Raw genomic sequence first — 230,686 nt, forward strand, 5'->3', positions numbered from 1 at the left:
GCAGGCCATCAACCAGATGTCTGTGGCTTACCCTGACCGCTTCGAGCCCTACCTCTAATAATCACGCCCCACACACAAACAACTTGACACGCTCTGGTGTGGAGATTACCTTTCAGTCCCAGAATATTGGGATGTTAGGTGTCTACCAAACGGGGGGTCAGGTCCTACACGCCCAACGAGTAGTACGCCGCTACACCACCTCACGCCCACGCACTGATGCCGGACGCACCATCTACCAACTAGCACTAAAACTAACCACCATCACCACACTCGATGACGCTGCCACCTGGGGTGCACAACTCCATGAATTCTCCTCCCTCTACCGCACCTGGATGAACGAAAAGACCAAGGTCAAAGATCCGACCACAGGCCGCTGGACAAGCACCTGGACACATGCAAATGTGCGCAAGGCATACAACAGCCTTAATCACTTATGGCGCAGTAACCTGCTGTTTGTCTACCTCGACCCACCCGACAACGTGCTAGATAAACACCGCATCAAATCCACCACCAACAGCCTCGAAGGCGGGATCAACGCACAATTAAAACTCCTCACGCGCACACATCGCGGCAGAANTGGTGAACACCAACGCCGAATGCTGGATTGGTGGCTGTACTTAAAGACAGAATTGCCTGACGATCCAGTAGACATCGCCAGGCAATCCAACTGGGGACAGGACCAACTCGCCAAAGTCTCACTCCTGACCCACAACGAGAACCCAGCCGACCACGAAACAGGACGACCAGCTCTCTACGACAACGCTATCGACACCGAGTACACACATTCAATCGGCATCCAAAAAGGCCAGATCTAACCCACCTACGACACGCCGACCCAGACACACATTTTGACCCTTAACCCACATTTTGACCCTTAACCCGAAAAATAAAAAAGGCAGTCAGTGAAAATTCACTGACTGCCTCGAATTTGTACCCCGTACGGGATTTGAACCCGTGTTACCGCCGTGAGAGGGCGGCGTCCTAGGCCGCTAGACGAACGGGGCATTAGGACGCAGATTGCTCTGCTGCTGGCCTACCTGGACTCGAACCAAGAATGACGGTACCAGAAACCGTTGTGTTGCCAATTACACCATAGGCCATCGTTTTTCACTGCCTGGGTTTGTTCTCCCTTGCTGTGAACAACGGTGATAACTATAACCAGAATCCCAACAGAACGACAAATCGGCTGCTCAGGCACCTAAAATGACGCGTATGTAATTCGGTTATAGTCATCGTCGTGAAGCGCTAAATCAAGCTGGCTTACTCAGCTGCTTGGTACGGGGTCTGCTCGCGGGCGGACTTGAGGCGGTTAAGCGTCGATTCGCGGCCCAGCAGCTCCATGGACTCAAACAGCGGTGGTGAGACAGCCTCGCCAGAAATACCAACGCGCAAGGCGCCGAAAGCCACGCGTGGCTTCAGGCCGAGGTCCTCGATGAGCGCCTTGGACAGCGCTGCCTCGATCGCAGGGGTGGTCCACTCCCCCTCGCCCAGCGCCTCTAGAGCCGCGATGCCAGCGTCCAGAGGTTCGATCGCGGTGTCCTTGAGGTTCTTCTTCGCGGCCTTCTCGTTCAGCTCCAGATCCTCGTCGGGGGTGACCAGGAACTTCAGCAGGCCGTAGGCGTCGGAAAGCACCTTAATGCGGGTCTGGACAAGCTCCGCTGCCACGGTGAACTTTTCAGCCGGGTAATCGGCTGGGAAGTCGGTGTACTCGGTGAGGTAAGCGCGCAGGCGCTGCTCGAAGTCGGCCGGCTCCAGCATGCGGATGTGGTCGGCGTTGATCGCCTCCAGTTTCTTCTGGTCGAAGCGGGCGGGGTTGCCCAGCACATCGTTGATGTCGAAGGCGGCGACGAACTCGTCGACAGTGAAGATATCCTGATCAGCGGACAGCGACCAGCCCAGCAACGCCAGGTAGTTGATCATGCCCTCGGGGATGATGCCGTTGTCGCGGTGGTTGAACAGGTTGGATTCTGGGTCGCGCTTCGACAGCTTCTTATTGCCCTGGCCCATCACGAAAGGCAGGTGGGCTAATTCCGGGGTGAAGTCGGTGACCCCGATGCGCTGCAGGGCCTCATACATCGCCAGTTGACGCGGGGTGGATGAGAGCAGGTCTTCGCCGCGCAGGACGTGGGTGACCTGCATCAGGGCGTCGTCGACAGGGTTGACCAGGGTGTACAGCGGTGCGCCATTGGATCGCGCTACCACGTAATCCGGTTGGGTCTCTGCCTTGAATTCCATGTCGCCGCGCACGAGGTCGTGCCACGCCCACGTCTTGTCCGGCATGCGCAGGCGCCAGACGGGCTTGCGGCCCTCAGCCTCAAAGGCGTCGATCTGCTCTTGGGTGAGGTCGCGGTCGAAGTTGTCATAGCCCAGCTGTGGGTTGCGGCCGGCGGCCTTGTGGCGCTCTTGGACTTCCTCATTGGTCGAGTATGCCGGGTAGACCTCACCGGCATCGATCAGCTTCTGCAGGATGTCCTTGTAGATATCCATGCGCTGGGACTGGCGGTACGGCTCATGCGGTCCGCCTACCTCCACGCCTTCGTCCCAGCCCATGTTGAGCCAGCGCAGCGATTCAATGATCGCCGAGTAGGACTCCTCGGTGTCTCGTGCAGCATCGGTATCTTCGATGCGGAAAATCAGTTTGCCACCGGTGTGGCGGGCGTAGGCCCAGTTGAACAGTGCGGTGCGCACCATTCCCACGTGGGGGGTGCCGGTGGGTGAGGGACAAAATCGAACGCGTACTTCAGTCATGGCCCCTATGCTACCGCGTGCGATTGCCCCGCCCGTGTTCACCATTCCCGCTGGAGCACGCGACTAATCCTTCTGTTCAGTCGCGCGTCGCAGCCCGCGGGCCTCCCCTAGCGCCATGGCAAATTTCAATAGCCCGACCAGCAACGCGATAATGCCTGCGCCAAGCACCGCCCCTTCGACGAAGCGGTCCTGCTGAGCGGCCACGGCCTGGTGCGGTTCGGTCTCCGGCGCGGCTTGGAGCGCGCTTATCGACGATTGCCCCTGCCCCGCTTCCACCTGGGGTTCTTCAACCAGCTCTTCTGTTTCTTCTCCGGTCTCGGTTTCTTGCGTTCCACCACTCACCGGGGCCGTACCTCCTGAGGCGGCCCCTCCTGCAACACTGCTGCCGCCCGTTGCCGGAGCATGGCTCGTCCCTACCGGCGCTGATGCGGATTGTGGGGCTGATGCTGCAGGCGGTGCCACGGCCGCGGCACTTGAAGGAACCGCTGCGCTCGCGGCAGCCTGCGCCTGCAGGGTTTTCTCCCCGTGCTTGCGGGCCGCTTCACGATTCGTTTCGCGGCGCTTGTCGTTGTCAGCTTGCTTCGCCTGCTTGTTCAGCTTCTCGGCAGCGGCGTCGAGCTTCTTCATCTCGCTGTTCCACTCCAGGATGTCGGCGCGGATCGCCTCGGGCGATTGATCTGCCCACGCGTCCCAGGCCTGCCACGATTCTTCGGATAGCAACGCCTTCCCGAAACGCGCCCCGAACGCTAGCGAGGAGGAACTGCTTTCCGAGCTCAGCACCAACTCACCCTGGTAGTCACCGGGTTCAGTGGCTGAAATTTCCACAGAGCCATCGTCGTCGGTCTCCACGGTCAGTGTGCCCGGGCCCTCAGACTCGGTCAGTTCAACGCGGTCCGGCTCGCCTTCCACGTCTCCCACCGGGACCAGGGAGGCTTCGATCGTCGTACCGTCCGCGGTGAAGAGGGCGACATCGTGCAGGCGATCGTCGTCAAGCGCGAAGACCTCACACCCGTCATCGTGACAAACAATGGCGAGCTGAGGTTCAGGTGTCTCGGCGCCCGCCCCAGGCATGACGCTCAGCGTAAGCCCGCCGGCTAAAAACAAAGCAATAATCTTTCTCATGCCACTGCCTCCTGTCGTACCGGTCGCCCCGTTGATTCGCGCGCTGCCGTCACCAACCACGTCACGGCGAAGATCGCGGTGATCGTGAGAACGATGGTTGCGCCGGCAGGAAGATCGATCGCCCACGCGAAATAGATACCTGCGATGGACCCCACCGCGCCGATCGCGCATGCCAGCCACATCATCGTCGACAGAGTGTTGGTGAGCAGCCGCGCGGTGGCTGCCGGGGTGACCAGCAACGCCAGTACCAAAATATTGCCGATCGTGCGCACGCTAATCACCACCGCGAAGGTGACCGCGAGGTACAAGACCACATCCAGCAAGAACACGGGAAGGTTCATTGCGCGGGCGGTCTCTCGGTCAAGAGCCACCGCGGTCAGCTCGCGGGAGGATGCCACAATCACCGCCACGATGAGCGTGCCGACGATCGCCGCCACCGTAATATCTGCATTCGTCACACCAGTGATGGATCCGAACAGGAAACTGGACAGGCTTGCGGTATAGCCCTCCACGCGCGAAATGATCACCAGCCCCAAAGCGAAAGCGGCCGCGAACAAAATGCCGATCACCGTGTCTTCTTTAATTCGGCGGCGCTGGGACAGCACAGCGATGAGGATCGCCACCACACCGCCGGCGACCGCACCACCGGCCAACACCGACACCTGGAGCGCGAACGCCACCGCGATACCGGGAAACACGGAGTGCGCCACCGCGTCGCCAATAAAGGCCATGCCGCGCAGCACCACATGGGTACCCACAACGCCACACACTGCAGACGCGATCATGGAGATCAGCAACGCCTTCGGTAAGAATGCCAGCGACGGGTTGGTCAGGTCGGCCAAGAAATCAACAACGCTAATCACAGGTGCGCTCCTACGGTGGTCAGCAAGGGCGACGTCGCAGACACACCGAAGGTGTCCATCCACACGTCGGGATCGCGCAGGGTGCCCGGCGCGCCGTCGGCGACGATCTGCCCGTTGAACAGCACCAGGCGGTGGCATGAGTGCATGGCTTCGGCCAGGTTGTGTGTGCTCATGATGATGGCTACGTCTTGTGCTGCCAGATTGGAGAATAGTTCGAGCAGTTGCTCTGAGCTGGGCAGGTCGAGTCCGGTGAAGGGTTCGTCGAGAAGCAATACCGCAGGTTCGGTGGCAAGGGCGCGAGCCATGAGGACGCGTTGGCGTTGTCCGCCGGAGAGTTGTCCGATGGGGCGATCGGCCAGCGGGGTGAGGTTGACCCGTTCGAGGGCGCGGGCTGTGGCTTCATAGTCGGTTGCGGTAAAGCGGGCGCGGCGTGTGCGTCCGTTGAGCACGCAGTCGTGGACGTCGATGGGAAACTCCCACGCAAATTCGTGGCGTTGGGGCACGTATCCGATGCGTTCGCGTCGTGCGGTGGAGCGTGTGTGCTTATCGACGATGACCTGGCCGCTACGGATTGGGATCAGGCCGAGGATGGCTCGTAACAAGGTGGTTTTGCCGGCGCCGTTGGGACCGACGAGGCCGACGAACTCGCCGGCGTCCACGGTCAGGTCGACGCCTTTGACTACTGCGCGTCCGGAGAGGTCGACTTCGAGGTTGTGTACTTCTAGCACTCCCATTATTTGTCCTCCTTGAGTGCTGCGGCGGCCTGTTTGCGTTTGGAGTTCTTCGAGCCCACGGCTGCAGCACCGATGGCTGCGAGTACGCCCACCACCGCAAGGCCGATGCCGATCCAAACGACGGGGAGTTCGCTGTCCTGGCTCTCGGCGCTCTCAGCGTCGGTGTCGCCCACGGTGTCACTGTCAGTCCTGGTGCCTGAGGAGGTGTCCCAGCTTGTTGCGAAGGCCTCCTCGGGCGCGGTGTTTCCGACGGCGAAGCGGACCACGCGCTCGTCGATACGCTCGGTTCCATCGACCAGAGGGACGACCACGCGGATGCCCACCAGGTGCACGCCTGGCTCTGTGAAGACCCAGTTGGCGTGCGTGTGGGTGTTCATGTCCACGAACAGGGGCTGTGTGCCTTCGGCGGCAGAGTTCCACAAAACCTGTGGTGGCTCGAACCCGCCGTTTTGCAGAAAGAGGCTGAACTGGCCGGGACCTTGGTGGCCGGCGAACTCGAGGGTAACTCCCCTGTCGATGTCCAGGCTCTGCAGCGATGGGGCTTGGGTGTTCCAGCCCAGCCATGGCAAGGAGGCAACTTCCGTCTGGGGTACTGCCCACACGGTGTCGCCTGGTTGGGCGCCGGTGAAGTCGAACTCATTTCCGGCTTCCTCTGGGAGTGTTTGGGCGCTCGCCTGCCCGACCTCAAAGACGACATCATCGATACTGCGCCACACCGGCGGGACCGAGGTGTCGTCGCGGGCCAGGAATTTTAGCTCGCCGTCGATGACTTGGGGGCCGAGGTCCACGTGCCCAGCGCTGATCACAGTGCGCTCGCCTTCGGGTGCGATCTGTTCGTCGGCCTCGACGGTTTGCTGCAGGCCGGGATCGGTCTGCGCGGTGGCAGGGGTGGCGTGCATGAGAGTGGTGCTCACGGCCAAGAGGGTGGTGGCGCACAGGGTGGCCAGAAGTCGTGTGGTCATCAGTGGTCCTTCCTTGAGTTTCCGGTGCCAAGGCAGCGTTCGAAAGTCTCGGCGTTGGCGGTCATCAGTTCGATATAGCTGTTCACTGGTCCTCCTTCAGGATCGAAGGTGTCGCCGTAGATGGGGCAGGTGGCAATGCCCAGCCGATCGGCCGTCAGCGAGAGTTCGGTCTCACGCATGGCCTGCGCGGGCTCCAGGAACACGGCGGGCACGTGCAGGTTCTGCAGGGTGCGGGTAAGCGCAATCAGGTCACGTGGGCTGGGTTCGATGTCCGGGTTCGGCGTGACAAAGCCTGCGACCTCCAAGCCATAGATCTCGTCCAGGTAGGCGTAGCCGTGGTGGGTGGTCACCAGGTTGCGGTTAGTTGGCGGGATTGCGTCGACAGCACTACGCATCGTCTGGTCCACCTGTTCAAGCTGGGCGATATAGGCGTCCGCGTTGCGGTGATAGGCAGCCGCCCCGGCGGGATCGACCTGGCTGAGCGCATCACGAATGACCTGCACCATGGCCACCGCGTTGGGCACCGAGTGCCACACGTGCGGGTCAACTTCACCGTGGACGTGTTTGCCCAGCACCGCCTGCGGCAGCACATAGGTCTCATCGCCCGGGTTGCCCAGAAAGCGGTAGGCGGGCTCGCCCGGAATCTCTTGGAGAGTGCTCGTCGGCACGGCGATCACGGTGTCGGCGGGGTCGTAGCGGTGCCGCGTTTCGGTTCCTTCCGGCGCATCGCCCACCAGCAGGATCTCTTCAGAATCCGCATCGACTGTCACATCGACATGGCCTGCATCAATCACAGGTTTTCCCAGCGTGGTCGGATCCACGCCAACTGCCACAGTGATGGTCGTGGACCCCACTGGCACGGGTTGATCGTCGGCACGCGCACGCAGATCCGCAGAAAAATCCAACTCATAGACTCCGGGCTGGCTAAAGGCCCAGCTCACGTGCGTGTGCGCGTTGGGTGCAAGGAGGGCCACGTCCTCGTCGTTAAGCCCGTCGCGCGAATTGAAGTACACCTCGGGTGTGCCGAACGTGCCCGTCACATAGGCGCTGGCCGCGCCGGGCCCGCGCACGTCGGTGGCCCGCAGCGCGATGTCGCTTGTCGACGATCCCCCGTGCGCCTGGCCGTAACCGTCGACGCGCATGCCTAGCCACACAGTGTCCAGGGCCACGTTTTCTACCAGCGCGATGTGCTGGCCGCCGTGGCGGGAGATGTCGTCGGCCACCTCGATGACTGGCGTGGACTCAGGCACTGTGGCCTGCACCGTGCGGCTGAGAGCCTGGGGTTCAAGGAGGAGCCCGTTGACCAGTGCAAGATCCGCATTGGCGATGTTGCGTACGCTGCGCAGGGTCGGCTCGAAGGTGTGTGGATCCGACCCGTTAGGGATGATCTGCGTGACCCGCGCCTGGTCACCTGCAACGTTGCGTGCGAGGTCGGCGACGATCGGGGTGGTGGCCACCACGTCGGTGATCTCATCGGTGCGCGATGGTTGCGCCGCAGTACTCGCCGTACAGCCGGCGAGCACGCTGGCGCAGGCCACCAGGCCAAGAATTGCTGATGCGCGCACTAAAACTCCTGGCGAATTCGCGCGGAGTAGATGTAGCTAGCGCCGAGCACGATGACACCGAGCCCCAAGATCCCCAGCGCAGCAGTCATGCTTGTCACGCCAGTGTCTGCCAGCTGGCCGCCGCTTGACGACGATCCCCCACCGGCCGCGCCACCACCGGTGCCGCCACCGGTGCCGCCAGCCCCGCCACCAGCACCGGCGCAGCTGCCTTCCGGATCGATGACTGCGCCGAAATCGAAGTGGCCGTCGTCGGCATTGCCGGAGCCCCCGACGTTGAAAGTCAAGGTGGCTGCTTCGCTGACCTTTCCGCCATCTTTCAGCGTGGCGGATTGAGTGATCCCCACCTTGTAGGTGCCGGGCTTGCTGAAGACCCAGTTCGGGTGCACGTGCGTATTAGCAGGCACGGTGTGGCTGCCCGAAGGCTTGCCCGGCGTGGCCGTGAACCATTCCTCACCGACCACCTGGCCAAGGTTGCCCTGTGTGTATACCGCCATGTTGCCAGGGCCTTCGAAGCTGGTCAGCTCCCACGTCACTTCACCGGTGGTGTGTTCGATCAGCGAAGGGTGCTGCGTGTTCGCGCCCAGCCATGGCACACCGGGGACCTGTGTGGATCCGATCATGTGCACCGGCCCGGGTTGGACCGGCCCGATCGCCATCGGCAGATCAGTCTGCGCGGCACTGCCGAGTCCGAAGGTCAGCTCGCTTGGCTGTACCCACGTGGCTGGCTGCTGGCGGTCATCTTTGACCATGGGGCGCAGCGCGGGCGTGCATTTCTGTGCGGGTGTGCTTGTCGACGAACCCTGCTGCGGCTGCGCCTGTGACTGCTTCTGGGGCGCTGCCGAAGTTACGGGTGTACTGCCGTTGAAGCTTTTGCTCTTTGGCGCAGTCGCGGTGCTAGGTGTTTCATTTAGTTGCGTGGTGGAATCAGAGCTTGGCGTGCTGCCAGACTCCCCGACCGTCCAGGTGTAGGTGGCGAGGTTGGATTCCGCGTGGCTGCCTGACTTATTCACGCCGGTGGCCTGAACGACCATCCTGTAGCTGCCCGGCTGGGTAAACGCCCAGTTGGTGTGCACGTGCGCAGGCGATTCCTGGCGGATGGTCGAGCCACTGGTCAACTGCGTATCCCCGGAGGTCAGCGGGGACTGCCCGCCACCGAACGCCCCGGAGATCCACATGTGAATATCGCCAGGACCTGTGACCTCGAGGAAGTTGATGTCCACCGCCCCGAAGTCCTCCTGTGCACCCAAGGTGTCCCACCCTGGCCAGATGAGGTTCTGATCCTGCGACTGTGGCAGGAAGTATGCGGGCTCGCCGATGATCCCAGCCGTCTGCTCCGTCCACGCATCCTCCTTGACGTGGAGCACCACATCGGCAGGGTCACGTCGGACATGCTGACCGGTGACATCTTCCTTTAAGTCCAAGGTGAGCTGCCCATTCTGGCTGGTCACGTTGAACGCGTCGACGTGGCCGGTGTCGAAGGTATGCGTCTGTGCTCGCGCCTGCGGAAGCGGGATAAGCATCAGCGCCAGAAGAAGCGCTCCCATAAGTGGCACAAGTCTGCGTGGCAGTATCGCGCCACGATTCAATCTGTTCATCCCATCCTCCATTAATGAAACTCATTCCCACCCCACACTATTGCTAACGACGTTCATTACCAATCATTGACGGAACCCTCCCGCCCCCAAAAAGGGGGAGTCACCCCTCCCTGACGTGCAGTGATTCGACAGAAAACTCTTATTGAGATCAGGATTCATTAATCTACTTGTAAACCTACTGAAAGGACTTTTCATTATGAGACGGATTTCTCGCCGCTCACTGACCATCGCTACAGCAACGGCACTCACCTTCACCGGCATCACCGCCCCCACCACATTCGCGGCAGACTTCGGCCCGAAATCGACACCAGACACCCAGAAGACCTGCGACGACAAGCTGCTGTTGGACTACGGCCACATCGACATTCAGATGCTTCTCGACGAGAACAACGATGTCGACGTAAAAATCAAGGATGAAACGGCAATCCATGGCAGCCCTCTGGAGAATCGCGATCTGGACGATATCCTCGTCGGCATCTATGACAACGCCCTTTTTAAGCCTGTTTCCTACCTCAAAACCGAGCCGTACAAGTTCGTGGGCGATCAGGAATCTCCGTTCTACTACCTGCCGCTAGTACAAAAGCACGACATCCTGTGGCCTGGCTACAACACGATGGGCGTTGATTATGACAAATTCGACGGCCCCATCGACCTTCATCTGAAGCCGAAGAACATCCCTGCAGGTGCGTCCTACGGTCTGTTCACGGACGGTGCTTGGGGTGCGCCCGGCGAAGTGCTGGTGGATTCAACCAAACAGGACTACACCATCAACACCACCTACGCTGCCCACGTGCACTCGCATTGGGCGTTCTCTCACCCCGGTGTATATGAACTCGAGGTGTCTTACTCCGGCACGTTGAAGGACGGCACCAAAGTCTCGTCGGAAGGCGACACCCTGACCTTCCTCATTGGCGATGATGCCGTGAACACCTGCCTGAACCCGGCACTTCAAGAAGAACCGGACGCTCCCGAGCCGGACGCTCCGCAGCCTGACAAGGATGAAGACAGGGACGATCCGCAAAAGAACAACGCGGGCTCCAGCACCACAGCCATCGCCATTTCTGCGGTGGCCGCCGTGTTGCTCGCATTGGCAGGTACCCTCGCCGCCCTCGGTGGACCATTGCGGGAGCTAGGGAAGCAGTTCAATCTGCCTTTCTAGGATCCTGGACGCTTGAACTTTCCCCTCCCAGTTCAAGCGGCCACGGCCCACAGTTTCGGCACTGATAGGCATAAAGCTAAACTGTTTTCTTATGTGTGCCAATCGACCGTCAACCGCGCCCGACTTCTTACTGTCGCGCGCGCACGGTTCTGTACGCACCCAAGGCTGCCAACACGCATTCACCGTCACATGGGACGCCATCGAAGCCCTCAACAAGGGCGAAGTAGAGATGGTCGTCGGCGCGCTTCCTTTCGACAAGGATGCGCCGGCGGCACTGACCGTCCCCGTGAACATCATTCGTGAATCCGGAACCCTCGAGCCGCACCCCTACTACAGAGTTGGCGAGGGCTCGTCGTTAAGCGCAAGCGTGTATGGCTTTGACCCGGAGCCTTCCGAACATTTACGACGAGTGGAAGCCGCCGTGGAGACGATCCGCAGCTCACTGCTGGAAAAGGTCGTTCTTGCCCGCGCAGTTGATATTGAATTCGATCCGCCGGTGGATCCGCGTTTGGTTGCCGCGCGCCTGATCGATCTGTCCTATACCCGCGATGGATTCATCGCTGATCTGACACCTTCCGGGAAGCGGGGCCACATGTTTGTCGGCTCCTCCCCCGAGGTCCTCGTGCGCCGTAAGGGCAATCGCGTGACCTCTTATCCGCTGGCGGGCTCCGCGCCGCGCAACTTCTACGACGCGGATGCCGACGCCGCCGCCGGCCAGGCCCTCGCCAACTCGGCAAAGGACCACGAAGAGCACGCGTATGTCGTCGAGCACATACGACGAATCCTGGAACCGCTGTGCTCTGATCTGCAGATCGCTGAACGCCCCCAGTTGGACCGCACGAATGAGATGTGGCACTTGGCCACGCCGATTGAAGGTGTGCTGAAAGACCCTGCGCCGAACGCTTTGGAGTTGGCTAGCCTGCTCTACCCCACCCCAGCGGTGTGCGGAACCCCGAGTGACGCTGCTGAGGCGCTTATCGTCACGGCGGAGTCTGATCGTTCTTTCTATGCCGGTACGGTCGGCTGGTGCGATGCGTCCGGTGACGGCGAATATATGGTGGCGATCCGCTGCGCCGAAGTTAACGAGGCAGGCACGATGGCACGGGCGTGGGCCGGCGGTGGCCTGGTCGCGGATTCGGACCCAGAGACCGAACTCGAGGAAACCACGGCGAAGCTGCGCACCATCATGCGCTCGCTGGGGCTCTGATTCAAGGTTGCACAGTCACGCCGCTAAGTTGTAGTGGCAAGTTCTGCGGGGGCTGGACGATTGTGTCAGGATGAGGGGTGCCGGTGAAACGTACTCGGGGGGGAAGGGTCATGAAATTCAGAATCGGTGCTGTTGTTGTAGCGCTGTCGTTGCTGCTGCCTTCATGTTCGGCGGGCAGTGACGCGGAGCCTGCCGCTGCCGTGACCGAGGTTGTTACTGAGGTCGTCGAGCCGGAGACCGAAGCTGAGACTGTCGATGCGTTTCATTTTGAATCCGTCACGTTGGAGCTTGGGTCATTCGATCCGTTCGAGGTCTATCCAGACGTCTTCGACCCATGCCAGGAAATTTCTGACGAAGAATTCGCTGAGTTGGGCTATATGACCGACGGGGTGACGGTGCCGTATCACGAAGCAACACACTTAACATGCATTTTGCATCCCATTGATGGAGGCTCACAAGGCGCAGTTTTCTTGTCTGGAAATATCGTTACTCGGGAGGATATTTTCGAGCAGACAGAAATCCTAAATGACCAGCATTCAAAGATATATCCTGACATGCTGTTTTACCAAGCGGACAAATCCCTTGGAAATAGCTGCAGCGCAGCCATTTCGACGGTTCGAGGCCACGTCATTGCTGGATCTGCGGACACTCTAAATAGCAAAGAAGTCCGAGCGCATTGTGAAATCGCCAAAACTGTTATCGAGAATCTACCAAGGAGTTAATAATGGCTTTCGGGGGACAAAATCTAAACATCATTCCACACGATGTGGCGGCAGCCATTTCGAAACTGGGTGTACCCGCCACAGAATTTAAAGCGCTCTCCAGCACTTTTATAGAACCGACAGGTAGTGTGTTTACCTCTGTGTCAGGGTTGAAGGAGATGGGCGAATCACACAGTGGCGTCATCGATGACAAAGGGACACAGTCACGACGAGCATTCACCGACCGCTTCTCCAATAACGCAGCGCAGCTACGCCAAAAACCTCGTCGACGTCATCGAGGCAGGCACCCGGCCCATTTAGTTTCGACTGTAAGTTCTGCGAGGACCTTGCAACTGTGTCAGGATAATGGACGCCGGTGAAACATACTCGGGGGAAGGGTCATGAAGCTTAGAATTGGTACTGTTGTCGTTGCGCTGTCGTTGTTGCTGCCTGCTTGTTCGGTAGGTAGCGACGCGGAGCATGTCGCTGTCGAGACCGAGGTTGTCACCGAGGTAGTCGAGCCAGAGCCTGAAACTCAGACTGTCGATGCGTTTCATTTCGAATCCGGCACTTTGGAACTTGGGCCATTCGATCCGCTGGAGGTCTACCCGGACGTATTCGACCCATGCCAAGAAATCTCTGATGAAGAATTCGCAAAAGCAGGACTTGAGACTGACGGGGTGACGATTCCGCAGGGTAATTATTCCGCACTTTACTGTGTGGGCACTCTTGAGCATGACCCAGCGAAATATGGAATCTTGATCGGAGGAAGCGCTACTGGCAAGACCACGATCGAATCACAGGCGACGGTAATTGACGAAAATGCCTCGTCAAAAATTCCTAACGTTTTCCTCTTTATAGAAGACGACTTCGGGAGTAACAACTGTAGCGCAGTTGTCTCTACTAACCGGGGAAATTTCAGTGTTCTTTTTTCGGATGGAGTTCAGAAATTGGAAAGCTTACAACACTGCAAAAATGCGATCCTAACACTGGAAAAACTGCAAGAGGGATAAAACATAATGACAATCGGGGGAAACAATTTACATATGACGCCGTCCGACCTCGCGGCGGCAATTTCAAAACTCGAGGTAGCGCCTACAACTTTCGCCGCCGCAGAAGGAAGCGCTACCCTTCCTCTCGGTGTTTTGTTCACTAGCGTCTCGGGGCTGAAAGAGATCGGTGACTCACACAGTGGGGTCATCAATGACAACGGTGCCGAGTCACAGCAAGCGTTTGCCAACCGCTTCTCCAATATTGCAGCACAACTACGCCAGAACCTCGTCGATGTCATCGACGCAGACACCAACATCAGCCAGCTGATCGGGGCCGTCGGACTACGCTCCGACGGAGCAGAACTACTGACCAAGAACCACGTCGCCGATATCGTCGATACAGAAACCACACCATTTGCAATCACCCCACCAGGTGTTGCCCATCCAGGCTCACTTCCAGCACTGGCAGCACAGTACAGCGCCACCAACTACGGCGTTCCGACATCGATGACAGGTCATTGGGACGCATTGTCCGCAAAAGTCGCTAACGCAGCCGACTCACTCAACGGCGTGATCGCTGACTTAGATAGTTCCGCAGATACCCAAGCAATCGCGAATGCGATCACCACGATTCGTACTCTGCAAAGCGCTGGGGCTGTGTTTGCTGCCAACACCACAACAATGGGTGCGACCACCACCAACCTCGGCACCGGCAGCCTTGCTTTAGGCCAACAAGTCATGGCTGCAGCCAAAGCCCACGCGATTCTATTAGCAACCCGCCCCGATGCCGCTGCAGCATTCGAGCAAGCCTACCTGGCGTCCTACCCGGCAACTGTTGCTGCAGCACTGCCACCTGCGATTCCACCCATTACCCAACTACTGCCCTCTGCACTTGATCCGTCTGGGCTGTCAGCAGGAGGTGTTGGTTCGATTGGTGAATCCGCAGGGGCCCGCCTCAACGCATGGCAGGACATGCCTCTGCCGTCAGTCGTTCAAGAAGCAATGGAACATATCGGTATGGCCGAACAGGCCCGGATGCGCAGCCCTCAGCAGTTAGCTGAAGAGTTTCAACGGGCGGGTATGGATGACCTCAATGCGCTTGTGGCAGGAGCAACCCCGACCTCAACTGCGTCTGTTGCGGCCCCGAGTATGCCACCCACGCTCAACTCGGGAGCACATTCTGGTCTCGGTGGACCAGGTGTCGCAACACCTGGTGCCCCACCGACGGGAACGGTTCCACAGATTAACCCAACAAGTGTGGGTGCAGCCGGTGTGCCAACAACTGCTGCTGGTGCTGCGTCACGGCCTGGCGGTGTAGGTACCGGCGGTGTGGGCCATGGCCTGGGTACCGCGGTGCCTGGCAGCATGGCAGGTGCTGGACGCGGGGTGGGAAACACAGGTGGTACAGCAGGTTTCGGTAGTCACGGTCGTGCCGGGGCGCCCGGCACGTCAGGAATCAGCGGCGGATACGGAACAGGCGGTCGCGGTCTGACAGGTTCCGGCAGCATGCCAGGTGCGCCAGGCCTGCCGGGTGCGTCGGGGATGTCTGGTTCGCAGGGCGCTCTCGGCGGGGCCGGCCCGCACGGTGCGGTAGGCAAACCAACACCTCACGCAGCCCCGGGTGCTGGCTACGCCGGTGCCGCAGGCCACGCTAGCTCTGCCGGTCATGGCGGCAATCAGAGCCGTGGTGGGGTGCCGATGGGCGGGATGATGGGTGCCGGCCGGGGCGGAAACCAGCATGGTGGTACATCGAATTCGGTACGCGGAATCAAAACAAGCGCGGTGGAACGCGAAGGCAACCTCAAAGCGCTCCTCGGTGAAGGCCCTGAGGTGATTCCGGGTGTCATCGGGGCGTGGGTCCGCGAACCACGCCCCGACCGCTAAAGGCGCTGAGCACCCAGACCCCGATACCGCGGGCTGTACTCTTAGGCGCGCTCGACGGGGTTGCCCAAAATGCCCAGGCCTGGGATCTCTACCTCAATGTAGTCACCAGGCACCATGGCGGCGGTTCCTGCCGGGGAGCCGGTGCAGATCACATCACCAGGCAGCAAGGTCATCGACGCCGTGATGAACTCGATGATCTCCCCAAAGCTCATGATCATCTGCTCAGAGTTGGAGTCCTGCAAAGTCTTGCGCTCACCGTCATGGGTCAGGTGCGCCTTGATTGGCAGGTTGTCCAGCTCAAACTTGTCCAGGTCCGTCTCAATCCACGGGCCCAGCGGGCAGAACGTATCGATGCCCTTCGCACGCGCCCACTGGTGATCAGCAAACTGCAGATCACGCGAAGACACATCGTTGACAATGGTCACGCCGCGGATCACGCTACGCCAGTCCTTCGCCTGCACATTCTTGCACGGCGTGCCAACGACCAGCGCCAACTCACCTTCAAACTCCACCTTCGTGGCAAAGTCCGGAATCTTAATTGCTGCCTCAGGGCCAACAACGGCTGTCGGGGGCTTCAAGAACAGGGTCGGCGGCAGGTGCTCAGCCGACTCCTTAAAGACCTCCAAAACGTGGTCCGCGTAGTTGCGGCCGATGGCCACAATCTTGCTGGGCAGCATCGGCGCCAACAAACGGACCTCGTCCAGGTTCCACTGCTTCCCCGTGTATTCAGGTTCAGTAAATGGTGTTCCTGCAATCTGCTTGGCGGTCGTCGCGTCATCATCGATAACCGCGAACGTCATTCCTTCTGGTGTGGCAATTCGTCCAAAACGCATGTGCTGTAGCTTACACCACCACTACCGTTGCTCCTGATGGGCGGTGATCGCCAGGTACACCTCCGCGCACGCGATCGCATCGGTCAACGCATTGTGGTTCCGATAGGCCGGCAGCCCATAACGCTCACGCACCCGAGCCAGTCGCAGATCCTCGCCACGCGGATAGGCAGCCATGCGCTCCATGTGGCGGCGCTCCATCGCAAAAGTGTCCACCACTTCGTCCTCATGAAACTTCCAGGCCGAACCATGCACGCGCTTATGCAGCTGCGAGAGAAAACCAGTCTCCATCTGCGCGAAGTGCGCCAACAGCCGCCTGCCTTCCAGTGCTTCCTGCACCGCCGCGAGCACCTCCTCGGCGGGGCGTCCGTCACGGGCAACATCATCGTCGGTCACGCCGTGCACTGTGGCCGAGTCCCCCACCACCGCACCTTCTACGACGAGGTACCCAGCCTTCCCCAGCTCAATCACACGATCAGTCACCGGCACCCACCCCACCGACACCAGCTGGTCGCGGCCTGGTTTCAACCCCGTGGTTTCCACATCGATAGCGAGGAAGTGATCGTCGATAAGCGTGCGCTTGGCCCCACGCTGAAACAGGCCGAACATCAGATCGTCCTCACAGGATACTTCGAGGCCAGCGCGTTCTGCATCGACTTGACCACACCGAACGCATCGCGCAAATTATCACGATCGCGCGAGGACAACTTGCTCGGCTCAATCCTGTAATCCGGGGTTTCCCCCGCCCGCACCTGCGCGGCCTGGTGGCGCACGGTCAGCGTCTGCAGGTACGCGAACGCGTCGAGCAGCTCGCTTGCGCCCTTCGTCGATACGCTATCGCCGGAAGCGGCTTCCAAACGCGCGCGCGTATCGACGACGGTTTGACCCGCCACGATCGCATACAGGCGCGCCATCTGCACAATTGCCGCGGTGCCACCCTTCTTGATGTCCAGCGTGGAGGCATAATCCCCAGAGCGCTCCACAACGAAACCGCGGAAGAAACCGATGGGTGGCTCGCGCCTGGCTGACAGCGCCGCTAGATGCGCATGCAGGCGGCGAGAACGGGCAGCGGCCCGCACCGCGTTCTCGTGCACCTGCTCCGCCAGCGATTCATCACCGGCGATCGCGCGCATGTCGAAGAAAATCTGCGCGTTCAGCAGGGCTTCTGCCTCAGGGGCTGTGACCCACCCGGTGAAGGTGTCGTTCCACTGGCTTGCGGTCATCCGCCAGCTCGGGTTGGAGGCCATCATGTCGCCCGGGCACAACTTCTGGCCGGCGGCACCAAGACCCTCGCACACGAAGCGGGTGAAGTCTGCGAAGTACTGGCCGTGAGCAGCCTCGTCGAAAGAATCATCCAGCACGAGCGCGTTGTCCTGGTCGGAGCCGGGGCCCATCTCCTTGCGCCCCTGGGACCCCACGGCCACAAACGCATAGGGAATCGGGGCGGGGCCGAACTTTTCTTCCGCAAGTTCGATAAGTCTTCGCGCGATGGTGTCGGCCACGCTGGACATCAGGCGGTGCGCTTCCTCCGCGCTGGCGCCGCGGTCAAGGAACTTGGACGCAACCTCGCCGGCACGTTCAAAGGCGCCACTCAGTTCGTCCAAGTCGGCGCGCGCAAGGTCGGCTGCCAGATAGATCGGGTCGGTCTGCAGCTGGCGGAAGATGTCACCGCTGGTCAAGATGCCATCAACACTGCCCGTGGCGCCAATGACCGGGAGGTGGTGCACGCCGAGTTCGCTCATCACCAGCATGGCCTCAAAGGTCAAGACCGATGCGTCGATGGTGCGCGGGTTCGTCGTCATCACCTCGGACACGGCGGTCTGCACAGGCAGGGCCTCAGCCACCACGCGCGTGCGCAGATCCTTATCGGTGAGAATTCCGACGATCGCCTCGCCATCGACAACGATGATGCTGGACACACGGCCCGCCGTCATCAAGGTGGCGGCCTCCTGCACAGTCGTCTCTGGGGCACAGGTCAGCAAAGACTGGCTACTGATCAGCTCCGCAATTGGGGTGCGCAGCACCTCCGCGGTGGCATCGTCGCGAATTTCATCAGCGGCGGCGCGGACCCGGTGCGACTGCGTGGTGAAGTAGCGCTCAAGGTCTGGGTGATCGTCGATAAGCGAAGTGAACGTCGCGCGGGGAATAGTCAGCAACAAGCTGTCCTCCACCGCGACCATGCGGTACAGCGATTCGGGCTCGCCCACCAGCGTGGAATAGCCGAAATTGCGGCCCGCGTCGCGACGATCAAGCAGTAACTCATCCTCGCTGACGATATCGACGGCACCGGAGCGGATCACGTACAACGTGTCGTTCACACTGCCGAGCGGCACGATCTCATCGCCGCGGCGGACATAAATAATGCCCATCTGTCCGGGCAACGCATCCAGGGTTGCTTCCGGAAGATAGGCAAAGGGTTCGTGGTCGGCGAGGAAACCGCGGACCTCGTCGAGTTCAACAGTCATAGGGTCACATTAGCGTATTTGTGACCCCTCTAACAGCAAAACTGGATTACTGGTAGGACACGAACCACGGACGAGGATCCACGGTTTCGTAGGTCTGCTGCGGGGTAAAGGTTGGGGTGTCTTCATCGATGAAGTTCTTCCACGCCATGAACCACTCGTCGGACAGTCCCTCGCGCAGCGCGTTCCAGGTCTCAAACTTCAGGTCTGGGGTGCCGTGGCCGTCGGCGTGCAGCACGAACGCTAGCTCAGGATGGGAGGTGTCCACCTGGTCGCGATCGCGCACCATCTGGTGCTGGAACTGGTGCACCACGAACGCCTTCTGCGGCAGGTTATTCTCGCGGGTCAGATCCGCCAGCCACTGCGAGACCTCGTTGATCTCTGCTGCAGTGGTGTTACCGATGCGCTGCATTGGCAGCTCATCTGGTCCAATGCGCCACTCTGGGTCAATGGCAAGACCCACGTTCGGCCGCTTCAGCAGCTCCTCGTAGCGCTTCGCCTGCTCCAGGAAGGTCGCACGCCCTGGCTGCAGGTCCAGCACGGCATAACCGCCGGCCTCGGTGATCGCGTCGATGTAGCCGATAAAGCCCTCCGGCGCGCCCTCGTTGGAGTAGTCGCCGTCCTCACCCGGGAATTCGGAGGCCACCGTCACGATGATCTCAAACGCCGGGATCACAGGCTGGTCCTCAAACTGCTGGTACTCCTCGATGATCGGCTTCAGCCGCTCCACTGCCTCGGCCGGGGGCTGCTCGCCCATTAGGCCCAGCGCGTCGCCGGACGGATGACCGTACAGCGCAATCATGCGCCGGCCCGGGAAGACCAGCCCGCCGCCGCCTGGAAGCTCGCCATTGTTGGCCAGCTCGACGCGCTCCGCATAGTCCTCGTCGGAGCCCCACTGCGCCCCCAGCGCGATGGTGTCCTGCTCGGTCACGGTCTTCATGGACTCAGAGGTCATGCGCGGATCCGCGTAATCGAGGACCTCGATGTCAGCACCGGCCGCGTTCGCCGTAGCCGCCGCAGCCAGGGAGGTCACGTCGGTGGCGAACATCGGCGGCATGGCAAGATCCCGCTCTTCGCCCGGCTCCAGCGCCACGATCTCCGTGACAGCATCAGACTCAGGCGGGACGGTTACAGGCTTTGTTGCCTCCAGCTCCTCGTCGGCATCCTCGCCGCTGGCCGGCACGTTGATCACGCGATCCGCGCCCAGGCGTTCGATCTCCGCGTCCACAGCCTCATCGGTGCCGGAGTGGCGAACAAGCATCGGTGCGCCCAGCTTGACTGCGATGGCCGCAGCGTGCAGTTGGTCCTCGCGTTTCGACGAAGCGACCACCACGGTGTCAGATTCCTCGAAGAGGCGCTCAGACACTTCGACGCCGGTCCCATCTGAGTCTTCCAGAACCTCTGGGCCATTGGTCTCCAGCACGGGGCGGCCATCAGCGCTCTGGCCGTCAGCGCTGCCATTGGTACCAGATCCTGCACCGTTGCCATCGCCGCTACACGACGACAGAACGAGGGCACTAGACAGGGCGAGGGCGGTTACTCCGAGAGCGCTGCGGGAAAGTCGGCGCATGTCAAACCTTTCAATGGGAAATCAATGACAAAACAAAAGCACCCTTGCCGTGTACATTAGCAAGGGCGCATAAGACAACGGTGGTTACAGCCTACTGCAACGCAGCCGCGATCCGGTCACCGACCTCCGTGGTCACCACAGCAGCATCGGTACGCGCGGACACATCGGCGGACACTGCTTCCTCAATACGCACCGCATTGTCCTCATCGCCAAGCCAGCGCAGCATCATCGCGACAGACAAGATCATCGCGGTCGGATCCGCGATACCCTGCCCAGCAATGTCTGGGGCGGACCCGTGCACCGGCTCAAACATCGACGGGTTGGCCTTGGACGCATCGATATTGCCCGAAGACGCCAAGCCCACACCACCAGCAACAGCACCGGCCAGGTCCGTAATGATGTCACCGAACAGGTTGTCCGTCACGATCACGTCATAGCGCTGCGGGTCCGTCACCAAGTAAATGGTGGCCGCGTCGATGTGGTTATAGTCCACCTCTACCTCTGGGTACTCCTTGGCCACGTCATTGACAGTGTTCTGCCACAAAGTACCCGCATTGACCAGCACGTTGGTCTTGTGCACCAAGGTGAGCTTCTTGTTCCGGCTCATCGCCGCCTCAAACGCGTAGCGCACGGTGCGCTCCACACCGAAACGGGTGTTCTGGGAGACCTCAGATGCCACCTCGTGCGGGGTGCCTTGGCGCAGAGTACCGCCGTTACCGCAGTACAGACCCTCGGTTCCCTCACGGACCACGACGAAATCAATATCGCCAGGGTTAGACAGTGGGCTCACCGCGGTTGGGTACAGCTTGGAAGGACGCAGGTTCACGAAATGATCAAGCTTGAAACGCATCTGCAGCAGCAGACCACGCTCAAGAATGCCCGGCGCGACCTTGTCCGGGTCGCCAATAGCGCCGAGCAGGATGGCGTCGTGCTCGCGCAGGCTGGTCAGGTCATCGTCGGTAAGCAACTCACCGTTCTTGAGGTAGCGGCGCGTGCCCAGGTCAAAGTCTGTGGTTTCGATGTCGTCTCGTACCGCGTGGAGGACCTTGAGACCCTCGGCCATGACCTCGGGGCCGATACCGTCGCCACCAATGACTGCAATCTTCATCTTTCGGGAAGTCCTTTCAACCGTTGTCACCGTAGGTTTTATTGCCCAAAGCTTAGCAGCAGCGTCCCTGCGGGTTTGCTTCTTGGTGTGCCCAGCGCCGTTTCCAGTATTCGCGTTCTGTGGGCACCTCTGCCTCTGGGTGGTGTGTGGCGAGGTGGGCGCAGTACTTCTTGTAGTCGTTGTCCCCCATCAGTTCTTTGAAGTACCAGGAGATGGAGGCCGTGGCTTTTGCTAGCGCGTGGACCATGGTTAGTTTTCTCCCGTACTACCTTGTTCGATACCGAGGGTGTCCATCATCTGCTTTTCTTCCTTGGTGGCCATGAGTCCACGTGGGACGAAGGTGCGCGAGGGGGTGTCTGGCTCTTCGGTTGTCTCCAGCGGTGTTCCCGCGGAGCGTGCACGCACTGCTTGGACGGCAACGGCGAAGGCGGCACCAACGACGATCAACACCAGTACTGCGAAAACGACGGAGAGGATGCCCTGGATCATCGTGTTGCGCACCACCGCGGCGATGGCTTCTGGGCTGGAGGCTGTGCCGAATTCCGTCAGGCCTTGTTGTTGGGCTTCGCGGAAGCGTGCGTGCTGGGCGAAGTAGCCGATGGATGGGTCCGAGTGGAAGATCTTCTGCCAGCTTGCGGTCATGGTGACGACGAGGTCCCAGACCAGCGGTACCGCTGGGATCCACGCCCATTTGTACAGGCCCTTCTTGATGAAGATGACGAAGACCAAGCTGAGGGCCATCGCGGCGAGCAGCTGGTTGGCGATGCCGAACAGCGGGAACAGCACGTTGATGCCGCCGAGCGGATCGGTGACACCCATCAGCAGGATTGCGCCCCAGAGGAAGCACACGAAGATCGTGGAGATCCAGTGGCCTAGTGTCCAGTTGGGGTCTTTGAACTTGCGCAGGCCGGGTACGTTGCCCAGGGTGTCTGTCATCATGAAGCGCGCCACGCGGGTTCCGGCGTCGACGGTGGTCAGGATGAACAGGGCCTCAAACATGATGGCGAAGTGGTACCAGAATGCTTGGAGGGCAGGATTGCCGAAGAGGTCGGTCATGATTTCGCTCATGCCATAGGCCAGGGTTGGGGCGCCGCCGGTGCGCGAGACGATGGTGGCCTCCCCGATCGCATTGGCTGCCGCGTCGAGCTCGGCGGCGGTGATCGGCGTTCCTGGCAGGTCGAGCGTGCCGACGAATTCTGCCGCACCTTCCGATGTGCCGCCGGTGGCGGCTGCCGGGGCGTTCATGGCGAAGTACTTGTGGCGGTCAATCACTACGGCGGTGATCAAGGCCATGATCGCCACGAAGGATTCCATGAGCATGCCGCCGTAGCCGATGGAGCGCATGTGGGATTCCTTCTCCAGCAGTTTCGGGGTGGTTCCTGAGGAGATCAGGGCGTGGAATCCGGACAGCGCACCACAGGCGATCGTAATGAACAGGAATGGGAATAGGCTACCGGCGAATACTGGGCCGTCGCCGTTGATGGCGAAGGAGGTGATCGCTGGCATCTGCACCTCTGGCCGCTCAATGATGATGGCCACGGCCAGCAGGACGATGACGCCGATCTTCATGAAGGTGGACAGGTAGTCGCGTGGTGCAAGCAGCAGCCACACTGGCAGGATGGCTGCGACGATGCCATAAATGATGATCGCGATGGACAGCGAGGTCTTCGACAAGGTGAAGATTTCTGCGCCCCACGTAGTTTCGGCGACCCAGCCTCCACCGATGATCGCCGCCAAGAGCAAGACCACACCGATAATGGAGACTTCGGTTACTCGTCCTGGTCGCAGGAAACGCTGGTATACACCCATGAACATGGCAATCGGGATGGTCATCGCAATGGAGAACACACCCCACGGCGAGTCCGCGAGTGCATTGACGACGATCAACGACAACACAGCGATGATGATGACCATGATGATGATCGTCGCCGCAATGCCCGCGGCACCGCCGACCTTGCCCACTTCGTCTCGAATCATCTGGCCCAGGGAACGGCCACGGCGACGGGTGGATACCCACAAAACGAGGTAGTCCTGCACCGCTCCGGCAAAGACCACGCCAAACACAATCCACAAGGTGCCGGGCAGGTAGCCCATCTGGGCCGCCATGACAGGCCCCACCAGAGGACCTGCACCAGCAATAGCGGCAAAGTGGTGGCCGAACAGCACACGCCGGTCCGTAGGCACAAAGTCCGACCCGTCATTGACGTACTCGGCCGGGGTTGCACGGGTATTGCGCGGCTTGACCACCTTGTATTCGATCAAGCGCGCATAGAGTGTAAAACCGATGATGTAGGTGCCGATGGCAGCCGCCACCAACCACACTGAGTTAATTGTTTCGTCGCGGTTCAGCGCAATCGCGCCCCACCCGAACGCAGCGATAATGGCGCACACGGCGATGATCAGGCGCTCGACCGGCCCGATCATCTTCTCTGGGCGGATGCCGACGATATGTTCTTGGCCGTCTTCGGTGACGGTCGTCTCGACCCGGTCCGCGCCGGGTCCTTCGGTGATGGTGCTCACGAAGTTCTGCCTTTCAAGTCCACACGTACCCACCACAAGCCACATAGCGTGACGGGCACGTCAAGAAGAAGCGTCTGTGATTCAGACCATCAAAGCATGGCACATTAACCGTGAACACGGATAGAAATGACGAAAAAAGATAGAAACCGGCCCCGCACAGTCCGGATGGAAAGTGCGGGGCCGGTTGATCGTCGAAAAGCGAAGTTGCCCTAGTCCAGGTTGAGCTGCAGTGCATTCGCGTCGACGGTGGCTGCGACCTCTGCCTCAAGGTCTTCCGGAGCCTCGCGCTCAACGCGCAGGATCAGGATCGCACCATCGCCCTTGGTCGCCTGGGTCAGCGCCGCGGCCTCAATATTGATGCCGGAGTCGCCCAGCTTGGAGCCGACCTTGCCCAGCGCACCCGGCTGGTCGGTGTAGCGCAGGAAGAGGTTCTGACCCTCAGCGCGCATATCGACGCCACGGCCGTTGATGCGCACGATCTTCTCGATGCGCTCCAGGCCGGTCAGTGCACCGCGCACAGAAGCGGTCTCGCCCGCTGCAGATACGGCCTGCACCTCGACGACGGAACGGTGCGTCTCAGACTCGGTCTCCGTGTCCACGGAGTACTCCAGGCCACGCGCCTCAGCGATCTGAGGAGCGTTGACGAAAGTCACCGGCTCATTGGTCACGCCGGAGAACAGACCGCGGACCGCGGACAAGCCCAGAACGTTGACGTCCTCGGTGGAGAGCTCGCCACGCACGGTCACCTTAAGCGACACAGCGGCATCGCCCAGCAGCTTGCCCGCAACCAGGCCCAGCTTGCGGGCCAGGTCCAGCCACGCGGAAACCTCTTCGCCAACGGAACCGCCGGAAACGTTGACCGCGTCTGGTACGAACTCGCCGGCGAGCGCCTTGAGAACGGAATCCGCCACGTCGGTACCCGCGCGGTCCTGCGCCTCAACGGTGGACGCACCCAGGTGTGGGGTCACAACGACCTCATCCAAGGCAAACAGTGGGCTGTCGGTGCATGGCTCAGTGTCATACACGTCAAAACCAGCACCGCGGATGTGGCCAGAGGTGATCGCATCGGCCAGAGCCTGCTCGTCGACAAGCCCGCCGCGAGCCGCGTTGATGATGATCTGGCCCTTCTTTGCCTTCGCCAACAGGTCCTTGTCGAACATGCCAGCTGTTTCCTTCGTCTTCGGAAGGTGAATGGTGACGAAGTCAGCGCGCGCCATCAGGTCCTCAAGCTCAACGAGTTCCACACCCATCTGTGCCGCGCGAGACGGGTTCGCGTACGGATCATAGGCGATGATGGTGGTCTCAAATGCCTGCAGGCGCTGGGCAAAGAGCTGGCCGATGTGGCCGAAGCCGACGATACCGACGGTCTTGCCGAAGATCTCCACGCCCTTGAAGGAGGAGCGCTTCCACTCCGCGTCACGCAGGGTCTTGTCGGCAGCAGGGATCTGGCGCGCAGTCGACAGCAGCAGGGCGATCGCGTGCTCGCACGCAGAGTGAATATTCGAGGTGGGGGCGTTCGCCACCATCACGCCACGCTCGGTGGCTGCCTCAATATCCACGTTGTCCAAGCCCACGCCAGCGCGGCCAACAATCTTCAGGTTCGGCGCGGCTTCAAGAACCTCACGGTCCACGGTGGTGGCGGAACGCACCAGCAACGCATCTGCCTCAGGAACAGCGGCGAGCAGCTCCGGGCGGTTGGGCCCATCGACCCAACGGACCTCGACTGCGTCTCCCAGCGCGTCGACGGTGGATTGTGCAAGCTTGTCAGCGATAAGCACGACTGGTTTAGTCACGAAATTTTCTCCTGAGATCAGTACAAATAATCAATGGCGGCTGCCGAAGCTATCCTATCGCTGGCAAGCAAGCCCCGGGGTATCATTCGGCCTTAATTCTTTCTTCCGCCGCCCGAATTCGCTTAGCCAGCTGTCCCTCGGTGCCAAACTCCTGCCCCAAGGCAAGCAATGGGCGATCAGCCAAACCGATCATCTCACGCAAAGTATCGCGACTACTCACCGGATCGGGGTTATCCACAAGACTGACTTCAGCACCAAAACTGCGCGCATTGATCACAGCCACAAGATCAGAGCGCGGCGTGGCTACCACTTTCGGGGCCATGTCGGCATCGCGCGGGCCTTGTGCCGGAAATGGTCGCGCATCGGCACGCGTTCCGACGAAAGGCTCTTCCCACGTCGCCTTCAACCAGACGGGTTCTTTCTCATCCACGCCCACAACGGCAGCCACAGCGTCCTCTGGCTGGTCCACCTCGACGACGTCAAAAGCCAGCGCGGTCATCGTCTCCAGTGCTTCCATGCCACCCGGGTCACGGATCACCTGCACGGTACCGCGCGCCGGCGCTAGCAGCACTTCCCCGACCGTCAGAATGGTGTGCCCACCAAGCCGCTGGATCTCCTCGACAACCTGGCGATGATTATCGGGCGTGTACACCAACACCGGCGCGTGCGTCATGATCGCCACAGAGGCACCCCGCAGCGCAGCACTCACCGTGTCATCGACGACGATCACCGTCTCTGAACTATCGAAAAACGCACGCGAAGTCTCAAACCCATAAGGGTCCTCCATCACCACGGGATGATCAGGAAACTTACTACTTACCGAACGGTTCTGGTTCACCGCGCGGGCCTGCTCAATGGGATCCACGGCGGCTTCTGGCGCACACCCCGCCAGAAGACCGGCGCAGACGACGAGGGCGCTAAGCCTCTGCTTCGTCGAGAGTGTCATCGAGTGGGTCGTCGTCACGCGCCTGCTCACCTTGGTTTGTGGATTCGAACTCACCGTCACGGATGACAGGCTTGTTCATCGCATACTCCACGATGCCGACGAAACGCTCACGACGATCGTCGAAGAACTCGTGGCACTTCGTTGAGAACAGATGCTCCGGCTCCAGCTCATGCGTTGCCAGAACCGCATCGAATTCGTCGTCTTCCATGATGGATTTTGACTGGATGCGGCGCAGATAGCGCTTCGGCTCTCCCCCATCCAGCACAACTTCAGTGCGCTTTCCCATCGGGGTGCGGTTCAGCACCGAATAAGCGACCTCGGGCTCAATGCCCTGCTGCGTGCAAAAGGCCGGCGGGAAAATCATGTAGAAGCCCGGCTGCAGCTCCGGCAAGGTCTCCTGGTTGAACTCCTGGCCGGTCCGCCAATCGCGGGCACCACGCGCCATCAACAGCGCATAGATGCCACGGTAGACGCCCGAATCTTCCCTTGCGGAGACCAGGCGGGACTCATAGAACTCAGCGTCGCGCACCGTCTTCGGCACCTCTTCGGCCTCCCCCTTCATCCATGCGGTGACTTGGTCGGTATCGCGACCAGCGCGAGTCGTCGGCGCGGAGCTGCCATAGAGCTCTCCGAATACACCGGACCAGAACCACTGGTTCAGGCGATCACGGGCCTGAACGTCTTCCAACACCCCAGGGGTTTCTGCCAGGCGGGCCAACAGCACCGCCAATGGCACCAACTGGTTGGTGTATGGCACCTGATCGGTGGTCAGGATGCAGCGTCGCGCAAGAAACACAGAGGCCTGGTCGAAAGCGTCGATCAGTTCCTCCGATGCACTGAGATAATCGCTCAGCGTGAGATTCAAGATGTCGCCGCGGTGCCCCGTTGCCTGACCACGCCGGCCACTCACCAGCAGGGATACAGCGCGCAGGAAGTGAATCCGGTCGATACCGTCCAGTGCAGGGTGCTTACGCAGGTGCTTTTCCACCTTTGCCCAGTGGTCCGCCAAACGGAAGGACTCATCCTCTGCGGCAAACACTGCGGTGAGCAGCTCGAAAACGTCCATGCGGTGACCAGAGCTATTGGCGTGGGCGAAGATCTGCCCCACGCCCGACTGCGGGGTGTCGCGATCCAGACGAATCATCGGAATGTTGTAGGCGGACACGGCCCGCAGCACCCGGCTATAAAACTTCTTCACGTCTTCGCGAACCTGCGCGTCTTCCGAGTGCGCTGCCATATCGAACAGGAGGTCATTGCCCTCCTCGTGCAGCAGGTACGACACCGGAACAACATAGTTATTCAGCATATCTTCACGAGTAAGCAGCCCACCGGGGATGCTTGGCCCGAAGTGGGACCTCACGCGACCGTCTTCGTCAATGGCGAAAACGGCTTCGTCGGGAAGCGTCTCCGAGGAGACCGCCAAGCGCACGTCCACATAGAAGCGTCGGCGGATCGGCTGGTTGCGGTAATCCACGGTGTCGACGAACCCATCGCCGTGCAGCGCGTTGTACAGCACCGTGAGGCGCTGGTGGCCGTCGAGCAGCAGGAGCCCTGGGTCCACGTTGAGGTCAGGCGCGCGCTTGACCGGGCGGGGCTTGAAACGCGTCGGGGTGTTGCGAGTATCCAGGGCCAACAGCGACCCGATGGGATAACCACGCAGCACAGAACCGATGACGGAACGGATGCTGTCCAGTGTCCATACCAAATCATGTTGGAAGTCAGGCAGTTGCAGCTCGTTACGATCGATCCGGTCAAACAGGTCAGTCAGTGAATAACTTGGAGAGGTAAAACCCATATACCCCACCCTAGCGCTGACAGCTTTGTTATGCGCAGCGAACCCGCGCTAAGTCACATCTTTAACAGACCTGCTCGTGATCAATGTGTTCCGGATGCTCAATCTGAATCGTCGAATGCTCAATATCATGCACCCGCAGCCGCGCCTGCGCCTCGTCGAGAAGCGGCCCGGTGCACCCCTCATCCGCCACCACCAAGTGGCACGTGGCCAGCACCTCTACCCCATTGGTCGACCAGACATGCAGGTCATGCACCGCCTGAACCCCCGGGATCTGCTCCAGATCCGCCTGGATCGCGTCCATGTCCACCCCTTCAGGAACCTGGTCGAGCAAGACGCGTAACGACGACCGCAGCAGCTTCACTGCACGTGGCAGAACCATCGCGGCGATGACTAAGGATGCCACCGAGTCAGCCCATGTCCAGCCAGTGAAGTGGATGACTATGGCGGCAACAATCACTGCAACAGAGCCGAGCATATCGACGATCACATGAAGGAAAGCCCCTTCAACGTTGAGGGAGTTCTCGCGCTGCCTAGACAACACCCACGCCGAGGCCGCGTTCGCCAACAGGCCAATCACGGCGACGGTAGACATGAGCCCCACGTGAATGTCAGCCTCTGACCGGGTGCGCAGTATGGCCTGCACGACAATCACCACCGAAATCGCGATCACCGTCACGGCGTTAATGGCCGCAGCGAGAACCTCGACACCGCGGTAGCCATAGGTTGCGCGTGCCGACGCCGCCTTGCGCCCCACCAGCACGGCGATCACCGCGATGATCAGCCCCGTGGCATCGGAGAGCATGTGCATTGCATCGGCGAGCAAGGCCATGGAACCGGAGACGAGACCACCGATCACCTCAGCGAAAAACACTACCGAGGTCAGCGTCAGCGCCGTGATCAGCGCACGCAAGGATGCCGACTGCGGATCAATTGCATGATCGTGGTCGTGATCGTGGTGGAGGTTCTTTCCAGTGGCCATGTCTGCCACCTTACCCACTACCGACACTTATTGACAAGCTATTGAAAATACAAGAGGGGAGAAAAAAGCGCCCTGCAACCGCGGGGGTTGGCAGGGCGCGTCGTCGATAAGCGAATTAGTGAGCGGTGTCGGACAGCTCGACCTTCACCCAGCTCATCATGTCGCGCAGCTTCGCACCGGTCTCCTCGATCGGGTGCTTGGAGTACTCGTCGCGCAGACCCTCAAGCTCCTTGTTGCCGCCTTCGATGTTGGCCAGCAGGCGCTTGGTGAAGGTGCCGTCCTGAATATCCTTCAGGATGTCCTTCATGCGCTCCTTCGCACCAGCGTCGATAACGCGTGGGCCGGAAAGGTAGCCGCCGAACTCAGCGGTGTCAGACACCGAGTAGTTCATGTTGGCGATGCCACCCTCGAACATCAGGTCCACGATCAGCTTCAGCTCGTGCAGGACCTCGAAGTACGCCATCTCTGGCTCGTAGCCCGCCTCGGTGAGCACCTCGAAACCGGTCTTAACCAGTTCCTCGGTACCGCCACACAGGACAGCCTGCTCGCCGAACAGGTCGGTGACAGTCTCTGCCTCGAAGGTGGTCGGGATAACGCCCGCGCGGCCACCGCCGATTGCGGAAGCGTAGGACAGTGCCAGAGCCTGGCCGTTGCCCTCTGGATCCTGATCGATAGCGATCAAGCAAGGCACGCCCTTGCCGTCAACGTACTGGCGGCGGACCAGGTGGCCTGGGCCCTTCGGTGCAACCATGCCGACGACGATGTTGTCTTCTGGCTTGATCAGGTCGAAGTGGATGTTCAGGCCGTGGCCGAAGAACAGAGCGTTGCCTGGCTTGAGGTTTGGCTCAATGTCCTGCTCGAAGATCTGTGCCTGGGAGGTGTCCGGAGCCAGCAGCATGACAAGGTCTGCCCATGCGGCAGCATCCGCGTTGTTCTTGACCTCGAAGCCAGCTTCCTTTGCCTTCTCCGCGGACTTGGAGCCGTCGCGCAGGCCGATAACGACCTCAACGCCGGAGTCACGCAGGTTCATTGCGTGTGCGTGGCCCTGGGAGCCGTAGCCGATGATGGCGACCTTCTTGCCCTGGATGATCGACAGATCAGCATCGTCGTCGTAAAAAACCTCAATTGCCATGAGTGTTGCACTCACCTTTCTTTGTTTAAAAGTTCTTAGTGGCCGATTATGCCACGAGATAGTTTTGTTTCCGTTATTAGTGGTTACTTGGACGGTGCCATTGTCTTTGGCCCGCGGTTCAGCGCGATCTCACCGGAGCGGATGAGCTCGCGGATCCCGAAAGGCTCCAAGACATCCAAGAACGCCTTCAGCTTGCTTGGCGTACCAGTGGCCTCAATCACTACCGATTCTGGGGCCACGTCGACGATGCGTGCGCGGAAGATGTTCGCGGCATCGACCACCTGAGGGCGGTTCGAGTTGGTCGCGTTGACCTTCACCAGCATCAGCGAACGTGCGATGGTGGCGTCTTCCTCAAGGCGGACCACCTTGATCACCGGAATGATCTTGTTGAGCTGCTTGGTCATCTGCTCAATCTGGTGCTCTGTCGCGTCCACCACGATGGTCAGGCGGTTCAAGCCCTCGGTCTCTGTCTTCGCTGAGACCAGCGACACCAGGTTGAATCCACGGCGGGTGAACATTGCAGTCACGCGAGAGATGATGCCGTCGACGTCCTGGACCTGAACAGACAGGATGTTGCGAGTGATCTCGTTCATGATTAGTTCTCCTTCTGCTGTGCAGCGTCGTCGATGGCCTCGTCGATCTCAGCCGGCGAAGCAGCTGCCGAATCTTCGTTTTCGAAGAAGGGGCGCAGACCGCGGGCGTATTCGATGTCCGAGTTGGACGATCCTGCCGCGATCATCGGCCATACCTGCGCGTCCTCGCCCACGACGAAGTCAATGACCACTGGGCGGTCGTTGATTTCGCGTGCACGCTGGATGGCTGGCAGCACTTCTTCTTCCTTGGTCACGCGGATCGCTTCAGCACCGAGTGCCTCAGACAACTGCAGGAAGTCTGGGATGTAGTGCGTGTCCTGATGCAGTTTCGTGTTGGAGTAGTGCCCCTCATAGAACAGGGTCTGCCACTGGCGGACCATGCCCAGGTTGCCGTTGTTGATCAGGGCAACCTTGATGGGGAACCCTTCCACCGCGGCAGTGGTAATCTCCTGGTTGGTCATCTGGAAGCAGCCGTCACCGTCGATCGCCCAAACTTCCTTGTCCGGGCAACCGGCCTTCGCGCCGACCGCGGCCGGGATGGCATAACCCATCGTGCCCAAGCCGCCGGAGTTGAGCCAGGTGCGTGGGTTTTCAAAGTCCACGAACTGGGCTGCCCACATCTGGTGCTGGCCCACGCCAGAGACGTAGATCGCCTCGGGGCCTACTTCCTTGCTCAGCGTCTCGATGACGTACTGCGGCGAGAGCTCCCCGTTCTCCTGTGGTTCGTAACCTCGAGGGAAACGCTCCTTCAGACCGTGGAGGTAATCCACCCACGGCTTGATCTGCGGCTTGTCTACCTTCTTAGACCTCTGGAAGGTCGACAGAAGTGCGTGGAGGGTTTCTTTGGCATCGCCGACGATCGGAACATCGACCGCGCGGATCTTGCCGATCTCAGCTGGGTCAACATCCGCGTGAATCACCTTGGCGTTCGGCGCAAACGCGTCAGGATCACCGGTGACGCGATCGTCGAAACGCGCACCGATCGTGATCAGCAGGTCGGATTCCTGCATCGCACCAACCGCCGGTACGGAGCCATGCATGCCGGGCATGCCCATGTGCAGTTCGTGTGATTCTGGGAACGCGCCGAGTGCCATCAGCGTGGTCACCACTGGGATGCCCGTGTAATCGACGAAGTTGCGCAGTTCCTCGTGCGCGTCGGCCTTGATCACGCCACCACCGATGTAGAGAACGGGGCGCTCCGACTTCGCGATCAGCTGGACCGCCTGGGAAACCTGGCGCGAGTGCGGGGTGGTCACCGGCTTGTAACCCGGCAAGTCCACCTTCGGTGGCCACACAAAGTCCATCTCCTGGTTCTGGACGTCCTTGGGAACGTCCACCAGAACGGGGCCTGGACGGCCGGACTCAGCCAGATGGAACGCGGCTGCGATGGCCATAGGAATGTCATTGGCATCAGTGACCATGACATTGTGCTTGGTGATCGGCATGGTCACGCCACGGATATCGGCCTCCTGGAAGGCGTCGGTGCCCAGCAGGGAGGACCCGACCTGCCCGGTAATTGCCACGATCGGCACGGAGTCCAGGTTCGCGTCGGCAAGCGCGGTGACCAGGTTGGTCGCGCCCGGACCAGACGTAGCGATGCACACGCCGACACGACCCGACGCAAGGGCGTAGCCCTCGGCCGCGTGACCGGCGCCCTGCTCGTGGCGGACGAGCACGTGGCGGAGGTTCTCGGCTGCGTACAGTGCGTCATAGAGCGGAAGTACCGCTCCGCCGGGAAGGCCGAACACAAGGTCCGTCCCCAGTGCCTCAAGGCTACGCACAATTGCTTCGGCGCCAGTCATGCGCTCGGGCGCAGTGCCCGCCGCTTTCTTGGCGGCCGTTGCCGGCGATGGCTTATTGGAAGCTGCCACTGTCTATAGCTCCTTTGAAAGAGAAGAGTTAAACGTTGCATCGGCTCCTAGGTGTGGGGCCGAAATTGTTTAGCCGTCTGATGCGCGACCACATAACAAAGCCCTCGTACAGGCACTGTGGGTGGGTGCTGTCGAGGGCGCTTGTCACAACGACGAGAAGTGGTTTCTCACCGTCACGGCAGGCGCCGTCGCGGTACCACTACTAGTCGCAAAATGATCATGCGGTAGATCATACACGGTTCACAGTCGGTTACACGTATTGGGGGCTACTCTCGGTGTTGTTATGCCTTTCGAATACCTCTTTGCCTCCATTTGGAGATGGATCGCCGACTCTGGCCTTAATATCGCCATCCTCGTTGTCATCGCTTTCCTAGTACCGCGCGCCGGCCGCCTAGCCACGCGTGTGCTGGAACGCCGCGTGCAGGAGGAAGGCGACAAGGACGAGGGCAAAAGCAAGCTCGCGCTCGCCGGCGTCGGTGTTTATGTTGCAGAGCTCATCGCGTTTTTCATCATCGCGGTAATGATCCTGCAAGAATTCGGCTTTTCGCTAGCCGGCGCCGCCATTCCGGCCACGGTCGTCTCGGCCGCCGTCGGTTTTGGCGCGCAGTCCATCATTGCGGACTTCCTCGCGGGCTTTTTCATCCTTTCGGAGAAGCAGTATGGCGTGGGAGACTGGGTGGCGTTTACCGGCAATGGGGTGGATGTGGAAGGCACGGTCATCCAGATCACGATGCGCTCGACCCAGATCCGCACGATCGACCAGTCCACCGTGAACATTCCGAACTCCACGGCGCGCGTGGCGATCAACCGGTCAAATTACTGGTCACGGGCGGTCGTCGTTATGCCCGTACCCCTGCTGGGATCCTCTAGCGCGAAAGATGCTTTGCGACGATCGGAAGGCGCCACCCGTCGCGCACTGGCACGCCCGGAGATTGCCTCAGAGGTTATCGGCGAGCTAGATGTCCACCCAGCGGTCAATGTAGATCCGCCAGCGACTGTAGGTATGCCGTGGACCGTCGACATGCGTTTCATGACCCAGGTCAAGGCTGGTTCGCAGTGGTTAGTTGAGCGCGCTATACGAATGTCGATCTTGGATGAGTTCTGGGACGAGTACGGCTCCGCGACCACTATGGATGGCACGCTCATCCAAGAAGCAAAGACTTCGTCGATCCCTGCAACGCGTGCGACGATTGAGAAGCTTGACGACGAGGCGCCGACCGAAATGATGCCAACTGCGTCGGCACCTGATGCCGATCCGGAAACGGAGGTAATTCAGGCCACTGGCACCGACTCGGACCAACCAGATGTGCCACCAGAATTCGAAACTGACGAGGGCAAGGATCCGGCCGTCAAGGACGCGGAGCAGGACGTCACCGCTGATGAAGGACAAGAGGACGAAGACGACGACACAACCGACAAGAAGCGGTCGACGTTCCGCGACATCTTGACCGCTGGTCGCCGGATGCGCCCCTCCACGGCAATCTTGCTGCTGGTGTTGCTCGTACTGCTGATCCTGCGCGGACTGACCGCATCGGGCACGTATAACGACGAGCATGTCTCGGGAGTATTGGCTCCTCCTCCCCTGTCGTCTACTGAATCGACGCCTCCACCACCCACCGAGGACGTCGCCCCAGAGCCCACTCCGCCTGCTGAACCAACGGCACCGACGGGTACGCCGGCCCCGACCGCGACCTCTGGGCCTGCGGCACCGGGTCAGACCACGCAGCCACAGGGCACTGACGGCGGCTACTACCAGGAGCCTGGTCAGCAGAACTCGCCGCAACAACAGCAATCACAGGCCCCTGCGGCGCCGACGAACCCCGCTCAACAGCAGCAGCCAACCGCGGGGAATGACCCGCAACAGGCTCCACAGGAGACCGGCGGGGCGGCACCGATGACGGCCCCTGCGCAGACCGCTAATCCGGTTCGATAGCATGTGATCTATGAGTTCCGCAGAACAGAGGTCGGATTCCACCTATTTCCGGCCCGAACGCACGCACGTTATTGCCACCCTTCTAATGACGGGCATTGCGCTCATCGGGATCAGCTGGGCCCCATTAAAACTGGGCTGGCTGCTCATCTTCCCGATCCTGTTCCTCGTCTGGGTGTTCAAAGCCCATACACGTATCGACGAACGCGGCGTCTTCATCAACTATCTATTCAAGAAAAATGTCTCCATCCCCTGGGATGAGTTCGACGGCATCGCCTTCGAAGGCTCGAAGGCCAAGGCGCGCGATAGCGCAGGGAGGGAATATTCCCTACCCGGTGTGACGTTTAACTCATTACCCGCTCTCGAAGAAGCATCCCGGGGCCGAATCCCCGATGTCCTCACCGAGGGTTTGGAATCTCTTGACGGCAAGGTGTCTGTGATAGACAAGGATGGCCGCCAGGTGCTCATGACCCAAGAGGAATATCAGGCCTACGAGGCCAAGAAGAAAAACGGCGCTGCTGAAGAGCACGCGCCAGAAGAATCAAATAGACAATCACAAAAGGAGTGACATGGTCTTCCCCCTCCGTTCACGAGTCACGACCGTCGGCCGTCAGGCTGCGGGTGCTCGCGCGCTGTGGCGCGCAACAGGAACGCAAGAAAATGAGTTCGGCAAGCCCATTGTGGCCATTGTGAACTCCTACACCCAGTTCGTTCCAGGACACGTCCACCTGAAAAACGTCGGCGACATCGTTGCCGAGGCGGTTCGCGCAGCCGGTGGTGTGCCGAAGGAATTCAACACGATTGCTGTCGACGACGGCATCGCCATGGGACACGGCGGCATGCTGTACTCGCTGCCAAGCCGCGAGATCATCGCGGACTCCGTGGAGTACATGGTCAACGCCCACACCGCCGATGCAATGGTGTGCATCTCCAACTGCGACAAGATCACCCCTGGCATGCTCAACGCAGCAATGCGCCTGAACATCCCCGCCGTCTTCGTCTCCGGCGGCCCGATGGAAGCCGGCAAGGCTGTCGTGGCCAATGGTGTTGCAAAGACCAACTCCAACCTGGTCGACGCAATCTCCTACTCCGCCGACGACAACGTCTCGGACGCAGAGCTTGAGAAGATCGTCGAATCCGCCTGCCCCACCTGTGGCTCCTGCTCCGGCATGTTCACCGCCAACTCGATGAACTGCCTCACCGAGGCCCTGGGCCTCTCCCTGCCTGGCAACGGCACCACCCTGGCAACCCACGCGTTTCGTCGTGAACTGTTCGTCAAGGCCGGCGAGACCGTCATGGAGCTGTGCAAGCGCTACTACGGTGAGGAGGATGAGTCGGCGCTACCACGCAATATCGCCAACCGCGACGCTTTCCGTAACGCCATGGCCCTCGACATGGCTATGGGCGGATCCTCGAACACGATCCTGCACACCCTGGCCGCAGCTCAGGAGGGTGAGGTCGACTTCGACCTGACGGATATCGACGAACTCTCGCACGAGATCCCGTGTCTGTCCAAGGTCGCGCCTAACGGCACCGCGCACGTGGAAGACGTTCACCGCGCAGGCGGCATCCCTGCGATCCTGGGCGAGCTCAACCGCGCCGGCCTACTGAACAAGGACGTCAACACCATCAAGTATGACTCCCTTGACGCCTGGTTGGACGACTGGGACATTCGCGGCGGTAAGGCCACGGAGGAGGCAGAGGAACTGTTCTACGCTGCCCCAGGTGGCGTGCGCTCCACCGAGGCGTTCTCTCAGTCGAACCGCTGGGAGACGCTAGACACGGACCCAGAGAAAGGTGTCATCCACTCCGTCGATTACCCCTTCTCCTCCGACGGTGGCCTCGTCGTTCTGCGCGGCAACCTCGCTCCAGACGGCGCAGTGCTCAAGACCGCTGGTGTGGAAGAGGAACTCTGGGAGTTCTCGGGACCGGCCCGCGTGGTCGATTCCCAGGAGCAGGCCGTGTCGATGATCCTGAACCGTGAGGTCCAGCCTGGTGAGGTCGTCGTCATCCGCTACGAGGGACCGTCTGGCGGCCCTGGCATGCAGGAAATGCTGCACCCCACCTCCTTCCTGAAGGGTGCGGGCTTGGGCAAGAAGTGTGCGCTGATCACCGATGGTCGCTTCTCCGGCGGTACCTCGGGCCTGTCGATTGGCCACATCTCCCCCGAGGCTGCGCACAAGGGCTTGATCGCCTTGATCGAGAATGGGGACACGATCTCCATCTCCGTGAACAAGCGCGAACTCACCTTGGACGTGGACGAAGAGGTACTGGAGGATCGTCGACAAGCGATGGAAGCCTCCGACGCACCATGGACTCCGAAGCGCGAGCGTGTCGTCTCGAAGGCCCTGCGTGCTTACGCCAAGATGGCGACAAGCGCCGATAAGGGTGCGGTGCGCCAGGTCGACTAAGAAACGACTAGACTGTCACGAATGATCGACCGTGACACTCATCAGCTTCTGCCCACCATCGTCAAGTTCCTGACGGTGGTGGGCTTTGCTGCTGGTCTCGGGGTGGTGGCCTCCCACATCAAGCAGACCAACTTCCCCGTAGACATGATCATTTACAGGGAGGGCGCGCGAGCCTTTTTCAGCGGCGAAGAGGTCTACTCCGTGCCGATGTACGCAGGAGACCTCGCGCTTCCCTTCATCTATCCGCCTTTCGGCGCGCTGATTCTCGGCCCGCTTACTCCGTCCTCCATCTCGGATGCGCTTGCCGGCGACATCATGGTCGTCATCTCCGATATCTTGCTGCTGGTGTGCGCCTACTTCGCCTTCAAGGCCCTGCTGCCGGACGCGGACCGGGGCCTACGCTGGTGCTTAACGACGATCGCCTGGGTCGCCGGCATGCTGATTGAACCGGTGGTACTGAACCAAGGCTTCGCGCAGATCAATATCGTGTTGATGGCGCTGGTGTTCATCGATCTGGTGCCGCGTAAGCGCTACCTGCCGCGTGGCTTCTGGATTGGGATCGCGGCGGCGATCAAGATTTCGCCGCTGGCCATGTGCCTGTACTTCCTGCTGCGCAAGGAGTTTCGCGCCATCTTCGTCACCGCTGCCACCGCCGTGGGCGCCACCCTAGTCGCTGCTGCGGTGCGGTGGGATGCCACGGTGGAGTATTTCTCCGTCACGCTGCTGGGCATGAGCTCGGGCAACGAGTTCGGGGTGGACTCCACCTACCAATCGAACAGCTCGATCAAGGGCATGCTGATGCGCTTTGCGGAATCCCAAGAGCAACTGGATGCCCACGGAACGCTGGTCAACGTGGTGTGGCTGGTGCTGTCGCTGGTGACGATCGGGCTGGGCGCGTGGCTGATGGTGGCCTTGATGCGCCGCGACATGCACGTGGACGCGATCTTGGTGAATTCGGTGATCATGTTGTTGATCTCGCCGGTGTCCTGGTCCCACCACTGGGTCTGGCTGGCACTGATCCTGCCGGTGGCAACGTGGCGCCTGCTCACCGTACTGAAGGGAAACACCGCCCTAGCAGCGGTGACTGCGCTGTGGGCGGTGTTGGTGCTCACCAATCCCCCGAAGTGGTGGTTTGGCGATGCCATCGCCGTCTTCGAGCTGGCGATCTGGCAGAAGATTCTGGTCAGTGACTTCGTCTGGCTGGCTGCGGCCGCGCTCCTGGCGCTAGCGGCTGCCATCAAGCAGGTACCTTTAAGCCAGCGGGTTCATGCCGGTGCCGAAGATCCACACGGCGATCAGCGCCACGATTCCTAGGATGATGAAAATCCAGGAGCTGGCCAGCGGGCGGCGCGCCCAGCTACGGCCGGTATCAAAGGAGTAGAGGCCCGGGCCCGTGAACTGCAGGACCACGGACAGGCCGAGCAGGATCACGCTGAGCCACACGGTGTCTGGCCAGCCGAAGACATTGAGTCCCGCGCCCTCCGAAGCGAGCGCGTGCAGGGCCATGAATCCAGTCGCCACCGTCGCGACCATCGCCGCCACCGGTGTGATCAGGCCGAGCAGCAAGAACACTCCGGCTGCCAGCTGCGCGGTGGGAAGCGCGATGGCCAGGATATCGCCGTAGGCATAGGCGGAAAAGGCACGCTCCAACCCGGCAAGGCCTTCGTCCCCGCCCAGGCGGAAGAAGGTGGCCACCGAGGTCAGGATGAGGAAGCCGCCGGCAAGGATGCGCAGCAGCAACAATCCCAGGTCGGTGGTTCCGCGGCGGGCATCGTCGACACGCGTATCGACGACCAACTCTTCCTGCTCATAGCTCACAGGAGCTTCGGTAGCTACAGGCTCTGCGACCAGCGGCTCACTGCTGAGCGCGGTGGACGGCGCTGGCTCCGTGGGCCTTTCGAACACGGTGGTGTGCGCGTCCGCGGGTTCGATCCGCTCGGGTGCGGCCCTGCCGGTGCGATCATAAATGGACGTGGTGGGGTTCTGGGCGTCGTAGGATGGCACGTCGAGGTCGTCGATCTCGTCGACGTACTCTGGTTGCGTCTTTCGGTCATTATCGCGGGGAAGTTTGTCACTCATAAGCCCAAACTTAGGCGAGGTCGCGCCTCAGGTCCGGCAGCGTGAACGGCGCGCCGGAATATTTGGTCGTTGACAGCTCACCATTTTACCCCTAGAGTTGTTGACATAACACCAAATGAATGGAGTGAGCACATGTCTACCTCAGACCACGACGCACCCGCACAAAACGCATCACCGGACGGCGAGTTCGTCCGCGACACCACCTATATCGAAGACCGCATCGTCGCCGATCTCCCCGCCGGTTCCGAGCCACAGCAACAAGAAGACGGAACCTTCCACTGGCCAGTCGAGCCAGGCCGTTACCGCTTGATAGCTGCCCGCGCCTGCCCATGGGCGCACCGCACCATCATCACCCGCCGCCTCCTCGGGCTGGAGGACGTGATTTCACTTGGGCTGGCAGGCCCGACCCACGGCAAGAGCTCCTGGAAGTTTGACCTGGATCCAGAAGAGAAGGACCCCGTCACCGGACTGCACCGCCTGCAGGAGGCCTACTTCAACCGCTTCCCCGACTACCCGCGCGGGATCACCGTCCCAGCGATTGTTGAGGAGAAAACCGCGAAGGTAGTCACCAATAACTTCCCCCAGATCCCAGTCGATTTCATCGATCAGTGGTCCGAATTCCACCGCGAAGGCGCCCCTGACCTCTACCCGGAGCACCTGCGCGAGGAGATGGAGCCAATCATCACCGAGATTTACCACGAGGTAAACAATGGCGTGTACCGCTGTGGCTTCGCCGGTTCGCAGGAGGCATATGACGCCGCCTATGAGCGCCTCTGGAAGGCATTGGACTGGCTCGAAGATCGCTTATCGACGAGGCGCTACCTGATGGGCGAGCACATCACCCTGGTAGATATCTACTTCTTCCCCACCCTGGTGCGCTTTGATCCGGTGTACTACTCCCACTTCAAGTGCTCCCGCCACAAGATCACCGAGATGCCCAACCTCTGGGGCTACCTCAAGGAGCTCTTCCAGATCCCAGGCTTCGGCGACACCACCGACTTCCAGGAGATCAAGGAGCACTACTTCATCACCCATGCTGAGGTGAACCCGACGCAGATCGTCCCAGTGGGCCCCGACATGTCGTCGATCATGGAGCCACACGGGCGCGACCATCTGCCAGGCTCCCCCTTCGCGGAGGGCACCGTCCTACCTGGCCCGGTCCCTGCCGGCGAAGAAGTAAAGCACCCGGAGCCTTTCCAGCGCCCCTAAGCGAATGGTGTGCTTGCCGCGTCGAGAGCTTCCACTGTCTCTTCAGACAGGGTGAGCTCACCGGCAGCCATCAGAGAATCGAGCTGGTCGACGCGCGAGACCGACGCCACAGGTGCGGTGACCCCCTTGGCCAGCAACCATGCCAGCGCAACCGTCGCGGGTTCGGCCCCGGCTTCGTCGGCACGCGCAACCAGCGTATCGATGAGAGCGAATGCCTCGTCGCTCGCGTAGCCTTCGGCCATCCCCGCGCGGGCCGCACCACTGAGGTCATCGGCGCTGCGGTACTTGCCGGTCAGCATGCCCGAGGCCAGCGCGAAGTATGGAAAGACGGAGGCACCAAACTCTGTGGCGATCGGCTGATAACCTTCTTCAAATTCCTTCCTGTGCAGCAGCGAGTACTGGTTTTGCATCGCCACCGGCTGCGCGCTGGTCCCCTCTGAAGCCTTAAAGAAGGCCCGCATCCGCTCCGGCGTATAGTTCGACAGGCCCAGGTAGCGAATCTTTCCCGCCTCGATCAGGTCATTAGCGATGGCGACCTGCTCGTCGATAGCCACCTCTTCATCGTCCCAGTGGTAGTAAAACAGGTCGATCGTCTCGATCCCGAGGCGACGCAGTGACCCTTCGACGGCATCCGTCGTCGCCCGGCGAGAGCGGCCGTTAACCCCATCAAGCCCACCGGATTTTGTGGCCACATGAAAGTTCTGCGGTTTGCGCGACGCCAGCCACTGGCCGATAAGTTCCTCCGACTCTCCCCCGGCATTGCCCTCAGCCCAGTTCGAGTAGGAGTCCGCTGTATCGACGAAGTTGCCGCCCCGCTCCGTGAAACCATCCAGGATGGCGAAAGTGGCATCTTTGTCCGCGGTCCAGCCGAAGGGGTTGCCGCCGAGATTGAGTGGATAAATGTCTATGTCAGTATTGGTGATATGAGCCATGCCCCCACACTAACCACTAATATTTAAGATTCAACCGAATCCGACTTATGATCTTTGTATGAACAAGACCCGCTGGCTAAACGAAAAAGAAACAGACACGTGGCTTGCGCTCTGGGCCGTCTCCTCTTGGATGCCTACCCGCCTCGACGAGCAGCTCAAGGCCGACAGCGAAATGAACTTGCACGATTACTTCACGCTCGCGCAGGTATCGCTTGCCGACGAAGGCCGCCTCACCATGACGGAGCTGGCATGCCGCACGCAGATGTCGCCTTCTAGGCTCTCCCACGTGGTAGGCCGCTTGGAAAAACGCAACCTGATGCAGCGCACCCCAGATCAGGAGGATCGCCGCACCAATATTGCCTCAATCACCCCTCAGGGTTGGGAGTTCTTGGACTGCGCGGCGCCAGGGCATGTGGAACGCGTCCGCGAAATCGTGTTTGACGCGCTCACCGCTGAAGAAGCGGAGCAGCTTGGGTCGCTGATGCACAAGATTCTGGTGAAGCTGAATCCGCCGACCCTCCCCCGCGCCTAGGCACTAATCGCCGTGGTTGCGTGAGCGTGTGGCACCAGCCCAAATATTGATACCAGCGTCTACCGCCACCTCATCGATCGCACTGAGCTCCTCTTCTGAGAAGTCCAGGTTGTCCAGCGCATCCAGGTTATGGTCGAGCTGCTCGGCACTAGATGCGCCGACAAGTGCACTGGTGACGGTTTCCTCGCCTTGGTCGCGCAGTACCCACGCGATGGCCATCTGTGCCAGTGACTGGCCACGTTCCGCAGCAATATCGTTCAACGCCCGCACCATGGTCAGGTTCTCGTCGCTAAGCATGTCCTTGGACAAAGACTTTCCGGCGGCCGCGCGCGAGTTCGCAGGTACGCCGTCCAGGTAGCGGTCGGTGAGCAATCCCTGCGCCAGAGGCGAGAAGGCGATCACCCCCAGCCCGTTGGCGGCTGCCGATTCCAGCAGAGACTCATCGTCCTCACCAGGTTCCTCCACCCAGCGGTTCACCATGGAGTAGCTGGGCTGATGGATCAACAGCGGGCAGCCTTCCTCGGACATGAATTCGGCTGCCTCCGCCGTCAGCTCTGGACCATAGGAAGAAATGCCCACGTAGAGCGCCTTTCCGCTGGCCACGATGTCGCGCAAGGCGTACATCGTCTCTTCCAGCGGGGTGTCCGGGTCTGGGCGGTGGTGGTAGAAAATATCCACATAGTCCACACCCAAACGTTCAAGGGACTGATCCAGCGAGCTCATCAGGTATTTGCGCGACCCACCGAAACCGTAGGGCCCATCCCACATGTTCCAGCCGGCCTTGGACGAAATGATCATCTCGTCGCGATGCGCCTTGAAGTCTTCGCGCAGAATCCGCCCGAAGTTAATCTCCGCGCTTCCCGCTGGCGGACCGTAATTGTTCGCCAAGTCGAAGTGGGTCACGCCGCGGTCGAATGCGCGGCGGATCGTAGTGCGCTGCGATTCCAGCGTCTTGTCATCACCGAAGTTGTGCCACAAACCAAGAGACACCCCAGGCAGTTTTAGCCCGGAGTGTCCCACGGTGCGGTAGTCCATCTCGGCGTAGCGATCAGGGTGCGGAGTATAAGTAGTCATACCTCCATAGTGCCGAAAGATTGCTACTTTTTCATCGAGGTGGAGCCCTCGTCGTCAAGCGCCATTTCCTCTGCGACGTCCTGCTGGACGGATTCCCACAGCTGCTTTCCGTCCACGCGGGAATCGCGCGCGAGCCCGCGGACCTCCTGCTTTTCCTCACCGCTGAGATCCGGGGTCTCTGGGTCCAGCTTCTGCTCGGCCAGCTCGGTCAGGCGATCACGCACGTCCGCCTCGCGGTTGATGCGGGCGTGATTCTTGATCCAGGAGATAGACGTGACGACGGTCATCACCATGCCGATATAACCGATAACCGGGTAGACCCAGCCCAGCAGGTTGGAGAAGCCCAGGAAGGACACAACGAAGCCGGCTAGGGTCACCGCGAAGAACACGACGCGGAATTTTTCAGGCCTGTTCGTCGTAATGCGACGTGCCAGGGCGTAGAACATGCCGATCGCGGTGTTGTAGATCATCGCGTAAATGATCCAGGACACGACGAAGCCGACCGCCGGGTGCAGGGAATCGAAGACACCGAGCAGTGGCAGGTCCAAGCCTCCGACCTGGTCGATGTTGAAGAAGATCACGAATGCTAGGACCAGCAACATCACGGAGAAGATGATGCCGCCCAGGATGCCGCCGCGGAAAGCCGCGCGTGACGACGACTGGTTACCACCAATCACCAGCATCATGGAAACACCCAGCATCAACGCCATGGCGGTGTAGTTCACTGCGGATAGGAGCCAGTGCCCCATCGCGGAGTCTTGCTGCATCGCAATCTCATTGAGGTGCGAGGTGTCATCCGGGAAGTTCATCAAAGTGATCACGAACGCCACGAAAATGGCGATGATGATAAACGGCGTAATCGCCGAAATCACGTTGGTGATCTTGTCTACGTCCAGCAGTCCGGAAATCAGGACGAGGACCGTCATGATGCAGGCGCCGATCCACGTCGGCCAGCCGAACTGCTGGTTCAGGTTGGAACCAGCGCCGGCCAGCATGACAAAACCGATCGCAAATAGGGTGATCACGGTGGTGATGTCCAAGAACTTCGACACGTATGGGTGCGAAACGTTTTTGAACACCGTGTTGTGGTCACCAGCAAGGAAGTGCGAGCCCAGCTGGAATAGAACAGCGCCGGAAAACACCATGACGATGCCGGCGATGACCACGCCGATTAAGCCTTTATAACCAAAAGAGACGAAGTATTGCACAACTTCTTGGCCCGTAGCGAACCCGGCACCAACGAGAAGTCCCACAAATGCCAGGGCAATAGTGATACTTCTTTTCACGAATTACCAATCCTTCGAAATATAGGAAAATGAATTTTAACGTTAACCAACGTACAGCTTTTCCTATGACTTCGCGAATGATTAACGCCCTTGCGCTGCTACGATCTTCTTTTTCACCGGTCCATCAGGCAGTTCATCGACCTGTTCCGGGCTGAGCAAACGCGCCAAAGCGGACAGGTCCGCGGTGACCGGTTCGACGGTAATCGTCCCCGGTTTCTCCCATTCGCCGGTGTAATCCTCATGGTCGGGATCCAGGTGCGGGTGGTCGGCCAGCTCGAAAGAATTCTCCGCGTCCTGATCCAGTTCTGCCGCTACTTCCTCTTGGACCGACTGCCACAGCGCGGAATCTTCCATATGGGATTCGTCGACAAGCTCGAGCACCTCCTTGCGCTCCTGCATGGTGAGATCGTCGGTCTCAGGGTCCAGCTTGGATTCTGCTAGCTCTGCCAAGCGTTCGCGGCGGCTGGTCTCTTCCACGATGTCGCCGCGGCTCTTGATCCAGGAGATGGTCAAGATCGCAACGAGCGCTATACCCAAATATCCCAGCACTGGATAGACCCAGCTGACCAGGGACTGGAACGGGACGAAAGACAAGAGGAACCCGACAGCCAGGGTACCGAAGTACCACTTCTTAAAGTTGCCCGGATTCTTCGCAGACATCCGACGACCAATGCCATAGAACATGCCGACTGCGGTGTTATAAATCATCGCGTAGATGATCAGCGCGACCACGGTGCCGACAACGGGGTGGAAGTTGTCGAAAACCATCAGCAGCGGCATGTCAGAACCGACGACGCCCTCCATGTTGAAAAACAGCACGAACACCAAAATGACCAACAGCGAAGAAAACACCATGCCGCCGATAAGTCCACCGGTTCCCGCGTGCCGGGGATTCATGTGTGAACCTGCGATCACCAAAATCATGGACACGCCACAGATCGTTGCTAGGCCGGCATAGTTCAACGCGGAGAGCAGCCAGTTACCAAATACACCAGCGGCGGCGGTGTTCTCCTTCGACAGCTCATTCAGCGCTTCGATATCAACGTCGCCAAAACTGTAGATGGTGTAGATCAGCGAGCCCACCACCGCGATGATCAGCAGCGGGGTGATCATGGAGATCACGTTGGTCAGCTTCTCCACGTTCAAAAAACCGGAGATGATCAGCAAGACCGTCATGATGACAGACCCCACCCACACCGGCAGGTCAAACTGCTGCGCCAAGTTCGATCCGGCGCCCGCCAGCATCACAAACCCGATGCAGAACAGTGTGAGAAGAGTCGACCAATCGAGGAAACGGGACACATTGGGGTGAGACACATTGTTGTAGACGGCCGAGTGATCGTCGGCAAGAAAATAGCTTCCCAGCTGGAACAAGACGGCACCCGCGACGACCAACATGATGGCCGCGAAGATCGTGCCGATCATCCCCATCGTGCCGTAGGCGACGAAATATTGGATGACTTCCTGCCCAGACGCGAAGCCCGCGCCCACCAGAAGGCCGACATAAGCAAGAGCAATGGTGATTGATTTTCTCATGCGATAGAGGTCCCCATCCTCCTTCGGCGGCGGGCGCAGTGGCCGAACAAGGATGTTTATTGAAAACAGAAATCGCCCGCGGGTTTAAAAACTACCGGAAACCTATTAGGCTTTCAGCAATTCCGCGGGCGATTTCGGTGTTTAGTTAGGCCAATTTCTTCGCGATCAGCTCATTCACCTGCTTCGGATCAGCCTTACCCTTCGTCGCCTTCATCACGGCACCGACGATCGCGCCGGTGACCTTCGTGTTGCCTGCCTTGTACTTTTCGACGATATCCGGGTTAGCGGCCAGTGCCTCGTCGACAGCCGCCTCGATAGCGCCGTCGTCACGCACGACCTCCAAACCGCGCTTAGCGACGACCTCATCAACGTTGCCCTCGCCCTCGATCACACCATCGAGCGCCTGACGAGCCAACTTGGTGGTTAACTTACCTTCCTTGACAAGCTCGACGACGCGGGCCACGTCAGCCGGAGTCACGCCGAGCGCGTCCAAGTCCTTATCCAGCTCATTGGCCTTACCCGAGAGGTAGGACACCCACCATGCGCGTGCCTCGTCCGGGGTGGTACCAGCCTCGACCGTGTCGACGACCAAGTCCAGCGCACCAGCGTTGACCAAGTCACGGAACTCAGCCTCTGGCAGCTGCCACTCCTCCTGGATGCGGGCGCGACGCACCCACGGCATCTCCGGCAGCGTGGCGCGAATCTCTTCGACCCATTCCGCAGGGGCGAAGACTGGAGGCAGGTCCGGATCGTTGAAGTAACGGTAGTCGTCGGAGTTCTCCTTCGGGCGACCCTTCGAGGTGGTGCCGTCCGTCTCCTGGTAGTGACGCGTTTCCTGAACGATCTCTTCCCCATTGACGATGGCCTGGGCCTGGCGCTGCATCTCAAAACGCACGGCCTGCTCCACAGACTTCAGGGAGTTGATGTTCTTGGTCTCCGTGCGGGTACCAAACTCTTCCTGGCCGTGCGGGCGCAGGGACACGTTTGCGTCGCAGCGCATGGTGCCTTGGTCCATGCGGCCGTCCGACACGCCGATAGCGCGCACGAGCTCACGGATAGCGCCCACATAGGCGCGTGCAATCTCCGGCATGCGCTCGCCCGCGCCGAGGATCGGCTTCGTCACGATCTCAATCAGCGGCACACCCGCGCGGTTGCAGTCCACCAAGGATGCCGTAGCACCATGGATACGGCCGGAGGTGCCACCGATGTGGGTGAGCTTGCCGGTGTCTTCCTCCATGTGGGCGCGCTCAATTTCAACGCGCCACTCGGTACCATCATCAAGCAGGACGTCCAGGTAGCCGTCGTAAGCGATGGGCTCGTCGTACTGCGAAATCTGGTAGTTCTTCGGCTGGTCTGGGTAGAAGTAGTTCTTGCGCGCGAACCGGGAGGATTCTGCAATCTTGCAGTTCAACGCCAGCCCAATCTTGATGGCCCACTCGACGCCCTTGGCGTTGACCACGGGCAGCGCACCGGGCAGGCCGAGCGACACCGGGTCAATATTCGAGTTCGGCTCTGCACCAAAGTGGGCGGAGGCGGTCGAGAACATCTTGGTCTCTGTTGCAAGCTCGACGTGCACCTCAAGGCCCATCACTGGGTCAAACTTTTCGAGGACGTCGTCGTAATCCATCAGGTCATACGCAGTCATGGCAGATAGTCTAGTTCCCGCCTACTCCGCGTGCTGTGTGAGGGTGCCACGTTGTGCGGCGCGGTTATCGATGCTGCGGAACACCATCGCCACCACGGCACCTGACAGGTTGTGCCACACCGAAAATACCGCAGCCGGCAGAGCAGCCAACGGGGTCATGTACTGGGTAGCCAAGGACGCCGCCAAACCAGAATTCTGCATCCCCACCTCCACGGCCATCGTGCGGCGCGTGGTCTCCGGCTGGCGCGTGAACTTGCCAGTGAGGTAGCCCAGCAGGTACCCGAAAGTATTGTGCAGAATCACAGCGACCAGCACCGTCAGGCCGGCGGTGGCCAGCTGATCACGCGAACCGGACACGACGATCGCCACGATCATCGAAATGGCGATCACCGAAGCCCACGGCAGCACCGGAAGCACGGCCTTGACAACACCAGGCAGCAGCAGGCGCACAACAAGTCCAGCGACAACCGGGACCAACACCACCTGCACGATGGACCACGCCATCGCACCGGCAGAAACATCCATCATCTCGCCGGCCAGCCACAACGTAAGCAGCGGGGTGAAAATTGGTGCGAACAGCGTCGACACCGAGGTCATCGTCACCGACAGCGCAACATCGCCGCGCGAGAGGTAGCTCACCACATTCGACGAGGTTCCACCCGGAGAGCACCCCACCAGGATCACACCCACAGCCACCTCCGCGGGGAGTCGCAGCAGCCAGACGACGATGATCGCCAGCAGCGGCATGATCACATACTGCGCCACCACGCCGATGAATACCGGCAGAGGCCGCTTAAACACGAGAGCGAAGTCCACCGGCTGCAGGGTCAGACCCATACCGAACATGATGATGCCCAGCAGCGGAGTCACCCACCCCGAAATAGGTGCCACAACATCTGGCGCTAGGTAGCCAATCAGCCCGCCAACGATCACGAGGGCTGGAAATCCTAACGTAGCGATATACGCCGAACGATCTTGCTGAGTTTCCATAAAGTGCTATCTTATCCCGCCGCTTTCCACCCCGTACCATAGCACCATGGCTACTTCCCTCCCAGCGCACATCATGCGCGGCGGCACCAGTCGCGGAGTTTTCCTCCGCATGGCGGACTTGCCTGGAACGCAGGCGCTTAACGACGAGCTCTGCCTCCGTCTCATCGGCGCACCGGATCCGGTGGCTTTCGACGGTTTAGGCGGCGGGGTCTCCTCCAACTCCAAGGTGATGTTCGTGGGCCCAAGCGACAGCGATGACGCCGAGGTGACCAGTCTGTTTGCCCAGGTCTCCCCCACTAAAAGAATCGTGGATTGGAATGGCAACTGCGGCAATTTGACCGCAGCGATCCTGCCCTATGCCAGAGATATCGGCCTGATCCCCGAACAAGATTCGGTGATCGTGCGCAATCTGAATTCGGGCACGCTGATGGAGGTCACTGAGACTCAGACGCGTTTCTTAAAGCCCGGGGGTGAAAAGACTGTGAGCATCTTCCCTCTGGGCCGCGTTACCGAGGTAAAAGGCGTTCCGATGACACTGATCGATGTGGCCAACCCCATCGCCATCGTGCGCGCCCACGATATCGGCGTCTCCTTGACCACCCGCGACGAGATGAATGCCGATCCGAAGCTTCTCGGGCTGCTTGAGAGTTATCGCGCTGAGGCCGGTCGGATGATGGGGCTGGATTCCACGGTGATTCCACGCCTCGCGCTGAACGACGGCAATCGGGTGTTCATGACCAGCGTGGGCATCATCCACCACGCCCTGCCTGCCACCGGGATCCTCGCGCTTGGTGCGGCGACGGCACTTGGTGGCACGGTTTTTGAGGGCGGGTACGCGTTCAACCACCCGAAGGGTGAGGTCACCGTCGAAGCGTCTGCCGACGGCGATGACCTGCACTGGGTCGCCCTGAAACGCACCGCGCGCACCATCATGCGCGGTGAGGTGTTCGTTTAGGAGAACATGGCCTTTGCGGTCTTGTAACGGTGCTTCGGCACAGTCTTGAGTTCGCCAACGGCCTCCTCCAGGGACACCAGCTCAATATCTTCGCCGTGCAGTGCCACGGAGGTACCGAAGTTACCCTCGTGCGCAGCCCGTGCCGCCGCAACACCATAACGGGTGGCAAGCACGCGGTCATAAGCGGTGGGGGTGCCGCCACGCTGAATGTGGCCAAGCACGGTGGTGCGCACGTCATAGCCGGTGCGCTTCTGGATCTCATCTCCGATGATCTGGCCCATGCCGGTAAACGTCTTGTGGCCGAACTCATCTTCCTCGCCCAGGCCAGCATCCATGGTGCCTTCCTTCGGCACGGCGCCCTCGGCGACCACGATGATGCCGTACTTCTCACCCATCTGGAAGCGACGTTCCATGGCCTTGGTGATCTCGGCGATGTCGAAAGGCTCCTCAGGGATCACGGTGTAGTGCGCGCCGCCTGCCATGCCGGCGTGCAGGGCGATCCAGCCCACGTGGCGGCCCATGACCTCGACGATGAGGATGCGGTTATGCGATTCCGCAGTAGTGTGCAGACGGTCGATCGCATCGGTGGCCACCGACACTGCGGTATCAAAACCGAAGGTGTAGTCGGTCGCGTTCACGTCATTATCAATGGTCTTTGGCACGCCCACCACAGGAATGCCATTGTCGGAGAGCCACTTCGCGCCCTTCAGAGTACCTTCGCCACCGATGGCGATTAGCGCGTCCACCTCCGCTTCGGCGAGGTTTTCCTTGATTTGGTCCAAGCCAGCTTTGAACTTGTCTGGATGCAGGCGACCAGTGCCTAGAATCGTGCCACCGCGCAACAGAATCGAGTCAATGAAGTGATCGTCGTACAGCTGCATACGCTTGTCTTCCAGCAAACCTACCCAACCGTCGAGGTAGCCCACGCAGGTGGAGCCGAACTCGGTGTTGGCGGTGCGGACAACTCCGCGGATAACAGCGTTGAGGCCGGGGCAGTCGCCACCGGATGTCAGTGTAGCTAGTCGCATAGGTTCAACCCTAGCGGTTTCGGGGCTGAATGTCCGAGCGGAAGAAGAAAGAGGCTACCAATCCCACAAACATCACCGCGGCCATGATCAACATGGTGTCCGCCGTCGCCTGCTCAACGCCAAGGTTTGGCAGCCACGCGCTCATCGCCCCGCCGATGATGGCCACACCCACAACACTGCCCACCTGGCGCACCGTGTTGTAGGCGCCTGAAGCCGCACCCGCCATGTGTTCGGGGATCGTCCGCATGGTTGTCGCAGCATTCGGCGCCCAGATGAACGCACTACCCACGCCTTTCAGCGCGGTGATCCCGATCATCCACCACACCGATCCCCCAGTGCTCATGATCCACCACGCCCACACCATGGAGGCAGTCATCGTCGCAAAGCCAATCGCCCCGAGCACCTTGGGATCAACCCTGTCCGCGGCTTCGCCGACGAAGGGTGTGAGGATGAGGGCGACGATCGACATCGGCACGGTCAGCAGCCCCGCAGTGACCGCGTCGACGCCGCGGCCGTCCTGCAGCCAATACATGATGGGGATGAACTGCGCCGCCACGGCAAAACCCATCGCGGCGATCCCCACCGAGCCCAGGGTGAAGTTGCGGTTGGCGAACAGGCCCAGCGGCAAGAGGGCCTGGTCTCCCCCGCTGCGCTGCAGCCAGAAAAACACCAGGAGCGCAAGCGTTCCGACGATCACCGCTGCCCACGAGCCGTACTGGATCCCATAGACCACACCGCCAAGGCCCAACAGCGACACGATCACGCTTGGCGCATCAATGCGTGCGGGCGTCGTCGATAAGCGTGGAACCCATGCGAAGGCCAGGCCGAGCGCAACGATGCCGAACGCGACCTGGGCGACGAACGTGGCGCGCCAGCCGGCGCCGTCGACGACCGCGCCCGCGAAGACCGGCCCGATCAAGGAGCCCACTGAGCCGACCACTCCCCACACCGCATAGGCGGGTCCGCGCGTTTCTGCGGGGAACACGCGGCCAATCACGCCGAAGGCCTGCGGCAGGAAAGCTGCAGCTCCGAGGCCCTGGATGGCTCGCGCGATGATCAACACGCTAAACGACGAAGAACCCGCCGCCAATGCCATTCCCACCAGATAGACCGCCAGGCCCAGAAGGTACATGCAGCGCTGGCCGACGCGGTCCCCCAGCCGGCCGGTCACCAACATGGGGACCACGGTGAACAGCAGGTAGATGCTGGTGATCCAGACGGAGTCGCCCACTCCCGCCGGCAGATGTGGGGTGATGACGGGAACGATGGCCTGGTCGGCCATCACCAAGAAGTAACCGAGTGAGAGCGCGCTTAGCGCCTTCCACCGGCTATTCTTCCTCTTCGTCGTCTGGGACATCTAGGGCCTGATCTTCTTCCTCCACGAGGACACCGTCGACATCCCATATTATGCGGTCCTCGGGAAGCAGCTCTGGGTGGGAGGTGCTGATGATCACAACCCCCGGGTAGTCGGCCACGAAAGCGAAGAACTTGTCGAGCCCCTCCTGGTCCAGCTGGTGATCCACGTCCTCAAAGACCAGCAGTGGAGGGTCGTTCATGATGGCGCGTGCCACCTTGAGCCGCATCACATCGCCAATGGTCCAGGGTGCGCCGTCGTTCTTCAGCTGGCGGGTCAAGCCCTTTTCGTCGTTAGCGACGGTCTCGGTCAGGTCAACCTTCGCCAAGATATCGGCCACCTGTTCGTCGGTGGCGGTAGGAAAACGGAACTTCAGCAAGCGCGAAACTGAGCCGCGCTCCAGCGGAATGTGGTCCGAGGCAAATCCGACGAGGGCGCGCCGCACCTTCTCCGGGGCCAGCCCGAAATCGAACCCATCCACATAGAACTGGTCCTCCACATGAGAGGAGAGAAGAGCGGAGAACACCATGCGCACCTGCGAAGGGTCCGAGGCCACGATCTCCACGATCTGCCCCTCTTTGGCGTGAAGCGGGTCCACCAAGTAATCGTTGACTACTAGGTGATCCACGTTCACGGGGCCGAAGTCCAGCGTAGAAATATCCGCGCCCGTCTTATCCCACGCGCGCTGGCGACGCTGCTCTCGGTCCTTGAGGCGGTCGGCCTTCTCTAGCAGTGGGCCAAGGATGCGGGTGGCAGCCTTGTAGTTCTGGCGGTATTCGACGACGCGGCCGAGGTCGGTCACCGGCGTAGCCAGAACGCCCAACAGCGTCATCGCTGAGGCCACCGTGGCGGCATCCGCCAAACCCCGGTCGGCCACCAGCACGACGAGGACGGTGCAAAACGACGCTGCCATGGCCGTCAACGCGCGCGTGAGCCCGGTAATCCAGGCGCGGTCTACGGCCGCACCGACCACCTTGTCGGACTGCTTATCAATCTGCTTCAACTCGCGCGCAACCGCACCAGAGGCACGCACCGATTCGCTGGCCATGACCGTATCCGCGATGCGGGCAGAGAGTCGGCCACGCTGTCGTCTTAAAGCGCGCGAGCGGTTGAAGGTCACCTGAGACAGGATCGGGATCGCCGCGCCGATCAGGATCAGCGGGATGGCCACACCCAGCCCGATCTCACGGTCCAACACAAGCAAGGCAATGACGACGACGCCGATCAGCGGAATTCCCGTGACCAGCGGCACAATCCCCATGGCGATCCAGTTGCGCACTGCCGAAAGGTCATTGGATGCGCGCGTCACCGTCACGCCTAGCGAACCCGAGTAGTCAGATCCGCCTACCGACGAAGTGATCAGGCGGTGCCGCTGCTCAAATACATAATCTTGACCAAGATCCTCGGCGACAACGCGTTCGATCCAACGCGCCACACCGATGCCCACTGCGGAGCCGACCAAAGCAGCAATGTCCCACGAATCGGTCTGCACATTCGCGCTCAACAACGCGTCAACGGACAACGCCATGATCAGCGCGAGAACAGCTTGCAAAACGCCGAGGGCAACCAAGGCGACAAAGAGTCCTCGGCGCCGCCCGGCCCAAATCGGAGGCATCTTAGTCACGGGACAGCAGCTTAGCAGCGACTTTCTTGCTCGTCAGATCAAAAGTTCCATGCACAGGCACATCGAGGTCCTGCAGCACCTCCGCAGCTTCCTTGGTGGCCAGTGGCGACGCGGTCATCACGCCCGTCGCGCACGCCACCTCTAGACCTGCTTCCTGCAGCGTCTGTACACCCGCGCGGGCACCCAGCGCGTCGACTGCCGAAAACACGACCTGATCGACGACCTCGTGGAATAGTTCGTCACGCACCAGGCGTGCGGTCTCTGTCTGGTAGACACCGTCAGCGATCTCGACGATCACCACATCGCAGTCCTTCTCCTTGGCCAGCACCTCCACCATGTTCACTGTGAGATCGCGAATCTTTTCGAAGTTCATCTTGAAGGTGGTGCCGTAACCAAAGTCCGTGAAGTCAATGACTTCTTTCGCGCCGGCGTCGTGGTAGATCATGCGGTCATTGCCCGCGCCGGTGCCGGTGATCTTGCCCGCGCCGACCTTCTTGCCGGCCTTGGTCAGGCCATTGGCAAGGCAGGCCATGGTGGTGGACTTGCCGGAGTTCATGGAGGTGCCCAGCACGGCGATGACCTCCGGCAGGCCTTCTGGCTTGCTGGTGCGGGTTTCGTTGGCGTACGGCGCATAGTCCTTGATGTTGACCACACCGTCCTCGGTGGCGAGCAGGCCCAGCGGCTCAATCAGGGTCGGGTCATCCATATTCGCGTGGGACTCAGTGACCACGCCTGCGATGCCGCCGGCCGCCACTAGGTGGCAGTAGTCAAGGTTGTCAGGAACATGAGCTAGGAATTGGTCCGCGGCGTAGCGGCGACCGTAGGCCAGCAGGATGAGGTTGCGGTCGAACAGGATGGCCTTGCGTGACACCTCGGTCTCCACGCGCTTGTGGTTGTGGATCCCCACCACGCGTGCCAAGACAACGTCTCCGGCTCGCGGGGCGACATCGGCGCCTGCGATCAGGTGATACGCCTCACGGTTCGCATGGTACGGCTCGGTGATAAACCGGCACGTGTAGGAGTTTTGGATGTGCTGCTTTGGCAGGGGCTCTGTGCGTCGCTCCCCCTGGGATGCCGCCGCCGGGCTGGTGGGGAGGTTTTCCTCGTTGAGCGCTTCGTTCAGCGCGGCTGTCTGACGCTGGAGCACACCAGCCTGGACCAATTGAGCTGTCATGAACTTATTCCCTTCTAAACTTTTGCGGATTAACATAAATTTTAAAGGGCTTAAGTGAATGTGCAGTGAAACAAACATGAGAAATGCTTCATCAAGCAAGTGTCGCATCTTCGCAGGTTAAGAAGCCATTCAGGCGCGTGGCTACCTAGTGTTCACCTAGGTTTCACCCAAAAATAAACTCCGATAGCCCCGGTGAAGGTCTATCGGAGTTCGCAGCGCAGATTTTTACTTATGCGCGGCCTCATAGGCTGCGCCCACGCGGTAGAGGCGATCATCATGGAACGCCGGCGCCATCAGCTGCAAACCGACAGGCAGCTGGGTGTCCGAAGCCAAGCCCACGGGCAAGCTCATGCCCGGCAGTCCGGCCAGGTTCAGTGGTAGCGTGTACAGGTCAAAGTTGTACATCGCCAGCGGATCATCCACCTTCTCCCCCAGCTTGAACGCGGTCGACGGCGTGGTGGGGGCAGCAATGATGTCAACCTGCTCGAAGGCCTTCGCGAAATCGTTGGCGATCAGCTGGCGCACACGCTGCGCCTGCAAGTAGTAGGCATCGTAGTACCCCACCGACAGTGCGTAGGTGCCCAGCATGATGCGGCGCTTCACCTCATCGCCGAAACCAGCCGCGCGCGAGAGCGCCATCACCTGGTCCGCCGAGTGGTTGCCGTCGTCGCCAGCGCGCAGGCCGTAGCGCATGCCGTCGAAACGCGACATGTTCGACGAAACTTCAGACATCTGAATGATGTAGTACGCGCCCATGACGTCGTCGAAATGCGGGCAGTCCACCCACACCAACTCCGCGCCCTGCTTCTCCAGCTCCTCGAAAGCCTTAACTACGGCTTCGCGCACGGACTTCTGGTTGCCCTCGCGGTCGAACTGACGCACCATACCGATCTTCACGCCGCTCAGGTCGCCAGATGCGCCTTCCCTTGCAGCCTGCACGACTGGTGCGATGGGCTTATCGACGCTGGTCGCATCGAAAGGATCCGCCCCAGCCATCACCTCGTGCAGCATTGCGGCATCAAGCACGGTACGTGCCGAAGGCCCGCCCTGGTCCAGGGAGGAGGCAGCCGCGATCATGCCATAACGCGAGACGGTGCCGTAGGTCGGCTTCACGCCAACTGTGCCGGTCAGGGCCGCAGGCTGGCGGATCGAACCACCGGTGTCGGTGCCGATGCCCAGCGGAGCCTGGCCGGATGCAACGGCCGCAGCGGTACCGCCACCGGAACCACCCGGGCTGCGCTCCGTGTCGTGCGGGTTGCGGGTCACCTCGAACGCGGACATTTCGTTGGAGGAGCCCATCGCGAATTCGTCCAGGTTGGTCTTGCCCAGGATCGGCAAACCGGCTTCGCGCAGCTTGGTGATCACCGTGGCGTCATAAGGCGAGCGGTAGCCTTCCAGCATTTTCGACGCTGCCGTGGTCGGCGCATCGGTGGTGACGAACAGGTCCTTCACGGCCACGGGTACGCCAGCCAGAGCAGACGCAGGCTTAGTGCCCGCCTTGATCTGCTCGTCGACCTTATCAGCGGCGGCCAGGGCTTCCTCGGTGCCGACGTGCAAGAATGCGCCCAAGTGGTCGTCAGTTTCGGCGATGCGGTCGAGATGCGCCTGGGTAGCTTCGCGCGAGGTGATCTCACCGGCGTGGATCTTCTCAGCCAGTTCGGCGGCGGAGAGGCTGGTGATTCCGGACGTTGGAACGGTGTACTCGGTCATTTTTATTCAGTCTCCCCCAGGATTTGTGGAACTACAAAGCGATCGTCTTCAACCTCAGGCGCTTGGTCCAATGCCTGCTCCTGGGTCAAGGTTTCGACAAAAACATCCTCCCGCATCGGCGCCTTGATGGCATGCGGGTGGCTCATCGGCTCAACACCGCTGGTATCCACCTGGGCCACCTTGGACATGGCTTCCATGATCTGATCCAGCTGGTCAGCGAATGTATCGAGTTCCTCGTCCGTCATGGCGAGACGAGCAAGGCTGGCGAGGCGATCAATATCCTCGCGGGAGATGTCAGACACGTGAATATCCTTCTTTGCACTTTGCGTCGGTTAACCGATCCTATGATACGGCACGAAAGAATATCTTCCTCTGTCGGGAGCACTGGTAAATTGGCTGCCATGTCTTATCTGATCCGAGTCGTGCTTCCCGACGAACCTGGCAGCCTTGGCGAATTGGCCCAGGCGTTTGGCATGTTGGGCGCCAACATTGAGTCTGTCGATGTCGTTCAGACGCTTGACGACGAGGGCTCTGTACTTGATGACATCGTCGTATCCCTCCCGAAAGATGTCATGGCCGATGGCCTGATCACCGCAGTCGGGGCGGTCCCTGGAGCCGAAGTTGACTCCATCCGCCCCTTCACCGGACGGGTGGACCGGCGCGGCCAAATTCAGATGTTGTCCCGAGTTGCGCGCTGCGCCCACGACATCCCTGCGGCGATGGAGGAACTTGTCAAAGTGATGCCAAAAGCCATGACCTCCTCGTGGGCGATCGTCCTTGAGGAAACCGCAGAGGGAGTAACGCGTGTCGCAGCATCCCAGGCGGCGCCTGCCGACGACGGCTCCTCCCCAGAACTCGCCCACGTAGAAACGGCCCGTGTCCTCGACGCGGAGGTCGAAGAATGGATCCCCGAAGGTTGGGGCATCCTGGATTCCGCGCTAGCTGCCACCCCGATTGCCAATACCAACATGATCTTGGTCATGGGCCGGATCGGTGGGCCAAGCTTCCTTGCCTCCGAGGTCGCGCATATCGGCGACCTCGGGATGATTGTGGGAACGCTAATCCGCCACGCCTGATTCGAGGAGTCGCTGGAAGCCCGCCTCGTCGAGGATGGGCACGCCGAGTTCGCGTGCCTTGTCTTCCTTGGAGCCAGCGTTGTCCCCGGCGACCACATAGTCCGTCTTCTTCGATACCGAGCCGGCGGCCTTTCCACCACGGCTCAAGATCGCTTCCTTCGCCGAATCGCGGGTGAAGTTTTCCAGGGTGCCGGTCACCACCACGGTCAGCCCCTCCAAGGTCTGCTCCGCCTGTTCAGAGGTGTCGGCTTCCATCGTCACGCCGTCTTTCGCCCACGCGTCGACGATGTTGCGGTGCCAGTCCACGGTGAACCATTCTTTGAATGCCTCGGCGATAATCCCGCCCACCCCATCGGTCTCAGCGAGATCCTCCACGGGGGCGTCGATAAGCGCCTGCATGGACTTGTAGCGCCCGGCCAATGCGCGTGCGGCGGTGGGCCCGACGTGCCTGATGCTCAGTGCGACGATGACGCGCCACAAGTCTGCTTCGCGTGCGGTGACCAAGTTCTCCAGCAGCTTCTTGCCGGTGGCGTTCAGCTTGCCTGCTTTGGTGGTGTATTGGGTGGTTTTCAGCAGATCCTCTTCCGTCAAGGAAAAGAGGCCGCCTTCGTCGATAAGCACACCCGATCGAATCAGGTCCGCGGCTGCCTTCTCCCCCAAGGCCTCGATATCGAAGGCCCCGCGCCCGGCGAGGTATTCCAAGCGGCTGGCCAGCTGCGCTGGACAGGAGCGCGTGTTCGGGCAGCGCCAGTCCACGTCCCCTTCCTTCTGTGGCGCCAAGCGCGTGCCGCACGAAGGGCACAGGGTGGGGAAAATGAATTCCCGTTCGCTGCCGTCACGCAGGTCGGCCACTGGCCCCAGCACCTCAGGGATGATCTCGCCGGCTTTTCGCAGCACGACCGTATCGCCGATGAGCACGCCTTTGCGCTTCACTTCCTCCTGATTGTGCAGCGTGGCCATCGACACTGTGGAGCCAGAAACGAAGACGGGTTCCATCACTGCGAAGGGGGTGACGCGCCCCGTACGCCCCACGCCCACCTGGATGTCCAGCAGCTTTGTGGTCACTTCCTCCGGCGGATACTTGTACGCAATCGCCCACCGCGGCGCACGCGAGGTTGCGCCCAGTCCGCGTTGCTGCGCGATGGAATCGACCTTGACGACGACACCGTCCATCTCATGGATCGCATCATGGCGGTGGTCGGCCCAATACTTCACCGCCTCACGCACCTCTTCGGCCGTGGCGGCCTGCTTCGTGTACTCGCTGACCGGCAGCCCCCAGGACTGCAGCGCTTCATAGGCCTCGTGCTGGGTGGCGGGTTCGAAACCCTCGCGGGCGCCGATGCCGTGGCAGATCATGCGCAGCTTCCGCTTCTTCACATCCTCCGGGTTCTTCTGCCGCAAGCCCCCGGCCGCTGTATTGCGTGGGTTGGCAAAGGGCTTGCCACCTTCCTCGATGCGTTGCGCGTTGAGTTCTGGGAAGTCTTCGGGGCGGATGAACACCTCGCCGCGCACTTCCACCAGCGGCGGATAGTCGCCGGAGAGGCTATGCGGGATATCGTCGATCACGCGCGCGTTGGCGGTGATGTCCTCGCCGGTGGTGCCGTCGCCGCGTGTGGCAGCGCGCTCGAGTTGGCCGTCGCGGTAGACCAAGTTGATGGACAGGCCATCGATTTTGAGCTCGGTCAGGTACGGCCCCGGCGTGCGCGCCAACCACTCGGCCAGCTCCTCGTCGCTAAACACGTTGTCTAGGCTCATCATGCGTTCGAGGTGCTCTATGTCGTCGAATGCGCCTGAGACGGGCGCGCCGACTTCCTTCGTTGGAGAGTCGGGCACGGCCAGTTCTGGGTGTTCTTCTTCCAGTGCTTGGAGTTGGGCGAAGAGCTGGTCAAACTCGGCATCGGAGATGACGGGTTGGCCGTTGTAATACAGTTCGCGGTGGCGTCGGACGTCCTCAGCGAGGTCGTCCCATTGACGGCGGAGTTCAGCAGATTGTTCGGTCACAGCGTCCAAGTCTAGCTAGAGTAGAACCCATGCCAACGTTTAATGCCTCCCGCATGCTCTCCTTCGACCTTGAGACCACTTCGGCCAATCCGAATGAGGCGCGCATCGTCACCTCCGCGACCGTGAAGATCGACGGAAGTAACGTGGACGCGCGCGAAGAGCTTGCAGATCCGGGCGTAGAGATTCCGGAAGAAGCAGCCAAAATTCACGGCATTTCCACCGAAAAGGCACGCGCCGAGGGCCGCCCTCACGACGAGGTATTGGCCGAGACCGTCGAGATCATCAAGAAGGGGTGGGAGGATGGCCTCACACTCGTCGTTTTCAACGCCCCCTATGATCTGACGGTGCTGCGCCGCCTGACCGGGGATTTCACCGTGACCGGTCCAGTCTTCGACCCATACCTAATTGACCGCATGATGGACCGCTACCGCAAGGGCAAGCGCAACCTCACCGCGTTGTCGGAGTTCTATGGGGTGGAGCTGGGCAACGCCCACGAGGCGACGTCGGATGCTTTGGCCGCAGCACGCATCGCCTGGAAGCAGGTCAATAAGGTGTGGCCTGAGCTAGCTCAGACGGACGCCGACGAGCTGATGGAGAAGCAGGCCGTCAAGCACTATGAGATTCAGGATGATCTGCGCAAGTACCTCGAGTCCCGCGGCCGCGATGCCTCAAACGTCTCGCTCTCCTGGCCGATGATTAGCTAAGGAAATCCCTGCGCAGCACCTCATCGCACTCGCGTGCCTGGGCATAATTACGCGCCGTTTCTTGCAACGTCTCCCCCGCCTCGGCGTAGACGTCCAGCAAGGTGTTTGTCGGGTCGAGCTGCAGCTTATCGACGAATTCTCCTACCTGCTTCGGTTCCTTCGGGGCAATGGCAAACTTGTGGTCTCCCGCTAATGCGGCACCCGCCTGGTCCAGCGTCTCCGTGTACGTGAGCGTGTCGAGGTCCACCGTCAACCACGCGGCGTCGAAAAGCGGAGCGCTGGTGTGAAGTAGGTGCTCCCCGAAACGGCCGAGTCGGTCCAGGATGTCGTCGTCACGCACCGCCCTGATCGTGTCAAAGTCCGTTGTGCCCTTGACCTCGCCCGCCCGGATTTCGGGGAGTCGTGGTTCGTCAAGTTGCAGGATGACGGCGGCGTCGAAGCGGCGCGTGAGGTCGTCGATATGCGCCTGCGCCGTCTCGACGAGTGCGGCGGTGAGGTCCTCGAGCGCGCCATCGTCGGAAAGCATGCGGTGGCCGTTGCCCATCTCGATTTCGGTGGCGAGCGTCCACGGGCCAACCAGCTGCGTCTTGATGTGCGTGAGTTTTCCGGCCCACAGTTCCTCGAGCAGGTCCAAGTCCCGCTCCATTTGGTCCGCTGCACGACGAGTGACCAGCTGCGGCCGCTTCGTCACGCGCCACGAACGCGGGCCCCGATCCACATGGATCGGCAGCAGAGAGGCAGTGCGTCCCACTAGGTCCGAACCCAGGCCGCGAGCCGGTAGCTGCGGGATGTGTGGCAGCGGTGTTTCCGAAATCGCGATGTCTGCCGCGTGCACCAAATTTGTGCCGGGCATCTCCCCCAAGCCGAAAGAAGTCATGGTGTGTAATCCTAGCAATTTTCACACGCTAGAACATATTTTCGAAGGCGTGCAGGGCCATGTCCGGGACGTGTTCTATAGTGATAACGAAACATCCACAAGACACCCAAAAACACTGCATGAACAGGGCATTCTCGGGAGGGCCTCATGCTTAACACACTAGAAAAACCGCCTTTAGAACACTCACCTACACTCATTGACCAGTACGGCCACGAGCTCAACGAGCTATCCGCGCGTATCAACAACGAAGAAGACTTCGGCGATCTCGGAGAGCTCCTCGAATCCGTGGGTTCGTTGAAAAAGTTTCTTGACCAACTCATCTGCGTGGTCCTCGTGCGCTGCGAAGACCAGGGCAACGCGGACTTTTCCGACGCCCAGAGTAGGGGCGCTGCAGCCCTCGCCCTGGGTGTCACCAGTCATCGCGTATCCACCATGGTCAACGTCGCCCGCGATGTCACGCAACCAACTCAATTCCAAAAGCAGTTTCTCGAAGCCGAACCCAACTTCCCTGCCACCACGGAGGCATTCCAGCGCGGCGCCATTAGCTTTGATTCCTGCAAAACCATCCGGGACATCCTCGGCGATGTTGAACGCAGCCCTGAGTGGTACGCCCTCGAGGCCCAATTCGCCGCGATGGCCATGCACATGCGCCCCGACCAGCTCCGAGCGCACGCCAAAATGATGATCATGGCCCTCGGCATGGCCACCAACAAAGAAGACCGGGAAGCACGTCGCGGCGTTGGCATCGGTGGACAAAAAGCCGATCTCATGTCCACTCTCTTTGGTGAAGTGGACGACCAGCTGGCGACCTTATTGAAGAGATTGTTCTTGGACTACGGCAAGCCCGGCGCGCTCCTAGAAGAAGGAGCTGACGATACCCGCACCAAGGGCCAGCGCCAGCACGATGCCCTCAAGGCTGCCCTCATGGTCGCCCTGGAGCAAGGCGGCCCGATGGCGCCGAAACGCGGGGTCGCCTCAGTTGTGGCAACGATGACCGTCGATCAGCTCGCTGCGCTCAACGGTGTTGCCATGACCGATGTGGGCACCGTGGTCAGCGTCGAAGATCTCCTAGAGATGGGTGCTGCGAAGCATTGGTACCTGGCGGTCCTCGACGGAACAACGGGCAACTTGCTCCATCTGTCACGCACGCGAAGGGGCGCGGACATGGCCATGTACCTAGGCTTGCTTGCCTCTCAGGGAGGTGATCAAACTCCAGGTTCCAACGTTCCCGCTGCTCAGTGTGAAATCCATCATGCGATTGCCTACGCCATGGGTGGAGAAACTTCCGAGGACAACCTCATCTTCATCTCCCCCTGGACGCACCGCAAGGTCGATGACAAAAAGGAAAATGAGAACAAGTACTGTACTGTCGTCGAGGACGGAAAGATCTACTTCCGCGAACCACGCTATGTCAACCGGGATCGGCCGTTAGCGACGAACTGCGCGCCTTGGTTGTACCTCAACCCCGGCCAGCAGATCCGCTACGCGGCCAAAGGGCAATCACGCAGTTGGTTTGCCCACATCACCGACGATATCGACCCGTTAAGCCGTTCCGCAGATCGTGCCTGACCCCAATACGATATCGCCTTTACCGTCCGGGTCTGGCAAGTACAACACTGCTGCCTGCCCCCGAGCAACACCAGAAAGGGGTTCCTTCAAGTCCAGTACCATCGAATCCTCGTCGATACGCGCCCAGCATGGGACGACTGATCCGTGTGCGCGGATCTGCACGTTTGCTTCGAATTCACCGCGCATGTCTGGGTGCAGCACTTTGAGGCGATCAGCCGTGATCTGACTGACCTGGAGAGCCGAACGGGGCCCAACGGTCACGGTGCCGGTAGCTGCATCGACGTCGGTGACGTACCGCGGTTGCCCGTCAGCTGCCGGGACCTTGATGTCTAGGCCGCGGCGCTGCCCAATCGTGTACTGGAACGCGCCATCATGTTCCTTCAGCTTGGTGCCGTCTTGGTCCACGACCATCCCGGGGCGCATGCCGATCGAACGGCCCAAAAAGGCCTGCGTGTTTCCATCAGGGATGAAGCAGATGTCATAGGAGTCCGGCTTCGAGGCAGTCGCGAAACCATGTCGCTTCGCTTCCTCGCGGATCTCGGGCTTCTCTGTATCCCCGATCGGGAACAGGCAATGGTCGAGTTCGTCGCGCGTCATCACGCCTAGCACGTAGGACTGGTCTTTATTCGGGTCGACGGAGCGACGCAGGTTGCCTTCATCGTCGACAATCGCGTAATGGCCGGTGGCGACAGCGTCGAAGCCAAGTGCGCGGGCGCGTTCCAGCAGCGCCGAGAACTTGATCTTCTCGTTGCAGCGCAGGCACGGGTTCGGCGTTTCGCCCGTGGCGTAGGACTCCACAAAATTGTCGATGACTTCGAGCTTGAACCTGTCCGAAAAGTCCCACACATAAAAAGGGATGCCAAGGTGGTCGCACACCCGGCGCGCGTCGGCCGAATCCTCCAGCGAGCAGCAGCCGCGGGCAGATTCGCGCGTTTGTTGTGCGTCCTGGGACAACGCCATGTGCACGCCGACGACATCGTGGCCGGCTTCCACAAGACGGGCGGCCGCCACTGAGGAATCGACACCGCCTGACATAGCTACAAGAACACGCATGTCAGGCAGTGTACCCTTTGTTGCCATGGCCCGAAAACAGCAGGAAAACCAGACTTATGAGATCGATACCGGCATCGCCGAGGTGGTGGAAGAACCCGACGGGTCGGTCACCCTGCTGGTCAACGGGGTCCCCTCGTCGAACAATGTTCCGGGTGATCCGGAGCGTCTTGAGTTCGAATATATGCGGTGGATCGTCGCGGCCATCGAGGAGCTGGCCCCTTCACAAGCGAAGCCGCGGCTGACCCACTTGGGTGGCGCGGGTTGCTCACTGGCGCGTTACTTCGCGCACGTGTGGCCGGCGTCGCGCAATACTGTCGTCGAGATCGACATGGAGTTGGCGCAGCTGGTGAGACAGATTTTCGACATCCCCAAGTCCCCCGCAGTGAAGATCCGTGTCGGCGATGCGCGGGAAGAGACCGATAACTTCTATCCGGCAAGTAGGGACATCATTATCCGCGACGTGTTCGCCGGAGCCACCACGCCCCGCAACCTCACGACGGTCGAGTTTTTCGCCGCTGCGCGGGCATCGCTTGCCGACGAAGGCCTCTACGTTGCCAACTGTGGTTCTCATGCGGATCTCACCAACGCTAAAGATGAATTGGCCGGGATGTTGGAAGTGTTCCCTCATGTGGCTGCTATTGCTGATCCACCCATGCTCAAGGGGCGCCGCTATGGCAACATCATCTTGCTGGGGGCCAACTACCCACTGGAAGATAAAGGTGCGCTTACCCGGCGCCTTCTCCAAGGCGCGGTGCCGGCTCATTTTAAGGGTCACTCATGGGCGCGGAATCTCGCGGCAAAAGGCACGGTACGACGAGATACGAATCCCGCCTAATTCATATGTGGTCAACTCAGATGAAACCAAGATTAAAGTCTATTCATTTACGCCTTTTCAAGTAGACACGTCATTTCGGGAGGGATACTATCCAGATTGTCCTGAATAATATCTATATACAAGGTAAGAATTACCATGCCTTTGGTCCTTTCGACGCTGGTTCTAGTACTCTCTTTGGTCTCTCTTGGAATGCTTTCCCGCCAACGTTTTCGTCGCACATTCAAGCGCTCTCTCCGAAAGCCGGAGCAACACTTGTGGCTACTTAATACAGGCTTTCTCATCGCAGCCGTCTGCAGTGTCCTTCACCTGATCACAGAGAATGGCTGGTTGGTTGTCGCTGCGGTGCTGGTCTTGATCCTCACGCTTGCCGCCTTCGCCGTCATCAACCTAGAGTTCCGCATCCCGGAGCGCGCTCCGAGCCGTCGCACCAGCATCCTCTTCGTGGCCGCGCACCCAGATGACATGGAGATTGCGTGCGGATCGACGATCGCAAAGCTGGTGGACACCGGCCACGAGGTCCACGGCATCATCATGTCGGACGGCTCCGACGGCGGGGATGCGTCGTTACGCCCCGATGAGGCCCGCGAGGGAGCGAACTTCCTCGGCCTATCGACGCTGCGCATTATGCACATGACCGACCGCGCGCTGAATTCGCACATGAATGAGATGATCGCGGTGATTGAGGAAAGCATCGTGCACCACAACCCGGATATCATTTTCACCCACTCGAAGAACGAGGTGCACCAAGATCACCTGGCCGTGCACCAAGCCGTGATGCGCGCCGGGCGTAATCACCACTCAATTCTGTGCTTCGAGTCCCCCTCCGTCACCACTGATTTCAAGCCGACTGTCTTCGTCGATGTCACGGATTATTCGGACGTCAAGGCAGAAGCAATCGCGGCGCACGCCAACCAGGCCGGAAAGCCGTACATGACGCGCGAGATCACCGATTCGATCACCACATTCCGCGGGCGCCAAGCACGAGTGCGCCGCGCGGAAGGCTTCGAACCGATGCGCCTGAACTTGAATGACCCGCTTCCCCTCTAAGAAAGAATTTTCGTGACTACTTTTCTCATTACTGGTGTTGGTGGGCCGGCCGGCTCGTCGTTAAGCGCACAGCTGCGCGAACGCGAGCACAACGTTGTTGGCGTGGACATGGTCGAGCTTGACGGTGCCCTGCAGGGCCCGCGCGCCGACTCGCCGGAGCTGATCCCTTTTCTGCGCCGCGTGATCGAAGAGCACAACGTGGATGTTTTCATCCCCACCGTGCAGGACGAGCTGCCATTCATCGCCTCCGCGGCCCCACTGCTGCCTTGCACGGTGGTGCTGTCGGATCCGCTGGCTATCGGGCTGGCACACGACAAGTGGTTCACCGCCCAGCACTGCGCTGACCATGGCCTATCGGTGCCTGAGACGGTGACGGGCTCGAAGGATTTCCCGCACTTTCCCCATGTGGTCAAGCCGCGGGTAGCGCGCGGCGGGCGCGGGGTCGTCGTCGTCGATACGCCTGAGGAGGTCGGCAAGGAGCGTGACGACGCGCTAATCCGCCAATCCTTTGCCCCTGGCGAGGAGTACTGCCCGCAGCTGTATATCGGCCGCGACGGGGAGATCCTGTGCATGAACCTGCGCAAGACTAAGCTGCGCGACGGCCGGGTGGGTAACGCCGACGGCGTGGAGCGCGCTATGCACACCGCCGTGGAGGAGCTGGCGAAACAGGTGGCGCGTCTGTTCAACCTGCGAGGGCCGGTCGACATGGACATTCGGCTAAACGACGACGGCACCCCAGTACTGCTGGAGATTAACGCGCGTTTCGGCGCGAACTCGGCCCACACCCCGGAGATTCTGGACGCGCTGCTGGCGGAGGTGCTTTAGCCCATGATGGCCTTCTACATCTTCACGATGGGGCTGCTGCTGTTCCGTCTCCTGTTTGTGCCTTTGTCTCTAGCTCATGAGTTTTTGGCGCGTCGTCGGCAAGTCCGAGGCAACTTGGGCGTACTTAACGACGAACCGACCGTGTCCGTGGTGGTGCCTGCGCACAACGAGGAAACGGTGCTGGAAGCGTGCGTGCTGTCGATCCTGGGCTCCGGCTACGAGAACATGGACGTGGTCATCGTGGACGATGGCTCAACCGACCGGACGCGCGAGATCGGCGAAGCACTCGCTGCTGAGCACGACAAGGTGCGCTACATTTACCAGGAAAACGCAGGTAAGGGCGCTGCGCTGAATCATGGGTATCGCGAGTCGACCGGCGATTTCTTGATGTTCATCGATGCCGACAGCGTCTTTACCACGCGCACCGTCCCTGAGATGCTCAAAGCATTCCACAACGTCAACGTCGGCGCCGTGTGTGGCGACGACCGGCCCTCCAACCTGGACCGGGTGCTCACCTGTTTCCTCGCGCTGATTACGCACGTGGGAACGGGCCTGGTGCGCCGCGCCTTCGATATCTTGCGCGTTGTGCCCGTCATTTCGGGCAATTGTGGCGCTTTTCGACGATCGTGCCTCGACGAGGTGGCTCTCGTCGATCCGGGCCGGCCGCTACGTGAAGACACCATCGGCGAAGACCTTGAGCTGACATGGAAAATTCACCGCACCAGCTGGCGCGTCGTTTTCGCGCCTCATGCGCTGGTCTATGCGGAGTCGCCATCAAAAGTGAAGGCCCTGTTTAAGCAGCGTGTGCGGTGGGCGCGCGGTTTCCTCCAAAGCTTCCGCTACCACTGGAAGTGCATGTTCACCCTGCGCTACGGCTCCTTCGGTCCCTTTCTTTGGTTCGCGGTGGCGACGATGGTACTGCTGCCGATCACCCAGGTTGTGCTGCTGGCGTGGGCCATTTGGGATCTGCAGAATGTCCAGTGGGCTACCTCCGCTGGCGAGTTCTGGGCTGGGGCGTGGGGCGTGCTAGTGGCATCCGGTTTGGTGCTGTCCGTCATCCTGTTGGTTATCGCGATGGCGATGTCGAATTCCTTGGGTGACCTGCGCCATGCGTGGACGCTGCCGATCTGGCCCTTCTATTCCGTGCTGATGTCGTTTACGATGATCCGCGCACTGCATTTAGAGATTACCAATGCAGAGCACGTTTGGAACAAGCCAGAACGCACTGGCGTGATTTCCCATACGAACACCACGCAACTGCCCGCGAAAGCCGTGGCAGCTTAAGCCTGAGGAGGCTCCCACAACTTGAGAAAAACCGTACTTGCTGTAATTGGCGTGGCAGGCATCGGCCTCGCCGCGTGCTCCACTCCAAACCGCGCGACCGCCGAAGAACTGACGATCGGGATCGGGTGGGAATCAGTCTCCGACGATTCGGTGGACTGGGGCGAGGTGCGCGAGCGCCTCGACTCTTCCGACACCGACGGGATCACGGTTGGGGTGGGGCGTTCAGACTTCATCGGTTTTCCCGCCGCCGGCCAAGAAGAGTACTGGGCTGCCGACGTGAAGGCGGGCGAAGATCGGGTCCGCGATGTCGTCGATACGCTCACTGCGGATACTGACCGGACAGTGACCCTCACGATCGATGTGATGGCCCCGACGATCGTCGACACCAATCCTGACTATGTGGGGGTCTTCGCTGATGGCTCGCCATCGGAGGATTTCCCATCGGCGACTGCGCTGCGCGAGGGCGAGGTCGGCGACCGCATCGAGGCCATGTGCGGGGCGGTCGATGAGCGCTACTCGCCCGACGCGATTGCATTGACGGAGCTGATTGGCGATTCATTTTTCTCGCCTACCGACGAGCAACTCTACCGCGAGATGACCGGCGAGCCAGGCTTTCCGCGCCACGAAGATGGTGAGGTCAATACGGCCGATGACACCCTGAACGATTGGCAGTCGGGCATCATCACCGATGTGATCGAGCGTTGCAAGGGCGCCGCAGACAGTCAAGTGGTCATGGACGCGCGGGTCAACTGGGACGCGCCGGGCGAGAACCGCTTCGACTCCGGCCACCGCTACGACGATATTTTGGCCACCGGCGCCGACCTCACCCTGTGGGCATACACAAGCCTGTCGGACGAAGAACCAGAGACCGTCGAGGCAATTGCCCAGGGGTTGCGTGGGCGTTTCGACGAAAGCGAGCAGGAACGTATCACTCTGTCGCTGGGCCTGTGGGGTGACCTAACACCGAAGCAGCTAGAGACAGCGCTGGGAGCCACCGGCGATTTCCACGCTTCGGTGACTCCCCTGTCGTTAATGACTGATCGGCACTGGGCCGTGCTGGAGAATTAGCGCATCGCCTTATTTGCATTCTCCAGCAGGATCAGCAGATCACCGACTGTGTAATTTCCGACCGCCATGTTCTCCAAGTCGTCGAGAGGCAGCGCTCCAGTCTCGATCTGCTTCACGACGGTGCCGACGATATTGGAAGCGTCTTCCGTATCGAAGCCAACGGACTGTGCGGCCTCCTGCAACGCCGGCGAAGAGATGACACCCAAACCGACCGCGATGATCGCAGCAACCAGCGCGGTGTTGTCCTGGCCGAGGACCTCCAGCGATGGGGTTTCCGGGGCCTCGATGACTTCCAGGGTGCCACCGGGCGAGGCAAGGTTGCCGGCGGAGAATGAATTCAACTGAGCATCGTTACCGTTGAACAGATTCATGTCCACCGGGGTGTCGATGCCGGCGACGCGCCCGTTGCCGGAACGCTGCCAGAAGGAGACTGTGTCCCAGCCGCCCACCGGCTTTGGCGCGTGGTTCTGGTAGGCGGCCAGCCACAGCGGGTACTCCGAAAATTCAGTGGTATTGCCCATATCCACCTGCCAGAAATAGCGGTAGGTGTAGATCATCGGGGTCTTGCCGGTTAGGGTCTTCAGCTCGTTGAGGAAGGTCCGAGTCCAAACACTCAGCTGAGACGGCGACAGGCCTTCGGAGACCTCAATATCCAGTACCGGCGGCAGGCTAGTCTCTGGCGCTTGTGCCATGACAGATGCGAAGTGCGCGGCCTGCAGGCGGGGGTCGGTTGCCGGGCGGGCGTAGTGGTACGCGCCCGTGAGCAGGCCTGCGTCATTCGCGGCCTCGACATCTTGGGCGTAGAAATCATTGGTGAAGCTAGTGCCCTCGGTCGCCTTGACGAAGGCGTAGCGCTGGCCGTCAGCAGCGACGGTGGACCACCTGATCGGGTTTCCGCCAGGGTGCTGGTGGCCGGCGACATCCACGCCGGAGGCCGCAAAGGGGTTGGCAAACGCTTCGGCGCGTGGGGCGAAGGGAACTGCGATTAAGGCAAGGGCCATCGCGACTGCGACGATGACAGAGTTCAGTTTTAGGGAAAAGCGCATGAGCTTAACCCTAAACCAGTTATGTCACATCAGTAACTCGCGAAACACCCTTAACTTTATAAGTTTCCTGCAACACGCGCCTTTGCCACAATGTCAGCGATGTGTTCCACCACAAATCGCACGTCTTCCTCAGTGGTCGTCCTACCTAAAGTGAGGCGCAAAGCCCCCATCCCGGTCCGGGTATCCACCCCCATCGCTTCCAGAACATGGCTCATCCGGTTCACGCCACTGGCGCACGCAGAGCCGGTCGACGCCGCGATCCCGGCAGCATCCAGCAGCATGATCAGCGAATCACCATCTGCGCCTGCGAACATGAAGTGAGCATGCGTGGGCAGCGCGGGTTCGCGAGTGGTCACGATCACGTCGTCGATACGCGAGGTGACACCAGCAATGAGCTGGTCGCGCAGTCCACGGATGCGTTCCATGTCTGCGGCCATTGAGTCGGTCGCCTCCCGCAGCGCGGCGGCAGTCGCGGCCGCGGTGGCAACGTCGACGGTGCCAGGGCGAATGCCGCGCTCCTGCCCGCCGCCAAACATCGTGGCGGCGGGGACCGGAGAGCGGCGCACCAACAGCAACCCAGTGCCGCGTGGCCCGCCGAATTTGTGGGCACTAATTGCCAAAGCCGTGGCACCAAGTGCGTGAAAGTCGATGGGCAAGCGACCAGCCACCTGGACGGCGTCGATATGCACGGGCGTGCCGACGGCCGAGGCGCGCGCCACCACTTCCTCAACGGGCTGGATGGCGCCGGTCTCGTTATTGGCCCACATGCAGGTCGCCACGGCGGCCGGTTCGTCTAGGGCCGCAAGGTCCGTGACGTGGCCAGACTTTTCGACCGGCAGCCACTCCACGTTGGCACCCTCCAGGGCCTGAACAGTCTCCAGTGCCGCGGGATGTTCGATGGGCGTCGAGACCACTCGATCAAGGCTAGAGGCTTGATATAGGCCCCTGATTGCAATGTTGTCCGCCTCAGTACCGGAACCGGTGAACACCACTTCCACGGGATCTGCGCCAAACAGCTCCGCGATCTCTTCGCGCGCCTCAGCCAGAACCTTATTGGCATGCCGGCCATCGGCGTACTGTCCCCCAGGGTTTAAAGCGCCGGCATGTTCCACCCATGCGTCAATCGCGGACTGGCGCATGGGTGTGGTAGCCGCGTGGTCGAAATAGTGACTCACTTGCGCTTGTTAAGCTCCGTAATCAGCGCGGGCACGATCTCTTCGACATCACCCACGACACCGATGTCGGCGATCTGGAAGATAGCCTCGTCGGAATCCTGGTTCACCGCGACGATGGTGCCGGAGGTCTGCATGCCGGAGGTGTGCTGGATCGCACCCGACACGCCCAGCCCGATGTACAAGTCCGGGGAAATGGTCACGCCCGTCTGGCCGATCTGCGCGCTCGCGGGGGCCCAGCCCTCGTCGACAGCATCGCGGGTCGCGCCCACGGCGGCCCCCAGAGCATCGGCCAGCGGTTCGACGTACTCCTCAAAACCAGTCTCCGAGACACCGCGCCCGCCGGCAACCACCACGGTGGCCTGGTTCAGGTTCGGACGATCGCCGCGCTCGGCAGGGCTGAAGGACGTGACTACGACATCCTTGGCCGTCGCGGTGGGAAGCGGCATTGGCGCCACCTGACCGGCTGCGGCCTCCGGCACCGGCTTCACCGAGCCCGGGCGCACCGTGTAGACCGGGCAGGCCCCGCCGGCAGCTGCCGTGGTCACCACGGAACCGCCGAAGATTTCGTGGCGGGCAGCGCCGCCAGCCTCGATACCGACGACGTCGAGCAGCACGCCCGATGCAAGGCGGGCAGCCAAGCGGCCAGCGATCTCATTGCCGCTAGCGGTGGCCGCGATGACGATGGGAGCAGGGTTCGCCGCGCCCAAAGCGTGCAGAGCATCGACCTCAGGCAGGATCAAACGCTGGCTGTAATCCTCAGCGGTAGCGTCGATCACCTGGGCGGCGCCGGCCTCTGCCAGTGCAGGTGCAAGCGCTTCGGCCTGGCCGGCCTCGCCGACAACCACCGCGGAGACAACGCCCAAGGGGCGCGCTGCGGTGATCAATTCGTTTGTAACAGGGTCAAGCTGGCCGGAGTTGTGTTCGACCAGAACATAGACGTGCGACATGTGGCCTCCTAAACCAGGTTCTTTTCGACGAGCTTGGACACAACCTGAGCTGCAATATCTTCCGGCGAGCCGGAATCGATGATCTCGCCCGCGGCACGTGCCGGCACCTCAGTGGTTGCCTGCACGACGGTGGCCGAGTTATTCAGGCCGACCTGGCCGGCATCCACACCAATCGCACCCAGGTTCAGCTGCTGGATCTCTGCCTTCTTGGCAGCGGCCAGTCCCTTAAAGTTCGGAAAGCGCGGACTAACGGCCTTCTCGGACACGGAGAGGACGGCAGGCAACTGTGCTTCGAGCTGCCAAGTGCCCTTCTCGTCGTAACGCGTAGCGCTGACCTTATCCCCTTCGATAGCCACCTCACCGAGCTCGGTCAGCGCTGGGATCTGGCGGTATTCGGCGAGCAGGCCGGCCATCACGCCGCCCTGACCGTCCGAGGACTGGTTACCAGTGACGATCAGCACGACGTCCTCGATGGTGTTAATCGCGTTGGTCAGGGCCCACGCGGTGGCAACAGCATCGGAACCGGCTAGGCCTTCGTCGGAAAGCAAGACCGCGTCATCGGCGCCCATCGCAAGGGCTTTACGCAAAGCCTCGTCGCTGCCCTCTGGGCCCATCGACAGCGCGACCACGCGGTAATCGCCGGCCTCCTTGAGCTGCAGGGCAGTCTCTACTGCGTATTCATTAATCTCATCGATGATCGAATCGACATTCGTGCGATCGAGCGTATGATCCGGCTCTAGGACTTTCTCAGACCAGGTATCCGGAACATTCTTCACCAGCACCACGATGGTGGCCATGAATGCTTCACCTCTCCATTGTTGCTTTATTTTGTAACGCCCTACAGTAGCCTAGTCCGAAAGTTGGGAGGAACGCTCCCCCGCCCATTCGCGCGGTCCGCACACGAAGGCGACGGCCGAATTTCCGATCCGCGCGATCACCACCGCCATCGGCTTCTTTCCTTTAAGTTTCATCTTTTTTCGCAGCTGATCGGGGTCAACATCCACTCCCCGCACGAGGATTTCCACGCTACCGGCACCGTGCGCTTGCAAAGCCTGGCGAAGCTTCTTCAGCGGCACTTCCTCGATGAATGGAAATCCACTCCAGCCCTCCGGAATCGCGTCCCCGGATACAAACGCGATGTGCTCATCGAGCATCCACAAGCCGTGCCGCGCCGCCCACCCACGCACCAGCCCGGCGCGAATCACGGCACCGTCCGGCTCGATGATGAAGCGTCCGGGGGCTGCCACCTCTACGTCGTCGGGGTCGCGGTCGGTGACTTTTTCCTGGCGCGTACCCAGCATGATCGCTTCACGACGATCGCCCGTGCCCACCCCGGGCGTGTAGAGGCAGGCTTCTTTCACCGCGCCGTCGACGCTGACCACGCTGACTAAGCCGTCCCATTCGGAGTAGTCGAGGCCGGGGGCGCACTTGACGGCAAGTTCGCGGCCTGGGTAGGCGGCGAGCAGGTCAGGAAGTGGCGGCAAAAGCTGGGCGGGATCGGTGATGCGACGGCCTCCTGCGCGGCGGGCGGGGTCGGCGACGATGACATCGGCGGGGCTGGTCGGTGTCAGTGCGTCGGCGCGCAGCAGCCAGGCATGGTCGCCCAGGTTGTGGCGGGCCATGCGCAGTCGTTGTGGGTCAAGATCGCTGCCGATCCACTCCATGCCGCGGTCCAAGACAGGCGGGGCTTCCGTGCCGATGGAGCAGGTCACGTCATGTACCAAGCGCGCCCCGGCGGCGTGGAGCTTTGCGGCCCGATATTCTGCGACGATGCGTGGGGTGGCTTGCTGGGCAGCGTCGGAATCGGCTAGCCAGTGGTCCGGAAATTTTTCGGTTCCCGCGCGGCGCGCTGTCGCTAGCTCGATGACTGCGCGGGTGTAGTCGCCGAAGTGCTCGCTGGCCACTTTGTGGTCGGCCAGCATCGATTTCTTGGTCAGGGCGAGATCACCGGTGACCTCGTCGATAAGCGTGCTGTGCTCACGGAGGAAGCGGATCTCGTCGTCAGTGAAAGCCACCTATTTTGCCAATTCTGTCTTCGGGGATGTGGGTGAAAAAATCAGCGTAGCGCGGGATGTGGGTGGGATCGCCCACCACGGGGCTTAAGTCCTGCTCGCGCGCTGCGGCTTGGACTTCGGCGACGGTCTCGAAACGCGACAGGTCCAGCAGCTGCGCCCACGTCGATACGGCGAAGCGGACGAGGCCCACGCGCCACCCCTCGATGAGCAGGCTGGGCGGGAACCAGTTCGCATCATCGGCTTCCCCGGTGTCGCCGTCTGGGGTCTGGCCCTCCGGCACCGTTGCTACGAAAGAGAAGGTGTCGAACCAGTTGCCCACCTCAGACTGGCCGACCCACCGGCCCCACGGCTCAAGCTTGTCGGCGTTGACCTTCAGGTTGTTCGCGCGCAGCACGTCGGTCAGGGACGCCTGGTGGGAGACGAGCTTGTCGCGCGCGTCCGAAAAAGGGCGGGTGTCGGACAACATGGTGCCGTCGGAATCGGCCACCAGCAGTGTGCCGGTCTCTTCATAGATTTCGCGCACGGCCGCAAACACAAGGGCGTGCGCTTTGTACTTGTTCAGGCCAAGGCGGCGGGCCATGGAGACCACGCTGCGCCCCATCCACAGGTCGCCCGAGTCCCAGGACCGGGGTGGGAAATCGCGGCTGTCCACTCCCCCGCCGGGAAACACAGTCATCCCCGGATAGTTCCGCATGGTGCGCACGCGCTCTTGGGCCCACACTTCCAGCCCGTTGTCCCCGTCGCGCAGCAGCATCACGGTGGCGGCCAGACGCCCGCCGTTAAAGCCGGTAGTTTCAGTCGGGTCGATGCGGTCGACATTGTCCGCCGAAAAGGCGCCGCGTGATCGGTGCATCCACCCACCTCCTCTTCCTATGCTCGGTGCGCTCCTCCCCGACGTGACCTACGGGCGAAGTACCGGCCGTCTATGCGCTCCAGCTGAATGGGCTGGTGGTAGGCGGTGGTCAAGTTTTCGCTCGTGAGAACGTCGTCGATAAGGCCTTGGGCCACCACGTTACCTTCATCCAGCAACATTGCGTGGGTGAAACCATACGGAATCTCCTCGACGTGGTGGGTGATCATCACGATTGCGGGCGCGTCTGGATCCAGGGCGAGGTCGCCGAGGTAAGCCACCAAGTCCTCGCGCCCTCCCAGGTCCATGCCGGCGCCTGGCTCGTCGAAAATGAGCAGCTCCGGGTCGGTCATGATGGCGCGGGCCACCAAGACGCGCTTGCGCTCACCTTCGGACAGTGTCCCCCAGCGCCGGTCGATCAGGTGCAGCGCGCCGATCTGCTCGAGCTTCTCAGCCGCCTGGTCATAATCCATCTCGTCGTACTGCTCGCGCCAGCGCCCCAGGATCGAATAACCGGCGGAAATCACTAGGTCACCGACCTTTTCATCGCCGGGGATGCGGTTGCCTATCGACGAGGAACTCACGCCAATCGAGGCCCGCAGGTCGCGCATATCGGTGCGCCCAATTTGTTCTCCAAGCACGAAAGCGGTGCCAGAAGACGGGTGCACTTCCGCCCCTGCCATCCGGATCAGGCTGGTTTTTCCTGCCCCATTGGGGCCGACGATCACCCAGCGCTCATCAAGTTCCACCTGCCAGTCCACAGGGCCTACTAGGGTATTGCCGCCGCGACGCAGTTCGACACCGCGGAAGTCGATCATCAAATCGGGATCAGTTTCGAGCTGGATGTCATTCATGTCTCCTATTGTGACCTATTTTCCATCACCACGGTGTAAGTGACACGTTTTGACTAAGGTAGAAGACGAATGATTTTCTTAGAGATGGAGTTATGAAAAATGACTGGACGACTTGGGATCGATGACGTACGGCCACAGATTTCCGGCCGCACCCTACCGGCGAAAGCTGTAGTCGGAGAGATCGTACCGATCTCCGCACTGGTCTGGCGCGAGGGACATGATGCAGTAGCTGCCACCGTGGAAATCATTGGCCCGGAAGGCGAGCGCGATTCCATCCTCATGCAGCAAGAGACGTTCCGCCCCGACAACGTCCACGCTGTGTTCGTTCCCGAGTCGGTCGGCCTGTGGCGCTTCCGCATCGACGCGTGGTCGGACCCCATGTCCACTTGGCGCAACGCCGTGACGAAGAAGCTGGATGCCGGCCAGTCTGCCGAAGAGATGGCCAATGACTTCCACCATGGCGCCGAACTTTTTGAGCGCGCGGCGGAGAACGCCCCAGATGCGGACGCTGAGGTCTTGCTGGAGGTTGCGCGCACGCTTGACGACGATTCCCTGTCCGCAGAAGAGCGCGTCCAAGCAGGGCTAGCTGAAGAAGTATTAGACATCCTGGCGGACTACCCGCTGCGCGAGCTGGTCACCCGCGGCCCCATCTGCGATATCGCGGTGGAGCGTCGAGACGCCCTTGTCAACTCTTGGTATGAACTCTTCCCCCGCTCGACCGGCGGCTGGGATGAGGACGGCAACCCCGTCCACGGCACCTTCGAGACCACTGCCGCAGCACTGGATCGCGTCGCTGCGATGGGCTTCGACACCGTCTACTTCCCACCCATCCACCCGATCGGTGAAATCAACCGCAAGGGCAAGAACAACACCCTGACCACCGTGGAAGGTGACATCGGTTCCCCGTGGGCCATCGGTTCGTCGGCAGGCGGCCACGATGCTGTCCACCCAGAGCTGGGCACCGAAGAAGACTTCGTTCGCCTCATCGAACGCGCCGAGGAGCTGGGCCTAGAGATCGCACTCGACCTCGCCCTGCAGGCAGCACCAGACCACCCATGGGCTGTGAACCACCGCGAATTCTTCACTGAGCTGGCGGACGGGACCATCGCTTATGCCGAGAACCCGCCGAAGAAGTACCAGGACATCTACCCCATCAACTTCGACAATGACCCGAAGGGCATTTACAACGAGGTCTACCGCGTTGTCATGCACTGGGTGAACCTGGGCGTGACCACCTTCCGTGTGGATAATCCACACACGAAACCGGTGAACTTCTGGCAGTGGCTGATTGAGCGCGTCCACGAAACCCACCCCGAGGTCATCTTCTTGGCAGAGGCCTTCACCCGGCCAGCGCGCATGTTCGGCCTGGCCAAGAGCGGCTTCTCCCAGTCCTACACCTACTTCACATGGAAGACGTCCAAGGAGGAACTGACGGACTTCGCGCTGATGGTTGCAGGTCTTGCCGACGTGTCCCGCCCGAACCTGTTCGTGAACACCCCGGACATTCTGCACGAATCTCTGCAGAAGGGTGGCCGCGCAATGTTCGCCATCCGCGCCGCGCTGGCCGCGACCATGAGCCCACTGTGGGGCGTGTACTCCGGATATGAGCTCTACGAGCATGTCCCTGTCCAGGAAGGCAGCGAGGAGTACATGAACTCCGAGAAGTATGAGCTGCGCCCGCGCGACTACGAGGCAGCCCTGGCAAACGGCGACTCCCTGCAGCCATATATCACCCAGCTGAACCAGATCCGCCGCGACAACCCGGCCCTGCAGCAGCTGCGCAATATCCACTTCCACCAGATCGACAACCCGAACCTGATTGCCTGCTCCAAGGTGGATGCCGTCACCGGCAACGCCGTTCTTGTCATAGTCAACCTTGATTCCTATGGCATGCAGGAAGGCATGATCGACGTGGATATGGAGGCGATCGGCCTTCGCCAAGGCGACTCTTTCCTAGTGCATGATGCCGTCAGCGGTGCAGAGTACGCCTGGAGCGACCGGAACTTCGTGCGCCTCGAGCCCTTGAAGGATGTTGCCCACATCTTCGTCCTGCCGGATGTGCTGCCCGAACGCCGCGAAAAGCTGGCGTGGCGCGAAATCCCTGAGCACGACTATCGACCATAGGAGTGTCCCCGAGGGCCTTGAGGCTTCACGCCGCGCCCCTCGGGTAACTTCATTATTGAATACCTTTTACTATCGACCATCGAAGGAATACCCATGACTGAGGGCCAGAACATCGACCCCGCTCTGTTGATCCCGGACGCGGACCGTGAGCGACTGCGCAATTGCAGCCACCACGCACCACATGATTTCTACGGCTGGCACTCCACCTCCACTGGGTCGGTCGTACGAACCCGCCAGTTGGGCGCTGAACATGTGCAACTGCTCATACACAACCAGGCGTACGACATGACCCCCATCGGCGACGACATCTGGGTCTACGGGCTTGACGACGAGCTCACCCCGGACTACCGCCTGAGGATCAAGTACCCGGATGCTGAACCTGTCATCATCGCCGATCCCTACCACTTCCTCCCCACCTTGTCGTCTTTCGACCTGCACCTGATCGCAGAAGGCCGCCACGAGCGGCTGTGGGAAGTTCTCGGCGCAAACGTGCACTCCTACGAGACCACCATGGGCTCAGTCAGCGGTACCGCGTTTGCTGTGTGGGCGCCCAATGCCCAGGGTGTCGCCGTGATCGGTGACTTCTGTGCGTGGAACCCCAACCAGTACCCAATGCGCGTGCTTGGTTCCACCGGCATCTGGGAAATCTTCATTCCCGGTATTAAGCCAGGTGCCACCTACAAGTTCGCCATCCAGACGAAGGACGGTCACCGCCGCGACAAGGCCGACCCGATGGCGAAGCAGACTCTTGCCCCGCCAGAGACCGTTTCCCAGGTTGTGGACCAGTCCGTGTACCAGTGGGGCGACGCCGAGTGGGTCAAGAAGCGCGACGCCTGCGATACGATCAACGCCCCGATGAGCGTCTACGAGGTCCACTTAGGCTCGTGGAAGATCGGTAAGGGCTACCGCGAGCTTGCCGACGAACTCGTCGAGTACGTGTCCGAGCAGGGCTTCACCCACGTCGAGTTCCTCCCCGTGGCGGAACACCCCTTCGGCGGATCCTGGGGCTACCAAGTCACCGGCTACTACGCTCCGACCGCGCGCTGGGGTTCTGCCGACGATCTGCGCCTCTTGATCGACAAGCTGCACCAGGCCGGCATCGGCGTGATCATCGACTGGGTGCCTGCGCACTTCCCAAAGGATGATTGGGCCCTAGCCCGCTTCGACGGCACCGCGCTCTATGAGCACCCCGACTGGCGCCGCGGCGAGCAGAAGGACTGGGGCACCTACGTCTTCGACTTCGGCCGCAACGAGGTGCGCAACTTCCTCGTCGCTAACGCGCTCTACTGGCTCGAAGAGTTCCACATCGACGGCCTGCGCGTCGACGCGGTGGCGTCCATGCTCTACCTTGACTATTCCCGCGAGGACGGCGAGTGGCTGCCCAACCAGTACGGTGGCCGCGAGAACCTCGATGCCGTCCAGTTCCTCCAGGAGATGAACGCTACCGTCCACCGCGAGCACCCGGGCGTTGTCACCATCGCCGAGGAATCCACCTCCTGGCCAGGCGTGACCGCCCCCACCGAGCAGGGTGGCCTGGGCTTCAGCCTGAAGTGGAACATGGGCTGGATGAATGACACCCTGGAGTTCTTCAAGCTGGACCCAGTCCACCGCTCCTACCACCACAATGAGATCACATTCTCCATGGTGTACGCCTTCTCCGAGAACTTCGTCCTGCCGTTCAGTCACGATGAAGTGGTCCACGGCAAGGGCTCTCTGTGGGGGCGGATGCCGGGTGATGATTGGAACAAGGCCGCTGGCCTGCGCACCTTGTTCGGCTACATGTACTCCCACCCAGGCAAGCAGCTGCTCTTCATGGGCCAGGAGTTCGGCCAGACCGGCGAGTGGGATGAAGCGCACTCCGTCGACTGGTCCAATCTGGAAGGCTGGGGCTCCGAATACCACCTGGGCGTCCAGCGCCTGGTACGTGACCTCAACGTCATCTACAAGGACCAGCCGGCCCTGTACTCGCAGGACAACTCCCCAATGGGCTTCCAGTGGGTCAAGGGCGACGATGCCGCCAATAACCTGTTGGCGTACATCCGCTGGGGTACTGACGGCACCCCGATCCTAGTGACGATCAACCTGGGCGGGACCTCCCGGCAGAATTACCGCCTCGGCGTTCCTCGCGCGGGCGCGTGGGAGCTGCTGCTCAACTCCGATGACAAGGTCTATGAGGGTGCGGGAAATGACCTGCCCCACACCGTCTACACCTCACCCGAGGCGTGGGACGGCCAGGACCAGTTGGTAGAACTGCACATCCCAGCGATGAGCGTGCAGTACTACGTTTTCAAGGGTTAAAACAGTGAAGAGGCCAGGCGCGTCCTGGCCTCTTTGACGCGCTCATCAGCGGAATCAAACAGCCCGAACAGCTCGAGAAGGCGGGCCTTCGCAGCCTCTTTCTCATCACCGGCGCTGCGCTCCATGAAGGACAGTAGCCGATCAAAAGCCTTCTCCGGGGCGCCAGCGACAACCTCCGCGTCAGCCGCGTCGAGTTGCTTAGCGACGACATCTGGTGCCGCCTCCGCCTCTGCAATCGGATCCGTCGTCCGGTTCTGTGGGTCGAGGCGTTTCACCACAGCCACGGTTGCCTTGGCCTGCTTGACCTCTTTGTTCGTCGGATCTTCGGCGAGGATCTCGTCGTAAATGCGCGTAGCTGCGTCAAAATCACCCAGGTTGAGCGCTGAAGTAGCAGCATCCAAGCGCGGATCCTGCGGTTCTTCCTCCTCGGTAGCCCCTGGCAGCCCTTGGAGCTGCGGGCCGATCTGCTGAACTAGGGTGTCCACCCACTGCTTCAGCATGTCCGCAGGCTGGCCACCTTCAAAAGAGGTCACGGGGCGGCCGGCAGCAAGTGCGAGCACGGTGGGCACGCCACGCACGCCCAGAGCCTGAGCGATCTGCGGGGTGGTATCCGAGTCGACGTATCCCACGACGAATGAATTCTCGCCCTGCGCGGCCAGCTGCTGGAACGTGGCCTTCAGGTTCTCGGAATCCTCAGAGCGCGCCGAGCCGACCAGCACCACCACGGGCACCTGGACGGAGCGCTGCAGAACATGCGACTCCAAGTTCTCTTCCGTGAGAGTGAAGAAGCTCTCCACGGCACTCGAGGCCAGCTTTTCGCGAGCCTCTGCCTGGTGTTGGAGGCGGCCCAAGTCAATGGCACCATGCGGGGTTGTCATCTAGTTCTCCTTCTTCATAGCTTTTTCTAGCGAGTCCATCTTCTGATGCAACTGGTCCGTGTACCCTTCGCGAATATCGGCCTTGATCACCAGCGATACTCGCGGGGAGACAGCGCGAACCACGTCTGTGGCGCGCTTGATCACGTCCATGACCTCGTCCCACTCCCCTTCTACGATGGTGAACATCGCGTTGGTTTCGTGCGGCAGGCCGGATTCGCGCACAACGGCGACCGCTTGGGCCACTGCATCTGCCATCTCGGCGCGGGGGTTATTGGTCACGGTGGGAGCTACAGAAAATGCAACGATCATGCAGACCAGTGTAACCAGATCTGCTTATCGACGATCCCAGCAGTGCCGGTGCCAGTGGCGGCGATCATCTCCCCTGCCCCCGTAGTCACGGGGCCACGCCACGATGTGCGCAACCCCGGGCGGAATGTTCTGGTTGCACCCTGGACACACATAAAACTTGGTTGCCCGCGAGGCACCGATGTGTCGCATCAGGAAGATCTCCCCGTGCGTCCAACGTGGACCTTCCACCTCTTGTGTCCCCAAATAGGAGGCTCCATCGCGCGGCAACTCGCGAACCGGGCGTGGCGCGGCTCCCCTGCCCCGGCGCCGTGAAGGGCGATTACGACGAGGCACCTAAAACAACCTCAACTCATTAGTCTCGATCCCCCGCAGGTCATCATAATCCAGTACCACGCAGCGGATCCCCCGGTCCTCCGCCAGGGTCCGTGCCTGCGGCTTAATCTCCTGGGCCGCAAAAACTCCGGACACAGGCTTGAGCAGTTCGTCGCGGTTGAGTAGCTCAAGATAACGAGTCAGCTGCTCAACGCCATCAATACCGCCACGACGCTTCACTTCCACGGCGACGTTTGAGCCATCAGCAGCCTGCGCCAGCAGGTCGACAGGTCCAATCGCCGTCGGGTACTCCCTGCGCACAAGCGTATAGCCTTCGCCCAAAGTAGTAATGTGTTCAGCCAGCAGCTCCTGCAGGTGCGCCTCGACACCATCTTTCACCAGACCAGGATCCTGGCCGAGGTCGAAGGATTTCTCATGGTAGATCTCCTCGATGGTGATGCGCAGCTGTTCACCCTTGGGGTTTTCGACGATCCACAGCACCTCACCGGTATCGTCGCCGTCGATATCCACGATGGCCTCTTCGACCACAGTGCACGGCGGAGTCATCCAGTTCAAGGGTTTGTAGGCACGATCGTCGGCATGCACGGAAACGGAACCATCGGCTTTGACCATGATCAATCGATCAGCCATGGGCAAATGGGCATCCAAACGGCCGACGTAATCCACAGAGCAACGGGCTATGACAAGACGCATGCCCTCTACCTTAACCTTGCTGGCGCGCCCGCCCAATCCGCTGGGACAACACGCGGTGGTCTTCCTTTTCCTTCCGCACATCAGAGGCGGATTCGAGCCACGAAATCAACGCCATAATGCCCCGGCGATCCGCCGCGATCTCATAGGAGCGGTCGTCGACCAACACCTGTGTGATGCGGGTATCCCGGGGCATAATTTCAAACTCTTCCGCTGTCGGCGTGCGATGCGCTTCCACAACAGTGTGGCGGCGATCAATGACCAAATCAGCGCAAGGAGCAATGGAGCGCAGCTTGTAGAAGTACACCAAGTCGCTCTTGTAGCGGATTGATCCGTGCCGCCATGAATAGGTGTTTTTCGCAGGGTAGGGACGCACTAGCACAGTCGTTCCGCGGGACCGGAGCGCGACAAACCGCCACGCAGCAAGAGCTATGCAGGCTACTACGAGGATGAGCGACACCCAACCGACTAACTCCATGACGGTTCTCCTGAAAGTCCCATTGAAGGTTCTATAAAATTCAATTACTAAAGATACTACTCTCCCCGCGTCAACACTCCAATCGCCTTTTTGGTGTATGTCCTAAAGCACACTTGCGTAGAGAAAAACCCGGGCCCTACCGCACACTGTGGCGCGGTAGGGCCCGGGTCGAATCTATCCGAGAAGGAAGAAAGGCTTACTGCCTTTAGTTGTTGCTGCGACGAACAGCGGCCAGCTCTGCTTCGGAACGGGCCTTGAGGGTGTCGTCGTCACTGTCCAGAGCAGACTCTGCCTGAGCAGTGTCCACCTCATCGGCGAAGATGGCGTAATCCGCAAGGATCGTCACCTTTTCCGCAGTAACCGACAGGAACCCACCCTGGACGGCGGCAATGATCTTGTCGCCGTCGACAGGGGTGATGGTCACGACGCCATTCTCCTTGAGCTGACCCAAGATTGGCTCGTGGCCTGGCAGCACACCGATCTCACCCTCGGTGGTCTGAGCGGTAACGATGCTGGCCTGACCAGACCAGAGCAAGCGCTCCACTGCAACCAATTCAACGGTGATTTCAGCCATGTGCTTCTCCTACTTCTCCTGCATTGCTTCGTACGCCTTCTCGACGTCGTCCAAGCCGCCCAGACCATTGAAAGCCTGCTCTGGGTAGTGGTCGAACTCGCCATCGCAAATGCGCTCGAAAGCTTCGATGGTCTCCTCGAGAGGAACGAAGGAACCAGGGTTGCCGGTGAACTTCTCTGCAACGAAGAAGTTCTGGCCCAGGAAACGCTCTAGGCGACGGGCGCGCTGAACGGTGAGCTTATCTTCCTCACCGAGCTCGTCCATACCCAGAATTGCGATGATGTCCTGAAGTTCCTTGTTCTTCTGCAGGATGTTGATCACGCGCTGCGCGACTTCGTAGTGCTTCTCGCCAACAATCGACGGCTCGAGGATACGAGACGTGGAGGTCAGCGGGTTCACTGCTGGGTAAATACCCTTGGAAGCGATGCCACGGTCAAGCTCGGTGGTCGCATCCAAGTGGGCGAAGGTGGTCGCTGGAGCCGGGTCGGTGTAGTCGTCGGCAGGCACGTAAACGGCCTGCAGAGACGTAATCGAACGGCCCTTGGTGGAGGTAATGCGCTCCTGCAGCACGCCCATCTCATCTGCCAGGGTTGGCTGGTAACCCACAGCCGAAGGCATACGGCCCAGCAGGGTCGACACCTCCGAACCTGCCTGGGTGAAACGGAAGATGTTGTCGATGAAGAGCAGCACGTCCTGGTCCTGAACGTCGCGGAAGTACTCCGCCATGGTCAGGCCCGACAGAGCGACACGCATACGCACGCCTGGTGGCTCATCCATCTGGCCGAAGACAAGCGCGGTATCCTGCAGCACGCCCATCTCTTCCATCTCGAGGAACAGGTCAGTACCTTCACGGGTGCGCTCGCCCACACCGGCGAACACGGAGGTACCAGAGAAGTTACGCGCGATACGGGTAATCATCTCCTGGATAAGAACGGTCTTACCCACACCTGCACCACCGAAGAGGCCAATCTTGCCACCCTTCATGTATGGGGTCAGCAGGTCGATGACCTTAATGCCCGTCTCCATGATCTCGGTGGAGCCCTCAAGGTCCTTGAAGGCTGGCGGCTCGCGGTGGATGCCCCAGCGCTCACCGTCGACACCCACGGATGGGTCGTCGAGGCAGTCGCCGAGGGCGTTGAATACGTGGCCCTTGACCTGGTCGCCCACCGGAACGGTAATCGGGCGGCCGGTGTCAACGACCTGGGCGCCGCGGACCATGCCGTCGGTTGGGCCCATTGCAATGGTGCGCACGAGGTTGTCACCCAGGAACTGGGCGACCTCAAGCGTCACGGTCTTTGCGACTGCCTCGAGAGTGATCTCGACATGCAGCGCGTTGTAAAGTTCGGGCATCTCGTCGCGTGGGAACTCCACGTCAACGACTGCACCGATGACGCGAACAACGCGACCGGCAGAGGAACCTGCCTGGCCCGTGTTCTGCTCATCAATCTGAGCTGTAGTCATGATTTAGTCACTTTCTCCGCTGTCGGACAGCGCGCCAGCGCCGCCGATAATTTCGGTGATTTCCTGGGTGATCTGTGCCTGACGGGCCTGGTTCGCCTCACGAGACAGGTCGTTGACCAGCTCGTTCGCGTTATCCGTTGCCGCCTTCATCGCAGTACGACGTGAAGCCGACTCACTTGCCGACGACTCGAGCAGGATCGCGTACAGCGTCCTGGAGACGTAGGTCGGCAGTAGTGCGGTCAGCAGCGTGTCTGGATCCGGCTCGAATTCCATATCAGCCTGAACCTCGCCGGAAGACTCCAGCAAAGATTCCTGGCGGACATCGACTTCTTCGATAACCGGCTCGATCGGCAGAATCTGATTCACAGTTGCTTCCTGCGTCAGCATGGAAACAAACTTGGTATACACCACGTGCACCTGGTCGAAACCACGTACCGGGGTGCCTTCCTCAGTGAACAGACCTTCACGCCACTTGGCTTCACCTTCGGAGCTCGCTTGGAACCCGTCGATGAGGTGACGACGCACATCGTGTGTCGCCTCCCAGGTTGGATCCTGTGACCAACCGGTCCAAGCACCAGCAATATCCATGTTGCGGAATTTGTAGTGCCCGACGCCCTTGCCACCGGTGACGTAACGAACGACCTCATAGCCACTTTCCTCGAGAAGCTTCTCAAGTTCGGCGGCCTTCTTCAGGACGTTGTGGTTGTATCCGCCGGCCATGCCGCGGTCAGAGGTGACCACGAAAACGGCAGCGACCTTTCCATCCTCACGCTCACGGAGCATGGGGTAGTCCAGGGAGCTGGCGGCTGCGAGCCGCTCCATGACGTCTTGCAGTTCGTTCGCGTAAGGCTTCGAAGCCTCAACACGCTGCTGGGCCTTGGTGATGCGCGAGGTCGCGATCAGCTCCTGGGCCTTAGTAATCTTCTTCGTGGAGTTCACGGACCTAATACGGTCACGCAATTCGCGAAGTGTTGCCATGGTTTACTCTCCTCCCTTCCTTGTGCTTAAGACGGTGAGTAACAAATTTCTTACTTCTTGACAGTCTTACGCTGGACGGAGAGTTGAGACTTTTCGATGTCCTGTTCATCCAGTGCCTCAGCCTCTGGCTCACGCACGATGCGCTCACCCGAGGTGGTCTGGAAGGTCTTCGCGAAGTCTGCGTTAGCCTTCTCGATCGCGTCCTTGGACTCGTCGGAAAGCACTGCGCCACCAGCGATCTGCTCGTAGACCTCTGGGTTAGAGGAACGCAGGTGCTCCTGGAAGTCACGCTCGTAACGACGAACGTCCTCGACGGGAACGGAGTCGAAGCCGCCTTCGTTAGCGAGGTGGATGGACACGATCTGGTACTCCACCGGCTGCGGGGAGGACTCGGGCTGCTTCAGCAGCTCAACCAGACGCTCACCGCGCTCCAGCTGACGCTTGGAAGCAGGGTCCAGATCGGAAGCGAAGGTAGCAAACGCCTCGAGATCGCGGTATGCCGCGAGGTCAAGACGCAGGTTACCTGCAACCTTCTTCATACCCTTGGTCTGTGCTGCACCACCGACACGGGAAACAGAGATACCCACGTCGACTGCAGGACGAACACCCTGGTTGAACAGATCCGACTGCAGGAAGACCTGGCCGTCAGTAATAGAAATAACGTTCGTTGGGATGAAGGCACCCACGTCATTCGCCTTGGTCTCAATGATCGGCAGAGCGGTCAGGGAACCTGCGCCCAGCTCATCATTCAGCTTTGCGGCACGCTCCAGCAGGCGGGAGTGCAGGTAGAAAACGTCACCTGGGTATGCCTCACGGCCTGGAGGACGACGCAGCAGCAGCGAGATGGCACGGTAGGCCTCTGCCTGCTTGGTCAGGTCATCGTAGATCACCAAGACGTGCTTGCCCTGGTACATCCAGTGCTGGCCCAGTGCTGCGCCAGAGAATGGTGCCAGCCACTTGAAACCAGCGGAGTCAGATGCCGGAGCTGCCACGATGGTGGTGTACTCCAGCGCGCCATTGTCCTCAAGGGTCTTGCGCACACCAGCGATGGTGGAACCCTTCTGGCCAATTGCGACGTAGATGCATCGCACCTGCTGAGACGGATCACCGGTCTCCCAGAAAGCCTTCTGGTTCAAGATCGTGTCAATACAGATCGCGGTTTTACCGGTCTTACGGTCGCCAATGATCAGCTGACGCTGGCCACGACCGATTGGGGTCATCGCGTCGATGGCCTTGATGCCGGTCTGCATTGGCTCTTCGACCGGCTGACGGTCGAGAACGCCTGCAGCCTGCAGCTCAAGTGCACGCTCTTCGGTGGAATTGATTGGGCCCAGGCCGTCAATTGGCTGACCCAGTGGGTTGATTACGCGGCCAAGGAATTCGTCCCCGACCGGGATGGACAGGACCTCTCCGGTCCTGCGTACCTCGTCACCCTCTGCAAGGGTCTCGAATTGCCCCAATACCACGACACCGATGGTGTCGGTCTCAAGGTTCTGTGCGACGCCGATGACGCCATTGGGGAACTCGAGCAGCTCATTCGCCATGCAGCCTGGTAGCCCGGAAACTTGGGCAATACCGTCTGCTGCCGAAATGACCACGCCGACCTCCTCTCGGGAGGCCTCCGCGGAGTAGCTCGAGGTGTAGTTCGCTATCGCGCTACGGATCTCATCGGAGGAGATCGTCAGCTCCGCCATGTTCTTCCTGCTCTCGGTAGATTCTTCCAGCATATGTGTTCTATTGGTCCTTAGTAGTTGGTGGAGGCGAGGTTATTGCGGAGACGTGTGAGCTTGCCACGCGTCGATCCGTCGATTACCTCGTCGCCCACCCGGATGATCATCCCTCCGAGGAGGCTGGGGTCAACCTCGGAATGAATGGCCATCTCTTGACCATAAATGCGTCCAAGCTTCTCGGCGAGTGCCGAACGCTGTCCTTCGTTCAGTTCCTCCGCAGTCTTCACGTGCGCCGCCGTACGGCCAGTCAAGGCTGCTGCCTCGACGGCGAGGTTCTTCACGTCGTCTACGGGGTTGTGCTCTGGTCGGCCAATGACCTGCAGAGCCAGTGCTTCAGTAACGGTGGTTACTTTGCCGTAGAGGACGTTAGCCAAAAGGCCACGACGACGCTCTGCGGTTTCTGTGCGATCGGACAGCAGCTGCGTGAGCTCGCCTTCGCGGTCCAGGATTCGAGACAGCTGGAAGAGTTCATCTTCCACCTGCTGAAGCTGACCTTCGGCTTCGGCGCCGCGCAAAAGTGCTCGACGGCCAAGCTGGACTAGTCCGGTGCGCATTTCGCGCGGGGTGGACCACTCACTTTCGGCCGCTGCACGCAGCACCTCGAGGGTGCGGTCTGCAACCTTGCCCTGGAAAATCTCGGTCATGATGCCGGTGCGCTCGTTGCTCTCCGCAGAGGAGTTTGCAACTGCGACGCGCAGCTGGCGGTTCTGATCGAGCTGTTCCACAGCGAGGAAGAGTTCGGCGCCAAGTTGCTTGGCCAGTGGCACGTTGTTCTCTGCATTCCAGAGCATCGTGTCAATGTGCTCGCTGACCTTTGCTAGTGCTTCGCGACTTGCTGCTCGCATATCGCCTACTTTCGTGCCTGTGAGACGTTATCGAGCTCAGACAGGAACTGGTCGATCGTGCCGGAGCGACGGCTGGAGTCCGAAAGTTCGGCTCCCAGCAGCTGCTCTGCAAGGTTGATCGAGTTCTGTCCAAGTTCGGTACGCAGTTCTGCAACAACCTGATCACGGGATGCCTGCAGCTGCTTCTCACCGGCTTCGACGATGCGACGGGACTCTGCTTCTGCCTCTGCACGCATGTCAGCCTGGATCTGCTTGCCCTTTTCACGGGCTGCTTCGCGGATCTCAGCGGCTTCAGCGCGTGCTTCCGCCAGTTGCGAGTTGTTCTTTTCCAGGGCAGCCTTTGCTTCAGCCTGAGCGGCTTGAGCACGCTCAATGCCACCCTTGATCCGGTCTTCGCGCTCAGCCATCATTTCCTGGAAACGTGGAAGAACAAACTTCCACATGATCAGAAGGATGATGACGAAAACTACGGCAGACCAGACGACATCGTACAGCTTAGGCAAAAGGATGGAGTTGCCGCCTTCAAATGGCAACGTCTCAGCCTCCTGCGCAAGGTAATAAATGACGTTCGTCATAGGTTGCTCCTGTTTCTAAAAAATGGACTGTTACGGCGTTTTTTAGAACAGGAAGCCTGCAACGAGGCCGATCAGGGCAAGAGCCTCAACGAAGGCGATACCCAGGAACATGGTGGTACGCAGCTGGCCGGCCATCTCAGGCTGGCGTGCCATGCCCTCGACGGTCTTGCCGACGAGGATGCCGATGCCCAGGCCTGGGCCGATGGTTGCGATGCCGTAGCCGATTGCGCCAAGGCCGGTCACGGAGGTTTCTGCAGCCTGTGCCAGGATGATCTCGTTCATGTGAAAGTCGTTCCCTTTCTAGATGTCCGATAGCGATTGGATTGTTAGTGCTTCGGACGATTGTGACGAAGTGGTGTGGGGTATTCAGTTGGTCACGCGCGAACGCGTTTTGTTAATGCGAATCTGCGTGTAGCGAGAGCTCAATATATACAGCCGTCAGCAGTGCGAAGATGTACGCCTGCAGGAAGATAATAATGAGCTCGTACACAGTGAACAGAACCGCTGCGAAGATGGTCACAGCCGACATCGCAGTCCAGCCGTTGAGCTGCCAGAAGAAGAAGTTCGTAGCAGAGTACAGCAGGACCAGAATGATGTGGCCGGCCAGGAAGTTCGCCATCAGACGAAGAGCCAGGGTGACCGGACGCAGGATGAATGTCGAGAAGAACTCGATCGGTACCACCAGCAGGTGTAGAGCTGGAGGCAGGTTCGGGATAACCACCGAAGACTTGATGTACTTGCCAAAGCCGTAGCGCTGAGCGCCGGCGTAAATCATTGCAATATAAGCCACTACCGCGAACACGATCGGCGCACCGATACGCGCGTTCGGGGAGATATTAAGGCCTGGAATGATCGTGGCAACGTTCATGATGATGATCGTGAAGAACAGCGTCGCGATAATCGGAAGGAATCGCTTGCCATCCTTCTTGCCGAGGATGTCCTCAGCAATGTGCACCCTCACAAAGTCAACTGCGATTTCGCCAAAGTTCTGCAGACCTTTAGGAACCAGCTTCGGGTTCCTAAAAGCAAGAACAAAAAAGATCACCAAGATCGCCGCCATCAGCAGGCGAACAATCATGATGCGATCTAGTGCGAACGCACCACCGAGGAAGTCTTCCCCGATGATGTGACCGTAGTATTGCCCCGGGAAAAATTCTGGGTCCAGTTGGGGTGGATGGAACTCACCCTTCATGGCCAAAGTCATAACGCTCAGCGTTCTCTCCCGTTCTCGGGCCGCACCGAAGGTATCGATGCGGTGCGATGGACGTCTTCAAATCGTCTGCCCCCGCGGCGGACTNCGTCGCACATCAGCGTCCGCGGTGGCAGGGGATGTTCCTTGGCGAACTATTCCGCCTTAGTAACCCGCAAGACAGCCTATCAGCCCACATCAATTTAGACGTTGGCAAGGGGTGGAAAATGCGCCTAGAGTTCGGATGCCATCCCTCTTTTCAGGGGTTCATGCAAATATTCCCAGCTCAGCGACAGTTGTAAGGTCCGTCACAACTTCAATGCTGCAAGCAAAAATACCCTCATTTCGCGCAAAAAAGACCCCCCGATCTGTGGATCGAGGGGTCAACCATTTGGCGGAGACGGACCCAAGGCCAATTAACTTACGTACGTCACCCGAGTTGTAATAATGCCCCAGACTTCGGTGGCCAGCACCACGACGAGTGCAGCGATCGTCGTTACGCCCAACGCGGTCGCGTCATAAAAGCTCATGGTGCGCAGCCACGCAAGCAACAGCAGCAACACGAGAATTTTGAGCAGCCAACCGCCCAGGACCACAGCCAACGTCGTTGACGGCGACGTATTCGACGTAGCCAATACGGAGATGACCGTGGCCAGCACGAAGCCACCACCGATCGCGGCGCCGATCAGCACGCCCCAGATCCCAGGCAGGTCACGGATGCTACCCCAGACAATCAGGGAGATAATGGTCAGAACCACAAGCGCCCAAGAACCGAGGCGCAATGCGCGCATGAGCGGGCGTTTTGGGTCTTCATAATCTACCCCGTCTGGAGAAGAAGAATCTTTGGAATTAGTCACAGCGGTGATCCTACCGAGATTTGTGTCGCCCACCTAGTCGCCTGCGCTGTCCCCTGCCCCGACGCATCGCGGTTTGCCCCGGCCGATCTTCCCCTGTGCCACAGGTACAGCGGTGGCGACGGCGGCTAGCGTCAGCAAAATCACGGATAGTCCAGCCGCAAAACTTGACGGGAAGATGGAGAAGCTGACAGCGCCAAAGGCGATTGCCGAAACCCACAGGTATAACACCAGCACGGTACGACGATGGGTGTGCCCAAGGTCCAGGAGGCGGTGATGGATGTGCTGCCGGTCTGCCGTGAAGGGACTCTTGCCTTGGGAGACGCGGCGGACCACGGCCATCACTAAGTCCAGCACGGGCAAAGCTACCGCCGCGACGACCACCATGATCGGGCTCATGAGCGCAACGAGGTCCGCGGTGCCATAAAGGGAAATGTTGATCTTGCCGGAAGCGGAGATGCTCGCCGCTGCCAGCAGCAGCCCGATCAGCATCGATCCGGAGTCCCCCATGAAAATTCGCGAAGGCTCAAAGTTATGGGGCAAGAAGCCCACGCAAATTCCGACAAGAGCCGCACAGATGATCGCGGGCGGGTAAGCCGACACGGCCCCGCCCTGATCGTGGAGCACCGTCAAGGAAAAGATCAGGATGGCACCACCGGCGATGGCACCCAGCCCCGCGGCCAGGCCGTCGATACCGTCAACGAAATTGATCGCGTTGACCAACAGCACCGTGAAAATCGTGCTGAACACCACGCCCTGGACCTGGTCGAGGATCAAGGTAGTTCCTTCACCGAAGGGGACATACAGCGACGTCATCGACAGGCCCAGGATACTCATCAGGACCGCGGCAAAAATCTGCCCGATCAGCTTCGTGATCGCATTTAGTTCATAGAGGTCATCGAGTACCCCGACGATCACAATGGCGAAACCACCCCACACCACCGCGGTCATCTCTGGGGTCACCGGCGCAAAACCACGCGTGAGCGCCGGGAGTTGGTTTGCCAAATAGACGGCCGCCAGGAATCCCGAAAACATCGCCAACCCACCCACGCTTGGGGTTGGCTGGGTATGGACATCGCGTTGCCGGATCTCAGCGACCCTTCCCGTGCGAATCAGGATCGAGCGCACCGGTCCTGTGGCCAAATAGGTGATTGCCGCCGCGACGAGCAGGACTAGACCTAGCTCGCGCAGCGGGACGCCGGCGCCGCCCATCTATTTCCTCCGCAGCTGCTCCGCGGGAACGTCGAGAACTTCCCCGATACGTTCAGCACTGATTGCCCCCTCGCGCAGGATCACCGGTTCTCGGCCAGAGATGTCAATAATGGTCGAGGGCTCGCCCAGGGAGGCCTCTCCCCCATCCAGGTATACGCCGACGGCGGAGCCGAACTGCTGCTTCGCCGCAATCGCCGTGGTGGGAGGCTGCTTTCCGGAGATATTTGCGCTGGAAACGGCCATCGGCCCAGTTTCGCGCAGCAGCTCGATGGCAATGGGCTGCAACGGCATGCGCAGCATCACTGTGCCACGGGTATCGCCCAGATTCCACGGCAAGCTGGGGGCTTCAGGCACCACGATGGACAGCCCGCCCGGCCAGAACGCCTCGACCAAGGTCTCAGCGGTCGTCGTAAATTCGCGCACGAGGCCCTGGATCGTGTCCCAGGACCCGACGAGCACCGGCACCGGCATGTCTGGCCCGCGGCGCTTCGTCGCAAGTAGGCTTGCCACAGCATCGTTGTTGAAAGCGTCAGCGCCGATGCCATACACGGTGTCGGTGGGCAACACAACAGTTCGTCCTGCACGGACGGCATCAACCGCACGCGCAATACCCTCCTGGCGTCCTGCTGGTTCCAGGCAGTTGTAGATCTTGCTCACCATAACCGGGTTAACTCCTTGAGGTCTGTCTATTCCTGTGCAAGCTTACTCGTTATCACAAACCGGTCGCGACCGGCCAGATCAGGCATCGATTCCGCGGCCTCAAAACCGCCATGCTTATCGACGACATCCTGAACATCCTGCGAAGTTGCATCATCGTGCTCGATGCCCAGACCCCCACCTGGTGCCAAAAGGGACGCCGCCACGGGCACCAGCCCGCGGATGACATCCATCCCATCAGCACCGGAGAACACGGCCTCATGCGGATCCTGGTAGACCTCGCGTTGCAAGTCCTCGGTTTCCGGCACATAAGGCGGGTTAGTGACCACCAGATCTACCGTGCCGTGGAGGTCCTCCAACAGATTGGGGTCGATCATGTCGCCGTCGATAAGCGTGATCTGCAGGCCGAGCCGCTCCGCGTTGCGCTGGGCATAGGCCCGCGCTTCCGCAGATTTCTCCACGGCGTACACGCGCGCATCCGGCCGGGCGTGCGCGATATAGAGCGCTAGCGCCCCGGTCCCGGTTCCGAGGTCGACGACGATGGGCTGGTCGGCCAGCGCGATGCGGCCCACAGCCCAATCGGCCAAAAATTCGGTTTCCGGCCGCGGGATGAACGCACCCGGGCCAACCTCCAGTTCGAGCGGTCCGAAAGGCGCGGTGCCGACGATGTGCTGCAAAGGCTCGCGCGCTTCACGACGAGAAACCCACTGCTCAAATTGTGCGGGGAACTCGTCGTCGAGCGTGTCAACTTGACGCAGCTGGATCGGACTGACTCCCAATAGCTCTGCAGCGAGCCATTGGGCGTCTACCTCAGGACTGTCCACGCCGGCAGCGGCGAGGCGGGCGGAGGCATCGTCGATAAGCTGCCTCAGCCTATTCTGCTTCGAGTCGTTCTGCGCGCTCATGTGCCTGCAATGCGGTAATCAGATCATCCATCTCCCCGTTCAACACGGAGTCCAAGTTATTGGCCTTGTAGTTGATGCGGTGATCGCTGATCCGGTTCTCCGGCCAGTTGTAGGTGCGAATGCGCTCCGAACGGTCCATCGTGCGCACCTGGGAGGCACGGCCTTCCGACGCCTCCGCTTCCGCTTCTTCGCGCTTCATCTGGTCAAGACGAGCCTGCAACACCTGCATCGCGCGGGCACGGTTCTGAATCTGCGAACGCTCATTTTGGCAAGTGACCACGATATTGGTCGGCAGGTGGGTGATGCGCACAGCCGAGTCCGTGGTGTTCACGCCCTGGCCGCCCTTACCGGAGGAACGGTAGACGTCGACGCGGATGTCCTTCTCGTCGATCTCCACGGCCTCGATCTCCTCGGGCTCTGGGTAGACGTAGACGCCGGCGGCGGAAGTCTGGATGCGGCCCTGCGACTCGGTGACTGGCACGCGCTGGACGCGGTGCACGCCACCTTCAAACTTCAGCTTCGACCAGGCACCGTCGCGCGAAGGGGTCTTCGCCTTGATCGCTACGGTCATGTCCTTCACACCGTCCAGGTCAGATTCGGACAATCCAAGCACGTCCCAACCAAGGTCATGCTTCTCACAGTAGCGGCGGTACATGTTGGCCAAGTCGCCCGCGAACAACGCGGCCTCTTCGCCACCGGCACCGGCCTTGATCTCCATGATCACGTCATCGCCATCGTGCTCATCGCGAGGCGCCAGAAGGTCCGCCAACTCCTCTTCTAGGCGCACGATTTCTGCCTCGAGGCGCGTGGCTTCCTCGGCGAACTCCTTGTCCTCGCTGGCCATTTCAGACGCGACTTCGTGGTCCTCACGTGCCTGCACCAATGCGTTGTTCACGTTGATGATCGGCTGGATCTCGGCATAACGCTTCGACAGCTTCCGGAAGGCGTTCTGGTCGCCCGTGATTTCTGGGTCGGCCATTTGGGCCTGGATGCCCTGGTATTCGGCGACGTAATCGTCGACAAGCGAAACTTCATTAGCCATTAGAAGTAATCCTCCGCTTCTGCGTCAGCAGCCATCGGCGCGGACTGCGCAACCTGCACCATGAACTCGGCATTCGACTTGGTCTTCTTCAGCTGCTTGATCAGCAAATCAATCGCCGCCTGCGAATCCAGCGCAGACAGGATGCGGCGTAGCTTGTGCATGATGCGCGCCTCTTCCGGGGCAAGCAGCAGCTCGTCCTTGCGGGTGCCGGACGGGTTGACATCCACAGCCGGGAACACGCGGCGCTCCGAGATCTTGCGATCCAGCTTCAGCTCCGCGTTGCCGGTGCCCTTGAACTCCTCGAAGATCACGGTATCGCCGGCGGAACCGGTTTCGACCATCGCGGTGGCGATGATGGTCAGGGAGCCACCGTCTTCGATGTTGCGGGCAGCACCCAAGAAACGCTTCGGTGGGTACAGTGCGTTGGAATCCACACCACCGGACAAGATGCGGCCCGATGCTGGCGAAGAGTTGTTGTACGCGCGGCCCAGGCGGGTGATGGAGTCCAGCAGAACGACGACGTCCTGGCCCATCTCCACGAGGCGCTTCGCGCGCTCGATCGCTAGCTCTGCGACTGCGGTGTGCTCTGAAGGCGGGCGGTCAAACGTGGAGGCGATGACTTCGCCCTTCACGCTGCGCTGCATGTCGGTGACTTCCTCGGGGCGCTCGTCGACAAGCACAACCATGAGGTAGCACTCTGGGTTATTGGTGGAAATCGCGTTGGCGATGTTCTGCAGAATCGTCGTCTTACCAGCCTTAGGAGGCGAGACGATGAGGGCGCGCTGGCCCTTGCCGATAGGCATGACCAAGTCGATCACGCGGGTGGTCAGGATGTTCTGCTCCGTCTCCAGGCGCAGGCGCTGGTTCGGGTACAGCGGGGTCAGCTTGTGGAACTCTGGACGCCCCTTCGCCTCTGCCGGCTCCTGCCCATTGACGGAATCGACCCGGACCAGTTTGTTGTAGCGCTTGCGGTTGCGGCCGTTGCCGTGGGACTGGCTCTGCCCGTTGGCGCGGACCTGGCCGATCACCGCGTCGCCGGAGCGCATGCCGAACTGGCGCAGCAGGTTATTCGGAACGAACACGTCGTTCTGGCTGGCCTTGTAGCCGGTGGTGCGGATGAACGCTGCGTTGTTATCGACAATGTCTAGAATGCCGGCGACTTCCTGCAGTTCTGCAGGGTCAAGCTCCTGGTTGTTCTGGTTATTGTCGTTGCGGTTGTCATTGTGGCGGTTATCCCGGTTGTCCCGGTTGTCATTGCGGCCGCGACGGTTGCGACGACCACGGCGGCCGCGACGGCCCCCGCCATCGCGGTTGTCGTTGCGATTGTCATGACGATTGTCGTTGCGGTTTCCACGCTGGTTGTTATCGCGGTTATTGTCGCGCTCGTCATCACGGTCGCCACGGTCGCCATGGTCATCGCTGTCCTGCTGGCCGTGCTGATCATCCTGGTTGTTATGGCGGGCACGGTTCCGGCGCGCACGACGGGCCGCGGAGCGCGATTCATAACGCTGATCGCCCTTATCATCCTTGTCGTGCTTGTCATCCTGGGCATCGTGGTCGCCCTGCTCAGACTTGTTAGTGTCGGCGGAGCCGCTCGGGCGGGTCGCGCGGCGTGGCTTATCTTCCGCTGGCGCAGCCTCATCGGCCTTGGGCGCCTTGGACGCGGCGGCCTTCTTATTAGGCACCTTGCCAGTCTTGATGGCCTCAATCAGCTCGCCCTTACGCAGGGCGGAAATACCTTTAAGGCCCTTATCTGCGGCCATTTTGCGCAGTTCCGGAAGTTTCAATGCAGCTAAGTCTTGGGAAGCTGCTGCGTTATCCGTTTCGGTCACGGAGTTCCTTTCGTCGCTTTGTTGTGGCTAGCGCTGAAGTACATATGCGCTGCACCGAAAGCTTTCGTGTGGAGTTTTGTGGCCCGCTTCGTCGTCAAGCAAGATTACGCGCAAACACGCGCAGACTCGCAGGCCAGAATGGTTTTTCACACCGCGCACCCTGCCGGACAATCCCAGGCGGAGCAAAGGGGTGGAAAATTCTACATGCGATGAAGATCGAATCCATGGGAGAAGAGTTTGTTTCGTTCAACATCCCCGGACGCGGATCATGTCCGCTGGTAAGCGCGCGAATTCGTGCGCATCACCGTTGATCTTGCAGACCAGTGTAACTGACGTATCCCATTCGTGTATTTCCGACCCCCATTAATCCTGATCCCCGCTAAAGTAGTCTGCATGCTCTCCACCATGCAGGAAGTTCCGATGTCGATTGGCCGGCTCCTGGAGTACGGCTCCACGGTGCACGGATCCACCAAGGTCACCACGTGGCGGACGTCGGAAGCGGAGCAGTCCACATTCGAGTCCATCGCGGCGCGGGCGGCCGCATTCGCCCACGCTTTGGACGATTCGCTAGGCATTGACGACGATCAACGCGTGGCGACGATGCTCTATAACTGTGCTGAGCACCTCGAAGTGATGTTTGGTGTTTCGGCGAAGGGCTCTATCTTTACCCCACTGAACAAACAGTTGATGCCGGATCAGATTGAGTACATCATCAACCACTCTGGCGCTGAGGTGATTGTGGTGGACCCGCGCATGGCGGAGCAACTGGGAGAGATCCTCAAGAACTGTCCGAAGGTGCGCGCCATTGTGTTGACGGGGCTGGTGGCTCCCTCGGAGGTGCGCTCCCACTTCCCCATCGATGTTGAGGTCCACTCCTATGAAGGGTTCCTCGACGGCCGCTCAACCGTGTACGAATGGCCCGATTTGCCTGAGGATACTGCTTCGGCGCTGTGCTATTCGACGGGCACGACCGGCGCGCCGAAAGCCGTGATGTATTCCCACCGCTCCATCTGGATGCAGGCGATGAGCCTGCGCACCACAGATTCTCTGGCTATCACACACGGTGAATCTTTCCTCTGCTGTATCCCGATCTACCACGTCTTGAGCTGGGGCGTACCTTTCGCAGCCTTCATGTCGGGCACTCCCCTGGTGCTGCCTGACTCGGACGTCTCCCCAGCCACCCTGGCCAAGCTAATCGCCGCGACGCACCCGCGCGTGGCGCACGGCGTGCCGACCTTGTGGATTCAGCTGATGGTCCACTACATGCACAATCCGCCGGAGCGCATGAGCTTGACGGAGATCTACGTGGGCGGCTCGCCTGCCCCGCCAGCCATGATCAAGGTCTGGGAGGAACGCTACGGCGTGGATGTGATCCACGTGTGGGGTATGACGGAAACGTCCACCGTGGGCACGGTCGCCCGCCCACCGTCGGGTGCGTCGGGCGAGGCGCGCTGGGCCTACCGCATCTCCCAGGGCCGCTTCGTTCCCAACTTGGAATACCGCGTGGTCAATGACGGCCGCGTGGTCAATGCCACCGACCGCAACCAGGGCGAGATCCAGGTGCGTGGCAACCTTGTTATCTCCCGCTACTGGCAATCACCCGAGGAGCGCGAGGGTGGCAGCGCGCACAAGTTCCGCGGCGATGTCGTCGAAAGTGGCGAAGAGCTGTTCACCAAGGATGGATGGCTGCGCACCGGCGATGTCGGCTCGGTGACAGAAGACGGCTTCCTTACCTTGTATGACCGCGCCCGGGACGTGATCCGCTCCGGCGGCGAGTGGATCTATTCAGTTCAGCTGGAAAACCTCATCATGGAGGCGCCGGAGGTCGTCGAGTGCGCGGTGATCGGTTATCCGGACGAGAAATGGGGCGAGCGGCCGTTGGCCGTGACCGTCTTATATGAGGAGCACGGCCCAAGCGTGGAGATGGCGGAGGAGCTACGCGACCGTTTGCGCTCTGCACTGCCCAGTTGGATGCTGCCGGAATACTGGACGTTCGTGCGTTCGATCGACAAGACTTCAGTAGGTAAATTCGACAAGAAGGACCTACGCCAACACTTAGCTGAGGGCAAATACAACATTATTGCACTTAAAGGCCCAGGTAACCGCTCACATCCGGAGCAGAACTGATCTCCACCGGCAGACAGTCGCTTCCCCCAAAGGTGCTTTGTTTTTCGCTCGTATCTTCGTACTATGGGGAACATCATGACCGACCGCACCATTACTACACTGCCGCTGACTGTGACTCCGAAGCGTCCTGTCACGGAATACACCGCGCCCGCCGATTTGCCGGACGCACAACCCGATGGCTCGCGCCCTCTCGTGGATCGCTTCGGTCGCGTCGCGCACGACCTGCGCGTAAGCCTGACCGACCGCTGCAACCTCCGCTGTACTTACTGCATGCCAGCGGACGGCCTAGAGTGGATCCCCACCGATTTCACGCTTAACGACGAAGAAACCATCCGCCTCATCCGCATCGGGGTGGAGAAACTGGGGATCCGGATGGTCCGTTTCACCGGCGGCGAGCCTTTGCTGCGCAAGAATTTGGACAAGATTCTTGCGGCGACTAAGGAGATGGTGACCGACGAGGGGAAGGCCCCGCAGACCGCGCTGACCACCAATGGTCTGAGTTTGGCGCGCCAGGCGCAGAAGCTGGCGGATGCAGGCCTGGACCGCGTCAATATTTCACTGGACACCATTGATCCGGAGCTCTACGCCCGCCTAACTCGTCGTGACCGCATCAACGACGTATTCAAGGCCATCGATGCTGCGTTGGAGGCCGGCCTGAACCCGGTGAAGATCAACGCAGTCGTGATGCCCGGTGTTAACGAAGACGGCATTTTGGATCTCGCCCGCTTCGCCTTGGAAAAGGGCACCCAGCTGCGCTTCATCGAGCAGATGCCCCTGGGCCCCCGCGAAGAGTGGAAACGCTCGGACATGGTCACTGCGGAGGAGATCATCGACAAACTGAAGCAGGAATATGAACTGACCCCGGCGAAGGAGCCGCGTGGTTCTGCCCCTGCAGCTCTGTGGAATGTGACGGATGGCGAGCTGACCGGTTCGATCGGCATCATCGCGAGTGTGACCCACCCCTTCTGTGGTGATTGTGACCGCACCCGTCTGACCACTGATGGTGCGATCCGCAACTGCCTGTTCGCCAGCCAGGGCTCGGAGACCTCTCTGCGCGACCTGATGCGTGCTGGTGCCAGCGACGACGAGCTTGCTCGCGCATGGGCCGGCACCATGTGGGAGAAGAAACCTGGGCACGGCATTGACGACGAAGGCTTCCTCCAGCCGGATCGGCCGATGTCCGCCATCGGCGGCTAAAGTAGGCCCTTATGTCTTCTGATGTTCGTTCCATCCATGACCATCTGGTTGCCGCGGTCGAGCTCGCCGTTCCTCGCGTTCGCTACGATGTACCGGTGCGCGAATGCGCGGGCTTGGTGCTTGCCGACGACGCTATCGCCGAAGTAGCCGTGCCCCCTTTTGATAATTCGGCCATGGACGGCTTTATCGTCCACTGCAGCGACCTACAAGGCGACGGCCCGTGGGAACTGCCCGTGGCCGGTGATATTCCGGCCGGCTCCCGCCCTGTCGACGTGCCAGCAGGCCACGCCGTGCGCATCATGACGGGTGCGCCTTCCCCGACTGGCGAGGGCACCGAGGACCTGATCGTCGTGCCGGTGGAACAAACGAATATTCCACGTGGCCCGGTCCCCCTGCCGGAGACCGTGGTGATTGAGCAGGTAGACACGAGCCGCGCGCACCTGCGTCGCGCGGGATCCAATGTGCAACCGGGCGAGGTCGCCGCCACCAAGGGTTCGCGCGTGGATGCGGGCACGATCGCCGCACTGATTTCGCTGGGCGTGGACGAGGTGAATGTCTTTGCTGCCCCGATTGTTGCGGTCATTTCTACCGGTGCCGAATTAGTCGAGCGCGCGGAAGATGCGGAAGGCCACCAGATCCCCGATTCGAACCTGCCGATGCTGGCGGCTTTAGCCGCGGCGAACGGCGCGGGCCAGGTCCTCGAGTTCCACGCCGATGATGATAATGACGCTTTCCGGGATGTGCTCAGCCAAGCTGTGGCCCAGGCTGACATCATCGTCACCTCCGGTGGGGTGTCCGTCGGAGCCTTCGACGTAGTGCGCGCGGTAACTGAGGAGAGCTCGGAAATGTGGTTCGGCCAGGTTGCCCAGCGCCCCGGCGAGCCCCAGGGCTTGGGCTGGTGGGCCGGCACGCCCCTCGTGTGCCTACCGGGCAATCCCGTTGCCGCCTTTAACTCTTTCCACGCTTACATGGTGCCGTTGATGCAGGCTACGGCAGGCCTTGACCCGCAGCAGGAGCTGACGGACCGGCCGCACGTTCGCGTGCGTGTCGACGAAGATTTCCCCGCACCACACCAGCCCGTGACACTGATGGTGCCCGTAAAGCTTGATTTCTCGGCGGAGGGGGTCACCGCTACCCCGTTTTCCTCGCGCGGACATAGCTCGCACCTGGTCGGATCCTTGGTCAACACGAACGGCCTTGCCGTCGTGGAGTACGGCGACACCTCCGACGAGCGACTGGTATTGCTCACCCGCACCTAAAACATTTGGAAAGACGCTATGAAATTTACGCACTTAAATGACACCGGCCAGGCGTATATGGTCGACGTGACTGAGAAGCAGCCCACCGTTCGCGCAGCCACCGCCGAGGGCGAAGTGGCGTGCTCGCCGGAGGTAATGCAGGCGCTGCGGGACGGCACCGTGCCCAAGGGTGATGTGCTGGCTGTCGCCCGGATCGCCGGGATTTCGGCAGCAAAGAAGGTGCCCGAACTGCTGCCTTTGGCTCACACGATCGGCGTACATGGCGCGGCCGTGGACTTGGAACTGCGCGATGACCACGTGTTTATTAGCGCCACGGTGCGCACCGCGGACCGTACAGGCGTGGAGATGGAGGCGCTGACCGCTGTGTCCGTGGCGGCGCTAACAATCATTGACATGGTTAAAGGCGTCGACCGCAGCGCGATGATTCGTCGGATGGGCATCGTCGCAAAGTCGGGTGGCCGTTCGGGCGACTGGTCCCGGGAGCTACCGCAGTGAGCATTGACCCGCAGATGGGAGTGATCATCCTGGCCGGGGGCCGCTCCACCCGCATGGGCGCAGATAAGGCCCAGGTCAAGGTGGACGGCGTGCGCCTGGTGGATCAGATCCTCGCGGGGCTTGACGACGAGACCCCGTACGTCGTCGTCTCCCCCTTCGACCTGGGTATCCCCACGGTCAGCGAGGAGCCACCCTTTGGCGGGCCCGTGGCTGGGATCGCTGCGGGCGCAGCCGCTTTGGACACAGACTTCAAGGCGGTGCTCTCCGTTGACGCTCCGGCGTCCCCCGGTTTGCTCGGCAAGTTGAAAGCTGCGCTGGAATCGTCGTCAAGCGATGTTGCCGTGGTGCAGGCAGCTGATGGATTCCTGCAGCCACTGTGCGCGGTGTGGACAGCTGCCGGGCTGGACGCGGCGCTGGGTACGCTCGGTGATGTCCGTGACGCACCGGCGAAAAGACTGATCGGCGCGGCGCGGACCCGCGTGGAAGTTGCCGGTGACGGGCGCGAAAAGGACTACGACACTGCCGCCGAACTGGAGACGCTCGGCGAGGTCGAACTTTAGATTCCGGGCACGCCGAGGCGCTCGGCGATATTGGGCCACACAGAAATGATGACTGTGAGGGCGTCTTTCACTCCCCCGGTAGAGCTTGGGGCGTTGACGATGAGTGTGCCGCGGTGATCACGGCGTGTCAGCCCCACGATTCCACGCGAGAGCCCTGCGTGTGATGAATTTTTCAGGCCTTCGAGCAAGATCTGTCGCTCAAGGCCTTCAAGGCGTGTCGTGATGATGTCCCCGGTGGCTTCTGGGGTGAGGTTTCTGGCACCCAACCCGGTGCCGCCACAGGTGAGGATGAGGTGGGTGTCGTCGTTAAGCGACTGCGCCATGGCGTGAGAGACGGCGTCATAGCCCTCGGGGACGATGGTGGTCTCGGCGACTTCAAAGCCCGCTTCTTCGAGCATGGCTACCCCCGTTGGGGAGGCTTTGTCGGCGCGCTGCCCGGCGATGATTCTGTCCGAAACAACGATGACGTGTGCTTTTGCTAGCTGTGTCACCATAAGTCTTTTTAATCCTTCCAGGTCACTTCCCTGCGGGGAAGGTGACATATTTACATCATATCTTCGTGCTGTTAATAACCACGATTTTAGTCGTTTTATAGGTTTCTAGCTCGGCTTTTACCAGTTAATATCATTTGTGAAGCGATTAAAAGTAGTAGCTTTAAGGAAGTAGCATGACACAACTAGACACCTCCCAACGTGTCCTTCACGGCTGGGACCCCGAGAACGAAGACTCGTGGGACTCCAAAATCGCGTGGCAGACTCTGTGGATCTCCACCATCACTCTGTTCCTGGGTTTCACTACCTGGTACTTGGTGTCTGCCATCGCCCCCATGCTCAACGAGATCGGGTTCGATCTCACCGCGGGCCAGCTCTACTGGTTGACCTCCATCCCAGGACTATCCACTGGTCTGTTCCGACTGATCTGGATGTTCCTGCCGCCGGTGCTGGGCACGCGCAAACTGGTCACTTTCTCCGCGCTGCTGTACCTGATCCCGCTGTTCGGCTGGTTCTTTACGGTGCAAGACACGAGCGCACCGTACTGGTGGCTGCTCACCTTGTCCTTCCTGTCGGGCATTGGTGGCGGCGTGTTCTCCGGCTTCATGCCATCGACGGGCTACTTCTTCCCGAAATCCAAGTCCGGTACGGCACTTGGTCTTCAGGCGGGCCTGTCCAACATGGGTATGTCTGCCATCCAACTGGCGGCACCATGGCTGGTGGGCATGTCTATCCCGCTGATCTCCCTGGGCACGGCGCAGACCTCCGCAGAGACTGGGGAGAACATGTGGGTACAAAACGCAGCCGGCATCCTCATCCCGTTCGTGATCGTGATGGTCATCGTCGCCTGGCTGATGCTGAAAGATGTTCCCGTTAAGGCGAACTTCAAGCAGCAGATTGACATCTTCGGCAACGTCAACACCTGGGTCATGTCGGTGATCTACTTCGCTGGCTTCGGCGCTTTTGCCGGCTTCTCCGCCCAGCTGGCTTTGCTGATCAACGATAACTTCGGCGCAAACTCAGACCTTGCGAACAACTTTGATCCTGCCCTGCTTCCAGTCGGCGGCGCGATTGCTTTCTGGTTCCCACTGATCGGCGCAGGTACCCGCGCACTGTGGGGCCCGTTGTGCGACAAGTTCGGCGGCGCGATCTGGACCTTCATCGGCCTCGTCGGCATGGCGGTCTTCACCGGTGCTGCAGCGCTCTTCCTCAACCCGGACTCCCCCGACGCTTTCACGTGGTTCTGGACGCTCATGCTGATCATGGCCTTCTTCTCTGGCTTGGTCAACGCGGGCTCTTTCAAGCAGATGCCGATGATCCTGCCGAAGCGTCAGTCCGGCGGCGTGATCGGGTGGACGGGCGCGGTCGGTTCTTTCGGCCCGTTCGTGGCCGGTGTGCTGTTGTCCATGATTTCGGCAACCGCATTCTTCTGGGGCTGCGTGGTCCTGTTCGTGATCGCGGCAATCCTGTGCTGGGTGTACTACACCCGCCCAGGCGCCCCGTTCCCGGGCTAGCAAGTGGTGCGACCGCCCCAAAAACTTCATAACTTCTTTACTTCTCTTTTCGACGAAGGGACTTTCCTCACATGACTACAGCAGCACACGGAAACGCAGCTAGTGCGGATAATCCGTTGTTCAGCCTCGGCGGCTATGTCCGCCGCGGTGATGTCACCGAATCCGGCCAACAGATCTTCCTAAAGGGCGGGCGCCAAGCCGACGTTTTTTACCGCGACCGCTGGTCCTTCGACAAGGTCACCCGGTCCACCCACGGTGTGAACTGCACCGGCTCGTGTTCCTGGAAGGTGTACGTCAAAGATGGCGTGATCACCTGGGAGAGCCAGTCGGTGGATTACCCCAGCACCGGCCCTGACATGCCGGACTATGAGCCCCGCGGCTGCCCGCGTGGCGCCTCCTTCTCCTGGTACACCTACTCGCCCACCCGCATCCGCTATCCCTATGTCCGCGGTGTCTTGTTGGACATGTACCGCGAGGCGAAGAAGCGCAACGACAATGACCCAGTTCTGGCGTGGCGCGAAATCCAGGAGGACCCGGCCAAGCGTGAGGCCTATGTTTCCCAGCGTGGCAAGGGTGGCCTGGTGCGCGTGCAGTACACCGAGGCCATCGAGATGGCCGCGGCCGCCCACATCTACACCATTCGCCAGTGGGGCCCAGACCGTATCGCCGGCTTCACGGTGATCCCGGCCATGTCGCAGGTTTCCTATGCGGCGGGCACCCGCTTCCTGGGCCTGATCGGCGGCATGCAGCTGTCCTTCTACGACTGGTATGCCGACCTCCCTCCCGCTTCCCCACAGACTTTCGGCGACCAGACAGACGTGCCGGAATCCGGCGACTGGTACAATTCCGCCTACCTGATGATGTGGGGCTCCAATATCCCGGTCACCCGTACCCCGGACTCCCACTTCATGACGGAAGTCCGCTACAAGGGCACCAAGATCGTCGTCGTCGCACCCGACTACAACGACGCCGCCGTGCATGCCGACGAGTGGGTCCGCATCACCACCGGTGCCGACGGCGCCCTCGCCTTTTCCATGGGTCATGTGATCCTCAAGAAATTCCACGTTGAGCAGCGCACGCCTTACTTCATGGACTACATGAAGAAGTACACGGACGCGCCTTTCCTAGTCACGCTCGACGACAACGGTGACGGCACGTTCACCACCGGCAAGTTCCTCACAGCGGACAAGCTTGACGACGAAGCACTGACAAGCTCAGACAACGCGAACTACCGCCTGCTCAACATGCAGGCAGACGGTTCCGTCGTGGACCCGGGCGGCACACTCGCCGACCACTACAAGACCGAACCCGGTCGCTGGAACCTGTTCCAGGAGGGCGTGGAACCGGTCATGTCCGTGGCGGACATCGGGGACTTCTACACCGCGGAGGTCCTCCTGCCACGCTTCGACATGGACGCCTCCGAGGAGGCCCTGGATTCCGACGGGCCGATCGGCGCGGGTGTCTCCCGGCGCGGTGTGCCTTTCCGTGAAGTCAACGGACACAAGGTCACCACCGTCTTCGACATCATGCTGGCGCACTATGGCGTCAACCGTGAGGAGCTGAATTTGCCGGGCTCCTGGCCGGTGGACTTCAACGACGCCACCGAGGTGGGTACCCCAGCGTGGGCCGAGGAGCTCACCAACGTGCCTGTGGCACAGATTGAGCGCATCGCTACCGAGTTCGCAGATAATGCTGCTAGGTCGAAGGGCCGCTCCCAGATCATCATGGGCGCTGGCGTTAACCACTACGTCCACGCAGATACGATTTACCGCACGTTCCTGGCACTGACCTCCATGTGCGGTACCCAGGGTGTTAATGGTGGCGGCTGGGCTCACTACGTGGGCCAGGAGAAGCTGCGCCCGCAAAACGGTTGGGGCCAGTACGCTTTTGCCAATGACTGGAATCGCCCGCCGCGCCAGATGATCACCACCGGTTTCTACTACCTGACTACCTCGCAGTGGCGCTACGACAACTCGAAGGCATCGCGCCTTGCTTCCCCGCTGGCGAAGAACGGGGCTGCCGACGACAAACTGTTGTCCGAGACGCTGGTGGAGGCCATGAAGCGTGGGTGGATGCCTTCCTACCCGCAGTTCAACCGCAACCCGCTGTTGCTGAAGGATCAGGCAGATGAGGCGGGCATGGATGTGAAGGACTTCATTGTCGATGAGTTGGAGTCCGGGCGTATGGAGTTCGCCTGCGAGGACCCGGATGCTCCGGAGAACTGGCCGCGCATCCTGCTGAACTGGCGGACAAACCTGATGGGCTCATCCGCAAAGGGCACGGAGTACTTCCTGCGCCACATGCTGGGCGTGGATTCTGATGTCTCTGCTGAGGAGCTTGCTCCTGAGGATCGTCCGAAGTCGATCCGCTGGCAGGAAGCGCCGCACGGCAAGCTTGATTTGATGATGACGACGGACTTCCGCAACACATCAACCACTCTGGTTTCTGACATCGTCCTGCCCGCTGCGACGTGGTATGAGAAGCACGATATTTCGTCGACTGACATGCACCCCTTCATGCACCCGTTTACCGCGGCGATCGATCCACCATGGGAGGCCCGGACGGACTGGGAGGTCTTCCGCGACTTGGCGGATGCTGTCTCGCGGATGTCCGTGAAGTGGTTGGGGACGCAGACCGACGTAGTGGCGGCGCCCCTGAACCACGATTCACCAGATGAAATCAACCCGTCCATGGCCAATGGGGTCGTGCCAGACGTGAAGGAGACCGGCCTGATCCCAGGTGAAACCATGGCAAAGCTGGTCCCTGTGGAGCGCGACTACACGAAGATCTTCGAGAAGTGGCAGACCTTTGGTCCGTTAACCGCCAAGGCGGGCACCAACGTTCACGGCACTCCTTTCGATGTGACCAAGCAGGTCGACGAGCTCTACCCAATGTTGGGCTCCACACAGACCTCGTCGGCAGGCGATCGCCCGCGCGTCGATACTGATATCAAGGTGGCCCAAACCATCATGCACCTGTCCGGTGTGACAAATGGTGAAGTGGCGAAGAACGGCTTCGAGAACCTTGGCACCCTCATGGGCACTGATACCCGCGAGTTCTGGGAAGGCACCGAAGACGTCCGCATCAACTGGGATGAGATCAAGGAACGCCCGCAGCAGGTGATTACCTCGCCTGAGTGGTCCGGCGACAAGCGCGATAACAAGCGTTATACCGCCTTCTCACTCAACCTGGCGATGGGCAAGCCGTGGAACACTCTGTCCGGTCGCATGCACTATTACATCGACCATGACTGGTTCATCGACTACGGAGAGCAGCTGCCCATCTTCAAACCACCGCTGGACCGCATGCGCCTCAACGGTGAGACCGGGCCGGGTGAACTGTTGACGGGTGAGGACGGTAACCCGGAGATCACCGTGCGTTACCTCACCCCGCACAACAAGTGGTCTATTCACTCGCAGTACTTCGACAACCTGCATGTCCTGTCCATCTCTCGCGGTGGCCAGGTGGTGTGGATGTCCGACAAGGACGCCCAGAAGATTGGGGTGAAGGACAACGAGTGGATCGAGGTGTACAACCGCAACGGTGTGGTGACGGCACGCGCGATCGTGACCCACCGCATCCCCGAAGGCACCGTGATTATGAACCACGCGCAGGAGCGCACCGTGGGCACGCCGCTGAATGAGAAGACCGGTCGACGAGGCGGCACCCACAACTCGCTGACACGCATCACAATCAAGCCGGTTCACGTAGCGGGCGGGTATGGCCACCTGTCCTATTACTTCAACTACATCGGCCCAACCGGTAACAACCGCGACGAGGTCACCCGGATCCGTCGCCGCTCCCAGGAGGTGCAGTACTAATGAGAGTTATGGCTCAGATCGCCATGATCATGAACCTGGATAAGTGTATTGGTTGCCACACATGTTCTGTGACCTGTAAGCAGGCATGGACCAACCGTGCCGGCACCGAGTACATCTGGTTCAACAACGTCGAAACGCGCCCCGGCGTGGGCTACCCGCGCGGCTGGGAGGACCAAGAGAAGTGGGAAGGTGGCTGGGAGCGTACGTCCAACGGCAAGCTCAAGCCACGCTCCGGCGGCCGCTTAAAGAAGCTGCTGACCTTGTTCCATAACCCCAAGTTGCCGACCATTGAGGACTACTACGAGCCCTGGACATATGACTATGACCAGTTGCTCGCCAGCCCGGCAGGCCAGAAGACACAGCCGACCGCTCCCCCGCGCTCACTGATTACCGGCCAGCCGATCAACAAGGTGGAGTGGTCCTCCAACTGGGACGATAACCTGGGTGGTTCCCCGGAGACGATGAATGAGGACCAGGTTCTCAAGGACATCAATATGCATGTCGCCCATGAGATCGAAGAGTCCTTCATGTTCTACCTGCCGCGCATCTGCGAGCACTGTTTGAACCCCACGTGTGTGTCCTCGTGCCCTTCGGGTGCGATGTACAAGCGTTCGGAGGATGGCATCGTGCTGGTCGACCAGGACCAGTGCCGCGGCTGGCGGATGTGTGTGTCTGGCTGCCCGTACAAGAAGGTGTACTTCAACCACAAGTCCGGTAAGGCCGAGAAATGTACGTTCTGCTACCCGCGCATTGAGGTGGGCCAGCCGACGGTGTGTTCGGAGACGTGTGTGGGGCGCCTGCGCTATCTTGGCGTGATCCTCTACGACGCGGACCGCGTCGCGGAAGCAGCAGCCACGGAGAACGAGCAGGATCTCTACGAAGCACAGAAGTCCATCCTGTTGGATCCGCATGATCCGCAGGTGGTGCGCGATGCGCTGGCTGCCGGCATCCCGCACTCGTGGGTGGATGCGGCGAAGCAGTCGCCGATCTATGACCTGATCTTTACCTACGGTGTTGCACTGCCGCTGCACCCAGAGTACCGCACTCTGCCGATGGTCTGGTACATCCCGCCGCTGTCCCCCATCGTGGAATCGGTGACCGCTACCGGCAATGACGGCGAAGATCACAAAATCTTGCTGTCCGCGATTTCGAATATGCGCATCCCGCTGGAGTACCTGGCAGGCCTGCTCACCGCCGGCGATACTCGCCCGGTGGAGCTCTCGCTGCGCCGCCTAGCCGCGATGCGGTCCTACATGCGCGATATCAACTTGGGCGATGAGCCGCAGGAAGAGATCGCGCAGGCTGTGGGCATGACCGGGAAGCAATTGGAGGAGATGTACAAGTTGCTGGCGATTGCGAAATACGACGATCGCTACGTCATTCCTACCTCCTCACCGGAGACCCCGCGTGGCATCGCCAACCTCGATCCCTACGGCGGCACCGATCCGACAGCTCTGACCAACCTGCCTAACCTGGGTGAGGGTGCGCCTCAGGCGTGCCACTCCGAGGCGGAAAACAGCGCCGGAGGCAAGGTGTCCTTGCTGTCCTGGTCCGGTGATCGGCCTGATTCCATGTTCCCGCCGAAGAAAGATGAGCGGCCATGACGCGCACCCATATCGGAGTAGTCCCGGAGGACTTGGTCGAGCCAGTCGCGCTTAACGACGATCAACGCCGCCTAACCGCAATGATTGGCGCGTTGCTGCTGCGTTACCCGGGCGAGGGGCACTGGGACATCCTTCGTGCCGTCAATGAGCAGGTGGACCTCCTACCCGGCCCAATTGCGGAGCAGTTCCATATCTTCCTCGACGCTGCCCGATCTTTCGGTCCGCGCGGCCTCGAGGTGCACTACGTGGAATCTTTTGATCAGCGCCGTCGTTGCTCACTCTTCTTGTCCTATTACGCGGTGGGCGATACCCGCCAGCGAGGCGCCGCGATTCTGGCTTTCCGCCAGCAGTTGCAGGGCTTGGGGCTGGAGGAGACTACTGATGAGCTGCCGGACCACTTGTGTGTCATCCTCGAAGCTGTGGCCCAAACCCACGGTGAGCAGCACGAGAATGCGGTGGAGATGATCTCTTCGCATCGCGACGGGATCGAGGTTCTGCGTTCCGCCCTGGAACACATCGGTTCGCCTTATGCGCATGTGGTGGTTGCCATTTGTATGGCGTTGCCGCAGATCGATGAGGAAACGATTGACCGTTACGTCGACTTGATCCGTTCGGGACCTCCCGCGGAGCTGGTGGGGATCGACGTTCAACAACTGCCCTTCCCCACCGCTCAACCAGATAACTCTTAAAGGAAAGACAAAGGAAAAACAATGAGTAACTTTGAAACATTCCTCTGGGTGGGTTTCCCGTGGCTTGCCATCGCCGCCTTCGTCATCGGCATCATTTGGCGTTGGCGCACCGACCAGTTCGGCTGGACTACCCACTCCTCGCAAATCTACGAGTCTAAGCTGCTGCGGCTGTCCTCTCCCCTGTTCCACTGGGGCATGGTCTTCGTCGTCATCGGCCACCTGATGGGCTTGGCCATCCCGAAGACGTGGACCCGCGCGATAGGTATTAGCGATGGCGCCTACCACTGGATCGCGACCATCCCGGGCACGATCGCAGGCATCATGGTGGTCCTGGGCATCCTCGGGCTGTTGTACCGACGCATCGTGAACCGCTCGGTGTTCTTGTCTACATCCAAGTCGGACAAGGTGATGTACGTCGTGTTGGCCGGCGCGATTCTGACGGGCTTTTTCGCCACAGTGTCGCTTCAGGTGTTCGGCGGGGCTGAAGGCTATGACTACCGCGAGACGATCTCGCCGTGGCTGCGCCAGCTGCTGATCTTCAACGCCCAGCCAGAGCTGATGGCCGACGTGCCATGGCAGTTCAAGCTGCACGTGCTTGCAGGTTTCACTCTGATCGCTGTGTGGCCGTTTACCCGCCTGGTGCACGCTTTCTCCGCACCAATTGGCTACATCAACCGCCCGTACGTGGTGTACCGTTCTCGCGATACGCGCACCACTCCGCGCCGTCGCCACGACGCGTGGGAGCCGATCCGCTCGCACACGGAGCAGTTGGATTCCCGCAACCAGACACCCTCCCGCGGCGCCTAGCGCTGAGCTCGCTTTTCGACGATTACCCCCGGCATTCCGCGTCTACGGAGGGATGCCGGGGGTTTGCCTTGCATTTGCGAACTGATTATGATTATCATTGATAAAATCCTGATTAAAAGAAAGGCTGTCAATGCGACGCTCTACTGGCTTTAAGGCCCTCATCGCAATGGTCGCGGTTGCTACCGGACTCGCAGGGTGCTCCCCTTCTACTTCTTCGTCGGACTCAGACTTGGAGATGACCATCATGGGTGCGTCGTCGACACGCGTGGTCAATGACGAGCTGGACAACCAGGTCGAAGCCTCGCTTGAGTTCGTCAACGCTGGCTCCTCCACCCTAGTGCAGCAGCTTGCCGACGGCGCTTACGCGGACGTTCTGATCACCGCGGACCGCCAGACGATGGACCGCGCAGTATCCGAGGGTTCCGCTGCCGACCCAGAGCTCGTCGCTACGAACTCCATGGTCATGGTCGTTCCTGCAGGCAACCCGGCTGGAATCGAAAGCATCGAGGATCTCAACGACGAGGCCACTGTGGTTTTGTGTGATCCGCAGATCCCGTGCGGTGGCGTATCCACCCAGTTGATGGAGGCCAATAACATCGAGATCAACGCGGACTCCCTCGAGCACGCTGTGGCCGATGTGCTGGGCAAGGTCACCTCTGGTGAGGCAGACGCCGGCTGGGTCTACAAGAGTGATGCCGTGGCGGCTGGTGACGAGGTGGAGATCATCGAGATCCCACACGCGCAGGAGTACCCTAACGAGCTGCTCGCAGCAGTGACCACCATTTCCGAGAACGAGGCCGAAGCTCAGGAGATCGTCGATCTGCTGGCCGGTGCTGAGTTCGCAGAACAGTGGCGCACCGCAGGCTTCACCCCAGCATCTGAGTCGTGACACCTAAACGTCTAACACCGTCCACTCCCTGGGCGGTGTTCTTGCTTGGAGCGATCGCGCTCGCCTGGATCATCGGCCCCGTGCTGGCGCTGGGCGTGCGTGTGCCGTGGGGGCGGATTGGGGAGATCGCCGCCGCCCCGGAGACTCGGGAGTTAACAGCGATCACGTTGTCCGCCGCGATCCAGGCGACGGTGATTACACTGCTGCTCGGGATTCCGCTGGCATTGTGGCTGCAGCACGTGCAGCGCGGCCGTAACCTGGTGCGATTGCTGGTGCTTCTGCCGCTGGCGATGCCACCGGTTGTCGGCGGTTTGGCCCTGACCGCGCTGGTTGGCCGGCGTGGGCTGCTCGCGCCTGTGTTGGACGCGCTAGGTTTCCACCTCGCCTTTGAGTTCGCCGGCGTGGTGGCCAGCCACGTCTTTGTTGCGCTGCCTTTCGTCGTCGTCACGCTCGATTCCGCTCTACGCCAGATTGATGCGGAGGTCCCGGCCTCCGCAGCTGGTATCGGATTGAGCCCCGGCGAGATCTTGCGCAAGATTACCTTGCCGACGATCGCCCCATCCATTGGCACGGCCGCCGGCTTGGCGTTTGCTCGGTCCCTTGGAGAGTTCGGCACCACGCTCACTTTCGCTGGTTCCATGCCGGGGGTCACGCGCACCATGCCGCTGGGTATCTACCTGATGCGCGAAACCGACCCAGACGCGGCCTACGCCCTGTCCGCGCTCCTGATCGTCCTGGCTGTCGCCTCCCTAGTGTTGGCTCAGCTGCCGACGTGGTTCCGTCGCACGCCTAAGCCCACCGCGCGCACGATCGGACCTGTCGATGTGGAGCGCCTACGCGAGCTGACGCGGCCTGAAACGTCCGGCACCAGCGTCACGATTAACGACACCGTGATCCCCGCCGATCGAATCACCGCGATTATCGGCGCCAACGGTTCAGGAAAGACCACGCTGGTCAGCATGATCGCTGGCCGTCTCACCGGGGCGACGGTAGCCCTCGGCGACAGGGTCGTCGATGCGCCCGACCAACGCCCCGTGCCAGCCCACGAACGCGGCGTCGTCTTACTCACACAGCGCCCCGGACTTCCACGCACCACGACGGTGGCCGGCGCGATCACCATGGTCACCCGTGATAAGCAGCGCACGCAGGAGCTTCTCGACGCCGCGGGCCTGGACACTCTGGCAGATGTCCCGGTGCCTGCCCTGTCTGGCGGGCAGGCAGCCCAGGTGGCGCTTGTGCGGGCGCTGTCGGCGAAGCCTGCCGTGCTGATTGCCGACGAGCCCCTCGCGGCGGTAGACGCCGCCTCCTCTCGGGGGTGGCGACAAGTACTGCGCGCGACAGTCGGCGACCGCACAACTTTGATGATCACCCATGATCCTTTGGATATCGCGGGACTGTCAGAGCATGTTGTGGTCATCGAAGAAGGCAGCGTGATCAGTTCGCAGCCCACCGAAGCAGAACTCACCGTGCCGTCGAATAATTTCGTTGCTGGGCTAGCCGGATTAAATCGTCTCACCGGGACAATTAGCGGGGTCTCCAGTGATATGATGACAATCAACTCGAATGGAACCATCATTGATGGGGTTGCTTCGGAGGATGTTTCGTCGACACGCGCACTGACCGAAGGAACGCCAGCGGTGGTCACCATTGCCCCAGAGGCCACGACACTCCGGCTCCCCCGCCACGGCTCGCACGCTGCGGACGTGAAAGAATCTGCCCGTAACGTCTGGCCCGGCACGGTAGCATCGATCGATAACACTCCGGGTGCCGCTCACGTCACCGTCACCGTGGAAATCGGAGCGGGAACCATCACGGTTCCGGTCACCCGCGAGTCCGCGCTCGAGCTTGAACTGGAGCGTGGGGCAACCGTCGAGTGCGTTACCAAAGCTCTCAATGTCTCAGTGCACCCGCACCGAGACAACTAGCGAAAGGTGTACAACAACGTGGACAAGGGCACCTACCCGCGGCCCGCAACGGCGCTGTATCCGGAGATGCTCAAGCTCAGCCCGAAGCAGACAGAGGTCCTCGCCACCCTGCAGAAGTATCCCCGCGGGGCCCGCGCCGCTGAGATCGCGGAGGACTTAGGCATGCACGTCAACACCGCCCGCGGCCACCTCGACGAGCTGGTTGCGAAGGACGCGGTGAAAGTCACTTCTTCGCCCGCCGCGGGCCGGGGGCGCCCTTCTCTGATTTTTCAGGTGCGGGTGCCAGACAACTGCGCAATCACTGAGGAATATATCGCGCTGATCAACGCGCTCGTCGACATGCTGAAGGACTCTGCTGACTCCTCCGATGGGCTGGAGCTTGCTAACCGGATCGGTATCCAGTGGGCGAAGAAATTGGGGGAAGCCAGGCCGCGCTGGGCGACACCCGCAGATGCGCTGGCGGAACTCTCCCAGCGGCTGCGCGATATGGGCTTTGATCCCCACATGCGTGATAGTGCGGAGGTGGAGCTCCACGCCTGCCCCTTCGTCACCGCTTCGGGCAAGCGCCCAGAACCATTCATCTGCGCCGTGCACGAAGGCTTATTAAAAGAACGCACCGCCCGCCTGAGCGGCAATGCGGTGCGCTTGGAACTGAAACGTTTCACCCCGACCGAGACCTGCTCGGTCAAGGTAACCGCAGCCGAGAACGAGACCCCGGGCGGTCAAGGGGCGCGCTAGACGCGTTCGACGTCCACAGTCACCGGGCCTGCGATCTCCAACTCGAGAACGCGCAGGCCCGTCTCTTCTGCCTCGTCCAGCAGCTTCTGGTCTACCCCATCGGTCGACAACACCATCACGGTAGGGCCGGCACCCGACAGGTAGGCGGCATAGCCGCGGTTGCGCAGGCGGTTGACCCACTCTGCGGTTACAGGAAGCACGTCCGAACGGTAGGGCTGGTGCAGGCGGTCACGCGTACCCTCCCACAGCAGCTCCGGGTGGTGTTGCAAAGCCACGGTCATCACAGCAGCGCGGGACACGTTGAAACGCGCGTCCATGTGCGTGACGTGGTCTGGTAGCACGCGGCGCACCGCCACCGTGGAGGCGTGGAAGTTCGGCACCAGCGCGGTGGCCTTAATACTCTCGTGCACCGGCACGGACACTGCCTTATAGGCCGGCTGCGAAATACCGTCAACGGGGATCTCTGTCCACGACACCACCGCATTGCCCAGCACAGACGCAGCAGCGTTATCCGGGTGGCCCTCGAAGGCACTGGCTAGCTGCACCACCTGGTCGGTGGACAAAGGATTGCCCGCCAGCGCATTCGCCGCCACGACACCCGACACGGCCGCCGCAGCAGAGGAGCCCAAACCGCGTGACTGCGGAATGTTATTCGTGCACGTCACCTTCAGTCCCGGCACATCCGCGCCCGCCTCGTGCAGGCCGGAACGAATCGCCTTGACCACCAGGTGGCTGGAGTCGCGTGGCAGGTTATCCTCGCCCTCACCGATGACATTGACCCCTAGGCCGGACGAGGTCACTTCCACCTCAACGGTGTCATAAATGCCCACCGCCAGACCCAGCGTGTCAAAACCTGGCCCCAGGTTCGCAGACGAACCCGGCACCTTCACCGTGACTTTCAGCCCAACTTCCAGTTCCTTCATGCCCGTCCTCCTCTACAAATGTTTAAGAATCCAGGCGGATAACGGAACGGACTTCGCGCACGTCCGGCAGCTCCGACAGTTCGTCGACGATCGCGCGCAGGGACTTTTCCTTCGCGGAGTGCGTGACGACGATCAGTCGCGCCGCGTTCGAACCGTCAACCTCTTCCTGGCGCACCGTGCGCAGGGAGATGCCGGCCGCAGAGAAGCGCTCAGCGATATCGGCGAGCACTCCAACGCGGTCATCAACCATCATGTCGATGTGGTATTTGGTGGGCACGTCGCCAAATTCAGCGATTGGGTGGTTCGCGTATGGGTTCTCACCAGGCGCGCGGCCACCGTGGACCTTGTTGCGGGCCGCGCCGATCAGGTCACCCAAGACAGCGGACGCGGTAGGGGCACCGCCAGCGCCATTGCCGTAGAACATCAGGCGGCCTGCGGCCTCTGCCTCAACGAAGATTGCGTTGTAGGACTTGTCGACGGTGGCCAGTGGGTGTTCATTGGGAACCAGGGTGGGATGCACGCGCGCGTTAACGGACTTGTTGCCGTCCTCGTCGACAAGCTTCTCGCAGATCGCCAGCAACTTGATGGTGTAGCCGGCCGCGGTCGCCGCAGCGATGTCGTCGGCGGTGACCTTCGTGATGCCTTCGCAGTAGACGTCGTCGAAAGTGACGCGGGTGTGGAAACCCAGGGAAGCCAGGATGGCGGCCTTCGATGCCGCATCGTGGCCCTCCACGTCGGCGGTGGGGTCAGCCTCGGCGTAGCCCAGCTCGGTGGCCTCAGCCAGCGCGTCCTCGTAGGTAGCACCGGTGGAGGTCATCGCATCCAGAATGAAGTTGGTGGTGCCGTTGACGATGCCGGAGATACGCTGGATCTGGTCACCAGCCAAGGAACGGCGCAGCATGCCCACCACAGGGATGGCTGCTGCCACAGCGGCCTCGAAGTAGAGGTCAACCCTTGCTTTATCAGCGGCCTGGGCGAGCTCGTCGGCGTGCGCGGCGACAAGCGCCTTGTTCGCGGTCACCACGGACTTGCCGGCTTCCAGCGCCTTCAGGATCAGCTTTCGCGGGTAGTCGATGCCACCGATGACCTCGACGACAACGTCAACATCGTCGCGGGTGACTAGGGACTCGGCGTCGTCGGTAAGCAGCGCTGGGTCAACGCCCGGGCGAGGCTTAGAGAGGTCAGAGACTGCCACGCCCTTGAGCTCGAGAGGCCCCCCGATACGGTTTTCATAAGCCTTTGGGTTCTCATCGAGCAGGCGCAGGACCTCCGTACCGACGGTACCCATGCCCAAAACGGCCACGCCGACAGGCTGGCCGATTCCCTTGCCCTGGTTGAACGAGGCGGAAGTCGCAGTCATGATTCTCCTGTTGATTACTAATGGTTTATTGAACACGGTGTGAGCACAGAGGCTTTCTGAGCCACGGTTTCATGACACAGAAAACACACACTTGGAATAGTCTACCTATCGCTTACATACCCGCGAGACTTGCGGTAATAATTTAATTCACCTCGCGCGCGAGGAAGTCATCGACTGTCTCGCGCCGCAACATTGGGGTAACTTTTCCACCCCGCACGCTCACCACGGCGGGACGCCCAAACCAGTTGTAGTTCGAACTCATCGCGTAGCAGTACGCGCCCGTGCCCGGCACCGCCAAGAAGTCACCCGGAGCAATATCTGCCGGATACTGCGCATCCTCGATGATGATGTCGCCCGATTCGCAGTGGGACCCCACCACGCGTGAGGCGATAGGCTCGTCGTCGGTGAAGCGGTTGACTAGGCGTGAGTCATACTCGGCCTCATACAGCGCTGGGCGAATATTGTCGCTCATTCCCCCATCGACGGCGATATAGCGCCGCGTGGTGTCATCGTCGACATGCACGTCCTTAGTCGTGCCCACCTCATAGACCGTGACCGTGGACGGGCCAGCAATCGCACGCCCCGGCTCCACCACCAAGGTCGGGGTGGCAATGCCAAGATCCTCGGCGCACTCGCGGATCGCTGCCAACATATCCTTCGCAACCGCGTCCACATCGAGTGCCGATTCCTGCTCCGTATAGGCAATCCCGTAGCCACCGCCCAAATCAAGGTAAGGCAGCACCAGGCCCAGCTCGCCGTGGATGCGGCGGTACAGTTCTAAAACGCGCTCGGCGGCCACATTGAACCCTGCCGCGTCGAAGACCTGGGAACCGATGTGGCAGTGCAGCCCGGTCAGCTCCAGGTTCTCTGCGTTATTCGCCGCGACGGCCGCCTCCCAAGCCGAACCGGAGGCCAAAGAGAACCCGAACTTCTGATCTTCGTGGCTGGTGGCGATGAACTCGTGCGTGTGGGCTTCCACCCCAGGCTTGACCCGGATCCACACCTCCTGGACTTTGTTTTCGCCACGCGCGACCATGTCCAACAGCTCAAGTTCCTGGGCGGAATCCAGCACCACATGCCCCACACCGGAACGCACGCAGGTGCGCAGGAAGTTCGCGGTTTTGTTGTTGCCGTGCGCCGTGATGCGCTCCGCCGGGAAATCTGCCGCCAGGGCGATGAGCAGCTCATTTTCACTAGCGACGTCTAGGCTCAGGCCTTCCTCGTCAACCCAGCGCGCGATCGTGCGAGTCAAAAAAGCCTTGGAAGCGTAGTGCACATTGTGTGCCCCGCCATAGGCTCGGGCCATGTCGCGGCAGCGGCTGCGGAAATCGTCCTCATCGATCACGAAGACCGGCGTGCCGTAGCCTTCAGCAATCTCCGGCAGCGGCACGCCTGCCACGGTGACCACGCCATCTTCCTGGCGCATGGCACCGCGGGGCCACACGTGTGCGGGAAGGTCATTGAAATCTGTCATGCGATCACATCCGCTCCGGGGCGGTCACGCCAACAAGCCCCAGCGCGTTGGCCAGCACCTGGCGCGACGCGGCAGCCAGCGCCAGACGAGCACTGTGGATCGGCTCGGCGCTCTCCCCTGCCTTGGGCAGGATCTGGCAGGCATCGTAGAAGCGGTGGAACACGCCAGCCAGCTCCTCGGCATAGCGCGCCACGCGGTGCGGTTCGCGCAGCTCCGCAGCGGCCTTGATCACGGCGGGGAATTCGCCCAGCGTGCGGATCAGGTCGCCTTCCTTCTCGTGGGTCAGCAGCGCCAAGTCCGCGCCCTCTGTGATCACGCCGGCCTCGTCGGCCTTGCGCTTGATCGAGCACAGACGCGCGTGCCCGTACTGCACGTAGTACACAGGGTTATCGCTGGACTGGGAGGCCCACAGGTCCAGGTCAATGTCCAGGCTGGAGTCCACGGAGGAGCGCACCATCGAGTAGCGCGCAGCGTCCACGCCGATGGCATCCACCAAGTCATCCAGGGTGATCACCGTGCCAGCGCGCTTGGACATGCGCACGGCCTTGCCATTTTTGACCAGGTTGACCATCTGGCCAATCAAAACTTCCACCTGCTCTGGGTTATAGCCCAGCGCGGCCGCCGCCGCACGCAGACGCGCGATATATCCGTGGTGGTCCGCACCAAGCATGTAAATGGCCAGGGTATGTCCGCGATCGAACTTGTCAGCCACGTACGCGATATCGCCAGCAATGTAGGCGTGGTTGCCGTCCGACTTAATGACCACGCGGTCCTTGTCGTCGCCGAAGTTACTGGAACGCAGCCACCAGGCGCCGTCGGCCTCGTATAGGTTGCCGTTCTCCTTCAGCTTGTTCACGGCTTGGTCCACCGCACCAGATTCGAACAGGGAGTTCTCGTGGAAGAACACGTCGAAGTCCGTGCCGAAATCGTGCAGGGACTGCTTGATGTGCTCAAACATCATTTCCACGCCCTCAGCGCGGAAGGTTTCCTCGACCTCGGCGTCAGTTCCGTCCAGCGCATCAGGGCGCTTATCGACGACCGCCTGCGCGATCTCGTGGATATAATCGCCGCCGTAACCGTCCTCTGGCGTTGGCTCCCCCTTTGCCGCTGCCACGAGGGAGCGGGCGAAGCGGTTGATCTGCTCGCCGTGGTCGTTGAAGTAGTATTCGCGCGTGACGTCTGCGCCGGCGGCCCCAAGAACGCGGCCCAGTGAGTCACCCACAGCTGCCCAGCGGGTGCCACCAAGGTGGATCGGGCCGGTGGGGTTCGCGGAGACAAATTCGAGGTTGATCTTCTCGTCCGCGTACACGTCGATATGGCCGTAAGCCTCAGCTTTCTCGAGGACCTCAGTCACGATCGAGCCCTGCGCTGCCGCGGCTAGTCGCAGGTTGATGAAGCCAGGGCCGGCGACCTCAGCGGAGTCGATGCCGTCGTCGTCGATAAGCGCCTGTGCAAGCCATCCCGCCAGTTCGCGCGGGTTGGTGCCTGCCTTCTTAGCCACCTGGAGGGCGATATTGCTGGAGTAATCGCCGTGCTCCGGGTTGCGGGGGCGCTCGACGGTCACCGTCTCTGGGACGACGCTGGAATCCAGGTCATGGGCGTCGAGAACTCGCACCGCGGTGTCTTTGATAGTTAGGGCTAAGTCTGCAGGTGTCATGAGGGGAAAGTGTAGTAGAAGCTGTGAACTTTCACCGCATAGCCCGGCCGCTTAGACAACCATCCAGCCGAGGATCGGCGTGGTCTGCAGGAACACCACGATGCCAAGGAAGATCAGCAAGCCCAGGGAGACCTTCATGGTTTCCTTCATAATCTCCGATTCCTTGCCCACCAAGCCCACGGTGGCCGCGCCCAGGGCGACGGTCTGCGGGGAGATCATCTTGCCCAGGGTGGCACCACCGGTGTTGGCGGCTACAAGGACGTGCTCGGGCACGCCGATGGTGCCGGCCGTGGTGGCCTGCATCTGGGCGAACAGAGCGTTGGAGGACGTGCCGGAGCCGGTGACGAACGTGCCCAACCACCCCAGCACTGGGGAAATCAGTGGGAAGATCGCGCCGGTACCCGCCAGCAGCGCACCGATGGCGGCGGTCTGACCCGAGAAGTTCATCACATAGGCCAGGCCCATCACCGTGGCGATGGTCAGGTAGGACAGCTTCATACGGTTCAGGCCGACGAAGAGCTCCGCGAAACCTGTGCCGATACCGAGTTTGTAGCGGCCGTTTTCGTTGACGAAGGTGTACACCAGCACCGTGATGACACCGCAGAAGAACAAGATGGTGCCCGGGCTGGACAGCCAGTTGAAGTTGAATAGCGGCGAGGTAGACGGCTCGCCATCGGCGGTGAGCAAGCGGCCGTAGAGGCCTGGCCAGCCGAATTGGACATCGGTGGATGCAAGAGCCGCCGGGATGTCCACGCCGATGCGCCACAGCTTGGTGATGGCGAAAACGACCACGATGAGGATGTATGGGAACAGTGCGAGGAACCCGCGCTGAGCGGTAAGAACGCTGCCGGAGGTGTCCGCCTGGCTGGCCTGATCCTCGGGGGTCTTTGGCGTCCAGACTGTCAGGAAGGCGATGCCTGCGACCAGGGAAACCAGGGAGGCAACCACGTCGGTCAGCTCGTAGGCGAAGTAGTTCGATGCGAGGAACTGGCCGCCGCCGAAGGACACACCCAGCACCAGCGCCATGGGCCAGCCTTGGCGCAGGCCCCGCATGCCGTCCATAATCAGCAGCAGCAGGAATGGGGTGATCACGGCGATCAGGCCGACCAGGCGGCCGGCCTGGCTGGCCAGGTCGGTCACTTCGAGACCTGCCAGGGAAGCGCCAGTGGTCACCGGGATGGCCATCGCACCGAAAGCGACGGGGGCTGCGTTAGCAACGAGCGTGACGACGATGGCCTTCATCGGTTTCATGCCGATAGCTACCAGCATCGACGACACAATAGCCACTGGGGCACCGAAACCGGCAAGGGCCTCAAGCAAACCGCCGAACGCGAAGCCAATGATCATCGCCTGGATGCGCATGTCCCCTTTGCCAATCTTGGAGAAGATCACGCGCATGTCTTCGAACCTGCCGGACTTCACCGTCAGGTCATAGATCCACACCGCCATCCAGATGATGTAAACAATCGGGAAGAGTCCGAAGCAGATGCCTTGGAGCAACGACATGCCTGCCATGTCCCAGGGCATGCCGAAAGGCAAGACGGCAATGATCAGCGCAACCACCACGGAAGCGATGGCCGAGGTGTGCGCCGCCCACTTGAACCCCATGAGAAAGAGAAAGAATGCTGCCAGCGGAAGCACCGCCACCAGTGCGGTCCACCCCACGGAGCCGGCGACGGCATCGGTGGCCGGTGTGTAGGTTTCTTGTGCGAGGAGCAGCGTGGTCATAGGGGGTTCCTTCCTGATGTGACCAATTCCCTAACAGTCCTTAGGTATCACCTTAACGGTTATGGGGCACATTTCCAGCGGTCAGGAATTTACCAACATTAATGCGACCGAATAACCGCAGGCAGATGGGCCAATTTTCCCACAAAGGTCTAGCGAAATCGTTAAACTAGATAGTACTCCCTTTATTGACCGATAGGAAAGAGTAACCGTGAAAGTAGCGCTATTCTCCACCTGCCTCGGCGATGCCCTCTTCCCCGATGCCCACAAGGCCACCGCCGTGATCCTTGCACGCCTCGGTTACGAGGTCGTCTTCCCTGAGGCCCAGACTTGTTGTGGCCAGATGCACATCAACACTGGCTACCAAGAACAAGCAGTGCCCATGATCGAAACCTACGTCGACGCATTTTCGGATCCGTCGATCGACTACGTCGTTGGTGCCTCCGGCTCGTGCGTGGGTGCTGTCCGCGAGCAGCACGTGCGCATCGCCGACCGCTACGGCACAAAGTCGCTTGTCGACGGTGCCACCACTGCCGCCAAGAAGACCTATGACCTCACCGAGTTCCTCGTCGACGTGGCACAGACCACCGACCTAGGCGCATTCTTCCCGCACCGCGTGACCTACCACGCCTCCTGCCACTCGCTGCGCTTCCTCAAGGTCGACCAGCGCCCCTATGACCTGCTGCGCGCCGTCGAAGGCCTCGAGCTGATCGACCTTGAAAACTATGAGGAATGCTGTGGCTTCGGCGGCACCTTCTCCATCAAGAACGCCGAAGTCTCGGCAGCGATGGTGTCCGACAAGGTCCGCCACATCAAAGACACCGGCGCTGAATACGTCACCGCGGGCGATTCTTCCTGCCTGATGAATATCGCCGGCAACATGGCCCGCCAGCATAACGGAATCCGCGCTGTCCACATGGCAGAAATTCTGGCCTCGACGAAGGAACACCCCTGGACTCCGACGTCCGCCGTTTACTCGAAGGAGAAGATGCTGTGAAAGTCTCACTCGGCTCCCCCACCATGCCACCGCACGCCCCGCATGAGCCGGGCCACCTGCGTGGCGACAAGAAGTTTTACCAGGCCGCTCACGTTGAGCTGAACAACGCGACCAAGCGTCGCAACCTGAACAAGGCCACCACATCCATTCGCGCCAAGCGTGCCAACGTGGTTGCCGAGCTGGATGACTGGGAGGACCTGCGCCGCGCCGGCTCCACCATCAAGCGCGATGTGGCAGCCCGCATGCCGGAGCTGCTAGAGCAGTTCGAGGAGGCCGTCACCGCCCGCGGCGGCCACGTGCACTGGGCGCGTGATTCGAAGGAGGCAGGTGAGATCGTCACACGCCTTGTCAAAGAGACCGGCGAAAAGCAGGTGGTGAAGATCAAGTCCATGGCCACCCAGGAAATTGCACTGAATGATGTGCTGGATGAGGCCGGCATCTTCGCCCAAGAAACCGACCTCGCTGAGTTAATCGTGCAGCTTGGCGACGATTTCCCCTCCCACATTCTGGTTCCCGCCATCCACCGCAACCGGGCAGAGATCCGCGATATCTTCGTCGATAAGATGCCCAATACCGACGACAGCCTCACCTCCAACCCGGCGGAGCTCGCCGAGGCATCGCGCCAGTACCTGCGTGAGCAGTTCATGCAGGCCAAGGTAGCAATCTCGGGTGTGAACTTCGGCATCGCCGAAACCGGCACCGTCTCCATCGTCGAATCCGAAGGCAACGGGCGCATGTGCCTGACTCTGCCTGAGACCCTGATCTCTGTGATGGGCATCGAGAAGCTGCTGCCCTCCTTCCAAGACCTTGAGGTGTTCCTGCAGTTGCTGCCGCGCTCGTCGACAGGCGAACGCATGAACCCCTACACCTCCCTGTGGACCGGCGTGACCGAAGGCGATGGGCCGCAGAACTTCCACATCGTGTTGCTGGACAACGGGCGTACCGCAGCGCTGTCCAACGAGATCGGGCGCGAGGCACTGAAGTGCATCCGCTGCTCCGCCTGCCTCAACGTGTGCCCGGTGTACGAACGCGCCGGCGGACACTCCTACGGTTCAACCTACCCCGGCCCGATCGGCGCGATCTTGACCCCGCAGCTGACCGGCATGGATTCTGCCGACGATGTCACCGCTTCCCTGCCCTACGCGTCCAGCCTGTGCGGGCGTTGCGACGAGGTCTGCCCGGTGGAAATCCCCATCTCCGACGTCCTGCTGGAGATGCGCCACCAGAAGGTGAAGAACCACCCGCCGAAGATCGAAGCGCCAATGTTCAGCGTGCTCACCGCGGTGATGGGTAACTCCAAGCTGTGGGATCGCGTGATGCGCATGGTCGTTCTCGGCCGCGTACTCGGTGGCTTCAACGGTGTGATCGACAACCTGCCGCTCTTTTTGTCCGGCTGGTCAGACGTGCGCGACACCGCCGTGCCGCCGAAAAAGTCTTTCCGCCAGTGGTTCGAATCCGACGAGGCCCAGAAGCTGCTGCGCGATGTCGCACCGGATGCTGACGCGGCCGCCAAGAAAGAGGATAAGTAGATGTCAAGCGCAAAACAGGAAATCTTGACCCGGATCCGCAATGCTCAGAAACTGTCGGACACCCCGGAACAGGTTGACGTGGTGCGCAATTACCGCACCACCTCTGAGCACACGCCCGCCCAGCTGCGCGAGTTGCTCGTCGATAGGCTGGTGGACTACAAAGCCCATGTCATCGAGACCTCCGAGGAGAACCTCAAGGCCGACCTGGCCGCCATCTTGAAGGAGCGTGGCTGCGAGAAGGTCGTCTACGCGCCTAGGCTTGAGGCTTCGCTTTTCGACGATTACTCCGGCTCTGCTGTCCCCGATGACGTGAACCGTGACCCGCGGGAACTCGATGCCGTGGACGCCGTGGTGACTGATTCGCATGTCACCGCTGCCCAAACCGGCACGATTACCCTGCAGGCCGGGGATGTGTGCGGCCGCCGCTCGCTCACACTGGTGCCGGACCGCCACGTGGTCATCGTACGTCCTGACACCGTGGTCTATGGGGTGCCGGAGATGATCGCGCGTCTTGATCCGAACACGCCCACGACGATGATCTCTGGGCCTTCGGCCACCTCCGATATTGAGCTGGTGCGCGTGGAAGGCGTGCACGGCCCACGCGATCTGATCGTGCTGCTGACCTAAACGCAACAGCAAAAACACAACCGCCGGCGATTTCACCTAATAGGTGGAATCAACCGGCGGTTGTGCTGTCATTGTTTCCCGTGCCGCGTATCACCGCGTGCATGTTCTAGTATGAGTGACGATCCTGTCATATACCTGGAAGGTCCTATGCGAAAGCCGACCAATATTCTCAAGAAAAGCTTCGCGCGATTTGGCGCTGTGGCTGCCACTGCGGCACTAACTGTCGGGGTGTGCGCCACCCCTGCGAATGCTGCGCCCGATCCGTTGGCCCCCACTATTGCGTGGGAGGATTGCCCAGCCGAAGTCAACGTCGCCGATGCCCAATGTGGCCGCATCGATGTCCCGCGTGACTACGCCGATCCCACTGGGCCGACCATCTCCTTGGGCTTCGTGCTCAACCCAGCCGATAACCCAGGCGCGCGTCGGGGAACCTTGTTCACCAACCCCGGCGGGCCAGGTGGTAACGCGTACGCCTTCGCTGCAAACACGGAGATTGTCGACCTTCCTGCAGGAATCACCGACGAGTGGGACGTGATCGGTGTCCAACCGCGTGGCTTGGACGGCTCCACCCCGATCTCGTGCAACGAGTACCAGGGCGCACCGCAGGACCTCGTCGATAATTTCGTCGCACCCGGCGCGCTGTTCCAGCGTGCCTGTGACACCTCCGACCCCGGCTACACCCGCACCTTCACCACCAGCAATAACGCTGAAGACTGGGAAATGGTGCGCCGGGCACTCGGTGAGAACACCATTTCTATTCTGGGCTTGTCCTACGGCACCTACTTGGGTTCGGTGTACGCCACGCGCTACCCACAGCGCGTGGATAAGCTTGTCCTCGATTCGGCGATGAACCCCTACATCATGTGGAATGAGCTGATCCTCGGCCAGCGCTCGGCAATGCAGCGTTCCATTTACGAATTCTTCGGCTACGCCGCGGTGAATAATGACCAGTATGGCCTAGGCGATACCCCGCTCAAGGTCTACAACAACTGGGCAAAGAAGGTGCTGGCTGAATCCGGTACCACCCCAACACTGGTGCCGCCGCCGGCCCAAACCGGGGACTTGCCTGCCGATATCGCGTGGGCCGGCCAAGCAGGAGCCGATGCGATGACCGCTCTAGGTGCCCCCGCCTCCCAGGTGGAAAGCCTGAAGAACACCGTGGTCAACGGCGCACAGCAGGGTGAGGCCGCATCCCCAACCTTGCAGGCCACCGTGGCAAGCATGGCCACCCCAATGCAGTGGCACGATCTCGCGTTGCACATCGCGGGTATCGCTCCGATCGAGGAGCTTCTGCCCGGTGCGGCGCAGCGGCAGCTCGAAGAACTCTCGCCGGAGGAACTCGACGAGGTCGTCAGCCAGCAGCTCCACGCCGCTTTCTACATGACGTTGGCCACGTGCAATGAGAACGTCACCCCACCAAACCTGGCACTTTTGCCGGAGTACGTGTGGGGCACCTACGTAATGAAGAATTCGCGCATCCCCTACAACCTGGGATACGGCGCAGGCGTGACCTGCAATGGAGTGGCACCTGTCCGCGGTGTGGAGCACCTCGATGGCTCCCAACTGCGCACCCGCCCGCTGCAGATTTCCGGCACTTTGGACTCGCAGACCGTCTACTCCCAGCGCCACGGTCTTGCCGACGCGATGGGCGCGCACATCCTCACAGTGCACGGCCCAGGCCACGGGCATACCGGCTTCGGCAACCACGCGGTGGACAACATCGTGGTGGATTATCTGCGCACCGGCAACCCTGGGCCCACCGACGCTCCCGGTTACTTCGAGCAGTAGTCACGTCAGGGGCAGGGCGGTTTAGGTCTGTCCCGCAGATGCGTGCTAAAGTTTCATCCGTTGACCGTTAGTAGCGGTTAGCGGTGAGTCTCCGTAGCTCAGTGGATGAGAGCATCGGTTTCCGGTACCGAAGGTCGCAGGTTCGAATCCTGTCGGGGACACCAAGCGAAAACCCCTTCAGCCCAGAACATTGTTCTAGGTTGGAGGGGTTTTCCGCGCTGCCGCTCTTCTCACAGCTGCAAACTGTCGAAGCTGAACTGTTGGAACAGGGCCGTTTTCGCTCTAAACGAGCCCCGAACGCCCCTGTTCCAACAGTTGAGGTCCAGCGGTTTACGCAGAGACGTACTTGGCTACCAGGTACCGGTTGATATCGGAACGGTTAATAATGCCCACCACGTTGCCGCGATCGTCCACCACCGGCGCCTTCTTCAAGTGCTTATCCGATAGCACAGAAGAGATATGCCCCAGATCATCGTTGACATTCACCGTGATCACGCTGCGCGTCGCGATCGTCGACACAGCCGTATCCAGCACGCGAGCCACGTCGGTCTCGAATTCTTCCGAATCATTGTTGACCAGCAGCGCGTACGGCGTAGTAAACGCGGGCACGGAGTCACCGATCGCTTCGAGCACGTCACCGTCAGACACAAACCCTGCCAAGCGGCCGTCCTCAAGTAGTGGCACACCAGAGATTCGCTTATCGACGAACATGCGTAGCGCTTGGCGAATCGACTGGTTGGGGTGCAGGTGGTAAATGTCGGTCTTCATCAGCTCTGCAACAAGGGTCTCGGCAATCTGAGGTGCCTCGTCGTCAAGCGCTTGCGTGCTTGCCGGAACCTGAGCGCGGGTGCCGGTCCACGCCAGGACCGTGCCGATCGCAGCCAGGATGAACAGGACGATGCCCACCCACAGCATGCCGTTGTTGGCGGCCTCATCGGTGCCGCCGCCGGCGCTGATCACCGCGCCGTAGATGCCGGTGGACAGTGCCGTACCCACGCAACCGGCGATCTGGAAGGACGTGGAGAAGATGGTCACGCCGTGCGGGTTCAGCTGGCGTGGCAGGGTCGACAGTGCGAAAGACTGGACTGGGCCGATCGCCATCGCCGAACCCACAATTGCCGGCATGTACAGGACGGTGATCAGCCACAATGCGTCGCCACCCATGGCGTAAGTGGTCGCCACGGCGAACACGGCCATCAGTGCCATGCCGATGGGCAGCAGGTGCTTTGCGCCGCGCTTGTCGTAGATCTGGCCGGCCAGCGGGCCGAACACAACGGCGAGGAGGATCGCCGGGAACAGCACCAGCGAAGCCTGAAGACCAGTAGTGCCATGCACCGACTGGAGGTGCGTGGGCACCAGGATGTTCATGGAGAACACAATGATCAGCGCAATGATGTTGATCAGCACGCCAGCTGCGAATGGGTAGATCTTCAGAGGCTCCAGGTTGATCAGCGGGTCCGCGATGTTGTTCTGGCGGCGCACGAAGAAGACCATGGCGGCTACGCCGACGAGGAAGGCCACGATGGCCACGAGCTTGGCCGGGCCGAAGACCGTCGAGATGCCGTACAGAAGGCCAATCAAGGCGATCGCCACCAGGATCACCGAGGTCATGTCCAGGCGGGCCTTCGCGCTCTCAGAGATGTTGTAAACGGTGAGTAGGCCGACGATGAACACGATTACGGCCAGGCCGGTAAATGTCCAGCACAGTGCGCGCCAGTGCGCGAACTCCAGGATCACGCCGGAGACCAGGATGGCAATCGACGGGCCTAGGGTGGTCATCGCGCCCATGATGCCCATGAACGTGCCCAGCTTCGGACGCGGGGCGACGGTGAGCGCGATCATCATGCCAATGGGCACCAGCAGGCCGGTGCCGATCGATTGGATGATGCGGCCCACCAGCATCACGCTGAAGTTCGGGGCAAGTGCCGTGACCACGCCACCAATGATCAAGGTCGACGACGTGGCCAGGAAGAGCGGCTTGGTGTTGAAGCGCCGCATGAAGAAGCCCGCGGTCGGTGTCATCACGGCGGCGCCCAGCATGTAGGCGGTGGCAAGCCACTGAATGGTGGAAACGTCAACGCCGAAATCGGCCATCATCGGCGTGAAGCCGACGTTGAGGAATGTCTCGTTAAAGGTTGCGATAAACGCTGCGAGGGCAGCCGCGAACATGATCGTTAGCGATTGTTTCTGGGGCGGCTGTTTTTGGGTTGGCTGCGCCATGAAGCCTCTCTTTGTCTACAAGGGGGTACAGGTCAAGGCTTCGGTGGCGTGATCAGATTTACGCCGCCCACATCTGGGCGGCTACATGTCTCGTATTCCAGGCCGGCGTTTTATTGAACACCAATGTGAAAGATATTTCTAATTGGAGGATGGTACCGCAATAAAAAGTTGTACCCTAGGCGGGTACCTAGGAGATAGACGATTGGAGCTTCCTCATGCTGTTTCACGCCCATCTGCAGCCCCGCGTCCCAGCCCACCTGACGCGAGAGATGGCCGAGGACTACCAGGCACGGCAGCAGCGCTATATTCAGTCGCTTATCGACGAGCGCGTGGCCCTTCACGTCTGGCGCGGCTCTGGGACCCGCCAACTCTTTGTGGTGTTTGAGGCGGAATCGCACGTGCGTGCCGACGAGATCCTGCGCGCTTTTCCATTGGCGCGTTATACCGACGTGCTTGTTAATCCGGTTGCCGCCATACAGCGGGCATGAGTATCCAGGCCGCGATGTACAGGATCACGCCGGAGAATCCCAGGAGCGTTGCGACCACAAAGAGTAGGCGCACCAAAGTGGCGTTGATGTCGTAGGTTTCTGCGATGCCTCCACAGACTCCGGCGATGTAGCGATCGGTCTGCGAGCGGACGAGGCGGCGGTTGAAAACGTTGTCGTGGGGGTTGTGTGCAGATGTCATGGCGGGGTGCCCTTTCCAATGTGGTCTGTTTCTGTTCACTTTCTATCTAAGCCGTGAACTGCGGTAACCACATCGGTGATCACCCTGAATTACACCCTGATTAAAGCTCTTACTTCTTCGGAGGGTTCGTCCCGAGCGCCCCGGTGAACCCTGGCGTGCCAGGCACATTGTTGACGGCTTTGACACCTTCCATCCACCGACGGATGTGCTCAATATCTTCTGGGTACATGTGGTCGAAGACGAGGCGGCGAACGCTTTCAACGTGTTCTGGTGCTGCCTGCTTCAGGCGGCGCATGCCCTCCTCCGTTAAGGAGACGACCACACCGCGGGCATCGCCGGGGCTCTTGCGCTTAGTGACCAGCCCACGGCGTTCCATGCGAGTGATCTGGTGAGACGTACGCGAGCGGTCCCACTCCAAGTCAGCACACAAGTCACGCAGGCGGAGTTCGCACCCCTCAGCCTCTGATAAAGCCACCAGTACGGAAAATTCGGACGTCGACAAGTCCGACCCTGCAAGCAAGGTTTCGTCCATCGCGCGACTGATCTTGCGCGTGGTCGCGAGCATGGCGCGCCAAAACTCTTGTTCATCGTCGTTGAGCCAACGTGCTTCTGTAGCCATGTCACAAAGAATACTCGGAGTGATTAATTTTGCGAAATTTTTTCACGCCCTGACCAGTGTTTTCAAGAAAAAGAAGAATTACTTTAAATTTGGAATTGACATGTCACCAACTTTTCCTTAAAGTTGTTGACATCACCGCAAACGGCGCAGGGCGCTACCGCTTGGGTGATACACCAGGAAATTTGAACAACATTTTTAGCAACGATATTTAGGAGCATCACATGCAGAACCTGAACGGTACTTTTGATCTGGACCCAGCACACACCACGATTGGTTTTACTGCCCGCCACGCAATGGTGACCAAGGTCCGCGGCAAGTTCGACGAGTTCGAGTCCACCGTGGTTGTCGACCAGGAGAACCCAGCGAACAACAAGGCTGAGGCAACCATCAATGCTGCTTCCGTGGACTCCGGCAACGAGGACCGCGACAACCACGTGAAGGGCGACGATTTCTTCGCGGTTGACAAGTTCCCAGAGATCAAGTTCTCCTCCACCGAGTTCAACTTGGGCGAGGATGGCACAGGCACCGTGACCGGCGACCTGACCATCCGCGACACCACCAAGCCAGTGACCTTGGACGTTGAGGTCTTCGGTGTTGAGGAAGACCCATTTGGCAACACCCGCGTGGGCTTTGAAGCATCCACCCAGATCAACCGCAAGGACTTCGGTGTTGACTTCCAGGCTCCACTGAACTCCGGTGGCGTGCTGGTTTCTGAGAAGGTCACCCTCGAGATCGAGGGCTCTGGCATCAAGCGTGACGCTTAAGCCGCTTCCCCCCTATTAATCTTCCGCCGCCTGTCTCTTCTTTTCCCTTTCCTTAAGGTCCCTTCTCTCCTTTTCCGATGAGGTCAGGGACATCCGTGGAGAAAAAAGACAGGCGGCGGATTTTTCTTTTCCTGCGAGTTCTAGAGCTGCGTCACGCTGCTTTTTAGCTCGTCCATGCTGTAGCGGGCGGCGGCAGCCACTGTGTCATAGCGTTGCGGGAAACACGTCAGAACAAAGACCTGATTGTTCTTACCCACTTGGCTAAACAGCGTATTCATTAGGGCCAGGCGCTGCGGGTCGGTCGCGCCAAGGGCGTCATCAACGATGACGGGGGCCACAGACTCTTCCCCACCGCTATCGGCGGCGAGCTCGGCAATCGCGAAGCGTGTGAGCACAGCCATTTGCTCTTGTGCGCCGCCAGACAGCTGGGCCAGTTCCACGGTCGCGTCATTGATCGTACGCGCGGTGACCTGCAAGCGATCATCCAACTCGAAAGACACGTCGGGGCCGAAAATCACGCTGGCGTATTTGGTCAATGCTTCCGCAAAAGGTGCGGAATAGCGCTGTCGTGCCTCGTCACGATGCTTATGCATGGTGCTGCGCAACAAATCAACTGCAGCCGCGCGCCGGTCCATTCGCTGCTTTTCCACCTCGAGTGTTTCCACCCGGGCACGGGTCTTATCCACTTCCTCCGCAATTCCTTGGGCCTGCTCGATAAAGATCTGCAAAGCCGACAAGCGGATTTCGGCGGCCTTGGCGCGCTCCTTGAGAATCTCCACTTTCCTTCGTGCTCCCTCAAGCAGCTGCTCGGCCACATCGGGGTTGGCCTGGCGCATCGCAGCAGTCGCGCTGTCCGCTGCCTCGTTGGCCTTCGCTTCCGCTTCCTTCGTGCGGATGACTGCCTCATCTAGTTCATCATCGGCACTGCGCTGGCGGGCCTGTTCCAATTCTTCTGAAGCCGTGGCCAAACTACGTGCCGCAGCTTCGCGCTCTGCCTCTACAATCTGCAATGCAGTCTGTGCTTGGCGCTGCGTCAGTGGTTGCAGAGCTGCCTCAGCCTTCAGCAGTTCGGTATCGGCCTCATCAGCCTCCTTTTGTGCCGCCGCCACGTGCGCCTCAGCGGTCTCGTCGTCAAGCTCCTGAAGCTCCGGATCGAGTTCAGCAACACTTGCGGCAAGCTTTTCTTCCTCAGCATGCAGGTCGTCCGCGCTGGACTTGCCGAGGATAGTCGTGCGGCGCTCGCGCGCCTTGACCAGCTGGTCGGCGTGTTCGCGATGCTTATCGCGAAGAGTCCGGACTTCATCAAGGTCCGCGCATTCCAGTTCCTCCAAAAGATCATTCAGGGTTTCTTCGGCGCGGTTAAGGGCCTCGCGCCCGTCTGTTGCATCGGCCGCGGCCTGGTAACGCGCAGCGAATTCGCCGAAGCGCACTTCAGTACCGTCGTAGACCTGAACTTCGGTAGCTCCGTCAAGGGCGACCTCGCGGCCGTCGACGAGCACTTGGCCCGAGTCTGGGGATGTGACCACCAGTTTTGCTGCGGTCGCCTGGCTGAGCCGGCGTTGCAGCTCCACATCATTGGTGGCCTTTTCGACGGCGCGCACATTCTCGTCAGTAATGGGCCGTTCCGGGGCGCTATCGCGCAGTCGGGCGACTTCAGCGTCTGCATCTTTCAACTGGGCAAGGACGTCGCGTACCTCGGCAAGACGGGCGACCTTGCGCACGATGTCTCGGTTCGCGTTCGCCTCTCGAAGGGCTGTCCGTGCTTCTTGTTCGCGTTTCTTCACCGCCTCTACGGCAGTACTCAACCGTTCAAAGGCTTCCTTTTCCTCCTTGGCTTTGTCGGTGGCGGCCACGATCTTCTCGTCGTATGCAGCCACGTCGCCTTCCGCCTTGGTGACGCGCTCAAGCAGCTGGGCTCGCTGCTTCTGATCTTTCACTGCCTGTTCCGCCTCGCGGGCAGCCACAGCCTGGCGCTCTTGGGCACGCTCGGCTTCCACGCGCGTTTTGTTCGCGGCTTCAAACTCGGCTTCGCGTGCCTTGAGCTGCTCTTCGGCTTCAGGCAGTTCTTGTTCGGTGTGCTCGATTTCCAGCTGCTTCCGGGCTACCTCATCGACATAAGAGCTGAGCTGCTGGGCTTCTGCTTCCTGCCGCTGTAATTCCTCGCGCGCTGCCTCGAGTTCTTTTTCCGCATCGAGCCGCTCTTTGGCCGGCCTGTCGGTCTTGGTGAAGTACTCGAGATACTCTGTCTCGATGCGCTCCATCAACGCGGTGTCTTCGGTACCGGCAAGGTTGTCCTCGTCACCGGCATCCAAAGCGCGCGTCATCGATGGAATGCCCACAGCATCGATGCCTTCGGGCAGCTCGTCCTGGCGCATGAACAGCGTTTCGACGAGTTTGGAGTCCATATTCTCTTCCACGATCTGCGCCAACGTAGCGTCCGCATCGCGGCCAGTGTAGTTCTTTCGGTGGGGCTCGATCACCGTCAGCTCGCTCATGCTCTGGGAAAACCAGCGTTTGCGGATCCGCAGGCGGTACTCACCAATGGTGGCTTCTAGCTCAACCTCGGGAGAGGCATCGCGATGGACCGGGCGCAAGGGCTTGGTGTTCTTATTTTTCGCACCGTGGTTTTCAGTCAGCACAACGCGCAGGGCATCCATGATGGTGGATTTACCTGCTTCGTTATCACCATGGATGACGATCACGCCGGCCTCCGGTAGCTCCGTCAGCTCCAGGTGCTCGATACCGCGGACATTGGTCAGGCGTAAAGAATGAATCAACATCGGGTTTAGCCCTCCTGGCTCAGTCGGAATAGCAAGTTAACAGCATCACGGGCAGTACTACTGCTGGCACCACCGTCACGGTTGGAGGCAGCTTCCACCAGCTCCTTCATGGCGCTCTTGGCAAAGCCTTGCAGGGGTAAGGCCTCCAGCTCCTCATCCCCTGGTTCTAGGTGTAGGTCCATCAAACGGGTACGTTCATAAAGCGCAGCGAAGACCTCCTCGCGCGCAGCCACACCGCTTTCCAGCGCGTGGGTTGCGTCCAGCCCCAACGTGCCACGGATGGAGTACTTGATCGCCGTCCTGGCCTTCGACTCATAAGAATCCACGCGCGCTAAGAACTCGGCGACATCATCTGCGTCTGTCACATCGGCGTGGAGGGCGTCGAAAGTCCACTCCCCCGTCTGCACTTCTTGCACGTCACATCCGCCATCACTATCAAGCGTGACGACGAGGGCATTGCCCGAATTCGTCTCCCCGCCCTGCACGCCGGGGTAATGATCGTGATAATCAGTCACCTCTGGCGAACCTGAAAACCACACTCGCCCGCTCGAGCCCAGCGACATCGTGGAGTGAGTATCACCGAGGGCGAGATAATCAATCACGCCCTCCTCTAAAGCGGCCTCCACGTTAGCCAAATCAATCAAATCCGGTGCCGCATCGCTGGAGAAGGCCTCCACCTGGCCATGGCCCACCATCACTCGCACACCCGATGTCGGCTCCAAGCCGCGCAGCGCTTTGGCCACTAGGTCTTCCGTCGCGCGCTTCGCCGTCAGCGGTGCGCCCACGATTTCCACGCCCTCACGTACCTGGACTGGTTCAAAGGTGGACAGCACGGTCACATTGTCTAAGACTTCGGTCTTGCTAAAGATTGAGTCCGCGACCAAAGGGTCATGGTTGCCCGGCAGCAGGTACACAGGCACAGGCAAGCCGCCAAAAGCTTCCAAAGCACGCCCGGTGGTGCCCCGGTCCAGGGAATTGTGCTCGAACACGTCACCGGCAACCACGATAAATTCGGCACCGTGTTCGTCGGCAAGCGACCCTAAACGCTCCACGGCACGCAAGCGAGCCTCGTTGAAACGTGATTGCGCTTCTGGTTTGAGAAAGGCGCGCGTCATGCCCAGCTGCAGATCAGAGGTGTGAATGAAGGTTAGTTGCGTCATGCTTTAAGTTGTAGCAGACGCTTCGGACATGTGCCCTGAACTGCGGGGATCACTCCCCACGCGTGAGCTCATCGTAGAGGTCTTCGATATCTGCCACCGCGCGCAACTGATCGATGTTGGTAAAAGAAATCGTCTGCATCGCCTTGTGCAGCAAGTCCAGGTCAGAATCATCCAGCATGGGCGCCACCTTCGGCGATGGCACGCTGGGCAGGCCACGGCCCGTCCAGAAAAACTCCGAACCCTCCGCCGAGTTCTCCTTCGACACCGTCGCCGCCGAAGCACGCACGGTATGCTCCAGCGAGTTCAGGTCCAGCCCGCGCAGCTGGAACAGGGCTGGCGGATCCGCGTCAATACGCGCGGCGGCTTTCTCCGCCATCGCAACGGCGTGCTTGCAGGCCTCCGCCTGGTCGGGACAATCGCAGTTGAACACGATGTCGCGTAAGTCCTCTGCCAGAAGCAGGTCCAGTACGCGGTCCTCGAAGGTACCCCGGCGCGCCAAGGTGATCCCGTTGGGGGTGCGCGCCAAGATATCCGTGATCTCGGTCAGTTCCTCCGGTCCGCGGTAGGGCAGGCGCATCACCACGTTGAAAGGTTCGTTCTGGGAGCCGGCCACCTGACCGTGGATGGCGCCATTGCGCAGGTTTAGGTCGATCACGTTGCCGTTGGCGGCGTACTCGCGCCCACGGCTGATCCGCCCCTGGTCAGTCTTGCGGATGGCTGCGTTGAAGATGCGCATGGCCGCCGGGGACCACGTCATGCCTGTTGGTCGCGGTGGGACGTTGACCTCGTCGGCAGAGTTGACGCGTGTGCGGGCGCCAAAGTTGGCGTAGATGACATTGTCTTTGCGTGGACGTGCCATGTGTTACTCCTTTTCTGCCCGGTAGGCCATGAGCCGCTGCAGGTCGTCGGGCTCTAGTTCGGTAATCCAGCCTTCGCCCTCGCCGACGACGGTACCGGCCAACTGCATCTTGCCGTCAAGGACGTCCTGGATGGACTCTTCCATGGTGCCGCGGGTGATCATCTTGTACACGTCGACGTTCTTGTCCTGGCCGATGCGGTAGGCGCGGTCCGTGGCCTGGTTTTCCACCGCAGGGTTCCACCAGCGGTCCATGTGTACCACCATCGAGGCGGCCGTCAAGTTCAAACCGGTGCCGCCAGCCTTCAAGGACAGCAGCATGGCGCGCGGCCCGTCCTCGGACTGGAAGTGAGCGACCATGTTGTCTCGCTTATTCTTGCTCACCCCGCCGTGCAGGAAGGGAATGTCCTCCCCCAGACGCGAGGATATATAGGGCTGCAGGATGTCGCCGAAGGCCTTGTACTGCGTAAAGATCAGCACGCGCCGATCCTCTTCGACGGCCTTGCGCAGCAGCTCCATCAGCTTTTCCACCTTGCCAGAGCGGTGCGCGCCGTTAAGGGTGACCGGTGAGCCATCGCCAAGATAGTGCGACGGGTGATTACAGATCTGCTTGATGCGCGTGATCGTCGCCAGCACCAGCCCCTTGCGCGCCATCCCGCTGCGCTCGCTTAAGGCCCGCTGCATCGAGTCAGTCAACGCCTTATACATGGCGGCCTGCTCAGTGGTCATATCGACGACGACAATCTCCTCTGCCTTCTCCGGAAGATCATCAATAATCGAGGGGTCAGTCTTCAACCGGCGCAGAATGAACGGGGCAGTCAGCCGACGCAGCCGCTCCCCCATCTCCGCCGCCAGATCCTCATCGCGCGAACCCTCAATCGCCTTCGCAAAATGATTGCGGAAGAACGTGGCGGAGCCCAGCATGCCGGGGTTCACGAAGTCCAGGATAGAGCGCATCTCACTCAGCCGGTTCTCAATTGGCGTACCCGTCAGCGCGATGCGGTGGCGCGCCGGGATCGCGCGGACGGACTTGGAGGCGCGTGTCGACGAGTTCTTAATCGCCTGAGCTTCATCAAGGACCACGTGGTCCCAGTCGAACTGGCTGAGCTCGGAAAAGTCGCGCCCCACCACACCGTAGGAGGTGATCAGCACATCCAGGCTCTCCATCGCCTCGAAGAGTTCCGCCCCGTGCAGGCGGTCGGAGCCGTGGTGGACGGCAACCTTCAGCCCCGGCACGAATCGCTTGGCCTCATTGGCCCAGTTGCCCACCACGGACGTGGGTGCGACGACCAGTGTTGGCCCGGCCACGTCCCCGCGTTCGTGTTCCACGGCCAGCATGGTGAGCAGCTGCAGGGTTTTGCCCAGGCCCATATCGTCGGCAAGCACAGCGCCCAGGTTGTTGCGGGACATGAAGTAAAGCCAGTCCACGCCGCGTCGCTGATAGTCGCGCAGCTCGGCCGTCACCGTGTCGGGGACATCCACGCGCAGCGGTGCGGGCATCTCCTGGCCGCCAATCAGGGAGGTGAACCAGGGTGAGCCTTCGAACTCGATAGGTTCGCTGGCCATGGATTCCAGGGCCAGTTCGCGCAGCTCGGCGGCGGAGACCATGCCATTTCCGTCGGCGTCTAAGCCGCCCTCGCCTTCCCCACTCGCGGCGGCGTTATATTCCTCGCGCAACCGCTCGGCTTCGGCGGCCAGCTCTTCGGCGTCCTCGGCCCCGTTGGACTTCGCGATCTCCGCGCGCATCGCCGCCTGTTCCATGCGGCGTTTCAGCCCGGCGCGGGATTGCGCAGCCAGCTGCTCCATGTAGTCGGAGATTTTGCTTAACGACGAGGTGTCGGCCAGAACCCACTCGCCGCGCAGTTTGATCAGGCCGGTTTTGGAGTTGACCAGCTCTGCCATTTCCTCGTCGGTGAGATCCACATCGCCGACGGAGAGGCGCCAATCGTAGGTGAGCAGCTGGTCGAAACCGAGGCGGGTGACTGTGGCAGCGTCGGCTGGGTCGTGGGCGCGCGCCACGTGGAGTTTCGCGGTTGTCTCGGCGGTGGACCAGGCCCGTGGGAGCATGACGGCGAAGCCTGCGGCGCGCAGTGCGGCGGCGTCGTGTTGGACGAACTGGACGATCTGGTCGGTGGTCAGGTAGGTGTCCCAGTCACCGACATTGTTTGGGTCGCCTTGCGTGCCGATCGGTGGGTGCAGGGTGGCATCCACGCGTGGGGTGATCTCCATGGCGCGGCGCAGCGAGCTTTTGAGCTTTTCGGTACTGGTGGGGTCCAGCTCGGCTAGGCGGATGGGCCGTGGTGCATCCGTCCCGCTGCGGACCTGGACGCGGACGGGCCACCGGTCGTCGCCGGTATTCGTGGCGACGGCATCAACGGAATCGGTAGCGTCGGGCTGTTCGACGATGAAGACCATCTGCACGTTGACGGCGGTGATAGAGCCGTTCCACGCGGTGATGTGCTTCAGCAGCTGGGGGCCGCCGCGGCGCAGCGGCTGGGAGCGCAGCAGCGAGTCGACGAAGTCATGCAGCGGGTAGGCTCGCTCTTCTTCGAGCACGTGGCGCAGGCGCGCAGAGGTGATCCAGTGGACGAAGGTCTGGGCGATAGATTCGGACAGGTTGACGTTGTTGACCACGATCGCCCCGGGGGCGGCGGCGACCATGTCTGCTAGCCAGCCGCGCTCCTCCAGCCCGGTGCCTAGCTGCCATTCCGGGAACCACTGGTTGTCGATGTACTGCACGCGGATGCTCACCCGCCCGGCGCGGATGAATTCGGTCAGGCCTTTATACATGCGCAGGATCCAGTAGAGGTCCGGTGCTACCGATTCGCGTTGGGCGCGGGTGGCCGCCGGGGAGTCCTGGTCGAGGAAAGAGATCTGTTCTAGGAAAGAGATGGCCTCATCCGGGGCGAACGCGGCGGCGGGGATGCGCAGGTTCACCTGGCGGCCCTTGGGTGTTTGGAGGGTGGCGCTGACACGGCGGCGGAACTGATCGTCGTTAAGCATCGCTTCGATGACCGGTGGGAACGTGCCCGAGGGGACTTGGGAGGGCAGGATGATGCGGTGGCCGTGCACCTGTTCAACCCAAAGGTTGAGGCCGGAATCTGCAAGCCAGAGTCCGTGCACCAGGTAGTCAGCCATACTTGTCCTACTCAACTTCCTTATTCAACGTGTGATCTTGCTAATAGGCGACGGGTGTCATAACTCGTCGCACCACGTGCGCTATTGTCGAACCAACCATTGTACCCGCGCTAACCACAACGCGTTAGATTGAAAGAAGAACACGGATGAGCGATAACACGTGGATGATTATTGCGATCGTCATTTACTTCGCTGTGATGATCGGTATTGGGTGGTATTCCTACCGCCAAACCAAGAAGTATGACGACTACGTGCTGGGCGATCGTGGCCTCCACCCCTTCGTGGCAGGCTTGTCGGCTGGCGCTTCCGATATGTCGGGCTGGTTGCTCATGGGCCTGCCGGGCGCGCTCTACGTCTCGGGTATGAGTGAGCTGTGGATTGCGATCGGCTTGCTGATCGGCACGTGGGCGAACTGGCGCTATGTTGCCCCGCGCATGCGCTCCTACTCGGAGGTCGCCGGTAACTCGATCACCATGCCCAGCTTCTTCGAAAACCGCGTGCACGATTCTTCACGCATTCTGCGTATTCTAGCTGCCGCCATCATTATCTTCTTCTTCACTTTCTACGTGTCCTCCGGCATGGTGGCCGGCGGCCGCTACTTCGAGTCCACCTTCCAGGGCGACTACCTGACGGGCATGCTGATCGTCGGTGGCATTACGGTGCTGTACACCTTCATTGGCGGTTTCCTTGCGGTGAGCTACACCGACGTGGTGCAGGGCCTGCTGATGTTTTCGGCACTACTGATCGTTCCGATCATGGCGTTTATCTCGCTGGATGATCCCAGCACGCTGTTTAGCTTTGCGACGAACAATGCTTACGGCCCGCACTCCGAACCGAATGAGACCTACTTCAACCTGATCGCTGGCGTCTCTGCCGTGACCATCATCGGCAACCTGGCGTGGGGTCTGGGCTATTTTGGCCAGCCGCACATTATTTCCAGGTTCATGGCGCTGCGCTCCCCTTCCCAGGCACGCCAGGCCGGTAACTATGGCGTGTTCTGGGTGACGTTGTGCTTCCTCGGAGGCATCGCCACGGCGATCATCTCCACGCAGTACTTCGAGGAAAAGAGCGCCACGGTCACTGACACCACCAGCTATGAGACGATCTTCCTCGACCTGACGCGGATCATGTTCCACCCGCTGATCGCCGGCATCATCTTGACAGCCGTGCTGGCTGCCATCATGTCCACGATGAGCTCCCAGCTGCTGGTGACCTCCTCTGCCCTCGTCGAGGACATCTACCGCGTGTTCGGCAAGAAGCGCGTGTCCACCACCGGGCTGCTGCTAGGTTCGCGCCTGATGGTGCTGGCGGTGGCGATCGTCGCAATGCTGCTCGCGATCAACCCCTCCGATTCGATCTTGAACCTGGTGGGCTTCGCGTGGGCCGGCTTCGGTTCCGCGTTCGGCCCGGTCATCCTGGCCTCGCTGTACTGGAAGCGCCTGACCGCGCCAGGGGCGATTGCAGGCATGGCCACCGGGGCGGTCGTCTCCTTCGTGTGGGGCAATATCGATGCCGACTGGGCCGCGATGTACGAAATCGTCCCCGGCTTCTTCTCCGCGGCCATCGTGATGGTGCTGGTTTCGCTGGCCACCAAACCACACCCAGAGGCAGAGGCCGAGTTCGATGAGGCCATCGCCGTCACCCGCTACTCCTCCCAGCACCCGAATACCACCTTTGCGCAGGCCCGTGAACAGATTCACACTTCCCCGCGCGAGGGAACCACTGAGGGGTCCACCGCAGTCTAAGGAGGTATGCGCACTTTTACCCGCGTCTACCTTCTAGTCCTGATACTGCTCACGCTTGCCACCGTCCCGCTTCCTGCTCCACCCGGGATCGACACGGGCGCGCGTGAGCTTTCTGCTTTTTTGGACCACACACCCTCTTCCGCACACCGCGAGCGGATCCCCGGATATAGGCGCGAGGCTTTCGGCCCCGGCTGGGCCACCCTTTCCTCCGGCTGCACCGTACGCGAGCAGCTTCTGGTTGAGCATTTTTCGCTTGACGACGATCCCCCTTCCGTACCCGCCAAACGGTCCTGCCCCTCGTCGTTAAGCACCCTTGATCCTGCTGTTGTGATCACGGACCCGTACACGGGCAGCGAGCTGGTGCGCACGGACGTGGAGATTGACCACCTGGTGCCGTTGGCGGCGGCGTGGGACCTGGGGGCACATAGCTGGGACGACGCGGCGCGGGAGGCGTTTGCGAATGACCCGCTGAATCTGGTGGTCACCTCAAGGGAGGCGAACCAGGAGAAGTCGGACAAGCTGCCGAGTGAGTGGCTGCCGCCTGCTCGTGCTGCGCGATGCGACTACGCCATTAGAATGGCCAGCGTCGCCTATCGATACTCTTTGGCGCTGCCGGAGGGAGACAAGAAAGTCCTGCGCAGGCAATGCCGTTTGACTATCGGTGCGTGGTTCATCGTAAGGTAAACACGAACATTTCCCGATTTTATTAGAGACTGTGAGGCATACATGCTGAATTCCCTTCTCATCTTCTTTCACGTGGCCGCGGCGATCCTGCTGCTGGCACCCGTGATGGTGGGTGTCTCCGCTTTCCCACGCCAGGCTGACGCAGCCCGTGCCGGCGACGAACGCGCTGCCGGACGCGCACAGCTGCTGCACCGTGTCAGCTCCACCTACGGTATGCTCTCCGCGCTGGTTCCGCTGCTGGGTGCTGCGGTGCTGTTCGCTGGTTGGTCCGAGTACAAGACCATGTGGCAGTTCCACACCTCGCTGATCGTGGCCATCGTGGCGTGGGCGGTCCTGATCGCGCTGGTGATCCCGCAGCAGAAGAAGATGATGGGCAGCCTCAACCTGCTGCCGGCATCCGATGCGGATCCAGAGCATGACCACGTTGCCAACTGGGATGGTGCAAAGAAGAAGGCCACCATTGGCGGCGGCATCTTTAACCTGCTGTGGATCATTCTTCTGATCCTGATGTACGTCTAAAACAACTAGCCGCCTCTCCCCTGGCGCAGCGCCTCTTTGAGGGGAAAGCAAAGGTCCGCATCCTTTTACGGGATGCGGACCTTTTTGCTTTTTTGAAGTGCGTGTTAAGCGTGCGGTCTTAGTCGCGCCAACGGCCACCACGGCCACCGCGTCCACCACGATCGTCACGGTCGCGGCCACCACGGTAACCTCCGCGGCCACCGCGGTCATCACGGTCACGGCCACCACGGTAACCACCGCGGCCGCCACGACCACGGCCACCGGCACCACCACGGAAGTGGCCGGCGCCGCCGCCAGCATCCTTCTCAATGTGGATCAGCTGGCCGGAGATGCGGGTGTCTTCCAAGCGGTCCAGGACGGACGGGTCCAGGTTCTTCGGCAGCTCTACCAGGGTGTGGTCCACCGCGATAGTGATGCGTCCGAAGTCTTTGGAGCTCAATCCGCCCTCGTTGGCGATCGCACCGACGATGGCGCCAGGGCGCACGTGCTGGCGCTTGCCCACCGCAAGGCGGTAGGTTTCGAAGTCGCCGTCTCGCTCGAAGCGGTCGCGTCCACGGCCCCGGTCGCCGCGATCTCCACGGTCAAAGCGGTCGCGTCCGCCGCGGTCACGGCGATCATCACGGTCCCACTTGTCGCGGTCGCGGCGATCCCGCTTCTGCTTCGGTGGCTCCTTCATGAAGAACTCTTCGCCGGCCTGCGCCTGGGTTGCCAGGGCTGCGGCTACGTCCTCCATTGGCACGTCGTTGGCCTCGGAGTAGTCCTTGACCAGCTTGCGGAAGATGTCCATCTCCTTGGATTCCAAAGATTCGGTGATGGAGTCAGCGAACTTCGCCTTGCGCGACTCGTTGACCTCATCAACCGTCGGCAGTTCCATCTCTTCGATCTTCGCGTTGGTCACGCGCTCAATGGAGCGCAGCATGCGACGCTCGCGCGGAGTGACGAACAGGATCGCCTCACCGGAACGTCCGGCACGGCCGGTTCGGCCAATGCGGTGGACGTAGCTTTCGGTGTCATTCGGAATATCGTAGTTGAACACGTGGGAGATGCGCTCCACGTCCAGACCACGAGCAGCCACATCCGTAGCCACCAGAATGTCTAGGCGGCCGTCACGCAGCTGGTCCACGGTGCGCTCACGCTGCTGCTGGGCGATATCGCCGTTGATTGCAGCCGCCGAGAACCCACGTGCGCGCAGCTTCTCTGCCAGTTCCTCGGTTTCGTGCTTGGTGCGCACGAACACGATCATGGCGTCGAACTCGGTCACCTCAAGGATGCGGGTGATCGCGTCCAGCTTGTTGCGGTGCGCCGTGAACAGGTAGCGCTGGCGGATGTTGGTGTTGGTGCGGGTCTCGCTCTTAACGGTGACCTCTGCTGGATTGTCCAAGTACTGCTTGGAAATCTTGCGGATCCCGTTCGGCATGGTTGCCGAAAACAGTGCGACCTGCTTCTCATTCGGGGTGTCTTCCAGGATGCGTTCCACGTCTTCCTGGAAGCCCATGTTCAACATCTCGTCGGCCTCATCGAGCACCAAGAAGCGCAAGTTGGAAATATCCAGCGTGCCCTTCTCCAAATGGTCGATGACACGGCCTGGCGTGCCGACGATAATCTGCGCACCACGGCGCAGGCCTGCCAGCTGGACGCCGTAGGCCTGACCGCCGTAAATCGGCAGTACCTGGATCTTGCCCAGGTGGTCCGCGAAGGACTGGAAGCTGTCTGCCACCTGGAGCGCTAGCTCACGTGTGGGCGCCAGCACCAGGGCCTGCGGATAGCGCTCATTCGGGTCGATTTGGCTGAGAACTGGAAGCGCAAAGGCTGCGGTCTTACCCGTACCAGTTTGCGCGAGACCGACAACGTCTCGGCCTTCCATCAGCAGTGGAATCGTCTCAGCCTGAATGGCGGAAGGCTTCTCAAAGCCCACGCGCTTGACGGCATTCAGGACCTTCTCGGGCAGGCCGAGGTTGTCAAAGCCGTTGTCGGCGTCCTCTGCAGGTTCTTCGGTTACTTCTTCATTGGCCGTATCCGCTTCTGCGGTGTCGGCGCCGGTGTCCTCAGAGTCCGCCGCATCCCTGGTGTCTTCGTTAGTGGCCTGCACAGTTTCCTGCTCTGCCACGACATCCTGCGGGTTATTCTGAGTTTCCGACTCATTAACATTGTCCGGCTCATGTACGTCGCCGGTGACGTTTTCGGAATTGCTCATCGCCTACGAACAGTACGCCACTGATCCACTTTTCACCATTCGCTTTACGACGACACGCCCACCCCACCACCAATTCGTGCGATCAATGGGGGTAGTTTTCGAGCAGCTCAAGCAATATGTCCGCACAATGTGGGGACCAGTCCCCGAAACGCTGACACCCGCAAACATCACGCGATACAGCGCAGTGTATGAAACGACAAGTAATTGCCTTCGTTGCCGCCTCCGCACTGGTGTTAACCGGCTGCGACGGCGACAGCAGCCAGACAGACAGTGAAGCACTACCGGAGCCGACCATGTCGTCGTCCTCTGACGGTGCCGAAGACTCCACGGAGGACTCTGAAACCACCGACGACACCGCAGAGGAATCGTCGGAAAGCGAGAACGACCAAGAACTAATTTCGGTGAACCCTAACGAGTTCCAAGCTTCAGATTCTGTGTGGGTGGTCTCTACCGACGATAATGCCCAGTGTCTCCTCAAAACTACTGAAGGAGATGAGCGATTCAACTGTAACCTGGCGTTTGCTGATCCGAAGCCGCCGGCACTTTCGGCTGTGACAGGTATGGATCCCCTCGCCGAAGAGCCAAATATTGCCTCAATTGACCCAGTAGTCGGGGTATACGCTGACTGGGCTCCTGGTGCCCAAGGTAACCCGCCCGTGGGCTACCTAGAGCCGGGAGAAAGCACGGAGATTGAAGGTATTGAGTTCGCCCACCTCCCTGACGGCACGTTCAAGGTGTCCATGGGCACCCACTGGTTCACGATGAAAGATGGCGTGTTCGAGAAATCAAGGGCACCGTTTGTCGAGGACGATGCCGAGTTCGTCAGCGGTGATGCACAAGCAGGCGAGGTCTGCGGAGAAGTGAAATCCAAGGGCGACGGCTCCACTTTGCGCGTTGTCGCGGAAGAACCCACGGATTGCACCGTGGCAATGGAGGTCATGTCTGACTACATGAGCGACTCTCCAAGCGGCACGCCGCCGCAGGGTTCCGGCGGCCACTGGCTGGCGCCGAACAGTTGGCATTGTGGGAGAAGCTACCTCTTCCCCCGAGAAGAAGCGGTTGGCTATAAGTATTCTCCCGGATGTGACTCCTTCCGCGCGACCGACGGCAGCTACGGCAGCGTGGCGGCAGTGCCAATGGATTGGGAGTACGCCAAGCTCTAAATCGAGTTCCTAGGATCCTTCTTTAAAGCTGCCATCTGCGGTGATCACTGGCTGCACCGACCAGCAGAAGTTAATCCACTTGTCGGTTTCCTTCCACGAGTAATCGGGCTGGAACGTCGTCGTCGGCTTCGTGTAGATCACCGCGGAACGCACCTCGATAGGCACCTTGGGGCTGTTCGGATTCAGGTCCTCGTGCTCCAGGATGCGGCAGACTAGGTTCAGCGTCTCACCGGAGTCCGCCACGTCATCGACGACCAGCACGCGCTTGCCCGCCAGGTTGGATGAGTCCAAGTACGGTGGCAGCAGCATCGGCTCCGGCAGGGTCTGGCCGATGTCCGTGTAAAACTCCACGTTGATCGAGCCCAATGGCTTAATGCCCATCGCATAGCCTAGCGCCCCTGCGGCGATGAGTCCACCGCGCGCTACGGCGATGATCAGGTCAGGCACCCAGCCGGAGTCCACAATCTGCTGTGTAAGTTCACGGCTTGCCTCGCCGAACGTCTCCCACGTGAGGTTTTCACGTTCCGGATCGACCCACTTTGGTTGGTTCATGCTCACCACCGAAGCTCCCTTCGCCCTTCTTGGACTTCAAAAGATATGTGTTGTTAGACAGCTTAAATGGTTCCGCCCGGACTTTCGTAACCTACCAGGCCTTTCCGTAAAACCGCAGGACGCCTGCACGGCAGGCCTGAAGGCTTTTCGACGATCGCCTCAGCCAAACGCCAGCGAGTTCACCGCAATCCCCCATACTCGCCCCATTGTTTTATTAACATAGGGAATCATGACATCGAATCTGCGCGCTCTGGCAGTTTTATCGCTTCTCACCCCAGTTGCCCTGGTTGGGTGTTCTGCCACGCAGGACCCAGAGGCTGAACCCTCGCCGGAAGTCTTCACCACCGTCGCTGAGGACACGGAAGCCCAAGACGAGGCCGAAGAAGAAACGACGGAGCCAGAGACCGCAGAGGATCCCGATATCGAACGCTTCGCCCTTGCCAAGGACATTTACGCGGTCAAGGTGCCAGGTTATGGCGCCTGCACTGTCGATCTAGTAGCGGATTCCATGTTCTGCCGCGTCGACGATCCTGAGGACTTCAACTTCCCTTCGGCGACGTCAATGCATGATCCCGTGGTAGGCTTCTACCCCGACCCGGACGGCGACCCCGCCCCCTTCGAGCAGGCCGAGGAGCTCCACCGCGGCGAGATCGTCAACATTGGCGGAACGATTCTCTCCCACAACGACAATGGGACCATCCGCGTCGACCGCGGCCCGCACTGGTTCGCCCTCGTCGACGGGCAGCCCGTCCTCGGCGAGTCCCCCTACTCCCTTCCCGAGCCGCCGATCAGCGACGGGCCAGCACACATGGGCGAAGTCTGCGGCCAGGTCACCATTGGCGAGGACATCAGGTTGAACATCACCGCGCTTAACGACGAAACCCTCTGCCCCGCCGCCCGGGATGCTGTGACCGCATACATTCACGATCACCGCGGCGAGGGTGAGTGGACAAGCCCCGATGGCTGGGAATGCTCCCGCGACTACGCCTTCCCCGCTGAAGAGGTCAGGCCCGAAGACCGCTTCCCTACCTGCAAGCACCCCGACGATGGAGCTGCCGCTGCAGTCTCCATGAAGTGGCCCTAGAGTCGCTTAGTTAGTCTTAGACGCATGGCGAAATTTATCGAGGTCACTGGTGCCGTCTTCGTCCGCGGCACCACGGTGTTTGCAGCCCAACGCGGCGCAGGCAAGAATATGGCCGGCGTGTGGGAATTCCCCGGAGGCAAGATCGAACCTGGTGAATCTCCCGAAGAGGCACTTGCCCGAGAGATCCGCGAAGAACTTCGCGTTGATGCGGTCGTCGGCGACCACATCACCACCACGGCCTACGAGTATGACTTCGGCACAGTCAACCTAGCCACGTACTTTTGCACGCTTTCCGACGATGCATCTCCGACTCTCACCGAACACCAAGATGCCCGCTGGGTACCAATCGATGAACTCATCGACCTGGACTGGGCACCGGCCGATATCCCAGCAGTACATCTGATCATGGAGAAACTCGGATGAGCACATCGAAACCGGCACTCCGCGAAGGAGTAGAACACGGTTTTGTCGACCGCTATGTGGGTTCAAGTGCTGTGTTCAACCCACTACTCGTGGCAAACACTGACGAAAACACGATGCTAAAAGCAATCAACGAAGAGTTGAGCACTGCAGAGTCTTTCGTTTTCTCTGTTGCGTTTATTTCTTCTGGTGGTCTCAGTGCGTTGAAGACGGCATTGGTTAATTTCAAGGGCACCGGAAAAATAATTACTTCGGATTACCTCGACTTCAACGAGCCAGCAGTCCTCGAGGAGCTCCTCGAAGTACCCAATGTTCAGACCTATGTCTTTACCAATAAGCCACACCACGCCAAAGGGTATATTTTCCGTCGAAGCGATTATGCGACTTCGATTGTTGGGTCCTCGAATTTGACGCGAACCGCGCTGATCAGCAACAGAGAATGGAATCTACGGTTTTCCACCCATGACGACGGCGACATCACTGATCAGCTGAATAGAGCGATCGACGCTCACCTCGACGAAGCCGAGCCCCTCACAACTGAATGGATCGAGCAGTACGAAGCACGACGAGTCCCACCACCACAACGGTTCGACCCTGAACTTCCTGTAACCCTTGCTAGTAAGGGTGCCGACGAAGTTATTAAGCCCAATGCGATGCAAACTGAAGCGTTGGAAAAGTTGCAGTTGGTCCTCGACAACGGTGAGCAGCGAGCACTCATCATTTCTGCCACCGGTACCGGCAAGACAATTCTTTCCGCTCTTGCAACCCAAATGTACGGGCCGCAGCGGCTACTTTTTGTGGTTCACCGTGAGCAGATTTTGGAGAAGGCCGCTTACGAGTTTCAGCGTGTTTTACGTTGTGACGAATCGGAGATCGGCTTTTTCGTCGGCTCTCGTCGGCAGCTCGATCACAAGTACGTGTTTGCAACGATCCAGTCTCTTTCCCACCCGGAAACGCTCGCGCGCATCTCACCAAAAGAGTTCGACTTCATCATCATCGACGAGGTCCATCGTTCCGGCGCGGACACGTACCGTCGCGTGATCAACCATTTCAGGCCTGAGTTTTTATTAGGACTGACCGCCACGCCCGAGCGGACCGATGGCTTCAATATTTTCGAGCTCTTCGATCACAACGTTCCGTACGAGATTCGTCTTCGTTCCGCCCTCGAATCCCACATGCTCGTCCCCTTCGACTATTACGGCGTGACTGACTATCAGTCTGCGACGAACGGAACGCCCAACGATAAATCGTCGATCGACGAGCTTGTCGACGAAGATCGCGTGGATTATATCGTGTCCACTTTGGAGAAGTACGGATTCTCTCGTGGAGTCAAAGGACTTTTCTTCTGCAGCAGAAACGATGAAGCCTCAAAGCTCAGCGAGGCTCTAAATGGTCGTATCGTGTACGGCAACCCCCTACGAACGGTTGCCCTTTCCGGTGATGATCCTGTTGAAAAGCGCGAAGAAACCATTGCCCAACTCGAAGCCGGCAAGATCGATTACATCCTGACCGTTGACATCTTCAACGAGGGCATCGACATCCCCTCGATCAATCAAATAGTCATGCTTCGAGCGACACAGTCGTCGATCATTTTTACCCAGCAACTAGGACGCGGGCTCAGAATCGCTGAGGGTAAGCGTTCCCTTCGCGTTATCGACTTCATCGGTAACTATGCAAACAACTACCTCATCCCCATTGCATTAACCGGCGATCGATCCGGGGTGAAGGAATCGGTGCGCGAAACGATTCGTAAAGCCAACCGCTCTCACTTCGCAGGCATGTCGACGATCAGCTTCGACGAAGTGGCCACCCAACGAATCCTTGAGTCTCTCGAAAAGGTCAATCTGCTTGATAAACGCCGGGCAAAAGAGGCAATCACCAACCTCACTCACCGGCTCGGTGGCATTCCACGCCTAATAGATTTCGAATACCACGAGTCGACGAACCCAGCATTGCTTGCGAGCAAGTGGGGTAACTACTGGTCTCTCCTCCATTCCCTCAAACTCGTTGACCAGGCGCCACTGGCTAAGGAAAAGTGTTTTCTCGATTTTCTCCACGGCGAGATTCTGAACGGTAAGCGACCGCAAGAAGCTCTGGTACTGCGCGAATTATTGTCCACCCGCCAAGCTCCAACGGAAGATATCGCAGCAATGCTCGCAGCCGGCGGCTACCGGATCGACAACGATGCTCTGAGATCGATCGCGCGAGTCCTCGACCTCAGTTTCTTCACCACCGCGCAGCAAAAGAAATACGGGGAACTTCCTGTCGTCACTGTCGACTCCGCTGGCACCTGGCGCCTGGGTGAAGACTTCGCCGCCCTTTACGATTCCTACAATCCATCCGATCGATTCAATCCGATAAGCTTCCGGGATCACATCGATGACTTCATCGAAACAACACTGCTTCTCAACCGCAAGCACTATGACAAGAGCGGCACCCTTGTCGTCGGAAAGACGTATACGCGCCGGGATACGTGCCGCTTGCTGAACTGGCCATCAAACCAGGAGAGCACGGTCTATGGCTACAAGACGGACAAAGCAACCATGACGTGCCCGATCTTTGTCACCTATCACAAGGGTTCAGACATCGAGGCGAGTGTGGACTACGGCGATGAGTTCATCGACCAATCGACGATGCACTGGTTCACGCGAAACAACCGGACTCTGGAGTCGAAAGAGCTGGAGCCGATCTTAGGCAACAAGGCGGAACTCCACCTGTTCGTCATGCGCGAGGACGCAGACGATGGTGATTTCTACTACCTAGGCCAGGTGAAGTCCGACAACGCTCAACAAACGACGATGAAGGGCAAAGAGGGCGCTGAACTCGATGTTGTTACGACAGACCTAAATTTGAAGGTCCCCATCTCGCCAGAACTTTTTGCAGCGCTTACTGCACCGAAAACGGCAGCAGTCGCTCCCTAAGCCACAGCCCCTCGTCGTAAAGCGAAAAAGGCTTAGAAACCGACGTAGTTGTACATCTCCAGGCGCATGCCGGTCTCCTGGACATCCAGGACGGAGACGCCGGCGTGGCGGGGATTGACCATCTTGGAGATGTCGATGCCCAGGCCGCGGGCGAGGTAGCGGCGGATCACGCCACCGTGGGCGACCACGCACACCATGTCGATGTCATTGTTTCGGGCGTGGGTCAACGCCTCAAAAATGGCGGAGTTGATGCGGAAGAAGAACTCGTCCATGCGTTCACCGCCCGGAGGGTTGAACTCGCCTAGGCCCCAGTCCTCATACTCCTTCGGGTCCAGGTCCGCGATCAGGGAACCTTCCCAATCGCCCAAGTCGAACTCATTCAGGCGCGGATCCACCTTGTCGATGTGCAGGTGGGCTGCCTCCGCAGTCTGGATCGTGCGCTGCAACGCAGACGTCACCACGTAGCGCGGGGCAAGGTGGGCGATGATGGGACGAAGGCGCTCGGCCTGGGCGCGGCCTTCGTCGTTAATCGGAACATCTGTCTGGCCTTGCATGCGGCGCTCAATATTCCAGTCCGTGGCGGCGTGGCGGATCAGCATCAACTTCATAGGTATCACATTAGTCTCTGAACTGGCTTACCGCGACGAGTCCGACAAGCAACACGGCGACAGGGACGAACATCGACAATCCCATTCCGAAACCCACGCCATAAGCGACGGTCATCTGCATCACCGCGCCCATCGCGGACTGGCCGATCACTGCACCGACCTGGCGGGACGTGTTGTACACGCCGGATCCGGCACCCATGACATCGCTGGGGAGGTCGCGCATCGAAATCGCAGAGTTTGGCGACCAGCACAGACCATTTGCAATGCCAAGCAGGCTAATCGGAATGACCATCCACCACTGGCTCGCCCCAGCGATCATGAATGCGCCGAACAGCACCATCGCAGCAATCATCGTGGTGAAACCGATTTGGGACACGCGTCCGGGCGCCATCCGGTCGGTCAGGCGCCCAGCGATTGGCGCGAAGATCACGCTCAAGATGCCCATCGGGATCAGCATCAACCCGGCGGCGGTGCCGTCCATCCCCTTGCCCACCTGCAGATACTGCATCAGGGGCAGCTGAACGGTATAGACCGCCACGCCCAGGGTGAACACCGCGACGATGCCGCGAGCGAAATTGTGCACGCTAAACAGTTTCAGCGGGATCAGGGCGTCCGGGCCGCGGCTTGCTTGACGACGAATGAGCGCGACAAGAGCGAGCGCGCCGACGATCAGAGCGACCCACACTGGCCAACCCCAATCCCATTCAGGGCCCTGCTGGAAAGCGACGGTCACACCAGCGACGGCCACTAGGGAAATCAGTGCGGACCATAGATCGATCACGGCCGTGGTGCGTGGCAGGCGTGGCACGAAGATTGCGACCATGGCGATGGAGAGCACACCGACCGGGATATAGACGGCGAACACCCAACGCCAGCCGCCGGCGTCGACAAGCACTCCCCCAAGCGCCGGCCCGAACAAACCGGCCGAGCCCGCCACCGCCGACCAATAGCCCAGCGCGGTGCCGCGGCTGCTGCGCGGGAAGATGCGGTTGATCACGGCGAGCGGCTGGGGGTTCAAGATCGCACCACCGAAGCCCTGGATGGCGCGCAGGGCGATGAGGGCCTCGATGCTGGGCGCGAATGCGCAGGCGCCGGCGGCCACCACGAAGATAATCATGCCGATGATGTACATGCGGCGCTGGCCGAAGCGATCGCCAAGCCTGCCCGTCACAAGCAGAGGGACGGCGAAGGTAAGCAGGTAAGCGGCAACCACCCAAATCATTTGGTTGGTGCTGGCCCCAAGGTCCTCTGCAATCGCCGGCAGCGCCACCGCCACCATGGATTGATCAATCAGGGTAAGAAAAAGGCCCACACACAACGCGGCAAGGGCGCGATAAGCGGCGGGCTTTGAAATTTCAGTTGGGGTACTCACCCGGTACAACATACCTATGTTGCAGGTGTTTGTGTGGAGGAGGGGGGTTCGGTGCTGGCGTTAGCCCGGTGGTGGGATTCGCGCATCGCCCTGGCAATCGAGGCTGCGGGTTCTTCCACGCACACCTTCCCGATATTTGTGCGCGGCAACGTTAACTGCAGCACCCCGTTGAAGAAAAACAGCAACAAAAGCTTGTCTAAAAACTGGGTGATCACGGTGTGGTAGACCAATACCTTGACCTCATTGGACTCCACCATGGAAATGAAGTTATACAGGTGCTGGGCTCCGGCGTGGTACAGCCCGTCAAAGACCGTGAAGTAGTTGATGAGCAGGACTGTGCCTGCGATCAGTCCTAAGGCGCACCCGGTCGTCATGAGCCGTGGCACCGTCGCGGTCCAGCCTTCCACCATCGCAAACCACATGAGGGCGCCCGGGATCATGAATACCAACACCAGGGGCACCATGGCGGGCGCAAACAAGCTGCCGAGCACCGTGGTAAAAGCGCCCACTCCCATCGCGGCAAGTGGTCCTGCCGCGAAGCCGATGAAAACAGAACCCATGACAGAGAAATACAGTGGCACTTCCAGCGCCTGTGTCAGGGTGGCAAACCCCAAATTAAAACCGACACCAAGCACCCATATCCACAGGGCCTTCCCGCCGTGGTTGCGCACTGTGGGGGTAAACGCAATAATCCCGGCCACGAGGACCAGCACGAAAGCAATAATATAAATCGGTTCGTCGAACACGCTATCCGGCACATGGGTGTTCGTCACCACGATCATCGCCCACGCCAACGCCGCTATGATCAACACGCCGCCACTGAGCCATGCCAGCGCTGTTTGATCGCTGAACGGGCCTGTGCGGCCCGTATGGTTTAGACGGTATTCCACGGCAGCGCCTTTTCACGGTTGGTCTGAACTTTTCTCCACTATATTAACCGCGTCAAGTAACTGTGCATTACTTGCGCTTGATCACTCGACGAAGGCGCAGCTGGGAGGTAGCCAGCGTCTCACGACCAAAGATCCACGCGACCACCGCGACTAGGGCGAGCACGCCGCATACACCGAAGGCCACCGTAAATCCGTAGCGCTCCGCGAGGGCACCGATCACGATGGGGCCTGCAATCTGCCCAGCATCCATGCTCATCTGGAACGTCGATAAGGCCTTGCCGCCTGAGCGTTGGTTGCCGATGACGTCGGCAAGCACTGCCTGCTGCCCTGGGTTCAACAGGCCGGAGCCCATGCCGGCTAAAGCCGAGACGATGATCAGTGGCCAGAACGAATCGGCAAAGCCCATGCCGCCGGTAAAGATCGCGGAGAACACCAGCCCCGACACGATCAGTGGCTTACGCCCGATCGTGTCCGCCAATCGCCCGGAGAACTGCAACGCGATCGCGTTACCCGCGGCGAATGCTGCCATCGCTAGACCGGCTGCGGCGCTACCGTGTTCGAACACCGCTGCCGCGAAGAGGGGTAACACGGCTACGCGCACGCCCATATTGATCCAGCCGTGTGCGAAGTTAGAGACCAAGACGGAGCGATACGCCGAATCCGAGATCGCCTCCTTTAGCTCCAAAGGTGGCAGCGTGTCCTTCTTCTCGTCCTCGTCGCTACGCGGCATGGCCTTCCACACGACGAAGGCTGCCAACCCCACGCCCACGCTATAAATGACGAACGGCCAGCGCATGCCCAAAAAGGACATGGCAGCGCCCGCGACCGGACCGACGATATTACCCAGCAGGAACGCCGTGCCATAGACGGATGAGGCCCGACCGCGGATCGACGGAGGTGCCACCTTCACAATCATCCCCATCGCCGAGATAGAAAACATCGTCGAACCGATGCCCGCGATCGTCCGCAGCACCAACACATGCCAGTACGCCTGGGTAACGGCAACCAACCCGGTAGCAACAGCAACGACGATTAGCCCGGTCAAGTACACCTTGCGCGAACCGATCTTATCGACGAGGCGCCCAGCCCACGGCGCCCCCAGAAGGCGCGCGGCCGAGAACACCGACACCACTGCACCGGCCGCAGCCATGGACACGCCAAAGCTGACGGCGAACTGCGGGATGATCGGGGCGATGAGGCCATAACCTAGGGCGATGAGAAACGCCGCGGAGACCAGGACCCAGATCTCCTTGGGAATCTTGACAGGGGCCTGACCAGCCTCGTGTGATGCAGAAGAGTCATTCATTGTGCCTATTAGCCTAGCCCCTTTCGATACGGAAGTTATTCCACTCCGCTTTTCGAACGCATGTTCTATTGGTTGAGTTGTCGTGTCGCACCCACGTTCTAGTGTGTGAGCCATGAACAACAACTTTTCTCTGACCACCCGCCCCACCGTCGATAGCTTGCGCCTCCACCACCCTGACACCTTGGAGGGCGCAGCAAGCCGAATCCGCCACCCCCGAAGCCTGGCCCGGCCCGTCCCCTCATGGCGGCCACCGATCATGAAACTTCCAGGCGGCGCCGGCGCTCCCCCATTAAACCTAGCGATCAGTCGGCATCGCGTCGGCCCCCGCGCAGCGGCCCGGATCCGCGGCTTTGGCGAAAAGCGCACACCCGCCTACCTCGTCAGCGTGCGCATCACCGATCCCACTGGCAGGCCAACGGACCGCGGTCTGGCTGAAACATGGATCCGTGCTTTGCTTCCCGACGATGTCGGCAACAAAGTCCACGAGGTCGACTCGCACAAGGCGGTGACCTACGTGTGGATCGTGGATGGCAGCTTCAACCTGCTTGAATCACCCGCCTCACTGTTCGAGGGGATGGCTGCCGCATAGGAATAACGCCTAGTCCTCGTCTTGGTCGAGCTCCTCGTCATCGAAGTCGTAGTCTTCGTCGTCATCAAACTCGTCATCAAACTCGTCGTCATCGTCGGCGCCGAAGATGTCGTAGACCAGGGGCCCGTCGAAATCATCATCACTGACGGGAAGGAGTTGGGATTCCCATTCCTCTGCCTGATCAGCGGCCAGGGACAGCACGTCAAACAGCCGGTCGAAATCCGCGAAGGTGCCCAGGTCGAGGATTTCACCGTCGAGGTCAGCCTCAATCACCAAATCGTCGAAGAGTCGCTGGCGGTCCTCGTCGGAAAGCTCAACATCACCGTCGGATTCCCACAGCTCATCAATTGCCTGATCCACCATGTCTTCGTAGCCAGTACCCAATGCGATGAACTCCACCGCAGCACTAGGAACACCATCGATGACTTCCACCATGACCTGCAGCTCAGAGTTCTCGCCCACCTCGGCGCGAACCAGATTCGCATTCACGGCATCCTGGTAGAACTCCAGATCAGCGATGCGCTCATCGGTGCCCTCCAGAATGTCGCGCAGCACGGTAACAACCTGATCGGTTGCGATGTGCTCAGCGACAGTACCCACCGCGGCATCGACAGAGAACACCACAGAAACCAACACGGCCTCGAAGTCCTCGTCATCTTCATCCACGTCCGCAGCAGCAATATAAACATTGGCCGCCGGGAGGTGCGGGTCAATCTCCACAAATTGGATCTCAACTTCCGCAGTGATGGGCACAAACATGGTGTCGTCGTGAACGCGCGACTCTACGCCCTCGTCGTCAAGCGCAGCGGCAATATCCTCGAAAAAGCTCATGTCGATATTTTCCTTCCCAGGTGAAAGCCACTACTCACAGCGGTGGTGACCGGCACCTAGCCTAGCCACTTTGGACCGAACGCGCCGAAAATCAGCCCACGAATTACTCAACATCCGTCTCCAACGCCATACCCAGGAAATGAGCCACACGCTGTTCGATATCCGCGCGGCCCTCACCCCAGTTCGTCATGTCAAAATCCGCCCATGCGCGACGCTTCGAACTCTTCGGGTCATACTCCACGTAAGGCTCCGGCTCGAACACCGCGGTCGCCCGACCCGGCGCGGCATCAGAACGCCACGTGTACTCCGGCCACTGCGGCCCCGGCCTGCCGTGATGGAAAAACTGGCCCCAGTGATACTGCATGCGCTCGCTGGTTTCCTCAAACCCCTCCGTGGACAGCAGGCTGTCGAACTTCGAGGCACGTGTTGTGCCCGGCGCGCCGAACACGGCCGTCAGGTCGGAGGCGTGGATAGCACCCAGGCCCAGCCGCCGCATGGTGGAGTTGGCGTAGTCGAAGCGGTACATCCAGGTCGGTGCGACGCTGCGGTGGTTGGTGGCCACAGATACGGCCGGCGCCCAGAAGAGGGCATCCGCGATCAGCTCGGCGAAGTCAGAGCGTTCCACCGCCCCCTTGTAGGCGGCGAGCACCTGGTCGGCATGCACGGGGTCGAAGACGTCCAAGAGCCGTTTGGCGGCGGCGTGGCGTTTCTTCGTGCGCCAGTACATCGCTTTGGCGAAGCTGGCCTCATCGGAGTTGGTGCCGATGATCAACGGGACCGGCGCCTGCTTCCCCTCGGCGAAAGTCTCCAGTGGGTGCTGTGGCATTGTGGCGGATTCCACGGTGGGCATGAAGGCGGAGTTGAAGTACATCAGCTCGCCGCCACGAATCGTCATAGCCTGGCCGGTTCGCACCAACTCCACGGCATCGGCATCGCGCAGGTCATCCAGGGTGGACAGGCGTGACATGCCCATCATGTCCAGCAGCCGGGTGGCCCACCAGGCCGACTGAATGCGGGTATGCACCGAGCCGATGGGCGGCGATTGCGCAACGGCACCGTGAAAGAGGCCGCGGGCGGGCGGGGAACTCATGAGATGGATCACCGATGCACCACCTGCGGATTCACCCATGATGGTCACATTGTTCGGATCACCGCCGAAGCCCGCGATATTGTCGCGCACCCACTCAAGTGAGAGGATCTGGTCGCGCAGCGCCGGGTTAGGCACGCAATCTTTGCCGATGGAGCGCAGGTCCAGGTATCCCAGCACGCCCAGTCGAAAGTTCACAGAGACGTACACCACGCGCGCTTCGTTGGCCAGGTTGTGGCCTTGGAGGACTTCTTCATTGGATGAGCCCATCAGGAAAGAACCGCCGTGGAAATACACCACAACAGGCAGTTCTTCCCCGTCTTCATAGTCTTTCGGGCGGACGATATCCAGATGGAGGCAGTCTTCAGTGCCGATGGTTTTTCCGACCAGGCTGTAGGTGCCCTGGAGCGCGGGCGGGGCGAATTCGGAGCAGTCGCGGATCCCGCCCCATGGCTTCACTGGCTGCGGGGCGCAGAACCGGTTCGCCCCTGACGTGTCTGCGCCAAAGGGAACGCCGCGCCATGTAGCGCACCCGGTTGTGGGATCGGCAACGCCGCGAACGTCCCCGGCCGTCGTCGTGACGACGAGGTGGTCGGAGCTTCCTGCGTAAGTGCGATCAATCATTGGCATGCTTCCCACCGTAGTAACTCTTTCAGCGGCCGCGGAGGTCACAAGTTGGTTAAGGCGGAAATTTTCACTGGGAGCTATCCGCTGTAGTTATTGTTATCCCTCTACACTTTAGTAAAAATGCATATCTTTTGAGGAGGCCACTGTGGCACGTATCGACGAAAAACTCCAGCTTACCGACGACGCAACTACCGAAGACGAGATCTTGGACGCCATCGGCACTGATGCTGAGACCGTTGAAGAGATGGAGAAGCGCGCGGGCCCGGTGGGGCGTGCGCTGATTAGTGCCGTGGACAAGGCCGTGCACATCCAGGGCAGCACCATCAAGCGTTATGTGGATCGGCTGCGACGCAAGAACCCGGACGCCTCCCCTGCTGACCTGCAGAAGATTATGGACAAGCACTTCCTCACCACGGTCTCTGGCACCGGTGCCGGGGTGGGTGCAGCGGCTGCGATTCCAGGTATCGGCCTGTTCACTGGCGCTGCCGCGGTGGCCGGTGAATCCGTTGTCTTTTTGGATTTCGCCGCGGTCTACACGGTGGCTAGTGCTTACCTACGCGGTGTCGATATTTCGGATCCGGAGCGTCGTCGCGCGCTCGTCCTTATTGTCCTGCTGGGGACGAAAGGTACCGCCATCGTCGAGGCGCTCATGGGCGATGCAGCCAAGGGCGCCCCTGTAGTGTCGAACCTCTCGCGCTTTTCCGCGCCCAAACTGACAACAGTCAACAACCGGCTGATGCGTTTTGCGCTGAAGCGGGTGACGCGCAGGTTTGCCACCGCATGGATTGGCAAGCTGCTGCCACTGGGACTTGGTGCGGTTGCGGGCACCATGGTCAACCGCAAGCTGGCCAATGAGGTTATCAACAACGTCTCCAAGGACCTCGGGCCCACCCCAACCAACTTCCTCACCGAGATCGAACCCGCCGTGCGCGAAGAAGACCTCGAGGCGGAGGAAGAAAAGGAGCTGGAACGCCTGACCGGGCAGTCGAAGAAGCAGGGTAAGGTCAAAAGTGTTCTCAGCAACGCCAAAGACACCGTGGGAAACGCCATTGACGGAGTGGTTGACCGTTTCAAGCGGAAATAATTAGTGAAGGAAGTTTGATCTGTCAGTGCAATCGTCGGCAAGCAGTGGCGCGCGGCTGATCACACGTATCCTGGCTCGCCGGCCGTGGGTAGCAACCTTAGCTTTTGGCAGCGCGATCCTCGCCGTTTTACTCCAAGTCACGGTTCCTGCCTTGACCGGGCAGGCCATCGACGTGGCCACTGGCACCGCTTCCGGCTCCATCCCCACCATCGCCTGGTTGATGGTGGGTATTGCCGTGGTGCAATACCTCGCCCAGATCATCAGGCGCTGGTCCGCAGGCCACCTATCCATCGGCGCGCAGCATCTCTTGCGCGTAGAACTGCTGGATTCGCTCAACGCGCTCGACGGGCCGGGCCAGGACAAGATCGTTACCGGCCAGATCGTCTCGCGTTCCATCAGCGACCTCAACCAATTCCAGTCCGTCCTGGCCATGGGCCCGCTGGCGCTCTCGCGCGCGATCCAGTTAGTCGTCACCGTTGGTGTGATGCTCACGATGAGCATTCCGCTCACCGTCCTCTCACTGGCGTTCCTGCCGGTCATCTTGTGGATCGCGAACCGATCCCGCAAAACCCTGTATGCCGCCACGTGGGAAAATCAGCAGGCCACCGCCGACCTTGCAGAACACGTCGAGCAAACCGTCTCTGGCGTGCGCGTGGTCAAGGCCTTTGGGCGTGAGGCCCGCGCCGTCGATACGCTCGAGCAGCTGGGCCGCCGCCTTTACGCGGTGAAGATGCGCGCGGCGAAACTCACCGCCAGGTTCCGCCCCCTGCTCTCCCAGCTGCCCAACTTCGCCCTGGTAATCACCATCGTCCTGGGCGGTCTGCTAGCGATCCGCGGCGCGATCACCGTCGGCGAATTCGTCGCGTTCACCGCGTACTTAACGACGATGACCTCCACGATGAGCATGCTCACCAACACCTACGTGGCCATCCAGATGGGTATGAGCTCCGTCGACCGCCTCAACGAGGTCGTCAACCTGCGCCCAGAGCGCACCGAACCTTCCTCTCCCCTGTCGCTTGCCGACGAGCCCCTCGGCATCGCCTTCGATGCTGTCGATTTTGCGGACGACGGCCACCAGGTCCTGAAGGATTTCACGGTGCGCGTCACTCCGGGCGAAACAGTGGCCGTGGTCGGCGGCCCTGGTGCGGGAAAGTCCATGGCCGTACAACTCGCCGGCGGTTTCTATACCCCCGATGCCGGCACCATCTCCTTAGTCGGTGCCCGCGACTACCCCTATGAACGCCTCCACAGCCACGACATCCGCACTGCCGTGACCTGCGTGTTCGATGAGGCGTTCCTGTTTTCCACCACCATCTTCGACAACATCGCCATGGGCCTTGATGTCAGCGAGGCCGAGGTCGCCCGCGCAGCTCACTTGGCGCGTGCCGACGAGTTCATCGACGATCTCGACGACGGCTACCAGACCGTCGTGGGCGAGCGCGGCCTGACACTGTCGGGCGGGCAACGCCAACGCGTCGCACTCGCCCGGGCACTGCTCTCGCGGCCCAAGGTGATGATCCTCGACGATGCCACCAGCGCGATCGACGCCGAAAACGAAAAAATCATCCTGGATAATCTGCGCGCCGAGCTACGTGAGACCACCGTGATCGCCATTGCGCACCGCCAGTCCACCGTGGAGCGCGCCGACCGCGTGCTCATCGTCGACGACGGCCAGGTGATCGCCGACGGGCCACGCGAAAAGATTGTGGCCAGCCCCGCCTATACCGCACTGATGGCCCCTGCCGAGCACCCTGAAGAGCACACCCCTGCCCTACCGGTGCCCACCCAGGAAGAGCTGTGGCCGGTCGTCGATAAGCCTGATACTGGCCCACGCGTCGTCGCAACCGGCTCGCGCCACGGAGCCGTGATTACGGAAACGGAGGACCTGAAAGCCCGTGTGGAGGCGCCTCCCCCGGCCGATGAGCAGCCCAAGCTGGATCCGGAAGACTTGACCCGCCACGACAGCACTTTTCGAATTCGCCGCCTGTTCACGGCCGTGCGTGGGCTGATCGCCGCCGTCGTCGCGCTGCTGATCGTGGGGGTTGTAGCGGACCTTGCCTTCCCCACCTTGGTGCGTGCCGCCATTGACCGTGGCATCGTCGCCGCGGACACCCGCACCCTGTGGCTGGTCGCCGGGCTGGCAGCACTGGTTGTCTTAACGTCCTGGGCCTCGAATGCTTGGATGACGGTGCTGGCGTCGCGCTCAGGCGAAAGGCTGCTCTACGGCCTGCGGCTGCGCAGCTACGCACACCTGCAACGCCTGGGACTGAGTTTCTTTGAAAGCCACCTGTCCGGGCGGATCATGACGCGGATGACCACCGATATCGACACCTTGTCGAACTTTCTGCAGACGGGTCTGGCCCAAGCCATCGTGTCGCTGGGCACCCTGGTCGGCGTCAGCGTGATGCTGGTGGCCACCGACGGGTCGCTGACCCTGGTGGCGGTGTCCGTCGTCCCGGTGATCATTGTGGTCACGATCATTTTCCGCGTGCTGTCGCGGCGCTACTACACGGCCGCACGCATGCAGGTCTCTGCCGTGAACGGGCAGTTCGCTGAGCTGATCGGCGGGATCCGCACCAGCCAGATGCACCTGCTGGAGACCCGCACGCACGATTCTTTCACCGCGGAATCAGACAAGTACCGGCGGCTGCGCATGCGCTCGCAACTGCTGGTGGCGCTCTACTTCCCCGGCATGCAGGCGATTTCTCAGATCATGACCGCGGTGGTGGTCGGCATCGGTGCCACACGCGTCGCCGCCGGCGACCTCTCCGTGGGTGTCGTGGTGGCCTTCACCATGTACCTGGGGCAGCTCTACGGGCCGATCCAGCAGCTGGGCCAACTCTTCGATTCCTGGCAGCAGGCCACGGTAAGTTTCAGCCGTATTTCCGAGCTTCTGGCCGCCGACACCACCGTGCCCGATACCGGCACCAACCCCGGCGCACATGAGGCCGCGCAAGGCCCGATCGCGTTTGAGGATGTCAGCTTCCGCTACGGAGAAGCCGAAACGTCGGGCGCGAGAAATATCATCAACCAACTTTCGGTTACCCTCAATCCCGGCCAAACCGTAGCCCTTGTTGGCCCGACAGGTGCCGGTAAGTCGACCGTCGTGAAACTCATTGCACGTTTTTATGACCCCGTTTCGGGGGTGGTCACGGCCTCCGGTTCAGCAATCCCCAGCTTTCCTGTCGCCCAGTGGCGTCGTGAAGTCGCCCAAGTGCCCCAGGAGTCCTATCTTTTCCCAGGCACGGTGGCCGAAAACATTGCATATGGGCGCGACGGGGCCACCGATCACGAAGTAGAACAGGCCGTCGCTGCCATCGGCGCCTTGCCGGTCATCGCGGCGATTCCCGGCGGATTCAACCACCGCGTCGGCGAACGCGGGCGGGGACTTTCTGCAGGACAGCGCCAGATCATCGCGCTGGCCCGGGCTGAGCTGATGCAAGCACCCATCGTGCTTCTCGACGAAGCGACCGCCACCTTGGACCCGGCCACAGAGCAGGCGGTGCTCGACGCCTCGGGCAAAACGGCCTCCGGGCGCACTGCGGTGATCGTGGCACACCGTCTAGCAACCGCTTTAAGGGCTGATCGGATACTAGTTATCGACAAGGGACGTATCATCGAAGACGGGTCGCATCACTCCCTCCTCCGCCAGAACGGAAGGTATGCCCAAATGTGGCGAACTAACCACTAAAGGGGGTGAGTAGACTGGATTAGTAAAGCATCATCCGGCTGTGTTCACACACTTGTCGGATGGACAATTAAAGTCGAATGACAACCATCACAACGCACCAAGAAATGAGGCGAGCATCTGCCGTGAGCAGCGCTAGTACTTTCGGCCAAAACACCTGGCTGGTTGACGAGATGTTCCAGCAGTACCAACAGGATCCATCAAGTGTGGATGCTGAGTGGCGGGAACTCTTCGAAAAGAACGGGGCCCCTAAGTCTGCTAAGGAAGTGACCGCACCCACCGCTGGTGCCGGAGCTGCCAAGTCTCCCTCCAAAGAACAACAGACTCGCGAAACCAAGGTCGATGAGGCCGTCGACAAGGCGGTAAAGCCAGCGGTCAAGACTCCAAAGCCAAAGAAGAGCCCTCTGGACCGCATCCAGGAAGCACCAGAGGCTGAAGAGCGTCAGCTAAAGGGCACCTTCAAGGCCATCGCGAAGAATATGGACGAGTCCCTGTCCATCCCAACGGCCACGACCGTGCGCGACATGCCGGTCAAGCTCATGTTTGAAAACCGCGCGCAGATCAACGATCACCTGAAGCGCACCCGTGGTGGCAAGATTTCCTTTACTCACATCCTCGGCTACGCAATCGTGAAGTCCGCGATGATCCACCCGGCGATGAACGTGCGTTACGAGCTCAAGGACAACAAGCCTTTTGTTATCCAGCCGGAGCACATCAACCTGGGCCTGGCCATTGACCTGCCTCAGAAGGATGGCTCCCGCGCACTGGTGGTTGCGGCGATCAAGGAGTGCGAGACCAAGTCTTTCTCCGAGTTCGTCGATGCTTATGAGGACATCGTCGAACGCGCCCGCGAGAACAAGCTGAAGCTTGATGACTTCTCCGGCGTGACCATGTCTCTGACCAACCCAGGCGGTATCGGCACCCGCCACTCTATCCCACGCCTGACCAAGGGCCAGGGCTCCATCATCGGCGTTGGCGCCATGGATTACCCTGCCGAGTTCGCTGGTGCTTCCGAGGATCGTTTGGCTGAGTTGGGCGTCGGCAAGCTCGTTACGCTGACCTCCACCTACGATCACCGCGTGATCCAGGGCGCAGAGTCCGGCGAGTTCCTGCGCGACATCTCGCAGCTGCTTGTCGACGACAAGTTCTGGGACGAGATCTTCGAATCGATGGAGATCCCTTACGCTCCAATGCGTTGGGCACAGGACCAGCCAAACACCGGCCTGGACAAGAACACCCGCGTGATGCAGCTGATCGAGGCCTACCGCTCCCGCGGCCACCTGATGGCTGATACCAACCCAATTCGTTGGGAGCAGCCAGGCCTGCGCAAGCCGGATTCCCGTGACCTGCAGATGGAAACTCACGGCCTGACCCTCTGGGATCTGGACCGCACCTTCCACGTCGGTGGCTTCGGCGGCAAGGAAACCATGACCCTGCGCGAGGTGCTCACCCGCCTGCGCAGCGCCTACACCCTGCACGTCGGTGCTGAATACACCCACATCCTGGACCGCGATGAGCGCGAATGGCTACAGGACCGCCTGGAGGCTGGCATGCCGAAGCCATCCAACGCGGAGCAGAAGTACATCGTGCAGAAGCTCAACGCTGCCGAAGCTTTCGAGAACTTCCTGCAGACCAAGTATCTCGGCCAGAAGCGCTTCTCCCTCGAGGGCGCAGAAACCCTGATCCCACTGATGGATGCCGTGATCGATACCGCCGCAGGCCAGGGCCTCGACGAGGTTGTCATCGGTATGCCTCACCGTGGTCGCCTCAACGTGCTGTTCAACATCGTCGGCAAGCCAGTGCGCACCATCTTCAATGAGTTTGAAGGCAACATGCAGTCCGGCCAGCAGGGTGGTTCTGGTGACGTGAAGTACCACCTCGGCTTCGAGGGCGAGCACGTCCAGATGTTCGGCGACAACGACATCAAGGTCACCCTCACCGCGAACCCGTCTCACCTCGAGGCTGTGGACCCTGTCATGGTGGGCCTGGCACGTGCGAAGCAGGACATCCTGGACAAGGGCAAGTCCGAAGACGGCTACAGCGTTGTGCCACTGATGCTGCACGGCGACGCCTCCTTCGCAGGCTTGGGCGTGGTGCAGGAGACACTGAACATGTCCCAGCTGCCTGGCTACACCGTCGGCGGCACCGTCCACGTCATCGTGAACAACCAGATTGGCTTTACGACGACGCCTGACTCCGGCCGTTCCACCTACTACGCCACCGACCTGGCCAAGGGCTTCGACTGCCCTGTCTTCCATGTCAACGGCGATGACCCTGAGGCCGCTGTGTGGGTTGCCCGCCTGGCTACCGAGTACCGCCGCCGGTTCGGCAAGGACGTCTTCATCGACCTAATCTGCTACCGCCTGCGCGGCCACAACGAGGCTGATGACCCAACGGTGACCCAGCCGAAGATGTACGAGAAGATCCACAACCACGACTCGGTGCGTACCCGTTACACCAACGACCTTGTTGGCCGTGGCGAGCTGACCGACGAAGAGATCGAGATCGTCGAGCAGGACTTCAACGAGCAGCTGGATGCAGTCTTCGAGGACGTCAAGTCCACCGAGGGCAAGCCAAGCGAGCAGACGGGTATCACCCACTCGCAGGAGCTGACCAAGGGTCTGGATACCTCCATCTCCCAGGAAACCCTGGAGTCCCTGTCCGGTGCGTACGCCAACCTGCCAGAGAAGTTCACCCCGAACAAGCGCGTCGGTTCCGTCCTGAAGAAGCGCGGCAACTCTGCAGACCAGGGCGACATCGACTGGGCATGGGGCGAGCTGCTGGCCTTCGGTTCCCTGGCTGCCGACAACGGCAAGCTGGTGCGCTTGGCCGGTGAGGATTCCCAGCGCGGTACCTTCACCCAGCGCCACGCGGTGCTTTACGATCCGAATACCGGCGAAGGCTTCAACCCGCTGCACCAGCACGCGGTTGATGCTGGTAACGGCGGTAAGTTCCTCGTGTACAACTCCTCCCTGACCGAGTTCGCGGGCATGGGCTTCGAGTACGGCTACACCGTGGGCAACGAGGACGCAGTTGTTGCATGGGAGGCACAGTTCGGCGACTTCGCCAACGGTGGCCAGACCATCATCGACGAGTACGTCTCCTCCGGTGAGACCAAGTGGGGCCAGCTGTCCAGCCTGATCCTTCTTCTGCCACACGGCTACGAAGGCCAGGGACCGGACCACTCCTCCGCACGCATCGAGCGCTTCCTGCAGCTGTGCGCTGAGGGTTCCATGACGGTTGCTCAGCCAACCACCCCGGCTAACCACTTCCACCTGCTGCGTCGTCAGGCTCTGGGCCAGATGAAGCGTCCACTGGTCGTCTTCACCCCGAAGTCCATGCTGCGCAACAAGGCCGCTGTGTCCCAGCCAGAGGACTTCACCGAGCAGACCTCCTTCCGCTCCGTGATCAACGACCCGAACTTGGTTGATGCCAAGAACGAGAAGATCGGCGACACCGACAAGGTGACCACCGTCCTGCTCTGCTCTGGCAAGATCTACTACGAGCTGGAGAAGCGCCGCCAGAAGGATGAGCGCGACGACGTCGCTATAGTTCGTATCGAGATGCTGCACCCAATCCCATTCAACCGCTTGGGTGAGGCATTCGAGCACTACCCGAACATGAAGGAGCTGCGCTTCGTCCAGGACGAGCCAGCAAACCAGGGTCCATGGCCGTTCTACCAGGAGCACCTCAAGGAACTCCTGCCGGACCTGCCAGAGCTCCAGCGCGTCTCCCGCCGTGCACAGTCCACCACCGCAACCGGTGTGTCGAAGGTGCACCAGATGGAAGAGGAGCAACTGATCGACGAGGCATTCGCCAAGTAACAGCGCTTCTAACGGCATAGAAGTTGGCCGCGCCTGACAGTGATTGTCGGGCGCGGCCTTCTTTTGTTCTTTGGTTCCTGAGCCCGAGTGCCGCCCCACTCCCGCAGCCTGCTAGAAACCTAAACCGATATAGTCCTCGCTACATAGTGCGGGTCGCTTATTGAAAAGCGAACGGCATCACGCAGTATGTGGCGAGGACTATATCGGTTTACGAAGTGGAGGGGCGGACTCGAGCACTATGTGGCGAGGACTATATCGGTTTGCGCAAGACTACCTAGAGGACGGCTTATCGCTGGTGGTCGCCTCTTGGTCATAGACAGAAGAGGAAGTACTCAACCAGTCCGAGACTACGGCGGACACCGAACCCTGGCGGCGCGCGCGTGTGATCAGCTTGTCTATCTCTTCAGAAGACAAAGACCGCGTCACATTATTAATCGCAGACATTTCCGCCCGGGTAAAGAGTTCCTTGTTAAATACCGGAACAATATTTTGTGGCAGGTAATAGTACTCGTCGCCCTTGCAGCCCTGTGCTGGTGAGGGGTCCGTCGTCGTCACGTTTCCTGGCAGCGACCCGACGAATTCGTCGTAAGTGCGCTGCGATAAGTCGTTGTAGTTCGCGTCGGCAGCCCCGCCGGAACCCGAACCCAACCCGAATTCCTCCGTGATCTCATCCGCGGCCTCCGGGTTCATGGAGCCAAGCAGCTCCCCGGTGCAGCCCACGATGAAGTTCACCTCGCCCTCTTGCAGCCTGGACATCCGGCCCTGAGCAGCGGGATCAGTTTCCAGCGCCAGGCTGGAGTTGCGTTCCTGGCCCAGCAGGGTTTGGTGGTAGATCTCCCCGAGCACCATCTGCTCACTGGATGTTGCGTTGACTGAGATGGAGATGGGGATGTCATGACTGTCCACCTCCGCGCTCGAGGGCACCTGCGAGGTACACCCAGACATAACTAACCCCGCGACCAGCACGGACACCGTTGGCAGGATGCGCTTCTTTGAGCGCTTTCCGATGAGGCGTTGCTGCGGAGTGGCCACTGTATCCGTATCCTTTCGGCCGCGGGGAAACTCTGAGTCCTACATTAGATCAGAGTGTTGATCCTACCGGGTCTCGTCGGGGCGTGGCTCACCTGGCTGCGGTGCCTGGCCAGCCTGTGGAGCCTGGGGTGCGTTGCCCTGCAGCGCTGCGATCGCGTCGCGTGCTTCGGCGGCGCGCTGGGAGGAGCACAGAACGTCGTAACGCCCAGCGATGATCTGGGTGTGGGAGGAGAAGTCGCGGGCGCCACCGGTGGCGCCGTAGCTAATAGCAGCAAAGATCAGGCCGAAGATTGCGCCCAAGATGACACCGGTGAGGATCGGCGCCCAGAAGCCCACGGTGAGGATGACCCAGAGCAGACCGAAGAAGAAGCCCCAGAATGCGCCAGCCAGTGCACCGCCACCTAGGACGCGGCCCCAGGTCAGGCGGCCCGTAATCTTCTCGACCTCCATCAGGTCAACACCGACGATGGACAATTCCTGCACCGGGAATTCACGGTCGGAGAGGTGGTCAACAGCGCGCTGTGCTTCGGCGTAGGTGTTGAAACTGCCGACTGGCCAGCCTGCTGGGCGTTGGCGGACACCACGTGGATTTTGATTCATAGTCATTTAGAGAAAATCCTCCTTGAATAATCGAAAATTTTGAAGTACTTTCATTAGGTCAACGGTTCAAGTACGGAATTTGTTCCGGCCAGGTCTAAAATTATTTGCATGAGTTCGATTACTCGCCTATACGCTGGTCGCCTCGCCGGCCTTCAAGTCCGCGGACCCGATTATGAGGTGATCGGGCGTGTCAGGGATGTCGTCGTTACGCTCCGCCCGCACCCGCAGCTTTCGCGCGTTTTAGGCCTGGTGGTGGAGCTGGTGAACAAACGCCGCATTTTCCTGCCGATGCTGCGTGTCGCATCCATCGATCCCACGGACATCATCTTGGCCACGGGCTCTGTCTCGATGCGCACTTTCCGCGCCCGCGCCGGCGAACTGACCATTATCGGCGATGTGATTGGCACGCGCGTGTTCACGGACGACCCGGACTTCAAAGAGCTGCACGGCAAGCCCTGCGAGGTCGCAGACATCGAGATTGAGCAGACCCGCACCCGCGACTGGATCGTCTCCAAAGCGGCGGTATTCACCGATCGTCGGAAGTTCGGCCGCGCACCCACGATGTACACGGTGCCGTGGTCATCGATCGATGGCTTGGACCATGACAGCGCCGTCGCCGAGCAGAGCCACGTGGTCGAGCACATCGCGATGTTCGACGACATGCGCCCGGCCGACGTCGCCAATTACCTCGCTGACCTGCCCGAGAAGACCATGCACACGCTGGCACGCGAGCTTGACGACGAACGCCTCGCCGACGTGGTCCAGGAGCTGCCCGAAGATGACCAGAAATCCCTGCTGGAAACAATGGACATCGAGCGCGCCGCGGACGTGCTGGAAGAGATGGATCCCGACGATGCCGCCGACATCCTGCAGGAGCTGAACTCATCGAAAGCCGAAGTGCTGCTGGAGCTGATGGACCCGGAAGAGTCCGCGCCCGTGCGGCGCCTGATGAGTTTCTCCCCGGAAACAGTGGGTGCGCTGATGACCCCGGAGCCACTGGTGCTCACCCCGCAGACCACCGTGGCAGAGGCCCTCGCTTTGGCCCGCGATCCTGATTTGACCACCGCGCTCTCGTCGCTAGTTTTCGTCGTGCGCCCGCCCACCGCCACCCCGACCGGCCGCTACCTCGGCTGCGTCCACCTGCAGAAACTGCTCCGCGAGCCGCCCTCGACGCTGATCGGCGGCATCCTCGACCCGGACCTGCCGCAGCTCTACGCCGACGATTCGGAGGAGACCGCCGCGCGCTACTTCGCCACCTATAACCTGGTGTGCGGGCCGGTGCTTGACGACGATGGCCACCTCCTTGGGGCCGTCAGCGTGGATGATCTGCTGGACCACTTACTGCCAGAGAACTGGCGCGAAGACGATCTCCGACCACAGAAGAAACTGCGAGGTGTAAATCATGGCTGAGTACAACCGCTCCGATCTCGAGACTCCTAGCGGGGCGAAACGCCGCCGACTGATCCGCCTCGACGACGAAACAATCGGCGCCGGTGCCGAGAAAGTTGCCCGCTTCTTCGGCACCGGCCGCTACCTGATGTGGCAGACCGTGGTCGTGGTTTTATGGATCGCGTTGAATATCGGCGGTTTCTGGTGGCAGTGGGACCCCTACCCCTTCATACTGCTGAACCTGGCGTTTTCCACCCAGGCGGCCTATTCCGCTCCCCTGATCCTGTTGGCGCAGAACCGCCAAGAGGACCGTGACAAGGTCACGTTGGCGGCCGACCGGCGCCGCGATGAGCAGACGAAGGCGGATACAGAGTTCCTCGCACGTGAGCTGGCCAGCGTGCGCCTCTCTATGGGCGACATGGTCTCCCGCGACTACCTCCGCCACGAACTCGACGACGTCAAGAGCCTCCTGGAGCGCATTGAGGCAAAGCTCGATGATGCCTCTGCCGAAGACAATGAGACCTTCCACGACCTGGCTGAACCTATCCAGGGCGAGATCAGCAATAAATCTTAGGGTTTATTGACTGGGCGCGCTCGCCTATACTAAAGGACCACAATGACCACTTTGACTGAATCCGCTGTACGCAGCGCGCTATCCCGCGTAGAGGATCCCGAAATTGGCAAGCCGATTACCGAACTGGACATGGTGGACTCCATCCAGATCGACGGCAACAATGTCTCCGTCGAGGTGTTGCTCACCATTGCCGCTTGCCCCATGCGCAACACAATCAAAACCAACACCCGCGCAGCCCTAGAAGATATCGAGGGCGTGGGCGAGGTCACCGTCACCATGGGGTCGATGACTGATGAGCAGCGCAAGGCCCTGCGCCAACGCCTGCGTGGCGATGCCACCGAGCCTGAGATCCCGTTCGCGCAGCCGGGCTCCACAACCCGCGTGTTTGCTGTGGCATCGGGGAAGGGTGGCGTCGGCAAATCCTCGATGACGGCCAACCTGGCTGTCGCCATGGCTTCTCGCGGTTTGAAGGTGGGTATCGTCGACGCCGATATCTACGGCCACTCCATCCCAGGCCTGATGGGTTCAACAGAACAGAGCCCTACGATGGTCGAGGACATGATCATGCCACCGATCGCGCATGACGTGAAGCACATTTCCATCGGCCAGTTCGTCGAGGGCAACTCCCCCGTCGTCTGGCGCGGGCCGATGCTGCACCGCGCTCTGCAGCAGTTCCTCGCCGATGTTTTCTGGGGCGACCTAGACGTGCTGTTCATGGACCTTCCACCTGGAACCGGCGACGTGGCCATCTCGGTGGCGCAGCTTGTGCCCAACGCAGAGCTGTTGATCGTGACCACCCCGCAGGCCGCGGCCGCAGAGGTCGCGGAGCGTGCCGGCTCCATCGCGCAGCAGACCCGCCAGCGCGTCAGTGGCGTGATCGAGAACATGTCCGCCATGGTCATGCCGGATGGGACCGTCGTCGATGTCTTTGGTGCAGGCGGCGGCGAACAGGTCGCGGAACGGCTCACCGTGCTCACCGGCGGTAACGTTCCGTTGCTCGGCTCGGTTCCGCTTGATCCGCAGCTGCGCGTTCAGGGCGACGAGGGCACTCCTGCCGTCTTGTCCCACCCCACCAGCGAATCGGCGAAGGCGATCAATGAAATCGTCGAAAAGCTGATCGTGCGCAAGGACTCGCTCGCCGGCAAGTCCCTCAACCTAGGTGTTGCTGGCCGCTAATTATTAGCTAGGTAATATCCGCCCAAGAGAAGCCGCCGCCGGTGGAGTAATCACCTTTGTCGCCACCATTGCTCTCACCGGCGCCGGGCGCGTGGTCAGCACCGTTGGAGTTGGATCTGTCTTGGCGGTGGGAAGCGCGGCGCAATTCGTTCTGGCGGGCGGTGCCGGTGGCGGGACGTCCCTCAGGGTCGTCCTCCATCATTTTCTTCGGATCAAACTGGTCCAAGTACTCTTCTTCTTCGTCGAAAAGCACCTTCGCCATGGCGCGCTTCGGACCCATCGCGGCATACTCGGTGACGGTATTGAGCGGTTTACGGAACTCTTCGAAATCATTACCGAAATCATTGTTCAGCTCGGCCTTGGCATTGTTGATCGCCTTACGCGCCGCGTAAATCGCCGCTTTGACGTCCTCAATCACACCCGGGAGCTTTTCTGGGCCGATGATAAGGAAGCCGATAATGATGATGAAGAAAATCTCCATCCAGCCAATACTGTCAAACACAGGTCCACTATAGCCCACTAACCGCGGCGGAACAGGCTACGCATTCCGTTCTCTATTTCCTCGCGGGCTTCGTCGGCAGCCGAGCGCAAAGAACTATTGCGTGCCCGCTGCGCCTCCGGGTCCGACGCGATCTGCGCGAGACGTTCAATGAGGCTCCGTGGTGCTCGCACGCACTCCTCCACGTTGGAATCGCGCACGATTTCAGAGGCTGCGCGCTGAGTGTGTACTTCATTGCGGCATTCTGGGCAGTGCACGACGTGGACTCGCACGCGGTGCTCTGCCCCCGAAGACAGTTCACCATCGACGAAGGCTGCCACAGCCTCGGGGCTGAGATGATCGATCGAAGAAAATTCAAGACGCAGACGTCGTCGCAGGGAACGACGCAGCGGAATGGGCTTCTTCTCCGTCACGTCGACCTCCTTCGCCCCTGTTGTTCCGTGCTTACTCTTCCTTTACCGCGTGCGCAGGAGGATCTGTGCATCCTCACTCTCAGCAGCCTTGGCTTCAAGCGACTTGCGCAGCTGGGTCCTACCACGGTGAATACGGGACCGCACCGTACCCATCTTCACGCCAAGCGTCTCCGCGATCTCCTCGTAGCTCATGCCAACGACGTCACAGAGCACCACGGCCACACGGAAATCCGGACCCAACTCGTCGAGCGCTTCCTGCAATGCAGGATCCAAGTTAGAAATATTGTAGGCCTGTTCAGGCGTCATGTCGGTACCCGGCACGCGTTCATAATCCTCCGGCAGCGCCTCCATGCGGATCTTGCTGCGGTGGCGCACCATATCCAAAAACAGGTTCGTCGTAATGCGATGCAGCCAGCCCTCAAAGGTTCCTGGCTGGTAATTCTTCAAGCTGCGGAACACACGCATAAAAGTTTCTTGCGTCAGATCTTCCGCATCATGTTGGTTACCTGAAAGGCGGAAAGCGAGGCGGTACACGCTGTCCGCGTGCTGCGAGACCAGTTCAGACCACGAAGGCATCTCGCCTTGGCCTGCATCAAAAGCCGCTGTCCCCTCCAGAACCTCATCGACCTGCTCAGCAGGTAGTTCGGAAGTTGTGGCTTCTGCAGTCTCGTCATCGCGCATGAATCCATTGTGACTGATTTCATTGTCAAACACCAATGTTTGCCCGTATATATTCCTGTGAAACGGCGATTTCACCGTGGCTCCCCCATCTGGTGAGCAACCCCTCTAGACTTAGAGGCTGTGAGTGATACTGCATTTTCTGCCATCCAGAGCTATATCGAATCGCGGACCGAGCTGTCCGAGCCGCTTGCCGACGCGCGCCATGATGCCGCCGAATACGGCCTCGGTGTGCCTGACGATCCTACTGGGCGATTGATAACCACCCTCACCGCCGCAGCGTCACACCCAGATTCTGCCGGTGCGGTTGCGATCACCCCGGCCGCCGCCGTCGTCGGTCTCTACATTCTGGGCGGCCTTCCTGGAAAGACTACGGTCACGTGCATTGACCCGGAGGCAGATCACCAAACCCGCGCGAAGGCTACGTTCCGCGACGCCGGCTTTTCCCCTTCCCGCGCCCGCTTCCTGCCATCGCGTCCCGCTGACGTGATTTCGCGGCTCGCTTCGGGCTCCTACCAGCTGGTTTTCGTCGATGCCCCCAGCATGGACCTGCCCACCCTGCTGCCCGCGGCCTACGATTTGCTCACCCCCGGCGGCACCTTGGTCATCCCCGATGCGTTGCTCGATGGCACGCTTGCCGACGAGACCCGCCGCGACCGTGACACTCAAGCAGCCCGCGAGGCCGATGTTCTGGTGGATACTTTCAAGGATGCGGTAGTGACCCGCCTACCACTCGGCGCGGGGCTCACTCTGGTTACGCGAGGCGTATAACTACGCCACAGAAAATCTAAGAAAACGGCCCGCTTCCCCATCACACTGAGGGGAAGCGGGCCGTAATCGTCGTTAAGCGACTTAGACGACTTCGTTCTTGCCGACGACGACTACGCCGCCAGGGGAAATCTTGAAGCGTGCTTCGTCGCGAGCATTGTCGACGCCAATGATCTCGCCATCAGAAACGTAGACGTTCTTGTCCAGAATCGCATGACGAACGACTGCTCCACGGCCCACGCGAACACCTGGGAGCAGAACGGAACCTTCGACGGTGGCGCCTTCCTCAACGTGGACGTCGGTGGACACCACAGAGTTGCGCACCGTAGCGCCCGAAATGATCGAGCCTGGGGCGACCATCGAGGACTGTGCGATACCACCCTGCACAAACTTCGCAGGTGGCAGGTTGCCATCCTCCGTGGAGTGGATTGGCCACGACTTGTTGTACAGGTTGAAGATTGGGTGGACCGAAATCAGGTCCATGTGCGCCTCGTAGAAGGAGTCGATCGTACCGACGTCGCGCCAGTAACCCTTATCGCGCTCGGTGGCACCAGGGACTTCATTCTTGGAGAAGTCATAAACGTTGGCCTCGCCCTTGCTCACGAAATACGGGATGATGTCCCCGCCCATGTCGTGATCAGAGTCGTCGTTCTGCTCGTCTTCGAGCAGTGCCTGCACCAAGGCCTCAGTGGAGAAGATGTAGTTACCCATGGAGGCAAAGGTCATGTTCGGATCATCCGGGGTTCCCGGTGGGTCCGCTGGCTTCTCCAGGAACTCAGTGACGGTGCCGTCTTCGTCAGCCTGGATGCAGCCGAAGGCGGTAGCTTCCTCACGCGGCACGCGGATGCCGGCCACCGTTGCTTCCTTACCGGAGGCAATGTGGTCATCGAGCATCTGGCCCGGGTCCATGCGGTAGACGTGGTCCGCGCCGAAGACGATGACATAGTCCGGCTTGTCGTCATAAATCAGGTTGAGAGACTGAACGATCGCGTCTGCGGAACCGTTGTACCAGCGCTTACCGCGGCGCTGCTGCGCAGGAACAGAAGCGATGTACTGCTGGGTGGGGCCCGCGACATTCCACGCGGTGGCGATGTGACGGTCCAGCGAGTGTGACTTGTACTGTGTCAGAACAGCGATCTTCAGGAAGCCTGCGTTGACAAGGTTGGACAGCACAAAGTCAATCAGACGGTAGTTGCCACCAAAGGGAACGGCCGGCTTTGCGCGGTCTGCGGTGAGGGGGAAAAGGCGCTTACCTTCGCCACCTGCTAGGACAATGGCTAGAACATTTGATTTTGACTTCACAACATCAATCCTATTGTCTCGGGCGACGCTTTGCAGGGCGATCATGCGTCGCGAACGAAAACATCACACTCCTGTGGGATGTTTCACCCTTTAAAGCCATTGTAACGTGCATTAACTAAAACGCACCACGGATTGATTGGGAACTTTTAAATAATCCCTATCCTCCCCCTATTGGAGGAGAAGCGCTGGGCGGAGAACTAAGTCCCTGCACCAAACGTTTTTCGCGGCTATTCTCGGAGACATGAGAGTCGGAATGATGACCAGAGAATATCCACCCGAGGTTTATGGCGGTGCCGGCGTCCACGTCACCGAGCTCACCCGCTTTATGCGTGACATCGTTGACGTAGACGTGCACTGCATGGGCGAGCCACGCGACGCAGAGGGAGTCTACGTCCACGGCGTCGATCCCGAATTATCGGAAGCCAACGGTGCGATCAAGACCCTATCCACCGGCCTGCGCATGGCACATGCCGCCACCGACCTTGATGTCGTGCACTCCCACACCTGGTACGCCGGCCTCGGCGGCCACTTGGCGGGCAAGCTCCACGGCATCCCACACGTCGCAACGGCGCACTCCCTTGAGCCGGACCGCCCATGGAAGCGCGAGCAGCTCGGCGGCGGTTATGACGTTTCCCTGTGGTCGGAGAAAAACGCCATGGAATACGCCGACGCAGTGATTGCCGTCTCCGCGGGCATGAAGGAGGCGATTCTGCGCGCCTACCCGCGTATCGACGAATCCCGCGTCCACGTCGTGCTCAACGGTATCGACACGGAGACGTGGTTCCCCACCGAGGGGGATCTCGCAGAAGACCTTGGCGTAGACACCTCCAAGCCAATCGCTGCGTTCGTCGGTCGCATCACCCGCCAGAAGGGCGTGGAGCACCTGGTGAAGGCCGCGAAGCATTTCGACGACGACGTTCAGCTCGTGCTGTGCGCTGGCGCGCCGGATACCCCCGAGATCGCGGAGCGCACCAAGGCACTCGTCGAGGAGCTAAAAACGACACGCGACGGTGTGTTCTGGGTTCAGGAGATGCTGTCGGGCGATAAAATTCGCGAGGTTTATTCCATGGCGGATGTCTTCGTGTGCCCGTCGATTTATGAGCCACTGGGAATCGTCAATCTTGAGGCCATGGCCTGCGGAACTGCCGTAGTTGCCTCCGATGTGGGCGGTATCCCAGAGGTCGTCGTTGACGGCGAAACAGGTACCCTGGTGCATTACGACGAGAACGATGCCGAAACCTTCGAGCGCGACATCGCCGAGGCAGTTAACGCTATGGTGGCTGATCGAGAGAAGGCTGAAGTATTCGGCAAGGCCGGACTTGTCCGCGCCAAGGACAAGTTCTCGTGGGCAACCATCGCCCAGCAAACCGTGGACATCTACAAGGCCCTGATCTAGCCCGGCTAGTTAAGGCGGAAAGGTATCTGTTGACTTCTTTACGTCCAGAACTGCACGTAACGGCGGAATCCGGCATCCTCGAGGCCGCCGCCGGCATGTTACGCGACGGTGGCGACTGGCACATGCTCTACCAGTACCGACCCGAACCGAACGGCAACGCACGCTGGGGCCACCAGGTGTCTCAGGATGGTCCGTTTGACTGGGTCGAATGCCCCGATGTCATCGCCCCCAAAGGCGGCGAACTGAATACACTCGCTGGCTCCGTTGTCGCACACAACGGTGGCGCGGACCTGTTTTTCACATCGGTCACCGCAGCGGGCACCTCAATTCAGATCGCGCATGTCGACGATGTCGGTACGTTCACGGACGTCACAGATGACCCTTTGGCGCTTGACCCGACGGTGCACCGCGCCGGTGTGGTCATTTCCGACACGAAGGAATTCTCCCGCTTCCGCTCCCCCTGCGTGGTACCGGATTGGGAGTCCAACGATGACCGCGATCAAGGCCACGAAGGCTGGCTGATGATTACCAGCACGGGAGAGCCAGACTCTCCCCGGCCGGTGATCTTGGAATCCCCCGACGGCGCGGACTGGACGCTCGTAGGCGCGGTAGATTTCGTCGGTGAGTCCGGGCTTGACGACGATGCCATTATCGTCGCCCCGCGCATCATCCGGCTACGCGACGAAGTCGATCAGGAAATCTATGACGTGCTCTTGGCCACCCAAGAGTGCGATGGCCTCGACCGCTCCGGCTACTTGATCGGCCGCCTCGAGCGCAACAAGTTCCACGTGATCACACCGTTCACGCGGATTGATTCGGGCCACGATTTCACCCGCCCACGCAACACCAACTTCACCCCTGGCACCGTCGCCGAGGACGAGCGCTACCTGAATGCCTACATTTTCGGCCTCTTCAACGGCGTCGGCCGCGGCGATGACGCCACGAAGCAAACCACGTGGAAGAAGGAAGGCTGGGCCAACGCTTTGTCCCTGCCTCGCGAAGTCACCTTGCAGGGTGGCAAGCTCTTCCAGGTCCCTGTCGACGGGTTGCCCGAAGCAGTGGCCTCCACGCGCCGCGCCTGGTTCTGGTCCGGTCTGTGTGACATTCCTGTCGGTTCCTCGATCACAATCGAGCTTGTCGACGCCGACGGCAATGTTGCCGCCACGATCACCCATTCCGGTGACCAGCTTAAGCTCGACCGAAACTTCGACGAGCCAGCGACCGCTCCGCTTCACGACGAAGACGAAGACAATATCTCCGTGGTCGTGGACGGAAACACTCTCGAGGTCTACGCCGGCGGCGGGGCCGTAGTGATGGCCAGCCGTCTCCGCATCGAATCGAAGATCGTTGAACTGCGTGTCTCCGATAGCGGCGAGGCTGAGATCCACTCTGAGTGGCGCCGCGGCCCCTTTGATTAAGGCGAAGCTTTAACGGCCGGCCTTCTTCAACCTGGTCACCTGCGCCCTGGCGGTAACAGTCATTGTTGCCGGCAGGGCGCTGACTCTTTCGTTCAGCTCCGCCGGCTCAATGTGGCGTGCAGACGGACTCATCCCCACCTGGGCCGCAATGGACGCACGGTCCAGCACCATAGGAAACTCGATGGCCTGCGGGTCTACCGCCAGTTCAAGGTGACCTGTCGCCTGCTCGACCATGCGATCAACCTTGCCCTCTTCCACGGTCAGGATGCCCAGTGGCTCGCGGAGTTCGTCGAGGTGCCCACGGTCTGCGGTCAGGACAATGACTTCGCCGTCGTCGGCAAGCACTCGCGCGAATTCGGCGGGGTTGCGCGGCGCGAAGATGACAGTAATCGCGTCAATCGCGCCACTGCGCACGGGCAGGCCATCCCACACGTCCGCCACGACAGCACCCATCCGCGGGTGCGACTTAGCCAGCGTCTTTGCCGCCGGTACAGAGATGTCCAGCCCGATCCCCACAGCGTCTTCAACAGCGTCGAGCGTGTGCGCCAAATAGTAGCCCGTTCCCGCACCGACCTCGAGCAGGACGGCACCACGGTCCTCGTCGCCAAGCGCTGTGTCCAATACGTCATGGACAGTCGCGGAGACAGCTTCGACGAAAGGGGCGAAATGGCCCTGAGACAGGAAGGTTTCGCGGGAGGCGACCATGTCAGCATCGTCGCCCTTGTGCTTGATGCCGGCACCGGTGGCTAAAGTAACGTAGCCTTGGCGGGCAACATCGTAGGAGTGACCCGATTCGGACACTAGACGTGAAAAATCGTCCGCCCCAGTCAAACGGGTGCCGTCGGAGGGATCAGCCAACAGGTGAACAATGTCAGAAAGCATGCCTGAGAGCCTACCCGCCCGAAGGTCTACGGACGATTTTTTAGTTAAATTGTGTGTTTAGCCTGCAGCCTCGGTGAGAAGCGCGCCGAGTTCGGCCGCTTCTTCCTTGCTCATCTCTACGACGAGGCGACCGCCGCCATCCGACGGGATGCGCATCACAATCTTTCGGGACTCTTCGACCGCTTCCATTGGTCCATTACCGGTGCGTGGCTTCATTGCTGCCATTGGGCCAGACTCCTTCACTGCAAATGATTTACCCTACCGATTTTAGCCGTTTTTGTCGAAATTTGGTGCAAGATCTTCATCCGGGCTGGTCACACCCTTTTCCAGGAGGGTAGCGACGAGCGCATCAACCTGATCCTGGCGATACCCCCGCGGAACCACCTCGAGCTCGATGTCCTCGATCCGCCCCTCGTGTACAGCACGGCGGTTATGAGCGATCACGTCGTGCGTGTCCTCCATCGGCGGCAGCAGTTCGCCACGCCCGAAGATCTTCCCGAACGCCCACGTCCCTAGGACCACGAAAGCCACAACGACGATAATCAGCAGGATCCATGACAGCATGGGCACTATCCTAGCGTGTCCCAGGCAGGCCGCTGCCCCGGAGGCTGCACCCCGTCTGGCAGGACCCCGGCGCGGCCCAGAATGGTCTGCGCAACAACGGTAGACATGGGAGCAAGTTCGTCCAGCGGCCGGTTGCGGTGGTGTCGCTCCCCTACCTCCACCTGTGTCACTGCCGCCTGCCCCCAGCGCTGCGCACAATCAATGAGCAAGCCGGCTTCCACCCCGTAGCCCTCGACGAATGGCAAGCTCAAGGCAGAACTGCGGCGCAGCGCGTACTCGCCTCCCAGCGGCTGATTGATGTGAGACACCTGCGGAAAATAGGTCTGCAGGAGTGGTTTGGCGGTCAGCTCTGTGACTCGGCCCCCGCCAGCGGGTTGGCCATGGAAGGCGCGTGTGTAATCGGCTTTGACAAGGTGCACGCGCTCGTCGATAAGCGGTGCTGAGAGTCTGGCTACCAGCGAGGTGGGGATGGAGGTGAGGTCCGCATCGACGAATACGACGATGTCGCCACGCGCGGCGCGCACCCCGCGCCAGAGCGCTTCGCCTTTACCGGGTCGCGGTGGGATGTCCGGGGCGATGTCGCGCCAGCCGATCACCTCCGCCCCAGCTGCCCGCGCCCGGGAGGCCGTGGAGTCAACGGAATCCGAATCGATCACCAGGATCTCACCGGGGTTGTCTTCCGCGACGGCCGCGACGACATCGGCGACTGTGTCCTCCTCGTTCAGCGCTGGAATCACCACGCTGACCTGGCTCAGGTCCAGCGCACCCGCCGTCATGCTAAACCTCGCACGGTGTGTACCGGGGGTGCGTCGCCGGCGATCGCCGCCGTCATCCGGATCACGTCCAGGGTTTCCTCGACCTCGTGCACCCGGAAGGCCGCCACTCCTCGCGCCGCCGACCATGCCGTCGCAGCCAACGTCCCGGCCACGCGCTCCCCGACGCCACGCCCCACCGTCTCGCCGACGAAATCCTTATTCGACAGCGCCATCAGCACCGGCCACCCGGTAGCCACAATCTCATCGATGCGGCGCAGCAGCTCAAGGCCGTGGAAGGTGTTCTTTCCGAAGTCATGGGTGGGATCGATGAAAATCTTCTCCTCCGGCACCCCGGCATCCACGGCTCGTTCGGCCAGTGCAGTGGTTTCGGCGATGACATCGGCCACGACGTCGTCGTAATGCACCCGGTGCGGGCGCGTGCGTGGCGTGACCCCGCCGGTGTGGGAACAGACATAGCCCACTCGGTGCGCGCCGGCTACCTCTACCAATTCCGGGTCCCAGCCCGCCCACGTATCGTTGATCAATGTGGCGCCGGCTGCGATCGCGTGCTCGGCGACCTCCGCACGCCAGGTATCGGCCGAGATCGTCAGGTCCGGGTAGCGTCGCCGCACCTCCGCGATCAGCGGAACGATCCGGTCGGCTTCCTCCGCGGGATCAACCTCATCGCCCGGGCCCGCTTTCACACCCCCGACATCCACGATGGTCGCCCCCTGGGCCACGACCTCGTCGCAACGCTCAAGCGCCGAGTCCATACCCCACGTCTTCCCCTTGTCGTAGAAGGAATCCGGGGTGCGGTTAATGATGGCCATGACCTCGGCCAACCCATTCGCTTTAGCCACAGCGCCTATTTCTGGCGCGTCGCGCTACGCTTATCGGTCTTATCGCTGAGCCTGCCGTCCGTCATCACTTTGTGCTTATCGACGATGTACTCGATCGCTTCATCAATCGAATCGGTGACCAGGAACAGATCCGTGTCTGTGTCCGAAATGAGGCCACGTGCTGCCAGCTGTTCCTCCATCCACGTCACCAGGCCCGACCAGAATTCAGTGCCCATCAACACGATGGGGTAATTGGTCACCTTGCCGGTCTGGACCATGCACAGCACCTCGAAGAGTTCATCCATCGTGCCGAAGCCGCCCGGCAAAGTAATGAATGCCTGGGAATACTTCAGGAACATGGTCTTGCGCACGAAGAAGTAGCGGAAGTTCAGGCCCACATCCACCCAGTCATTCAGGTGCTGCTCGTGTGGAAGCTCAATGCCCAAGCCCACTGAGAGTCCGCCGGCGTCGTGGGCGCCACGGTTGGGGCCTTCCATCAGACCCGGGCCGCCGCCGGTGATTACTGCGTAGCCGGCCTCCACCAGAGCTTTGCCCACCTGCATCGACTGCTCGTACTCCGAGGTGCCCTCGTGCAGGCGCGCCGAGCCGAAAACGGTCACCGCTTTCGGCATGTCCGTCAGCGCATCGAAGCCGGAGACAAACTCGCTTTGGATGCGCATGATGCGCCATGGATCGGCATGCTGCCAGTCATGGTCGCTTCCCAACTCCAGCAGACGCTGGTCATACGTCGAGCCCTCTTGATCTTCGTTGCGCATCAAGATGGGGCCGCGCAGCATGCGCCGCTTATCGGGCGAGGGTGTGATGTCAGGAGCCACGGTGGAAGTACTTTCTCTCGGTAGTTGGTCGGCACCGTTTCTGGTGCAAAAATCGTGCGCTGTTCTGGGGACGCTTGCGAAGTCACACGGAAAAACAGCCGGAACACCCAGACTAGATAACCTTGCCACATCCGTCCATCCGAGCACGTCGCCACGAAGTGCCGAATGGGTGCCTAACCAGTACGCTTAGAGGTATGACTGTGGGAGCACACGCAATCGGAATCGCAAACATCGCCATGGACGGCACCGTCCTAGACACCTGGTACCCAGATCCCGAACTGGTCGAGGGAGAGGAAGCCGAAGGGCTCACATCCGAAACCCACCGTCTGGGCGCTAATCACCTGCCTGCCCGCCTCCTCCAACTGGTGCGTATTGACCAAGACCGCATGGTGGAGCAGGTTGCGGTGCGTACGACGATCGCTGACCTGAACAAGCCGGCAGTGGATGCCCACGATGTCTACCTCCGCCTCCACCTCCTGTCGCACCGGATCGTGCGCCCACTAGAGCTGAACATGACGGACCTGTTGACCCACCTGGTCCCCGTGGTGTGGACAAACAAGGGTCCCTGCTTGCCCGATAACTTCGAATTTGTGCGCGCTGCCCTGCGCGCCCGCGGACTCATTCACGTCTACGGCATCGAGCGGCTCCCCCGCATGGTGGATTATGTGGTGCCTTCCGGAGTGTCCATTGCTGAGGCCGAGCGTGTCCGCCTCGGCGCCTACCTCGCACCGGGCACGGCGGTGTTGCGTGAAGGCTATGTGTCCTACAACGCCGGCTCTTTGGGCGCATCGCGGATTGAGGGACGCTTGTCGTCGTCGGTAGTTATCGACGAGGGCACCGACATTGGCTTGTCCGCTACCCTCATGGCCCTGCGCAATAACGGCAATAACCGCACACCTCTAAATATTGGCAAGAACAGCGTGATGATGCCCTCGTCGGGCCTGCTCGGTGTGGAAATGGGCGATAACTGCGAACTTGGCACCAACGTAATGCTGGAGCCGGACACCGTGGTGCATGATTTCCAATCTGGTGAGGACATCACGGGCAGCGATCTTTCGGGGCGCTCTGGGTGGGCCGTGCGGAGCGAGCCCGGCTACGATGTCCCCGTTGTGCGCTGGGTATAAAACGCTTCCAGATGTGCCCTACTCCTCTAGGTAGGGCTACCCAGGTCACATCCTTGGTGGCGCAAGTTTTAGACTGATCTCTATGAGCACACGCGCCACCACATCGTCTGACTCACCGCGCCCGGAGAACACCGGCCTGCAGCGCGGACTAAAACAGCGCCACCTCACCATGATGGGGCTGGGTTCTGCGATCGGTGCAGGCCTGTTTTTAGGCACCGGAGTTGGTATTCAAGCCGCCGGCCCCGCCGTGATCGTGGCCTATATCATTGCCGGTGCTATCACCGTGGTGATCATGAACATGTTGGCAGAGATGGTGGCCGCGCGCCCTTCCGCGGGATCTTTCTCCACATACGCGGAGCAGGCCTTCGGACCCTGGGGCGGGTTCTCGGTGGGCTGGCTGTACTGGTTCATGATGATCATGATCATGGGCGCCGAGATTACTGGTGCCTCAGCCATCATCGGTGGCTGGTTCGGGATTGCCTCCTGGATTCCCGCCCTGCTCGCGGTGATGTTTTTCATGGTGGTGAACCTGGCTGCGGTCCGTGGGTATGGCGAGTTTGAGTTCTGGTTCGCACTGATCAAGGTCGCCGTGATTGTGGTCTTCTTGGTCGTCGGTGTGATGCTCGTCTTCGGCTGGCTGCCCGGCACGGACGCCGTGGGGCTATCCAATATCGCCGAAGTTGGGTTCATGCCCAACGGCATTGCGGGTGTGGCTACCGCTTTGCTTGCCGTGGCTTTTGCCTTCGGTGGCATCGAGCTGGTCACCATTGCTGCCGCCGAATCAGAAAACCCCAAGCAGTCGGTGCACTCAGCGCTGCGTTCGACGATCTGGCGCATCGGCTTTTTCTATATCGGTTCCGTCCTGATCATCATCCTGGCACTTCCCTACTCGCGCATTCAGGGTGCGGACACCGCAGCCGAATCTCCGTTCACCCAGGTGCTGTCCATGGCGGGTATACCGGGCATCGTCGGCATTATGGAAGCGGTGATCGCTCTCGCACTGCTGTCTGCGTTTAACGCCCAGCTCTATGGTTCCTCCCGCCTGCTCTACGCGCTGGCGCAGCAGCGCAACGCACCTGCCATGTTCACTAAGACCTCGGACTCGGGCGTGCCGGTACGCAGCGTTTTGGTGTCAGTGTTCTTCGCTTTCGTGGCCGTGGGCCTACAGTTCTGGAACCCACCCGGGCTTTTGGCGTTCCTGCTCAACGCGGTGGGAGGGTGCCTTATCGTGATCTGGCTGGCGATTATCTTTTCGTATTTGCGCCTCCACCCACAGTTGGTGCGCAGCGGAGAGATCACAGAAGTGCGGATGCCCGGTTATCCGTGGCTGGCGTGGGTAGCTGTGGTCGTCGTACTGGCGCTGGTTGCTCTGATGCTGACTGACCCTACGGGGCGAGCCCAAGTCATTGCGGTTGTCTGTGTGGTGGCGTTCATTATCGCCTGCTCTCTCGTGGTGCAGCGCGCCAAAGGTAATCGTCGTAAAGCACACGTTCCTGAAAACACCCGCTAGAGTTACTCTGAGATTCGTGTCACTGATGCGGTATCGTTTTACTTTATTTCACTATTGTTCATTGAGTTCCTTGAGTTAATGAAAGTGAGCCCACCGTGGCAACACCTACAAACACCACTTTGGGGAGCGGGCTGAAGACTCGTCACCTCACCATGATGGGGCTGGGATCCGCGATCGGTGCCGGCCTGTTCCTGGGAACCGGCGTGGGCATCCGTACCGCCGGCCCCGCGATTCTTCTGGCTTATATCATCGCCGGTCTCATCGTCGTGGCGGTCATGCAGATGCTTGGCGAGATGGCGGCGGCGCGCCCCTCCTCCGGTTCTTTCTCCGCCTATGCCCGCCAGGCCTTCGGCCACTGGGCCGGGTTCACCGTGGGCTGGCTGTACTGGTTCATGCTGGTGATGGTGCTTGGCGCGGAAATGACTGGTGCTGCGGCGATCATGGGTGCGTGGTTCGGGGTGGATCCCTGGATCCCGGCGCTGATTTGTGTGGTGTTTTTCGCCATCGTGAACTTTGCCCAGGTGCGTGGGTTCGGCGAGTTCGAATTCTGGTTCTCCTTCATCAAGGTTGCGGTGATCATCGGCTTCATCCTGATCGGCATTGCGCTGTGGCTGGGGATCATGCCGGGGACCACGTTTGTCGGCTTCACCAATATTGCCGAGTCTGGTTTCGCCCCGAACGGTCTGCCGGGGATCGCTGCGGGTCTGCTTGCGGTTGCTTTCGCTTTCGGTGGCATTGAGCTGGTGACCATCGCTGCGGCGGAATCTGAAAACCCTGCCCGTTCCATCGCTACCGCGGTGCGCAGCGTGATCTTCCGTATCTCGGTGTTCTACCTGGGGTCGGTGCTGATCATCATCCTGCTGCTTCCTTATGAGCAGATCGATAACGCAGAAACCGCTGCGGAATCCCCATTCACCCAGGTGCTCGAGATGGCTAACCTGCCTGGCGTGGTGGGCTTCATGGAGGCCGTGATCGTCCTCGCGCTGCTAAGTGCATTCAACGCACAGATTTATGGTACTTCGCGCCTTGCGCACAACCTCGCGCTTGAGGGAGACGCTCCGTCGATTTTGGGGCGGACCAATAGCAACAACGTGCCCATCAACTCGGTGGTGCTGTCGATGATCTTCGCTTTCGTTTCTGTCGGTCTGCAGTGGTGGAACCCTGAAGGGCTGCTGGACTTCCTGCTCAACGCCGTCGGCGGCACCTTGATGGTTGTGTGGATCATGATCGCACTAAGCTACATCAAACTGCACCCACAGCTTGAGGCCAACGGCGAAATCACCACCGTCCGTGTTGGTGGCTGGCCATGGCTGCCGTGGGTCACGGTGATCGCCTTGCTGGGGCTGACAGTAATGATGCTTTTCGACGACGCCGCGCGTGGCCAGATTTTGTCCGTGGCAATTCTGACAGCTGTGTTGGCTATACTTTCGCTCATCACGAAAAATAAGTCTTATCGCGTGAAGGAAAACGCCTAAACAATGACTTCTGCATTTGCACGCGGCCTCGCCACCGTCACCTACGACGGGACCGTGTTGGACGTCTGGTACCCCGCCCCCAAGCTGGGCGAACCGGTAAGCACCACGGGAACGGAGCGCCTCGACACTACTCCGCAGCAGTTCATCCACCTGGCAGGTCCCGATGAGGACCGTGGTGTCGCCCGCATCCCGGTGGAGACTTCGATCCAAGACCTTTCGCACCCACCGGTCGACGCCTACGACGCCTACCTGCGCCTCCACCTGCTGTCCCACCGGTTGATCCGACCGCACGAAGCCAACATTGCGGGCATCTACAACCTGCTGGCAAATGTGGTGTGGACGAACTACGGCCCGTGTGCCGTCGCAGACTTTCAGATGGTGCGCGGCCGCCTCGCGGGCAAGGGCCCTGTCATTGTGTTTTCCGTCGATAAATTCCCTCGCATGGTGGACTACGTGGTCCCAACGGGCGTGCAGATTGGCGATGCTGACCGCGTCCGCCTCGGCGCACACCTTGCAGAAGGCACCACCGTGATGCACGAAGGGTTCGTCAACTTCAATGCGGGCACCCTGGGACCGTGCATGGTCGAGGGCCGAATTTCGGCAGGCGTGACTGTGGACAGCGACACCGAGATCGGCGGCGGCGCCTCCATCATGGGCACGCTATCCGGTGGTGGAAAGGAAACCATTTCGGTAGGCCAGCACTGCCTGCTGGGCGCTAACTCTGGCATCGGCATCTCCCTTGGGGATGGATGCGTAGTCGAAGCCGGCCTCTACCTCACCGCAGGAACAAAGGTCACCGTCTTCGACGGCGTCGCAGAGCAACTCGGTGTTAACGACGGCACCCGGAAACGCGCCGCGGAGTTATCCGGCCAGCCGGGCATCATGTACCGCCGCAACTCGGTCACCGGTGTGGTTGAGGGCACCCGAGCGCACTTCGACGCTTAGGTCTGGTAGCGCTGTGCGGCGCTGTGCGGATCCCCGTCGCGCAAACCGATATAGTCCTCGCCACATAGTACTCACCATCGCGCAAACCGATATAGTCCTTGCCACATAGTGCGGGTCGCTTATTGAAAACCTATTGGTACCTCGCAGTATGGGCCGAGGACTATATCGGTTTGTGAGAAAGTAGATCCCCCGCCGCCAGGTACGGCAGGCGACTAGCAACGCAGTGTGGCCCCGTGATCGGTTGTCCGCTTTGTGCGGGTGGGAACCGCTCCCCGGCCGGCTGCCAACGGCCCCATCATCGGCGCACCGGTGGCACCATGGCTCGAGGGGCTGCCAATACCGATACCGGCTGGGACGTTCGCTGGCTGGACTTGAGCCATCGCCACTCCTCCACCAAGTACACCTGATGAGGCCGCCACCGGTGCCCCGGCCCCTACCGCCGCGATAGCGTCAGCACCCACACCCGCCGAGGAACCGAGGGTGGCGGCACCGGTGTTCGTGTCAGCCGCCTGTAGCGCCTCAGACTCTTTCAGGTGGCAGGAGCATGCAGAACAGCAGCACATCGCGCGCTCCACGTCTGCAGGCCACTGCAGCTGTGGCGCCCCTGATGCGTGGCGTTGGGTAATCCAGCTCAGCAGGTCCATCCCGCCCTTCACGTGACCGCTGATTAAAGACAACAGTGGTGGAAGCGCGTGGCGCAGCAGCACTCCAAGTTGGCCGGGAAGCGCGTCGAGGAAACTGCGCTCGACAAGCAACTGCGCCGATGATTCAAGACCGGCCAAACCCGACGCAAGCAGCCCCAACACCGCACGCAGGATGTCGACGATCACTGCGATGAACTCCACGCACAGTTGCATGATCTGGGCAGCCAGAGCCACCACCTTAGCGATCGACGCCAACGTGTCCAGAGTGGCGCAGGCCGCGACGAACCCGTCCCCTTCCGTGGTAACCGCCAAGTCCTGCGAGATCGCCGACAGAGTCACCTCCACCCCTGTGGCAACGCGGGCAAGTTCGCCCCACAGCCAGGCGCTGCGATGGACTTCGTCGAGGTTCGTGGTCTCCACCGCCTCCGTGAAAGAAGCCAGATCGGGCAAAGCAACAGGCTCGGTTCCGACGGCACCCGGCTGTGGAAGGGGCGCAAACCCCGTCCCTGGCAGCTGGGGAAGAGTGACGCAGGATTCGTCGATAAGCACTCCCGAAAGGGCTGCAGCATTGTCGCCGTCTCCCCTATCGATGGCCAAAGCATCGGCGCGCAAAGCGTCGACGACGAAGCCCACGTGCGCGGCAAGGTAAGCCATCGCATGCAGGCCGGAACCCTCGGGGCCGGAGAGGCAATCGCGGTGGTACATGCCGAGCTCGCGAAGCCCTGGCAGCGTGGTGAAAGCGGGACCCGGGCCCGCGCCTTGAGTGTGTTTGTGAAGAGTGTCTAGTTCATCGACGCAGACTGCGGCGGCTTCGGCGTGCTGGCGAAGTTGTTCAGTATCGACGGCGAGCATGAAAATCCCCCTGGTTGTTTCCGGGGGAAGAATGGCTCAGCCCAGGCCCGGCAACCGCTGCCTCCCCCCGAACGGCGTTGGTACCGCCCTAGTATCGCCCATCGCAGCGAGCAGCGCAGCGCAAGAATGCACACTTTAGTGTGCACGCACGCGCTTGCAACACGCTACTTGGCAGAGTCAGTTTGCTCCTGAGGAGGCTGCTCGGCCACGACTTTGACCTTCGGCTTGGCAAAGGTCCACAACTTGTTGATGATGAAGTTGACGGGCATCGCCACCACAATGGAGATCGCCTGCGCCCAGTAGAACTTCGTGCGGAAACCGGTGGAATTATCGAAGACGGAATCGGGCAGGCCAATGGGGCTGGTCGGGTTCATCAGAAGCGTGAGCACAACCAAAGACACCACGTAGGCCACCAAGCCCGTCGCCAAGAACGGGAAGAAGCCGCGGAGCCACGATCGCTTCGGCACGCCCTTAAAGGTCCAGGAGCGGTTGAGTTGATAGTTCCACGTATTGGCCACCAAAAAGGCGATGGTGGCAAAAATGTGGTACCAGCGCACATTAAATTCGGTGCCGAAAAGGTTGAAGAAAATGTCGTTTTCGTGGATCCCCCAACCCAGCTCAGCACTCTTCTTCGATAGGTACGTCACTGCCAGGTTGACCAGTGTTCCCGAGCCGCCCACCAGACCAAACATGATGAACTGGCGCACGCCGTTGAGCATGCGCACCGTCGAAAAGCGCTTCGTGCTTCCCGCTTCGCTATCCGCGGGAGGTGCCGCATCCACAGCTGGGGAGGCAGATTGATCCATGTGGCTCCTCCTTGCGCAAACACGAAACTATGGCTACGAAAACTTTACTTAGTGTTAACCCAGTCTATCTGGAAGGGCCCTGAAAGACGTTATTGTTCGCACCTTTTCGGTCACAGGATCGTGAAACCGCAGGGACTGCGCCACCAGATGCAAGGGCGCGGAAAAGTCATAAAGATCCCGCGGTACGCGCTCCGGGTAGGTGTCATCCCCCACGATCGGATGGCCAAGATAGTCACACACCGCCCGCAGCTGGTGGGTAAATCCAGTTGTGGGCTGCAGCTCCAGCACGCTCGTCCCCGGCTCTGTCCGCAGCGTGCGCACCCGCGTGTGGGTGGGACTTCCTTGCTTATCGACGACCACCCGGCGGCTCACAGAGCGCAACGGCAACGAGACGTCTTCCTAGTTGTCTATCTGAAGTTGGCCGTGTACACGGGCGACGTACTTCTTGTGTACCTCTCGGCGCGCAAATAATTGCTGGTAGGCGGCGCGGTCTTCCGGCTTCTTCACCGCGAGGAGCACCCCGGCGGTCAAGCGGTCCAGCCGGTGGATGACCGTCGCGTCCTCCCCGTAGTGGCGCCGCAGACGGGTTTGCGCTGTTTCGCGCACGATGCGCCCGTTGGGTGTGGCAGGCAGAAAGTGTGGTTTGTCTACGGCGATGAGGGTGTCATCGTCGATGAGCACACGCGCGTGGAAGGGGATCTCTGGTTCGACGCTGACGTCTGGGAAGCGGAAGGCCGGCACGGGTGTGGGCAGTGCGGTCCCGGGGATAAGGAGCGAGCCGGGTTGAAAAGGGCTGTCGCCGCTGCGGGCGGCGAAGAATTCTCCCGGCGGGACCACGTCGCGAAGCACCACCCTGGTGGCCACGACTCCGTCGCGGGCCGGGGGTCTGCCGGTGGGATTATTCTGCAAGGTTGTGCAGGCGGCGGCAGGCCTCGTCGATGCGCTCGTCGGTGGCGGTCAGCGCAATGCGGACATAGTTGGCGCTGTCCGGGCCATAGAAATCGCCGGGCGCGGCCAAGATCCCGTGCTCAGCCAGCCAGGCGACCGTGTCGCGGCCGCTCTCCCCGCGGGTGGCCCACAGGTACAGGCCTGCCTCGGAGTGCTCCACTCTCAGCCCCGCCGCTGTCACTGCCTTGAGCAGCTTCGCCCGGCGCAGCGCGTAGGTGGATTTCTGGAGTTCCTCGTGCAGGTCGCCGTCGAGTGCGGCCACCATCGCGTGCTGAATCGGGCCCGGCACCATCAGGCCGGTGTGCTTGCGCGCCTCAGTCAGCTCCGCAATCAACGCCTCATCGCCGGCAAGATAGCCGGCGCGGTAGCTGGCCAGGTTCGAGGTCTTGGACAGAGAATGCACCGCGATCAGATTCTTATTGTCACCGCCGGCAACATCCTCGTCCAGGAGCGAGATCGGCTGCTTCTCGTCGTCCCAGCCAAGGCCCAGGTAGCACTCGTCGGAAGCGACGATGCACCCGGTATCGCGGGCGAAGTCGCGCCACACCCCAAGCAGTTCGGCAGATGCGACCGCACCGGTGGGGTTCGAGGGCGAATTAATGAACGCCAGAGCAGCATCGTCGACCGGCTCGTCGGAACGCACCGGGGTGCATCCGGCGAGCAAAGCCGCCACCTCATAGGTGGGATAGGCCACGGTGGGAATGATCACCTTCTGGCCGCGGATGCCCAGCAAGGTGGGCAGCAGCGCGATCGCTTCCTTCGTTCCGACGACCGGCAGCACACTCTCGGTGGTCAGCCCGGCCATGCGGTAACGGCGCTGCAGCGCGCCGACGATCGCTTCCTTGAGCTCCGCGGTGCCCGCCGTGGGAGGATAACCGGGCTCCGGCGCCGCTTCCGACAGCGCCAGCTGGATCCCCGGATCCACGGCATCGACAGGCGTTCCCACCGACAGGTCCACAATGCCGTCCGGGTGGTTGGCTGCGGTGTCCTTGACCTGGGCAAGGGTGTCCCAGGGAAAATCGGGCAGTACGGAGCTTAAAGGAGTGCGATCAGTCACCGGCATCTAGTCCTGGTTCTGTGGTGGCAGGGCTGCGACGAATGGGTGGTCGAAGTCCTGCGCGCCCAGCTTGGCGGCGCCGCCTGGGGAGCCCAGGTCATCGAAGAAGCCCACGTTAGCGTCGTAGTACTCTGCCCACTCGTCTGGGGTGTCATCTTCGTAGAAGATGGCTTCGACGGGGCAGGCTGGCTCACAGGCGCCACAGTCCACGCACTCATCGGGGTGGATGTAGAGCATGCGCTTGCCTTCGTAGATGCAGTCCACTGGGCATTCTTCCACGCACGAACGGTCGAGCACGTCGACGCACGGCTGAGCAATAACGTATGTCATCGTTTGTTCTCAAACTCCTGATCTTGATTGATGAAAATAGTGTACTCGCACTCGCTTTAGAGTATGTCATCATGACCGCAGGGCCGGAACCAGCCCGCCAATTAAACCCGACAAGACCAGTGCTAATGCGCGAATTTTATTGGCGGTGAGCACCGAGCTCAGCATCTCCACGCCCAGGCCCAAACCCAGAAGTACCAGCACCCAGCAGGCAACGGGGATTAGCGCGAGCCAAACGCGTCCCGTCCACAACAAAGCGGTGCGCGTGAGCACCAGATTGAATAAAAACGCCAGCACAATCGGGTACGGAACCGCCACAGAGCCGATATGCGCATCCAGGTACACCAGGCACAGCAGCGCGGACATCGCCGCGCCGAGGCACAGCCACCCGTAGGCTGTGACCTGTTCACCACGCGAAAAGTCCGTGCGGATCACGGCGCGTGACGACGAGCGCCCCACCGTTTACCTCTCGATTCCGTCCAGCAGGCCAGCATCATGGCCCAGCGGAGCACCCGCGCCCAGCTGGTAGTGCTCGCGCCTCAAGATCGGCTGGGCAATCAGGTTGGACAAAGCGAACACGGTGCGCGGTCCACTGCCCCAGGCCGCATTCGGGTTGGTCGTCGAGACCGCCCCGTCGGCGATCCACACCTGTGTGGCGTGAGCGCGCATCGCCTCCACCTTCTGGTGGTAGGTGACATCGTCCATCTCTACCCAGGTATCGGTGGCATCGACGGCTGCGAGCTCTCCTGGCTCCGGTGCGCGCCAGCCCTCCGGAATGGTTGTCGCCGCATCTTGGTCGAGTTCTTCGCGCAGCTGTACTGCCCACACGATCCGCGGGATCTCTACCACCTCAGCAGCAGCATGCGTGATCTCATGAGCCCGGATATGGTCCGGGTGCCCGTATCCGCCATCCGGACCGTAGGTGATCACCAGGTGTGGCCGCTCCCTCTGGAAGATGGCGACTAGTTCGTCGACCGCCGCCTGGCCCGAGTTCACAAAGGCGCGCGGATTCTTATGCGCCGGCGAACCGGCCATGCCAGAATCCCGGTGCGTTCCCGCCCCACCCAAGAATTCGCCACGCACGCCAAGAATTTCTAAGGCGCGGGAAAGCTCGTGGATCCGGTAGCCACCAAGCTGGTCGGCCTCATCGTTGACCAAGTACTGGTAGGTGTCGCCGATGACCTCGCCTTCCTCCCCCAAGGTGCAGGTGACCACCAGAACGTCTGCACCCCGGCGCGCCAGGTCTGCCAGCGCGGCACCGGTGGCGATGGATTCGTCGTCAGGGTGCGCGTGCACGGCCACCACGCGGTAACCAACGAGGTCACGCGTGCGTACTGTATCTCCGGTCATTCTTCAATCGCCTCTTCCTCGGGTTCTTCGGTAGGTGTTGCCACCGTTGTCATGCCCTCTACTGTATCGGGATCGGGCAAGCGCCAGATAGCCGCAGTGGACAAGCCCGCCTCCCATTCGTCCAGGTTCGGGCTGGGGCCAATCACGCCGGGGCCTAGGGCGAGCAGCCGCTTCTCGTGGAGCAGTGGCACCCAGGTCGCTTCACGACGATGCACCGCCGCCACATAATTGTGCGCGTCTGCCGGTGCAATAAGTCCGGCCAGAACGTCGCGGGAGAACTGATCCGTTTCCTCGGTGCAGTAGCCGGAGAGGTTTTCTGCGCGGAACTCCCCGGCGGGGCAGAGCAGTTCGCTGGCTGCATCGGCTGCGCTGCCAGCGTTATAGTCCCGAGTGACTACACCATCGATGTCCCCGCTGGGCAGGCGATTCGTCGTTGCGTCCCGCAGGTCGGTCGCCACAACTTCGGCCTCGACCCCGCGCTGGTTCAGCATGTCCACGAGTGAGCGCACCGCGGCCGAAGCCACGAGGTCTGCAGGATCGGCCGCCAAACGGAGTGGACGATGTTCCTCCACCGCCTGTTGCACAAGCAATGGTTGTTCTGGGGAGACGGGCAAATGTTCGGCGATATTGATGTGCGAGGACCTGCCGCCTGCAATGCGGGCGAGAAGGGGCACGTCGATCAGTGAGCGCAGTTCGGTACGTACAGCATGGTCGGCAAGGACCGGGGAGGTCGTCGATAAGCTGATGCCGAGGGTGCGTGGAGTATCGATCATGCGCTCTTGCGTCTCCGGGATCAGGCTGTAGGTATCCGGCGCGGTCTCCGACGGGACGCTATCGACGAACTGGATCTGGCCTGCGCGTAGCTGGTCGGCGCTGTGCGTGGTCGACCGGACCGCGGCCAGGGTCAACGTGTCGATCTGCGCGGGGTCCGGGCCCCAGAAGCGATCGTTGCGGTGCAGGGTGATTACTCCCCTGCCACGGTCTACGTCCTCGACCATGTAGCGGCCGGCGGAGGCGGGAATATCGTCGCGCAGTCCCACGTGGAAGCCGTTAGCGTCCAAGGTCAGCAAATGGGATGGCAGGATGTGGCGGAAAAGTTCATTCCACGCGGCCACGGGTTCTTCAAAGTCCACGTCGACGGTTTTGCCCCCTGAGCCGCTCACACGCACGTTGGAGATGGCGCGATAACCCGCTGGGTTCAAGACACCGGGTGTGGTGGACATTTGCCGCCACAGGTAGTTGAAATCGGCGCCCGTCAGCGGGGTGCCGTCGGACCACTGAGCGGCGTCGGCAATCTGGTAGCGCACCGTCATCGCCGCCGGGGACTCCGGCAGTACCTCGGCAGAATCCAACACTTCGTGGTTGATCTGGTCACCGATAAACGCGCTGGGCAATACCAGGTTGGCGATGGATTGAACCACAGAAGATTCGTCGGAAAGCAGATGTGGGTTTAGGCCATTGCGCAAAGGCTCTACCCCCACCGAGATTTCGGAGCGGGTCTTCGCAGGCTCTAACGGCGCTGTGGTGGTGGAGGTCGTGGTGGTCGGCGCTGGCTCGGGTTCGACGACTGGCGGCGGGCCCGGGTTTGCCGCACATGACGCCAGTAACACGCCAGTGGTCACCAGGCTGGCCGCAGCACGGTGGACGCGAGTACTCATTCTTCTTGTTGTACCACGCGCCGGCCCGCGGTTCGCGATTCTTGGCTGCCCAATCCCTGTGAAGACAGGACGACCGCGAGCCCGACCAGGGGCAGAACGAGGAGTGCGATCCGCAGCGTGCTTGCCTCAGAGATCACGCCGAGGATCGGGCTTGCTAGAAGCGCGCCAGCGCGCAGGAGCCAGCTGACAATCGTCATGCCCGTGGATTGGGCTACCCCGGGCAGCTCCGCCGAGACTGCGTAGGCGCTGGGGATCAAGGTCGCCGCACCCCAGCCGGCAAGGGCGTAGCCGAGGTTCAGCGGCCACGGCTCAGTAGCCAGAACGACGAAGATGCCTCCGACCAGGATGCTCACCCCGCCCCAGCGGGCCACTTGGACGCGTCCGAAGTGGTTGATCAGCAGGTCTCCGACGAACCGCCCGAATGTCTGTGCTGCGAAGAGGACCGTGTACGCAATGCCGGCGGCCTGCAGGCTCACGCCCGCTAGGACATTGGCCGACAGGGGCGCCCAGTTATTGCCAATATCCTCCACAATTGAGCCCGCCAGCGCCACGATCGCCGCCGGCAGCGCAATGAGGATAGCTCTTCCAGTGATTTTTGCGCTTGTCGACGATTCCTGCGCGGTTCCTTCCTGCTGGGCCGGGTCGGTTCTGGTGTGTTGTTTTACGGAGCCCATCATCCACGCAGCTATGAGAACAAGCAGTGCCTGGATGACCGCAACCACCGCTAGGTGCTTTCGCATATCCCAACCGGCCACGGCCACGGTGGTCGCGCCCATGCCACCGAGCACAGCACCGAGCGACCAGCAAGCGTGCAGCGAACTCATGAATGATTTGCCCAGGTCATCCTGGATGCGCACGGCGGCGATATTTTGGGAGACGTCGATGATGGCGTCGAGAAGCCCGAAGAGAAGCAGGGCTGTGGCTAAGGTTACAGGTCCTGGCATCCACCCCAGCGTGGCCAGCACGATGGCTGTGGCAATGGTGCCCACCACCATCACGGGGCGGGCGCCAAAAGTGCGTTCCGCGATGGCCGGAAGTGCTGTGGCCAACAGTGAGCCAATAGCGACGGCTGTGACCATCAGGCCGAAGACCGCGTCGGAAAGCCCCCACTCTTCCTTGATGGTGGGATACCACGGCAGCAGCGAGCCAATGGAGATGCCATTGGTGGCAAACATTAACGCGGAACCCAAAGGACGCTTCAGTGCCCTCAGGTTCCGCGTAGTCATGAGATCGAGCCTAACGATTTTTACTTGTTCAGCTGCTTTGCACGCGAGCGGGCGCGTCCACGCTCGGTGGAATCAAGGATGATCTTGCGCACGCGCATCGCCTCCGGGGCGACCTCCACGCATTCGTCCTCGTCACAGAATTCGATCGCTTCATCCAACGAGAGGTTACGTGCCTTCGCCAAGGTGACGGTGGTGTCCGCAGAAGCTGCGCGCATGTTGGTCAGCTTCTTTTCCTTGGTCACGTTGACATCCATGTCCTCGTCGCGGTTATTGATGCCGACGACCATGCCCTCGTAGACCTCGGCGCCTGGCTCCACTAGGAACTCACCGCGGTCCGCTAGGTTCGTGATGGCGTAGGCGGTGGCCTGGCCGGTGCGGTCGGCAACCAGGGAGCCGGTTGGGCGGCCCTTGATCTCGCCTGCCCACGGGCGTGGCTCGATCGAGTAGGAGTTGGCAATGCCTGCGCCGTGGGTCTCTGTCATGAACGTGGTGCGGAAACCGATCAGGCCGCGGGCGGGAACGTCGAATTCCATGCGCACCCAGTCGCCGGCGGCGTTACCCATCGAGGTCATCTGACCCTTGCGGCCCGCCATCAGCTGAGTGATGTTGCCCTGGTACTCGCTTGGGGTATCGATGACGATGTGCTCATAAGGCTCGTGGACCTTACCGTCGATTTCGCGGGTGACAACCTGCGGCTTGCCGACGGTCAGCTCGAAGCCTTCGCGGCGCATGGTCTCGATCAGCACGGTCAAGGCCATTTCACCACGACCCTGGACCTCCCAAGCATCTGGGCGCTCCGTCGGGAGCACGCGCAGCGATACGTTACCGATCAGCTCTTGATCCAAACGTGCCTTGATCATGCGGGCGGTCAACTTATCGCCGCCGTTGCGGCCAGCCATCGGCGAGGTGTTCACGCCGATCGTCATGGACAGGGCAGGCTCATCCACCTTGATGCGTGGCAGTGGCTCGACATGCTCTGGGTCCGTGATGGTATCGCCGATCATGATCTCATCCACACCGGAAATGGCCGCGATGTCGCCTGCGACGACGTCACCTTCTGCCGGCACGCGCTCAAAACCGACGGTGCGCAGCAGCTCTGCGACGCGCACGTTCTTCACGTGCTGTTCGCCGTCCGCGTCATAGTGGATCCAGGCAACCTGATCCCCCTTCTTCACGCTGCCACGGTGGACACGGATCAGGGCAATACGGCCCAGGAAGGAGCTGGAGTCCAGGTTGGTCACCTGCGCCTGGAATGGAGCGTCGGTGTCTGCGGCTGGCTCTGGGATCTCGTTGTAGATCACGTCAAACAAAGGCTGCAGGTCCTCATTATCAGGCAGCTCGCCGTTGCCTGGGTTCTCCAAGGAGGCGCGGCCTGCACGGCCCGAGGTGTAGAGCACGGGAAGGTCCAGCAGGTTTTCCGCTGCCTCAGCTGCCTCAGGATCTTCCAGTCCAGCACCGAGCTCCAGCAAGAGATCCTGAGCCTCCTCGACCACCTCGTCGATACGCGCGTCAGGACGGTCCGTCTTGTTCACGCAAATGATCACGGGCTTCTTCGATTCCAGGGCCTTGCCCAGGACGAAGCGGGTCTGCGGCAGTGGCCCCTCGGAAGCATCAACGAGCAAGACGACGCCGTCGACCATGGAGAGGCCACGCTCAACCTCGCCGCCGAAGTCTGCGTGACCGGGGGTGTCGATGACGTTAATGATGAGGTCGCGACCATCTTTGCCCTTGCCCGGGCGGCGGATGGCGGTGTTCTTCGCCAGGATGGTGATTCCCTTTTCGCGCTCCAGGTCACCGGAGTCCATGACGCGGTCCGCCACTTCGCCGTGATCGCCGAAGACGCCGGACTGCTCAAGCAGGGCGTTGACGAGGGTGGTCTTGCCGTGGTCAACGTGGGCGATAATGGCTACGTTACGGAACTCTGGGTAGGACACGAATGGTGCTCCTCTATATCAAAACATCGTATGAACGTTTAAACCCTACTCTGTTCTGCCCATTCGCGCACTTCTACGCTCCAGTTTCGGAACGGGTAGTAAGACAAAAGCACTTGACACACCCACAGATGTGGATAGTGTTACTGTTGTTACGAAAGTTACTATCGATGCGCGTGTGAGTGCCGTGTATGTGTGTGATAAAAGCACATGGGTACATGGACTGCCTGCAGGCCTTGGTGTAACGTCGAGCGATCACCGGCCAATACCTTTCATAGGGCTGCAGGAATGCACACCGTACACACTCTCAATGGTTAGGAATACTGTTTCGTGCGAATGACCACAACCAAGCTGCGCACCGCCGTCGCGTCCGCCACCGCGGGCGTCATGGCCGTCGGCGCACTTGCCGCACCCGCTGCCACTGCTAATTCCGAGTTAAGTTCCGCCTGGAACCATTGGACTCAGAAGAGTAGCGAATTCGCTTCCACCTACATCGACGAGCTGGGGCGCCCCACGGACTACACCGTGGCGCGCATTAATGAATTTGCCAGCCAGCCATGGGTGCCTGCCGACGTCGAAAACGCGCTTCGCGCCGGAGCGGCGTTCTTCGCCGGCGGCGATGAAATCGGTGGCCCTCCCCTGCCGGAAGACGCGCCACCGTTTACCCAGTTCTACTGGCCAACCGTGTCGTCGAACTGCATGGGCCCTGGCATGCACTCCACCGCCAGCGCTATCGCTGTGCCAGGACCTACTCCGGACGTTAAACCTCAGCCCGGCCCTGGCGAGACCACGTTCATTTTCACCGCCTTGGGCACGCCTGCAGCAGCACCCGAGCAGGGCTTGATGAACGTGTACTGGTTCAATACCACTACTTTGCAGGCGGGTGTAACGCCTTTAGATAACAACGGGATAAACAAGACAGGACCGACCACATTGTCGGGAGTGGCCCCTACTGGTCATGGCACAGTGATCGCTGCCGTAAACGGTGCGGCAAAAACTGAAACCAATACTTGTTCATTCGCACCAACGGCGGCAGTTTTTAAGGCTTAGAAAGATCGTGAGGAACACCATGGGCGTTGATCTCCACCCGGTCAAGCAGGAGACCTTTGATGTCTCCTCCAAGACCAACACGGACCCCAAAGGTTTCCTCCGCGACGTCGACACCTTTCACACCACCGAATTTGGCCTCTACATGGCACGGGGCGCTAACCACCCACGTTTCGGTTATCTGGAAAGCTGGCTGCTACCCGCGCTGGGCCTGCGCGCGAACATCTTCCACTTCCGCGAAGGTATCGATGAGCCCCAGGACTTCTACTTCGACATCGCAGACATCAATGCCGAAGGCGATGTCTGGTCCACCCGCGATCTCTATGTCGACTTAGTCTCTGTTACCGGCGAGCCCATTGACGTGCTTGATATCGACGAGCTGGCCGCAGCAACCTCTGCCGGGCTGATCACCGCTGCTGAGGCCGAGCGCGCCATCGAAAACACTCTGGCCGCTGTAGAGGGCATCACGCGTCACGACGACAACCCCATGGAGTGGCTGCGCACCCTCGGATATGACCTGACCTGGGCTGACGAGGTTGAACTTACCCCTGTTGGCTAGACCTGTCGGTTAGAATCAGTGCCCATGAGCACGATTTACCATAATCCGCAGTGTTCCACGTCCCGCAATGCACTGGCCATCATGCGTGAACGCGGGGAAGAACCAGAAGTAATCAAGTACCTCGACACTCCCCCATCCAAAGAAACACTCGCTGAACTCATCGACGCCGCAGGCTTGACCGTCCATGAGGCGATCCGCACCCGCGAGCAGCAGTACAAGGACCTCGGCCTGAGCAAGGACACGCCTGACGACGAGCTGCTCGAGGCCATGGTCACCCACCCCCGGTTAATTCAGCGGCCCATCGTCGTCACCGACAAAGGCGTGCGCATTCCCCGCCCGATGGACCTGATCAACGAGATTCTTTAGTCAGCCCGAGTTCTGCTCCCACACCAAGCTCAATATTGAGCCCAGGAACAGAATTGATGAGGTTTCTGGTGTACTCCTCCTGAGGCGAGTCAAAGATCTCGTCGGCAGTCCCTTGCTCCACCACGGCGCCGTCTTTCATCACCACAATATCGTCGGCAGTTTGACGCACTACCGCAAGATCGTGGGTGATAAAGAGGTAAGACAGCGTGAATTCCTCCTGCAGTTGCGCTAGCAGTTGGATGATCTGGTTTTGGACGAGCACATCCAACGCGGACACCGCTTCGTCCAGCACAATCACCTCGGGCTGCAGGGCCATCGCACGCGCAATGGCGATACGCTGCCGCTGTCCGCCCGAAAGCTCATTGGGGTAACGCCGCATCGTCGACCGCGGCATCCGGACCATATCCAGAAGTTCAGCAACCCGCTGTTCCCGCTGCTTGCGGTTTCCCACCTTGTGCAGCTTCAGTGGCTCTTCGATACAGCGGAAGATCGAGTACATCGGGTCCAAGGAACCGTATGGATTCTGGAAGACCACCTGCAGTTTCCGCCGCAAATCGAACAGTTCCCGCGCGCTTAATCCCTGAATATCCCGCCCCTCAAAAGTCACGGTGCCGCTGGTCGGTTCCAGCAAGGACAGGATCATATTCGCAACGGTGGACTTGCCGGAGCCAGACTCCCCGACCAAAGCCAGGGTGGAGCCACGTCGCAGCCCGAACGATACGTTGTCCACGGCGCGTAGGGTCTTTTTGTCTCCGCGTTGGCCCCTCACATCAAATTCCTTGACCAGGTCCCGGACTTCGATCACATTCTCGCTGGTTGCAACGTGCCCAGTCTTCAGTTCGGCTGATTCGATCCCCTGGTCCTTCGCTGACTGAATTCGCGCCGACGCCAACGATGGCGCAGCCGTAACCAAACGCTTGGTATAGGGGTGCTGCGGGTTGCGCAGAATCTGCAGGCTTGGGCCCTTTTCGACGATGCGTCCACGGTGCATAACGACGACAAAATCCGCCCGCTCTGCAGCCAGCCCAAGGTCATGGGTAATAAATAGCACCGCCGTGCCCAGTTCTTGGGTCAGCGTTCCCAGATGGTCCAGAATGCGCTTTTGCACCGTAACATCGAGCGCCGACGTCGGCTCGTCCGCAATCAAGAGTTTGGGACGGGCAGCTAAGCCGATGGCGATGAGCGCTCTCTGCCTCATCCCGCCCGAAAACTCGTGCGGGTACTGCCGCGCTCGTCGTTCAGCATCTGTCAGTCCGGCTTCCTCTAGGAGCGTGACCACACGCTCGTGGGCCTCGGAGCCCTTCGCGATATTGTTCGCGTGAAGCGCCTCCTCCACCTGCGTGCCGATGCGCCACACCGGGTTGAGGTTGCTCATCGGGTCTTGGGGCACCAACCCGATATGGGACCCGCGATACTTCCGCCACCCCTTGTTGTCCAAGCCAACCAGCTCAGTACCTTCGAGTTTGATCGACCCATTGGTCACCTCCCCGGTTCCGGGCAGCAAACCAAGCATGCTCATCGCGGCTGTGGACTTGCCAGAACCTGACTCGCCCACGATGGCGACGGACTGGCCTGGGTAGATCGTCAGATCAAAATCGCGGACGGCCTCGACCACCCCGGTTGAGGACCGAAAAGCGATTTTGAGGTCGCTCACCTCAAGCAGGGGCTCGTCGTGGGCGACGTTGCTTGCCGACGATTTGTCGGGCTGTTTGTGCGTGTTGCTCATCGTTTCCTCGCTTTCGGATCAAGTGCGTCGCGTACCACGTCGCCCATCATGATGAAGCTCAAGACCGTCAGGGCCAAGGCGATCGCTGGATAAAACAGGACCATAGGCTGCGTGCGCAAGGAGGCTTGTGCCGCGGAGATGTCCCCACCCCACGACACCACAGTGCTGGGCAGACCAATCCCTAGGAAGGACAGGGTCGCCTCCGCCACAATGAAGGTGCCCAGCGCCACGGTCGCGTAGACGATAATCGGCGCTGCCGCATTGGGAAGGATGTGACTGGTCAACACCTTAAACCTGGAAGCCCCCACCGCGCGTGCCGCGGTAACGAACTCTTCGTTTTTCACGCTCATCACCGCGCCACGGGTAATGCGAGCGATATTGGTCCAGCCGAAGATGGCTAGGGCGACAACAACGGTCCAAATGGTGCGCTGGTCTTTAAACATTTGCATGACGACGATCGCGGCAAGAACCAGAGGAACCGCAAAAAAGATATCGGTCAGGCGCGACAGCAGGGTATCCCAGATCCCTCCGAGGAACCCGGCGATGGACCCGACGATAGTACCGATAAGTGTGACGACGATCGTCGTTAAGACCCCGACTGTCACAGAGGCACGAGCGCCATAGATCACCCGGGCGTAGATATCGCATCCTTGGCGGTCGAACCCGAATGGGTGCCCGGCAGTAGGTGCGCCCAAAGAGTTACTCAACTCGCAGTAGCGGGGATCGGTCGAAGTGAAAAGCTGGGGCACCGCGGCCATCAAGAGAGCTACGAAGATGAGGATTGCCGCAGCCCAGAACATCGGGCGACGCCGCAGGTAGCGCCACGCTTCCGACCACTGGGAGCTGGGAGCGGAGTCATCGGCCACGGCGTCGACAGCGCCAAGACCGGTCTCGTCGGTATCTGCAACGAAGTACTCTTGCCCACGCTTCAGCCGGGCATCGACGAGGTTATCTGCAGGAAGATCATCCAGTGGTTTATGCATAGCGAATCCTTGGATCGAGCAGTGCGTAGAGCAAGTCCACCACCAAATTGGCGATGATATAGACGATGACCAGCACGGTGGTGATGGAGACGACGGTGGCTGGTTCGCCCTTCAAGATGGCTTGGTAGATGGCCCCACCAATGCCGTTGATCCCGAAGATTCCCTCTGTGACAATGGCGCCACCCATCAGTGCGCCCAAATCGGCGCCGAGGAACGTCACCACCGGGATTAAGGAGTTACGCAAGACGTGCCTATTCATCACTGCGGAATTCGACAGGCCCTTGGCGCGGGCAGTCCTGACGTAATCAGCGGAGAGGTTTTCGCTGACGGACTGCCGCGTCAAGCGAAGCACGTAGGCAAAAGATAATGCTCCGAGAACTACTGCAGGCATGAGCAGCGCTTCAAAGGAATCGTTTCTGCCAACGGTCACGGGGAGAAGCCCCCATTTCACTCCCACGACGTATTGGAGGACGAAGCCGATTACAAAGGACGGGATCGCGATCACGAAGAGGGAGACCAGCAATACGGTGGAATCGAAGATCCCGCCTCGTCGTACACCCGCTACGACACCGAAAGCGATCCCGAACACCGCTTCAAAAACCAGTGCCATGATGGCTAGTTTGATGGTGACCGGAAAGGCATTGGCCATGACCTGGGAGACAGGTTGGCCGGAAAATGTCGTTCCAAAATCGAGGGTGACGATTCCTTTCAGATACAGCAGGTACTGGACGATGAAAGGCTTGTCCAGGTTGTATTCGGCTTCGATCCGTGCACGCGCCGCATCACTAATTCCGCGGTCGCCGCCTAGGGCTGCGACCGGGTCGCCGGGCATGAGGAAGACCAGCGAATACAGCAACAGCGTGGCCCCGAAAAACACGGGGATCATCTGCAGCAATCGTCGTCCGATATAGCGCAGCATGCCTGCAACTCTCCTTAACTAATCTCGGAACATCTGGGAGTTCAGGCTGAACTACTGCTTGGTGATTTCGTAGTAGGCGGGAACGGACTTCCATGAGAAGGTGACGTTGTCGACGTTCTCCGAGTATCCGCCGTTGACATTCGCGTACCACAGTGGGATCGCGGGGAGATCTTCAAGCAGGATCTCCTGAGCGTCGTTGTAAATTGGGTTCGCGCTTTCGGCATCCGGTGCGGCAGCGGCTTCCTTCAGCAGGCGGTCGAACTCTGGGTTGGAGTAGTCGCCATCGTTGGATCCGGCGCCCGTGGCGTACAGCGGCTCGAGGAAGTTACCCAGCGATGGGTAGTCTGCCTGCCAGCCGGTGCGGAAGGAGCTGTCGATCGTGCGGTTGGTTACGTCATCGCGCAAGGACTTGAAGTCTGGGTAAGGGTCTCCCACTGCCTCGATTTCGAGGGTGTTGCGGATGGAGTTAACCACAGCATCCACCCACGCCTGGTGGCCGCCATCAGCATTGTAGGAAAGCTTGAATTCGCCCTCGAAAGGCGCGATCTCATCGGCTTCGGCCAACAGTTCCTTCGCCTTTTCGGGATCGTAGGTCAGCACGTCTGCTCCTTCGAGGGAGTCCGAGTGCCCCGGAATGACAGGCGAGGTGAAGTCGGTCGCTGGGGTGCGGGTGCCGCCGAAGATGGTCTCGGTGATTCCTTCGCGGTCGATTGCGTGCGACAGGGCTGCGCGACGCAGCTTGCCTTCCTCACCGGAGAAGTGCGGTGCATCAACCGGGATGGTGAAGGACTGGAAAACAGCCGCAGGCTGGTTCACTGCCCGCTCCCCCAGCTCGTCTTCGTAGGTGGCGAAGGCGGAGTCAGGAATGGCGTCCGTGACATCGAGGTTGCCCGCCAGAAGATCAGAGTATGCAGCATCGGTCTGTGCGTAGAAAACGAACTGGACACCATCGTTTTGAGGTGCGCGGTCGCCGGTGTATTCCTCGTTAGGGACCACCGTGGCGTCCTGGTTGTGGTTCCATTCGGCAAGCTTGTACGGGCCGTTGCCGATCGGGTTCTCACCGTAAGCGTCGAGGTCATCGAATGCAGACTCATGCATTGGGTAGAACGCCGAGTAGCCAAGCCTGGTAGGAAAATCTGCCTCTGGCTGGTTCAGCTCGATGGTGAAAGTTTTGTCGTCGACAATCTGAAGGCCCTCCATCTCAGAAGCGCCCTCCTCGTAGCCGAGGATCGGCTCAAAGAAGTATGCGGACAGCATGGAATCTTCCACGGCCTTGTTCCACGCGCGGACAAAGTTCTCCGAGGTGACGGGGCTGCCGTCAGAAAAAGTAACGCCGTCCTTCAGTGTGACCCGGTACGTCTTGTCCCCCTCCAACTCGATCGATTCTGCGACTTCGTTGTGGATCTCACCATCGTTGTCGTAGTAGACCAAGCCTGAGTAGATCAGGTCAATGATGTTGCCGCCACCGACTTCGTTGGTGTTGGCCGGAATCAGGGGATTTTGTGGCTCACTGCCTTTAGCGAACACATAATTATCTCCGCCGGTTCCGCCGCCTGCCGCGGAACCTCCTTCGGAGTCTGAGCATGATGCAAGGCCAAGGGTTACAGAACCGGCGGCTAGGACCGCGAGAATCTTTTTCAGGGACACGGCGGAAATCCTTTCGGAATCTCTATGGAAAACGTGGGTCACATCCATGAGGACAATGTGATGCAGGTAATTCCACCATGAAAGTGTGCCGTTTCACAATTCCTTTGCCGGGCCTAAACCCGCTACGTCTCCCTCTCGCCGGGCAGTGTGTGTTTACCAGCGCGTACCCCAGTCCTACGGCGAATAGAATCCGCCTTTGCACTACCCCCGCAACACCAGATCCGCGGTAACGGGAAACTCGCGCAACCGCAGCGCCCGTTCTTGCTCCGCCCACATATCCCAGTACTCTGCGTAGCCGGGATCACGCTCCAGCGCACGGCGTTTGCGCTGAGCATAAGGTGCAGTAATTCGGATCGCGATCACATCGCCTAAAGCCGAAGCTGCCTCATGCGATGCCTGCGTCAGCGCCCCTACCCCTTCGACGATGAGGTCAGCCCCCGGGTCGATATCCACCCACTCCGCCGGGCGATCATTTTCCCAGTCCCACCGCGTATAGCCAGGTCGCGTGGGGTGAAGCACGTCCTCGACGACCATCCGCACCCCTTCGTCCAATCCGGACCATCCCGGGTAAAAATCATCGAGGTGGACGATCGCGATTCCGGTCTCGCGCGCAAGCTGTGTCGCAAACGTGGTTTTACCAGACCCGGACGGCCCGTCGACCAGGATTGTCACCCGTGTACTCATAGCGCTCCTAAAAACATGAAGTGACCAGTCAGTATAGCCACCACCACGCTGCCTATGCCGATAAGCGCGCACATTAAGACAAACGCCCACTCGCGGCCGCCAAACCGTGCCGGGCGTGCGAAGCTGCGTTTGTTATCCACGCGGCCAAAACCACGCGCCTCCATTGCGGTGGCCAGCTTCGATGCGCGCCGCAGCGACATCACCAGCAAACCGAAGACAATCGTCCACCAGTATTTAAACCGGCCCGTATCGGCTAAGCCGCGGGCGCGACGTGAGCGGCGCATCGCTTCGATGTCGTCGCGCAGCAACCCCAGCATGCGCAAGGCAGCCACAGTGCCGATGACGAAACGCGGCGGAAGCTTCAGGTTTTGTGCCAGCCCGTCGCCAAGATCTGTGGGATCCACGTCGGCGGACAGCACGATGACTGGCAAGCCAACGGCCAGCACGCGGAGAAACATGGCCCCGGCCAGCTGTAAGGAGTTATCGGTGATGTGAATCAACCAGAATTCCGCATGAGTGTCCCCGCCGGGTCGGCCATAGAGCGCCATGGGGATCGCCGCCAACGGGGCCGCCACCAAGATGGGCCACGCGCGCCGGATCAGCCGACCATAGCTAACACCCACGAATGGTGCACCGAGGAGGATGACCGCTAAGGCGACCACCGCTGACACCCAGTCCAAGGTGAGCAGCAATGGAGTGGTGAGCACCAGCATGCCGATCAGACGAGCAACAGGATTGATGCCTGCGATCAGGTTCATGTCAGCACCACCCTGTGGTCGCCCAGGCTGCGGGTGAAATGCTCGTCGTGCGTAATGGATAAGACGGTGGTGCCGGCCTCGGTCAGCGCGCGAATCAGACGGACCAGCTCCACAAAGGTGCGAGAGTCTTGCCCAAATGTGGGCTCATCCAACACCACGAACGCAGGCGCATTGACCAAGGCCGTAGCCACGGACAGGCGGCGCTTCTCCCCGCCCGATAAAGTAAACGGATTCGCCTCCACCACATGCTCGAGGCGCAGGCGCTGCAGGAGCTCGTCGATACGCGAAGCCTCCGCCCCAGAGACCGCAAGCTCGTCATAGACGGTGCGGGCCACAAACTGATGCTCCGGGTCCTGGAAAACATAACCGATGCGCTGCGCCAGCTGCGAGGATTTCCACTGCGTGGCAAGGGTGTTCAGGCCCTGGCGGATTGATTCTGCATAGTCGAGATCCCCGCTGACGGCTGGGGCGAGCCCAGCCAGCGTGGTAGCAAGGGTCGTCTTTCCGGTCCCGTTGGCCCCAGTCATGACGGTGGAGAAACCTTCCGGCAGCTCCAACGTGCGGGGCGGACCCCAGGTGGTCACCAACTCGTCGGCATGCACTGCCCAGGGCGCACCCTGCGCATGGTGGGCCGGGGGCAGGTCGGGCGGGCCGGGAAGATCGGACTCCTCGATCAGTTCCAGACCACTTCGGTCCAGGCGGTAGATCGAATCGATCAGCCCCAGCCACGGGCCCGGATTGTGCTCAACGACGATCAACGTGGCGCCCGTGCGCTCAAGCACCTGCGCGGTGGCCTCCACGATGGCGCGGGTACCTTCCTGGTCGAGGTTAGCGGTCGGTTCATCAAGCACCAAGATGTCCGCCCCCATCGCCAGCACGCCCGCTAACGCGAGGCGCTGCTTTTGCCCGCCGGACAGTTTCGTCGTCGGGTGGTCCAAGGGTACGTGCAGTCCAACCAGATCCAGAGCGGCTTGCACCCGCCGCCAAATCTCATCGCGGGGTACGCCAAGATTTTCGCAGCCGAAGGCGACGTCGTCGCCTACACGTGAGGAGATGACCTGGGAATCAGGGTCCTGCAGCACCATGCCCACGGTCCCGCGGACATCCAAGTGGCCAGTGCGGGTGCCCTCCTCATCGTCGACGAGCAGACCCGCGATCACGTGTAACAAGGTGGACTTGCCGGCGCCAGAATCGCCAGTGAGCAATACTGCTTCACCGCGCTGGACGACCCAATCCACGCCCTGAAATGCGGGGGTAGGGCGCACCGCATGATGGTATGCCAGATCGCCGGCCCTGATGGCCGGCGTGTCAGTGGATGTCATCGCGTGCGGCCCGCTGCGAAACGATCCAGTGCACCAGTCTGTGCCAGAGCCTTGACCAGGATGTGGCCCAGAATGCCAGCTAACACCGCGCCTGACACGGCGAGGCAGCTGAGGTAGATCAGGTTGAACTCGAGTGTTTTTGCCAGGTTCGCGCTGGTGAACAGTTCCAGGAGGAATGCGCCGATGGCGCTTCCGATGCCGGCCAGTGCGGCGACGGGCAGGGTGAATCGTCGATAAGCAAAAGCGGCGAACACAAGCTCCGCGCCTAAGCCCTGTGCGATGCCGGAGTACAAGGTCTCTACGCCCCACTGGCTACCCAGCAAAGCGGAAACAATAGCCGCGACCAGCTCGACGAACAACGCTGCGCCCGGCTTGCGGATCACCAATCCGCCCAACACACCGCCCAAAAACCACATGCCTGCGACGAGGCCGCCGAAGCCTGGGGTGAAAATATTAAGTGCGGTGAAGCCGGCGTAGCCGACCAGATTCCATAACCAAAAGATCAAACCACACGCCACGGCCAACACAGCGGCGGTGACAATATCGATGACGCGCCATTTCAGGCTGCGGGATTTCACTACAGGGCTTGATACAGGTGTAGTCAAAACCATTCCTTCCTCGCGCCGGTACTAACCGGATCAGGTTCAACGGTCCGCCAGCATCTTCTGGCTATCTCAGCCCCATGAACGTGGGGCACCCGTGGGTACGCTCTTTAGTTAAGCAAATCTGTATCTGCTTTGTCAACTGCCCTAAAGCTACTGCTCAAGATCTGCGGCAGTGTAGCGGTGCTCTTCACCGCCCTTGCGGGTCCAGGTCACCTCAAGATTGTCCTTCATGCCAAAGCGGATGAGGTGAACGGCAACCACGCGCTCGAGGCGCTCGACGGTTTCTTCGTCGGCGGTGATGTTCATCATCAAGACGTCATCGCTAGCAATAAGGTCTACCTGAGTCGGCTTTCCTTCGACACCCTCGCCCGGAAACTCTAGCGAGCCGCGGGCTGCATCAGAGTCCCAGTGAGTATTCAGCTTCCTGGAAAAATGCGACGCTAGTTGCTTGCCGTAGCGCGCCGCGCGGTCGGTTTGTACACGTGCTGTAGATGTTAAAAGTTCAGTCATGTTAGCTAACCCTACCCTAACTTCGCGTAAATAAGGTTGAGCGCGAACTCATGCACAGGGGCCGAGACCCCGCCGCGAGCCGCCTCGCGGACAATCGCCCCGACCTGCGAATCAAGCTCACCAGCGCTGCCACCTGCGATATCGCGCTGCATGGAGGTGGTTGATTCCGCCGGCATCCGGTCAGCGAATTCCATCGTGCGGTCCACAACGTCAGAACTTAAAGGCACCCCCATCGCACGCCCAGCGGTGGCAACTTCACGCATCAAGGCCTCCAAAGTTGCCCGCCACGGCGGGGTACGCAGCACACCCAGCGGGGCATCGACCACCGCACCTAGCACGCCGGCGCAGGTGACGAACATGGCCTTCTCCCACACGTCCACGAAAATATCGTCGCGCACGATGGCGTCCACCCCTGCCTTGTCCAAAGCAGCAGCGAAAGCTCTCACGCGCTCGTCGTCACGCCCGTCCCACGTACCAAAGGTGTAGGAACACGGGCCGCCATGAAACTCGGCCTGCGCGGGCCCCGTGTGGTGGTAGTAGCCGCGCACCACTCCGGGAATTGTGCGGTGGGCGCCGACGACCTCCGCTACCCGGTGCGGCACCTCCACCGAGTTCTGGGTCACGGCCACAAGCGCGTGATCACTCACGCCCTCCAATACCTGGTCAAGCTCCTCGCCTGTGGCCTTCATTGCCAGCACCACGATGTCGGCATCTGGAACCTCAGAAACATGCTCGACGACGTCGACTGGGATGGGAGCCTCGTCGTTAAGCACGATGCCCCTGGTCCGCAGCGCCTCGAGCGTGGCGCCACGGGCAACCACCGTGACATCTGCACCAGAGCGCGCAAGGCTGCCTGCAAACCAAGAACCAACCGCACCTGCACCAATGAACACTATTCGCATACCCGACGATTTTAGCGGCTAGGAGTAGACTTATCCCGAAACTAATTAAATGCACAAAATTTGATTTGATAGTGATCTTCTTGTGAAAGGTTGATGTATATGGCTGGTGGCCTACTTGCGCTTCTCGACGACGTAGCGCTGATTGCCCGAACCGCCGCGTCATCCGTCGACGATGTTGCTGCCCTCGCTGGCAAAACATCGATGAAGGCCGCCGGCGTTGTCATCGACGATGCCGCCGTGACCCCGCAGTATGTCGACGGTGTCTCCCCCGCCCGCGAACTGCCGATGATCTGGCGGATCACCAAGGGTTCCTTCTTCAACAAGCTCGTGATCGTCCTGCCGATCGCGCTGCTGCTCTCCGAAATCGCGCCCTGGGCCCTGACACCGATCCTCATGGTCGGCGGCACGTACCTGTGTTACGAGGGCGCGCATAAGATCGTGCACAAGTTCACGCACGATTCGGATGAGGCCGAAGAGCAGGCGGCCAATAAGAGCGCCGCGGACGAGGATTCCCTGGTGAAGTCCGCGATCACGACTGACCTCATCCTGTCCGCAGAGATCATGGTGATTTCGCTGAATGAAATTGCTGATGAGACGCTGCTGATGCGCGCGATGGTCCTGATCGTTGTGGCCATCGGCATCACCATCGCCGTCTACGGCGCGGTGGCACTGCTTGTGAAAATCGACGATATCGGCCTGGGCATGATCAAGCGTGATTCCGGCGCTGCTTTCGGCCGCGCCCTAGTCAAGGCAATGCCAATCGTCTTGAGCATCATCGGCGTGGTCGGCACGATCGCCATGCTGTGGGTGGGCGGCCACATCATGGTCGTCGGCGCCGACGAGTTCGGAATGCACTGGCCGTACGAGACCATCCACGGTTGGGAAACCGCTGTTGGCGGCGGATTCATCGGCTGGCTGGTCAACACCGCCGGCTCTTTTGTCGTCGGCCTGATCTGGGGACTTGTGATCGTGGGCATCATCGCCCTGGCCAAGGCCTTGATCTCCACGCAGTCCACGCGTAACGACGATGACCTCACCCCAGCCCAGGCGCGCGATGAACTGCGCCGCCGCGCCGAAGAGGCTCGCACAAACGGGAACCAGTCGACCGGTTCCACCGCTTTGAGCACTGCCGACGAGGACTAGCCAGCTCTAGCCAGCTCCTGGCTACATCATCAGCACCAGCGAGAGAGCCATGACGGCCATGCCTGCGATCAACCCGTAGGTGGCCGCGTGGTGCTTGCCGGTGCTGATTGCCGTTGGCAGCAGTTCATCGAGCGAAATGAACATCATGATGCCGGCCACCGCACCAAAGGCGATGCCCATCGTCGTCGGCCCCATAAACGGCATGAGCAACAAGAACCCGACCAGCGCGCCGACTGGCTCAGCGAGGCCCGACAGGGTGGCCCAACCCCACGCTTTGAACCGTGACCCAGTTGCCTCACGCAGCGGGACAGACACGGCGATACCCTCCGGGATGTTGTGGATCGCGATAGCCACGACGATCGGCAGGGCCAGCTCTGGGTCTTCCAGCGCCGCGATGAACGTGGCGAAGCCTTCGGGGAAGTTGTGCAGCGCCAGGGCCACGGCAGTCAGCGTGCCTGCTTTCATCATGCGCGACCTGCGCCGGGCCAGTTTGGCGTCTTCTTGGAGCGTTTTCGGCTCATGAGGGTTGATTTCCTCGGGCACGAGCCGATCGATGATCGCGATCAACGCGATGCCTGCGAAAAAAGCGGCGATCCCGGCCCAGGCCCCGCCACGCTCTCCTAATTCTTCGGCCAGTGCCTCGGTGCCTTTGGGCAGGATCTCCACCAAGGAGACGTAAATCATCACGCCCGCAGAAAAACCCAAGGCAGCGGCCATGAACCGCTCTCCCGGTGCTTTGCGCGCAACCCCGATTGCGCCGCCAATACCGGTTGCCAAACCCGCTAACAGTGTGAGGCCGAAGGCGAGCGCGAGCTGCGAAGCGGTGTACATGCGTTACATAATATTCTCTTCTTCGCCGTTGTCGTGCGTTGCCCGTTCTTTATCTTGCTTTTCGGGCGCCGGCGCACACCCGTCTGGGCCACACACCAGCGCGTCGCTGACACCGTCGAGGGTGACTAATCCTTCAAATGCAAAATTATTTGTGTTCACACAGCCCCTAACGCTGGCAGCGCCATATTCGTTCCGAAGACCCTCGATGGTGTTTTCATTCGCCGCCATAGGTTCGGCCAAGAGTACATTCTTTGGCCAGTACCTTCACAAGAAAACTTTCCGCAACGAGTAAACTTGGCGGCTAAGCATAACCACGACGAGCACGATGAAAGGATGCAGTGATGACGCCGTAATGATCGAACAACCCCACTATCGGCTGACGCCGACCGCCCTGGAGGACTTTGTCCGTCTGCCAGTGAACGATATCGTCGCCACCTCCATTTTCGCGCACATGGTCCCCAGCGATGACGAGACGACAGTGCCGGTCACCTTAACTGTTGATCCGCTAACCCAGGCATGGCGTGTGCGCTGGGAGTTCGGCGTGCTCGGGGAGATCCCGGCAGAGGTCCGCGAGGAGTTTTCCTCGCTTAACCGCGTGATCGCCTCTGGTTTCGTCCCGGAGACGAAGGCCACCATCAGCGCCGGAGGGCCGGCCGGGATCGAGGTTGCGGTACTTCTTCCTCCCCCGGACCTTGCCGTTCCCCGCAACGATGTTTCACCAGAGGCGTGGATTCTGCCCACTGGTTCCGCCTTCACCGTGGACACCTCGGACGGGGAAATCGACGCGCTGGACCTTGTGCTCTACTCCCCCGGCCAATGGCTTGTCACCCTAGTGGAGCTCGATGGCACCGTGGTGGCCACCATCGATGGCCGCGCGGCCGGGACCATCAGCGAAGGACTCAACGACACACTCCTGCGTTATCTCCGTGCAGCCCAGCAGCGACACCCCGACGCTCCCATTGCCGTGCGAGGTTTCATCGTCGATAGTGACGTTGTGCTGGACGCGGGTTTTCCGCGTGCCGACGAATACCAGCTACCGGCGTTGAAGGTTCCCGATGACAGGCCACGCAGCGCCCGTCAACTATTTCTCGCAGAGGACGGGGCGCTCGTCGTAAGCGTGGACCGCGTGGCAGCACTTGATCCTGCCGACGAGGCCAACCCCCACTCACACGCCCGGCGCGTGGTCTCCCCTCATGGCATGGCTTCTGAGCCCGACGATGCTAGCGAGGAGAAGCCGGAGTCACCCGCAGCACCTGATCCGCAGCCGGAGGCAACACTCGAGCCTGCCGAGAACTCTCTGCCCATCGACGGTGCTTACCTCACCGAAGTCGAGAAACTACGTGCCCGTCGCGCTCAGCGCAAAAAATCAGACGGACCGCGCCACGCTTCGGAGACCACTGAGGTCTTTGCGCGCCCACTCAGCGACCAAGGGCATGGCCCACGTCACTACCGGGGCTAACCGTGTCGTAACTTCACATTTCAACACAAAACAATGAGACACTAGTCTCTATGAGCACTCCTGAACCCGCATCCCCAGATAGTCCGATTACTGATGCCGAGGTCTTTGACGCCCATGCTGGCGGCAAGTTGACCGTCACGTCATCCCGCCAACTAGTGACCAAGCGTGACTTGTCGATCGCATATAGCCCAGGTGTGGCGATTGCGTGTACGGCAATTCAAAACAAGCCGGAGCGCGTCCGTGAACTTACCGGCACCGGCCGCACCGTCGCGGTGATTTCCGATGGCACTGCCGTTTTAGGCTTGGGCAATATCGGCCCGCACGCCTCCTTGCCGGTGATGGAAGGCAAGTGCCAGCTGTTCACCTCTTTCGCTGACCTTAACGCGATCCCGATCGTGTTGGACGTGCACGATGTCGACGGCATCGTCAACGCGGTGAAGGCGATCGCCCCGAGTTTCGGCGCGATCAACTTGGAGGACATCGCTGCCCCCGCATGTTTCGAGGTGGAGCGCCGCCTCGAAGAGGAGTTGGATATTCCTGTCTTCCACGATGACCAGCACGGCACCGCCATCGTGGTCACCGCCGGGATGTCCAACGCCTGCAAGGTCACCGGCCGGCGCCTCGAAGACCTGCGCGTTGTCATTTCCGGCGCCGGCGCCGCTGGCGTAGCGTGCACCCGCATGCTGCTTGATGCCGGAGTGCGTGACATTGTGGTGTTGGATTCCCGCGGCATCATCTCTAAGGACCGCGAGGGCCTCAACCCGATCAAGGCAGCGCTTGCCGACGAGACAAACCCGCGAGGAATCACGGGCGGCCCAGAAGAAGCCTTTCGCGATGCTGATGCATTCATCGGTGTCTCGCGTGGCCAGGTCGGTGAAGAGCTACTGCGGACCATGGCACCGGACCCCCTGCTGTTTTCCCTGGCCAACCCCGATCCGGAGATCCCGCAGGAGCTGGCAGAAAAGTATGGGTCGGTCGTGGCCACTGGCCGCTCGGACCTGCCCAACCAGGTGAACAACGTCCTGGCGTTCCCAGGCATTTTCCACGGCGCGCTCGCTGCCGGAGCCACGCGCATCACCACGGAGATGAAACTGGCGGCCTCGAAGGCGATCGCGGAACAGGTCGGCGACAAGCTTGCGGCCGATTACATCATGCCTTCGCCGCTGGACCCAGGCGTTGCTCCAGCCGTCAGTGCTGCGGTGCAAGCTGCTGCGGAGAAGTAGGTCATCCGCTCACTCCCCCCGCGGCCACAGGAATTAAGACACACAAGTGTGTTGAAATTCCGGTACAAAGGGGAGTATGACGCAATCATTTCATTCTGAAACTAAAGTCCCCGGAGGAAAACTGGTGGTCGTCGACATCGACACCGATGGCGACGTGATCACTAACGCGAAGATTTCCGGGGACTTTTTCCTCGAACCCGAAGAAGCCTACGATGCCCTGGGGCCCGCCCTGCAGGGTGCTTCCACCAACGACGACACCGCTGCACTGACCAATCGCCTTGATGCTGCTTTAGCCTCCATCGATGGGGTGGCCCTGCACGGCTTCACCACCCGCGATGTCGCACAAACCGTGCGCCGCGCAGTCACCGGTGCCGTCGACTTCACCGATTTGACCTGGGAGATCATCCACCCCGGTCCCCTGCCCACGGTGATGAACGTTGCATTAGACGAACTTTTAATGGACCAGGTTGATTCAGGCCAGCGTGGCCCTACGCTACGTTTCTGGGAGTGGGAGGATCGCGCAACCGTGATCGGCTCCTACCAGTCCTACGTCAATGAGCTGCAGCCCGAGGGTGTGGCCGAGCATGACGTGCAAGTTGTTCGTCGTGTGTCCGGCGGAGGCGCCATGTTTATGGAAGGCGGCAACTGCATCACCTACTCCCTCTATGTACCGAAGGAGCTGGTGGCGGGGTTGTCCTACGCAGATTCCTATGAGTTCTTGGACCGCTGGGTCTTGGCAGCGCTTGCCGAGCACGGGGTGAACGCGTGGTACGTGCCGATCAACGACATCACCTCTGATGGCGGCAAGATCGGCGGTGCCGCCCAGAAGCGGAAAGGCTCGACTGTGCTCCACCACGTCACGATGAGCTATGACATCGACGCGGACAAGATGATGGACGTGCTGCGCGTGGGTAAGGCGAAGATCGCCGACAAGGGAATCCGCTCAGCGAAGAAGCGCGTGGACCCGTTGCGCCGCCAGACCGGTGCCCCACGCGAAGACGTGATCGACACGATGAAGACCACGTTCGCCAACCGCTACGGGGCCCAGCCTGCGGAGCTTTCGCAAGAGGATCTCGACGCAGCCCAGCACCTCGTGGACACGAAGTATGCCACCGAAGAGTGGACCCACCGCGTGCCCTAAGAGCTACACCAACATAAACGGTACGACGACGATCTTGAAGATCAACGCCACCGCGAATGTTGTGGAGTAGCCGTCCATGATCCGGTTATCGCTGGAGTTCTGCAGCGCGTACTGCAGTACCGCTGGCTGGCCAAGCAGGCCAGCCACCGCACCATTGGCGCGGCCGGCCGACTGCCCAAATGCCCACGCGAGGAGCAGGAGGGATCCACAGCCCACTAGGCCGACCAGCGCGGCGAGGCCGATCGTGATCAAACCATCCAGAGAGAAGGCCGTCGAAGCGAAGGCTGGGCCGGACGCAGTACCGACCGACGCGAGGAACAGCATGAGGCCAAACTGGCGAATCGCATAGTTCGCCGAACGTGGCAGCTGCCACGCAAAGCGCCCAGTTCGGTTGAGCGCGCCAAGGACGAGGCCCGAAATCAGTGGTCCACCCGCCGCACCGATAACAAAGCTTGCCCCACCCGGCAGCGGGAATGGGATCGCCGCGAGGATGAAGCCAAGTGCTAGGCCGGTCGCCGTGGCAATCCAGTCCAATTCGTTAGCCACCTGGATTGAGTTACCCAGGTAGCTTTCCAAACGCGTGGCATTCTTGGTGGGAACAATCACCTCAATGACATCGCCCGGTGCGATGTTCACATCGTCGGTAGCAAGTATTTCATCGTCGCCACGCCGAATACGAAGCGTCTGCGCGCCGAAACGTGCGTACAAGGGCAGGTTGTCCAGGCGGTTACCGGCAATGTCCTGGTTAGACACACTGAATTTCTGCACCGTTAACTGGGGCAGTCGGCGGGACAAAGGCTGGAGAGGGCGGCCGATGCGCTTGACGACGTCCTTACGCACACCTTCTTCCATCATCATGAAGACGGTGTCCCCCGGCTTCAGCTCGAAGGCGGAATCAAGCACCTGGGTCACCCCATTGCGGCGACGCATGCCAGCGGTGATGCTGGAACCGAACTCCTCGATTAGCTCCTCCGAGGTGACGGCGTGCTGCACGGCCATGCGCTCGCCACGCAGCTCACTACCAGCCGAGTTGTCCTCGTCACGGCTGGCCTTCCAGTTCTGGCCGATGGTCACTGCGACCAGCAAGATGGCCACAATAATGCCCGTCGGGTAGCCAATGGAATAACCCACAGCGGGCAGGTCGGATTCGGTTTGTACCTGTGCCAGCGACAGCGAGGGCGTGGACGTCAGAGAACCGGCGAACGCACCGACGGATACTTCGCGTGCCACGCCGAGCAGCCCACCGACCAAGACCGCGGTGACTGCTGCCAGCACAATGGAGACGATCGACATCACCATGAGGCCGAATTGCTTGCGAATATTCTTGAAGAAGGATTCGCCTGCTTCCAGACCGATCATGTAGACGAATAGTCCGAGACCAAGATCTTGCAGCGAAGTAAGGACGTCCGGCGGCAGGTCGACAACCGCGCCGACGAAGAGACCAACAAAAAGGGCGCCAGCGGCACCGAATTTAATAGGCCCAAACGGGATAGCACCGAAGGCGGTACCCAGGCCGATGACGATAAAGAGCGTCAGCAGCACGTTGCTTTCCAGAAATTCAATCACATCGGAGCATCTTAAATGATCCGACCTATAAGGGCTGAACTACATGACGTCGCTCCCGCCGACTCACCCCCCAAAAGGGGAGTACCTCAACGCTGTAAGCATTTCCCAGGACGCTGCCCCACCCGGCCATCCACCCACCATCGATTGGGATGACAGCACCGTTGACGTAACTGGCGTGGTCCGACAGCAGAAAAGCTATGACGCGAGCGAGCTCCTCCGGTTTCGCGGTGCGAATTGCAGCCTGGTGAACCGGAGCTATGGCATCCATGCCGTGCTCTGGATTGAGGTCTGCAACATTGAAACCACTCGCCAAGTTTGTCTCCACGCTTCCCGGGCCAATGAGGTTCGCACGGATCCCCCGCTTCGCATAGGTATAGGCAGTGTTGCGCGTCAGCCCCACCAAGGCATGCTTCGCCATGGTATCTGCCACGCCTGAGGCCCCGCCGCGAAAGGACGCCTCCGCCCCGACGTTGACAATGGCCCCCGTTTTTGCCTGCACCATGTGTGGCAGGACCTCCCGGACCATGTTCAGCGGTGCGTAAAGGTTAATGCCGAAGGATCGCTCGACGATTTCATCACTGACATCGGCTGCGCCCTCGAAACCATCCATCACCCCTGCGTTGTTAACCGGCCCGAGTTGCCCACCAAGATCGATGGCGCGTTCCACCGCAGCACGGACAATGCCCCGGTCAGTCAGGTCGCCGTGAATGGCTTCGCCTACACCACCTGCAGCGGTGATCTCGTCGATAAGCTGATCAACGCTATCGGCCCGGTCCACCGCAACAACCGTTGCCCCGCGACGAGCTACCTCCAACGCCGTCGCACGACCGATGCCCGATGCAGCTCCTGTGATGATGATCGTGTGGCCGGAAAAATCATTCATACCTCAAAAGATTAGGCCATGGGCAGCACGCTTGCTTGCGGAATTGACACGCGAAATCGTGCTGATGTCCACAGTGTTTTCGACTGTCAAGTGCATCAATATTTCGTGTCACATTCGTGTGAAACCCCTCCGCTCTCCATGAAGTGAGTACACCGTGAAGAAAACAAGGACTTAGTGGTCTCCCAGTGGAATACCTCCAACAACTCCCGCTCTGACACAACCCAGTTCAATGTGAAGGGCGTGGACAAGTTCTTCGGCATTGATCTGTCCGCTCCGAAGCCAGAGCCACTCGAGACCTCGAGGACACCAGCATGCCTCAGCGGTTAGCGCGTAGGGACGTGAATCCATCCCTCCACCGCAGCCGCCTCCCGCAGTTCAGCCGGGGGCGGCTGCGTGTTTCCCTGGGCGATTTCACGGGCCACCAACGCAGCGATCACCGCGTCGAGGGCATTATCGTCTTCACACACGGCCTGCTCAACCGCGTCATCAAAGCGCAGCGCAGGGAATTTGAGCTTCAAACCCTCCAGGATTTCTTCGCGTGCCGACGATTTCCCCTTCCCCTTATAACCACGGAAGGCGAGGCCCCACACTTTCAACGCTGCCGCGGGATATACTTCGGCCACACGCCCTGCACCGTCACGGCGGGTATCAATCTCCTGTTCCCTCAACCGCGCTTCGATCCCAGCCCAGCGCAGCGCCGGGTAGGCAATGAGGTTGGTGGACACGCTCAGAGGTGTCATCGAGAGGCGCGTGTGAATGTCACGGTCTGTCGCGCGCAATGCCATCGTGCGCCGCCACACCGTATCGGTCGACTGCGGTGCAAGCTGCGAGTGGCGTGCATGGGCCCCGATGAACTCCGTAAATGCGAGCGGCCACCCGAAAGGAACATCGATCCCAGCGCGCTGCGAACCCGCGATCGCACTGACGATGTCCTCATCACTCACGCCCACGGTGACGGAGGCGAGGTGGTCGTCGTTAAGCACCGCCACCCCCGTGCGCGATGGCTCGGCGGCAAGGTCCACCCCAATGATGCTTTCTCTATTACTCATGTGATCAAGCGTATATGGTGAGACTATGTCGAAAATTAAGATCAGTACCGCAGCTCACCTTCTAGGTGTTTCCGATGACACTGTCCGTCGCTGGGTGTCCCAGGGGCGTCTCAGCTCCGCCAAGGATGAGTCCGGGCGCAGCGTGGTCGACGGTGCCGAGTTGGCCGCCGTCGCCCAAGAAATTGCCGAAGAAAAGGACCTCGACGCGCTCGATGCGGGCGCCGGGAAGCGCTCGGCGCGCAACCACCTCACCGGGCTGGTCACAAAAGTGACCTCCGATCCTGTAATGAGCCAGGTTGAGCTGCTGTGTGGCCCATTCCGCGTGGTCTCGCTGATCTCCACGGAGGCCGTAAATGAGCTTGAGCTAGAGGTGGGAACCATGGCCACCGCCGTGATCAAGTCCACCAACGTCACTATCGAAGGTGCCTCACACGCTTAAACCAGCGGCCACGGGAATGGGTACTCGCTGGTCGGCTGGGGCAGCCACGGCAGCCGTGAGATGCGGTTGGCGCGCCGCTGCAGGGCTGCGACTTCCTCTCCGGTGAGCAGGTCGGCGAGAGCTTCGGGGACCTCGTCGATCAGTGTCTCTACCTGGGCTACCCATTCCGGTGGGATGTTAGTGCCGACGAAATCCCAGATCACGGTGCGCAATTTCGGATCGCTATGGAAGCAGAGGCCGTGGTCGATCCCCCAGACCTGTTCTTCACCATCGCGCACTGTGCCCAGCAGACAGTGACCGGACTTGCGGTCCGTGTTATTGGCCAACAGATCGAATACCGCCATTTTCTGCAGCTGCAGATGAAGCTCGGGGCGCTGGTCCACCATCGGGAAGTAGTGCCAGCCTTCGTGCTCGATGAAAAGCTGCAGGGATCCCACGCCGAAAGGTTCAATGTCGCGCACGATCGTCGGCGGTACCAGGTTCCAGCCCAGGTGCTTGCTCAGCTGGTAGGCGGCCACCTCGCGGCGGTAAAGCCCCGGCGGGAAGTCATGCAGCGGCGCCTCGCCCAGTGCCGGTTTGAACACGGCCCAGGCGTAGTCGTCGTCAAGCGTTAAGTCCAAGACGAATGTGCCGTTGGAGGAATCCTGGATCTGGGCCACCCAGCCAACCTCGCCGCGGGCGAGTAATTCGAGATCGTCCATGGCTACTCCGGCAGCACGAGGTCACCGCTGGTGGAGTTGCGCACCAGCACCTCGCGGCTGGTCGGGCCCACACGCGCCACGGTGATCGAAGTGGTATCGGCCGCAACTTTTTGAAAAGCATTCAGGTCTTGGTTATCGAGCCAGGTCACCGCAGCTTTGATGGGGTCGGCGTGGCTGAAACAGGCCACCACCTCACCGGGGTGGGCGCGAGCAATCGCTGTGAGGCCCGCGGCAATCCGGTCACGCATGTCGACGAAACTCTCGCCGTCTGGGAAGCGAAAAGCCTCCGGATCATTTTGAACGACTTTCCACTCTTTCAGCTTCGCTAGCTCCGTGAGCTTCGCCCCAGTCCATTCGCCGAAGTCGCATTCGATCAGGTGCTCGTCGATAAGCACCGGCAGCCCGAACTTCTCCGCGGTAGGCGCCGCCGTCTCCTGGGTACGCTCCAGCGGGGAGGAATAGATCGCATCGAGCCGCTCGATGCGGCGGGCGACCTCGCGGGCCTGGCGCACACCTGCATCAGAAAGGTGCAACCCTGGGGCGCGGCCAGGCAGGATCTGGCCGGTGGTGGGGGTCTTGCCGTGGCGGATGAGCAAAATCGTGGTGTCCATTGCCCCCACAGTCTAATCACATCAAACATGGGTAGCCTGGGGCTATGACCTCACGACCAAATATCTCTACACTCGGCGAACTGAAAACTTCCGGACACACTTACCGCACCCTGCGCGAAGAACTGCGCGAGAATCTACTGACGAAACTGCGCGCTGGCGAGGATCCGTGGCCTGGCCTGTTCGGCCTGCAGCACACGGTGATCCCCCAGGTCGAGCGCGCCATTATCGCCGGCCACGATATCGTTTTGCTCGGCGAACGTGGCCAGGGCAAGACCCGCCTGCTGCGCAGCATTACGGCGCTTCTCGACGAGTGGGTGCCCGTGGTTCAAGGTTCTGAACTGCGTGAACACCCGATGGCTCCGGTGCTGGATTCCACACGTGAGCTGATCGAGGAGAAGGGCGATGACCTGCGCATTACATGGCTGCCGCGCAGCTCGCGTTATTCCGAAAAGCTAGCCACGCCAGATACTTCTGTGGCGGACTTGATCGGCGACGTGGACCCAATGCGCGTGGCTGAGGGCCGGCGTTTAGGCGATCCGGAGACCATCCACTACGGCCTGATCCCGCGCTCCAACCGCGGCATCGTCGCTATTAATGAGCTGCCCGACCTTGCAGAACGCATCCAGGTGGCGATGCTCAACGTGATGGAGGAACGCGATATTCAGATCCGCGGCTACACGCTGCGCCTGCCGCTGGACGTGCTGATCGTAGCCAGCGCCAACCCGGAGGATTACACCAACCGCGGCCGCATCATTACCCCGCTCAAGGACCGCTTCGGCGCGGAGATCCGGACGCACTATCCACTGGAGTTGGACAATGAACTGCGCGTGATCAGGCAAGAGGCGAACCTGGTCGCCGAGGTGCCCGCGATTCTGCTGGAGATCCTCGCCCGGTTCACCCAGGCGCTGCGCAGCTCCGATGCGGTGAACCAGCGCGCCGGGGTGTCTGCCCGTTTCGCGATCGCCGGCGCAGAAACCATCGCCGCGAGCGCTTTGCGACGAGCAGCCATCCACGGTGAGGATCAGGCCGTCGCCCGCCTGGTCGACCTCGAGGCGGCCGTCGACGTGTTGGCCGGCAAAGTGGAATTCGAGTCCGGCGAGGAAGGCCGCGAATGGGAAATCCTGGAGTACCTCCTGCGCAATGCCACCGCCGACGCCGTGCGCGGACGGGTGCGCGACATCGATTTCGACCCACTGATTGAGGCACTCGACGGCACACGCACCGTGTCGACCGGCGAAAACATCACCGCCGAAGAGTTTGTCTCCTCCCTCCCAGAGCTTGAGGGCACGCTTTACGACGATCTGGTCGCCGCCTTCGTCGTTGGCGACGAAGAGCCGACTATCGGTCAGCGCGCCATGGCCATCGAGTTGGGTCTGGAGACCTTGTTCTTGTCGCGCAAGATCTCGAAGGATTCGGGGGAGGGCGACACGATCTATGGCTAATGTTCACAACTCCGGCTCCGGCCGGAACCGGCGCCGGTATACCAGATATACCGGCGGCCCCGACCCGCTGGCTCCCCCGCCGGACCTTTCACGTGCCCTCGGAGAGATCGCCGACGACGTAATGGCCGGCTACTCCCCCGAGCAAGCCCTGCGCGAGTATTTGCGCCGCGCAGGCATCGATGACCTGATGGAGCGCACCTTCGAAGCCCGCCAGGAAATCCTGGACCGCTACAACCTCGGCGGCACGATGCAAGACATTCAGAAGCTTCTCAACGAGGCGGTGCTCGCCGAACGTGGCCAGCTCGCCCGCGACATCGACATGGATGACACCGACCGCACGCTGCGCGAGATGCAGCTGGAGAATCTGCCGCACTCCCCGGCAGCGGCGGTCAATGAACTGTCCAACTATGACTGGGCATCGTCTGAGGCGAGCGAGAAGTTCGAGCAGATCAAGGACCTTCTGGGACGAGAGATGCTGGAGCAGCGTTTCGCCGGCATGAAATCCGCCCTTGAAAATGCCACCGATGAAGACCGGGCCGCCATCAACGAGATGATGCGCGATCTGAACACATTGCTGGCTGCCCACCGCCTGGGTGAGGACACCCAGGAGGACTTCGATAACTTCATGGCGAAGTGGGGACACCAATTCCCCGAGCAGCCTGCCAATGTCGATGAATTGATCGACCTTTTGGCGCAGCGTTCTGCAGCTGCCCAGCGCATGCTGAACTCCATGACAGACGAACAGCGCCGCGAGCTCATGGAACTATCCGCGCAGGCTTTCGGCTCGCCCGAGCTTTTCGCACAGCTAACAGAGATGGATTCGCACCTGCGCACCATCCGGCCGGACCTGGATTGGACCGGCGGCGAGCAGTTCCGCGGCGATCAAGGCCTGGGCTTAGGCGATGGTACTGGCGCGATCCAGAACCTGGGTGACCTGGACAACCTTGCTGACCAGCTCTCCCAGGCCCGCCCGCGGGACTTGGATCTGGATGCAATTGAGAATCTATTGGGCGAGGATTCGTCGATAAGCGCCCGCACCTTGGCCGAGCTGGAGCGCGCTCTGCGCGATTCCGGGCTGCTGCGCAAGGAGCCGGACGGCACACTGAAACTGTCGCCGCAGGCGATGCGCAAGCTGGGGGCCAGCCTGCTGCAGGATGCCTCCGATAGCTTGAACCAGGGCCGGCGCGACTCGCATGCCGCGGGCGCGTCCGGTGAACCGACCGGTGCATCGAAGCCGTGGGAGTTTGGCGATACCCAACCGTGGGACACCACCCGCACCATCACTAATGCGCTGCTGCGTGGCGGCGGTGCAAGCACCCCGGATGGCGGTGTGGACATCGAAGTCGGTGATATTGAGGTCATCGAGACCGAATCCCGCACGAAGCAGGCGGTGGCCCTGCTCGTCGACACCTCATTTTCCATGGCGGCGGAAGGCCGCTGGGTGCCGATGAAGCGCACGGCACTGGCCCTGCATCATCTGATTTCCACCAAGTTCCGCGGCGACGAGCTGGCCTTAATCAGCTTTGGCCGCTACGCCCAGTCCATGGATATCTCGCAGCTCACCGCGCTGCCACCGGTTCATGAGCAGGGCACGAACTTGCACCACGGGCTGATGCTGGCCCAGCAGTTCTTCGCGCGCAACAACACCATGCGCCCGACCCTGCTGGTGGTCACCGACGGCGAGCCGACCGCCCACCTCGAGCCCTGGGGTGAGGCCTGGTTCAACTGGCCGACGCACCCCGTCACGCTGAGCAAGACGGTGACCGAGCTGGATTCCCTGACCCGGCGCGGCACCCACTCCACGTTTTTCCAGCTGGGCCACGACCCAAGCCTGACCCAGTTCTTGCAGGACCTGACCAACCGTGTCAATGGCCGGCTCGTCATCCCCGAGTTGGAAGAGCTGGGTTCGGCCGTGCTGGGTGAATACCTGCGATACCGGGGGCAGTGGTGATCACCGTGGCCAAACCCCATAAGCCACGGCACCCGAAGAAGCGCATTGCGGACGAGTACTCCATCGATACCGGCACAGCCCGCATCGTGGCGGACCCCGCCCGCGATGGCTCCTACGTCCTCGAGCTCAATGATGTCCCTTCCTCCCAGATCATCCTCGGGGCCCCGCGCGTGCTGGTCTTTCCCTACATGCGCTGGATCGCGGCGGCCATCGAACCGCTTCTCGACGAGCGCCCGCTCGCCCACGTGCTCCACCTCGGCGGGGCCGGCTGCGCACTCCCGTCCTTTGTGGCTGACAAATTCCACGCCTCCCGCAACACCGTCGTTGAATATGATGCAGCGCTTGCCGATCTTGTGCGCTGGGCCTTTGAGCTTAACGACGACCTCCTGTTTGAGATCAGCGACGCCCGCCAGGCCGTGGCCGAACTCCTCGATAACGAAGCCGACGTGATCATCCGCGACGTATTCGCCGGTCCCGATACCCCGACGCATGTGCGCACCGCCGAATTCTTCCTCGATGTCCGGCGAGTACTCGCGCCGGGTGGCATCTATATCGCTAATGTCGGCGACTACGCAGAGTTGCCGCACGCACGCGAGGAACTGGCCGGGATGCTGGAGGTCTTTGAACACGTAGGTGCAATCGGCCCGCGCGACATGCTGGAGGGGCGCGCGTACGGAAATATTGTGTTGTGGGGCAGCGATCAGCCGCTTGAGTATCTCGGCGCTGAAAGCCACCGAGGTAGTCAGTGGGCCCGTGAGTTGGCGGCCGCTACCCCGCCGCTGCGTGACTAGGAACGTTTCTAGCTCAGCTCGGTGAGTTTCTGGAAGCGTGGCTGCCACAGTACCGCGCGGTGGCCCACGATGTCTTTGAAGTGGCCGGAGGTCTCGTCGTCAAGCGCTGCGATGTACTCAGGGACTAGGCCGCGCGGAATGCGCAGGCCCACCGTCAGGTGCGGTACCCAGCGCGCGCCGCGACCTTCCGGGTTGAGGGCGCTGAGTTCGCGCGCGGCTGCTTCCAGTTCCTCGGAGGCTTCGAGCAACCAGCAGACGGTTTGTTTCGACTTGGTGCCGAAGACGACGATGCCCGCGCGGCGCAAGGTGGCCGGGATCAGGGGCGGCAAAAGTTCGCGGGCACGCTCCACCACGTGCGGGGCCATGTCCTTGGCGAAGGTGATGGTGATGTGCGGGCTCTGGTGCTGTTTCGGTAGACCGCGGGCCTCAAGCTTGGCGAAAATCTCGCGGACATAGGCGTCGTGGTCCTCCGGCAGGCGAAGCAAAATATTGTCGGGAGACATACACCCACGTTATGCTCGGCGGCGGCCGATGACGACTCGGTCGACCGTATGGTGCGCGCCGCGGCCGCCCTCGATTTGTCGCTGCCGGTCCTCGGCTGCGACGAGTTCCCACTCCTCCGGCCGCGCAGCTAGCGCCTGTTCTGCGTCATCGGGCAGATACATTCCTGCAAAGTGTGGGCGCTCCGCCAGTGCTTCTTCGTCGACGACGTGGTGGACGAATAATAGATGTCCGCCCGGCGCGACCAATTCCAGCAGCACATCAAGGGCCTCGGGATGAGCTTCTTTGCGTACGGCGGGATACATGGCGCTAACTAGGTCGAACTGTCCAGTTCCGCGCAAGTCAGTAATGCCTGCGGCTTTCCACGTGACGTTGCGGTTCTCGTCGTGAAGCATGGCACGATCGATAGCTACCTGGGATGGGTCGATGGCGGTCACGGTCCAGCCGTGTTCTGCGAGCCACAGGGCATCGGCGCCCTCCCCGCACCCGACGTCTAAGGCTGTGCCCGGCGTGAGGTCGCTGGCCACGTCGATAAGCGTGTTGTTGGGGTTGCCACTCCATATGTGGCCGGACTCGCTGTAGCGGGCGTCCCACTCGGCGGCATCGGAAGAATACTGTGGCGAACTATTCATGCCCGCCACCATACCCCAGCCAGTATCACCCAAAGATCGGGTGCTACACGTTGAATTTAAAGTCGCAGATGTCGCCATCCTGCATGATGTAATCCTTGCCCTCCATGCGCACCTTGCCCTTCGCGCGGGCCTCAGCCATGGAGCCAATCTCATCAAGATCCTCGAAGGAAACGATCTCCGCCTTGATGAAGCCCTTTTCAAAGTCCGTGTGGATCACGCCGGCTGCCTGCGGTGCAGTGTCACCCTTGCGGATCTGCCACGCGCGGGCCTCCTTGGGGCCAGCGGTCAGGTAGGTCTGCAGGCCCAAGGTATCGAAACCGGCGCGCGCCAGAGTTTGCAGCCCCGGTTCATCCTGGCCGACCGACTCCAGAAGCTCGGCAGCATCCTCGTCGTCAAGCTCAAGCAATTCGGTCTCGGTCTGCGCGTCGAGGAACACTGCCTCAGCCGGAGCCACAAGCTCGCGCAGCTCTACCTTGCGGTCCTCGTCGGTCAGCACTGCTTCATCGGAGTTGAAGACATAGAGGAAAGGCTTCGCCGTCATCAGGTGCAGGTCGCGCAGCAGCGCCAGATCCACCTCGCCGTTTTTAGCTGCGGCGAACAGCGTCTTGTCATCTTCGAGGACAGCCTGCGCCTTCTTCGCCTCCTCAACCTGAGGAGCCATGTCCTTATCCTTCTTGGCTTCCTTCTCCATGCGCGGCAGGGCCTTCTCGATGGTCTGCAGGTCCGCCAAAATCAGCTCCGTATTGATCACGGAGATGTCCTCCTGCGGATCAACCTCACCATCGACGTGGATCACGTTCTCGTCGGAAAACGCGCGAACCACCTGGCAGATGGCATCGGCCTCGCGGATATTCGCAAGGAACTCGTTACCCATGCCCTCGCCCTCCGACGCGCCTTTTACGATGCCGGCGATGTCGACGAATGACACCGTGGCAGGCAAAATGCGCTCTGAACCAAAGATCTCAGCGAGACGGTTCAGGCGGTCGTCAGGAAGCTCGACGACGCCGACGTTCGGTTCGATGGTGGCGAACGGGTAGTTCGCAGCAAGCACATCGTTTCGCGTCAAGGCGTTAAATAGCGTCGATTTACCGACATTGGGCAATCCAACAATTCCAAGTGTAAGGCTCACAGGCGCTTATCCTATCTCACGTGGGAATTAAGAACACGAATAGGGCAATATAGAGACGTGACTACTTCAGGGACGAGTTCAGGTACAACTCCACACGGCCGCTCCGATATCGATTCCAGCGACGCAAGCAAAAATTCGGCGTCCGCAGATATCGACGACGTCACCGAGTCCTTCGCCGACGAACGCCCCGACCAGATCGACCGGGCGGTCGTGGTTAATTCATGGCTGAAAACCGCAGCGATGTTCGCGCTTCGCCTGCTGATCATCGGTGTCGCGCTCTACGCCCTGTGGTACGTCCTGAAGACATTCTGGGCCGGCGTACTTCCGGTGATCCTGGCCGTCATCGTGTGTACGGTCCTGGCTCCGCCGACCACGTGGATGCGGCGAATCGGAATCCCCTCGGCGCTTGCGTCGATAGTGTCCCTGCTGACCTTCTTCGCCGGTCTTGGCCTTCTGGTCGGCATTATCGCACCGGACATCGCGACGCACTCCCAGGTCCTCTACCTGCAAGCAGTGGAAGGCGTGCAGCGCCTGCAGCTGTGGGCACAAGGCGAACCCCTTAACCTTGACGCCGAAGACATCGACCAGGTGGTCAACGATATCGCCTCGTGGTTCCAGGAGCAGGCGGGTGCCATCGCCAGCGGTGTCTTTGCCGGCATTTCGACGGCAACCTCCATGGTGCTCACCATCGTGGTTGTCCTCGTCTTGACCTTTTTCTTCCTCAAAGACGGCCACAAGTTCCTCCCCTGGGTACGCTCCGCCGTCGGCCGTCGCGCCGGGCTGCACGCCACTGAGTTGCTTACGCGCGCGTGGAAGACACTGGGCGGATATGTCCGTACTCAGGCCATCGTGTCTTTCGTCGATGCCGCATTTATCGGTATCGGTATTTGGATCGTCGGCGTGCCCATGGCGTTTACTCTGGCGGTGATCACCTTTATTGCGGGCTTCATTCCCATCGTCGGTGCCGTGACGGCGGGCGCTCTCGCCGTGATTGTGGCGCTCGTCTCGCTCGGCTTTACCGAGGCGGTCATCGTGCTGATCATCATCTTGGCGGTCCAGCAGATCGAGGGCAACGTCTTGCAGCCAGTACTGCAGTCCAAGGCAATGAACCTGCACGCCGTGATCGTGTTGATTTCCGTCTCTGTCGGCGGCGGCCTGTTCGGCCTCGTCGGCGCCTTCCTGGCCGTGCCTTTCGCGGCCATGGTCGCTGTGGCGTTCCGCTACTTCCAGGACATGACCGCCCTGCACGCGGGCGAAAAGACCACCGACGAGATCGAGTTTGTCACCAACGAAGGTGAACTGATCGGTGAAATTTCCGAACGCGAAGCCCACCAGCAACGCCGCGCGTGGCGAGAGGAATTAGGCTGGGAGCCGGAAAATGTGCCGGAGACGCATATCGACGAGATCGCGGGAACTAACGACGAAAAACCCTCCCGCACACGAACCTTTACCCGCGTCCCCTCACGCACAATGGCACAAATTTTCGAAAAAATTAAGCGCCGGTCGAAGTGATGTCCTAGGCATGTGGCACCATTCAAGACATGACTGCCACCGCTTCCCTGTTCCTCGCACTCATCCTCGGCCTCATCATCGGCGCCGTCGTGGGCTACCTTTATCGGGGTCAGAAGCAACCCGCATCGCCACCTCCTGCTCCACAACAGCAGCCGGCGCTAGATGTGGCACCGCTTACCCGTGAGCTCGAGCGTCTCAACCAGCAGATCGACGAGATGGATGAAGATCGCGCAGTGGCCTATTCCGCAATCGCGAGCCAGGTCCAGGCCATTACACGCACCTCAACCCGCCTCTCGGACCGCACGGACCAGCTCATCAACGCTTTACGCGCGCCTCAGATCCGTGGCCGCTGGGGCGAGATTCAGCTGGAACGCGTGGTGGAGCTCGGCGGGATGGTGGAGCATTGTGATTTCGACGTCCAAGTCTCCGCCACCGTTGACGGCAAACAGCTCCGCCCCGACATGCTCGTCCACCTTGCCGGAGGGCGCAACATCATCGTCGACGCCAAGGTGCCATTCTCGTCCTACCTGGACGCACTGGACACGGACGACCCCGAAGAGAAGGCCGGGTACCTTCGTCGGCACGCGCACCTTTTGCGCTCACATGTCGACGCGCTGGCATCCAAGGACTACATAACCGTCTTTCAGCCGACGCCTGAATTCGTCGTCATGTTCGTTCCCGCAGACCCCTTTTTGGATGCCGCTTTGGAACAGGATCCGGAACTGCTGGACTACGCTTTCGAGCGCGACGTTGTCATCGCAACCCCTACCACCCTGTTCGCATTGTTGCGCACCGTCGGTTTGGGGTGGCGCCACGAGGACATTTCCGAACGTGCCCGAGAGGTCCAGCGCTTGGGTGCCGAGCTCTACACGCGTATCAACACGATGGGAGAACACTACAACCGAGTCGGTGCCTCACTGGAAAAGGCGGTGGATGCCTATAACGCGACCTTGGGATCGATGGATTCCAGGGTGATGGTCACTGCCCGCAAGCTTGCAGAGCTTGATATTCCCGTACGCTCCTCACGGCGGCCGACGCGCCTAGAAACATCAACGGCTCCCGTGCGCATTGTGCCACCTCCGCGTGGAGACGATGAGAATCACGAGCAGACACAAGGCTGGTAAAGACACTATTTATTGACGGGGCAGGTAGAGTGTTGAGGCGTGTCACATCAGTCGAATCGGAGAAGCAGCCGCGCGTCAGCGTCGTTTGACGGTATCCCTACCATTTCAGCGATAGGGATCATCTCGGCTGCATTGCTCACCGGTTTACTGATTAGCTGGAACGCTCAGGCGATCGGCTGGCCCTTCTTCCTGCTGTTTATCATCGCCAGTATTGTTTCTACCCTGCTGGTCAACCCTAAGGGCCTGTATCTCACGGTGGTGAGTATCCCGACCCTGTTCGCCTTTTTCATCATTCTGACTGGTTGGGTAGTCAACCGCTCCGACCTCCCCGAGAGCGGCGATCCGTTCTCCAGCACATCCCTGATCTTTTCTGTGTACCCACTCGTCCAAGGGTTCCCCTCCCTAATTACAGGGTTCGTGGGCTCGATCATCATCGCCGTGGTGCGCATCTGGCTGCTGAAACGCTACAACAAGCAGGTCGACCGCACGCAGCAATCGTGGCGCCGGCACACCGCCAATACCAACGTGTGCAATCGTCGGGTCGCACAGCGCGCCCGCGCCCGCTCCAATCAGGTCACGGTGCAGGAACTGCTGGAGCGCAGCGCCGCCCGCCGGAAAGTCAGCCCCACGCGCGGCCGTCGCCCCGTGGAGCGTTTAGAAAAGGAAAAGCCCAGGTCCCGAACGGACTCTGTCCGCCGGTCGCTGAGCGAAGACCTCTACAACGACTAAGTACTAGGTACGCGCCGGGCGCAGCTCGCGTGGCAGCGCGAACTGGATCGTCTCGGTGGTCGTCGTGACCTCCTCGACGTTTCCGTAGCCACGCTCTTCCAGCCAGGCGATGACCTCACGCACCAGAATCTCAGGCACCGAAGCGCCGGAAGTCACACCGACGGTGGTCACGCCCTCCAGCCATGCTTCATCAATCTGGTGTGCGTAGTCCACCAAGTGTGCATCATCGGCGCCAGCGTCCAAAGCAACTTCGACGAGACGCTTGGAGTTGGACGAGTTCTGCGACCCCACAACGATCATCAGTTCCACGCGGTTCGCCATGGCCTTGACCGCGCCCTGGCGGTTCTGGGTGGCGTAGCAGATATCGTCGCTCGGCGGATCTTCCAAGTTCGGGTACTTCTCGCGCAACTTGGCGACGATCTCCATTGT

203 protein-coding genes, 3 tRNA genes, 2 pseudogenes and 1 riboswitch (1 of these 209 cut by a window edge) are annotated in these 230,686 nt (G+C 60.7%); of the genes and pseudogenes, 79 read left to right on the plus strand and 129 right to left on the minus strand.

The window, feature by feature from the left end:
• Positions 1–161 precede the first annotated feature (161 nt).
• Positions 162–815, plus strand: a pseudogene (locus B097_RS12275) (transposase family protein); the annotation flags it as partial.
• Positions 816–931: 116 nt separating this feature from the next.
• On the opposite strand, the gene B097_RS0101515 reads toward B097_RS12275, so the two are convergent.
• From B097_RS0101515 to B097_RS12280, 9 genes are all read right to left on the minus strand, one after another.
• Positions 932–1,004: transfer RNA gene (locus B097_RS0101515), tRNA-Glu, on the minus strand.
• Positions 1,005–1,028: 24 nt separating this feature from the next.
• Positions 1,029–1,100, minus strand: a tRNA-Gln gene (locus tag B097_RS0101520).
• Positions 1,101–1,260: 160 nt separating this feature from the next.
• A complete protein-coding gene (gltX, locus tag B097_RS0101525) occupies positions 1,261–2,748 on the minus strand; it encodes a glutamate--tRNA ligase (RefSeq protein WP_026254221.1) in 1,488 nt (495 codons plus the stop codon).
• Between the two features lie 63 nt (positions 2,749–2,811).
• Positions 2,812–3,870, minus strand: a complete 1,059-nt coding sequence (locus B097_RS0101530) for a hypothetical protein (protein WP_018580770.1) — start codon at positions 3,868–3,870, stop codon at positions 2,812–2,814.
• Positions 3,867–4,733, minus strand: coding sequence for an anchored repeat-type ABC transporter permease subunit (locus tag B097_RS0101535; protein WP_018580771.1), 867 nt, complete (start codon positions 4,731–4,733; stop codon positions 3,867–3,869). Before B097_RS0101535 ends, B097_RS0101530 begins: the two co-directional genes overlap by 4 nt.
• On the minus strand, positions 4,730–5,467 hold the full coding sequence (locus B097_RS0101540; protein WP_018580772.1) for an anchored repeat-type ABC transporter ATP-binding subunit: 738 nt from the start codon (positions 5,465–5,467) through the stop codon (positions 4,730–4,732). Before B097_RS0101540 ends, B097_RS0101535 begins: the two co-directional genes overlap by 4 nt.
• Entirely contained in the window at positions 5,467–6,429 is a 963-nt protein-coding gene (locus B097_RS0101545) for a choice-of-anchor M domain-containing protein (RefSeq protein WP_018580773.1), read from the minus strand. The genes B097_RS0101540 and B097_RS0101545 overlap by 1 nt, the downstream gene beginning before the upstream one ends.
• Positions 6,429–7,994, minus strand: a complete 1,566-nt coding sequence (locus tag B097_RS0101550; RefSeq protein WP_018580774.1) for an anchored repeat ABC transporter, substrate-binding protein — start codon at positions 7,992–7,994, stop codon at positions 6,429–6,431. The genes B097_RS0101545 and B097_RS0101550 overlap by 1 nt, the downstream gene beginning before the upstream one ends.
• Positions 7,994–9,538, minus strand: a complete 1,545-nt coding sequence (locus B097_RS12280) for a TIGR03773 family transporter-associated surface protein (protein ID WP_018580775.1) — start codon at positions 9,536–9,538, stop codon at positions 7,994–7,996. The genes B097_RS0101550 and B097_RS12280 overlap by 1 nt, the downstream gene beginning before the upstream one ends.
• A gap of 247 nt (positions 9,539–9,785) precedes the next feature.
• On the opposite strand from B097_RS12280, the gene B097_RS0101560 reads away from it, so the two are divergent.
• The 5 genes from B097_RS0101560 (at position 9,786) to B097_RS13050 (ending at position 15,532) form a co-directional block, all read left to right on the plus strand.
• Complete coding sequence (locus B097_RS0101560; protein WP_026254223.1) at positions 9,786–10,748, plus strand: choice-of-anchor M domain-containing protein; 963 nt, start codon at positions 9,786–9,788, stop codon at positions 10,746–10,748.
• A gap of 91 nt (positions 10,749–10,839) precedes the next feature.
• A complete protein-coding gene (locus B097_RS0101565) occupies positions 10,840–11,955 on the plus strand; it encodes an isochorismate synthase (protein WP_018580776.1) in 1,116 nt (371 codons plus the stop codon).
• Between the two features lie 110 nt (positions 11,956–12,065).
• Complete coding sequence (locus B097_RS0101570) at positions 12,066–12,677, plus strand: DUF3558 family protein (RefSeq protein WP_018580777.1); 612 nt, start codon at positions 12,066–12,068, stop codon at positions 12,675–12,677.
• Positions 12,678–13,057: 380 nt separating this feature from the next.
• Positions 13,058–13,669, plus strand: a complete 612-nt coding sequence (locus B097_RS0101575) for a DUF3558 domain-containing protein (RefSeq protein WP_018580778.1) — start codon at positions 13,058–13,060, stop codon at positions 13,667–13,669.
• Between the two features lie 33 nt (positions 13,670–13,702).
• Complete coding sequence (locus tag B097_RS13050; protein ID WP_147287129.1) at positions 13,703–15,532, plus strand: hypothetical protein; 1,830 nt, start codon at positions 13,703–13,705, stop codon at positions 15,530–15,532.
• Between the two features lie 41 nt (positions 15,533–15,573).
• On the opposite strand, the gene B097_RS0101585 is transcribed toward B097_RS13050, so the two are convergent.
• From B097_RS0101585 to B097_RS0101650, 14 genes are all read right to left on the minus strand, one after another.
• Positions 15,574–16,365: a fumarylacetoacetate hydrolase family protein gene (locus B097_RS0101585; protein WP_018580780.1), complete on the minus strand. Its 792-nt coding sequence runs from the start codon at positions 16,363–16,365 to the stop codon at positions 15,574–15,576.
• Between the two features lie 21 nt (positions 16,366–16,386).
• Positions 16,387–16,971, minus strand: a complete 585-nt coding sequence (locus tag B097_RS0101590) for a 3'-5' exonuclease (protein ID WP_018580781.1) — start codon at positions 16,969–16,971, stop codon at positions 16,387–16,389.
• Entirely contained in the window at positions 16,971–18,827 is a 1,857-nt protein-coding gene (locus tag B097_RS0101595; RefSeq protein ID WP_018580782.1) for a DUF294 nucleotidyltransferase-like domain-containing protein, read from the minus strand. The genes B097_RS0101590 and B097_RS0101595 overlap by 1 nt, the downstream gene beginning before the upstream one ends.
• 46 nt (positions 18,828–18,873) lie before the next feature.
• Positions 18,874–20,394 carry a cell wall-binding repeat-containing protein gene (locus B097_RS0101600; RefSeq protein ID WP_018580783.1) on the minus strand — a complete coding sequence of 507 codons (1,521 nt, stop codon included), beginning with the start codon at positions 20,392–20,394 and terminating at the stop codon, positions 18,874–18,876.
• Between the two features lie 91 nt (positions 20,395–20,485).
• The gene (locus tag B097_RS0101605) at positions 20,486–21,502 is read right to left on the minus strand and encodes a 3-isopropylmalate dehydrogenase (protein WP_018580784.1); all 1,017 of its coding nucleotides are present in this window, start codon (positions 21,500–21,502) and stop codon (positions 20,486–20,488) included.
• Positions 21,503–21,554: 52 nt separating this feature from the next.
• The gene (locus tag B097_RS0101610) at positions 21,555–21,749 is read right to left on the minus strand and encodes a YbdD/YjiX family protein (RefSeq protein WP_018580785.1); all 195 of its coding nucleotides are present in this window, start codon (positions 21,747–21,749) and stop codon (positions 21,555–21,557) included.
• Positions 21,750–21,751: 2 nt separating this feature from the next.
• Positions 21,752–24,067: a carbon starvation CstA family protein gene (locus B097_RS0101615; RefSeq protein WP_081617985.1), complete on the minus strand. Its 2,316-nt coding sequence runs from the start codon at positions 24,065–24,067 to the stop codon at positions 21,752–21,754.
• 164 nt (positions 24,068–24,231) lie between these two features.
• On the minus strand, positions 24,232–25,815 hold the full coding sequence (gene serA / locus B097_RS0101620; RefSeq protein WP_018580787.1) for a phosphoglycerate dehydrogenase: 1,584 nt from the start codon (positions 25,813–25,815) through the stop codon (positions 24,232–24,234).
• A gap of 82 nt (positions 25,816–25,897) precedes the next feature.
• Positions 25,898–26,779 (minus strand): hypothetical protein, encoded by an 882-nt coding sequence (locus tag B097_RS0101625; RefSeq protein WP_237559384.1) that lies wholly within the window; start codon positions 26,777–26,779, stop codon positions 25,898–25,900.
• On the minus strand, positions 26,733–28,556 hold the full coding sequence (locus B097_RS0101630; protein ID WP_018580789.1) for a GmrSD restriction endonuclease domain-containing protein: 1,824 nt from the start codon (positions 28,554–28,556) through the stop codon (positions 26,733–26,735). Before B097_RS0101630 ends, B097_RS0101625 begins: the two co-directional genes overlap by 47 nt.
• Positions 28,557–28,617: 61 nt before the next feature.
• The gene (locus B097_RS0101635) at positions 28,618–29,535 is read right to left on the minus strand and encodes a cation diffusion facilitator family transporter (protein WP_018580790.1); all 918 of its coding nucleotides are present in this window, start codon (positions 29,533–29,535) and stop codon (positions 28,618–28,620) included.
• A gap of 115 nt (positions 29,536–29,650) precedes the next feature.
• Positions 29,651–30,667: a ketol-acid reductoisomerase gene (gene ilvC, locus B097_RS0101640; RefSeq protein ID WP_018580791.1), complete on the minus strand. Its 1,017-nt coding sequence runs from the start codon at positions 30,665–30,667 to the stop codon at positions 29,651–29,653.
• Between the two features lie 83 nt (positions 30,668–30,750).
• Entirely contained in the window at positions 30,751–31,260 is a 510-nt protein-coding gene (gene ilvN, locus B097_RS0101645) for an acetolactate synthase small subunit (protein ID WP_018580792.1), read from the minus strand.
• Positions 31,261–31,262: 2 nt separating this feature from the next.
• Positions 31,263–33,131, minus strand: a complete 1,869-nt coding sequence (locus B097_RS0101650; protein ID WP_018580793.1) for an acetolactate synthase large subunit — start codon at positions 33,129–33,131, stop codon at positions 31,263–31,265.
• Positions 33,132–33,414: 283 nt separating this feature from the next.
• On the opposite strand from B097_RS0101650, the gene B097_RS12290 reads away from it, so the two are divergent.
• Genes B097_RS12290 through B097_RS0101670 form a run of 4 tightly spaced genes read left to right on the plus strand, consistent with a single transcriptional unit; the run spans position 33,415 to position 38,786 of the window.
• A complete protein-coding gene (locus B097_RS12290) occupies positions 33,415–35,064 on the plus strand; it encodes a mechanosensitive ion channel family protein (RefSeq protein WP_018580794.1) in 1,650 nt (549 codons plus the stop codon).
• A gap of 10 nt (positions 35,065–35,074) precedes the next feature.
• Complete coding sequence (locus B097_RS0101660) at positions 35,075–35,629, plus strand: PH domain-containing protein (RefSeq protein ID WP_018580795.1); 555 nt, start codon at positions 35,075–35,077, stop codon at positions 35,627–35,629.
• Position 35,630: 1 nt separating this feature from the next.
• Entirely contained in the window at positions 35,631–37,472 is a 1,842-nt protein-coding gene (gene ilvD, locus B097_RS0101665; protein WP_018580796.1) for a dihydroxy-acid dehydratase, read from the plus strand.
• Between the two features lie 21 nt (positions 37,473–37,493).
• A complete protein-coding gene (locus tag B097_RS0101670) occupies positions 37,494–38,786 on the plus strand; it encodes a glycosyltransferase family 87 protein (RefSeq protein ID WP_018580797.1) in 1,293 nt (430 codons plus the stop codon).
• On the opposite strand, the gene B097_RS0101675 is transcribed toward B097_RS0101670, so the two are convergent.
• Positions 38,724–39,551, minus strand: coding sequence for a DoxX family protein (locus B097_RS0101675; protein ID WP_018580798.1), 828 nt, complete (start codon positions 39,549–39,551; stop codon positions 38,724–38,726). The genes B097_RS0101670 and B097_RS0101675 overlap by 63 nt on opposite strands.
• Positions 39,552–39,683: 132 nt before the next feature.
• Between B097_RS0101675 and B097_RS0101680 the strand changes: the two genes are divergently transcribed.
• On the plus strand, positions 39,684–40,760 hold the full coding sequence (locus B097_RS0101680) for a glutathione S-transferase family protein (RefSeq protein ID WP_018580799.1): 1,077 nt from the start codon (positions 39,684–39,686) through the stop codon (positions 40,758–40,760).
• Here B097_RS0101680 and B097_RS0101685 read toward each other — a convergent pair.
• Positions 40,757–41,692: an aldo/keto reductase gene (locus B097_RS0101685; protein ID WP_018580800.1), complete on the minus strand. Its 936-nt coding sequence runs from the start codon at positions 41,690–41,692 to the stop codon at positions 40,757–40,759. The two genes, B097_RS0101680 and B097_RS0101685, sit on opposite strands and share 4 nt — an antisense overlap.
• 58 nt (positions 41,693–41,750) lie before the next feature.
• On the opposite strand from B097_RS0101685, the gene B097_RS0101690 reads away from it, so the two are divergent.
• Positions 41,751–42,224: a MarR family winged helix-turn-helix transcriptional regulator gene (locus tag B097_RS0101690; RefSeq protein WP_018580801.1), complete on the plus strand. Its 474-nt coding sequence runs from the start codon at positions 41,751–41,753 to the stop codon at positions 42,222–42,224.
• A gap of 3 nt (positions 42,225–42,227) precedes the next feature.
• On the opposite strand, the gene mgrA is transcribed toward B097_RS0101690, so the two are convergent.
• From mgrA to B097_RS0101715, 5 genes are all read right to left on the minus strand, one after another.
• Positions 42,228–43,298 carry an L-glyceraldehyde 3-phosphate reductase gene (mgrA, locus tag B097_RS0101695; RefSeq protein WP_018580802.1) on the minus strand — a complete coding sequence of 357 codons (1,071 nt, stop codon included), beginning with the start codon at positions 43,296–43,298 and terminating at the stop codon, positions 42,228–42,230.
• 23 nt (positions 43,299–43,321) lie between these two features.
• Positions 43,322–44,584, minus strand: coding sequence for a YkvI family membrane protein (locus B097_RS0101700; RefSeq protein ID WP_040429230.1), 1,263 nt, complete (start codon positions 44,582–44,584; stop codon positions 43,322–43,324).
• An 81-nt stretch (positions 44,585–44,665) separates the two neighbouring features.
• Positions 44,666–46,120 (minus strand): YkvI family membrane protein, encoded by a 1,455-nt coding sequence (locus B097_RS0101705; RefSeq protein WP_018580804.1) that lies wholly within the window; start codon positions 46,118–46,120, stop codon positions 44,666–44,668.
• Between the two features lie 145 nt (positions 46,121–46,265).
• A complete protein-coding gene (gene gatB, locus B097_RS0101710) occupies positions 46,266–47,765 on the minus strand; it encodes an Asp-tRNA(Asn)/Glu-tRNA(Gln) amidotransferase subunit GatB (RefSeq protein WP_018580805.1) in 1,500 nt (499 codons plus the stop codon).
• 21 nt (positions 47,766–47,786) lie between these two features.
• Positions 47,787–48,755: a bile acid:sodium symporter family protein gene (locus B097_RS0101715; protein ID WP_018580806.1), complete on the minus strand. Its 969-nt coding sequence runs from the start codon at positions 48,753–48,755 to the stop codon at positions 47,787–47,789.
• Positions 48,756–48,801: 46 nt separating this feature from the next.
• Here B097_RS0101715 and B097_RS12295 point away from each other — a divergent pair, with 46 nt between their 5' ends.
• A complete protein-coding gene (locus B097_RS12295) occupies positions 48,802–49,710 on the plus strand; it encodes a PrpF domain-containing protein (protein ID WP_018580807.1) in 909 nt (302 codons plus the stop codon).
• On the opposite strand, the gene B097_RS0101725 is transcribed toward B097_RS12295, so the two are convergent.
• From B097_RS0101725 to gatC, 6 genes are all read right to left on the minus strand, one after another.
• Positions 49,707–50,738 carry a 6-phosphofructokinase gene (locus B097_RS0101725; RefSeq protein WP_018580808.1) on the minus strand — a complete coding sequence of 344 codons (1,032 nt, stop codon included), beginning with the start codon at positions 50,736–50,738 and terminating at the stop codon, positions 49,707–49,709. The genes B097_RS12295 and B097_RS0101725 overlap by 4 nt on opposite strands.
• 10 nt (positions 50,739–50,748) lie before the next feature.
• Positions 50,749–52,095, minus strand: a complete 1,347-nt coding sequence (locus B097_RS0101730) for an MFS transporter (protein WP_026254224.1) — start codon at positions 52,093–52,095, stop codon at positions 50,749–50,751.
• Positions 52,067–53,707: an ABC transporter transmembrane domain-containing protein gene (locus B097_RS0101735; RefSeq protein ID WP_040429232.1), complete on the minus strand. Its 1,641-nt coding sequence runs from the start codon at positions 53,705–53,707 to the stop codon at positions 52,067–52,069. The genes B097_RS0101730 and B097_RS0101735 overlap by 29 nt, the downstream gene beginning before the upstream one ends.
• A 1-nt stretch (position 53,708) precedes the next feature.
• Positions 53,709–54,890, minus strand: a complete 1,182-nt coding sequence (locus B097_RS0101740; protein WP_018580811.1) for a hypothetical protein — start codon at positions 54,888–54,890, stop codon at positions 53,709–53,711.
• Between the two features lie 225 nt (positions 54,891–55,115).
• Complete coding sequence (gatA, locus tag B097_RS0101745; RefSeq protein ID WP_018580812.1) at positions 55,116–56,600, minus strand: Asp-tRNA(Asn)/Glu-tRNA(Gln) amidotransferase subunit GatA; 1,485 nt, start codon at positions 56,598–56,600, stop codon at positions 55,116–55,118.
• A gap of 2 nt (positions 56,601–56,602) precedes the next feature.
• Positions 56,603–56,902, minus strand: a complete 300-nt coding sequence (gene gatC / locus B097_RS0101750; RefSeq protein ID WP_018580813.1) for an Asp-tRNA(Asn)/Glu-tRNA(Gln) amidotransferase subunit GatC — start codon at positions 56,900–56,902, stop codon at positions 56,603–56,605.
• A 99-nt stretch (positions 56,903–57,001) separates the two neighbouring features.
• Here gatC and B097_RS0101755 point away from each other — a divergent pair, with 99 nt between their 5' ends.
• Positions 57,002–57,676 carry an ACT domain-containing protein gene (locus B097_RS0101755; RefSeq protein WP_026254225.1) on the plus strand — a complete coding sequence of 225 codons (675 nt, stop codon included), beginning with the start codon at positions 57,002–57,004 and terminating at the stop codon, positions 57,674–57,676.
• On the opposite strand, the gene ligA is transcribed toward B097_RS0101755, so the two are convergent.
• Positions 57,659–59,677 carry an NAD-dependent DNA ligase LigA gene (gene ligA / locus B097_RS0101760; protein ID WP_018580815.1) on the minus strand — a complete coding sequence of 673 codons (2,019 nt, stop codon included), beginning with the start codon at positions 59,675–59,677 and terminating at the stop codon, positions 57,659–57,661. The genes B097_RS0101755 and ligA overlap by 18 nt on opposite strands.
• A gap of 29 nt (positions 59,678–59,706) precedes the next feature.
• On the opposite strand from ligA, the gene B097_RS0101765 reads away from it, so the two are divergent.
• Positions 59,707–60,381 carry a 3'-5' exonuclease gene (locus B097_RS0101765; protein ID WP_018580816.1) on the plus strand — a complete coding sequence of 225 codons (675 nt, stop codon included), beginning with the start codon at positions 59,707–59,709 and terminating at the stop codon, positions 60,379–60,381.
• Here B097_RS0101765 and B097_RS0101770 read toward each other — a convergent pair.
• Positions 60,374–61,258, minus strand: a complete 885-nt coding sequence (locus tag B097_RS0101770) for a uroporphyrinogen decarboxylase/cobalamine-independent methonine synthase family protein (RefSeq protein ID WP_018580817.1) — start codon at positions 61,256–61,258, stop codon at positions 60,374–60,376. The two genes, B097_RS0101765 and B097_RS0101770, sit on opposite strands and share 8 nt — an antisense overlap.
• Before the next feature lie 147 nt (positions 61,259–61,405).
• On the opposite strand from B097_RS0101770, the gene B097_RS13055 reads away from it, so the two are divergent.
• Complete coding sequence (locus B097_RS13055; RefSeq protein ID WP_018580818.1) at positions 61,406–62,827, plus strand: HNH endonuclease signature motif containing protein; 1,422 nt, start codon at positions 61,406–61,408, stop codon at positions 62,825–62,827.
• On the opposite strand, the gene mnmA is transcribed toward B097_RS13055, so the two are convergent.
• Positions 62,801–63,880 (minus strand): tRNA 2-thiouridine(34) synthase MnmA, encoded by a 1,080-nt coding sequence (gene mnmA, locus B097_RS0101780; RefSeq protein ID WP_026254226.1) that lies wholly within the window; start codon positions 63,878–63,880, stop codon positions 62,801–62,803. The two genes, B097_RS13055 and mnmA, sit on opposite strands and share 27 nt — an antisense overlap.
• A gap of 25 nt (positions 63,881–63,905) precedes the next feature.
• Here mnmA and B097_RS0101785 point away from each other — a divergent pair, with 25 nt between their 5' ends.
• The 5 genes from B097_RS0101785 to B097_RS0101810 all read left to right on the plus strand — a co-directional run bounded on the left by B097_RS0101785 (position 63,906) and on the right by B097_RS0101810 (position 68,939).
• Positions 63,906–64,715: a spermidine synthase gene (locus B097_RS0101785; protein ID WP_018580820.1), complete on the plus strand. Its 810-nt coding sequence runs from the start codon at positions 63,906–63,908 to the stop codon at positions 64,713–64,715.
• 327 nt (positions 64,716–65,042) lie between these two features.
• Positions 65,043–65,762: a PIG-L deacetylase family protein gene (locus tag B097_RS12305; protein ID WP_161795933.1), complete on the plus strand. Its 720-nt coding sequence runs from the start codon at positions 65,043–65,045 to the stop codon at positions 65,760–65,762.
• 12 nt (positions 65,763–65,774) lie between these two features.
• On the plus strand, positions 65,775–66,587 hold the full coding sequence (locus tag B097_RS13435) for an ATP-grasp domain-containing protein (protein WP_018580823.1): 813 nt from the start codon (positions 65,775–65,777) through the stop codon (positions 66,585–66,587).
• A gap of 3 nt (positions 66,588–66,590) precedes the next feature.
• A complete protein-coding gene (locus tag B097_RS13440; RefSeq protein WP_018580824.1) occupies positions 66,591–67,871 on the plus strand; it encodes a glycosyltransferase family 2 protein in 1,281 nt (426 codons plus the stop codon).
• Between the two features lie 21 nt (positions 67,872–67,892).
• On the plus strand, positions 67,893–68,939 hold the full coding sequence (locus tag B097_RS0101810) for a hypothetical protein (protein ID WP_048402965.1): 1,047 nt from the start codon (positions 67,893–67,895) through the stop codon (positions 68,937–68,939).
• Here the strand turns inward: B097_RS0101810 and B097_RS0101815 are convergent.
• From B097_RS0101815 to B097_RS0101845, 7 genes are read right to left on the minus strand one after another with little or no spacing between them, the layout of a single operon-like run.
• Positions 68,936–69,985, minus strand: a complete 1,050-nt coding sequence (locus B097_RS0101815; protein ID WP_018580826.1) for a glycoside hydrolase family 25 protein — start codon at positions 69,983–69,985, stop codon at positions 68,936–68,938. The two genes, B097_RS0101810 and B097_RS0101815, sit on opposite strands and share 4 nt — an antisense overlap.
• Before the next feature lie 56 nt (positions 69,986–70,041).
• The gene (locus B097_RS0101820; RefSeq protein ID WP_018580827.1) at positions 70,042–71,160 is read right to left on the minus strand and encodes a cysteine desulfurase family protein; all 1,119 of its coding nucleotides are present in this window, start codon (positions 71,158–71,160) and stop codon (positions 70,042–70,044) included.
• Positions 71,157–72,107, minus strand: a complete 951-nt coding sequence (locus B097_RS0101825; protein WP_018580828.1) for an electron transfer flavoprotein subunit alpha/FixB family protein — start codon at positions 72,105–72,107, stop codon at positions 71,157–71,159. The genes B097_RS0101820 and B097_RS0101825 overlap by 4 nt, the downstream gene beginning before the upstream one ends.
• 8 nt (positions 72,108–72,115) lie before the next feature.
• On the minus strand, positions 72,116–72,904 hold the full coding sequence (locus tag B097_RS0101830; RefSeq protein ID WP_018580829.1) for an electron transfer flavoprotein subunit beta/FixA family protein: 789 nt from the start codon (positions 72,902–72,904) through the stop codon (positions 72,116–72,118).
• 51 nt (positions 72,905–72,955) lie between these two features.
• Complete coding sequence (locus B097_RS0101835) at positions 72,956–74,122, minus strand: class I SAM-dependent methyltransferase (RefSeq protein ID WP_018580830.1); 1,167 nt, start codon at positions 74,120–74,122, stop codon at positions 72,956–72,958.
• On the minus strand, positions 74,109–74,975 hold the full coding sequence (locus tag B097_RS0101840; protein WP_018580831.1) for an NUDIX hydrolase: 867 nt from the start codon (positions 74,973–74,975) through the stop codon (positions 74,109–74,111). Before B097_RS0101840 ends, B097_RS0101835 begins: the two co-directional genes overlap by 14 nt.
• Before the next feature lie 17 nt (positions 74,976–74,992).
• Positions 74,993–75,826, minus strand: a complete 834-nt coding sequence (locus B097_RS0101845; protein WP_018580832.1) for an ABC transporter ATP-binding protein — start codon at positions 75,824–75,826, stop codon at positions 74,993–74,995.
• Positions 75,827–75,925: 99 nt separating this feature from the next.
• Here B097_RS0101845 and B097_RS0101850 point away from each other — a divergent pair, with 99 nt between their 5' ends.
• A complete protein-coding gene (locus B097_RS0101850) occupies positions 75,926–77,950 on the plus strand; it encodes a maltotransferase domain-containing protein (RefSeq protein WP_018580833.1) in 2,025 nt (674 codons plus the stop codon).
• 93 nt (positions 77,951–78,043) lie between these two features.
• Entirely contained in the window at positions 78,044–80,248 is a 2,205-nt protein-coding gene (gene glgB, locus B097_RS0101855; RefSeq protein ID WP_018580834.1) for a 1,4-alpha-glucan branching protein GlgB, read from the plus strand.
• On the opposite strand, the gene B097_RS0101860 is transcribed toward glgB, so the two are convergent.
• The 19 genes from B097_RS0101860 to rho form a co-directional block, all read right to left on the minus strand.
• Complete coding sequence (locus B097_RS0101860; RefSeq protein WP_018580835.1) at positions 80,245–81,126, minus strand: tetratricopeptide repeat protein; 882 nt, start codon at positions 81,124–81,126, stop codon at positions 80,245–80,247. The genes glgB and B097_RS0101860 overlap by 4 nt on opposite strands.
• Positions 81,127–81,435: a thiamine-binding protein gene (locus B097_RS0101865; RefSeq protein WP_018580836.1), complete on the minus strand. Its 309-nt coding sequence runs from the start codon at positions 81,433–81,435 to the stop codon at positions 81,127–81,129.
• A gap of 24 nt (positions 81,436–81,459) precedes the next feature.
• Entirely contained in the window at positions 81,460–81,768 is a 309-nt protein-coding gene (locus B097_RS13670; RefSeq protein WP_081617986.1) for an Rv1322 family protein, read from the minus strand.
• Positions 81,769–82,461 carry an endonuclease NucS gene (gene nucS / locus B097_RS0101870; RefSeq protein ID WP_026254230.1) on the minus strand — a complete coding sequence of 231 codons (693 nt, stop codon included), beginning with the start codon at positions 82,459–82,461 and terminating at the stop codon, positions 81,769–81,771.
• A gap of 10 nt (positions 82,462–82,471) precedes the next feature.
• The gene (locus B097_RS13215; protein WP_026254231.1) at positions 82,472–82,936 is read right to left on the minus strand and encodes a DUF2550 domain-containing protein; all 465 of its coding nucleotides are present in this window, start codon (positions 82,934–82,936) and stop codon (positions 82,472–82,474) included.
• 205 nt (positions 82,937–83,141) lie between these two features.
• On the minus strand, positions 83,142–83,510 hold the full coding sequence (locus B097_RS0101880; RefSeq protein WP_018580839.1) for a F0F1 ATP synthase subunit epsilon: 369 nt from the start codon (positions 83,508–83,510) through the stop codon (positions 83,142–83,144).
• A gap of 9 nt (positions 83,511–83,519) precedes the next feature.
• Entirely contained in the window at positions 83,520–84,971 is a 1,452-nt protein-coding gene (gene atpD / locus B097_RS0101885; RefSeq protein WP_018580840.1) for a F0F1 ATP synthase subunit beta, read from the minus strand.
• 3 nt (positions 84,972–84,974) lie between these two features.
• The gene (locus B097_RS0101890) at positions 84,975–85,949 is read right to left on the minus strand and encodes a F0F1 ATP synthase subunit gamma (protein WP_018580841.1); all 975 of its coding nucleotides are present in this window, start codon (positions 85,947–85,949) and stop codon (positions 84,975–84,977) included.
• Positions 85,950–85,999: 50 nt separating this feature from the next.
• Positions 86,000–87,676: a F0F1 ATP synthase subunit alpha gene (gene atpA, locus B097_RS0101895; RefSeq protein ID WP_018580842.1), complete on the minus strand. Its 1,677-nt coding sequence runs from the start codon at positions 87,674–87,676 to the stop codon at positions 86,000–86,002.
• Positions 87,677–87,693: 17 nt separating this feature from the next.
• Complete coding sequence (locus B097_RS0101900; RefSeq protein WP_018580843.1) at positions 87,694–88,524, minus strand: F0F1 ATP synthase subunit delta; 831 nt, start codon at positions 88,522–88,524, stop codon at positions 87,694–87,696.
• 5 nt (positions 88,525–88,529) lie between these two features.
• Complete coding sequence (locus B097_RS0101905; RefSeq protein WP_018580844.1) at positions 88,530–89,099, minus strand: F0F1 ATP synthase subunit B; 570 nt, start codon at positions 89,097–89,099, stop codon at positions 88,530–88,532.
• Positions 89,100–89,141: 42 nt separating this feature from the next.
• Positions 89,142–89,381 carry an ATP synthase F0 subunit C gene (locus tag B097_RS0101910; RefSeq protein ID WP_018580845.1) on the minus strand — a complete coding sequence of 80 codons (240 nt, stop codon included), beginning with the start codon at positions 89,379–89,381 and terminating at the stop codon, positions 89,142–89,144.
• A gap of 112 nt (positions 89,382–89,493) precedes the next feature.
• Entirely contained in the window at positions 89,494–90,291 is a 798-nt protein-coding gene (atpB, locus tag B097_RS0101915; RefSeq protein WP_026254232.1) for a F0F1 ATP synthase subunit A, read from the minus strand.
• A gap of 413 nt (positions 90,292–90,704) precedes the next feature.
• Entirely contained in the window at positions 90,705–91,079 is a 375-nt protein-coding gene (locus B097_RS0101925) for a Cg1360 family ATP-synthase-associated protein (protein ID WP_394280560.1), read from the minus strand.
• 99 nt (positions 91,080–91,178) lie between these two features.
• Positions 91,179–92,354, minus strand: a complete 1,176-nt coding sequence (locus B097_RS0101930; protein ID WP_018580849.1) for a glycosyltransferase family 4 protein — start codon at positions 92,352–92,354, stop codon at positions 91,179–91,181.
• The gene (locus B097_RS0101935; protein WP_018580850.1) at positions 92,355–93,014 is read right to left on the minus strand and encodes an L-threonylcarbamoyladenylate synthase; all 660 of its coding nucleotides are present in this window, start codon (positions 93,012–93,014) and stop codon (positions 92,355–92,357) included. It lies immediately after the preceding gene.
• Between the two features lie 26 nt (positions 93,015–93,040).
• Entirely contained in the window at positions 93,041–93,916 is an 876-nt protein-coding gene (prmC, locus tag B097_RS0101940; RefSeq protein ID WP_018580851.1) for a peptide chain release factor N(5)-glutamine methyltransferase, read from the minus strand.
• Entirely contained in the window at positions 93,885–94,958 is a 1,074-nt protein-coding gene (prfA, locus tag B097_RS0101945) for a peptide chain release factor 1 (protein ID WP_018580852.1), read from the minus strand. The genes prmC and prfA overlap by 32 nt, the downstream gene beginning before the upstream one ends.
• Positions 94,958–96,790 carry a transcription termination factor Rho gene (gene rho / locus B097_RS0101950; RefSeq protein WP_018580853.1) on the minus strand — a complete coding sequence of 611 codons (1,833 nt, stop codon included), beginning with the start codon at positions 96,788–96,790 and terminating at the stop codon, positions 94,958–94,960. The genes prfA and rho overlap by 1 nt, the downstream gene beginning before the upstream one ends.
• A 393-nt stretch (positions 96,791–97,183) precedes the next feature.
• Here rho and B097_RS0101955 point away from each other — a divergent pair, with 393 nt between their 5' ends.
• The 5 genes from B097_RS0101955 to B097_RS0101975 all read left to right on the plus strand — a co-directional run bounded on the left by B097_RS0101955 (position 97,184) and on the right by B097_RS0101975 (position 102,428).
• Entirely contained in the window at positions 97,184–98,917 is a 1,734-nt protein-coding gene (locus B097_RS0101955) for a long-chain fatty-acid--CoA ligase (RefSeq protein ID WP_018580854.1), read from the plus strand.
• Positions 98,918–98,992: 75 nt separating this feature from the next.
• Positions 98,993–100,114 carry a GTP 3',8-cyclase MoaA gene (moaA, locus tag B097_RS0101960; protein ID WP_026254233.1) on the plus strand — a complete coding sequence of 374 codons (1,122 nt, stop codon included), beginning with the start codon at positions 98,993–98,995 and terminating at the stop codon, positions 100,112–100,114.
• Positions 100,115–100,125: 11 nt separating this feature from the next.
• A complete protein-coding gene (locus tag B097_RS0101965) occupies positions 100,126–101,373 on the plus strand; it encodes a molybdopterin molybdotransferase MoeA (protein ID WP_018580856.1) in 1,248 nt (415 codons plus the stop codon).
• Between the two features lie 18 nt (positions 101,374–101,391).
• Positions 101,392–101,868, plus strand: coding sequence for a cyclic pyranopterin monophosphate synthase MoaC (gene moaC, locus B097_RS0101970; RefSeq protein WP_018580857.1), 477 nt, complete (start codon positions 101,392–101,394; stop codon positions 101,866–101,868).
• Positions 101,869–101,882: 14 nt separating this feature from the next.
• The gene (locus tag B097_RS0101975) at positions 101,883–102,428 is read left to right on the plus strand and encodes an NTP transferase domain-containing protein (protein WP_026254234.1); all 546 of its coding nucleotides are present in this window, start codon (positions 101,883–101,885) and stop codon (positions 102,426–102,428) included.
• Here B097_RS0101975 and B097_RS0101980 read toward each other — a convergent pair.
• Positions 102,425–102,922, minus strand: a complete 498-nt coding sequence (locus tag B097_RS0101980; RefSeq protein WP_018580859.1) for a molybdopterin-binding protein — start codon at positions 102,920–102,922, stop codon at positions 102,425–102,427. The genes B097_RS0101975 and B097_RS0101980 overlap by 4 nt on opposite strands.
• Positions 102,923–103,095: 173 nt before the next feature.
• Here B097_RS0101980 and B097_RS0101985 point away from each other — a divergent pair, with 173 nt between their 5' ends.
• The 8 genes from B097_RS0101985 (at position 103,096) to B097_RS0102020 (ending at position 114,906) form a co-directional block, all read left to right on the plus strand.
• The gene (locus tag B097_RS0101985) at positions 103,096–104,433 is read left to right on the plus strand and encodes an MFS transporter (RefSeq protein ID WP_018580860.1); all 1,338 of its coding nucleotides are present in this window, start codon (positions 103,096–103,098) and stop codon (positions 104,431–104,433) included.
• A 71-nt stretch (positions 104,434–104,504) separates the two neighbouring features.
• The gene (locus B097_RS0101990) at positions 104,505–108,254 is read left to right on the plus strand and encodes a nitrate reductase subunit alpha (RefSeq protein ID WP_018580861.1); all 3,750 of its coding nucleotides are present in this window, start codon (positions 104,505–104,507) and stop codon (positions 108,252–108,254) included.
• Complete coding sequence (gene narH, locus B097_RS0101995; protein ID WP_026254235.1) at positions 108,254–109,858, plus strand: nitrate reductase subunit beta; 1,605 nt, start codon at positions 108,254–108,256, stop codon at positions 109,856–109,858. Before B097_RS0101990 ends, narH begins: the two co-directional genes overlap by 1 nt.
• On the plus strand, positions 109,855–110,547 hold the full coding sequence (gene narJ, locus B097_RS0102000; RefSeq protein WP_018580863.1) for a nitrate reductase molybdenum cofactor assembly chaperone: 693 nt from the start codon (positions 109,855–109,857) through the stop codon (positions 110,545–110,547). The genes narH and narJ overlap by 4 nt, the downstream gene beginning before the upstream one ends.
• Before the next feature lie 21 nt (positions 110,548–110,568).
• Entirely contained in the window at positions 110,569–111,354 is a 786-nt protein-coding gene (gene narI, locus B097_RS0102005; protein WP_018580864.1) for a respiratory nitrate reductase subunit gamma, read from the plus strand.
• A 130-nt stretch (positions 111,355–111,484) separates the two neighbouring features.
• Entirely contained in the window at positions 111,485–112,243 is a 759-nt protein-coding gene (gene modA / locus B097_RS0102010; RefSeq protein WP_026254236.1) for a molybdate ABC transporter substrate-binding protein, read from the plus strand.
• The gene (locus tag B097_RS0102015) at positions 112,240–114,168 is read left to right on the plus strand and encodes an ATP-binding cassette domain-containing protein (RefSeq protein WP_026254237.1); all 1,929 of its coding nucleotides are present in this window, start codon (positions 112,240–112,242) and stop codon (positions 114,166–114,168) included. The genes modA and B097_RS0102015 overlap by 4 nt, the downstream gene beginning before the upstream one ends.
• A gap of 18 nt (positions 114,169–114,186) precedes the next feature.
• Positions 114,187–114,906, plus strand: coding sequence for a helix-turn-helix transcriptional regulator (locus B097_RS0102020; protein ID WP_018580867.1), 720 nt, complete (start codon positions 114,187–114,189; stop codon positions 114,904–114,906).
• Here the strand turns inward: B097_RS0102020 and thrB are convergent.
• From thrB to B097_RS0102045, 5 genes are all read right to left on the minus strand, one after another.
• Positions 114,903–115,829 (minus strand): homoserine kinase, encoded by a 927-nt coding sequence (thrB, locus tag B097_RS0102025; protein WP_018580868.1) that lies wholly within the window; start codon positions 115,827–115,829, stop codon positions 114,903–114,905. The genes B097_RS0102020 and thrB overlap by 4 nt on opposite strands.
• A 22-nt stretch (positions 115,830–115,851) precedes the next feature.
• Complete coding sequence (locus B097_RS0102030) at positions 115,852–117,189, minus strand: homoserine dehydrogenase (protein WP_018580869.1); 1,338 nt, start codon at positions 117,187–117,189, stop codon at positions 115,852–115,854.
• A 142-nt stretch (positions 117,190–117,331) separates the two neighbouring features.
• Positions 117,332–118,663 (minus strand): diaminopimelate decarboxylase, encoded by a 1,332-nt coding sequence (lysA, locus tag B097_RS0102035; RefSeq protein ID WP_018580870.1) that lies wholly within the window; start codon positions 118,661–118,663, stop codon positions 117,332–117,334.
• 4 nt (positions 118,664–118,667) lie between these two features.
• Positions 118,668–120,320, minus strand: a complete 1,653-nt coding sequence (gene argS, locus B097_RS0102040) for an arginine--tRNA ligase (RefSeq protein WP_018580871.1) — start codon at positions 120,318–120,320, stop codon at positions 118,668–118,670.
• Between the two features lie 51 nt (positions 120,321–120,371).
• Positions 120,372–122,048 (minus strand): L-lactate permease, encoded by a 1,677-nt coding sequence (locus B097_RS0102045; protein WP_018580872.1) that lies wholly within the window; start codon positions 122,046–122,048, stop codon positions 120,372–120,374.
• Positions 122,049–122,256: 208 nt separating this feature from the next.
• Here B097_RS0102045 and B097_RS0102050 point away from each other — a divergent pair, with 208 nt between their 5' ends.
• The 5 genes from B097_RS0102050 to B097_RS0102070 all read left to right on the plus strand — a co-directional run bounded on the left by B097_RS0102050 (position 122,257) and on the right by B097_RS0102070 (position 127,150).
• Positions 122,257–123,042: a (Fe-S)-binding protein gene (locus B097_RS0102050; RefSeq protein ID WP_018580873.1), complete on the plus strand. Its 786-nt coding sequence runs from the start codon at positions 122,257–122,259 to the stop codon at positions 123,040–123,042.
• Positions 123,043–123,065: 23 nt separating this feature from the next.
• The gene (locus B097_RS0102055) at positions 123,066–124,571 is read left to right on the plus strand and encodes a LutB/LldF family L-lactate oxidation iron-sulfur protein (RefSeq protein WP_040429258.1); all 1,506 of its coding nucleotides are present in this window, start codon (positions 123,066–123,068) and stop codon (positions 124,569–124,571) included.
• A complete protein-coding gene (locus tag B097_RS0102060; RefSeq protein WP_018580875.1) occupies positions 124,572–125,198 on the plus strand; it encodes a LutC/YkgG family protein in 627 nt (208 codons plus the stop codon). It begins immediately after the preceding gene.
• Positions 125,199–125,345: 147 nt separating this feature from the next.
• Entirely contained in the window at positions 125,346–126,986 is a 1,641-nt protein-coding gene (locus B097_RS0102065; protein ID WP_018580876.1) for an alpha/beta fold hydrolase, read from the plus strand.
• 87 nt (positions 126,987–127,073) lie between these two features.
• Positions 127,074–127,150: transfer RNA gene (locus tag B097_RS0102070), tRNA-Arg, on the plus strand.
• A gap of 166 nt (positions 127,151–127,316) precedes the next feature.
• On the opposite strand, the gene B097_RS0102075 is transcribed toward B097_RS0102070, so the two are convergent.
• Complete coding sequence (locus tag B097_RS0102075; protein ID WP_018580877.1) at positions 127,317–129,206, minus strand: MFS transporter; 1,890 nt, start codon at positions 129,204–129,206, stop codon at positions 127,317–127,319.
• A 215-nt stretch (positions 129,207–129,421) separates the two neighbouring features.
• Here B097_RS0102075 and B097_RS0102080 point away from each other — a divergent pair, with 215 nt between their 5' ends.
• Complete coding sequence (locus B097_RS0102080; RefSeq protein ID WP_026254239.1) at positions 129,422–129,694, plus strand: muconolactone Delta-isomerase family protein; 273 nt, start codon at positions 129,422–129,424, stop codon at positions 129,692–129,694.
• Here B097_RS0102080 and B097_RS0102085 read toward each other — a convergent pair.
• Positions 129,663–129,893 (minus strand): PspC domain-containing protein, encoded by a 231-nt coding sequence (locus B097_RS0102085; protein WP_018580878.1) that lies wholly within the window; start codon positions 129,891–129,893, stop codon positions 129,663–129,665. The two genes, B097_RS0102080 and B097_RS0102085, sit on opposite strands and share 32 nt — an antisense overlap.
• Positions 129,894–130,002: 109 nt before the next feature.
• Positions 130,003–130,512: a MarR family winged helix-turn-helix transcriptional regulator gene (locus tag B097_RS0102090; protein ID WP_018580879.1), complete on the minus strand. Its 510-nt coding sequence runs from the start codon at positions 130,510–130,512 to the stop codon at positions 130,003–130,005.
• A gap of 221 nt (positions 130,513–130,733) precedes the next feature.
• On the opposite strand from B097_RS0102090, the gene B097_RS0102095 reads away from it, so the two are divergent.
• Entirely contained in the window at positions 130,734–131,276 is a 543-nt protein-coding gene (locus B097_RS0102095) for a YceI family protein (protein ID WP_018580880.1), read from the plus strand.
• A 140-nt stretch (positions 131,277–131,416) separates the two neighbouring features.
• On the opposite strand, the gene B097_RS0102100 is transcribed toward B097_RS0102095, so the two are convergent.
• Genes B097_RS0102100 through B097_RS0102115 form a run of 4 tightly spaced genes read right to left on the minus strand, consistent with a single transcriptional unit; the run spans position 131,417 to position 139,210 of the window.
• Positions 131,417–134,056, minus strand: coding sequence for an AAA family ATPase (locus B097_RS0102100; protein ID WP_018580881.1), 2,640 nt, complete (start codon positions 134,054–134,056; stop codon positions 131,417–131,419).
• A gap of 5 nt (positions 134,057–134,061) precedes the next feature.
• A complete protein-coding gene (locus B097_RS0102105; RefSeq protein WP_018580882.1) occupies positions 134,062–135,216 on the minus strand; it encodes a metallophosphoesterase family protein in 1,155 nt (384 codons plus the stop codon).
• A gap of 49 nt (positions 135,217–135,265) precedes the next feature.
• The gene (locus tag B097_RS0102110) at positions 135,266–136,075 is read right to left on the minus strand and encodes a hypothetical protein (RefSeq protein ID WP_018580883.1); all 810 of its coding nucleotides are present in this window, start codon (positions 136,073–136,075) and stop codon (positions 135,266–135,268) included.
• Between the two features lie 3 nt (positions 136,076–136,078).
• Complete coding sequence (locus tag B097_RS0102115) at positions 136,079–139,210, minus strand: DEAD/DEAH box helicase (protein WP_018580884.1); 3,132 nt, start codon at positions 139,208–139,210, stop codon at positions 136,079–136,081.
• Positions 139,211–139,356: 146 nt separating this feature from the next.
• On the opposite strand from B097_RS0102115, the gene putP reads away from it, so the two are divergent.
• The 3 genes from putP to B097_RS0102130 are packed head-to-tail and all read left to right on the plus strand — an operon-like array spanning position 139,357 to position 142,158.
• The gene (gene putP, locus B097_RS12315; RefSeq protein ID WP_018580885.1) at positions 139,357–140,955 is read left to right on the plus strand and encodes a sodium/proline symporter PutP; all 1,599 of its coding nucleotides are present in this window, start codon (positions 139,357–139,359) and stop codon (positions 140,953–140,955) included.
• A 6-nt stretch (positions 140,956–140,961) separates the two neighbouring features.
• Positions 140,962–141,639: an HNH endonuclease family protein gene (locus tag B097_RS0102125; protein WP_018580886.1), complete on the plus strand. Its 678-nt coding sequence runs from the start codon at positions 140,962–140,964 to the stop codon at positions 141,637–141,639.
• A 42-nt stretch (positions 141,640–141,681) separates the two neighbouring features.
• The gene (locus B097_RS0102130) at positions 141,682–142,158 is read left to right on the plus strand and encodes a hypothetical protein (protein ID WP_018580887.1); all 477 of its coding nucleotides are present in this window, start codon (positions 141,682–141,684) and stop codon (positions 142,156–142,158) included.
• A gap of 118 nt (positions 142,159–142,276) precedes the next feature.
• Here the strand turns inward: B097_RS0102130 and B097_RS0102135 are convergent, their stop codons facing one another.
• Positions 142,277–144,352, minus strand: coding sequence for a DEAD/DEAH box helicase (locus B097_RS0102135; protein ID WP_018580888.1), 2,076 nt, complete (start codon positions 144,350–144,352; stop codon positions 142,277–142,279).
• A 188-nt stretch (positions 144,353–144,540) separates the two neighbouring features.
• On the opposite strand from B097_RS0102135, the gene B097_RS0102140 reads away from it, so the two are divergent.
• The gene (locus B097_RS0102140; protein ID WP_026254241.1) at positions 144,541–145,515 is read left to right on the plus strand and encodes a hypothetical protein; all 975 of its coding nucleotides are present in this window, start codon (positions 144,541–144,543) and stop codon (positions 145,513–145,515) included.
• Positions 145,516–145,524: 9 nt separating this feature from the next.
• Here B097_RS0102140 and B097_RS0102145 read toward each other — a convergent pair whose 3' ends face one another.
• Positions 145,525–146,067, minus strand: a complete 543-nt coding sequence (locus B097_RS0102145) for a phosphoribosyltransferase (RefSeq protein ID WP_026254242.1) — start codon at positions 146,065–146,067, stop codon at positions 145,525–145,527.
• Positions 146,068–146,296: 229 nt separating this feature from the next.
• Between B097_RS0102145 and B097_RS0102150 the strand changes: the two genes are divergently transcribed.
• The 3 genes from B097_RS0102150 to B097_RS0102160 are packed head-to-tail and all read left to right on the plus strand — an operon-like array spanning position 146,297 to position 150,492.
• Entirely contained in the window at positions 146,297–147,151 is an 855-nt protein-coding gene (locus B097_RS0102150; protein WP_018580891.1) for a hypothetical protein, read from the plus strand.
• Positions 147,152–147,175: 24 nt separating this feature from the next.
• Positions 147,176–147,574, plus strand: coding sequence for a (deoxy)nucleoside triphosphate pyrophosphohydrolase (locus B097_RS0102155; protein ID WP_018580892.1), 399 nt, complete (start codon positions 147,176–147,178; stop codon positions 147,572–147,574).
• Positions 147,571–150,492 (plus strand): DUF3427 domain-containing protein, encoded by a 2,922-nt coding sequence (locus B097_RS0102160; RefSeq protein ID WP_018580893.1) that lies wholly within the window; start codon positions 147,571–147,573, stop codon positions 150,490–150,492. Before B097_RS0102155 ends, B097_RS0102160 begins: the two co-directional genes overlap by 4 nt.
• A 32-nt stretch (positions 150,493–150,524) precedes the next feature.
• On the opposite strand, the gene B097_RS0102165 is transcribed toward B097_RS0102160, so the two are convergent.
• From B097_RS0102165 to B097_RS0102180, 4 genes are all read right to left on the minus strand, one after another.
• A complete protein-coding gene (locus B097_RS0102165; RefSeq protein ID WP_018580894.1) occupies positions 150,525–151,100 on the minus strand; it encodes a histidine phosphatase family protein in 576 nt (191 codons plus the stop codon).
• 10 nt (positions 151,101–151,110) lie between these two features.
• A complete protein-coding gene (locus tag B097_RS0102170; RefSeq protein ID WP_040429236.1) occupies positions 151,111–152,484 on the minus strand; it encodes a DHA2 family efflux MFS transporter permease subunit in 1,374 nt (457 codons plus the stop codon).
• A 2-nt stretch (positions 152,485–152,486) separates the two neighbouring features.
• Positions 152,487–153,362, minus strand: coding sequence for a hypothetical protein (locus B097_RS0102175; protein WP_018580896.1), 876 nt, complete (start codon positions 153,360–153,362; stop codon positions 152,487–152,489).
• 67 nt (positions 153,363–153,429) lie between these two features.
• Entirely contained in the window at positions 153,430–154,668 is a 1,239-nt protein-coding gene (locus B097_RS0102180; protein WP_018580897.1) for an MFS transporter, read from the minus strand.
• A 112-nt stretch (positions 154,669–154,780) separates the two neighbouring features.
• On the opposite strand from B097_RS0102180, the gene B097_RS0102185 reads away from it, so the two are divergent.
• Entirely contained in the window at positions 154,781–155,257 is a 477-nt protein-coding gene (locus B097_RS0102185) for a hypothetical protein (protein ID WP_018580898.1), read from the plus strand.
• A 9-nt stretch (positions 155,258–155,266) separates the two neighbouring features.
• Here the strand turns inward: B097_RS0102185 and B097_RS0102190 are convergent, their stop codons facing one another.
• Both B097_RS0102190 and B097_RS0102195 read right to left on the minus strand, forming a co-directional pair.
• Complete coding sequence (locus tag B097_RS0102190) at positions 155,267–156,088, minus strand: hypothetical protein (protein WP_018580899.1); 822 nt, start codon at positions 156,086–156,088, stop codon at positions 155,267–155,269.
• 103 nt (positions 156,089–156,191) lie between these two features.
• Positions 156,192–157,799, minus strand: coding sequence for a carboxylesterase/lipase family protein (locus tag B097_RS0102195; RefSeq protein ID WP_018580900.1), 1,608 nt, complete (start codon positions 157,797–157,799; stop codon positions 156,192–156,194).
• Positions 157,800–157,947: 148 nt separating this feature from the next.
• Here B097_RS0102195 and B097_RS0102200 point away from each other — a divergent pair, with 148 nt between their 5' ends.
• The 3 genes from B097_RS0102200 to B097_RS0102210 all read left to right on the plus strand — a co-directional run bounded on the left by B097_RS0102200 (position 157,948) and on the right by B097_RS0102210 (position 166,398).
• Positions 157,948–158,886 carry a hypothetical protein gene (locus B097_RS0102200; RefSeq protein ID WP_018580901.1) on the plus strand — a complete coding sequence of 313 codons (939 nt, stop codon included), beginning with the start codon at positions 157,948–157,950 and terminating at the stop codon, positions 158,884–158,886.
• A 25-nt stretch (positions 158,887–158,911) separates the two neighbouring features.
• Positions 158,912–162,577, plus strand: coding sequence for an ABC transporter ATP-binding protein (locus tag B097_RS0102205; RefSeq protein WP_018580902.1), 3,666 nt, complete (start codon positions 158,912–158,914; stop codon positions 162,575–162,577).
• Between the two features lie 122 nt (positions 162,578–162,699).
• Positions 162,700–166,398 carry a multifunctional oxoglutarate decarboxylase/oxoglutarate dehydrogenase thiamine pyrophosphate-binding subunit/dihydrolipoyllysine-residue succinyltransferase subunit gene (locus B097_RS0102210; RefSeq protein WP_018580903.1) on the plus strand — a complete coding sequence of 1,233 codons (3,699 nt, stop codon included), beginning with the start codon at positions 162,700–162,702 and terminating at the stop codon, positions 166,396–166,398.
• Positions 166,399–166,668: 270 nt separating this feature from the next.
• Here B097_RS0102210 and B097_RS0102215 read toward each other — a convergent pair whose 3' ends face one another.
• Entirely contained in the window at positions 166,669–167,430 is a 762-nt protein-coding gene (locus tag B097_RS0102215) for a type 2 periplasmic-binding domain-containing protein (RefSeq protein WP_018580904.1), read from the minus strand.
• Between the two features lie 63 nt (positions 167,431–167,493).
• On the minus strand, positions 167,494–168,036 hold the full coding sequence (locus B097_RS0102220; RefSeq protein WP_018580905.1) for a general stress protein: 543 nt from the start codon (positions 168,034–168,036) through the stop codon (positions 167,494–167,496).
• 102 nt (positions 168,037–168,138) lie between these two features.
• Here B097_RS0102220 and B097_RS0102225 point away from each other — a divergent pair, with 102 nt between their 5' ends.
• The 3 genes from B097_RS0102225 to B097_RS0102235 are packed head-to-tail and all read left to right on the plus strand — an operon-like array spanning position 168,139 to position 171,169.
• A complete protein-coding gene (locus B097_RS0102225; RefSeq protein WP_018580906.1) occupies positions 168,139–169,440 on the plus strand; it encodes a magnesium transporter MgtE N-terminal domain-containing protein in 1,302 nt (433 codons plus the stop codon).
• A complete protein-coding gene (locus B097_RS0102230) occupies positions 169,433–169,993 on the plus strand; it encodes a DUF1003 domain-containing protein (RefSeq protein WP_018580907.1) in 561 nt (186 codons plus the stop codon). Before B097_RS0102225 ends, B097_RS0102230 begins: the two co-directional genes overlap by 8 nt.
• A gap of 42 nt (positions 169,994–170,035) precedes the next feature.
• Positions 170,036–171,169, plus strand: coding sequence for an Mrp/NBP35 family ATP-binding protein (locus B097_RS0102235; protein ID WP_018580908.1), 1,134 nt, complete (start codon positions 170,036–170,038; stop codon positions 171,167–171,169).
• Positions 171,170–171,176: 7 nt separating this feature from the next.
• Here B097_RS0102235 and B097_RS0102240 read toward each other — a convergent pair whose 3' ends face one another.
• Genes B097_RS0102240 through sigE form a run of 3 tightly spaced genes read right to left on the minus strand, consistent with a single transcriptional unit; the run spans position 171,177 to position 172,762 of the window.
• Positions 171,177–171,671 carry a twin-arginine translocase TatA/TatE family subunit gene (locus tag B097_RS0102240; RefSeq protein WP_018580909.1) on the minus strand — a complete coding sequence of 165 codons (495 nt, stop codon included), beginning with the start codon at positions 171,669–171,671 and terminating at the stop codon, positions 171,177–171,179.
• 17 nt (positions 171,672–171,688) lie between these two features.
• Positions 171,689–172,081 (minus strand): anti-sigma factor family protein, encoded by a 393-nt coding sequence (locus B097_RS12320; protein WP_018580910.1) that lies wholly within the window; start codon positions 172,079–172,081, stop codon positions 171,689–171,691.
• A gap of 42 nt (positions 172,082–172,123) precedes the next feature.
• Positions 172,124–172,762 carry an RNA polymerase sigma factor SigE gene (sigE, locus tag B097_RS0102250; RefSeq protein ID WP_018580911.1) on the minus strand — a complete coding sequence of 213 codons (639 nt, stop codon included), beginning with the start codon at positions 172,760–172,762 and terminating at the stop codon, positions 172,124–172,126.
• A 120-nt stretch (positions 172,763–172,882) separates the two neighbouring features.
• Here sigE and B097_RS0102255 point away from each other — a divergent pair, with 120 nt between their 5' ends.
• Complete coding sequence (locus tag B097_RS0102255) at positions 172,883–173,530, plus strand: O-methyltransferase (protein ID WP_018580912.1); 648 nt, start codon at positions 172,883–172,885, stop codon at positions 173,528–173,530.
• 81 nt (positions 173,531–173,611) lie between these two features.
• Here B097_RS0102255 and glgC read toward each other — a convergent pair whose 3' ends face one another.
• Positions 173,612–174,838 carry a glucose-1-phosphate adenylyltransferase gene (gene glgC, locus B097_RS0102260; RefSeq protein WP_174905299.1) on the minus strand — a complete coding sequence of 409 codons (1,227 nt, stop codon included), beginning with the start codon at positions 174,836–174,838 and terminating at the stop codon, positions 173,612–173,614.
• Between the two features lie 232 nt (positions 174,839–175,070).
• Here glgC and glgA point away from each other — a divergent pair, with 232 nt between their 5' ends.
• The gene (gene glgA, locus B097_RS0102265) at positions 175,071–176,225 is read left to right on the plus strand and encodes a glycogen synthase (protein ID WP_026254246.1); all 1,155 of its coding nucleotides are present in this window, start codon (positions 175,071–175,073) and stop codon (positions 176,223–176,225) included.
• Positions 176,226–176,254: 29 nt separating this feature from the next.
• Entirely contained in the window at positions 176,255–177,643 is a 1,389-nt protein-coding gene (locus B097_RS0102270) for a GH32 C-terminal domain-containing protein (RefSeq protein WP_018580915.1), read from the plus strand.
• A 9-nt stretch (positions 177,644–177,652) separates the two neighbouring features.
• Here the strand turns inward: B097_RS0102270 and B097_RS0102275 are convergent, their stop codons facing one another.
• The 6 genes from B097_RS0102275 to B097_RS0102300 are packed head-to-tail and all read right to left on the minus strand — an operon-like array spanning position 177,653 to position 181,519.
• Entirely contained in the window at positions 177,653–178,525 is an 873-nt protein-coding gene (locus B097_RS0102275; RefSeq protein ID WP_018580916.1) for a methyltransferase domain-containing protein, read from the minus strand.
• A 57-nt stretch (positions 178,526–178,582) separates the two neighbouring features.
• On the minus strand, positions 178,583–178,750 hold the full coding sequence (locus B097_RS13220) for a DUF3117 domain-containing protein (RefSeq protein WP_018580917.1): 168 nt from the start codon (positions 178,748–178,750) through the stop codon (positions 178,583–178,585).
• A gap of 42 nt (positions 178,751–178,792) precedes the next feature.
• A complete protein-coding gene (locus B097_RS0102285) occupies positions 178,793–179,089 on the minus strand; it encodes a hypothetical protein (protein ID WP_018580918.1) in 297 nt (98 codons plus the stop codon).
• A gap of 5 nt (positions 179,090–179,094) precedes the next feature.
• Positions 179,095–179,865: a glucosyl-3-phosphoglycerate synthase gene (locus tag B097_RS0102290; protein WP_018580919.1), complete on the minus strand. Its 771-nt coding sequence runs from the start codon at positions 179,863–179,865 to the stop codon at positions 179,095–179,097.
• Positions 179,862–180,674 carry a dihydropteroate synthase gene (gene folP, locus B097_RS0102295; RefSeq protein ID WP_040429262.1) on the minus strand — a complete coding sequence of 271 codons (813 nt, stop codon included), beginning with the start codon at positions 180,672–180,674 and terminating at the stop codon, positions 179,862–179,864. Before folP ends, B097_RS0102290 begins: the two co-directional genes overlap by 4 nt.
• Before the next feature lie 35 nt (positions 180,675–180,709).
• Positions 180,710–181,519 (minus strand): LOG family protein, encoded by an 810-nt coding sequence (locus B097_RS0102300; protein WP_018580921.1) that lies wholly within the window; start codon positions 181,517–181,519, stop codon positions 180,710–180,712.
• Between the two features lie 194 nt (positions 181,520–181,713).
• On the opposite strand from B097_RS0102300, the gene B097_RS0102305 reads away from it, so the two are divergent.
• From B097_RS0102305 to dapD, 4 genes are all read left to right on the plus strand, one after another.
• Positions 181,714–182,643, plus strand: a complete 930-nt coding sequence (locus B097_RS0102305) for a 2,3,4,5-tetrahydropyridine-2,6-dicarboxylate N-succinyltransferase (protein WP_018580922.1) — start codon at positions 181,714–181,716, stop codon at positions 182,641–182,643.
• A gap of 82 nt (positions 182,644–182,725) precedes the next feature.
• A complete protein-coding gene (locus tag B097_RS0102310) occupies positions 182,726–184,153 on the plus strand; it encodes an amino acid permease (RefSeq protein ID WP_018580923.1) in 1,428 nt (475 codons plus the stop codon).
• 95 nt (positions 184,154–184,248) lie between these two features.
• Positions 184,249–185,628 carry an amino acid permease gene (locus tag B097_RS0102315; protein WP_026254248.1) on the plus strand — a complete coding sequence of 460 codons (1,380 nt, stop codon included), beginning with the start codon at positions 184,249–184,251 and terminating at the stop codon, positions 185,626–185,628.
• A gap of 3 nt (positions 185,629–185,631) precedes the next feature.
• Positions 185,632–186,573 (plus strand): 2,3,4,5-tetrahydropyridine-2,6-dicarboxylate N-succinyltransferase, encoded by a 942-nt coding sequence (dapD, locus tag B097_RS0102320; RefSeq protein ID WP_018580925.1) that lies wholly within the window; start codon positions 185,632–185,634, stop codon positions 186,571–186,573.
• Positions 186,574–186,785: 212 nt separating this feature from the next.
• Here the strand turns inward: dapD and B097_RS0102325 are convergent, their stop codons facing one another.
• From B097_RS0102325 to typA, 10 genes are all read right to left on the minus strand, one after another.
• Positions 186,786–188,069 (minus strand): hypothetical protein, encoded by a 1,284-nt coding sequence (locus tag B097_RS0102325; RefSeq protein WP_018580926.1) that lies wholly within the window; start codon positions 188,067–188,069, stop codon positions 186,786–186,788.
• A gap of 164 nt (positions 188,070–188,233) precedes the next feature.
• Positions 188,234–188,788 (minus strand): GtrA family protein, encoded by a 555-nt coding sequence (locus B097_RS0102330; RefSeq protein WP_169505183.1) that lies wholly within the window; start codon positions 188,786–188,788, stop codon positions 188,234–188,236.
• A 486-nt stretch (positions 188,789–189,274) separates the two neighbouring features.
• A complete protein-coding gene (locus B097_RS13895; protein ID WP_018580929.1) occupies positions 189,275–189,739 on the minus strand; it encodes a pseudouridine synthase in 465 nt (154 codons plus the stop codon).
• Positions 189,740–189,773: 34 nt separating this feature from the next.
• The gene (gene dapC / locus B097_RS0102340) at positions 189,774–190,886 is read right to left on the minus strand and encodes a succinyldiaminopimelate transaminase (RefSeq protein WP_018580930.1); all 1,113 of its coding nucleotides are present in this window, start codon (positions 190,884–190,886) and stop codon (positions 189,774–189,776) included.
• Positions 190,887–191,210 carry a ferredoxin gene (gene fdxA, locus B097_RS0102345; protein ID WP_018580931.1) on the minus strand — a complete coding sequence of 108 codons (324 nt, stop codon included), beginning with the start codon at positions 191,208–191,210 and terminating at the stop codon, positions 190,887–190,889.
• 69 nt (positions 191,211–191,279) lie between these two features.
• Positions 191,280–191,666, minus strand: a complete 387-nt coding sequence (locus tag B097_RS0102350) for a hypothetical protein (RefSeq protein ID WP_018580932.1) — start codon at positions 191,664–191,666, stop codon at positions 191,280–191,282.
• 3 nt (positions 191,667–191,669) lie between these two features.
• A complete protein-coding gene (mshB, locus tag B097_RS0102355; protein WP_018580933.1) occupies positions 191,670–192,557 on the minus strand; it encodes an N-acetyl-1-D-myo-inositol-2-amino-2-deoxy-alpha-D-glucopyranoside deacetylase in 888 nt (295 codons plus the stop codon).
• Positions 192,554–194,215, minus strand: a complete 1,662-nt coding sequence (locus B097_RS0102360) for an ABC transporter family substrate-binding protein (RefSeq protein WP_018580934.1) — start codon at positions 194,213–194,215, stop codon at positions 192,554–192,556. The genes mshB and B097_RS0102360 overlap by 4 nt, the downstream gene beginning before the upstream one ends.
• Positions 194,212–195,441 (minus strand): MFS transporter, encoded by a 1,230-nt coding sequence (locus tag B097_RS0102365; RefSeq protein WP_244911216.1) that lies wholly within the window; start codon positions 195,439–195,441, stop codon positions 194,212–194,214. Before B097_RS0102365 ends, B097_RS0102360 begins: the two co-directional genes overlap by 4 nt.
• Before the next feature lie 20 nt (positions 195,442–195,461).
• Positions 195,462–197,375 carry a translational GTPase TypA gene (gene typA / locus B097_RS0102370; protein ID WP_018580936.1) on the minus strand — a complete coding sequence of 638 codons (1,914 nt, stop codon included), beginning with the start codon at positions 197,373–197,375 and terminating at the stop codon, positions 195,462–195,464.
• A gap of 333 nt (positions 197,376–197,708) precedes the next feature.
• On the opposite strand from typA, the gene B097_RS0102375 reads away from it, so the two are divergent.
• Genes B097_RS0102375 through arsC form a run of 3 tightly spaced genes read left to right on the plus strand, consistent with a single transcriptional unit; the run spans position 197,709 to position 199,344 of the window.
• Positions 197,709–198,422, plus strand: a complete 714-nt coding sequence (locus tag B097_RS0102375) for an Rv1157c family protein (RefSeq protein WP_018580937.1) — start codon at positions 197,709–197,711, stop codon at positions 198,420–198,422.
• A 19-nt stretch (positions 198,423–198,441) separates the two neighbouring features.
• The gene (locus B097_RS0102380; RefSeq protein WP_018580938.1) at positions 198,442–198,978 is read left to right on the plus strand and encodes a ribonuclease FAU-1 family protein; all 537 of its coding nucleotides are present in this window, start codon (positions 198,442–198,444) and stop codon (positions 198,976–198,978) included.
• Positions 198,979–199,002: 24 nt separating this feature from the next.
• Complete coding sequence (gene arsC, locus B097_RS0102385) at positions 199,003–199,344, plus strand: arsenate reductase (glutaredoxin) (RefSeq protein WP_018580939.1); 342 nt, start codon at positions 199,003–199,005, stop codon at positions 199,342–199,344.
• Here the strand turns inward: arsC and B097_RS0102390 are convergent.
• The 10 genes and pseudogenes from B097_RS0102390 to B097_RS0102435 all read right to left on the minus strand — a co-directional run.
• On the minus strand, positions 199,328–201,070 hold the full coding sequence (locus B097_RS0102390) for a dipeptide ABC transporter ATP-binding protein (RefSeq protein ID WP_018580940.1): 1,743 nt from the start codon (positions 201,068–201,070) through the stop codon (positions 199,328–199,330). The two genes, arsC and B097_RS0102390, sit on opposite strands and share 17 nt — an antisense overlap.
• Positions 201,067–202,053 (minus strand): ABC transporter permease, encoded by a 987-nt coding sequence (locus tag B097_RS0102395; RefSeq protein WP_018580941.1) that lies wholly within the window; start codon positions 202,051–202,053, stop codon positions 201,067–201,069. Before B097_RS0102395 ends, B097_RS0102390 begins: the two co-directional genes overlap by 4 nt.
• Complete coding sequence (locus tag B097_RS0102400) at positions 202,046–202,972, minus strand: ABC transporter permease (protein WP_018580942.1); 927 nt, start codon at positions 202,970–202,972, stop codon at positions 202,046–202,048. Before B097_RS0102400 ends, B097_RS0102395 begins: the two co-directional genes overlap by 8 nt.
• Positions 202,973–203,023: 51 nt before the next feature.
• Positions 203,024–204,619: a peptide ABC transporter substrate-binding protein gene (locus tag B097_RS0102405; protein WP_018580943.1), complete on the minus strand. Its 1,596-nt coding sequence runs from the start codon at positions 204,617–204,619 to the stop codon at positions 203,024–203,026.
• A gap of 201 nt (positions 204,620–204,820) precedes the next feature.
• Positions 204,821–205,303: a nucleoside/nucleotide kinase family protein gene (locus B097_RS0102410; protein WP_018580944.1), complete on the minus strand. Its 483-nt coding sequence runs from the start codon at positions 205,301–205,303 to the stop codon at positions 204,821–204,823.
• Positions 205,300–206,061 carry an energy-coupling factor transporter transmembrane component T family protein gene (locus B097_RS0102415; RefSeq protein WP_018580945.1) on the minus strand — a complete coding sequence of 254 codons (762 nt, stop codon included), beginning with the start codon at positions 206,059–206,061 and terminating at the stop codon, positions 205,300–205,302. Before B097_RS0102415 ends, B097_RS0102410 begins: the two co-directional genes overlap by 4 nt.
• Positions 206,058–207,383, minus strand: coding sequence for an ABC transporter ATP-binding protein (locus B097_RS0102420; RefSeq protein WP_018580946.1), 1,326 nt, complete (start codon positions 207,381–207,383; stop codon positions 206,058–206,060). The genes B097_RS0102415 and B097_RS0102420 overlap by 4 nt, the downstream gene beginning before the upstream one ends.
• Complete coding sequence (locus B097_RS0102425) at positions 207,380–207,988, minus strand: ECF transporter S component (protein WP_237559359.1); 609 nt, start codon at positions 207,986–207,988, stop codon at positions 207,380–207,382. Before B097_RS0102425 ends, B097_RS0102420 begins: the two co-directional genes overlap by 4 nt.
• Positions 207,982–208,094, minus strand: a riboswitch (TPP riboswitch). (Overlaps the previous gene by 7 nt.)
• Positions 208,095–208,138: 44 nt before the next feature.
• Complete coding sequence (locus B097_RS0102430) at positions 208,139–208,498, minus strand: DUF2218 domain-containing protein (protein WP_018580948.1); 360 nt, start codon at positions 208,496–208,498, stop codon at positions 208,139–208,141.
• Between the two features lie 11 nt (positions 208,499–208,509).
• Positions 208,510–209,403, minus strand: a pseudogene (locus B097_RS0102435) (2-dehydropantoate 2-reductase); the annotation flags it as partial.
• Positions 209,404–209,499: 96 nt separating this feature from the next.
• Here B097_RS0102435 and B097_RS0102440 point away from each other — a divergent pair.
• On the plus strand, positions 209,500–210,543 hold the full coding sequence (locus B097_RS0102440) for a DUF808 domain-containing protein (protein ID WP_018580950.1): 1,044 nt from the start codon (positions 209,500–209,502) through the stop codon (positions 210,541–210,543).
• Between the two features lie 21 nt (positions 210,544–210,564).
• On the opposite strand, the gene zupT is transcribed toward B097_RS0102440, so the two are convergent.
• Together zupT and B097_RS0102450 are read right to left on the minus strand one after the other, a co-directional pair.
• Positions 210,565–211,374 (minus strand): zinc transporter ZupT, encoded by an 810-nt coding sequence (gene zupT / locus B097_RS0102445; protein WP_018580951.1) that lies wholly within the window; start codon positions 211,372–211,374, stop codon positions 210,565–210,567.
• Positions 211,375–211,377: 3 nt separating this feature from the next.
• Entirely contained in the window at positions 211,378–211,614 is a 237-nt protein-coding gene (locus B097_RS0102450; protein WP_147287127.1) for a hypothetical protein, read from the minus strand.
• 112 nt (positions 211,615–211,726) lie between these two features.
• Between B097_RS0102450 and B097_RS0102455 the strand changes: the two genes are divergently transcribed.
• The 3 genes from B097_RS0102455 to lplB all read left to right on the plus strand — a co-directional run bounded on the left by B097_RS0102455 (position 211,727) and on the right by lplB (position 215,197).
• On the plus strand, positions 211,727–212,833 hold the full coding sequence (locus tag B097_RS0102455; RefSeq protein WP_018580953.1) for a hypothetical protein: 1,107 nt from the start codon (positions 211,727–211,729) through the stop codon (positions 212,831–212,833).
• 50 nt (positions 212,834–212,883) lie between these two features.
• Entirely contained in the window at positions 212,884–214,056 is a 1,173-nt protein-coding gene (locus B097_RS0102460; protein ID WP_018580954.1) for an NAD(P)-dependent malic enzyme, read from the plus strand.
• 76 nt (positions 214,057–214,132) lie between these two features.
• Positions 214,133–215,197, plus strand: coding sequence for a lipoate-protein ligase small subunit (gene lplB / locus B097_RS0102465; protein ID WP_026254251.1), 1,065 nt, complete (start codon positions 214,133–214,135; stop codon positions 215,195–215,197).
• 3 nt (positions 215,198–215,200) lie between these two features.
• Here lplB and B097_RS0102470 read toward each other — a convergent pair whose 3' ends face one another.
• Both B097_RS0102470 and B097_RS0102475 read right to left on the minus strand, forming a co-directional pair.
• A complete protein-coding gene (locus B097_RS0102470) occupies positions 215,201–216,763 on the minus strand; it encodes an aspartate-alanine antiporter-like transporter (RefSeq protein ID WP_018580956.1) in 1,563 nt (520 codons plus the stop codon).
• Positions 216,764–216,788: 25 nt separating this feature from the next.
• The gene (locus B097_RS0102475) at positions 216,789–217,646 is read right to left on the minus strand and encodes an SDR family NAD(P)-dependent oxidoreductase (RefSeq protein WP_018580957.1); all 858 of its coding nucleotides are present in this window, start codon (positions 217,644–217,646) and stop codon (positions 216,789–216,791) included.
• A 174-nt stretch (positions 217,647–217,820) separates the two neighbouring features.
• On the opposite strand from B097_RS0102475, the gene B097_RS13445 reads away from it, so the two are divergent.
• On the plus strand, positions 217,821–217,973 hold the full coding sequence (locus tag B097_RS13445) for a hypothetical protein (protein ID WP_018580958.1): 153 nt from the start codon (positions 217,821–217,823) through the stop codon (positions 217,971–217,973).
• Here B097_RS13445 and B097_RS0102485 read toward each other — a convergent pair.
• On the minus strand, positions 217,970–218,695 hold the full coding sequence (locus B097_RS0102485) for a DUF429 domain-containing protein (protein ID WP_040429238.1): 726 nt from the start codon (positions 218,693–218,695) through the stop codon (positions 217,970–217,972). The genes B097_RS13445 and B097_RS0102485 overlap by 4 nt on opposite strands.
• A 25-nt stretch (positions 218,696–218,720) precedes the next feature.
• On the opposite strand from B097_RS0102485, the gene B097_RS0102490 reads away from it, so the two are divergent.
• The gene (locus B097_RS0102490; protein WP_018580960.1) at positions 218,721–219,134 is read left to right on the plus strand and encodes a TOBE domain-containing protein; all 414 of its coding nucleotides are present in this window, start codon (positions 218,721–218,723) and stop codon (positions 219,132–219,134) included.
• Here the strand turns inward: B097_RS0102490 and B097_RS0102495 are convergent.
• A complete protein-coding gene (locus B097_RS0102495; RefSeq protein ID WP_018580961.1) occupies positions 219,131–219,835 on the minus strand; it encodes an SCO1664 family protein in 705 nt (234 codons plus the stop codon). The genes B097_RS0102490 and B097_RS0102495 overlap by 4 nt on opposite strands.
• 2 nt (positions 219,836–219,837) lie before the next feature.
• Positions 219,838–220,446, minus strand: coding sequence for a histidine phosphatase family protein (locus B097_RS0102500; protein WP_018580962.1), 609 nt, complete (start codon positions 220,444–220,446; stop codon positions 219,838–219,840).
• Between the two features lie 44 nt (positions 220,447–220,490).
• Here B097_RS0102500 and B097_RS0102505 point away from each other — a divergent pair, with 44 nt between their 5' ends.
• Genes B097_RS0102505 through B097_RS0102515 form a run of 3 tightly spaced genes read left to right on the plus strand, consistent with a single transcriptional unit; the run spans position 220,491 to position 224,630 of the window.
• The gene (locus B097_RS0102505) at positions 220,491–221,888 is read left to right on the plus strand and encodes a sigma 54-interacting transcriptional regulator (RefSeq protein ID WP_018580963.1); all 1,398 of its coding nucleotides are present in this window, start codon (positions 220,491–220,493) and stop codon (positions 221,886–221,888) included.
• Entirely contained in the window at positions 221,881–223,839 is a 1,959-nt protein-coding gene (locus tag B097_RS0102510) for a vWA domain-containing protein (protein ID WP_018580964.1), read from the plus strand. Before B097_RS0102505 ends, B097_RS0102510 begins: the two co-directional genes overlap by 8 nt.
• A gap of 5 nt (positions 223,840–223,844) precedes the next feature.
• Positions 223,845–224,630, plus strand: coding sequence for a spermidine synthase (locus tag B097_RS0102515; protein WP_048403004.1), 786 nt, complete (start codon positions 223,845–223,847; stop codon positions 224,628–224,630).
• An 8-nt stretch (positions 224,631–224,638) separates the two neighbouring features.
• On the opposite strand, the gene B097_RS0102520 is transcribed toward B097_RS0102515, so the two are convergent.
• Genes B097_RS0102520 through ychF form a run of 3 tightly spaced genes read right to left on the minus strand, consistent with a single transcriptional unit; the run spans position 224,639 to position 226,892 of the window.
• Complete coding sequence (locus B097_RS0102520; protein WP_018580966.1) at positions 224,639–225,133, minus strand: 2'-5' RNA ligase family protein; 495 nt, start codon at positions 225,131–225,133, stop codon at positions 224,639–224,641.
• Positions 225,134–225,142: 9 nt separating this feature from the next.
• Complete coding sequence (locus B097_RS0102525; protein ID WP_018580967.1) at positions 225,143–225,763, minus strand: class I SAM-dependent methyltransferase; 621 nt, start codon at positions 225,761–225,763, stop codon at positions 225,143–225,145.
• 43 nt (positions 225,764–225,806) lie between these two features.
• Complete coding sequence (gene ychF, locus B097_RS0102530) at positions 225,807–226,892, minus strand: redox-regulated ATPase YchF (RefSeq protein ID WP_026254252.1); 1,086 nt, start codon at positions 226,890–226,892, stop codon at positions 225,807–225,809.
• A gap of 57 nt (positions 226,893–226,949) precedes the next feature.
• Here ychF and B097_RS0102535 point away from each other — a divergent pair, with 57 nt between their 5' ends.
• The 3 genes from B097_RS0102535 to B097_RS0102545 are packed head-to-tail and all read left to right on the plus strand — an operon-like array spanning position 226,950 to position 230,257.
• Complete coding sequence (locus tag B097_RS0102535) at positions 226,950–228,404, plus strand: AI-2E family transporter (RefSeq protein ID WP_018580969.1); 1,455 nt, start codon at positions 226,950–226,952, stop codon at positions 228,402–228,404.
• Between the two features lie 29 nt (positions 228,405–228,433).
• A complete protein-coding gene (locus B097_RS12330; RefSeq protein ID WP_018580970.1) occupies positions 228,434–229,528 on the plus strand; it encodes a DNA recombination protein RmuC in 1,095 nt (364 codons plus the stop codon).
• A gap of 39 nt (positions 229,529–229,567) precedes the next feature.
• Positions 229,568–230,257 (plus strand): DUF6542 domain-containing protein, encoded by a 690-nt coding sequence (locus B097_RS0102545; RefSeq protein WP_026254253.1) that lies wholly within the window; start codon positions 229,568–229,570, stop codon positions 230,255–230,257.
• A gap of 3 nt (positions 230,258–230,260) precedes the next feature.
• Here the strand turns inward: B097_RS0102545 and B097_RS0102550 are convergent, their stop codons facing one another.
• A protein-coding gene (locus B097_RS0102550) for a 4-hydroxy-3-methylbut-2-enyl diphosphate reductase (RefSeq protein WP_018580972.1) crosses the window boundary here: on the minus strand, positions 230,261–230,686 show its final stretch. It continues 525 nt past the right edge of the window; only the last 426 of its 951 coding nucleotides appear in the window; its start codon lies beyond the right edge, outside the window; its stop codon occupies positions 230,261–230,263.

It is taken from the genome of Corynebacterium pilosum DSM 20521 = CIP 103422, assembly GCF_000373805.1.
GTDB lineage: Bacteria > Actinomycetota > Actinomycetes > Mycobacteriales > Mycobacteriaceae > Corynebacterium > Corynebacterium pilosum.

Bases quoted from the DNA above. Each gene is read 5' to 3' on its own strand.
- gltX (WP_026254221.1), bottom strand. From the start codon at position 2,748: ATGACTGAAGTACGCGTTCGATTTTGTCCCTCACCCACCGGCACCCCC.
- B097_RS0101530 (WP_018580770.1), bottom strand. From the start codon at position 3,870: ATGAGAAAGATTATTGCTTTGTTTTTAGCCGGCGGGCTTACGCTGAGC.
- B097_RS0101540 (WP_018580772.1), bottom strand. From the start codon at position 5,467: ATGGGAGTGCTAGAAGTACACAACCTCGAAGTCGACCTCTCCGGACGC.
- B097_RS0101545 (WP_018580773.1), bottom strand. From the start codon at position 6,429: ATGACCACACGACTTCTGGCCACCCTGTGCGCCACCACCCTCTTGGCC.
- B097_RS12280 (WP_018580775.1), bottom strand. From the start codon at position 9,538: ATGGGAGCGCTTCTTCTGGCGCTGATGCTTATCCCGCTTCCGCAGGCG.
- B097_RS0101560 (WP_026254223.1), top strand. From the start codon at position 9,786: ATGAGACGGATTTCTCGCCGCTCACTGACCATCGCTACAGCAACGGCA.
- B097_RS0101565 (WP_018580776.1), top strand. From the start codon at position 10,840: ATGTGTGCCAATCGACCGTCAACCGCGCCCGACTTCTTACTGTCGCGC.
- B097_RS0101570 (WP_018580777.1), top strand. From the start codon at position 12,066: ATGAAATTCAGAATCGGTGCTGTTGTTGTAGCGCTGTCGTTGCTGCTG.
- B097_RS0101575 (WP_018580778.1), top strand. From the start codon at position 13,058: ATGAAGCTTAGAATTGGTACTGTTGTCGTTGCGCTGTCGTTGTTGCTG.
- B097_RS13050 (WP_147287129.1), top strand. From the start codon at position 13,703: ATGACGCCGTCCGACCTCGCGGCGGCAATTTCAAAACTCGAGGTAGCG.
- B097_RS0101585 (WP_018580780.1), bottom strand. From the start codon at position 16,365: ATGCGTTTTGGACGAATTGCCACACCAGAAGGAATGACGTTCGCGGTT.
- B097_RS0101590 (WP_018580781.1), bottom strand. From the start codon at position 16,971: ATGTTCGGCCTGTTTCAGCGTGGGGCCAAGCGCACGCTTATCGACGAT.
- B097_RS0101595 (WP_018580782.1), bottom strand. From the start codon at position 18,827: ATGACTGTTGAACTCGACGAGGTCCGCGGTTTCCTCGCCGACCACGAA.
- B097_RS0101600 (WP_018580783.1), bottom strand. From the start codon at position 20,394: ATGCGCCGACTTTCCCGCAGCGCTCTCGGAGTAACCGCCCTCGCCCTG.
- B097_RS0101605 (WP_018580784.1), bottom strand. From the start codon at position 21,502: ATGAAGATTGCAGTCATTGGTGGCGACGGTATCGGCCCCGAGGTCATG.
- B097_RS0101610 (WP_018580785.1), bottom strand. From the start codon at position 21,749: ATGGTCCACGCGCTAGCAAAAGCCACGGCCTCCATCTCCTGGTACTTC.
- B097_RS0101615 (WP_081617985.1), bottom strand. From the start codon at position 24,067: ATGTGGCTTGTGGTGGGTACGTGTGGACTTGAAAGGCAGAACTTCGTG.
- B097_RS0101630 (WP_018580789.1), bottom strand. From the start codon at position 28,556: ATGGGTTTTACCTCTCCAAGTTATTCACTGACTGACCTGTTTGACCGG.
- B097_RS0101635 (WP_018580790.1), bottom strand. From the start codon at position 29,535: ATGGCCACTGGAAAGAACCTCCACCACGATCACGACCACGATCATGCA.
- ilvC (WP_018580791.1), bottom strand. From the start codon at position 30,667: ATGGCAATTGAGGTTTTTTACGACGACGATGCTGATCTGTCGATCATC.
- ilvN (WP_018580792.1), bottom strand. From the start codon at position 31,260: ATGAACGAGATCACTCGCAACATCCTGTCTGTTCAGGTCCAGGACGTC.
- B097_RS12290 (WP_018580794.1), top strand. From the start codon at position 33,415: ATGCCTTTCGAATACCTCTTTGCCTCCATTTGGAGATGGATCGCCGAC.
- B097_RS0101660 (WP_018580795.1), top strand. From the start codon at position 35,075: ATGAGTTCCGCAGAACAGAGGTCGGATTCCACCTATTTCCGGCCCGAA.
- ilvD (WP_018580796.1), top strand. From the start codon at position 35,631: ATGGTCTTCCCCCTCCGTTCACGAGTCACGACCGTCGGCCGTCAGGCT.
- B097_RS0101670 (WP_018580797.1), top strand. From the start codon at position 37,494: ATGATCGACCGTGACACTCATCAGCTTCTGCCCACCATCGTCAAGTTC.
- B097_RS0101675 (WP_018580798.1), bottom strand. From the start codon at position 39,551: ATGAGTGACAAACTTCCCCGCGATAATGACCGAAAGACGCAACCAGAG.
- B097_RS0101680 (WP_018580799.1), top strand. From the start codon at position 39,684: ATGTCTACCTCAGACCACGACGCACCCGCACAAAACGCATCACCGGAC.
- B097_RS0101685 (WP_018580800.1), bottom strand. From the start codon at position 41,692: ATGGCTCATATCACCAATACTGACATAGACATTTATCCACTCAATCTC.
- B097_RS0101690 (WP_018580801.1), top strand. From the start codon at position 41,751: ATGAACAAGACCCGCTGGCTAAACGAAAAAGAAACAGACACGTGGCTT.
- mgrA (WP_018580802.1), bottom strand. From the start codon at position 43,298: ATGACTACTTATACTCCGCACCCTGATCGCTACGCCGAGATGGACTAC.
- B097_RS0101705 (WP_018580804.1), bottom strand. From the start codon at position 46,120: ATGAGAAAATCAATCACCATTGCTCTTGCTTATGTCGGCCTTCTGGTG.
- gatB (WP_018580805.1), bottom strand. From the start codon at position 47,765: ATGACTGCGTATGACCTGATGGATTACGACGACGTCCTCGAAAAGTTT.
- B097_RS0101715 (WP_018580806.1), bottom strand. From the start codon at position 48,755: ATGGAAACTCAGCAAGATCGTTCGGCGTATATCGCTACGTTAGGATTT.
- B097_RS12295 (WP_018580807.1), top strand. From the start codon at position 48,802: ATGGCTACTTCCCTCCCAGCGCACATCATGCGCGGCGGCACCAGTCGC.
- B097_RS0101725 (WP_018580808.1), bottom strand. From the start codon at position 50,738: ATGCGACTAGCTACACTGACATCCGGTGGCGACTGCCCCGGCCTCAAC.
- B097_RS0101730 (WP_026254224.1), bottom strand. From the start codon at position 52,095: ATGTCCCAGACGACGAAGAGGAAGAATAGCCGGTGGAAGGCGCTAAGC.
- B097_RS0101735 (WP_040429232.1), bottom strand. From the start codon at position 53,707: ATGCCTCCGATTTGGGCCGGGCGGCGCCGAGGACTCTTTGTCGCCTTG.
- B097_RS0101740 (WP_018580811.1), bottom strand. From the start codon at position 54,890: ATGACAGCTCAATTGGTCCAGGCTGGTGTGCTCCAGCGTCAGACAGCC.
- gatA (WP_018580812.1), bottom strand. From the start codon at position 56,600: ATGACCGAGTACACCGTTCCAACGTCCGGAATCACCAGCCTCTCCGCC.
- B097_RS0101755 (WP_026254225.1), top strand. From the start codon at position 57,002: ATGTCTTATCTGATCCGAGTCGTGCTTCCCGACGAACCTGGCAGCCTT.
- B097_RS0101765 (WP_018580816.1), top strand. From the start codon at position 59,707: ATGCCAACGTTTAATGCCTCCCGCATGCTCTCCTTCGACCTTGAGACC.
- B097_RS0101770 (WP_018580817.1), bottom strand. From the start codon at position 61,258: ATGACTTCTTTCGGCTTGGGGGAGATGCCCGGCACAAATTTGGTGCAC.
- B097_RS13055 (WP_018580818.1), top strand. From the start codon at position 61,406: ATGCTTAACACACTAGAAAAACCGCCTTTAGAACACTCACCTACACTC.
- mnmA (WP_026254226.1), bottom strand. From the start codon at position 63,880: ATGCGTGTTCTTGTAGCTATGTCAGGCGGTGTCGATTCCTCAGTGGCG.
- B097_RS0101785 (WP_018580820.1), top strand. From the start codon at position 63,906: ATGGCCCGAAAACAGCAGGAAAACCAGACTTATGAGATCGATACCGGC.
- B097_RS13440 (WP_018580824.1), top strand. From the start codon at position 66,591: ATGATGGCCTTCTACATCTTCACGATGGGGCTGCTGCTGTTCCGTCTC.
- B097_RS0101815 (WP_018580826.1), bottom strand. From the start codon at position 69,985: ATGCGCTTTTCCCTAAAACTGAACTCTGTCATCGTCGCAGTCGCGATG.
- B097_RS0101825 (WP_018580828.1), bottom strand. From the start codon at position 72,107: ATGTCGCACGTCTATGTTCTGGTCGAACACAACTCCGGCCAGCTTGAC.
- B097_RS0101830 (WP_018580829.1), bottom strand. From the start codon at position 72,904: ATGGCCACCATCGTGGTGCTGGTGAAGAATGTTCCGGATACCTGGTCT.
- B097_RS0101840 (WP_018580831.1), bottom strand. From the start codon at position 74,975: ATGCACCGATCACGCGGCGCCTTTTCGGCGGACAATGTCGACCGCATC.
- B097_RS0101845 (WP_018580832.1), bottom strand. From the start codon at position 75,826: ATGAATGACATCCAGCTCGAAACTGATCCCGATTTGATGATCGACTTC.
- B097_RS0101850 (WP_018580833.1), top strand. From the start codon at position 75,926: ATGACTGGACGACTTGGGATCGATGACGTACGGCCACAGATTTCCGGC.
- glgB (WP_018580834.1), top strand. From the start codon at position 78,044: ATGACTGAGGGCCAGAACATCGACCCCGCTCTGTTGATCCCGGACGCG.
- B097_RS0101860 (WP_018580835.1), bottom strand. From the start codon at position 81,126: ATGACAACCCCGCATGGTGCCATTGACTTGGGCCGCCTCCAACACCAG.
- B097_RS0101865 (WP_018580836.1), bottom strand. From the start codon at position 81,435: ATGATCGTTGCATTTTCTGTAGCTCCCACCGTGACCAATAACCCCCGC.
- nucS (WP_026254230.1), bottom strand. From the start codon at position 82,461: ATGCGTCTTGTCATAGCCCGTTGCTCTGTGGATTACGTCGGCCGTTTG.
- B097_RS13215 (WP_026254231.1), bottom strand. From the start codon at position 82,936: ATGGAGTTAGTCGGTTGGGTGTCGCTCATCCTCGTAGTAGCCTGCATA.
- B097_RS0101880 (WP_018580839.1), bottom strand. From the start codon at position 83,510: ATGGCTGAAATCACCGTTGAATTGGTTGCAGTGGAGCGCTTGCTCTGG.
- atpD (WP_018580840.1), bottom strand. From the start codon at position 84,971: ATGACTACAGCTCAGATTGATGAGCAGAACACGGGCCAGGCAGGTTCC.
- B097_RS0101890 (WP_018580841.1), bottom strand. From the start codon at position 85,949: ATGGCAACACTTCGCGAATTGCGTGACCGTATTAGGTCCGTGAACTCC.
- atpA (WP_018580842.1), bottom strand. From the start codon at position 87,676: ATGCTGGAAGAATCTACCGAGAGCAGGAAGAACATGGCGGAGCTGACG.
- B097_RS0101900 (WP_018580843.1), bottom strand. From the start codon at position 88,524: ATGCGAGCAGCAAGTCGCGAAGCACTAGCAAAGGTCAGCGAGCACATT.
- B097_RS0101905 (WP_018580844.1), bottom strand. From the start codon at position 89,099: ATGACGAACGTCATTTATTACCTTGCGCAGGAGGCTGAGACGTTGCCA.
- B097_RS0101910 (WP_018580845.1), bottom strand. From the start codon at position 89,381: ATGAACGAGATCATCCTGGCACAGGCTGCAGAAACCTCCGTGACCGGC.
- atpB (WP_026254232.1), bottom strand. From the start codon at position 90,291: ATGAAGGGTGAGTTCCATCCACCCCAACTGGACCCAGAATTTTTCCCG.
- B097_RS0101925 (WP_394280560.1), bottom strand. From the start codon at position 91,079: ATGCGCGCATTGCGCCTCGGTTCTTGGGCGCTTGTGGTTCTGACCATT.
- B097_RS0101930 (WP_018580849.1), bottom strand. From the start codon at position 92,354: ATGGGCGGCGCCGGCGTCCCGCTGCGCGAGCTAGGTCTAGTCCTGCTC.
- B097_RS0101935 (WP_018580850.1), bottom strand. From the start codon at position 93,014: ATGGTGAGCAAGATCTACAACTGCCTGGAACCAGCAGGACGCCAGGAG.
- prmC (WP_018580851.1), bottom strand. From the start codon at position 93,916: ATGAGCGCGCAGAACGACTCGAAGCAGAATAGGCTGAGGCAGCTTATC.
- prfA (WP_018580852.1), bottom strand. From the start codon at position 94,958: ATGGCTAATGAAGTTTCGCTTGTCGACGATTACGTCGCCGAATACCAG.
- B097_RS0101955 (WP_018580854.1), top strand. From the start codon at position 97,184: ATGCTCTCCACCATGCAGGAAGTTCCGATGTCGATTGGCCGGCTCCTG.
- moaA (WP_026254233.1), top strand. From the start codon at position 98,993: ATGACCGACCGCACCATTACTACACTGCCGCTGACTGTGACTCCGAAG.
- B097_RS0101965 (WP_018580856.1), top strand. From the start codon at position 100,126: ATGTCTTCTGATGTTCGTTCCATCCATGACCATCTGGTTGCCGCGGTC.
- moaC (WP_018580857.1), top strand. From the start codon at position 101,392: ATGAAATTTACGCACTTAAATGACACCGGCCAGGCGTATATGGTCGAC.
- B097_RS0101975 (WP_026254234.1), top strand. From the start codon at position 101,883: ATGGGAGTGATCATCCTGGCCGGGGGCCGCTCCACCCGCATGGGCGCA.
- B097_RS0101980 (WP_018580859.1), bottom strand. From the start codon at position 102,922: ATGGTGACACAGCTAGCAAAAGCACACGTCATCGTTGTTTCGGACAGA.
- B097_RS0101985 (WP_018580860.1), top strand. From the start codon at position 103,096: ATGACACAACTAGACACCTCCCAACGTGTCCTTCACGGCTGGGACCCC.
- B097_RS0101990 (WP_018580861.1), top strand. From the start codon at position 104,505: ATGACTACAGCAGCACACGGAAACGCAGCTAGTGCGGATAATCCGTTG.
- narH (WP_026254235.1), top strand. From the start codon at position 108,254: ATGAGAGTTATGGCTCAGATCGCCATGATCATGAACCTGGATAAGTGT.
- narJ (WP_018580863.1), top strand. From the start codon at position 109,855: ATGACGCGCACCCATATCGGAGTAGTCCCGGAGGACTTGGTCGAGCCA.
- narI (WP_018580864.1), top strand. From the start codon at position 110,569: ATGAGTAACTTTGAAACATTCCTCTGGGTGGGTTTCCCGTGGCTTGCC.
- modA (WP_026254236.1), top strand. From the start codon at position 111,485: ATGCGACGCTCTACTGGCTTTAAGGCCCTCATCGCAATGGTCGCGGTT.
- thrB (WP_018580868.1), bottom strand. From the start codon at position 115,829: ATGAAGGAACTGGAAGTTGGGCTGAAAGTCACGGTGAAGGTGCCGGGT.
- B097_RS0102030 (WP_018580869.1), bottom strand. From the start codon at position 117,189: ATGACTGCGACTTCCGCCTCGTTCAACCAGGGCAAGGGAATCGGCCAG.
- lysA (WP_018580870.1), bottom strand. From the start codon at position 118,663: ATGACAGATTTCAATGACCTTCCCGCACACGTGTGGCCCCGCGGTGCC.
- argS (WP_018580871.1), bottom strand. From the start codon at position 120,320: ATGACACCTGCAGACTTAGCCCTAACTATCAAAGACACCGCGGTGCGA.
- B097_RS0102045 (WP_018580872.1), bottom strand. From the start codon at position 122,048: ATGACCACGCTGCTCCTCGCACAAGAAACCTACACACCGGCCACCGAT.
- B097_RS0102055 (WP_040429258.1), top strand. From the start codon at position 123,066: ATGCCACCGCACGCCCCGCATGAGCCGGGCCACCTGCGTGGCGACAAG.
- B097_RS0102060 (WP_018580875.1), top strand. From the start codon at position 124,572: ATGTCAAGCGCAAAACAGGAAATCTTGACCCGGATCCGCAATGCTCAG.
- B097_RS0102065 (WP_018580876.1), top strand. From the start codon at position 125,346: ATGCGAAAGCCGACCAATATTCTCAAGAAAAGCTTCGCGCGATTTGGC.
- B097_RS0102075 (WP_018580877.1), bottom strand. From the start codon at position 129,206: ATGGCGCAGCCAACCCAAAAACAGCCGCCCCAGAAACAATCGCTAACG.
- B097_RS0102080 (WP_026254239.1), top strand. From the start codon at position 129,422: ATGCTGTTTCACGCCCATCTGCAGCCCCGCGTCCCAGCCCACCTGACG.
- B097_RS0102085 (WP_018580878.1), bottom strand. From the start codon at position 129,893: ATGACATCTGCACACAACCCCCACGACAACGTTTTCAACCGCCGCCTC.
- B097_RS0102090 (WP_018580879.1), bottom strand. From the start codon at position 130,512: ATGGCTACAGAAGCACGTTGGCTCAACGACGATGAACAAGAGTTTTGG.
- B097_RS0102095 (WP_018580880.1), top strand. From the start codon at position 130,734: ATGCAGAACCTGAACGGTACTTTTGATCTGGACCCAGCACACACCACG.
- B097_RS0102100 (WP_018580881.1), bottom strand. From the start codon at position 134,056: ATGTTGATTCATTCTTTACGCCTGACCAATGTCCGCGGTATCGAGCAC.
- B097_RS0102105 (WP_018580882.1), bottom strand. From the start codon at position 135,216: ATGACGCAACTAACCTTCATTCACACCTCTGATCTGCAGCTGGGCATG.
- B097_RS0102110 (WP_018580883.1), bottom strand. From the start codon at position 136,075: ATGGCACGTCCACGCAAAGACAATGTCATCTACGCCAACTTTGGCGCC.
- B097_RS0102115 (WP_018580884.1), bottom strand. From the start codon at position 139,210: ATGGCTGACTACCTGGTGCACGGACTCTGGCTTGCAGATTCCGGCCTC.
- putP (WP_018580885.1), top strand. From the start codon at position 139,357: ATGAGCGATAACACGTGGATGATTATTGCGATCGTCATTTACTTCGCT.
- B097_RS0102125 (WP_018580886.1), top strand. From the start codon at position 140,962: ATGCGCACTTTTACCCGCGTCTACCTTCTAGTCCTGATACTGCTCACG.
- B097_RS0102130 (WP_018580887.1), top strand. From the start codon at position 141,682: ATGCTGAATTCCCTTCTCATCTTCTTTCACGTGGCCGCGGCGATCCTG.
- B097_RS0102135 (WP_018580888.1), bottom strand. From the start codon at position 144,352: ATGAGCAATTCCGAAAACGTCACCGGCGACGTACATGAGCCGGACAAT.
- B097_RS0102140 (WP_026254241.1), top strand. From the start codon at position 144,541: ATGAAACGACAAGTAATTGCCTTCGTTGCCGCCTCCGCACTGGTGTTA.
- B097_RS0102145 (WP_026254242.1), bottom strand. From the start codon at position 146,067: ATGAACCAACCAAAGTGGGTCGATCCGGAACGTGAAAACCTCACGTGG.
- B097_RS0102150 (WP_018580891.1), top strand. From the start codon at position 146,297: ATGACATCGAATCTGCGCGCTCTGGCAGTTTTATCGCTTCTCACCCCA.
- B097_RS0102155 (WP_018580892.1), top strand. From the start codon at position 147,176: ATGGCGAAATTTATCGAGGTCACTGGTGCCGTCTTCGTCCGCGGCACC.
- B097_RS0102160 (WP_018580893.1), top strand. From the start codon at position 147,571: ATGAGCACATCGAAACCGGCACTCCGCGAAGGAGTAGAACACGGTTTT.
- B097_RS0102165 (WP_018580894.1), bottom strand. From the start codon at position 151,100: ATGAAGTTGATGCTGATCCGCCACGCCGCCACGGACTGGAATATTGAG.
- B097_RS0102170 (WP_040429236.1), bottom strand. From the start codon at position 152,484: ATGTTGTACCGGGTGAGTACCCCAACTGAAATTTCAAAGCCCGCCGCT.
- B097_RS0102180 (WP_018580897.1), bottom strand. From the start codon at position 154,668: ATGAATGACTCTTCTGCATCACACGAGGCTGGTCAGGCCCCTGTCAAG.
- B097_RS0102185 (WP_018580898.1), top strand. From the start codon at position 154,781: ATGAACAACAACTTTTCTCTGACCACCCGCCCCACCGTCGATAGCTTG.
- B097_RS0102190 (WP_018580899.1), bottom strand. From the start codon at position 156,088: ATGAGCTTTTTCGAGGATATTGCCGCTGCGCTTGACGACGAGGGCGTA.
- B097_RS0102195 (WP_018580900.1), bottom strand. From the start codon at position 157,799: ATGATTGATCGCACTTACGCAGGAAGCTCCGACCACCTCGTCGTCACG.
- B097_RS0102220 (WP_018580905.1), bottom strand. From the start codon at position 168,036: ATGACTATGAATCAAAATCCACGTGGTGTCCGCCAACGCCCAGCAGGC.
- B097_RS0102225 (WP_018580906.1), top strand. From the start codon at position 168,139: ATGAGTTCGATTACTCGCCTATACGCTGGTCGCCTCGCCGGCCTTCAA.
- B097_RS0102230 (WP_018580907.1), top strand. From the start codon at position 169,433: ATGGCTGAGTACAACCGCTCCGATCTCGAGACTCCTAGCGGGGCGAAA.
- B097_RS0102235 (WP_018580908.1), top strand. From the start codon at position 170,036: ATGACCACTTTGACTGAATCCGCTGTACGCAGCGCGCTATCCCGCGTA.
- sigE (WP_018580911.1), bottom strand. From the start codon at position 172,762: ATGCGCGATGACGAGACTGCAGAAGCCACAACTTCCGAACTACCTGCT.
- glgA (WP_026254246.1), top strand. From the start codon at position 175,071: ATGAGAGTCGGAATGATGACCAGAGAATATCCACCCGAGGTTTATGGC.
- B097_RS0102275 (WP_018580916.1), bottom strand. From the start codon at position 178,525: ATGCTTTCTGACATTGTTCACCTGTTGGCTGATCCCTCCGACGGCACC.
- B097_RS13220 (WP_018580917.1), bottom strand. From the start codon at position 178,750: ATGGCAGCAATGAAGCCACGCACCGGTAATGGACCAATGGAAGCGGTC.
- B097_RS0102285 (WP_018580918.1), bottom strand. From the start codon at position 179,089: ATGCTGTCATGGATCCTGCTGATTATCGTCGTTGTGGCTTTCGTGGTC.
- B097_RS0102290 (WP_018580919.1), bottom strand. From the start codon at position 179,865: ATGACGGCGGGTGCGCTGGACCTGAGCCAGGTCAGCGTGGTGATTCCA.
- folP (WP_040429262.1), bottom strand. From the start codon at position 180,674: ATGGCCATCATTAACCGCACCCCGGATTCCTTCTACGACAAGGGGAAG.
- B097_RS0102305 (WP_018580922.1), top strand. From the start codon at position 181,714: ATGACTGTGGGAGCACACGCAATCGGAATCGCAAACATCGCCATGGAC.
- B097_RS0102310 (WP_018580923.1), top strand. From the start codon at position 182,726: ATGAGCACACGCGCCACCACATCGTCTGACTCACCGCGCCCGGAGAAC.
- dapD (WP_018580925.1), top strand. From the start codon at position 185,632: ATGACTTCTGCATTTGCACGCGGCCTCGCCACCGTCACCTACGACGGG.
- B097_RS0102325 (WP_018580926.1), bottom strand. From the start codon at position 188,069: ATGCTCGCCGTCGATACTGAACAACTTCGCCAGCACGCCGAAGCCGCC.
- B097_RS0102330 (WP_169505183.1), bottom strand. From the start codon at position 188,788: ATGCTCAACGGCGTGCGCCAGTTCATCATGTTTGGTCTGGTGGGCGGC.
- dapC (WP_018580930.1), bottom strand. From the start codon at position 190,886: ATGCCGGTGACTGATCGCACTCCTTTAAGCTCCGTACTGCCCGATTTT.
- fdxA (WP_018580931.1), bottom strand. From the start codon at position 191,210: ATGACATACGTTATTGCTCAGCCGTGCGTCGACGTGCTCGACCGTTCG.
- mshB (WP_018580933.1), bottom strand. From the start codon at position 192,557: ATGACCGGAGATACAGTACGCACGCGTGACCTCGTTGGTTACCGCGTG.
- B097_RS0102360 (WP_018580934.1), bottom strand. From the start codon at position 194,215: ATGAGTACTCGCGTCCACCGTGCTGCGGCCAGCCTGGTGACCACTGGC.
- B097_RS0102365 (WP_244911216.1), bottom strand. From the start codon at position 195,441: ATGACTACGCGGAACCTGAGGGCACTGAAGCGTCCTTTGGGTTCCGCG.
- B097_RS0102375 (WP_018580937.1), top strand. From the start codon at position 197,709: ATGACCACAACCAAGCTGCGCACCGCCGTCGCGTCCGCCACCGCGGGC.
- B097_RS0102380 (WP_018580938.1), top strand. From the start codon at position 198,442: ATGGGCGTTGATCTCCACCCGGTCAAGCAGGAGACCTTTGATGTCTCC.
- arsC (WP_018580939.1), top strand. From the start codon at position 199,003: ATGAGCACGATTTACCATAATCCGCAGTGTTCCACGTCCCGCAATGCA.
- B097_RS0102390 (WP_018580940.1), bottom strand. From the start codon at position 201,070: ATGAGCAACACGCACAAACAGCCCGACAAATCGTCGGCAAGCAACGTC.
- B097_RS0102395 (WP_018580941.1), bottom strand. From the start codon at position 202,053: ATGCATAAACCACTGGATGATCTTCCTGCAGATAACCTCGTCGATGCC.
- B097_RS0102400 (WP_018580942.1), bottom strand. From the start codon at position 202,972: ATGCTGCGCTATATCGGACGACGATTGCTGCAGATGATCCCCGTGTTT.
- B097_RS0102410 (WP_018580944.1), bottom strand. From the start codon at position 205,303: ATGAGTACACGGGTGACAATCCTGGTCGACGGGCCGTCCGGGTCTGGT.
- B097_RS0102415 (WP_018580945.1), bottom strand. From the start codon at position 206,061: ATGAACCTGATCGCAGGCATCAATCCTGTTGCTCGTCTGATCGGCATG.
- B097_RS0102420 (WP_018580946.1), bottom strand. From the start codon at position 207,383: ATGACATCCACTGACACGCCGGCCATCAGGGCCGGCGATCTGGCATAC.
- B097_RS0102430 (WP_018580948.1), bottom strand. From the start codon at position 208,498: ATGACTGAACTTTTAACATCTACAGCACGTGTACAAACCGACCGCGCG.
- B097_RS0102440 (WP_018580950.1), top strand. From the start codon at position 209,500: ATGGCTGGTGGCCTACTTGCGCTTCTCGACGACGTAGCGCTGATTGCC.
- zupT (WP_018580951.1), bottom strand. From the start codon at position 211,374: ATGTACACCGCTTCGCAGCTCGCGCTCGCCTTCGGCCTCACACTGTTA.
- B097_RS0102455 (WP_018580953.1), top strand. From the start codon at position 211,727: ATGATCGAACAACCCCACTATCGGCTGACGCCGACCGCCCTGGAGGAC.
- B097_RS0102460 (WP_018580954.1), top strand. From the start codon at position 212,884: ATGAGCACTCCTGAACCCGCATCCCCAGATAGTCCGATTACTGATGCC.
- lplB (WP_026254251.1), top strand. From the start codon at position 214,133: ATGACGCAATCATTTCATTCTGAAACTAAAGTCCCCGGAGGAAAACTG.
- B097_RS0102475 (WP_018580957.1), bottom strand. From the start codon at position 217,646: ATGAATGATTTTTCCGGCCACACGATCATCATCACAGGAGCTGCATCG.
- B097_RS0102485 (WP_040429238.1), bottom strand. From the start codon at position 218,695: ATGAGTAATAGAGAAAGCATCATTGGGGTGGACCTTGCCGCCGAGCCA.
- B097_RS0102490 (WP_018580960.1), top strand. From the start codon at position 218,721: ATGTCGAAAATTAAGATCAGTACCGCAGCTCACCTTCTAGGTGTTTCC.
- B097_RS0102495 (WP_018580961.1), bottom strand. From the start codon at position 219,835: ATGGACGATCTCGAATTACTCGCCCGCGGCGAGGTTGGCTGGGTGGCC.
- B097_RS0102500 (WP_018580962.1), bottom strand. From the start codon at position 220,446: ATGGACACCACGATTTTGCTCATCCGCCACGGCAAGACCCCCACCACC.
- B097_RS0102505 (WP_018580963.1), top strand. From the start codon at position 220,491: ATGACCTCACGACCAAATATCTCTACACTCGGCGAACTGAAAACTTCC.
- B097_RS0102510 (WP_018580964.1), top strand. From the start codon at position 221,881: ATGGCTAATGTTCACAACTCCGGCTCCGGCCGGAACCGGCGCCGGTAT.
- B097_RS0102520 (WP_018580966.1), bottom strand. From the start codon at position 225,133: ATGTCTCCCGACAATATTTTGCTTCGCCTGCCGGAGGACCACGACGCC.
- B097_RS0102525 (WP_018580967.1), bottom strand. From the start codon at position 225,763: ATGAATAGTTCGCCACAGTATTCTTCCGATGCCGCCGAGTGGGACGCC.
- B097_RS12330 (WP_018580970.1), top strand. From the start codon at position 228,434: ATGACTGCCACCGCTTCCCTGTTCCTCGCACTCATCCTCGGCCTCATC.